The sequence below is a fragment of the Rhizobium sp. TH135 genome (assembly GCF_002855515.1).
GTDB lineage: Bacteria > Pseudomonadota > Alphaproteobacteria > Rhizobiales > Rhizobiaceae > Allorhizobium.
Map to the genome: position 1 here is coordinate 110400 of NZ_PKRP01000005.1, position 230686 is coordinate 341085.

The window sequence follows — 230686 nt, forward strand, 5'->3', positions numbered from 1 at the left end:
GGTGACGGAGGCATAGCGGAAGATCGTATCGATACGGACAGGCAACCCGGCTTCGCGATCGGCGAAACCCGCTGTCTTTTCGAGGATCGGTTCGCCATCCTGATACACCAGCACCACGGCGCCTGTGATGCGTTCTCCCTCGATCACCCTGTCGACCAGGGCATTCACGCGTGCGGCAATACTCACGTTCTCGAAACCTCCCAAAGAAAAACGCGGGCTCCGTTTCCGGAACCCGCATCTTTATGAAGGTCTGTTATGGCCCGATCAAGCCACCGCGCGGGCGAGCGCGCAGCGCGACCAGAGCTGGTGCAGCGAGCCGACCAGATGCTCAAGATCGGCATCGGAATGCAGCGGCGTGGGCGTGATGCGCAGCCGCTCGGTCTTTTTCGGGACCGTCGGATAGTTGATCGGCTGCACATAGATGGAACAGTTGTCGAGCAGCAGGTCGGAGATCCACTTGCACTTGGCAGCGTCGCCGACGAGCACCGGCACGATATGGCTCGGGTTCTGCACATGCGGAATGCCGGCCTTGTCGAGCATGAAGCGCAGACGGCGCACGCGCTCCTGATGGGCAAAGCGCTCGACTTGGCTGGTCTTGAGATGGCGGATCGAGGCGACGGCACCGGCGGCGAGCGCCGGCGGCAGCGCAGTCGTAAAGATAAAGCCCGAGGCAAACGAGCGGACGAAATCACACAGAGCGGTCGAGGCGGCGATATAGCCACCCATGACGCCGAAGGCCTTGCCCAGCGTGCCTTCGATGATCGTCAGGCGATCCATCAGGCCTTCCCGCTCGGCGATACCGCCACCATGGGCGCCGTACATGCCGACCGCATGGACTTCGTCCAGATAGGTCATCGCGCCATACTTGTCGGCGAGATCGCAGATTTCCTTGATCGGGGCGATGTCGCCATCCATCGAATAGACGGATTCGAACGCGATCATCTTCGGCGCACGCGGATCGGCAGCGGCAAGCTTGGCTTCCAGATCCTTGACGTCGTTGTGCTTCCAGATGACGCGCTCGGCCTTGGAGTGGCGGATGCCTTCGATCATGGAGGCGTGGTTGAGCGCATCCGAGAAGATGATCAGGCCCGGGATCTTGGCGCCGAGCGTGCCGAGCGCCGCCCAGTTCGAGACATAGCCAGAGGTGAAGATCAGCGCCGATTCCTTGCCGTGCAGATCGGCCAGTTCGCGCTCGAGAAGAACGTGGTAGTGATTGGTGCCAGAGATATTCCGGGTGCCTCCCGCACCCGCGCCACAGTCATCGATGGCCTGTTTCATGGCGTCGATGACGAGCGCGTTCTGGCCCATGCCGAGATAGTCGTTGGAGCACCAGACGGTCACCTCCTGGGTGCCGTTTTCGGTGTAGCGGGTCGCGCGCGGGAAATTGCCGCGCTGGCGTTCCAAATCAGCGAAGACGCGGTACCGGCCTTCCTCGTGAAGCCCCGCGAGCTGATCCTTGAAAAACGCCTCGAAATCCATGCCTAAACTCCAGTCTACGACACTCTTTTGTGTCTCTACGGCGTCGGGGTCAACCCCGGTTTTGTAAATTCATTCTAAACTGCGACAAATGGCGCGAACATTAGAACGCTTGCACATAAATACTAACGGATCGTGCCGAAGCAAACTTGATCTGCGTCAAACCTAGAGAAAAAGGACGGCCGGAGCCGCCCTTTTTCCGTTCTTGCAGGAAAAGCAGAGCGATCAGGAGGCCTGAACAGCTCGTTTCGCCATGACGCGGATGAGATTTGCGCGATATTCTGCAGTGCAATGTAGGTCCGACATCAGCTCCGACGAATCAATTTCGACACCTGCGACAGCTTGCGCTGACCAGTCGGCCGAAAGGGCCGCTTCAAGTCCGGCATGGCGGAAGACGCCCGACGATCCGGCACCGGTGACAGCAACACGAACGCCGCCTGAACCCTTCGAGACGAAGACACCGGTCATCGCATAACGCGAGGCCGGATTGGCGAACTTGGCATATCCCGCCTTTTCCGGAGCGTCGAAACGGATCGCCGTGATGATCTCGTCCTCCGAGAGCGCCGTCTCAAACAGTCCGACGAAGAAATCGTCAGCCGCAATCTCGCGGGAATTGGTGACGACTGTCGCCCCAAGGCCGAGCACGGCTGACGGGTAGTCGGCCGCCGGATCATCATTGGCGACGGAACCGCCGATTGTGCCCATGTGGCGCACATGCGGATCGCCGATCAACGAGGCGAGATGGCAGATCGCCGGGCAGACTGCACGGATGGCCGCCGAAGAGGCGACCTCCGCATGGGTGACCGCTGCACCGATGGTGACCTGACGGCCATTGACGGTGATGCCCTTCATCGATGCGATATGCCTGAGATCAACGAGGTCAGACGGCTGGGCGAGGCGCTGCTTGAGCGCCGCGATCAGGGTCTGGCCGCCGGCGATGAACTTGCCGTCTTCGGCGCCGGAGAGAAGTTTACCGGCATCCTCGATCGATGAGGCGCGATGATAGCTGGTGGAATAGAGCTGCATGGTTCTCTCCTTCCTTATTCGGCGGCCTGGCGGGTCGCATTGGCCTGGAGCGCGCTCCAGACGGCAAGCGGCGTCGCCGGCATGTTGAGGTCGTTGTTGCCGATCGCATCGGTGATCGCGTTCATCAGCGCCGGAGGCGATCCGATGGCTCCAGCCTCGCCACAGCCCTTGATGCCGAGCGGATTGCCCGGGCATGGCGTGTTCTGGTGCGAGACGTTGAACGACGGCAGGTCGTCGGCGCGCGGCATGGCGTAATCCATGTAGCTTGCCGTGAGCAGCTGGCCCGTCTGCGGATCGTAATGAACGGCTTCCAGCAGCGCCTGGCCGATCCCCTGCGCGATGCCGCCATGCACCTGGCCCTCAACGATCATCGGATTGATGATGTTGCCGAAGTCGTCCGCCGCAACGAACTGCACGATCTCGGTCTTGCCGGTTTCCGGATCGACCTCGACTTCCGCGATGTAGCAGCCAGCCGGGAAGGTGAAGTTCGAGGGATCGTAGAAGGCACCTTCCTTCAGACCCGGCTCCATGCCCGACGGCAGGTTGTGCGCGGTATAGGCAGCAAGGGCCACCTGGAACCAGGGCAGCGTCTTGTCGGTGCCTGCGACCTTCAACTCCCCATTCTCGATGACGATGTCGCTCTCGTCCGCTTCCAACAGATGCGCCGCGATCTTCTTGGCCTTTGCCTCGACCTTGTCGAGCGCCTTGACGATGGCCGACATGCCGACGGCACCGGAGCGCGAGCCATAGGTGCCCATGCCCATCTGCACCTTGTCGGTGTCGCCATGCACGATGGAGACATTGTCGATCGGCAGGCCGAAGCGCTCCGAGACGAGCTGGGCGAAGGTGGTTTCGTGACCCTGGCCATGGCTGTGCGAGCCGGTGAGCACTTCGACCGTGCCGACCGCATTGACGCGGACTTCAGCCGATTCCCACAGACCCACACCGGCACCGAGCGAGCCGACCGCAGCCGACGGTGCGATGCCGCAGGCCTCGATATAGCAGCTCATGCCGATGCCGCGCAGCTTGCCGCGCCGTGCCGCTTCCGCCTTGCGAGCCGGGAAACCGTTCCAGTCGGCAGCGCCCATGGCGGCTTCAAGCGAGGCGTCGTAGTCGCCCGCGTCGTAACACATGATCACAGGCGTCTGGTACGGGAAGGTGCGTACGAAGTTCTTGCGGCGCAGTTCCGCCGGCGAGATGCCGAGTTCACGAGCGGCGGTTTCGACGGTCCGTTCGAGGAGATACGTCGCCTCGGGACGACCGGCACCACGATAGGCATCGACCGGCACCGTATTGGTATAGACGGTCCTCACATTCGCGTGGATTGCCGGGATCGCATACTGGCCCGAGAGCAGCGTCGCATAGAGATAGGTCGGAACCGAAGACGAGAAGAGCGACATATAGGCGCCGAGATTGGCGATCGTATCGACCTTCAGACCGATGATCTTGTGGTCCTTGTCGAAGGCCATCTTCACCTTCGACACATGGTCGCGGCCATGCGCATCGGTGAGGAAGGCTTCAGTGCGGTCCGACGTCCACTTGACCGGCACGCCGGTCTTCTTGGAGGCCCAGAGACAGACCACCTCTTCCGGATAGATGTAGATTTTCGAGCCGAAGCCACCGCCCACATCGGGCGCGATGACGCGCAGCTTGTGCTCGGGCGCCACATTGTAGAAGGCGCTCATGACGAGACGCGCGACATGCGGATTCTGCGAGGTCGTGTAGCAGGTGAAGTGGTCTTCCGCCGTGTCGTAGATGCCGAGCGTCGCGCGCGGCTCCATCGGGTTCGGCGAGAGACGGTTGTTGAAGATGTCGATCTCGGTGACATGGGCGGCACTGGCGATCGCGGCATCGGCCGCGGCACTGTCACCGATCTCCCAGTCGAAGATCAGGTTCCCGGGGGCTTCCGGATGAAGCTGCGGCGCGCCTGATTTCAGAGCATCAACCGCGCCGGTGACGACCGGCAGTTCCTCATACTCGACCGAAACAACCTCCGAGGCATCACGTGCCTCGCCGATGCTGTCGGCCACGACGATGGCGACCGCGTCACCGACGTAGCGCACCGTTTCATGTGCCAGCGGACGCCAGGCGCCCATCTTCATCGGCGTGCCGTCCTTGGAATGGATCATCCAGCCGCAGATCAGGTTGCCGATGCCGTCGGCCAGAAGCTGCTTGCCGTCGAGCACATCGATCACGCCAGGCATGGCCTTGGCGGCAGCGACATCGATCGACTTGATCTTGGCATGTGCATAAGGCGACCGGACGAAATAGGCATATTTCATTCCCGGGACGACCATGTCGTCCGTATACCGGCCCTTGCCGGTCAGAAAACGCTTGTCTTCCTTGCGCGCCACACGCGCGCCGATTCCTTCAACACCCATTGTCTTCTCCTCCAGAGAAACAGGACTTCAGGCAGACGGACAGAGGCAATTGCAGTCGGCATCACAGAGGCCTTGGTCAGGTCTCGGTCGCGGCGACGAAAACTGCCGAAGTCCTTATTCGGCGGCCTGGCGGCCGGCGGTCATCGCTTCATTGGCCGAAAGCACGGCCTTGACGATGTTGTGGTAGCCCGTGCAGCGACAGATATTGCCTTCGAGCTCATGGCGGACGGTGGCTTCGTCGAGCGCACCGTTGTGACGACAGATCATATCGAGCGCCGTCATCACCATGCCGGGCGTACAGAAGCCGCATTGCAGGCCGTGATGTTCCTTGAAGGCCGCCTGCACCGGATGCAGCTCGCCGCCGGAAGACAGACCCTCGATCGTCGTGATCGACGATCCCGAAGCCTGGACGGCCAGGATCGAACAGCTCTTGATCGACTTGCCGTCCATATGCACGACGCAGGTTCCGCATTGCGTGGTATCGCAACCCACATGCGTTCCCGTCAGACCAAGTTTTTCGCGAATGAAATGCACGAGCAGGGTGCGATCCTCGCACTCTCCGCTCACTGTCCGGCCATTCACCGTCAGTGTCACTTTAGCCATGTTGTTCCTCCTCGTGTCTCTCCCGGACACGAGACGCATGGTGTGAGTTTTGTGTGACATGTGCAACTGTCCAGAAGGTCGCAAACGAAAAATTCTGTGCCGCATTGCAGCATCAAACCGCCTGTAAATCCTGGGTTCATCTTCGATGCCTCATGCAATGGAACCACCCGCGAGGGTGTGAGCCACGACCATGGACTTTCCCTTGGTCAAGGTTATGCTCAAGGAAGCCTGAAGCCGCCCGGGGGAGAGCTCGAGCGGCGGGGCATGCAGTCAAAAACAAGACCGGCTCGCCCGGACGCGTGGAACTTGGAGAGATGAAGATGAAGAAAGCTCTTGTGCTGATGCTGGTCGGCCTCACGGTCGCAGGCTGCACCCAGACCGAACGCGGCGCAGGTATCGGCGCTGCCTCCGGCGCGATCATCGGTGGCATTGCCACAGGCAACGTCCGGGGCGCTGCAGTCGGCGCAGCAATCGGTGGCGTTGCAGGCGCAGTCATCGGCAATGTTTCGGAGCAGCCCGGTCAGTGCTACTACCGCGACCGCTACGGCAACCGTTACATCGACGCCTGCCCGCGCGGCTACTAAGGCCGCCCGTCGCAATCGAAACAGGGCGGGGAGATCACACTCCCCGCCTTTTTTCGTAACTGCTCAAAAAGGGGGTATGCGTTAGGGCGCATTTACGCCTAAGTTGTCCGGTGGGTGGGGCACGCCTGACAGATCGCGATGAAAGCGACATGCGTAGACCGAGTGGATGGACATTGCCGAAGTATAGTCTTGCGTTACGGCTAGGGCTCGTATTGTCCGTCGCCAGTCCCCTTCTGCCAGCTGTGGCCACGGAAGCAGCCGCATTCGAGATCTTCGGGATTCGTCTTTTCGGCAGCGATGAGGCGGGGCGCGACGTGATCGACCCGCTGGATTACACAATCACACTCGACACCGGAGAGGCCGACCGTGCGCTCCGGAAATCGCTGGAGCGGACTTCGCTGCTGCTGGCGGAGGAAGACGATCCCGTATCGGGCGACCTCGGCCTCGTCATCAAGGCCCGCGACGACCGCGATCGCCTGATTGCGACACTCTATGAGAACGCCCTTTATGGCGGCGTGGTCTCGGTCACGATCGATGGCCAGGACATCGACAGCCTTCCCCCCAATCCAAGCTTCGACCGGTCACGGCCTGTGCCCGTATCGATCACGATCCAGCCCGGAGCGACATTCACCCTGGGCGAAGTCCGCCTAGAAGGAGATGCCGCACGCCTCGATCCTGCCGAGTTCGATCTGGTGCGCGGAGAGAAAGCAGGTTCTCTGACGATCTTGAAGGCTGCCGAGGCCATGGCCCTCAAGCTCAAGGAAGAAGGCCGCCCCCTGACCGAGGTGACGCGCCGCGACGTGGTGGCCGATCACGAGACGCAGACCATCGACCTGACGATCGCGGTCGAGGCCGGTCCGGTCGCTCCTCTCGGCGCCGTCACCGTAAAGGGTGCTCGATCCGTAAACTCCGACTTCATCGCCTATTACTCGCGCCTCCGTCCCGGCCAGACCTATTCACCCGAGCAATTGCGCAAAGCCGGAGAACGTCTGCGCACGCTCGGCGTCTTCTCGTCGGTCACGGTCAATGAGGCTGAGGGTCTGGAAGCGGACGGATCCTTGCCCATCGGCATCGTGGTGTCGGAAGGAAAGCATCGCTATTTCGGCGTGGGCGCCAGCTATTCATCCGTCGATGGTGGCGGCATCGAAGGCTATTGGGGTCATCGCAATCTCTTCGGCCAGGCGGAATCGCTGCGGATCGAAGGATCGGTGCGCGGGTTGGGCGAACTCGAGAATGTCAGCGACGTCTCGTCGCTCGACTACACGGCCGGCATCACCTTCATAAAGCCGGGCGCCTTCGTCCCCTCGGGAACGCTCGAGGCCAGCATCAAGGGCAGCACGCTCGAGACCGATTATTACGATGCCGCTACGGTGACGGGTAAGGTCTCCTACGCCTATGAACTGACCGATTTCGACACCGTCAACGCAGGCGTTTCGCTCGCCTATGACAGTATCGACGATGCCTTCGGCGACGACAATGAGTACCTGACCTTCGGCTTGCCGATGGGCTATGTTAGGGACACCCGCGACAACCGGCTGAACGCAACCGAAGGCCACTACGGCACCGTGACGCTGACGCCGAGCTACGACTTCTTCGGCCAGACCTTCTTCACATCGCTCGAAGGCTCGATCTCGGCCTATCTCGGGTTTGGCGAGGAGGATCGTTTCGTGCTCGCCGGTCGCCTAAGCGCCGGATCCCTGGTCGGCGGCGGCGATCTCTCGGCCATCCCCGCCACCCGGCGTTTCTTCTCCGGCGGCGGTGGATCGGTGCGCGGTTATGCCTTCCAGGAGATCACGCCGTACAACGCCGCAGATGAAGGCACCGGTGGCCGGTCCTATGTGACGGCCAATCTGGAAGCACGCATCAACGTGACGGAAACGATCGGCATCGTGCCCTTTCTCGATATCGGCACGGTCGCGGACAACACCGTGCCCGATTTCAATGACATCAAGATGGGGGCGGGTTTCGGGCTGCGTTACATGACCCCGTTCGGCCCCTTGAGGCTGGATGTGGCAGTTCCGCTGGATCCTTACGATGGCGGCAGCCGTTATGCCATCTATGCCGGCATTGGTCAGAGTTTCTGACCGAGCAAGACAGGACGACAGTAAGCATGATCTGGTTGAAGCGCATCCTGACCTGGACGATCCGGCTCATGGGCGGCCTCGTGGCCGCGATGATCGCGCTGTTCGTCGTCGTGATCCTGGTCGGCGGTTTATCCCGAACGGGGAGCCAGTTTCTGGCCGACCGGATCGCGGCCCTTGTCTCGACAGACAACAGACAGATCACCCTCTCCGGCACAGGCCCGCTCCTGAGCAGCCAGTTCTCCGTGGAGCGGATTACGGTCGCCGACAGCGAAGGTGTCTACGCCTCGATCGAAGACCTCGCACTCGACTGGACGCCGCGGGACCTGATCCGCAAGCGCTTCACGGCAGAACGCATCTCGGCCCGGCAAGTGACCGTCAGCCGCGCGCCCCTGCCCTCGGCGGAACCGCAACCGGAGACAGAAGAGCCGTTCTCGCTGCCGGTTGAAATCGACATCGCGACCATAGACCTACCCTCGATCGCCATTGGTGAAGCGCTCATCGAGCGCGAACTCCCATTGTCAGCTCAAGGGTCGCTGCAGATCGTCAGCGAAACCATTGCCAGCCGCCTGACCGCGACACGTCTGGACGAACCCGGCAACAATGCTGTTGTCGATCTCCTTTATGCGCCCAACGATAACCAGTTGCGCATCAATCTCGATTATCAGGAACCCGCAGCAGGCCTTCTTGGCGAGCAGCTGCAACTGCCGGGCCAGCCGGCACTGGCGATCGAGGTCGACGGTGATGGGCCGCTCGACGACTGGGCCGGCCAGATCATGGCCTCGCTGGATGGAGAGCGCACGATCACCGTCGATGCGACCCACAAGCTCGCTGCAGATGGTACGCGCGCCCTGACCGCAACAGGTGGCGGCCGCTTCTCGGGGCTCCTGCCGCCCGAGCTGCGTGACATCTTCGCGGGCGACACCGCAATCGACCTGGCGACGATACTCGGCACCGACGGATCGGTCGCGATCGAAAGGGGCCGCTTCACGACGGCCTCGGCGGAGGTCACGGCCGCCGGCCGCTACGATCCAAACGGCCAGAATGACCTGCGTCTCTCCGCTCGCGCGACCGGCGAGCCCGTCGGCATCACATCGCAATCGCCGGACTTCACGGGCGGCCTGAAGCTGCGGAGCCTGGATCTGACCCTCAACGGTCAGGCTCCGGCAGCAGCGCTCTCGCTGCGTGCCGACCTCGCAGAGCTCAGCCTTCCCCAGGGCACATTCTCGGACATCGCGCTGACCGCCGACAGTGACAGTTTCGACCTCGCCAACCGGCAGGGCCCGGTAAACCTCGGCGTCACCGTGCAGGGCACTGACATCCGCGATGCCGAAATCCGGCCTTATGTCCGCGGCCCGCTGACGCTTACGGCACCGCTCGTCGTCTCCAGCGACGCCATTTCCTTCGAGCAGCTCGTTTTTGACAGCAATGGCCTCGACCTGCAGGGATCCGGCACCTACACGCTGGCCAGCAACGGTTTTTCCGGCAGGCTCGCCGTTCAGGCGGTCCCCGACCTTTTGCCGCCAGCGCTGTCGAGCCGCCTGCAGGGGCCGGTAGATCTGTCTGCCCGTGTCGATTTCGTCGCGCCGCGCGCCATTGCGCTGCGCGAGATCGTGCTCGTGAGCGACATTGCCCAGGCGGAAGGTTCTCTCTCCCTGGATCAGGACGGCATTCTGGCCACCGATCTGACGGGCCAACTCCGCGATATCGGCCTCTTCGTCGAGCGTATCCAGGCGCCAGCCTCCTTCAATCTGTCGGCATCGGGTCCGCTCGACGCTTTGGAGGCGACGGTCAACCTCGCAGTCGATGAAGGGCAGGCAGCCGGTTATCGCATCGAGAATCTCACCGTTCTGGTCGACGGCGTCGCCAATCGACAGGCACCCAGCGGCAACCTGACAGTCAGCGGCCAGATTGACGGGAAACCGCTGGATGCCAAGGCCGAGGTGGTGAGCGCCGAGGGCAAAACGACCGTCGATGCCATCGATCTCGCGATCGGTCCGAACCGCCTGACCGGCGCGCTCAATCTGGGCCCGGACTTCCTGCCGGCCGGGGATGTGTCCTTCGATTTTCCTGATATCAGCCTGCTTGCCGCACTCGCTGGCCAGACGATCGGTGGCGACCTAAAGGGAAATGTCTCCCTCCAGTCGACGGAGGGGCGGCTGTCGGCTGACGTCGAAGCCTCCGGCTCTGCCACTACGCAGGGCAATCTCGCCATCAGCGAGCCGCGCGTCGACCTGAGAGTGACGGATGTGTCGGCTCTTGCCGCAGAGGGCACCATCCGCGCATCGAGCGTGGCCTCGGGCGCAAATCGGCTGGAAAGCGTGGCGCTCGATTTCACCCGGGCGGGCTCCGAGACAGAGTTTGACCTCTCGGGACAGTATGACAACGCGCCCGTCGTTCTCAGGGGAGCACTCAGCCAGAACCCGGAAGGTCTCTCCGTGGCCGTACAGGAGCTGCGTGCGGCACCGCGTAGCATTGCGCTTGCCCTCGCAAACCCGACTTCGGTTCGCATCGCCGACGGAGAAGTTTCCATCGCAGACACGGTGATCTCAGCAGGCTCCGGCCGAGTCGCCGTGTCCGGCACCGTCGGTGAGACACTCGATCTAACCGCAAATATCCAGGCTCTTCCAGCCTCCCTCGCGGCGACCCTTGCTCCGCAACTTTCCCCGGAAGGCAGCATCTCCGGCACCGTCACGGTCAGCGGCTCGCCGTCGGCGCCGGTGGCGGACTACCGGCTCGACTGGCAGGGCGCCGCAATCACGCAAACGCGGAGTGCCGGTCTCGCCCCATTCGGGATCACCGCCAATGGTCGTTTCGAAAACCAGACCCTCACCCTGGAAAGCGGCATCAACGGCGGTGGCATCGGCCTCACCGCAGGCGGCAATGTCTCGCTTCAGAGCGGCCCGGGCCTCGATATCCGCGTCCAGGGAGAGGTCCCCCTCTCTGCCGCCAATGGCCAACTCGCGGCCCAGGGCCTGGTTGCCGAAGGCAATGCTAGCGTCAACCTGACGATCGGCGGCACCGGCGCAGAGCCCCGGATCACCGGCACGGTGTCGACCAGCGGCGCCCGGATTGTCGACGTCAGGCGTAACCTTGCAATCGAGCAGATCGCGACGACGGTGAACCTCACCGGCACCCGGGCTGAGATTGGCAGCCTGACCGGGAACCTCGCGACCGGCGGTCGTGTCTCGGCAAGCGGCAGCATCGATATCGCAAGCCCCGGCCTGCCGGCCGACCTGACGATCAACCTTGACCAGGCCGTCTATGTCGACGGCAACACCGTGACCAGCACGGCGGATGGCAGGCTGACCCTTACGGGGCAGCTGTTGAACGGACCGACGCTTGCCGGCGCGATCAACCTGTCGCGCACCTCGATCACTCTGTCCGAGAGCCGCCCGGCAAGCCTGCAGGCGCTGGATATCGAGCATCGCAATGCACCGGCTGCGGTTCAGCGTCAGCAACGCGAGCAGCAACCGGCGGAAGGCCGCTCGTCCAGCGCGCCGATTGCCTTGGACCTCACCATTTCCTCCCCCACCCAGACCTTCGTGCGGGGACGCGGCATTGATGCCGAGCTTGGCGGGACGATCTCGTTGACCGGCTCGGCAGCAGCACCTGTGGTCTCCGGCGCCTTCGAACTGCGGCGCGGCCGCATGCAGATCCTGACGAAGCGCCTCGACATCACGCGTGCAACGATCACCTTCGGCGGCGACCTCGTGCCCCTTCTCGATCTCGAAGCGACAACGACCTCGGGTAATGCCACCATCGTCATTCTGCTCACCGGACTTGCCAGCAATCCCCAGGTGAGCTTCAGCTCGACACCGTCCCTGCCGCAGGACGAGATCCTGGCCCAGCTGATCTTTGGACAATCATTGTCGCGGCTCTCGCCCCTGCAGATCGCACAGCTTGCCGATGCTGCAGCCCAGCTCGCCGGTGGGCGCGGCACCTCACTTTTCCAGTCGCTGCGCAGCACGCTCGGCATTGACGATCTCGACATATCCACGGATGAGACCGGCGGCACGAGCATCAGCGCCGGCAAGTATCTGAACGACCGCACCTACATCGAACTGCAGCAGAGCGGCAGCGGCGGTGCCAAGGCGGTGATCAATCTCGACATCGGGCGAGGCTTGAAGCTGAAGGGTGAGGCCGGCGGATCCGGCGCCGGTGGCGGCATTTTCTACGAGAAGGAATACTGACCCGCGGGAAGAGGCTTACTGCCCGCGCGTCAGGCCACCTTGCTGGTTTTCAGAAGGATGTTGGATTCGGTGAAGTTGATCCCCTCGATCAACCGGATCCGTCTGAGCGTCTCGTCGAAACTGGCAAGATCCCGCTCTTCCAACTCGGCGATGAAATCCCATTTGCCATTGGTGCTGTGCAGCGAACGGACCTGTGGCATGCCGCGCAACTGATGGGCCACCCGATCGGCGAACTTGCCGACAACCTCGATCATGATGATGGCCCGTACACCCGTCGGCTGGATTTCGCTGCCGGTGAGGATCGTGAAAGCAGCAATCGTTCCGTTCGCCACGAGCCGGTCGATCCGCGCAGAAATCGTCGCGCGCGAGGCGCCGGTCATGGCCGCGAGAGACGCGACAGGCAGGCGGGCATTCTGGCGAAGCGCCCCGAGGATGCTGCGGTCGAGATCGTCCATCTTTACAAACTGTCACATACTGGTTGCGATATGCGCAAACTATAGCGCTTTGTGACGAAGTTCCACCTTTTTGACAACGGCACTTTGGCCGATCATGGCGCGACAGGACAGATAAGGACGAGACATGGACAAGCAGCAGAAAACCGTGGCGCTGATCGGGGTACCTCTCGAGGAAGGGTCCGGGCGTGGTGGTTGCGCCATGGGTCCGGCGGCATACCGCATTGCCGGCATTGCATCTGCCCTTGGTGATCTTGGGTTTCACGTCGAGGATCGTGGCGATCTTCGACCTGCACCGGCTTTGGACCTTCCCGAGATGGAGCGCGCCAAACATTTGCCGATCGTCGGCGCCTTCACCCGGGCGATCGAGGCAGAGACCTATGGGGCGGCGACAGGAGGTGCAGTTCCGATCCTGCTCGGCGGCGACCATAGCCTGTCAATGGGCAGCGTGTCGGGCATGGCCCGCTATGCTGCAGAGCTCGGGCGCCCGCTTTACGTCCTCTGGCTCGACGCCCATTCGGACTTCAACGCGCCGGAAACCTCGCCCTCGGGCAATATCCACGGCATGCCCGTGGCATTCTTCTGTGGCAAGGCGGAATTCGCGCCGATCCTGAGCCCCGATCGCCCCTTCGTCGATCCTAAGCGCGTCTACCAGATCGGCATCCGCTCGGTGGACGAGGAGGAGCGCCGTCTGATCCGGGAGAACGCGGTCAACGTCTTCGACATGCGCGCCGTCGACGAAGAAGGCATGGGCAGCATCGTCAAGCGCATCCTGGCGGATGTCCGCGCGGCAGGCGGCCTTTTGCATGTCAGCCTCGATGTTGATTTCCTCGATCCGGACGTGGCGCCGGGCGTCGGCACGACAGTTCCGGGTGGCGCAACCTTCCGCGAGGCGCATCTCATTATGGAGCTGCTGCATGACAGCGAGCTGGTCTCTTCACTCGATCTGGTGGAACTGAATCCCTTCCTGGACGATCGCGGCCGAAGCGCCCGGGTCATGGTGGAGCTGGCAGCCAGCCTGTTTGGCAGACGCATCCTCGATCGTCCGACAAGGGGCGGTTGACTGGAGCGTTGTGAACGTTGGCTGTAAACAAGATCGCTCCGGGCAAATGCTCGCCGCAGGTAACTTTGCTCTAAATTTTATGGAAGATGAACGATAATCGCTCACCAAATTGCTGGAGTATTGTTGAACATTGACGATCTCTTAAGCAGCGCAGGCTAAAACTAACCCATGGTTGCAGGAATAGTCGCTGCAGCGTTGATGGGAGTTCGTCATGACCTTGGTGGCTTTTCCGGGGCTTGAATCCAAAGCGGTGCTTGATGCACTGGGCAAATCACAGGCGATCATCGAGTTCAAACTCGACGGCACGATCATCACCGCGAATGAGAATTTCTGTCGCGTGCTGGGCTACAGGCTAGACGAGATCAAGGGGAAACATCACAGGATCTTCTGCGACCCGGCCTATACCGCGACGCCCGATTACCGGGAGTTCTGGGCGATGCTCAATCGCGGTCAATTCGAGAGCCGCGAATACAAGCGTATCCGCAAGGATGGCAGCGAGGTCTGGATCCAGGCATCCTACAACCCTGTCTACCGCGGAGGCAAACTTGCTAAGATCGTCAAGTTCGCGACGGACATAACCGCAGCCAAGCTGAAAGCGGCAGAAGACGCCGGCAAGCTCGATGCCATCTGCCGCGTCCAAGCCACGATCGAGTTTACGACAACAGGCGAAATCCTGACCGCCAACAAGAATTTCCTGTCGACGCTCGGATACACGCTGGGTGAAATCGCCGGCAAGCATCACTCCATGTTCTGCGAGCCGGAATACACCCGTTCCGAGGCCTATCGCGACTTCTGGAAGACGCTGGCCGCTGGCCAGTTCGTTTCGCAGGAATTCAAGCGCATCGGCAAGGGCGGCAAGGTGGTCTGGATACAGGCCTCCTACAACCCGATCTTCGACGCCAGCGGCCGTGTCTTCAAGGTGGTGAAATATGCAACCGACATTACGGGTCGGGTGAACGCCGTCGACGAAATCGCGAAGGGATTGACCGCACTCGCCCAGGGCGACCTGACCGCGACCATCGACAAGCCCTTTATCCCATCGCTCGAACAGATCCGCGTGGACTTCAACGCTGCCATGGCGCGCGTCGCAGCGGCCATGCAGAATGTGAGTCAAAATACAGTCGCTATTGCCTTAGGCTCGTCGCAGATCCGCGAAGCCTCCAGCAATCTGGCGAAACGCACAGAGCAGCAGGCAGCAGCCGTTGAAGAAACGGCCGCCGCGCTCGAACAGATTACCCAGACGGTCGCCGACAGCTCGAAGCGGGCCAACGAAGCTGGGCAACTTGTCGCCCGCACCAAGGAAGGAGCGGAAAAGTCCGGCTTCGTGGTGAAGAACGCGATCGAGGCTATGGGCAAGATCGAGAACTCCTCAAAGGAGATTTCGAACATCATCGGCGTGATCGACGACATCGCCTTCCAGACCAATCTTCTGGCCCTGAACGCTGGCGTCGAGGCAGCCCGTGCGGGTGAAGCCGGCAAGGGCTTCGCAGTGGTCGCCCAGGAAGTCCGCGAATTGGCTCAACGCTCGGCAACGGCTGCGAAAGAGATCAAGGCGCTGATCAACACCTCGTCCGATCAGGTGAAGACCGGCGTGCAGCTTGTCGGCGAAACCGGCAAGGCGCTCGAACAGATCGTCACGGAAGTCCAGGACATCAACCGCAACGTCATTGCAATTGTTGAGGCCTCGCGCGAGCAATCCACCGGTCTTTCGGAGATCAACAAGGCGGTCAACGCCATGGACCAGAACACCCAGCAGAACGCGGCGATGGTCGAAGAATCGACCGCTGCGAGCCACAGCCTCGCAAAACAGGCGGCTGCACTGCGCGAACTGGTGTCACAGTTTAGAATTGGGCAACACTCTTCGCATAAAGTCATGGAAGCGCGTCCCGATGCTTCACCTGTGGCATCACCGGCACGCAAACTCATGGCGAGTGTCGCTCGCGCCGCAGGTGGCGCCGCTGCCGCCAAGGTACAGGAAGGTTGGGAAGATTTCTAATGGCAACTATCAGCTCCACCAGTTTCGGCAGCGAGACCCTCGAGATCATCGCCTTCCGGCTTCATGATCAGGAGTTCTGCGTCAAGACCACGACCATCCGCGAAATTCGCGGCTGGGCACCGTCCACGCCGATCCCGCATGCACCGGCCGATGTTATCGGTGTCATGAACCTTCGTGGGTCGGTTATTCCGATCATCGACCTGGCTTATAAGCTCGGCATGAAGAGCACCGTCGCCAACGAGCGTTCGGCCATCGTCGTTGCCGAAGTCCACAACATGGTCATCGGCATGCTGGTCGACCGCGTTTCGGACATCCTGACCATCCCGTCGAGCCAGGTTCAGCCGGTTCCGGAAGTTTCGGCCTCCTTCGACAAAACCTTCTCGGAAGGCATCATTGCCAACGAGAACGGCATGATCTGCTTCCTGAACCTTGCCAAGATGTTCAAGGGCAGCGATCTGGAAGACCTGGCCGCCTGATCAGGCGACAGACATCCGTTTGGAAAGGGCAGCGCTTCACGGCGCTGCCCTTTCGCGTTCCAGCACCTGGTTGATCTCGGCGTCGCACTGCCCTACCAGACGGCAACAAATCCGGGAGGCGAGACGATGAAACTGCTGCTGATCCACACGGGTGGAACAATCGGGATGGCCGAGACGCCGGAAGGACTGGCACCCCTGAAGGGGCTCGTGGAAGAAGCGATCGCGGCACGCCTGCCCGCAGGCACCGTTTTGACAACGGCCGTCTTCGATCCCTTGCTCGATAGCGCCGATGTCGGCCCCCGTCACTGGAACCGCATGTTGGAGACCATCCGCAGCCATCCGGACGCAGCCGTGATCATCACCCACGGCACCGACACAATGGCCTTTTCCGGTGCTGCCCTGAGCCAGGCTCTCGCGGGGGAGAACAGGCGCGTGATCCTGTGCGGCTCGATGCTGCCGCTCGGACAGGAGGGTGATGCCGAAGGCAATCTCGAACTGGCGATCTCGGCCGCGACGGACAGCGAGCCCGGCGTCTTCCTCGCCTTCGCAAAAAGGCTTCTGGCGGCCGATGGGCTCGTCAAGCATGACAGCCACGCAGTGGATGCCTTTCGCTCCCAGCCGCAGGCAGCACAGGAGGCACCAAAGCAGCGGACGTTTGACGACCGCAAGCTCGCCATTCTGACGCTCTCCCCGGGGATCCCGGCAGATGCGCTGAAGGCCATGCTCAGAGCGCTTGATGGCGCAGTGCTTCGCATCTTTGGTGCCGGCACGGCGATGAATGATCCCGCGATCCTGGACGTGCTCTCCGAGGCGGTGGGAAGCGGCAAGCGTCTGCGCGCTGTCAGCCAATGCGAGGCCGGTGGCTTGTCACCGGGCGCCTATGCAGCCGGTGCTGGCCTCTGGGGGACAGGCATCGAGAATGGCGGCACCGAGACGCCGGAAGCCGCCCTCATCCATCTCTGGCTGAACTGACGAAAGCTCCTCGGTCATCCCGCTTGTTCAACGGACATCGCCCGCTTAGGACCAGCGCCTTGCTCAGGGCGTGGTTTCCGGGATGCTCAGCTCCGAAAGCGTCTCGCCTGCGACCACACCTTTGCCGCCGGGTGCCCCAGCTGCAGCCTCCTGACCGACGCCGACCGCGGTGGAATCGGGCTCACCCGGGCGCTTGATGCTGCTGGCGGCTTCGATCACCAGAGGCAGAAAACCGGCATCTGGGACCGCCACCAGTTCGAAGAAGCGCCGGCGCATGCGGACCTCCCAGAACTTGTTGATATGCGTCGCCACGCCCTCTACCCGCACGTCCTCCGGCTGCGACAGGAAGAAGGTGGCGATCTGATTGGCCATGCGGATCAGCTTGGCGTCGGTGCCGGTCTCAGACATGCATTGCTACTCCCTCGACCACGCGGTCCGGTCGGGTAAAAATTTCAAAATCTTCGTCACGGGCGATGCCGATCAGGGTAATCCCAGCCTGCGCTGCCGTGCGAATGGCGAGTGCCGTCGGCGCGGAGATGGCGATCAGGATCGGCGCACCAAGTGCTGCCGTCTTCTGCACCATCTCCACCGAGAGGCGGCTAGTCACGACGACCGCGCCCAGCGAAGCATCCCAGCCGCCCAGCAAGACGGCACCGACGAGCTTGTCGAGCGCATTGTGCCGACCGACATCTTCGCGAACGGCAACCAGCCCTTCGTGGGGGCTATAGAAACCAGCCGCATGCACGGCGCGGGTCTGGCGGTTGAGAGCCTGAGCGGCACCGAGTAACGTCATCGCATCCGCGATCTCACGGGCGGTCAGTCGCACGTCATCCGACCCCACAGGCCGCACCGCTCGGCTCGCCTGCTCGATCGATTCGATGCCACAGAGACCGCAGCCGACAGGCCCGGCCATGCGCCGACGTCGGGCAGTCAGCGCCTCCGCAGCCATGTCCTTCAGCGTCACCTGGACGTCGATCCCCTCGCCTGCTTCGATCGCTTCAACCGAAACGACATCGCCTGCGCGCTCGATGATGCCTTCGGCGAGCGAAAAGCCCACGGCAAAGTCCTCAAGATCATCGGGCGTCGCCATCATGACGGCATGCGTGGAGCCGCCATAGGAAAAGGCGATCGGCACCTCCTCCGGCACGAGCCGACTGCTGCTCGAAACGAGCCCGTGGCTCGCCTTGAGACCGCCGACGATCCGCGCCGTGGAGCCGATCACATCACTCATTCCGCCGCTTCCAGCTTACCGACGATCCGCCGCGACTGACGAGATAGCTCCTCATAATCTTCCTGCCACTCGGTGGGGCCATTCGATGGCGAGACCTGAACGGCGGTGACCTTGTATTCCGGGCAATTGGTTGCCCAGTCGGAATAGTCGGTGGTGATGACATTGGCCTGCGTATTCGGGTGATGGAAGGTGGTGTAGACCACGCCCGGGGCCACGCGATCGGTGATCAGCGCTCGAAGCGTCGTATCGCCCGCACGGCTGGCAAGCTTAATCCAGTCCCCATCCTTCACGCCGCGCTGTTCGGCATCATGCGGATGGATCTCCAGCCGGTCCTCCTCGTGCCAGACCACGTTTTCGGTACGCCGCGTCTGGGCGCCGACATTGTACTGGGAAAGGATGCGCCCGGTCGTCAGCAGCAGCGGGAAGCGCGGGCCGGTACGTTCGTCGGTGGCGACATATTCGGTGCGGATGAACTTGCCCTTGCCGCGCACGAAGCCGTCGACATGCATGATCGGCGATCCCACAGGGAACTTCTCGTTGCAGGGCCACTGCACCGAGCCCATCTTTTCGAGATAATCGTAGGAAACCCCGGCAAAGCTTGGCGTGGTCGCGGCGATCTCGTCCATGATTTGCGATGGATGCGTGTAGTTCCAGGTGAGTCCCATGGCCTGGGCGAGCTTCTGGGTGACTTCCCAGTCGGCATAGCCGTTCTTCGGGCTCATCACCTTGCGCACGCGGTTGATACGCCGCTCGGCATTGGTGAAGGTGCCATCCTTTTCCAGGAAGGTCGAGCCCGGCAGGAAGACATGCGCGTAGTTGGCGGTTTCGTTGAGGAAGAGGTCGTGCACGACGACGCATTCCATCGCAGCGAGTCCAGCCGAGACATGTTTCGTGTCCGGGTCGGACTGCAGGATGTCTTCGCCCTGGATGTAGATGCCCTTGAAGGAGCCATCGACGGCGGCATCCAGCATATTGGGGATGCGCAGGCCCGGCTCGTTGCTGAGTTCCACGCCCCAGAGCTTTTCAAAGGTCTCGCGGGTGGCGTCATCCGAGACGTGCCGATAGCCCGGCAGCTCATGCGGGAAGGAGCCCATGTCGCAGGAACCCTGGACATTGTTCTGACCACGCAGCGGGTTCACGCCCACACCGGGGCGACCGATATTGCCGGTCACCATTGCGAGGTTGGCAATCGCCATGACGGTGGTCGAGCCCTGGCTGTGTTCGGTGACGCCGAGGCCGTAATAGATCGCGCCATTGCCGCCGGTGGCGAAGAGCCGCGCGGCACCGCGCAGTTCGGCGGCGGGTACGCCGGTAAACTTCTCGGTCTCTTCCGGGGAGTGCTCCGATTCCGAGACGAAGGCGGCCCAGTCCTCGAATTCGGACCAGTCGCAGCGTTCGCGGATGAAGGCTTCAGCGAACAGGCCTTCAGTGACGATGACATGGGCGAGTGCGGTCAGCACAGCGACATTGGTGCCGGGCTTGAGTGGCAGATGGTAAGCCGCTTCCACATGCGGCGTGCGCACGAGATCGATGCGGCGCGGATCGATGACGATCAGCTTGGCACCCTGGCGGAGCCGCTTTTTCAGACGCGAGCCGAAGACCGGGTGGCCATCGGTCGGGTTGGCGCCGATGACCAGCACCACGTCGGAATGCTCGACCGAATCGAAGTTCTGCGTACCGGCTGAGGTGCCAAAGGCCTGGCCGAGACCATAACCGGTCGGCGAGTGGCAGACGCGGGCGCAGGTGTCGACATTGTTGTTGCCGAAGCCGGCGCGGATGAGTTTCTGGACGAGATAGGTTTCTTCGTTCGTGCAGCGCGACGAGGTGATGCCGCCGATGGCTTCGCGGCCATACTGGTACTGGATGCGCTTGAACTCGGATGCGACATGCGCATAGGCCTCTTCCCAGGTCACTTCACGCCAGGGATCTGTGATCTTCTCGCGGATCATCGGATTGAGGATGCGGTCCTTGTGGCTGGCATAGCCATAGGCGAAGCGACCCTTGACGCAGGAATGGCCGCGATTGGCCTGACCATCCTTCCACGGCACCATGCGCACCAGCTCTTCACCGCGCATCTCCGCCTTGAAGGAACAGCCGACGCCGCAATAGGCGCAGGTGGTGACGGCAGAATGCTCCGGCTGGCCGATAGCGATGACGGACTTTTCCGTCAGCGTCGCGGTCGGGCAAGCCTGCACGCAGGCGCCGCAGGAAACGCATTCCGACGATAGGAAGGCTTCATGCGCGCCCGGCGATACTCGGCTGTCGAAGCCACGGCCCTCGATGGTCAGCGCAAACGTACCCTGCACCTCTTCACAGGCGCGCACGCAGCGCGAACAGACGATGCATTTGGACGGGTCATAGGTGAAGTAAGGATTGCTCTCGTCCTTCGGCATCCACTGGGCGTTGATGGCACCCTCGGCAGACCGGGCCTTCACGTGGTTCTCCCCTTCATAGCCGTAGCGCACATCACGCAGGCCGACGGCACCGGCCATGTCCTGCAGCTCGCAGTCACCGTTGGCCGCACAGGTGAGACAGTCGAGCGGGTGGTCGGAGATATAGAGCTCCATCACGCCCTTGCGGATGGCCTTGAGCCGCTCCGTCTGGGTGTGAACGATGATGCCGGGTGCCACGGGCGTGGTGCAGGAGGCGGGAGTACCATTGCGGCCCTCCACCTCGATCAGACAGAGACGGCAGGAGCCGAAGGCATCGACCATGTCGGTGGCGCAGAGTTTCGGCACCTGGATGCCGGCCTCCATAGAGGCGCGCATGATCGACGTGCCCTCGGGAACCGTGATCGCTCGACCATCGATGGTGAGTGTCACCATCTTCTCCGAGCGCGAGGCGGGCGTGCCGTAGTCGATTTCATGGATCAGGGACATGCCGCTTACCTCTCCGCCGTCATCCTCGGGCTTGTCCCGAGGATCTGTTGCGTCTGAATTTCGGGTGTCGGTTCAGTTGTGCACGTCACCCCCATGGTTATCTCGGTAGATCCTCGGGACAAGCCCGAGGATGACGGCGAAGAAAACACACTCATTCCGCTGCCTCCCGAACCGGGGTGGGCGCAAAATCTTCCGGAAAATGCGTCATGGCACTCATGACCGGATAAGGCGTGAAACCACCCAGCGCACACAGCGAACCGAATTTCATGGTGTTGCAGAGATCCTCCAGCAGCACCTTGTTCTTCTCCGGCTCGATGCCGCGGGCGATCTTGTCGACCGTCTCTACGCCGCGTGTCGAACCGATACGACAGGGCGTGCACTTGCCGCAGCTTTCGACGGCGCAGAACTCCATGGCGAAACGCGCCTGCTTCAGCATGTCGGCGCTGTCGTCGAAAACCACCACGCCGGCATGGCCGATCAGGCCACCGGCCGCAGTAAACGCCTCGTAGTCGAAGATCGTGTCGAACAGCGAGGGCGGGAAATAGGCGCCGAGCGGCCCGCCGACCTGGACGGCCTTGACCGGGCGGCCGGAGATCGTGCCGCCGCCGATCTCATTGATCAGCTGGCCGAGCGGCAGGCCGAAGGCCGTCTCATAGAGGCCGCCATGCTTGAGATTGCCGGCGAGCTGGATCGGGATCGTGCCATGCGAGCGGCCGACGCCGAAGTCGCGGTAGAACGCAGCGCCGCGATCCATGATGACGGGGATCGAGGCGAGCGACATGACGTTGTTAACGACGGTCGGCTTGCCGAACAGGCCCTGGAGCGCCGGAAGCGGCGGCTTGGCCCGCACCACGCCGCGCTTACCCTCAAGACTGTTGAGCAGCGAGGTTTCCTCGCCGCAGACATAAGCCCCGGCCCCCATTCGCACTTCCATGTCGAAGGCATAGGCCGAACCCATCACCGATGGGCCAAGGATGCCCGCAGCCCTCGCAATCTCGATCGCCTCCTCCATGACGGCAATCGCATGCGGATATTCGGAGCGGGTGTAGACATAGCCCTTGGTGGCGCCGACTGCGATGCCCGCAATCGCCATGCCTTCGATTAACACAAAGGGATCACCCTCCATGATCATTCGGTCGGCGAAGGTGCCGCTGTCGCCCTCGTCAGCATTGCAGACGATGTATTTCTGGTCGGCCTTCGCGTCCGCGACCGTCTTCCACTTAATGCCGGTCGGGAAGCCGGCGCCGCCACGACCGCGCAAGCCACTGTCGGTGACCTGTTTGACGATCTCGACCGGTGTCATGGCGATGGCATTGGCGAGACCCTTGAGGCCCTGATAGTGGCGGTAGTCATCGAGCGAGAGCGGATCGGTGACGCCGCAGCGGGCGAAGGTCAGCCGCGTCTGGCCCTTGAGGAAGGGAATGTCCTGGGTGAGGCCATGGCCAAGCGGATGATCGCCGCCATCAAGGAAACCGGCATCGAAGAGCGAGGGCACCTCGGAGGCCTTGACGGGGCCATAGGCGACGCGGCCCTTCTCGGTGCGAACCTCGACCAGCACTTCCAGCCACAGCATGCCGCGTGAGCCATTGCGCACGATGGTGACATCCCTGCCGCGCGCCTTGGCTTCACGTTCGATGGCAGCCGCCACCTTGTCGGCACCAACGGCAAGCGCTGCCGCATCGCGGGGGACGAAGACGGTCACGCTCATGAGCGCACCTCCGCCAGAATGTCGCTAAGACAGTGTTCGTCGAGCCGGGCATGCAGCTCACCGTCAAGCATGGCAGCCGGCGCCTGGGCGCAGAGGCCAAGACAGAAGACGGGTTCGAGAGTGACGGCACCGTCAGCCGTCGTCTCGTGCCAGTCGATGCCGAGTTTGGCTTTGATCTTCTCCGCCAGAGGCTCGCAGCCCATCGACTGGCAAGCCTCGGCGCGACAGAGCTTTAGAACGTGTCGTCCGGCCGGTTGCGCGCGGAAATCGTGGTAGAAGGTGATGACGCCGTGGACCTCTGCGCGCGACAGGTTCAGCGCGCTGGCGATGATCTGCTTGGCGACTTCCGGAATGTAACCGAATTCCTCCTGCACACGGTGCAGGATCGGCAGCATCGACCCCTCCAGATGTTGCAACTCGGCGATCACAGCCGATATGCGGGCGGAAACATCGTCTGCAGCCACACGAATGTTCATCGAAATCCTCCTCACCTGCCGAGCTCTGGCAGGTTCGTTTATCGGAAGATGATGATGGGTCCGATGTCAGGAGGTCAATACGGCGCTTCCGTCGCTCGATAGAAGATTTCTATCAAAGGCATTCGAGGTTGCCAGAAGCCGTGCCTCATGCAGTAGCCCCGAGACCAGCGGAGTGAAGGGTTCGCGATGCGTGGCGACCAGCCCGACCAGATGTTCGGCCTCGGGCGCGGTGATCGGGATCATCCGGATCTCCTCGCCGAAGCCGAAGGATTCCGCGACGTTTCTCGGCATGATCGAGGCCCATTTGCCGGTCCGGATATGCGAGAAGAGCACGATCATCGAATTGGATTCGAGTGTCGGCTTGGGCGACACGCCCGCCTCAGTCATGTGCTGGTTGATGATCCGGCGGTTCTGCATATCGGCGGTCAAGAGACAGAGCCGGAGATCGGCGACCTCGCTCCAGGTGACGCTGTCACGATCGGCAAGCGGGGTGCCGACAGCCGTGATCAGGTGATAACGCTCCGAATAGAGCGGCACGCTGGTGACACGCCCGAGTGGCTCGTTGTCGAGATAAGTGATGCCGGCGTCGATCTCGAGGTTTTCCAAGAGGCTCAAGACCTGCAGCGAGGTGCGCGACAGGACGGAAAACGTGACGTCCGGATGGCGGGTCTGGAAGGGTTCGGTCAGCTTCTGCACCATGGCAAGTGCCGTGGGGATGACTGCCAAGCGTATATGGCCTGCAAGACCCCGGCGCGCGGCGCGCATCTCCTCGCGCATCGTGCGGGTATCGCCGACGATCCGCCTTGCCCATTCGAGCACCCGTTGACCTTCCGGCGTGAGACCGAGAAAGCGCGAGCCGCGCTGCACAAGCATCACGCCCAGCTGTTCTTCGAGTTGCCGGATGCCGGCAGACAGCGTCGGTTGCGTCACGCCGCATTCCTCCGCAGCGCGACCGAAATGCTGCTGGCGGGCGAGCGCGATGAAGAATTCCAGTTTGTCGATCATGTCCCCGCCCTACGATCGCGCCGAAGCTCTCAGGCCTCGGTGAGGGCTTCTGCTTCACCGTGCATGACGGGCGCCGGGCCGCAATACATCTTGTAGAGCACGGAGATCAGTTCGGCGAGTTGCGGATCGGCGATACGGTAGTAGATCTGCCGTCCCTCGCGGCGGGTCTGGACAACCTTGTCGCTTCTAAGCCGCGCGAGCTGCTGGGAAACCACAGCCTGCTGGATGCCCAGAAAGTGCTCGATCTCCGTGACGGTCTTCTCGCCCTGGCAGAGCATGCAAAGCATCAGCAGGCGCGTCTCGTGCGACAGCGCCTTCAGAAGACCACTGGCCGCACGCGCCTTCGAAAGAAAGTCGTCGAGAGCCTCAGGGGTGAGTGGCGGCGTTTCGGTCATGACGAGGTCCAGCAATCGAGATGCGCTTCTGAATAAGCGCGACGGCAGAATGGCTGCGCGAGCAGTCTAGCATATAGGCTGCCTTACCTACAAAGGAATGGCGTTGGCCCGTTCCTTCAAAAGCGACGCGCTGCGGTTCAAGGCCGCATATTCCGTCTCGTCCAGATCCGGGAACAGATCGGCCAGAACGCCCTCGGCACCGATCACACGTGGGATCGACAGCGCGACGTCACGAACACCGGCCACCTCTGCTGTCGTGATGGAGACGGAAAGAACGTCCCGCTGGTCGCGGGCGATCGCCTTGACGATGCGAGCGAGACCAGCACCAATGCCGTAATAGGTCGAGCCCTTGCCGTTGATAATCTTGTAGGCCGCGTTGCGCACGCCATCGTCGATCTGCGCGCGCACCTCTGCGGTGAGCGGAGACCCGACCTGGGCGGCGAAGGACGAGAGTGGGACGGAGCCGGCGCGCGCGCTCGTCCAGGCAAGCACCTCGCTATCTCCATGTTCGCCGAGCACATAGGCATGCACCGATTGGGGCGAAATCCCAAGATGCCGACCGACCAGGCTGCGGAAGCGGGCCGTGTCGAGGATGGTACCAGAGCCGATCACCCGTCGCGGATCGATGCCGGACAGGCGCGTGGTGATCTGGGTCATGATGTCGACAGGGTTGGAGGCAATCAGCAGGATCGCATCCGGCGCGACCGGCAGGACCTCGGCGAGAACAGCGCGGAAGACGGCGGCATTCCGTTCCAGGAGCTCAAGGCGCGTTTCACCAGGCTTCTGGCTCACACCAGCCGCGAGGATGACGACGCCGGCGCCTTCAAGATCCCGGTACTGCCCGGCATTCACCACGGTCGAGGACATGAAGGGAACCGCATGGGCAATATCCTCGGCCTGCGCGACCGCCAGCGCATCGTTGCGGTCGATCAGCACGATCTCGCTCGCAAGCCCCATCAGCGCCAGCGCATAACCCGCCGTGCTGCCGACCATACCCGCACCCACGATACCGACTTTCATGCCATTTCCCCCCGAAAGCACAAAATTCCCGAAACCCAGGTCATCGGTCACCCGACGCCATTACCCAGCTATAGCGCAAAGCATGACAAATTCGCGTCAGAACTGCATGGCGCCAGCCAATCGCCTCTGATTTAATGCCTCAGACACAAAACGAGATGGCACGAGAGATCATGAGAAGGCTGCCGGCCCTGTCCGCGATGAAGGTGTTCGAGGTGGTCGGCCAGACCCGCAGCTTCACGCGTGCCGCGGAATTGCTGAACCTGACCCAGAGTGCGGTCAGCCGTCAGGTGCGCAATCTCGAGGAACAGCTTGGCGAAACGCTCGTCATCCGCAGGCACCATCACCTCGAGCTAACCGCCTCGGGCGCCGAACTGCTCGGCTCCCTGCAGCACGCCCTCCACACCGTCGAGATGACCGTTCGCAACATCCGCGAGAAGAGCAATCTGCGCCGTCTCCGGATCAACGTGCCGCCCACCTTTGCCAAGCGCTGGCTGATGCCGCGCCTGATGAGCCTCAGGGCCTTCCTGCCCGATGTCGATCTGAGCATCACCACCGATCTCGAAGACAACCTCTCCGAACGCGGTATGCTCGATTGCGCCATCCGCTTCGGCGACGGGGAGTGGCCGAGCCTGCGCTCGGAACGACTGTTTACCGAACGCCATATCGCCGTCTGCGCTCCGCAACTCATGGAAAGCCTGCGGGACGGCGAGGCGATCGACCTCTCTCGCTTCACCTTCCTGCATGTGCTGGCTTCTGCCGACCAGCGGTATCTCACCTGGCAGCGCTGGCTGGATGCGGCTGGCCTCACCGAGACGGACACGCAAGGCGGACTGGAGTTCGACCTGCTCGATCTCGTCATCGAGGCTGCCTGCAACGGGCTGGGGGTCGCAGTGGCGGACAGGTCGATGGTCGCACCCCTGATGCAAACGGGCGCGCTCACCCAGGTATTGGATGTCGAAGTCGAGGGCCACGAATCCTACTGGCTCGTGACCCGCACCGACAGATCGCTATCACCGCATGTAGAGGCACTCCGACGCTGGCTGAGCCATGAAATCGGAACGGGCTCGAGGCCGGCACTCAGACAGGCGAACGCCTGAAACATTCCTTTTTGGAATGCTCACCCCGACAATAAGTCGCTTGCGAAGCAAGAAGGCCAGATCCCTACTTGGGCGCACTGTCCGTTGCCGGAGCGCCTGCCATGTCCACCTTCCAGAACTTCATTGCCGGATCATTTCGCGAGACGGGGCCACGCCAAACGATCGAGGTGAAAAACCCCGCCAACGGTCGGGTCTTTGCATCGGTCACCTCTGCGACGGAAGCCGATGTCATCGAGGCGGTGGACGCAGCCGCTGCTGCCCAGAAGCCTTGGGGTCGCCTGCCGGCCATCGAGCGGGGCAATGCACTGCGCAGGCTGGCCGACGCCGTCGAGCGCCACCAGCAGAAGATCGGCGAGGCCCTGGCACTGGAATCCGGCAAGAGCGTTGAGGACGCGGTCGCCGAGGCAGGTTATGGCGTCGAGCTGATGCGCTACCACTCCGAATGGGCGCGCCGCGTCGAGGGCGAAGTGATCGAGAGCGACACGCCGGATGAAACGCTGATGCTGAAGCGTGCCCCGATCGGCGTCGTCGCCTGCCTGATCCCCTTCAACTTCCCGATCTACACGCTGGTGCGCAAGATTGCCCCGGCCCTGATCACCGGCAATGCCGTGGTCGTGCGCCCGAGCAACAACACGCCGACCTCGGCCTTCGTCTTCGCCGAAGCAATCAAGGAAGCGGACCTCCCCGCAGGCCTCGTCAGCATCATGGCCATGAGCCACGAGGTGGCCCAGGTCATGTCCACTCGCCGTGAGGTCGGCATGATCACGCTGACCGGCAGCGTCGCCGCCGGCCAGACGGTTCTCGAATACTGCAAGGCCAATATCGCCAAACCCTCGCTAGAACTCGGTGGCAAGACGCCTGTGATCGTGGAACCGGATGCCGATCTCGATGTGGTGACGAAAAGCGTGCTTGCGGCCAAGACCGCCCATTGCGGCCAGGTCTGCACCTCCGTCGAGCGCCTCTACGTGCATGCCTCCGTGCATGGCACACTCCTCGCCAAGCTGAAGGACGCTTTCGAACGCCGCCACTATGGTGATCGCGCCGAGGATCCGACCCGCATGGGACCGCTCGCCAATGCCGCAGCGCGTCTGAGGGTTCATCACATGGTGGAACGGGCCAAGGCCGATGGCGCCGTCATCGAGACGGGTGGCTTCCTGCCCGCAGGCGACGGCTATTTCTATCCGCCAACACTGCTCTCCGACTGCCGCCAGGACATGGAGATCGTCCAGGAAGAAGTCTTTGGTCCGGTGCTCGCCGTCATCCCTTATACCGATTTCGACGACGCACTTGCGATGGCGAGCGACCACCAGTTCGGCCTCGCCTCCGTCGTCTTCACCGAGAACTACCGCAAGGTGATGAAGGCGGCGAACGAGATCGAGGCGGGGGAACTCTACATCAACCGCTTCCCGGCCGATCCCTATCAGGGCTACCACGCCGGCTGGAAGCGCTCCGGCCTCGGCGGCGATGACGGCAAGCATGGCATGCTGGAATTCACTCAGACCCGCCTCGTCATCCTCAAGCACTGATCGCCGATTAGCCGGCTCAAGAATTCTTCATCGGGGGCATCCATGAAAGTCGCTTCGCTCAAGACACACGTTGTCGCCACGCCCGCACCGCATATCGGCGGCATGTACTGGATCTTCGTCGAGCTGGAGACGGCCTGCGGCATCAAGGGCGTCGGCGAGATCTATTCGACCGCCTTCCACCCCTCGGGCATCGCCGTCCTGGTGGAAGACGTGTTTACCCGCTATCTGGAGGGTCACGACCCGCACCAGATCGAGCGCTTCTGGCGTGCGGCCTATTCGAGCGGCTTTACCCAGCGGCCGGATCCGACCATGGTCGGGATCATCTCGGGTCTCGAAATCGCCTGCTGGGACATCATCGGCAAGGCGGCGGGACGGCCGGTGGCCGATCTACTCGGCGGCCCGGTCAACGACAAGCTGCGCGCTTACACCTATCTCTATCCGAAGAATTCAGCCGGCGAATACGACTACAACGATCCGGATCTCGCCGCCGAAGAGGCGATCCGCATGGTCGAGGCGGGTTTCACCGGGCTGAAATTCGATCCCGCCGGGCCCTACACCAATTATTCCGGTCATCAGCTGTCGCTGCCGGTCATGGACCGCTGCGAGGAGTTTTGCCGCAAGATCCGTGATGCGATCGGCAACCGCGCCGACATCCTCTTCGGCACCCATGGCCAGATGGTGCCCTCCTCGGCCATCCGTCTTGCCAAGCGGCTGGAGAAGTACGATCCGCTCTGGTTCGAGGAACCCGTTCCGCCGGGCCAGGAAGCGGCAATGGCGGAAGTCGCTCGCGCCACTTCGATCCCCGTCTCGACAGGCGAGCGCCTGACCACGAAATACGAATTCCAGAGAGTATTGCAGCTTGGCTCTGCCTCCATCCTGCAGATGAATGTCGCTCGCGTCGGCGGCTTGCTGGAGGCGAAGAAGATCGCCGGGATGGCCGAGTCCTTTTATGCGCAGATCGCGCCGCATCTTTACAACGGCCCGGTCGGGGCAGCTGCTTCGATCCAGCTTGCGGCGACCTGCCCGAATTTCCTCATCCATGAGGCGATCATGGATTTCGGCGGCTTCCACGCCGAGGTGCTGAAGACAAAGCTCAGCTTCGACGACGGCTACCTCATCCCCTCGCGCGAACCTGGCCTCGGCATCGAACTGAACGACGAGGTCATCGCCAAGCACACGCCCTATATCGGCGAGCGACTGCATCTGCAGATGGCGCCGGACCATGCCGACGTGAAAGACTTCATGCCGGCCAAGGGCTAATACCAAGTGTCGATGATAGGAACCGATAGGATGGCTTCTTGCGGGTCTCTGGCTAGGCGCGGTGCGCCGGGCGATGCTCTCGCATCGGCCAAGCGGCGCAACAACGCCAGGGGCCTGCAAGAAGCCACCTTTGGTCGGCTTCCCGCCCGTTCTGGCGTCGTCGAGTTCCTTGACCGATGCGACAGCATCGCTCTTCGGACCTCTCCTAGCCAGAAAGGGCGGTCGAGCCGATCCTATGGGTTCCTATCATCGACACTTGGTATGAGGGACACCCCATGATTTTCGATTTCATCGTGGTCGGTGCAGGCTCCGCAGGCTGCATCGTGGCGAGCCGCCTGAGCGAAAGCGGGCGTCATTCCGTGCTGCTGATCGAGGCCGGCGGCGAGGATAAGTCCTTCTGGTTCAAGATCCCGGTCGGTTACGCCAAGAGCTACTACAATCCAAAGGTCAACTGGATGTACCGCACGGAGCCGGAGCCCAATCTCGGCGGCCGGCGCATTTATGCTCCGCGCGGGAAGGTGCAGGGTGGCTCTGGCTCGATCAACGCCATGGTTTTCGTGCGAGGTGCCGCAGAGGATTTCGACGACTGGCAGGCCGCCGGCAATCCCGGCTGGGGCTTTGACGACGTGCTGCCCTACTTCCGCAAGCTGGAAACCCATGCGCGGGGAGAGAGCCCCTGGCATGGTGGTAGCGGCCCGATCCACGTGACGCCCATGCGCGGATCTACACACCCTGTGAGTGACGCCTTTCTAGACGCCTGTGACGAACTGGGTGTACCGCTGAACGAGGATTTCAACGGGGCGGCGATCGAAGGCGCTGGCGTCTACGACGTCAACACGAGGCGCGGTCAACGCTCGCATTCAAGCGCCGAGTATCTGCGCTCCGCCCTGAAGCGAGCGAACCTCGCCATCGAGCGCCAGGCTCATGCGCGCCGCCTGCTGGTGGATGAGGATGGCAGGGTGTCCGGCGTTGAGGTCATGCAGCATGGCCGGTTGAAGAGCTTTACCGCGCGCTGCGAGGTGATCCTGACGGCCGGTGCGGTCGACACCCCGAAACTCATGCAGCTTTCCGGTTTCGGCGATGGGTCGACGCTGTTTGCCCGGGGTATCGAGACGCGCAAACACCTGCCGGCGGTCGGTCGGAACCTGCAGGACCATCTCTGCGCCAGCTTCTACTACCGTTCGAAACAACCGACTTTGAATGGCGAATTCGCGAGCCTCATCGGCCAGGCCCGGTTTGGCCTGATATGGATGTTGAAGCGCAGCGGGCCCTTCGCCATGAGCGTAAACCAGGCTGGGGGCTTCTTCCGCGGAGCGCCTGAGGAGACGCGGCCGAACATTCAGGTCTATTTCAACCCGCTCTCCTATCGGATCCCGGACAGTCCCAAGGCCAGCCTGACACCGGAGCCCTATCCCGGCTTTCTCATCGCCTTCAACGCCTGCCGCCCGACAAGCAAGGGCACGATCTCTATCGCCTCGCCCGACGCGTCGGACGCCCCGCTCATTCGCCCAAACTACCTGTCGACGGATCGCGATATCGAGGAAGTCTTGCAGGGAAGCCGTCTGATGCGCCGCATCGCGGACGCGCGGGCACTTGATGGTTGGGTGGAGGAGGAAGTGTCGCCCTCAAAGGCTGCCGATACAGATGAGAAACTGCTCGACTATTTCCGCCTCAACAGTGGCTCGATCTACCACCTCTGCGGAACCTGCGCGATGGGGACCGATCCCCGGGAAACCGTGGTGGATGCGCGGCTCCGGGTGCATGGCGTGCCCGGGCTACGGATCGTCGATGCATCGATCTTCCCGAATATCACGGCTGGCAACATCAATGCCCCGACGATGATGGTTGCGGAAAAGGGTGCGGCGATGATCCTCGAAGACGCCGTCTCCACCTGACATCCGGGCATGAAAAAAGCCGGACCCAAAGGCCCGGCTTCAATTCTTGTCCGTCGTGCGCAACCGATCAGGCAGCGACGAGAACGCCGTTCAGGTTGGTGAGCTCGGCGAGGTACTGCTCGAGCTTGGTGCGGTGTTCGTGATGCTCGACACCATCAAGTTCCTTGCGGGCTTCGTCGATACGCTTGGTCAGCGTGTCCGGCGAGATTTCCGAAAGCGGAACGGCGGATTCGGCAAGCAGCGTGCAGCCGGTCGGCAGGACGTCGGCAAAACCGCCGAAGACCACATACTTGGCCACCTGACCGGAAGCGAGCTTGACGCTCACCACGCCCGGCTTGATCGTCGTCATGGTCGGCGCATGATTGGCCATGACGGTCATTTCGCCTTCCGTTGCCGGAATGACGACTTCGATCACCTGTTCGGAGAGCAGAAGACGCTCGGGCGAAACGAGCTCAAAGTTGAAATTGTCGGCCATGGTCGTTCACTTCTCTGATGAAGGATTAAGCGACACGCGGGTGATCCCGCGTGCCGGCATTCCCTTGAGCCTTAAGCGGCTTCGGCAGCCAGGCGCTTGGCCTTCTCGATGGCTTCTTCGATCGAGCCAACCATGTAGAAGGCAGCTTCAGGCAGGTGGTCGTAGTCGCCGTTGACGAGGCCCTTGAAGCCCTTGATCGTGTCTTCGAGAGCAACCAGCTTGCCCGGCGAACCGGTGAAGACTTCGGCCACGAAGAACGGCTGCGACAGGAAGCGTTCGATCTTACGAGCGCGAGCAACCGTCATCTTGTCCTCTTCGGACAGTTCGTCCATGCCGAGGATGGCGATGATGTCCTGGAGCGACTTGTAGCGCTGCAGGGTCGTCTGAACCTTACGAGCGATCTCGTAGTGCTCTTCGCCGACAACCATCGGGTCAAGCATACGCGAGGTCGAGTCGAGCGGGTCAACGGCCGGGTAGATACCCTTTTCAGCGATCGAGCGCGACAGAACCGTCGTTGCGTCCAGGTGGGCGAACGAGGTAGCCGGAGCCGGGTCCGTCAAGTCGTCGGCGGGAACGTAGATGGCCTGAACCGAGGTGATCGAGCCCTTGGTCGTGGTGGTGATGCGTTCCTGCATCTGACCCATGTCGGTAGCAAGCGTCGGCTGATAACCAACGGCCGACGGGATACGGCCGAGCAGAGCGGACACTTCCGAACCTGCCTGGGTGAAGCGGAAGATGTTGTCGACGAAGAACAGAACGTCCTGGCCCTTGTCGCGGAAGTCTTCAGCGATCGTCAGACCGGTCAGAGCGACGCGAGCGCGGGCGCCCGGCGGTTCGTTCATCTGGCCGTATACAAGCGCAGCCTTGGAGCCTTCGCCACCGCCGTGCTTGTTAACGCCGGACTCGATCATTTCGTGGTAAAGGTCGTTGCCTTCGCGGGTACGTTCACCCACGCCAGCGAAGACCGAGTAACCACCGTGCGCCTTGGCGACGTTGTTGATCAGTTCCATGATGAGAACGGTCTTGCCAACGCCGGCGCCGCCGAACAGGCCGATCTTACCGCCCTTGGCGTAAGGAGCCAGAAGGTCGACGACCTTGATGCCGGTGACCAGGATCTGGGCTTCGGTCGACTGCTCGACGTAAGCCGGGGCGTCCTGGTGGATGGCGCGCTTCGATTCGGTAACCAGCGGACCAGCTTCGTCAACCGGCTCACCGATGACGTTCATGATGCGGCCGAGCGTTTCCGGACCGACCGGAACGGAGATCGGAGCGCCCGTGTCGGAGACCGGCTGGCCGCGGACGAGACCTTCGGTCGAGTCCATGGCGATCGTGCGGACCTGGTTTTCGCCGAGGTGCTGCGCGACTTCGAGAACGAGGCGGTTGCCGCCGTTGTCGGTTTCCAGCGCGTTCAGGATCGGGGGCAGTTCGCCTTCGAATGCGACGTCAACGACGGCGCCGATGACCTGCGTGACCTTGCCGAGAGCACCGGCTGCGGACTTCACCGCCTTAGACTTGGGGGTAGCTGCCTTAGCCATTTATCTTACCCTCTTTCCTTAACCTCAGAGCGCTTCCGCGCCCGAAATGATTTCAATGAGTTCCTTGGTGATCTGCGCCTGACGCTGGCGGTTGTACGAAAGCGTCAGCTTGTTGATCATCTCACCGGCATTGCGCGTCGCATTGTCCATGGCGCTCATCTTGGCGCCCATTTCACCAGCAACGTTTTCGAGCAGGGCCCGGAAAATCTGAACCGAGATGTTGCGCGGGATGAGATCCTCGAGGATCCCAGCCGCATCCGGCTCGTATTCGTAAAGCGCGGATGCACCACCCTGCGGAGCAGCTTCGGCCGGAGCGGCCGGGATGATCTGCTGGGCGGTCGGGATCTGGCTGATCACCGACTTGAACTCGGAATAGAACAGCGTGCAGACATCGAATTCGCCACGCTCGAACATGCCGATGACCTTGCGACCGATGGCATCTGCATTGGCGAAGCCGATACGCTTCACTTCGCGCAGATCCGCACGCTCGACGATCATGCCGGCAAATTCGCGGCGCAGGCTGTCGTAGCCCTTCTTTCCAACGCAGAAGATCTTGACCGTCTTGCCCTGGGCCAAAAGCTTGCGCGCATGGTCACGGGCGAAACGCGAGATCGACGAGTTGAAACCGCCACAAAGACCACGCTCGGCGGTGCAGACGACGAGCAGATGCACGTCGTCCTTGCCGGTGCCGGTCATCAGACGCGGTGCGCTGTCGTCCGAACCCACGGCTTGCGCGATGTTGGCCAGGACGACACCCATGCGCTGCGAGTACGGGCGGGCAGCCTCGGCCGCTTCCTGCGCACGACGCAGCTTCGCCGCGGCGACCATCTTCATCGCCTTGGTGATCTTCTGCGTCGCCTTGACGGAGGCGATCCGGTTTTTCAGATCCTTAAGTGAAGGCATCCGTTATCCGTCCTTGGCTTGAGCCTGAATTAGGCGAAGTTCTTCGCGAAAGTATCGAGAGCGGCCTTGAGCTTGCCCTTGGTATCGTCGCTGATCGCCTTTTCGGTGCGGATCGCATCGAGGATCGCCTTGCCTTCCGAACGGAGGTAGGAAAGGAAGCCCTGCTCGAACTTGCCGACCTGGTTGACCGGGACCTTGTCCAGGTAACCATTGACGCCAGCAAAGATCACCGCAACCTGCTCTTCCGTCTTCAGCGGCGAGAACTGCGGCTGCTTCAGGAGTTCCGTCAGACGGGCACCACGGTTCAGCAGGCGCTGGGTGGCGGCGTCAAGGTCGGAACCGAACTGGGCGAAGGCGGCCATTTCGCGATACTGGGCGAGTTCGCCCTTGATCGAGCCGGCAACCTGCTTCATCGCCTTGATCTGAGCGGCAGAACCAACGCGCGAAACCGAGAGACCGACGTTAACGGCCGGACGGATGCCCTGGTAGAACAGGTCGGTTTCAAGGAAGATCTGACCGTCGGTGATCGAGATGACGTTGGTCGGAATGAAGGCCGAAACGTCGTTGCCCTGGGTTTCGATAACCGGCAGAGCGGTCAGCGAGCCAGCACCGGCAGCGTCGCCCATCTTGGCGGCGCGCTCGAGAAGACGCGAATGCAAATAGAAGACGTCGCCCGGGTAAGCTTCGCGGCCCGGCGGACGGCGCAGAAGAAGCGACATCTGGCGGTAAGCGACAGCCTGCTTGGACAGGTCGTCATAAGCGATCAGGGCATGCATGCCGTTGTCGCGGAAGTATTCGCCCATCGCGCAACCGGCGAACGGTGCGAGATACTGCATCGGAGCCGGGTCCGAAGCGGTAGCAGCAATGATGATCGAGTACTGGAGAGCGCCACGCTCTTCAAGAACCTTCACGAACTGCGCAACCGTCGAACGCTTCTGGCCGATAGCAACGTAGACGCAGTACAGCTTTTCAGCGTCCGGACCGTTGTCGTGAATGGCCTTCTGGTTGAGGAAGGCGTCCAGGATGATCGCGGTCTTGCCGGTCTGACGGTCGCCGATGACGAGCTCGCGCTGGCCACGGCCAACCGGGATAAGGGCGTCGATAGCCTTGAGGCCGGTCGACATCGGCTCATGAACCGACTTGCGCGGGATGATGCCAGGAGCCTTTACGTCGACGCGCGAACGGCGGGTCGCGTTGATCGGGCCCTTGCCGTCGATCGGGTTGCCAAGCGCGTCAACGACGCGGCCGAGCAGTTCCGGACCAACCGGAACGTCAACGATGGCGCCGGTCCGCTTGACGATGTCGCCTTCCTTGATGCCACGGTCGGCACCGAAGATAACCACACCGACGTTGTCGGCTTCGAGGTTGAGCGCCATACCGCGGATGCCGCCCGGGAACTCGACCATTTCGCCGGCCTGAACATTGTCGAGGCCGTAGACGCGGGCGATACCGTCACCGACGGACAGAACCTGGCCAACTTCAGAGACTTCCGCCTCTTTGCCGAAGTTCTTGATTTGATCTTTCAGAATTGCGGAAATTTCCGCGGCGCGGATATCCATCAGCCAACCTCTTTCAGTGCAAGCTTAAGGGTGGAAAGTTTGGTGCGAAGGGACGTATCGATCTGGCGGGAGCCGACCTTCACGATCAGGCCGCCGAGCAGGGAGGGATCGACCGTGACGGAGATCGAGACTTCCTTGCCGGTAACGCCCTTCAGCGCCGCTTTCAGTTCGGTTTCCTGCTCAGCCGTAAGAGCATGAGCAGAGGTGACGTCAGCCGTGATCTCACCCTTGTGACGGGCAGCGATCTGGCGATAGGCAGCCACCATGCCGGGAACGGCAAACAGGCGGCGATTGCTTGCAACGACCTTCAGGAAGTTCAACACCAGCGCGTTGAAACCGGCCTTTTCGCCGATAGCGCTGATGGCCTTGACCTGATCTTCGGCCGTAAAGACGGGCGACAGGACCAGACGCTTCAGATCGCCGCTTTCGTCGATCATCGCCTGGAAACGGTTGAGATCGGCAGCAACGGCGTCAATTGCGCCGCCTTCGAGCGCGAGCTCGAAAAGCGACGAAGCGTAACGCTCCGCCACGCCTGAAATCACTTGGGATGCGTCTGCCACGGGCAAAAAATTCCCTGATCTTGATCCAGGATGCCGGACACCTCGATTGAGGCCTCTCAAACTCCTGATATCGTTTTGTTTTTCCCCAAAAACACAAGCATGTTGCACTTGCGTTTTCCGAATTTCGCGGTCCGTCTAGCATAGCAGGTCTAGACTCGCAACACGCGTATTAAAGGTTTGCTACTTCAGAGCAAGGCCTTGCGGCGTTTTTTGTCCAAATCTGCGTCAAATTGGCGGGATTGTTCGGAGATCCAATTCGTGACCGATCTTCATGTCAGACCAAAGACATAGGCAAGGGCGAGAGAAGCGATAACTGCCTGCACAACCAGAAGGAGAAGATTGCGCCAGGTGCCGCCATGGTCCGACATGATCGACAGGACACGGGCAAAGGCAGACAGACCGACTGCAGCACCAAAGGCTAGATAGACCGTCGGCTGGGCGAGCAGAAGTGCCGTTCCGGCGAAACCGACAATGAGCCCGCCGATCGAGCGCGCAGCACCCAGACCCTCCGGTCGCCCCTCGGCAGCGGTGAGGCCCAGCGCCTTGAGGGTCAGGCCTGGAGCAAAAAGGACGAAGCAGCCGATAAGCGCTGCTGCGGCAGCGGAGAGGAAGGCCAGTTGCTCGCCAAGTTCAGTGGGGAAGTAGAATTCCATGGATCGACCCGCGTGAAAGAAATCGCGGGGCTTATGGCACGAAAAGCGCGGTGGCGGTATGGGCTTTGCGGCTCATTCTGAAGGCGATGCGACCTCAATCGGCTGAAAACCGCTCACAGGAAGCTCTGCGGATCGACATCGACCTGCACCTGGATTGAGCGCCGCTCTTTCGGCCCCCGCTCCAACATGCTCTTCACGAAAGCCTGCATGTCGCTGTTGCGGCGCCCATGCACCAGCAAACGGAAGCGATGCCGTCCCCGGATCAGGGCAAGCGGCGCCTCTGCTGGCCCGAGGATCATGATCCCGCTTTCATGCGGCGCGGCCTGTCTGAGGCCACGGGCATGGCCTTCCGCTTCAGCGCGAGTATCGGCGGAGACGATGATCGAGACCAGTCGCCCGTAAGGTGGCAGCTGCGCCCGCTCGCGCTCGGTGATCTCGCGTTCATAAAAGGCGGCCGCATCACCCGATACGATCGCCTGCATGACAGGATGTTGCGGCTGGAAGGTCTGCAGGAGACCAAGGCTCTTGCGCCCCGTGCGACCCGCACGACCGGTAACCTGGGAAAGCAGCTGGAAGGTCCGCTCGGCCGCACGTGGATCGCCATTCGACAGGCCGATATCCGCATCGATGATGCCGACCAGCGTCATCAGCGGGAAGTTATGCCCCTTGGCGACGAGCTGGGTGCCGATGACGATATCGGCCTCACCATTGGCGATCGCCTCGAGCTCCAGTCTCAGACGCTTCACGCCACCGATATCTGAAGAGAGCACCAGCGTGCGCGCATCGGGAAAGTGCTTTTCCACTTCCTCGGCGATGCGCTCGACACCTGGGCCGCAGGCAACGAGGTGGTCCAACGTGCCGCATTCCGGGCAGGAATTCGGCGTCGGCTCGTGATAGCCGCATTGGTGGCACTGGATCTGACCGCGAAAACGATGCTCGACCAGCCAGCTCGAACATTGCGGGCACTGGAAGCGGTGACCACAGACGCGGCAGAGCGTCAGCGGCGCATAACCCCGTCGGTTGAGGAAGAGCAGCGCCTGTTCACCGCGCTCCACAGCCTTGCCGACGGAGCGCAGCAGGATCGGCGACAAAAAGCCGCCCCGCTCCGGTGGTGCCCGCCGCATATCGATGAGATGCAGGTCCGGCATGGCGGCATCGGCAAAGCGCGTCGGCAGATGGATACGCGTGTAGCGACCGGCGATGCAGTTGACCTGGCTCTCGACCGACGGTGTCGCCGAGACCAGCACGACCGGGAAGTTCGCAATCCGCGCCCGGACAACCGCCATGTCCCGCGCATTATAGAAGACGCGATCTTCCTGCTTGAAGGCGGGATCATGCTCTTCGTCGACGATGATCAAGCCCAGATTTTCGAAAGGCAGGAAGAGCGCCGAGCGTGCGCCGGCAACCACGCGGATCTCGCCGGTCGCCACCTGGCGCCAGACCTTTTCGCGGGTGCGCGTCGCAAGATCCGAATGCCATTCGCCGGGCTTGGAGCCGAAGCGATCCTGGAAGCGCTCGAGGAAGTTGGCGGTAAGCGCGATTTCCGGCAACAGGATCAGCACCTGCTTGCCCTGTTTCAGCGTCTCGGCAATCGCCTCGAAATAGACCTCCGTCTTGCCGGAGCCAGTCACGCCATCGATCAGGGAGACGGCAAAGCCGCCCTTGCGCAGGCTATCGAGGATCTCTTCGGCGGCGTCCTTCTGCGGGCCGGCGAGCCGGTTCTCCGCGTAATCAGGATCGGGAGCCGCAACCAGCGGCGGCGGCGGCAGGAAGACCTGTTCGAACACGCCCTGCTTCACGAGACCGTCGATGACGCTGGTCGAGACGCCGCTTGCATGAGCAAGCCCGCTCTTGGTCCAGGAGAGACCATCCGATGCCATCTCCAGCACCTTCTGCCGTGCAGGTGTCAGGCGCTCAGGCTCGTAGCCGGCATAGCGCAGCCCCTCGATCATCGGCTCCGGATCAAAGGCAGCGGGCGCACGAAGTGCCATGCGCGCCACATAACCGGGCGGAGAAAGCGTGTAGGCAGCCACCCAGTCGAGGAAGGTGCGCATGTCCTGGTCGAGCGGCGGGCAGTCGAAGACCTTGGTGATTTCCCGCAGCTTCTTCGGATCGACTGATGTGCCCTCGCCGCCATCCCAGACCACACCGATCACCTGACGCGGCCCGAGCGGCACCTGCACGATCGCACCCGCCTCCAACGTCATGCCATCCGGTACGGCGTAGCTGTAAGCGGTCGGCGCGGGCATAGGCACGAGCACCGGCACCACCTTGCGGCGCGGTGTCTCAAACAGTTCCCCGAACAGGCTTTTCGAATCGTCCTTCATCGGGCTGCAACTTGCCCCCGGAAGAACAGAAAGAAAACAGGCTTTATGTAAGGGAGAGATTAGCGGAAGCTGCGGTCGGGATCGGCAGGCAGCCCGTGGACGGTGAAGTCTTCCAGCGCCTTGGTCACCTCGGCGGGATCACCGTCGAGCGCCTCGACCGGAATCAGATTGCCAACGGTGAAATCGAAACGACCGCCGCGCTTGTTGAGAAGCTCATAAAAGACGGTCATGTCGCGCAGTTCTGTTGACCAGCGGGCAAACCAGTAGAACAGGCCGGAATTGCGGGCCTTCACGTTCACCGGTAGGATCGGCAGATTGTATTTGCGCGCAAGCGAGATGGCCGACGTCTTCCACGGCCGCTCGTTGAGCTTGCCCTCGTCCCAATAGGCGATGCGGCCGGACGGGAAGAGTACGGTTGCCCTGCCCTCTTCCACGGCCCGCGTGGTGAGTTTCAGCGTTTCGCGCGCCTTGAGCTTCGACTTGTGCTCTTCGCGCCATTCGACCGGGATGATGATTTCAGCAAGCCGCGGATTGACCCTCACGGCATCGCGATTGGCGAAGAAGGTCATGTCGGGACGGCGATCCTTCAGCAGGTCATACATCGCAACCCCGTCGGCAATGCCGGTCGGGTGATTGCTGACCAGGATGAACCCGCCGGATGACGGGATGCGATCAGCATGTCGGACCTGGATATCGAGGCCGAGAGCAGCGCTCAGATAGTCGAACACCTGCGGACCCGGCAGGTTGGCGACGTCATTGGCGAACTGGATCGCCTTGTCGTAGCGCAGAACGCTATAAAGGAAGGGCCGCATCGCAGGCCAGAGCGGATGCTCGACGAGCTTCTGCCCACGCTCGGCAATCAGCGTGTCGACGATATGCCCGGGGCGACCGTGGGAAAGAAGCGACAGGGTGTCGGTGACGCTTGCGAAGGTGGAGACGGGAGAGCGGCGCATCAGCAAATACCTCGCCAGAGTTCCAGAGGGGTTCTGGCAGCGATTTGTGATCCGATCATGACAGCCCCAATATTCGTCCTTCGTTAACCCTCCCGCGCCATCGTGCGAGGGCTGGCCGACACCCAACAACGCGGAAGGCGCAAAATTGATCCAGGCAGACGAAAAACTCCTCGGCGAACGCGCCGCCTGGCTGGAAAGCCTTGGCGCCGAGCGTCGGCTGTCGGGCAATACGCTGGAAGCCTATGAACGCGACACGCGGCAATTCCTTCAGTTCCTGTCCACCCATGTCGGGGGCATGGTGAAGATCCGCGATATCGAGGCGCTGCGCCCGGCGGATCTGCGCGGCTTCCTCGCCCATCGCCGCAAGGACGGGGCCGGTGCGCGAACGCTCGGTCGCCATCTTGCAGGCCTGCGCTCCTTCCTGCGCCACCTGGAACGCAAGGGTCTGGTCAATGCGGCGGGTGCGAGTGCGATCCGCTCACCGAAGCAGCCGAAATCCCTGCCCAAGCCACTCAGCGGCCGTCAGGCTCTGGCCGTCGTCGCGATCAACACACAGATGCACGAAGAGCCCTGGATCGCGGCCCGTGATGCAGCCGTGCTCTCGCTCCTGTATGGATGCGGCCTTCGTATCTCCGAGGCGCTCGGGCTGACACCCGAGGTTTTTGAGGGCAGACCGACCAGCCTGCGCATCACCGGCAAGGGCGGCAAAATGCGGCTCGTGCCGTTGCTGCCTGTCGTCATGGAGGCGGTCGAAACCTATTATGGCCTCTGCCCTTATCATCTCGAACCCGGCGCCCCGCTCTTTCGGGGTGCTCGCGGTGGACCGCTTCAGCCGGCGATCATCCAGCGCGAGATGCAGAAGCTGCGCTCGGCCCTCGGCCTGCCGGATTCGGCCACGCCCCATGCGCTCCGCCATTCCTTCGCGACACATCTTCTGGGCAGTGGCGGGGACTTGAGGACGATCCAGGAACTGCTCGGCCATGCGAGCCTCTCGACCACGCAGATCTATACCGGCGTCGACAGCGCACGGCTTCTGGACATCTACGACCGCGCCCATCCGCGCGCCTGACGCGTCCCGATCGCGCCTGCGTTAACCAAGATCCTTAATCGAACGTGAGGGCGATCGCTCCTATTCTCCCCACTTCTGACAGGAGACGACATGAACGCGCATCGCCTTTTCACGCTGCGGCCGACCTTGCCGCGCCTTTCGCCATCCGAGATCGGCCTCTGGATCGCTGGCGCGCTGCCGCTTGTGCTTGTCGCCCTGCTGCTGGCTACCCTGCTTGCAGTCAGCCCTGCCCGAGCCTCCGACACTGCCTGCCACGGCGAGAACCTGCTCGTGGCCATGGAAAAGGAAAAGCCGGAAGAGCTTGCGAAGATCCGCGCAGAAGCCGCCAAGGTGCCGAATGGCCAGGGCATTTTCTGGAAGGTCGAGAAGGAGGGCCTGAAGCCCTCTTATCTGCTCGGCACCATGCATGTCACCGACCCCCGCGTTCTCACCATGCCGAACGGCGCCCGCGAAGCGGCTGCAGCGGCAGATGTTGTCGTCATCGAATCAGACGAGATCCTCGACGAGCAGAAGGCCGCCGCTTCCCTGCTCATGCATCCCGAACTCACCATGTTTACGGACGGCAAGTCCGTGAAGGACCACCTCGACGCTGCGGAACTCGCTAAACTGGAATCCGGCCTGAAGGAGCGCGGTCTGGCACTTGGCGCCGTTGCCCGGATGAAGCCTTGGATCCTCGCGAGCTTCGTTGCGCTCCCCGCCTGCGAAATGTCGCGCAAGGCAGCCGGCGCCTCCTTCCTCGACAAGCAGATCGCGGAAGATGCGGTGAATGCCGGCAAGCCGATCGCCGGGCTCGAAACCCTCGTGGAACAGCTCGAAGCCATGGCCGACCTGCCAGTCGACTTTCATTTCAAAGCTCTGATCGAGACAATCGCGCTCGGCGACAAGATGGAAGACGTCATCGAGACGATGACCGAGCTTTATCTCGCCGGTGACATCGGCATGACCATGCCCATGCTGAAGGCCGTGGCCCCGACCGAGTCAGGCGAAGACGAAAGCGCCTATGCCGCCTTCGAGACGCGGATCGTCCGCGACCGCAATCTCGTGATGGCCGAAGGCAGCAAGCAGCATCTTGCAAAGGGCAATGCCTTCATCGCTGTCGGCGCGCTGCATCTGCCGGGCGAAGAAGGTCTGGTCGAGTTGCTGCGCGGCCAGGGCTACGCCGTTACGCGGATCGATGGCTGAGGCCTTTCGAAGCGGCAAAGCGCCTCAGGAAGGTCTTCACGATCAGCTTGTGGAACGGCGTGACGACGAGGATGTAGATCCGGCCAAACAGATTGTGCCGATTGACGAGCGTCGTTAGCGACACGTGTTGACGGGCAGCACCCTCCGGCTCGACCGTCACGATGATCCGAAAATCCAGATGCTTGTCGTCGAAGCCGAGCAGGACGCGCTCACCATCATGATCAATGACCGGAAAGCCGCCGATCTTATCCTGACCGGTCAGTTCAAGCTCAGCCGACTTCAATCCGAAGAGACCGACAATCCGATTGCGGATCTTGAGCAGAGCACCGACCCAGCGCGGCGCTCTCCCGATAAGCTCGCTCGCAACTTCCATCGGAACGAGATCGTTTCGATCGAGCCGGACACAGTAGCTGTCTGCCCAGTCGGCTGAGGGAAGGTCGGGATGCGGAAGCGTGATACGCTGCTCAACGACAACACCCATCCTGTCCCCCTTGGCGATCACCCGCGCGTCATGCGCTTGGCGACCGGCGTCTTCCAGTAGAACTGATGTACCAGAAGCGCCAGAATGTGCACTGCGATCAAAAGCCACATGAGGCTCTTCAACGGTCCGCCATGCAGGAAACCCGCCGTCTCGTTGCCGAAGTAGTAGGCGCCGATGCCACTCAGCGGGATCAGGAAGAAGAGCGCGTAGAAGGTGCCATGCGCCAGCTTGGCAGCGAGTGCCAGGAGCGGCGGTTCTTCGGCCGGCGCAGGTGGCGCACCGCGCGTCAGCCTAACCGCGAGCCGGACAAGCCCGAGACAGATCACGGCGATCCCGACATAGGCATGGATATTGGCGAAGGTCAGGTCCTCAGGGGAAGGGACCTCCCCACGCTCATAGGCTTCGGCCACCTCCTCCATCGCATCGGAGAAGATGAGATTGAACAGGATGAGCAAGGCCATCAACCAGTGAAGAGCCTTCTGCGGGATGGAATAGGAGGCGGGCGCAACATGGGCCATGGTCTTGCCTTTCGCGAGGAACAAAGGGAGGCACTGACCACGCATGATAAAGGCCGCCGCTTGAGGCACAAGCGACGGCCTTCAACCTTACCGAAATATAATAATTGACCCATGTCAGGTCAGCAGGCTCACATATGCAGCGGCTTGAAGAAAGTCGCGAGTGCGGCTTCCTTCACGGCTTCCGACATGGTCGGGTGGGCGTGGCAGGTGCGGCCGAGATCTTCCGACGAACCGCCGAACTCCATCAGGACAGCCGCTTCGTGGATCATCTCGCCGGCACCGAGACCGATGATGTGCACGCCGAGAACACGATCGGTGTCCTTGTCGGCGAGAACCTTGACGAAACCGTCCGAGGCGAGCATCGCGCGGGCACGACCATTGGCCGTGAACGGGAACTTGCCGACCTTATAGGATACGCCTGCGGCCTTCAGCTCTTCCTCGGTCTTGCCGACGGAGGCGACTTCCGGCTGGGTGTAGACGACGCCCGGGATGACTTCGTAGTTCACGTGGCCATGCTGGCCGGCGAGGATTTCGGCAAGCGCCACGCCTTCGTCTTCCGCCTTGTGGGCGAGCATCGGACCCTTGACCACGTCGCCGATGGCATAGATGCCGGCAACATTGGTGCGGTAGTGGCCGTCGATCTCGACGCGGCCACGATTGTCGAGGGCAACGCCGGATTCTTCGAGGCCGAGGCCAGCCGTGTAAGGCTTGCGGCCGGTCGCGACGAGCACGACGTCGGCGTCGAGCGTCTGGGCTTCGCCACCCTTGACCGGCTCGAACGTCACCTTGGCGCCATCACCCGACTTGACCACGCCGGTGACCTTGGCGCCGAGATTGAATTCCATGCCCTGCTTGGCAAGGATGCGCTGGAACTGCTTGGAGACTTCGCCGTCCATACCGCCGAGGATCGTGTCGAGATACTCGATCACGGTGACCTTTGCGCCGAGGCGCGACCAGACCGAGCCGAGCTCGAGGCCGATGACACCGCCGCCGACGACGATCATCTTGGCCGGAACCTTCTCCAGCGCGATACCGCCGGTCGAGGACACGATGATCTTTTCGTCGATCTCGACGGCAACGCCCGGAATGCCGGCGACGTCGGAGCCGGTGGCGATGACGATGTTCTTGGTTTCGAGAACCTGGACTTCACCGGCGTCGTTTGTGACTTCAACCTTGCCGGCGCCGAGGATCTTGCCCGTGCCCTGGATGCCGTCGATCTTGTTCTTCTTGAACAGGAAAGCGACGCCCTCGACGTTCGACTTCACGGTCGCTTCCTTGTGGGCCATCATCTTGCCGAGGTTCAGCGTCGGTGCGCCGACTTCGACGCCGAGGTCCGCCATGCCATGGGCAGCATGGTGGAAGACTTCCGACGCGTGCAGCAGGGCCTTGGACGGAATGCAGCCGATGTTGAGGCAAGTGCCGCCATAGGTGGCGCGCTTCTCGACGACGGCAACCTTCATGCCGAGCTGGGCCGCCTTGATGGCGCAGACATAGCCGCCGGGGCCGGAGCCGATAACGATGACATCATAAGACATGGGAAGCTTCCTTCGTTTTCGACGGTTACCGACCGCCGCTGACATTCAAGATGGCACCCGTCACATAGGATGCCTGAGGCGAGAGGAGATAAAGAACGCTGTCGGCCACTTCGTCCGCCGTTCCGGGCCTTTGCATCGGAACGATGGGAGCCAGATCGCGCGCCCTGTCCGGCAATCCACCGGATGCGTGGATTTCGGTATCGATGATCCCGGGCCGGATGGCATTGACCCGGATACCCTCGGTCGCGACTTCGCGGGACAAGCCGACAGTAAAGGTATCAACCGCAGCCTTGGCGGCGGCATAGTCGACATACTGGCCCGGACTGCCGATGACAGCGGCCATGGACGAGATGTTGACGATCACGCCACCCTGCCCGCCATGTTTCGTCGACATGCGCTTCACGGCTTCCGTGGCGCAACGGATCTTGCCGATCACGTTGACGGCAAACATGCGGTCGAGCCGCGCCCGGTCGAATTCCTCCACCCGCGCCGTGACGTCGACCACGCCGGCATTGTTGACGAGACCATGGAGCGGCCCGAGGCGATCGACGGCAGCGAAGATCGCAGTGATGCCTTCTTCGGTGGCTGTGTCGCCCTGGACGATCTCGGCCTCGGCGCCGAGCGTCCGGCAATCCGCAGCGACGGCCTCGGCAGCGGCCTTGTCCGAGCGATAATTGACGAGCAGGTCATAACCCTGCGCTGCAGCCTTGCGGCAGACGGCAGCGCCGATGCCGCGGCTGCCGCCTGTGACTAGAAGGAGAGGACGGCTGGTCATGAGGCGCATCCCTTGAATTCGAAGACATCCCACGGAGCGGCTTCCATGCCCTTCCCGACAGCAGACGACAGGATGGCCGGGCCAAAGCCGGGCAGGAGAAGTGCATCGGGCGCGTCGGCGCCTTCCGGCGGGAGCAGGTCGACATGGCCGGTCGTCTCGTCGATCCCGTAGACGATGCCCTTCCAGACGGTGCAGGCGGCAATGGTTGCGCCAGTCACGTCACCGTCCGGGCAATTGTTCATCAGCATGCCGACGGGCCGCTCGATCTCCGGATCGAACATCACATGACCATCAAGCTTGAATTTGCCGATTTCAGTCTTGAAACCATGGCTGACCGGCGTGTTCTCGCCGCTGGCCGCGGCAAAGACGAGCTCGACCCCGGTTTCGGCTTCGCGATAGGTGGCTTTCTCAATCCGGCAATCGGCGGCCGAAGCCGCGTGAGAGAACGCAAGCGCGGCAAGAAGAACGGCTGCTCCTGACGACGCGCCCATGCCTCACCTCAAAACGCCAGTGCGAGGAACATCAGGCCGAGGCCGGCCATGGCGCCAGTCCAGACGAGCGAGCGGATATAGGGAATGCCGGCCAGATAGAGCGGGTAATAGACGATGCGTCCAGCAAACCAGACGATGGCACCGGTCAGGCCGAGGCCCGATGTCTCACCGGTGAACAGCAACCCAGCCGCCAGTGCAATGAAGGCTGGATAGGTCTCGCGGAAATTCGATGACGCCCGCGCGGCGCGACCGGCGAGTTTGCTCGCCGGCTGCTTGTTGTCGTCACGCGGGCCGGCATTCCACTCCGTGCCCAGCTCCTTTGTGGCGAGCATGCCCTGCAGAAGGACATGCGCAACCAGCAGGACCACGCTCCAGGCAAGGAGCAGGACAAGCGGAGAGGCGGACGCGGATACCGGCTCCATCGTGAAATTTCCTTAGAGATCGAGAACCAGACGTTCCGGATCCTCAAGGCTTTCCTTGACGCGGACGAGGAAGGTGACTGCTTCCTTGCCGTCGACGATGCGGTGATCGTAGGAGAGTGCGAGATACATCATCGGACGGATGACGATCTGGCCGCCGACAACGACCGGACGCTCCTGGATCTTGTGCATGCCGAGGATACCCGACTGCGGAGCATTCAGGATCGGCGAAGACATCAGCGAACCGTAGACGCCACCGTTGGAGATGGTGAAGGTACCGCCCTGCATGTCGGCCATCGAGAGCTGACCGTCACGTGCAGCCTTGCCGAGACGACCGATGTCCTTCTCGATTTCGGCGATCGACATCTGATCGGCATCGCGCACGATCGGAACGACCAGGCCCTTGTCCGTGCCGACGGCAACGCCGATGTGGCAGTAGTTCTTGTAGATGATGTCGGTGCCGTCGATTTCGGCGTTGACGGCCGGCAGTTCCTTCAGGGCATGCGTGACGGCCTTGGTGAAGAAGCCCATGAAGCCGAGCTTCACGCCATGCTTCTTCTCGAAGATGTCCTTGTAGCGATTGCGCAGGTCCATGACCGCCTTCATGTCCACCTCGTTATAGGTGGTGAGCATGGCAGCCGTGTTCTGGGCGTCCTTGAGGCGCTTTGCGATCGTCTGGCGCAGACGGGTCATCTTCACGCGCTCTTCGCGCGATGCGTCATCGCCGGAAGAGGCCGGACGCGGAGCAGCCGGGGCGGCGGGAACAGCCGGAGCAGCCGTACCCTTGGCGATGGCGGCGAGCACGTCACCCTTCAGCACCTGGCCACGCTTGCCGGAGCCGTCGACGTCGGAGGTCGCGATGTTGTTATCGGCAGCAAGCTTGGCAGCAGCCGGAGCGGCCGGCATGGCCGAGGGGGCAGCCGGAGCAGCGGCGGCCGGAGCAGGCGCAGCAGCAGGAGCCGGTGCTGCGGCAGGAGCCGGAGCGGCTGCACCGGCGGAGCCTGCAGCACCTTCAGCGATCTGGCCGAGCAGCGCGCCGAGACCGACGGTCTCGCCGTTCTGTGCGACGATTTCAGTCAGAACGCCCGAGACCGGCGACGGGACTTCGACGGTCACCTTGTCGGTTTCCAGCTCGACGAGGGGCTCGTCGGCCTTGACGGTGTCACCGACCTTCTTGAACCAGGTGCCAATAGTGGCTTCGCTGACGGATTCGCCGAGGGTGGGTACGCGGATTTCAGTGGCCATGATCTCAATTCCGTTGGTCAGAGAACGTTTCGGTCTGCGAGGGAGTGACTGGGCGGATCAACCGCCCAGTGCGTCCTCGAGGAAGGCTTCGAGCTGGGCAAGATGCTTGGACATCAGGCCGGTTGCCGGCGAGGCTGCAGCCGGACGGCCTGTGTAGCGCACCCGCTGGTACTTGGCGTCGATATGAGCAAGCACCCATTCCAGATACGGATCGATGAACGACCAGGCGCCCATGTTCTTCGGCTCTTCCTGGCACCAGACCATCTCCGCATTGCGGAAGCGCGAGAGCTCGTTGATGAGCGCCTTGGCCGGGAATGGGTAGAGCTGTTCGATGCGCAGCAGGTAGACATCGTCGATGCCACGCTTCTCGCGCTCTTCCAGAAGGTCGTAATAGACCTTGCCCGAGCACATGACGACGCGACGGATCTTTGCATCCTTCTGCAGCTTGATCGGGCCGTCCTTGATGACTTCGGCATCGTCCCACAGAAGTCGGTGGAACGAGCTTTCGCCAGCCAGTTCGGCAAGGCTCGACGTTGCGCGCTTGTGGCGCAGCAGCGACTTGGGCGTCATGATGAGCAGCGGCTTGCGGAAGTCACGCTTCATCTGACGGCGCAGGATATGGAAGTAGTTCGACGGCGTCGTGACGTTTGCGACCTGCATGTTGTCTTCGGCGCACATCTGCAGCCAGCGCTCGAGGCGGGCGGAGGAGTGTTCCGGACCCTGACCTTCATAGCCATGCGGCAGAAGGCAGACCAGGCCCGACATGCGCAGCCACTTGCGTTCGCCCGACGAGATGAACTGGTCGAAGACGACCTGTGCACCGTTGGCGAAGTCACCGAACTGGGCTTCCCAGAGCGTCAGCGCATTGGGACGAGCCAGCGAATAGCCATATTCGAAGCCGAGCACTGCCTCTTCCGAAAGCATCGAGTTGATGACTTCGTAGCGGGCCTGGTTCGGCGCCAGATTGGCGAGCGGGATGTAGCGGTCTTCGGTTTCCTGATCGTAGAGCACCGAATGGCGCTGCGAGAAGGTGCCGCGTTCGCAATCCTGACCCGACAGACGGATCTTGTGGCCGTCGAGGCAGAGCGAACCGAAGGCGAGTGCTTCGCCCATGGCCCAGTCGATGCCTTCGCCGGTCTCGATCATCTGCGCGCGGTTTTCCATGAAGCGCTGGATCGTGCGGTGTGCCTTGAAGCCTTCCGGAATGGTCGACAGCTTGCGGCCGATTTCCTTGAGCTGCTTCATCGGCACGGCAGTCTTGCCGCGACGCTGCTCGTCGGCATTGTCGGCGGTCCTGAGACCCGACCATGCGCCGTCCAGCCAGTCGGCCTTGTTCGGCTTGTAGCTCTGGCCGGCCTCGAACTCCTGCTCGAGATGGGCGCGCCAGTCGGCCTTCATCTTCTCGAGTTCGCCCTCGGTGATCAGGCCTTCGGCGATCAGGCGCTCGCCATAGATGTTGACCACGGTCTTGTGGGCGCGGATTTCCTTGTACATCTTCGGCTGGGTGAAGCTCGGCTCGTCGCCTTCGTTGTGACCGAAGCGGCGGTAGCAGAACATGTCGACGACGACAGGCTTGTGGAACTTCATCCGGTATTCGGTCGCGACCTTGGCCGCATAGACGACGGCTTCTGGATCGTCACCATTGACGTGGAAGATCGGCGCTTCGATCATCTTCGCGACGTCGGACGGATACGGCGACGAACGCGAGAAGGCCGGATTGGTGGTGAAACCGATCTGGTTGTTGATGATCACGTGCAGCGTGCCGGCCACGCGGTGACCGCGCAGGCCCGACAGGCCGAGAATTTCTGCAGTCACACCCTGGCCCGCAAAGGCTGCATCACCATGCAGGAGAAGCGGCAGAACCTTTGCGCGCTCCTTGAGCGGGATGACATCGCCTTCCCAGACCTTGGCGAGCTGGTCCTGTTTGGCGCGGGCCTTGCCCATGACGACAGGGTTGACGATTTCCAGATGCGACGGGTTGGCCGTCAGCGACAGGTGAACCTTGTTGCCGTCGAACTCGCGGTCGGAGGAAGCGCCGAGGTGGTACTTCACGTCGCCGGAGCCTTCGACTTCATCGGGCTTGAAGGAACCGCCCTTGAATTCGTGGAAGACCGCGCGATGCGGCTTGTGCATGACGTTGGTCAGGACGTTCAGACGACCGCGATGGGCCATGCCGAGAACAACCTGCTCGAGACCTTCCTGGCCGCCGCGCTTGATGATCTGCTCGAGCGCCGGGATCAGCGATTCACCGCCGTCGAGGCCGAAGCGCTTGGTGCCCTTGTACTTGACGTCGATGAACTGCTCGAAGCCTTCGGCCTCGATCAGCTTCTGAAGGATGGCCTTCTTGCCGTTCGGCGTGAATTCGACGCCCTTGCCAGGGCCTTCGATGCGCTCCTGGATCCAGGCTTTTTCTTCCGGATTGGAGATGTGCATGAATTCGACGCCGAGCGTCGAGCAATAGGTGCGCTGCAGGATATCGAGCATCTGCGGGATCGTGGCGTATTCCAGACCCAGCACGTTATCGATGAAGATCTTGCGGCTGTAATCGGCCTCGGTGAAGCCGTAGGCCGTGGGAGAAAGTTCGTTGTAATCGTCAACCGGCGCTGCAAGACCGAGCGGGTCCAGCTTGGCATGCAGGTGACCACGCATGCGGTAGGCCCGGATCATCATGATGGCGCGAACCGAATCGCGCGTTGCCTGCAGGACTTCAGCTTCGGAAGGGGCCTTGCCTGTCGAAGCGGCGGTCGCTTCAACCTTGGCCTGGACCTTCTTTTCGATGGCCTTCTCGACAACGCCCCAGTTGCCGTCGAGCGCGTTGACGAGATCACCGCCCTCGGCGATCGGCCAGTTCTTGCGCTGCCAGGAAGCGCCCTTCGCGGCCTTCGTCACATCGGTCGGATTGTCGGCCAGCGCCTTGAAAAAGGCCTGCCACTCATCGGAGACCGAAGAGGGGTCTTCCTGATAGCGCGCGTAAAGCTGTTCGATATAGGCCGCATTCGATCCGTCGAGGAAGGACGTGATCAGAAACTGCTCGTTGGCTTCTTGCCTACCCATGGTGCTTCGCGAGCGTCTCGGCTCGCCTCCCGACTTGAATTGATGGCCGGATGCCCGGCCTGCCGCTCACGATCGCAAAAGCGAATCGTCTCAAATATGCGAAGTCCAGGCGAAGGATTGGGGGACCAACCCTTCGCCTGGCTTGATTTTCGTCAGGTCTCAGCCCTTGAGGACTTCGACCAGGGTCTTGCCGAGGCGTGCTGGCGAAGGCGAAACCTTGATGCCGGCAGCTTCCATGGCTTCGATCTTCGATTCTGCGTCGCCCTTGCCCCCGGATACGACAGCGCCGGCGTGACCCATGGTGCGACCCTTCGGAGCCGTACGGCCTGCGATGAAGCCGGCCATCGGCTTCTTGCGGCCCTTCTTGGCTTCGTCGATCAGGAACTGGGCTGCATCTTCTTCAGCCGAACCACCGATTTCGCCGATCATGATGATCGAGGTCGTGGCCGGATCGGCCAGGAACATCTCGAGCACGTCGATGAATTCGGTACCCTTGACCGGGTCGCCACCGATACCGACAGCCGTCGTCTGGCCGAGGCCTTCGTTCGAGGTCTGAAACACAGCTTCGTATGTAAGTGTTCCCGAGCGCGACACAATGCCGACCGAACCCTTGCGGAAGATCGAGCCCGGCATGATGCCGATCTTGCATTCTTCCGGCGTCAGGATGCCCGGGCAGTTCGGCCCGAGAAGGCGCGACTTCGACTTGTCGAGACGAGCCTTGACCCGCACCATGTCCATGACCGGGATACCCTCGGTGATGCAGGTGATGAACGGGATTTCGGCGTCGATCGCCTCGATGATGGCGTCGGCAGCCCCTGCCGGCGGAACGTAGATGACGGATGCGTCAGCGCCGGTCTTTTCCTTGGCTTCGGCGACGGTCGCGAAGATCGGCAGGGTTTCACCCTTGGAGCCGGTCCAGTTTTCGCCACCCTTCTTCGGATGGATACCGCCGACCATCTGCGTGCCGTAGTAGGCAAGCGCCTGTTCGGTGTGGAAGGTGCCGGTCTTGCCGGTCAGGCCCTGAACGAGGACCTTGGTGTTCTTGTTTACAAGAATTGACATCGAATAGGTTCCTCAGATTAGCCGTTGATCGCCGCGACGATCTTCTTGGCAGCGTCGTCCAGATCGTCGGCTGCGGTGATCGCGAGGCCGGATTCGTTCAGGAGCTTTTTGCCAAGTTCGACATTGGTGCCTTCGAGGCGAACAACGAGCGGAACCTTCAGGCCAACTTCCTTCACGGCGGCGATCACGCCTTCCGCGATGACGTCGCACTTCATGATGCCGCCGAAGATGTTGACGAGGATGCCCTCGACCTTCGGGTCAGCCGTGATGATCTTGAAGGCAGCTGCGACCTTCTCTTTGCCAGCGCCACCGCCGACGTCGCAGAAGTTTGCCGGCTCCTTGCCGTACAGCTTGATGATGTCCATCGTCGCCATGGCGAGACCGGCACCATTGACCATGCAGCCGATGTTGCCGTCGAGGGCCACGTAAGCGAGGTCCCACTTGGAGGCTTCGATTTCCTTGGCGTCTTCTTCGGTTTCGTCGCGCAGTGCACGAACGTCGTCATGGCGGAACAGCGCGTTGCCGTCGAAGGACATCTTGGCGTCGAGCACGCGCAGATGGTCATTCTTCATGACGATCAGCGGGTTCACTTCGAGCAGTGCCATGTCCTTCTCGACGAAGGCCTTGTAGAGGATCGGGAAGAGCGCCTTGGCGTCTTCGGCAGCAGCACCCGACAGTTCGAGAGCAGCCGAGATCTTGGCCACGTCAGCGGCAGTGACGCCAGCTTCCGGGTCGATCGCGATCGTGTGGATCTTTTCCGGTGTGTCATGGGCAACGGCTTCGATGTCCATGCCGCCTTCGGTCGATACGACGAAGGCAACCTGGCCGACCGAGCGGTCGACGAGCAGCGAGCAGTAGAGTTCGCGAGCGATGTCGGCGCCATCTTCGATGTAGAGGCGGTTGACCTGCTTGCCGGCGTCGCCGGTCTGGGCCGTCACCAGCGTGTTGCCGAACATTTCCTTGGCGTGTGCCTTGGCTTCGTCGATCGAGAAAGCGAGGCGTACGCCGCCCTTGGCTTCCGGCGACAGTTCCTTGAACTTGCCCTTGCCGCGGCCACCAGCATGGATCTGGCTCTTGACCACGTAGAGTGGGCCCGGCAGCTGCTTTGCGGCAGCTTCAGCTTCTTCTGCGGAGAAGATCGCCACACCTTCGGCGACCGGTGCACCAAAGCTCTTCAGAAGAGCCTTGGCCTGATATTCATGAATGTTCATTGTCGTGTCCCTGTTTTGGGCGAAATGGCAATTACTTGAGAGCCGGCGCGATGTTGATGCAGGCTTCGCAGAGGCCGGCAACGGCGCCGACAGACTTCTGGAAGGCCTCTTCCTCGGCCTTGTTCAGGTCGATTTCGATGACGCGCTCGACACCACCTTCGCCGATGACGACGGGAACGCCGACGTACATGTCCTTCACGCCGTACTGGCCGGTTAGGTAAGCGGCGCAGGGGAGAACGCGCTTCTTGTCCTTGAGGTAGGACTCGGCCATTTCGATGGCGGAAGCAGCAGGTGCGTAGTAGGCCGAACCGGTCTTCAGCAGGCCGACGATTTCGGCGCCGCCATCACGGGTGCGCTGGATGATTTCTTCCAGACGCTCCTTCGTGACCCAGCCCATCTTGACGAGGTCGGTCAGCGGGATGCCGCCAACGGTCGAGTAACGAGCGAGCGGCACCATGGTGTCGCCGTGACCGCCGAGAACGAAAGCGGTGACGTCCTGGACGGACACGTTGAATTCTTCAGACAGGAAGTGGCGGAAACGACCGGAGTCGAGAACGCCGGCCATGCCGACGACCTTGTTGGTCGGGAGGCCCGAGAACTTCTGCAGGGCCCAGACCATCGCGTCGAGCGGGTTGGTAATGCAGATGACGAAGGCGTTCGGGGCATACTTCTTGATGCCGGCACCGACCTGTTCCATGACCTTGAGGTTGATGCCGAGCAGATCGTCGCGGCTCATGCCAGGCTTACGGGCAACACCGGCAGTCACGATGCAGACATCAGCGCCTTCGATGGCGGCGTAATCGCTGGCACCAGACAGCTTGGCATTGAAGCCTTCGACCGGACCCGACTGCGCAATATCCAGACCCTTGCCCTGCGGGATACCGTCGGCAATGTCGAACAGGACGATGTCGCCCAGTTCCTTCAGACTGGCGAGATGCGCCAGCGTTCCACCAATCATTCCAGAACCGATAAGAGCGATCTTCTTGCGCGCCATTGTAGACTTCCTTTTGGATCCGCGACCAAGGCCGAGGGCGAGTGTTAGCCTGCCCTTGTGGACAAACCGCATAGCTCCAAAGGGTCTAAACCGCAAACGATAATTTTCGGTGTATCAATTTCAATCGGTTAGAAGATAAAATTCTTACGTAAACGTCAAAAATTACGTCACAGCTTCGTCATGTTTGTCACGCTTCGACTGGTGCAGTTCGAGATAATCGGCGCTCCGCATCTCGAAAAGGCGTGAAACTGTACGGTCGAATTCGAAGCCTTCGGTACCCTTCTTCTCGGTGAGGAGAGTCTCCGGCAGTGCGACTGCGGACGCAAAAAGCCGCACGCTGGCATCGTAGAGGGCATCGATCAGGATAATGAACCGCTTCGTCTCGTTGCGCTTCTCGGGGCCGAGATGCGGAATGTTCTCGACGAAGACAACATCGAAGCGCTTGGCAATGGCCAGATAGTCCGATGCCCCGAGCGGCTTCTCGCAGAGATCGCTGAAAGTGAACCGGGCGCATCGGCCAGCGGCGCGGGGGATCTCGATGGTCCGCCCGTTCATGGCGATCGAGACCGGCTGCTCGGGAGAGCCCTCTGTCACACGCTTCCAGGCAATGTCCATCATCTTGGGCGCATCATCGAGCGGCGAGACGTAGACGGGGAGGCTCTCCATCTTCTCCAGCCGGTAATCCGTCGGCGAGTCCAGCGTCGACACCTGCACATTCTTCTTGAGCAGGTCGACAAAGGGCAGAAACAGCCCGCGATTGAGCCCGTCCCGGTAGAGATTGTCCGGCTCGACATTCGAGGTCGCAACCAGCGTGCAGCCGCGCGCGAAAAGCTCGGTGAACAGCCGCGCAAGGAGCATCGCATCGGCGATGTCGGTCACCGTGAACTCGTCGAAGCACAAAAGCTGGGCTTCGTCGCGCAGGGCCGCTGCCACCGGAGGAACAGGATCCGCCTCCTTCGTTTCCCCGGCCTTCAGTTTCTGGCGATGGGCATGGATGCGTGAATGCACATCCGCCATGAATTCATGGAAATGGGCGCGGCGCTTCTTTTCGACAGGCGCGAGCTTGTAGAACAGATCCATCAGCATGGTCTTGCCGCGACCGACGCTGCCATGGATGTACAAACCCTGGATCGGGATTTGCGGCTTGCGCTTCTGGGCAAACATCCAGCCAAGCGCACTCTTTTTCGCTGCCGGCTTGCGCGCCTTGAATTCCGTGAGGATACGGTCGAGCTTTGCAGCGACGTCGAACTGGTAACGATCAGGCTGAAGGGTCCCCGCCTCCGTCATCGCGCGCAACTGCTCGGCGACGCTCAAGCCGTAGTCAGGAACTGGCTGCATGGAATGATGTCCCGCCGGGTGGGTGGCCCGTCAAGGGCCACCGCTGGGATGAGAGATGAATCAGCGGCTCAGGCTGACCGGCTGACCGGAAGCGGTGCTGCCGTCGAAACGGGCATCGGCGGTCTTGTAGAGGCTGCCGATGGTATTGCCGTTGCGGTCCTTGAGGACAACCGACTTGCCCGAGACTTCCCAGGATCCCATTGCCGTAAGTTCGCCGGCGCAACCGCGGGTGCCGCCACGCGAACCACTGCCGAGATTGGTGAGCGTCAGGAACATGTCGCAGCTCGATCCCGCACTCTGGACGCGCCAGTTGCCGACCATCGATTCCTTGGTGACATCGAGCGCCGTCGCAGGCGCACCGGCGGCCGGGTCAAGTGCTGCAGTCGTCGTGGTGGGCGCTGCCGGGAACTGGGCGGAACCTGCAGCACCAGGAGGCGGCAGCTGGCCGGACTGCACCGAAGGCACGGGCTGCGCCTGCAGCGGCGGAAGCGCGCTGTTGGCGGCATTCATGCTGCTATAGGATGTGCGCTGGCAACCTGCGAGCGCCAGAAGGATGGCTGCTCCGGTGACTGCATGGCTGAATTTCATCATTATACTCCCGCTCTCGCGACCTGCGCCGCAACCTGCCGTACAACTGGGTTAGAAATATGTTACGCGAAGATGGTTAATCAAGTTCCATATCGCGTCCGATCGATAGCCGGCACTATACGGATAAATTAAGGCCGCCCGAAACAGTTCCCGGACGGCCTCTCAATGTTTTGACGATGTGGCTTAAGCGCGACGCTCGACCATCATCTTCTTGATCTCGGCAATCGCCTTGGCCGGGTTCAGACCCTTCGGGCAGGCCTGGGCGCAGTTCATGATCGTGTGGCAACGATAGAGACGGAAGGGGTCCTCGAGGTTGTCGAGGCGCTCGCCGGTCGCTTCATCACGGCTGTCGATCAGCCAGCGGTAGGCCTGCAGCAGAACGGCCGGACCGAGATAACGGTCGCCGTTCCACCAGTAGCTCGGACAGGAGGTCGAGCAGCAGGCGCAGAGAATGCACTCGTAGAGACCGTCGAGCTTCTGGCGATCCTCGTGGCTCTGCTTCCATTCCTTGGCCGGCGCCGGAGACACCGTCTTCAGCCAGGGCTCGATCGAGCGGTGCTGCGCGTAGAAATTCGTCAGATCCGGCACGAGATCCTTGACGACAGGCAGATGCGGCAGCGGATAGACCTTCACAGTCCCGTTCACCTCATCCATGCCCTTGGTGCAGGCCAGCGTATTGGTGCCGTCGATGTTCATCGCGCAGGAACCGCAGATGCCTTCGCGGCAGGAACGGCGCAGCGTCAGCGTCGGGTCGATATTGTTCTTGATGTACAAAAGACCATCGAGAACCATCGGACCGCAATCGTCGACATCGATGTAATAGGTATCGATGCGCGGATTGGCGCCATCGTCAGGGCTCCAGCGATAGACCCGGTATTCCCGAACGTTCTTGGCACCGGCCGGCTTCGGCCAGACTTTGCCTTCGGTGACCTGAGAGTTTTTGGGAAGAGCAAGTTCAACCATGTCCAGTTCCTCTCAAATCAATAAACACGTGCCTTCGGCGCGATCTTGTAGGGATCGATGCCTTCGGCGATGAGTTCGGTGTGGACGGGACGGTAGTCGAGCTTCACATCGCCAGCCTCGTTGACCCAGGCAAGAGTGTGCTTGCGCCAGTTGACGTCGTCACGGCCGCCGAAGGGGCCGTCGACGTAATCCTCGCGTGCGTGGCTGCCGCGGCTTTCCTTGCGCGCTTCCGCGCCATAGACCGTGGTGATGGCGTTGGCCATCAGGTTGTGCAGTTCGAGCGTCTCGACCAGATCCGAATTCCAGATCATCGAGCGGTCCGTGACCTTGATATCCGGCAGTTCCTTCCAGATCGCCGACAGGCGCTTGCAACCGCTTTCCAGCGATTCCTGCGTGCGGAACACGGCCGCGTCGTCCTGCATGGCGCGCTGCATCTTGTCGCGCAGCACGGCGGTCGGCGTCTGGCCCGAGGCGTGGCGCGTATTGTCGAAGCGATCCATGATCTTGTCGCAAGCGGCAATATTGAGCGCCGGGATCGGCGACGTGCGGTCGATGACTTCCGCAGCGCGGATGGCAGCGGCACGGCCGAAGACCACGAGGTCGATCAGCGAGTTGGAGCCGAGGCGGTTTGCACCATGCACCGAGGCGCAACCGGCTTCACCCACGGCCATCAGGCCTGGGATGATGCGTTCCGGATTGCTGGAATCGGCGTTCAGCACTTCACCCCAATAGTTCGTGGGAATGCCGCCCATGTTGTAGTGAACGGTCGGCAGGACCGGGATCGGCTCGCGGGTCACATCGACGCCGGCGAAGATCTTCGCCGATTCCGAGATGCCCGGCAGGCGCTCGTGAAGAACAGCCGGATCGAGGTGGTCGAGATGCAGGAAGATATGGTCCTTGTTCTTGCCGACGCCGCGGCCTTCACGGATTTCCATCGTCATGCAGCGCGACACGACGTCACGCGAGGCAAGGTCCTTGGCCGACGGAGCATAGCGCTCCATGAAGCGCTCGCCTTCGGAGTTGACGAGATAACCGCCTTCGCCGCGTGCGCCTTCGGTGATCAGACAGCCCGCACCATAGATACCGGTCGGGTGGAACTGGACGAATTCCATATCCTGCAGCGGAAGACCCGCGCGGGCGATCATGCCGCCGCCGTCGCCGGTGCAGGTGTGAGCCGATGTCGCCGAGAAATAGGCGCGGCCATATCCACCCGTTGCCAGCACGACCATCTTGGCCGAGAAGCGATGGATCGTGCCGTCGTCGAGGTTCCAGGCAACGACGCCGGTGCAGCGGCTGCCATCGTCAGACATGATCAGGTCGAGCGCGAAATACTCGATGAAGAATTCCGCATTGTTGCGCAGCGACTGGCCGTAAAGCGTGTGCAGGATGGCGTGGCCGGTACGGTCGGCAGCAGCACAGGTGCGCTGGACCGGCGGGCCTTCGCCGTAGTTCTGCATGTGACCGCCGAACGGCCGCTGATAGATCTTGCCTTCCTCGTTACGCGAGAACGGCACGCCGTAATGCTCAAGCTCATAAACCGCCTTCGGCGCCTCCATGGCGAGATACTGCATGGCGTCGACATCGCCGAGCCAGTCGGAACCCTTGACGGTGTCGTAGAGGTGCCACTGCCAGCAGTCGGGCGTCATGTTGTTCAGCGAGGCGGCGATACCGCCCTGGGCTGCGACCGTGTGCGAGCGGGTCGGGAAAACCTTGGTGATGCAGGCCGTCTTGAAGCCCTGTTCGGCCATGCCGAGCGTCGCGCGCAGGCCGGCGCCACCGGCACCGACGACCACGACGTCGTAGGAATGGTCAACATAGGTGTAGGCCTTGCCGGTCTGGGCGAAGTTATGAATGGTTGCCATGTTGATTTACCCTACGAATGCGATCTTCAAGATGGCGAAAAGACAGAGGCCACCGATCAGGATTGCAAAGAACGTGTTCAGCATCAGAAGCAAAAGCTTGGCGATCTCCGTGTGGACATAGTCCTCGATGACCACCTGCATGCCGAGCTTCATATGGATCAGGGCCGACAGCACGACCAGAGCCATGACCACGGCAACGAGCGGGTGCGACAATGCGCCAACCACCTCGGCGTAAGGCGCGCCGTTGTACATGACGAGGAACCCGATGAAGAAGAGGATCAGCGGAATGTTGGCGACGGCCGTGACGCGCTGACGCCAGAAATGCTCAGTGCCTTCCTTGGCCGAGCCGAGACCGCGGACCTTGCCGAGCGGAGTGCGCATATCCATGGAATGGTGCCTCAGGTGCGAATGATATAGGCGACGATCCACACAAGGAGCGTCAGGACGACGGATGCGATGATGTTCGCCTTGGCGAGCTTCGTCGAGAAATGCTTGTCGAAACCATAGCCGACATCCCACATCAGATGGCGCAGACCGCCCAGCATGTGATGGATGAGCGCCCAGGTATAGCCGAGCAGGATCAGGCGACCGATGATGGTGCCCATGAACCAGTTGACCCATTCGAAGTATTCGGCACCCGTCGAAGCGGCCACCAGCCACCACGCAACCAGGATGGTGCCGAAATAGAGCGCGCCGCCGGTAATGCGGTGCACGATCGACATCAACATGGTGGGAATAAGCTTGTAAACTTGCAGATGCGGCGACATAGGCCGGTTTTTAGTCACATTCGCCATCTAAACCTCGCGGCGTCTCGATGCGGTCCGATCATACGGACATATTGTTTGCAATGCGCCATAACGATTGTTGTGCATCGCATCAGGGGGACGTTTAATCCTCGAACTCCCGGACGACAAGCACATTCGCTTGACGATTTCAATTTAATCGATTCGCGTGAATAGAACTTTAGCGTCCCTGCGAACCGCATCAGCCAATACGAAAAAAGCGTTGAGGTGGATGACTTTAGCAACCACTTGCGGCATGTTGCGTTAACGATTTGTTAACCGCGTTCCGGAGGTCGCCCCATGCTAAAGTATCGTCTCGTCATGACGGTTTTGACCGTCGCGCTCGGATCCGCAGGCGGCATCGCTGAAGCTGGCGACAGCTACGGCCATCATTACGGACGCAGCGAAGCGGTCGTCGGCAGCAATGGTCTGCCCTCCGTCATTCCCGGCATCGGCACCTTTGCCGGCAGCATTTCCGGTCTGCGCATCAAGGGCAACGGCGTCTTCTTCGCCATCGACCGGGCCACGGGACCGAAGGTGATTGCCTACCGCGCGCCGAAGGCGAAAATCATTGAAATTTCAGCGGAAAACCCTGAGGACGCATGCTCTTTCGAAGCCGGCGTCTGCGTCATCAGGCCGAAGAACTAAAGAAACTTCCAGACTGTCGTCTTCTTCACTTCGCTGTCTTCGAGGATCCGCGTCACCGGAACCTCGTAGGTCGCAAGCGGCTCAAGATGTTCGGTGGGGCGATAGCTGCGCCCGGGATCACCCACCAGAACGAGGCACCCACTCTTGGCCAGCGTGGCAAACCAGCTGACCAGCGCGCGCGCAAAGTCGCTCTCGTAAAACACGTCGCCCGCCAGGATCACGTCGAAATCGACCGACCGACCAATGAGGTCATCATCGGTGAAGGCCAGCGTCACACCGTTGAGAGCGGCATTCAGCCGCACCGCAGTTTTCGCCCAGGGATCGATATCGGCGGCCAGAACCTCGGCAGCACCCGCCATGGCCGCAGCGATTGCCACCAGACCGGATCCGCTGGCGAAATCCAGCACGCGCTTGCCCCGAACCGTCTCAGGATGATCGAGCACATAGCGCGCCAGCCCCTGGCCACCCGCCCAGGCAAACGCCCAGAACGGCGGCGGAAGTCCGATCGCCTCGAGATCCTCTTCCGTCTTCATCCAGAGGTCATGCACTTCGCTCGCCAGATGAAGCCGAATCTCCGGCACATGCGGCGGCGCAATCGCGCTGGTGTTGTCGAGGATGAAGCGATCGGGATCGGTCTTCACGGGCGGCTCAGACCGGCGGATTCTCGAGACCACCCATGCGGCAGACCTCGAAATATTCGTCGTCCGTCACCGGCTGGACCGAGAGCCGCATGGAGGTGACGAGCGCCATCTTCGACAGCTTCTCGTTCGCCTTGACATCTTTCAGGCTTACCGGTTTGGGCATGTCGCAGACGGCGCGAATATCGACGCAGTCCCAGCGGGCGTCCCCCTCGGCGGTCGAATCCGGATGGGAAAGGGCGCAGACTTCGACTATACCGACGACCTCCAGGCCCTCGTTGGAGTGGTAGAAAAAGCCCTTGTCGCCGATTTTCATCGCCCGCATGTTGTTGCGCGCGAGATAGTTGCGAACGCCGGTCCATTCTTCGCCGACGTCACCCTTGGCCTTCTGCATTTCCCAGGACCACTTGAAGGGTTCGGACTTGTAGAGCCAGAATGCCATGCAGTTCACGCCTCCGGATTGTTGAAGACCCAGTTATAGGGCTTGATCTCAACCGTCTCGAACAGGCCGGCCTTGGCATAGGGGTCCTGTGCTGCCAGCGCCTTTGCAGCCTCGATATCATCGGCGGCGATGATCAGCATCGAGCCGCAGGGCTTGCCGTCGGAATCGAGAAACGGGCCGGCGATCTTCAGCTGGCCGGCGGCATTGAGCCCATTCAGCCACTCGACATGCGGCGGACGCGTTTCCATCCGAAGGTTCAGGTGGCCTGGCTTGTCGGCGCAGATGACGGCAAACAGCATCTTGTCTCTCCTAAGGGATCTCTTATTCGGTGGTGATCGGTCGCGACATCAGTTGGGTGATCGCGGTCGGGATGTCCAGCCTGCCGTCGATGATCGCGGCAACGGCCTGGGTGATCGGCATCTCGATTGCGTGGCCTTCAGCCAGTCTTGCAGCAACGGCAGCCGCAAAGGCTCCCTCGACGAGCGATCCCTGCTGAGTGCCGATCGGCTCTCCCCGGCCGAGCGCAATGCCGAAGCGCAGATTGCGAGACTGGTGGCTGGTAGCGGTCAGCACGAGGTCACCGAGGCCCGACAAGCCGCGCACCGTATCCCCTCGCCCGCCCATGGCATCGACGAGTCTCGACATTTCCGCAAGGCCGCGCGCGATGAGCGCCGCCCGCGCCGAATCGCCAAGCCCCATACCTTCGACGATGCCGCAGGCTATCGCCAGCACGTTTTTCAACGCGCCGCCGAGCTGCACACCGATCCGATCGTCCGATGCGTAAAGACGGTAAGTCTGGCCGGAAATCGCCTTGGCCAGGTGTTCTGCGAGGGACAGATCTTCAGCCGCGATCGCCATCGCCGTCGGCAGGCCCTTCGCAATGTCAGCCGCGAAACCCGGACCAGAAAGCATGGCAATCGGATGGCCGGGAAGTGCCGTTTCCAGCACGTCGGTGAGCAGACGTGAGCTTTGCTTCTCGATCCCCTTGGCGCAGATCACGACAGGCACACCCGGCTTCAGATGCGGCCCGTAAGTTTCGGCCGCCGCGATCTGCGCCTGGGACGGCATGGCGAAGAGCACGATGTCAGGCTCGCCGAGATCCTCCGCCCGAGCGGAAAAGGACAGCGAGGCAGGCAATTGAATGCCCGGCAATGCATCCTCATGGATTCGGCTTGCAGCGAGATCAGCCATGACCGAGGCATCGCGACCGATCAGCAGAGCCTGCGCCCTGCCCGTCTGGGCGACCACAGCGGCAAGTGCGGTACCAAAAGCACCCGCGCCGATGACGGCAATACGCTGCATCCCGCTCATGCCTTGGCTCCCCGCTTGCCATAAGCGAGCAGGGCCTTGGCGTCCTGGTCCAACGGCCAGCGCGACCGGGGTGCGACGGCAAGATCATCCGAGGGCATGCCAAACGCCATGCGCTCAAGGCCAGCCCAGGCGATCATGACAGCATTGTCGGTGCACAGATGATGCGGCGGCGCGACGAAGCGGAAGCGATGCTCGGCGCAGAGTGTATCGAGGGTCTGGCGCACTTCCTTGTTGGCGGCGACACCGCCGGCGACGACCAGCGCAGGCTCGGCCACATCGGGGAATGTTTCCTTGAACCGCTGCAGGCCACGGCCGATGCGATCCTTCAACGTACGAGAGATGGCATGCTGGAACGAGGCGCAGATATCGGCAATGTCCTGGTCGGTGACAGGCGCTATGCCCTCTGCCGCCTGGCGCACGGCGGTCTTGAGCCCCGAGAAGGAGAAATCGAGGCGAGCCTCGCCGACCAAAGGCCGGGGAAAGGCAAATCGCTTGGGATTGCCCGTGGCCGCCGCCCGCTCGACGGCAGGCCCCCCGGGATAGGGAAGACCAAGCAGCTTCGCTGTCTTGTCGAAGGCCTCGCCAAGGGCGTCATCGATCGTCGTGCCCCAGCGCTCGTACTCGCCCACACCTTTGACCAGCACGAGCTGAGTATGACCGCCGGAAACAAGCAGCATCAGATAGGGAAACGGAACGCCATCGGTGAGCCGGGCCGTCAGCGCATGACCTTCGAGATGGTTGACGGCGTAAAGCGGCTTGCCTGTCGCTCTTGCGATCGCTTTGCCAGTCATCAGGCCAACCAGCAAACCACCGATCAGGCCGGGGCCGGACGTGGCGGCAATGGCATCGACCTCGGCCAGCGTGATGCCGGCCCGGGTCAGCGCCTCTTCGATCAGCGTGTCCAGCGCATCGACATGGGCGCGGGCGGCAATCTCCGGCACCACGCCGCCATAGGCGCTGTGTTCGTCGAGCTGGCTCAAGACGACATCAGCCTCGGTGATAGCAGAGCCGTCCGCAAGCCGCGTGACGACAGCCGCCGCCGTCTCGTCACAGCTGGTTTCGATGCCGAGGATGCGCAGTTTGGATGCCATGGAACCTGTTCATTGATTGCGGTCGCCGAGAAACCGGTCTACGAAATCTGTCGGTAACAACGGACAAGTTCGGATGCAAACAAAACCTTTCCGCATCGGCACGCGGGGCAGCCCGCTCGCTCTGGCCCAGGCGTCTGAGACACGGGCACGCCTCATGGTGGCGCATGACCTTCCCGAAGACATGTTCGAGATCGTCGTGCTCTCGACCAAGGGCGACCGCATCACCGATCGTGCGCTATCCGAAATCGGCGGCAAGGGGCTGTTCACCGAGGAGCTGGAGGATCAGCTCCTCTCGGGCGATCTCGACTTTGCGGTCCATTCCTCCAAGGACATGCCGACCAAATTGCCCGAAGGTCTGTTCCTGTCGGCCTTCCTGCCGCGGGAAGATGTTCGCGACGCCGTTGTCGGGCGCACGGCTCCAACGCTGAAGGAGCTTCCGCACGGCGCGACCGTCGGCTCGTCTTCACTGCGTCGCCAGGCCCTCATCCGCCGCATCCGCCCTGACATCAACGTCATCACCTTCCGTGGCCTTGTCGACACCCGCCTGCGCAAGCTCGCCGACGGCGAAGTGGATGCGACCCTGCTCGCCTTCGCCGGCCTGAAGCGCCTCGGCAAGCCGGACGTTCCGACCGAACTGCTCGACCCCAGCGATTTTCCTCCGGCCCCCGCCCAGGGCGCGATCTGCATCGAGAGCCGCATCGGCGATACCAGGGTGAGCGAATTGCTGGAGGCGATCAATCACCATGACACCTTCGATGCGGTCAGCTGCGAGCGAGCCTTCCTCGGCGCCCTCGACGGCTCCTGCCGTACGCCGATTGCGGGCCATGCGACGGTCGATGGGGACGCAATCCGCTTTGCCGGCATGATCCTCACGCCCGATGGCAGCCGCTGGCACGATGTGGAGATCGAAGGCAGCCGCACGGCGGCCGCAGTGCTGGGCGCCACGGCAGGTGGAACGGTGCGCAGCAAGGCTGGCAGCGACTTCTTCGATAGCTGGAACTGACAAATGCGCGTTCTGGTGACGCGCCCCGAACCGGCATCGGCCAGAACCGCCGCCGAGCTCGAGCGTCGTGGCCATGAGCCCGTCCTGCTGCCGCTGATGCAGGCAATCCATGAGCCGCATGCGCTGGTAACGCCTGCACTGCCCGATACGGCCGCCATAGCCGTCACCAGCGCCGAGGCGATCCGGGTTCTGGAGGCATTGCCACAAGAAAACAGGCAGGCTTTGCTCGCCCTGCCGCTCTTTGCGGTTGGCCGCGCGACCGCACGCGCGGCCAGCGATGCCGGATTTGCGGATGTCTCGATTGCCGATGGCGACGGGCGATCCCTGGCGAGCCTCTTGGTCGCGACGCACGATGCAACAACACCGATCCTCTACCTGACCGGTACGCCCCGCTCACCCGACTTCGAAACCGACCTGCAGCAAGCCGGTCGAGCGATCGATGTACGCGAATGTTACCGGATGGTGCCGGCCGCTCCCGACGATCTCGACGTCATCGAAACACTGACGCCGATGCCGGAGGCAATTCTCGTCTATTCCGCGGAAACGGCCCGCCGCATCGGCGAACTTCATCATGCCACGCGTGACCAGCTCGACTGGCAACAGGTGCGTTTCCTGTGTCTCAGCGAAAAAATCGCCAGGGCGCTCCCCGCAGAAATTCAGCCCAACAGCCAGTGGTCGATGGAACCTCGGGAGGATCAACTGCTTCTTCTGCTTTGATGCAGTGCCGCGTGAAATGGAACCTCAGGCCTTTCCTTCGCCATGAGGACTGACTAGGTTTAATCACACGCGCGAAATGAAGAGGTTGCCATGGTTTCCGGAAAGCCACCCCGTCGATCGAAAGCCACCGATGATCCGGTGACAATCGACCTGACCGCCGAGGAAACCGCGACGCCGAAGGAAGATGGCGCCTCGGATACGAAGTCCGATGCCACAACCTCGTCTTTCGTGACAGACGAAGCGGCAATGAACACCGCGGCAGCAAGCGACGCCCCAGCCGATACGCCTGCCGATCCCTGGACACCGACACCCGAGCCTTCGGAAGCAACCACGTCGGCCGCCGAGAGTGAAACGCCCGCCGACAGCACGGCGAACACCGAAGCCACCCCCGCCAAGGAGCCCGTCCGCCAGTCGCCCCCAACCTCGACGCTGGTCGCCTCCGGTATCTTCGGTGGCCTTGTGGCGCTCGCCCTTGCTGGCAGCATGCAATATGCCGGGATCGTCCCGGGCATCGGTCCGGAGCAGAGGACGGAGGCACCAGCCATCGACACAACAGAGTTGGATGCCCTCAAGGCGGACGTCGCCCGCTTGGCGGCGCAACCGGCAGCACCGTCGACCGACCCTGCCCTTGCCGAACGCATAGCGGCGCTGGAAACCAGCGTTGCAAATACAAACTCGGCTCCCGCAGTCGATGCGGCTGCGGTTGAAGCATTGAAGACCCAGCTGGTAGCCGCCGAACAGGCAATCGAATCCCTGCGTGCTGAAATCGCCAGCAACAAGCAGGCGCTGGACCAGAGCACGACCCGCCTGACGGAAGCTGAGCGCAAGCTCGAAGAGCCGCGCAGCGATGTGGAAATGGCGCGGGCAATTGCCTTGGCTGGCCTCAAGACCGCCATCGATCGCGGCGGCCCCTTCCTGTCGGAGCTCGACGCGCTGAAGAGCGTTTCGCCGGAAGACCCCGCCATTGCAGCACTTACCCCGCTTGCGAGCGCGGGTGTGCCGTCCCGCTCGGATCTTGCACGCGACTTCAATCAGGTCGCAGAAGACATCCTCGCCGCCATCAACCAGCCGGCAACCGGCGAAGGCTGGACGGACCGTCTGCTCGCAAGCGCCCGGTCTCTGGTCAAGGTTCGGCCCGTCGGCAATGTCGAAGGCGAGACGCCCGAGGCCATCGTTGCCCGCGTCGAAAACAAGCTGCAGAACGGCGACCTGAAGGGTGCTGCCCTTGAATGGGACACGCTGCCCGAGGCCGGCAAGCAGGCATCCACCGAATTTTCGACCAAGCTGAAAAACAGGATCGAGGCCGAGGAGCGCGTTGCCGCCGCCCTGTCCCAGACTGTGGCCGGGAACGGAGGCTGACGCATGACCACCATCCTCAAGATCCTCTTCTTCTTCGGTTTTATCCTGGCGCTAGGCTTCGGCTTTTCCTGGGTGGCCGATCGTCCCGGTGAAATCTCGCTGATCTGGGAAGGCCAACAATACAATACCGATCTCATCGTCGCGGTGACGGCGCTCGTCGCCCTCGTCGCCACCCTCATGCTCCTGTGGTGGCTGCTCCGCGCAGTCTGGACCTCGCCCCATTCGGTCCGCCGCTTTTTCCGCGCCCGCAAACGGGACCGCGGCTATCAGGCGATATCCACCGGGCTGATCGCAGCCGGCGCTGGCAATGCCATTCTCGCCCGCAAGATGAGCGCCCGCGCCCGTGGCCTGATCCGCGCCGACCAGGAGCCACTGATCCGCGTGCTCGACGCCCAGGCAGCCCTGATCGAGGGACGTCACGACGAGGCGCGTCGCCTGTTCCAGGAGATGTCCGAGGATCCGGAGACCCGGGAGCTTGGGCTTCGCGGTCTCTATGTGGAAGCGAATCGCCTCGGCGCGCATGAGGCTGCTCGACAATATGCCGAAACCGCAGCAGAGGCGGCGCCTTACCTGCCATGGGCAGCGAAGGCGACGCTGGAACATCGCTGCCGCGCCGGTCATTGGGACGATGCGATCCGCCTGCTCGATCAGCAGAAAATCGCCCACGTTCTTGAACGTCATGAAGCTGAACGCCTGAAGGCGGTGCTGCTCACCGCAAAAGCCGAAGACCAGCTGGAAGCCGATCCGGCCGGTGCGCGCGACAGTGCCTTGAAGGCGTTGAAACTCGCCAAGGATCTGGTGCCCGCGGCCATCGTCGCTGCCAAGGCCTACATGCGCGAAGACAATCTGCGCAAGGCGTCGAACACCCTGGAGCAGGTCTGGAAGATCGAGCCGCATCCGGAAATCGCCCGCGCTTATGTCCGTGCCCGCAGCGGTGACAGCGCCGTCGACCGGCTTAAGAAGGCGGAAAAGCTGGAAGCTCTGAAGCCGAACAACTACGAGTCCCTGCTGGCCGTTGCGGAAGCAGCGCTCGATACGCAGGACTTCAAGAAGGCCCGTGCCAAGGCCGAAGCGGCGGCCCGCATCGCCTCGCGCGAACGCGTCTATTTGCTGCTCGCCGATATCGAAGAAGCCGAGACCGGCGACCAGGGCCGTATCCGCCATTGGATGGGTCAGGCGCTCAAAGCACCGAGAGATCCGTCCTGGGTGGCCGACGGCCACGTGTCCGAGCGCTGGATGCCGATCTCGCCAGTTACCGGCCGCCTCGACGCCTTCGAATGGAAGACGCCCTTCGACCAGTTGGCCGGCCCGGTCGAGGAAGGCACAACATCCCAAGGCGAGAAAGCGCTCGCATCCCTTCCTCCTGTCGCGCGGACGGAAACTGCAGCCAAGCCCGAGCCTGTGGTCGAGCCGACACGCCCGAAGGTGGTGGAGACAAAAGGCCAGGTGATCGACGGTGAGGTTTCGGCGAAATCGGCAGAGCCAGAGGTGCCTTTGGCAAAGCCGACGAAGCAGGGGGCCCCAGTGGTCGATGCGTCAAAGGAAAGCATGCCCGTAAAGGAGCCAGCGGTCGTCGAACCCTTCTTCGGTCGCCCTCCCGATGATCCCGGCGTCAAGGATCCGGCGCTCGCGGCCCCAGAACCCAAGACCCGCCTGAAACTCTTCTGACAGGAACCGGTATGCTCGATCGCCTGCAATCCTTCTTCCAATCCGTAATGCAGGACCGCCCCAGGGCGGTCTTTGCACCTGACGATCCGCGGATCGCCGTTGCCGCCCTCTGTCTCCAGGTCATGGAAGCGGACGGCGTCGTCCGCGACGCCGAGAAGGCAAAACTGCGGGAAATTCTCAAGGAGGAATACGGGCTCGAAGAAAGCGACCTCGACGCCTTGATCGCAGCCGGTCAAGACGCCGAGAGCGAGGCGGTCGATTACTACCGCTTCACCACGGAACTGAAGCGACAGTTGAACGAGGACGAGCGCCAACATCTGGTCGGCATCCTCTGGGATATCGTCTATGCAGACGGAAGCCGCAGCGAGATGGAAGACCATGCCATCTGGCGGGTCGCCGACCTGCTCGGCGTATCCGGGCGTGAACGCATCGTCCAACGGCAGGAAGCGGCCGAACGGGCCGGCCTTGGAGCGATCGACGATGCCAAGTGACGAACGATCGCGCCCGCGCGATCGCAAGCAGCCTGTCCTGATCGTCCTGCACCAGGAGAGATCGAGCCCCGGCCGTGTCGGCCAGATGTTGGAGGAGAAAGGCTATCCCCTCGACATCCGCCGTCCGGTACTCGGGCAGGCTCTGCCAAAAACCTTGGCGGACCATGCGGGCGCTGTCGTCTTTGGCGGTCCGATGAGTGCGAACGATCCCGACGACTACATCAAGACCGAAATCAACTGGCTCGACGTGCCGCTCAAGGAAAACAAGCCCTTCCTCGGAATCTGCCTCGGCGCTCAAATGCTGGTTCGTCACCTCGGCGGCAAGGTGGAGGCCGACCGGGACGAGCGCACCGAAATCGGCTGGTATCCGATAAAGCCGACCGAACATGGCCGCCTGCTGATGCACTGGCCGAAGATGGTCTATCACTTCCACCGCGAGGGCTTCAGCCTACCACAGGGCGCCAAGCTGCTGGCGACGGGAGACATCTATCCGAACCAGGCATTCCGCTATGGTGAGAACGCCTGGGCCGTGCAGTTCCATGCAGAACTGACCCGCGCCATGATGCACCGCTGGGTGGTCCATGGTGCCCATCGTTTCGTGCTACCGAATGCTCAGCAGGGGCGCGAACATCTGGAAGGCCGGATGATCTTCGACGCGCCGCTGCGTGCCTGGCTCTCCGATTACCTAGACCTGATCTTCAATCGCGATCAGCGCGCTTCCTGACGCTCCGGCGCTTCGAGACTGTCGATCTTGCGCAATTGCGGGAAGCCCAGCGCCCAGACCACAGCAACGGCGAGCGTACCGAAGCCACCAAGCACGACGGCAGGCACCGGCCCGATGAAATGCGCCATGGTGCCGGCCCGGAACTCACCGAGTTCGTTCGAGGCGCCGACAAAGACCATGTTGACCGCGTTGACCCGGCCGCGGACCTCGTCCGGGGTCCAGAGCGCAATCAGCGTCTCGCGAACATAGACGGACGCCATGTCGGCGGCGCCCATCAGCATCAGCGCGAAGATCGACAGCCAGGCCGTCTCGGAGAAGCCGAACAGGATCGTCCCGACGCCGAAAAGGGCGACGCCGATGAACATGAAGGTCCCGGCATTGTGGCGGATGGGGAAGCTTGCAAGCGCGATCGCGACGATGATGGCGCCGATCCCCGGTGCAGCGCGCAAAAGGCCGAGGCCCCAGGGACCGAGATCGAGAATGTCACGTGCAAAGACCGGCATCAAGGCAACCGCACCACCGAGCAGCACCGCGAAAAGATCGAGCGAAATCGCACCCAGGACGACCTTTTCACCGAAGATGAAGCGGAAGCCGGCAAACAGCGTATCGAGCGTCACAGCCTTTTCGGACTTCCGCTGCGGCGGACGCTTGACCAGGAAGACGAGGATCGCAGCAGCCGCAAAGAAGCCGAAGGACACGGAATAGGCAACGACGGGACTTGCCCCATAGAGCAGGCCGCCGGCGACCGGACCGACAATCGAAGCCGTCTGCCAGGAAGATGAGTTCCAGGCAACTGCGTTCGACAGATCCTTCTGCGGCACCAGATTGGGCGCAAGCGACTGAACCGCAGGCGCTGCAAAGGCGCGCTCGATGCCGAAGACAACCAGAATGGCAAAGACGATGGTCGGCTCGAACGCGTCGGCAATCGTAAGCCCGAGCAACGCGCCGGCACAGATGGCGCTGACAATCATGCAGATGGAAACGATGGCACGACGATTATACCGGTCGGCCACGGAGCCGGTGACCAGGATCAGCAAGAGCGATGGCAGGAACTGCACGAGACCGATCAGGCCGAGATAGAAGACATTGCCCGTCATGTCGTACATCTGCCAACCGACCGACACGCTGAGGATCTGGGTGGCGAAAGCGCCGAGGAAGCGGGCAAAGAAGAAGCGCGTGTAGGAAGAATGCCGGAACGCAGCAAAACGGTCGTCGGCTGAGGAGGCGTGCATCGAACAATACCTTGGACTGCGGGGACGGGCCCGCCGTTAAACATGATTCGGATTGCGTGGGCCCCATCCACTTGTCCGTTAAGTCGCCAATGTCTACATCTCTGTCAACCGAGAAATGGAGACCTGAATGTACGCACTGTTTCAGACGATCGACCTTGCCTTGAGCATCTTCACCTGGATTCTGATCGGCAGTGCCATCTTCTCCTGGCTCTTTGCCTTCAACGTGATCAACTCCAGCAACCGCTTCGTGGCGACGCTCGGACAGTTCTTCTACAACGTCACCGAGCCAGTGCTGCGCCCGATCCGCCGCTTCATGCCGGATCTCGGCGGCATCGACATCTCGCCGATCGTCTTGCTGCTGATCATCTTCTTCCTGCGTTCCTTCCTCTGGAACAGCATCTACCCGCTAGTGGCGTGACAAGCCCCTGCCGTCTTGGCCATGACCATATCCTGCTCGCTGTCCGGCTGACACCGAACGGCGGGCGCGATGCGTTTGACGGAGTGGAGGTTGGCGCCGACGGTCTGGCGCATCTCAAGGCGCGCGTGACCGCCGTGCCGGAAAAGGGCAAGGCCAACAAGGCCCTCATCGCCGTGCTTTCGAAAGCCCTGAAGGTGCCGAAGTCCTCGATATCTGTTGTCTCGGGCGAAACCTCGAGACAAAAAATCCTCCGGATCGAGGGCGACCCGGAGGATTTGCAATCGCGGATAGGAGCGCTGGCTTCAGCCTGAGCTTACTTGCCTTCGTCCTTGGCGCGCTGGATCGAGTCCAGGATGATCTGCTTTGCAGCATCGACATCCATCCAGTCGCCGATCTTCACCCACTTGCCGGGCTCCAGATCCTTGTAGTGCTCGAAGAAGTGCTGGATCTGCTTCAGCGTGATTTCCGGAAGATCCGTGTAGTTGGCGATCTTGTCGTAGCGACGCGTCAGCTTCGGTACCGGAACGGCGAGAATCTTCTCGTCCATGCCGCCATCGTCTTCCATCATCATCACGCCGATCGGGCGAACATTGATGACGCAGCCCGGAACGAGCGGGCGCGTGTTGCAGATCAGAACGTCGAGCGGGTCGCCGTCCTTGCAGAGCGTGTGCGGCACGAAGCCGTAATTGCCCGGATAGGTCATCGGGGTGTAGAGGAAGCGGTCGACGACGAGCGTGCCGGCGTCCTTGTCCATCTCATACTTGATCGGCTGGCCGCCGACAGGAACTTCGACGATGACGTTGATGTCTTCCGGCGGGTTCTTGCCGATGGCAATTGCATCAATACGCATATTATTGGACCCCGTAGAGTGTTGAATTCCTGCGCTACCTAATGCGAAATATGGCGCAATGCAACACGGCTTTGGGAGAAGCCCCTCCGCCCCGCCGGTGGAATACGAGGATGCCAGACGATGCATGCCACCAGCCCTTTGCCGATCGCGGTGATGCTTGCCGCAAGCATGTTCGTCGCGGCAGCAGTCCACGCCAACGACAGCGCCTATACCGATCTCAACCTCGACAACTGCCAGACCATCGAAGCCGACGCGATGGGTGCCAGCTTGCTGTGCAAGGGCTTCAAGGGTCTGGAGGTGCATTTCAAGGAGGGCGACCTGCGCCAGAGCGTACTCTTTGGCCCCGTCGACCGCGAGCTGCAGCACGGCGCCTTCGAGAGTTTCAGCGCCTTCAACCGGGTGAATGACAAGATCGAGTGGCGGCGGGATGCGTCCGGCAAGCCTTTCGCGGCCATCCTGCGCTGGTTCATCGAAAACCCTGGTCCGGATGGCTCACCGAGCCCGGAAAGCACGGGCCAAGTTCTCGTCATCTCCCGCGTCGCCACACCGGACTATCAAGGCTCATGCTTTGTCGGGATGGTCGATGCGAAGGCCAACGCCAATGCGAACCTCTTGGCCCGTCAGGTGGCAGATCAGGTTGCGGCGGGGTTCGATTGCGGCATGCAGTCACCGCTCTGGTATGGCGAGCGTGGCCAACTCACCAGCGACAGGACGTTCAGCTGGCCCGAAGGATATGTGTTGGAATAGACCGACGCTTTCGGTCAGTTCCAGATGAAGCCGAGCTTCTTCAGATGCACATCGTCGAAGTCTTCCATGCCCTCGACGGCATCGACGCCGCCATTCGAGCGGAAGAAATTGGCGGCAATCTCGCTGTCCTCGAGGCACCAGACGACCATGCCGTTGCAGCCGAGCGATTTCAGCGTGCGCTTTGCCTCATGGAACAGCTGATAGCCGAGGCCGATTCCCTGATATTCGGGCCTGAGGTAAATCTCATAGATCTCGCCTTCATGCGGCAAGGCGCGGGCGCGGTTATAGCCAAGTGAGGCATAGCCGGCGACGGTGCCGGCCACCTCGGCAAGCAGGATGGTGGCGGGCCCACGCGTCGCCTTGCGCCACCAGCTTTCGCCGCGGCGCTCGATCATCCGGGTCAGGGCACGATAGGGGATGATGCCGGAATAGGCGTGTGTCCAGGCATTTCGGTGAGCGTCAGCGATCGCTGCGGCATCACCGGGACCTGCCAAGCGCATGTCGATCGACAACGTCTTCATAACGTAAACCCACCCTGGCGCGCTCGACTGAGGAGACGCGGAGCCTGGACCTGCATCGGTCCACGGGCAAAATTTAACGCTTTTTTAAGAATACTCGCAAGGCAGAAGGAGGTGGATGCACAAACAAAACCCCGGCCTGGAAGACCGGGGTTTCAAAACGAGACATATTTTCAGAGACTTGCGCCTCAGATAGCAGCCTTGGACTTTTCCATGCGCTTGCGGTCGTTCGCATCGAGGAACATCTTGCGCAGACGGATCGACTTCGGCGTGACTTCCATCAGCTCGTCGTCCTGGATCCAGGACAGCGCGCGGTCGAGCGTCATGCGGATCGGCGGGGTCAGCTTGACAGCTTCGTCCTTGCCGGCCGAACGGATGTTGGTCAGCTGCTTGCCCTTGAGGACGTTGACCTCGAGGTCGTTGTCACGGGTGTGAATGCCGATGATCATGCCGGCATAGACCTTCTCGCCTGGCTCGATGATCATCGGGCCGCGATCTTCCAGGTTGAACATCGCATAGGCGACGGCTTCACCGGACTGGTTGGAAAGAAGGACGCCGTTGACGCGACCGGTGATCGCACCCTTGAAGGGCTGATAATCGTGGAACAGGCGGTTCATGATCGCCGTGCCGCGCGTGTCGGTCAGCAGTTCCGACTGGTAGCCGATGAGGCCACGGGTCGGCGCGTAGAAGCGCAGACGAACGCGGCTGCCGCCCGAAGGACGCAGCTCGACCATCTCGCCCTTGCGCTCGGACATCTTCTGAACGACGACGCCGGAATGCTCTTCGTCGACGTCGATGACGACTTCTTCGATCGGCTCCATGGTGGTGCCGTTCTCGTCCTTGTGCATGACAACGCGCGGACGCGACACGGCAAGCTCGAAGCCTTCGCGGCGCATGGTCTCAATGAGAACGGCGAGCTGCAATTCGCCGCGACCGGAGACGAAGAACGAGTCTTTGCCGTCAGATTCTTCGATCTTCAGCGCGACATTGCCTTCGGCTTCCTTGAACAGGCGGTCGCGGATAACGCGCGAGGTAACCTTGTCGCCTTCGGTGCCGGCGAGCGGGCTGTCGTTGACGAGGAAGGACATGGTGACCGTCGGCGGGTCGATCGGCTGCGCGGTCATGGCTTCGGTGATCGACGGATCGCAGAAGGTGTCGGCAACGGTGCCCTTGGAGAGGCCGGCGATGGCGACGATATCGCCTGCATGGGCTTCTTCGATTGGCTGACGCTCGATGCCGCGGAACGCGAGGATCTTCGAGATACGGCCGGTTTCAACGGTCTTGCCATCCTGGGCGAGAACCTTGACGGCCTGGTTCGGCTTGATCGAGCCGGAAGCGATACGACCGGTGATGATACGGCCGAGGAAGGGGTTGGCTTCGAGAAGCGTGCCGATCATGCGGAACGGGCCTTCTTCAACCTTGGGCTCCGGAACGTGTTCCAGAACGAGGTCGAGAAGCGGGGCCAGGCCCTGATCCTTCGGGCCTTCCGGGTTGACGTTCATCCAGCCATCGCGACCAGAGCCGTAAAGGATCGGGAAGTCGAGCTGATCGTCGGTCGCGTCGAGATTGGCGAAAAGGTCGAAGACTTCGTTGATGACTTCTTCGTGGCGGCCATCCGGACGGTCGATCTTGTTGATCGCGACGATCGGGCGGAGGCCGACCTTCAGCGCCTTGCCGACAACGAACTTCGTCTGCGGCATCGGGCCTTCCGAGGAGTCGACCAGAACGATCGCGCCGTCCACCATCGAGAGAATACGCTCGACTTCGCCGCCGAAGTCGGCGTGGCCGGGTGTGTCGACGATGTTGATGCGGTGACCCTTCCACTCGATCGAGGTCGCCTTGGCCAGGATCGTGATGCCACGTTCCTTTTCGAGGTCGTTCGAGTCCATCATGCGCTCGGCGGTGCGCTGGTTCTCACGGAAAGAGCCGGACTGCTTCAGAAGCTCGTCCACAAGGGTCGTTTTTCCATGGTCCACGTGCGCGATAATCGCGATGTTGCGCATTTTCATGTTTGTGATCTCTGATAGCTGGGGCGCAATACGGGAGAGAGGCGCCGATTTACTTTGGCGCGCTCATACCTTGTTTTTTGCATTTGCGAAAGGGGGAAACGCCCGATGCGCCGGCGATGGTTACCGCCGGCGTCGGTTTTGCTCGGTCCTGCCTGCCTTAAGCCGCAAGCCCTTTCTTCTTCAGCATGGCCTCCGGGCTCGGCATCTTGCCACGAAAGGCCCTGTAGGCATCTTCCGGATCGACCGATCCTCCAGATGCATAGATATAGGTCTTGAGCTTCCGCGCCATCTCCGGATCGAAGGGATTGCCGGTTTCCTCGAAGGCGGCGAAGGCATCGGCATCGAGCACTTCGGACCACATGTAGGAATAGTAGCCGGCCGAATAACCATCGCCCGAGAACACGTGCTGGAAGTGCGGCGTGGCATGGCGCATGACGATCGAGGCCGGCATGCCGATCTTCGCCAGCACTTCGGCCTGCACGGCGATCGGGTCCTCGACAGGCCCTTGCGTATGGAAGGCCATATCGACCAGCGCCGACGAGGTGAACTCCACCGTGTTGAAGCCGGCATTGAAGGTGCGCGCTGCCAGCACCTTGTCGAGCAGGGCCTGCGGCATCGGCTCACCCGTCTGGTAGTGCACCGCATAGGTCTTCAGGATCTCGGGCACGGTCAGCCAGTGCTCATAAAGCTGAGAGGGCAGTTCGACGAAGTCGCGCGAGACGCCCGTGCCGGATACCGAGGGATAGGTGACGTCGGACAGCATGCCATGCGCGGCATGACCGAATTCATGGAAAAGCGTCCGTGCGTCGTCGAGCGACAGCAGCGCCGGCTTGCCCGGCTCCGGCTTTGCGAAATTGCAGACGTTGTAGATGATCGGCAACTCGCCCTTCCGACCGTTTTTCAAGGTGAGCTGGTGCTGCGCCTGGAAGCTGCTCATCCAAGCGCCCGAGCGCTTGGACGGCCTTGCGAAATAGTCGCCGAGGAAGAGAGCAACCAATGCATCGTTCCGGTCACGGATCTCGAAGACCCGGACGTCGGGGTGATAGCCGACGACGTTTACGAGCGGCACCGCACGGATTCCGAAGATGCGGCCGGCAACGTCGAAGCAGGCCTCAATGATCTTCTCAAGCTGCAGATAGGGTTTCAGCTCGGCTTCCGAGAAGTTGAACTTCTGCGCCCGCAGCTTCTCCGCATAGTGACGCCAGTCCCAGGGCGCGACTTCGTGGTTCTTGCCCTCGTCAGCGATCAAGACGGCGAGTTCGGCCTCTTCGGCTCGTGCCTGGGAAACGGCCTTTTCCCACACCTGCATCAGCAGACCATTCACGGCCTCGGGTGTCTTCGCCATCGTATTGTCGAGCTTGTAGGAGGCGAAGTCCTTGTAGCCGAGCAGCTTCGCCTTCTCCGCCCGAAGTGCGAGCGTCTCCTTGACGATCTCCCGATTGTCAGTCTCGCCACCATTGATGCCACGCGAGGTCCACGCCTTGAACGCGATCTCGCGCAGGTCACGGCGCTCAGAGAAGGTGAGGAATGGCTCGATGATCGATCGGGAGAGCGTGACCACGTGGGTATGGCCCTTGCCATTGGCGGCAGCGGCCGACGCCATCGCATCGCGCAGGAAAGCGGGGATCCCAGCGAGGTCGGCTTCACCAGACAGCGGCAGGATCCAGGACGATTCATCCGCCAAAACATTCTGGCCAAAGTTTGCGCCAAGGCTTGCCAGCCGCTCGTTGATCGCGGCGAGGCGCTCCTGCTCGGCCTTGGGCAGCTTGGCGCCCGACTTGACGAAGCCCTTCCAGTGACGCTCGAGAACACGCGTCTCCTCGAGCGTGAGCCCGAGCTCATCGCGTCGGGTCCAAAGGTCATCGATGCGGCGGAAGAGGGCTGCGTTCATGCCAATCTTGGAATAGTGGCGCGACATCTTCGGCGCGATCTCGCGTTCCAAAGCCTGGATGCCCGGATTGGTATGGGCACCAGCCCGGTTCCAGAAGAGGGCCGAGACGCGCGAGAGCGCATCTCCGGCAATCTCAAGCGCCACAATGGTGTTGGCGAAGGTGGCCGGCTCCGGATTATCCGCGATCGCATCGATCTCGGCGTCATGATCCTTGAGGGCAGCCTCGAAGGCCGGCGCATAGTCGTCGTCACCGACTTTCTCGAATTGCGGAAGGCCATGCAGGCCTTTCCAGTCGACGACAGCGGGATTGAACACGGACGACTCAGTCATTTCAGATACCTCCTTGGGCACCGCATGGCAGGGGCGGCGCACTGATTTGCCCCATGCTATCCCGGCCGAATAAAGACGCGCACGCAAAAATCAGTGAAAAAGAACAGAATTTTCCAACGCCGCTTTCTCGCAACATTGACGTACATTCGAATAGGCCCATAGATCGATGGATCCTATGAAAGGACGGTCCATGGCCATGGAAATCTTTCCAATCAAGCCGGTCGGCGCGTCGTCGTTCCGCGTCCAAGAGAGCAATACTCAGACAGACATCCGCCTCTCCGATCTCGAGCCGAAGAAGCTCGTTAGCCGTGAGACGGAAGTTTTCGAAGAGGCTCTGTCCGTCTTCGCCAGCATGACACCGCGGCGCATGCGTGAAATCGCAAGCGAGAGCTTCCAGCGCGACGAGATAGACGAGAATACCTATCGCGAGCTTTCGACCGAGCTGCCCCTGCAGATGGTCGATCGCAACGGAAACGTCACGGATCTCTCGACCCTCACAGACGATTCGCAGTTCGACTACGCAGAATATTACAGGACCCAGCAATCCCTCGCCGAAATGATCGGCGACATGGACGTGGCAGACTCCTATTCCAAGGTCCTCGACTTCTTCGCCCGCAACACCTGATCGTCCGATCGTCCCGACTTCTCGTGACGCGGGACTCGATCCCGACACGCATTCGCTCTAAGTGCACACAGGCGCTGGCAGAGGTGCTGCGCCAACCGTAGTACACTGAGCGAGTTTTCATGACCCAAATGCGCATGAGCGAGCGCCGCACCACGTTTCTCGGTGCCTTCCTGACCACGCTCGGCCCCATTTCCATGGCGATCTATACGCCGGCAATGCCCGAACTCGTACGCGCCTTCGGCACGACGGACGCAGCAATCAAGCTCAGTCTCTCGATGTTCTTCGCAGGCTTCGCTCTCGCACAGCTGGTCGCCGGGCCGCTTGCCGATGCGCTCGGACGGAAAAAGGCAACGCTGATCTTTCTGGCGATCTATCTGGCCGGCTCGCTTCTGGCCTTCGTGGCACCGAGCGTCGAGTTCATCCTGGCTGCACGCCTTGTGCAGGGCATCGGCGCATCCGTCGGCGTCGTCGTCGGACGCGCCATCGTTCGCGACCTTTACACAGGTGCCGATGCCTCCCGCATTCTCAATACGATCGGCATCTTCCTCGCGGTCGGTCCGGCCATGGGGCCAACCCTCGGCGGGCTAACGCTCGCCGCCTTTGGGTGGAATGCGGTTTTCCTGCTGATGGTTGCCTTCGGCCTGATGGCCATGGCCTTCACGTTGTTGCTGCTCCGGGAAACGATCATTCCGGACTTGAGGCGCCTGAGGCCCGGCCAGTTGTGGCGCAACTATATCGAAGTCGCCGGCAATGCCCGCTTCGTCGCCGCCTCCCTGGTGCTCAGTGGCACGATCGGCGCCCTCTATGCCCAGTCGACCATGCTCCCCTTCGTCCTGATCAACGAGGTCGGCCTGACACCCACCCAGTTTGGCTTGGGCATGTTGATGCAATCAGGCGCCTATCTGACGGGATCACTCACGCTGAAACTCGTCTCTCGCAGGATCTCAGGTCTCACTGCGTCGAGGATCGGCATCGCACTCTGCGGCACAGGCGCCATCGCGATGGCATTGTCGGTCGCGTTCGTGCCACCCTTCTTCCTGTCCGTTATGGGACCGGTGGCGGTCTGCACCTTTGGGCTCGCTTTCTTGAGCCCTCATGTCGTGACGATGAGCATGGCTCCCTTCCCGCATATTGCGGGGTCGGCCTCTGCCCTCACGGGCTTCCTGCAGATGAGTGCAGGTTTCGTGGGCGGGGTCGCAGCAGCCTCGATCGGCGATCCGCTCACCGCCTTCGGCATCATCATTCCCTTCATGGAACTGAGCGCCGTCGCCGGCTTCTTCTGGCTGCGCAACCTCGAACGTCGGGCATGAAAAAGCCCGCCTTCCAGGTGGAAGACGGGCAATCTTGAATGTCGATGCTGGATTACTTGCCGAGATTGCGCTTGGCGAGCGTGCGCAGGCGCAGCGCATTCAGCTTGATGAAGCCGGCTGCATCCTTCTGGTCGTAGGCGCCCTGGTCGTCTTCGAAGGTGACCAGCTGGTCGGAATAGAGCGACTTCGACGACTCGCGACCGATGACCATGACATTGCCCTTGTAGAGCTTAAGCGTCACTTCGCCTTCGACATGCTCCTGGCTCTTGTCGATCAGGGCCTGCAGCATCTCCCGCTCCGGCGAGAACCAGAAGCCGTAATAGATCAGCTCGGCGTAGCGCGGCATGATCTCGTCCTTGAGATGGGCTGCACCACGGTCGAGCGTAATGCTCTCGATGGCCCGGTGGGCAGACAGCAGGATCGTGCCGCCTGGGGTCTCGTAGACGCCGCGGGACTTCATGCCGACAAAGCGGTTCTCGACGAGATCGAGACGGCCAATTCCGTTGTCGCGTCCATAGGTGTTGAGTTCGGCGAGCAGGGTGGCCGGGCTCATGCGAACGCCGTTGATCGAGACGGCATCACCCTTTTCGAAGCCAACCTTGATGATGGTGGCCTTGTCCGGAGCGGCTTCCGGAGAAATCGTGCGCATGTGCACGTATTCCGGGGCCTCGACGGAAGGATCTTCGAGAACCTTGCCCTCGGACGAAGAGTGCAGGAGGTTGGCGTCCACGGAGAAAGGCGCTTCGCCCTTCTTGTCCTTGGCAACCGGGATCTGGTTCTGCTCGGCGAAGGCCAAGAGATCGGTGCGGCTCTTGAAAGCCCAGTCGCGCCACGGGGCGATGATCTTGATGTCGGGGTTGAGCGCGTAAGCCGAGAGTTCGAAGCGAACCTGGTCATTGCCCTTGCCGGTCGCGCCGTGCGCGATGGCGTCTGCGCCGGTCTTCTTGGCGATATCGATCAGGTGCTTGGAGATCAGCGGACGGGCGATCGAGGTGCCGAGCAGGTAGACGCCTTCGTAGACGGCATTGGCGCGGAACATCGGGAAGACGAAATCGCGGACGAACTCTTCGCGCACGTCCTCGATGAAGATCTCCTTGATGCCGAGCATCTCAGCCTTCTTACGGGCCGGCTCGAGTTCTTCACCCTGGCCGAGGTCGGCCGTGAAGGTGACGACTTCTGCACCGAGTTCGGTCTGAAGCCATTTCAGGATGATGGAGGTGTCGAGACCGCCGGAATAGGCGAGGACGACTTTCTTCACGTCTTTGGGGAGTGCCATGTCGATGTTCCGTCTGGAAGGAGCGAGGCTCAAACCCCGCCTGGATCAAGAATGGCGGCACTTTTAGCGAGATTCCGCCGGTACGCAAGGGCATCGACCGGCCGAGCTGGCGGCCAAGATCGGTTGGGTCCGATAGCCGGGCAAGCCGGGGACGGATTTGCCGTCATGTTGACGAAGCCGAACACGGGTACCATATCGCCATCACTGCCAAAGCCATTGACCTAGAAGGAATTTGCCCATGATGACCCAACATCCAGCACTCGTGAAAGGTCATGTCGCCGTCATCACCGGCGCCGCCTCTGGCATCGGCCTCGCAACCGCCAAGGCCTTTGCTGGCATGGGCCTCTGCGTCGTTCTGGTTGACCTCGAAGGCGATCAGTTGGCCGCCGCAGCCCTGGAGGTTGCAGCACTTTCCGCAAGTGGTGACACCGATGTGGTTGCGATCGGTACTGACGTCTCGAAGCTGGATGAATTGGAAGCGCTGGAGCGCGCCGTCATCCAGCGGTTCGGACGTGTGCATGTGCTGATGAACAATGCCGGCATCCAGCCGGGCAGCGCCCTCTTCGGGCCGCAGGCAAACTGGGAGAACGTGCTCGGCGTCAACCTGATGGCCGTCATCAATGGCACCCGCACCTTCGGCCCGGGCATGGTCGCCCACAAGGATGCAGCTCTCATCATCAACACGGGATCAAAGCAGGGCATTACGACGCCCCCGGGTGATCCGGCCTACAATGTCTCGAAGGCAGGGGTGAAGGCTTTCACCGAAGCGCTTCAGCACGACTTGCGCAACACGCCGGACTGCAATGTTACCGCCCACCTGCTGATCCCCGGCTTCGTCTTCACGGGCCTGACGGCGAATGGCCGTACCGAGAAACCGGCCAGCGCATGGACGCCAGAGGAAACGGTCGAGTTCATGCTGGAAAGCCTTGTCAGAGGTGACTTCTACATCCTCTGCCCGGACAATGATGTGCCCCGCGCCCTGGATGAAAAACGCATCGCCTGGGCCGCCGGCGACATCATCGAAAACCGCCCGCCGCTCTCGCGCTGGCATCCGGATTATGCCGACGCCTTCAAGACCTACTTGTCGATCCCCAGAGGCTGATTGGCAAGGCCGGTGAAGGCCGTTATGGATTGATCACCCGCAGGTCGCGGGTGCTTCATCATGCGGTGACATCAATGGATTATATCCCGAGCCTTCCCGTCTTTCTCGCCTTCAGCCTGGCGCTGCTCCTCCTTGCCATCACCCCCGGCCCGGACATGACGCTCTGGATCAGCCGCTCGCTCCGCGATGGTCGCGCGATCGGCCTGATGACGCTCGCCGGAACCAGCTTCGGCATCTCGATCCACACGCTGCTGGTCGCCTTCGGCATTTCGGCCCTCATCGTCGCCTCGCCGACGGCATTCATGCTCTTGAAGACCGGGGGAGCCGCCTATCTTCTGTGGCTGGCGTTGCAGGCGGTCCGCCACGGCTCGAACTTCGTCATCAAGGCGGATGGTGATGCGGTCGTCTCGAAGAAGGGCGCCTTCCTGAACGGGCTCTGGGTCAATCTCCTGAACCCCAAGGTTATCATCTTCTTCATGACCTTCCTGCCGCAATTTGTGACAGCCACCGACCCGAACGTCACCGGAAAGCTGATCTTTCTCGGCATATGGTCGATCATCCTGTCGCTGCCGATCGGCGTCGGCATCGTCTATGGCGCGGATTTCATGTCGAGCTGGCTGCAGGCGAACCGTAAGGTTCTGCGCGGCATCGATTACACCTTTGCCGGTGTCTTCTCGATCTTCGCGGTGAAGATCTTCATGACGCAGGCCAAGTAGGATCGAAGGCGGGACAACCGTCCCGCCGGAACATCAATCGTCGTCTTCGCCGTGATTGGCGATCATCATCGCTTCAAACGCCAGGCGCTCGGTCTTGCGCATGCGCTCCGATTCCGACTTCAGCTGACCGCAGGCGGCGAGAATATCGCGGCCGCGCGGTGTGCGGATCGGAGAGGCATAGCCGGCCTGGTTGATGAAGTCGGCGAACTTCTCGATCGTCGCCCAGTCGGAACACTGGTAATTGGTACCCGGCCATGGGTTGAACGGGATCAGATTGATCTTCGCCGGTACGCCCTTGAGCAACTGGATCAGCCCCTTGGCATCCTCGAGACTGTCGTTGACATCCTTCAGCATCACATATTCGAAGGTGATGCGCCGGGCATTCGACAGGCCCGGATAGTTACGACAGGCTTCGATCAGCTCCTTCAGCGGATACTTCTTGTTGATCGGCACCAGCATGTCGCGGAGTTCATCACGGACGGCATGCAGCGAGATCGCCAGCATGACGCCGATCTCTTCGCCGGTCCGGTAGATCTCAGGCACCACGCCCGAGGTCGACAGGGTGACGCGACGCTTGGACAGCGACAGGCCATCGCCATCGGTCGCGATCAGCAGCGCCTTCTTCACTTCCTCGAAATTGTAGAGCGGCTCACCCATGCCCATCATCACGATGTTCGTGATCTTGCGGTCGCTCGACGGCATCATGGTGCCGACAGGAATCTCGCGGTCCGGGAAATCACCCAGCCGGTCACGCGCCAAGAGCAGCTGCGAAAGGATTTCCTCGGCCGTCAGATTGCGCACCAGCTTCTGCGTGCCGGTATGGCAGAAGGAACAGGTGAGCGTGCAGCCGACCTGGCTCGAGATGCAGAGCGTGCCGCGACCCTCTTCCGGAATATAGACGCTTTCGACCTCGACCGGACGCCCGGCGCCGCGCGGCGGAAAGCGCAGCAGCCACTTGCGGGTGCCATCGTTCGACACCTGCTCTTCGACGATCTCGGGCCGCGCGATGGTGAAATGCGTCTTCAGCATTTCGCGCATGTCCTTGGAGACATTCGCCATATGGTCGAAGTCGGAGGTGCCGCGGACATAGAGCCAGTTCCAGATCTGCGCCACGCGCATCTTGATCTGCTTCTCCGGCACACCCTTGCCGCGCAGGGCCTCACCCAGCTCCTCGCGATCAAGGCCAAGCAGGCTCGGCTTCTCGGCGAAAGCGGTGGGGCGAACCGGCGCCGCAGTCTGGCTACGTTCAGGAAGCGTCACTGAAACTGTCATCGTCTGGACCTCTGGACCATATGGAGAAGCATGCTCGGATCGAGCGCGTCCCGGCTGGCAGGTATGAATTCATGGATCATGCGGACTGGGGATCGAGCCCATGCCCTAATTTGCACGGGCCAATAGCAGCTTTTTTGGCTTCCGTCACCCCAACCGCCTGCGGGTCGGCCATGCGCAAATGAAAGGGGCCGGCAGATGCTGCCGGCCCCTCGCGTAAAATTCAGGCGTTCGGCCCTTAGTTGCAGTTCTGGATCTTCTGCAGAGCCGCCGAGATGCCGGACAGCGAATAGGTGTAGTTGGTGGCCGTGCCACGAGCCGAAGTCGCGGTGACGGTCATCGACGAGCCACCCTTCATAGCAGCGACGAGTGCCGGCTCTTCAGCTGCGTTCTCGACCCAGGCGGAGGTATCCTTGACGAACAAGACGAAGTTCTTGTTGTCGATTTTCACATTGACCTTGGAGTCGCCCTTCATCGGGTAACCCATCATGGCCTGCGGCTCATACGAGATGTTCTGGCCGGGACGCTGCGACACGACAAAGAAGATGTCGCCGTGATTGACGCTGGCCGGTTCCTTGGTGGTCGGAACGGACAGCACGTAGCAAACAGTGCCGCCATTCGACTTGTAGGAATAGGCGCCCCAGGCCTTGAACTGCTCGATCCGCGTGGGCGATTGCGCGTTGGCGAGCCCGCTGCTCGCCAGGAGGATTGCCAGTGCGGTTACGCTACTTCTTACGAACATGTCTTCCTGCCGGTTGTTTCCATCCATCACCCGACCATGCGGCCGGGCGCTCATCGTCAAAACCTGTGTTCAGTTTGACTTAATTTACCTTACCAAACGATGAACGGCGCACGCCTTGTTGTCATATTTGGCGTCAACGTCCTGTCTGGCGCCCCGAAATCCGGCAAAAAACGGTTTTCGGACCTTGATCCTGCTGACGATGTAGAATGAAAGAAAAAGGCAAGAGTTGGGCTGCCTTGGACACCAAGGCTACCCTGTGACCATTCAGGTCGGCTGGAAGTCGTCCGCAAGGGCCTTATCGGCCTCGTCGTAGTGACGATCCTTGATATGCCTGTTTATCAAGGCGATCGCTGTGGTCAGCACCGCGATGTCGTCGGTGAAGCCAACCACCGCAAGAATGTCCGGAACGACATCGATAGGCAGGACGAAATAGCCCAGGGCCGCCAGCAGGATACCCCTGACGCGGAACGGGGTTTCGCGGTCCGTCGCGCAGTAATAGGCAGCCACCAGATCCCGTGAAAAAGGGATCTGCCGGGCAGCCTTCTTGAAGGTCGGCCAGAATCGGCTGCGTACCTTCGCTTCCTGCTTTTCCTGCGTCTTCTCGTCGCCCGGAAGCAGAATCTCACCGATCTTCACATCATCCATAGCACATCGATCCCTTCGTTCGGACCCGATCAATCATATGTGAAGCGAGGAAGCCGAATTCAATCGCCGCACACACTTATCCGTTTCGGGCCGCGGCCAGATCCATGAGAACGGCAAGCTTGAAGTCGAGTTCCGTCACGCCGCCGGCAGAATGGGTCGTCAGCGTCACATCGACCTTCTTGTAGACGTTGAACCATTCCGGGTGGTGGTCCAACTTCTCGGCGGCAAGCGCACATTCGGCCATGAAGCCGAAGGCCTGGCGGAAGTCGCGAAACACATAGTGCTTTTCGATGGCAGCACCGTCGCGCCCGACCGCCCAGCCATGCATCTCGCCAAGGCGCGCTGCGATGTACGCCGCCTCCAGTTTTTCGTATTTCATCTGCCGTCACTCCTCGTTTGCCTTGCAGGATCTACCAATGCCGGCACCATCAATTCTCTTCGTCTGCCTGGGCAATATCTGCCGCTCACCGCTGGCGGAAGGAATCTATCGCCACCTGACCGAGGCTGGAAGCGGAAAGCCTGTGATTGCCTCCGCTGGTATCGGTGGCTGGCATGTCGGCAACCCGCCCGACCGGCGATCGATCAAGGTGGCAGCCGCGAAGGGGATCGACATCTCTAGTCAGCGCGCGCGGCAGGTCAGCCCAGAGGATTTCCTCAAATTCGATCTTGTCGTAGCGATGGATAGCAGCAATCTGGCGAGACTGGAAAGCCTGATGCCATCGGAGGCAACGGCTCAGCTGCACCTTTTTTCAGAACTCGCCTTCGGCACGCGAGAGGACGTACCCGATCCCTATTACGGCGACCTGGAAGACTTCGAAGCCGTTTACAGCATGCTCTTTTCGGGCTGCAGCGCGGTCGTCGCAAAATTCGAGTAGCCGGCCGCCTCGCGAAGCGGGAAGATCTCTTCGGTCAGATAGGGCCCGCCACCAACCGATTCCCGGGAAGAGAGAAGCACGAAGCGTCCGATCCGGAACGGCATGGTGTGGAAATCGCCGCGACCGCCGAGGTAGTGCACGACATCCTCGACGCGCGACGCCTTGAGCCGAGCAAGGGTCACATGCGGCGTGAACTTGCGAGGATCCGGTGGCAGGCCGATCCTCTGGCAGATCCGTTCAATCTCGCCCTGCAGCGCATAGAGCTCCGGCGCGGCCGAAACACCGGCCCAAATGGAGTGCGGCTTCTTCGATCCGAAGGAGCCGATGCTGTTCAAGGTCAGGGAAAACTCGGGACGATCAATGCGATCAAGCCTGTCGACAATCTCGTCCGCTGTCCTGCCGTCTACGTCACCGATGAAGCGCAGTGTGATGTGGTAATTCTCCACATCGATCCAGCGCGCTCCGGGGAGGCCACCGCGCAACAATGAGAGGCTCATGGCAGCGCTGCGTGGAATTTCGAGGGCAGTGAACAATCTCGGCATGGAGCGCTCCCCGAATCTTTTGCAGGTGCTCACAGCGAATCATGCAACGGCATCAGGCGCAAGCGTTTAATTCGACTGACCCTTGATGCCCGCCACCCAAGATTCGGCGAGAGGCAGGATGCGTTCAGCCATCAGCTTCAGGCCTTGCGTGTTGGGGTGCATCCCGTCCTCGAGCAGCAGGCTGCGTTCGGTGATTACCCCGTCGAGCACGAAGGGGTAGAGCGGCAGATCGTACTTCTCGGCAAGGCGTGGATAGATCGCATTGAACCTCTTGCCATAGTCATCACCCATGTTCGGCGGCGCCAGCATGCCGACCAGCAGGATCGGAATGTTGCGCTCCTTCAGCCGAGTAATGATCTGTTCGAGGTTCTTCTCGGTCTGCTCTGGCGGAATGCCGCGCAGCGCGTCGTTGGCGCCCAATTCGAGAATGACCCCGTCTGTGCCCTCAGGCACCGACCAGTCGACACGGGAAAGACCACCAGAAGTCGTGTCTCCGGAAACGCCGGCATTGCTGATCACGACGTCATGGCCCTTGGCCACAAGCTCGCGCTGCAGCTGGGCAGGCAGGGCGTCTTCCTGAGGCAATTGATAGCCCGCCATCAGACTGTCGCCGAGGCCGACGAGCTGGAGCGGTTCAGCCGCAGCAATCCTGGGCCCGGCAAGGGTGGCGAGCAGTATCACGGCGAAATGAAGGAACGCTGCTTTAAATGTCATGGTGGCTTCCCTAGATTGGCAAGAATGCCGCAGTGCGGCGAAGCTTCAGTCCCCGCAGATATAGGATGGATGAGTGTGAGAAACAGCATCATCGAACTGAAAAGCGCCGATCTCACTCTGGGCAATGCCGCAGCCTCCGTTCACGTTCTGAAGAGCATTGACCTTTCCATCGCGGAAAGCGAGGCGGTGGGCATCGTCGGGCCGTCCGGGTCTGGCAAGTCGACGCTTCTGATGGTGCTGGCAGGTCTCGAACGCCTCGACAGCGGTGAAATCCATGTCCGCAACACGCCGCTGCACACGCTGAGTGAAGACCGTCTCGCCGACTTCCGGGGCAAGAACATCGGCATCGTCTTCCAGTCCTTCCATCTGATCGCCAACATGACGGCCCTCGAGAACGTCGCAGTTCCCTTGGAACTCGCCAATGTGAAGGGCGCCTTCGACATTGCCCGCAAGGAGCTGGAAGCTGTCGGCCTCGGCGAGCGCCTCAGCCATTACCCTGGCCAGTTGTCCGGCGGTGAGCAGCAGCGCGTTGCGATCGCCCGCGCGCTTGCACCGTCGCCGGCAGTGCTGATCGCCGATGAGCCGACCGGCAACCTGGATACCGAGACTGGCCGCCAGATTGCCGATCTTCTGTTTTCGAAGCAGAAGGAGCGCGGCATGACGCTGATCCTCGTCACCCATGATCCGTCACTCGCCGCACGCTGCACGCGCCAGATCCGGGTCGCCTCCGGCCAGATCGCAGGCGATAGCCGAACCGAGCAGGCCCGTCTCGCTTCGGTGTCCGCATGACGTCCTTCGGTGCACGCTTCTCCATCGCCTTCCGCATCGCGCTGCGTGAACTGCGTGGCGGCCTGAAGGGATTTTATATTTTCCTCGCCTGCATTGCGCTGGGGACTGGCGCCATCGCGGCCGTGAATTCCGTGTCGACGGCGATCACCGATGCCATATCCTCGGAGGGACGCACTCTGCTCGCCGGCGATGTGCGCTTCGAGCTCGACAACAGGGAGGCGACGCCGGAAGAACTCGCCTTCCTCGAGCGCTTCGGTGCGGTGTCCGTCACAACCAATCTGCGCTCGATGGCTCGCCTGGCCGATGGCTCCGACCAGTCTCTGGTCGAGCTAAAGGCAGTCGATGAAGCCTATCCGCTTTACGGCCGCCTCGTCGCCGAACCGGATCGCCCCCTCGGCGAACTTCTGGCGAGCGACAACGACACCTATGGCGCGGTCGTGGCGCCTCTTCTGCTCGAACGCATGAACATGAAGGTCGGCGACGAATTGCTCGTCGGCAATGCGCGGTTCCGCATCAATGGCACGATCATCACCGAGCCGGATTCCATCTCCGACGGTTTCGGCTTCGCCCCGCGCTTCCTCACCAGCCGCGAAGGGCTGTTTGCAAGCGGTCTCGTGGCGACCGGCAGCCTTGTCGAGCACGCCTACAAGATCCGCTACGCCGATCCTGCGCCCGCCACGGAGACGATCCGCCAACAGGCGCAGGCCGAATTCCCCACCGCCGGCTGGTCCATTCGCGGCAGCGACCGTGCAGCGCCCGCGCTCACCGAGAATATCGAACGCTTCTCCCAGTTCCTGACGCTCGTCGGTCTGACGGCCCTGGTGGTCGGCGGGGTTGGCGTCGCCAATGCCGTTCGCGCCTTCCTCGATTCCAAGCGCACCGTGATCGCGACCCTCAAATGCGTTGGCGCACCGGCCTCCGTGGTGGTCATGGTCTACCTGATCCAGATCACTTTGGTCGCTTCGATCGGCATAGTGGCCGGCCTCTTGCTTGGCATCATCGCGCCGCCAATCGTCGCAAACTACCTGTCTGGCCTCCTGCCGATCTCTGCCGAAGCGACGATATACCCTCGCGCGCTGTTGCTGGCAGCGGTGTTCGGCATGCTGGTGACATTTGCCTTCGCCATCCTGCCGCTCGGCCATGCCCGCAAGGTGCCGGCGACGGCCCTTTTCCGCGAACAGGGCTTTGAAGCTGCAGGGCTGCCGTCGTGGCCATACTTGCTCGCCATGGCACTGTCGCTTGGCGCACTCGCGGCGCTTGCCATCTTCACCTCGGAACAGCAGCGCATCGCGACGATCTTCCTGGCCGCCATGGCAGCCGGTTTCGTGCTGCTGCGGGTCGTGGCCATGGGCATCGCCTGGCTTGCCAAGCGCAGCCCGCCCATCCACTCGGCAGCCCTCAGACTGGCGGTCGGCAACATCCACCGTCCCGGTGCATTGACGCCCGCAGTCACGCTCTCGCTTGGCCTCGGCCTCAGCCTCCTCGTGGCCCTCGCCTTGATCGACGGCAACCTGCGACGTGAATTGACCGGCAACCTGCCGGAGCGCGCGCCCAATTTCTTCTTCGTCGACATCCAGAGCGGCGAAATCGATGGTTTCCGAACCCTGGTTGAAGGCATGGCGCCCGAAGGCAAGCTGATCGAAGTGCCGATGCTGCGCGGCCGTATCGTTGAGCTGAATGGCACCGATGTAGCCAAGGTCGAGGTTCCGCCGGAAGGACGCTGGGTGCTGCGTGGCGACCGAGGGCTGACCTACGCCCGCAACGTACCCGAAAACAGCACCGTCACCGAAGGCGAATGGTGGACCGACGACTACACAGGCGAACCGCTCGTATCCTTCGCAGAACAGGAAGGCCGCGAACTCGGCCTGAAGATCGGCGACACGATCACCATCAACGTGCTCGGCCGCAACATCACGGCAAAGATCGCCAACTTCCGCACAGTGGAGTGGGAGAGCCTGTCGATGAACTTCGTCATGGTTTTCTCGCCGAACACCTTCGCCGGCGCACCCCATGCCTGGCTGGCGACCTTGATCGACCAGGAGGCAACGGCAGCAGAGGAAGCTTCGATCCTCCGATCCGTCACCCAGCAATTCCCGACGATCACGACGGTGCGGGTCAAGGATGCACTGGATATTGTCGACCGCCTCGTGGGTCAGTTGGCGACAGCGATCCGGGCGGCGGCCGCAATTGCGCTCATCGCCTCGGTTCTCGTCCTCTCCGGCGCACTGGCAGCCGGCAACCGGGCTCGCACACACGACGCCGTCATCCTGAAAACGCTTGGTGCCACGCGCGCCATGCTGATCCGCGCCTTCACCTATGAGTACATGCTGCTTGGGGCGGCGACTGCGATCTTCGCATTGATCGCCGGCGGCGGCATTGCCTGGTTCGTGTTGAGCCAGATCATGAACCTGCCTTCCAACTTCCTGCCCGACGTCGCATTGATGACGCTTGCCATCGCACTCGTCGTCACGATCGGCATTGGCCTTGCTGGAACCTGGCGCATCCTCGGCCAGAAGGCAGCTCCCGTGCTTCGCGAGTTATGATGCCAAGGGCGGATGGATCAGCCATCCGCCCAGCATTACCGCGATTTAAGCTTGCGGCCCTTGTCGAGGACACGGGAACCCCTCATATTGAGATCACGCATGCTGGGCTTCGCAGCGGTGCGGGCGCCTTTTTTAAAGGCTCTGCCGTCCAACATCGAAGCTTTGAGAGAGGAAAACATGTCCGAACTTCGTAACTATCAGAGCCGCACGGGTCAGACCCAGTCGGCCACGATGATCGACGAAGGTCTGCGCGCCTATATGCTGAAGGTCTACAACCTGATGGCACTGGGCCTCGCCATCACCGGTATCGCAGCCTTCGCAACCTTCCAGATGGCCGTATCAAGCCCGGCCTTTGCGCAGGCAATCTATGGTTCGCCGCTCCGCTGGGTCGTGATCCTGGCGCCGGTCGCCATGGTGTTCTTCCTGAGCTTCCGCATTCACAAGATGAGCGTCGCCGCTGCCCAGACCACGTTCTGGATTTATGCCGCACTGATGGGCCTGTCGCTGTCGTCGATCTTCCTGATCTACACGGGCGCGAGCATCGTTCAGACCTTCTTCGTGACCGCAGCCTCCTTTGGTGCCCTGTCGCTCTACGGCTACACCACCAAGCGTGATCTGTCGGCCATGGGTTCATTCCTGATGATGGGTCTCTTCGGCCTGATCATCGCGTCGCTGGTTAACTTGTTCATGGCCTCCTCGGCCCTCGACTTCGCGATCTCGGTAATTGGCGTCCTGATCTTCGCAGGCCTGACCGCCTACGACACGCAGTCGATCAAGGAGTCCTACCACGAGAGCCACTCCAGCGAGATGGCTGGCCGCAACGCCATCATGGGCGCGCTGCGCCTCTATCTCGACTTCATCAACCTCTTCCTGTTCCTGCTGCGTTTCCTCGGAAACCGCGAGTAACAGCTAAGAGGCAAGTTCTGGGAAACCCCGCTCCGGCGGGGTTTTTCTTGGCCGCGATGTAGTCGGCGTGCGGGCGACAGATACAAAAAAACCTCCGGTTTTCACCGGAGGTTTTTTCATGACCATGCACTGAAGCTGCTTTTTACGCGGCTTCTTCTTCCTGGGTATCGTCTTCTTCGATCGTCTTGCCGCGCTTGGGACCCTTGGCGAGGTTGACCTCGACAAGGCGAACGGCTTCCGTCTCGGACATCTTGTTCACGGCAGCGATTTCGCGAGCCATGCGGTCGAGCGCAGCTTCATAAAGCTGACGCTCGGAATAAGACTGCTCCGGCTGGTTCTCGGCGCGATAGAGGTCGCGAACGACTTCTGCGATCGAGATCAGGTCACCGGAATTGATCTTGGCATCATATTCCTGGGCGCGACGCGACCACATGGTGCGCTTGACGCGGGCCTTGCCCTGCACGACCTTGAGAGCGCGATCGACGAAATCGGTCTCGGAGAGCTTGCGCATTCCGATGCTCACGGCCTTGGCGACCGGAACCTTCAGACGCATCTTGTCCTTCTCGAAATCGATCACAAAAAGCTCGAGCTTCATCCCGGCCACTTCTTGCTCTTCGATGGCGGTGATGGTACCCACGCCATGAGCGGGGTATACGATCGACTCGCCGGTCTTGAAGCCGTGGCGCGCCGAGGAATTCTTCTTCTGCTGGGTCGTCATTCTATTCAAAAACTCCCTGTTTTGCTCCCGGCGAGATGCCGGCGCCGGGTCGGTCAGGCCCGGATGAGACGACAAGACTGCGAAACTTGTCATCCTGATCCAGTCCGCCACACAGTCAAAGCCACCTCGTCGCGACGGAGACACGACACAAGCGGTGTCGCCGATGTCACGGAAATCGCGCGTTGGTGAAGTTGCTTTCGTGATGGTTCAGGGCATAGCTATGCCGCAAAGTGGAACAGTTCCAAGAGGCTATCACAAAAAGACGAGGAAATCAATATTTTAGTGCAGTGCGCCACAATCGTGACGCACACAAGGGCGAATCCGCCGTCAAGTGATGGAAATTTGGGCAGGATTCACTCACGCCCAACCTTAATTCTGGTATCAGTCGCCCGAACCAGGATTTTCCGAGAAGAACTGCTCGAACTTGCCGTCGACGCCGTCCATCTCCTTGGCTTCCGGCATCGGCTCTTTCTTGACAGTGATATTCGGCCAGATCTTCGCGTAATCAGCGTTAATCTTCAGCCACTTGTCGAGACCTGGCTCGGTGTCGGGCTTGATAGCCTCAGCAGGACATTCCGGCTCGCAGACACCACAATCGATGCATTCGTCCGGATGGATGACGAGGAAGTTTTCGCCCTCATAGAAGCAATCGACGGGGCAGACCTCGACACAATCGGTGTATTTGCAGCGAATGCAGTTGTCAGTGACGATATAGGTCATGCGGCACTCCAGGATGACGTTCTCGAACGGCAGGAGAGAGACGAATGCGGGTATTCCGATCGGGTGACACCCTGTTCGGAAGGCTCGCGCCCCACCGGGAATTAATGTCGGACGGCATGTGAGCTAAAGCGGAATCCCTGACAAGGCAAGGATAAACACCCTCAATTCTGGCGCCTTTGTAGAAATTTTCTAATCCGCCGACCAATCCGGCTCGCCACGCAGTTCATCAAGCGCGCGGCGCTCCTTCTTCGTGGGCCTTCCGGCTCCAGGCGCCCGAACACCAGGCTCGGATGGACTGAAGGGCTTCTTCTCGGCCGGAGGCGTGAGATCCTCGTAGAGGAGCTTTGCTTCCTCGTAAGGGCCGCGCCGCTCGCCGGGCAGTTTGACGACCAGCACCAGGTCCCGCTCCGGCATTGCGATCTCAAGCTTGTCGCCAGGCTTGACCTGATGGCTGACCTGGCGAATTTTCTGGCCATTGACGCTGACATGGCCAGAAGCCACGCGCTCTTGCGCGAGGCTGCGTGATTTTGCCACACGGGCGAAGAACAGCCACTTGTCGATGCGCTGGCGCGAACCGCTTTGTGACTGCTTGTCGTCCATTACTTCTTCAGCTGCTCCTTGAGAGCCGCGAGCTTGGCGAAAGGCGAATCCGGATCGATCGGCTTCTCCTTGCGCGGCGGCTTTGCCTCGAAGCGTGCGGGCTGCGACTTGTTGTTGTCGCGCTCCGGCCGCGGACCACGGTCCTTGCGGTCGCCACGATCCTGGCGGTCACCCTTGCCGGCAAACTTGCCACGATTGTCGTCTCGACGCTCACCGCGATTGTCGGAACGGCGATCGTCGCGACGGCCTTCGCCACGCTTCTCGCCAGCAGCCTCGCCGCCTTCGCGCGGAGCCGGGTTCCGCTGGCCCTGCGGACGGCGATCGCCAGCCGGACGGCCGGTGCCACGCTGATTGTCGTTACGACCACCCGGACGCCAGAGAAGAACCGGCTTCGGCTCGGCCGACTGCTCTTCGGCAGCGGCAGGCTCAACCGCTTCAGCGGCAACCGCTGCAGCAGGCTCTTCAGTCACAGCAGCCGATGCCTCGCCTTCGACAGATGCCTCGGCGGAATGATCGGCATCATCGACGGCGTCGTCGCTCTTTTCGGCAACCGCCGGAGCCTCAGCCGCTGCAGAGCCAGTCTGCGCAGCAAGGAAGGCGGCCGCCTCTTCGGCCGAAACGCTGTCGGCACGATAGCCGAGACCCTTCAGGATCTCTTCCATGTCGTCAGGCGTCGCACCCAGAATGGAAAGCATGGCCGTCGTCGTCGTGAAGCGGCGGCCGTCATAGGCGCCGTCAGGACGTGCCGGCGAACCCGGCTTCCACTGCAGGAGCGGACGAATGAGATCGGCGAGACGCTCGAGGATATCGATGCGAACTGCGCGCTTGCCCAGGAAGCGGAAGCCGGCAAGTTTGTAGAACATGCGCTCGAAGCTCGGATCCGTGACGACGGAGGTACGGCCGGCAGCCAGCACCGGGATCAGATCGCCATAACCCGGCTTATCGAGGCCGTCGTTCTTCAGCGCCCAGAGCAGCGTGATCAGTTCGGCCGGTGCCGGCTTCAGCAGAGCCGGCATGAAGATGTGGTAGGCGCCGAAGCGCACGCCGTAGCGGCGCATGGATGCACGACCATCCTGGTCGAGCGTCTTGACGTCGTCTGCCACGTCACGGCGGAAGAGCACGCCGAGATTCTCGACGAGCTGGAAGGCGAGCCCCTTGGCCAGGCCCTGCAGGTCTTCTGCGCGGGAGAGGTCATCGAGCGGCTTCAGCACGGTCGAGATGTGATGATTGACGTAGCGCTCGACGCGAGCAGCAACGTGATCACGGGCAATGCCGGTCAGCTGCTCGTCGGCAAGCAGAATGACACGCGGATGCAGGATGTGATCCGTACCGGTGAGACGGGCAACCGGGTCGCCGAGCCAGCGGACGAGACCATCCGAGCCGATGGCAAGGTCATTGTTGCCAGAAGCATGCAGGCGGGCAGCCCGCGCTTCGAACTCCAGCGCCAGAGCCTTGTATGCGGCGGCCTGAACTGCCTTGGCATCCGGACCTTCCATGCCGGAGATCGGCGTGAACCGGAAACCGGAGAGTTGTCCCATGGCATGGCCTTCCACGAAGACATCGCCGTTCACACTGATTTCAGCTTCCAACATTGCATTCTCTCTTAAGCGCTTCATGAGCACAGATGTCCTGCGATCAACAAAGCGTTTCGTCAACCGTTCATGTAACGCATCGGACAATCGGTCTTCGATTTCCCGCGTCTTTTCTTGCCAGTGTGTCGGATCGGCAAGCCAGCCGGGCCGGTTCGACACGTAAGTCCATGTTCTGATCTGGGCGATCCGCGCCGAAAGCGTGTCGATCTCGCCATCGGTCCGGTCTGCCCGGCGCACCTGTTCGCCGAGGAAATCCTCGTTCACGGTGCCCCGCCTGACCAAATCAAAATAGAGACTCTGAATCAGATCTGCATGCTGTGCAGGCGTAATGCGCCGATAGTCGGGCAGCGCACAGGCTTCCCAGAGTTTTTCCACCCGTTCGGGTCGGTCCGTGATGTCGGAAATCTCAGGATAGCGCGACAGATACTCAAGCGCCTGCTGATCGGTCGCCGGCAGGGCGCGCGTCAGTCCTTCGACGCGGGGTACCGCATCAAGGCTTCGCTGCAGGCCGGCAATCGACGAGAAGTCGAACTTCTCCGTCCGCCATTGCAGAACTTTGACAGGATCGAATTGATGGGTTTCAAGCCGCTCGACCAGTTCCTCATCGAAAGGATCGACGCGGCCCGTCACGCCGAACGTGCCATCCTTGATGTGTCTGCCGGCACGGCCGGCAATCTGGCCCAACTCGCCCGGATTGAGATTGCGGAACTGGTAGCCGTCGAACTTGCGGTCCTGGGCAAAGGCGACATGGTCGACATCGAGATTGAGCCCCATGCCGATGGCATCGGTGGCGACGAGATAATCGACATCGCCTTCCTGGTAGAGGCCAACCTGGGCGTTGCGCGTGCGCGGACTGAGCGCACCCAGCACCACGGCTGCTCCACCGCGCTGGCGGCGAATGAGCTCTGCGATCGCATAGACCTCGTCGGCTGAGAAAGCGACGATGGCGGTGCGCTGCGGCAGGCGGGTAATCTTTTTCTGTCCCGCATAGAAGATCTGCGAAAGCCGGGGGCGCTCAACGATGGTGATGCCGGGCAGGAGCTGGATGAGGATCGACTTCATCGTCGCCGAGCCGAGCAACAGCGTCTCTTCGCGCCCTCTCAGATGCAGCAGGCGATCCGTGAAGATGTGCCCTCGTTCAAGGTCGCCGGCGAGCTGGATCTCGTCGATCGCGACGAAGGCGACTTTCGTTTCCCGCGGCATAGCCTCGACGGTGCAGACGGAAAAACGGGCGTTCGGAGGGCTGATCTTCTCTTCACCGGTGACGAGAGCGACATTCTTCACGCCGACCCGCTCGACAACACGGGTATAGACCTCGCGGGCCAGAAGTCTGAGCGGCAACCCGATCATGCCCGACCCGTGCGCGACCATACGTTCGATGGCGAAATGGGTCTTGCCGGTATTCGTTGGCCCCAGCACAGCGTTGACGCCGCGGCCACTCAAGATCATGGGTTGCGTATTCAAGGACCGCTCCGCTTGCCGGGACCGCGCTTCTGCATTCCGGCACCCTTGGCCAACACATGGCGACGAACAGGGGCAAAGGCAAGGCGCTTGTGGCAAACACCCCAGAATTCCTCGCAAACCCTTGATCAGAATCAGCTTTCTGAATCAGGAACACTCTGCGAACGAATCAGCGACGAATCGGTGACTCCGGCTGATTCAGTGTTTGTTCACGGCTAGATCTGGAAGTCCCCTGGGCTCCGCCACACCAGATGCTGAATCACCCTCGGACCGCATCAGCCTTCCCAACGGCCAGTCGATGGAACAATCGGGAACATCTTCACGTTCCGCCGCCGAGGTGAAACTGATGACGCTATCCCCGCCGCCCCCAGAATGGATCGGAAACAACGAGTTGGCTCAGGATTACGCCCTGATCCACGGAATGGTCATGGCGCCGTCCTTTTGGCGAACCTATGCGCCGGACGTTGTGCGAAAGTCAAAGAGCGCGGCCTACGCCCTGCCCGGCCATCACCCCTGGAAGCTCTCAGCACCGGGTCAGTTGATCACCCCCGAGGCGGTAGCTGCAGCCTATGCTGAGGCACTTAGGCGCGATTTCGGCGGCAGACCCGTCACGCTGATCGGCCACTCCACGGGCGGCTTCGTCTCGCTGCTGATTGCACGGCATTACCCCGAACTGGTGAAGTCGATCGTCTTGATCGGCGCCTTCGCCTGCGGTCGCTTTGAGGGCCAGGAGCGCCTGCCGGCCAAGCTTTTGCGCGTCCCTCGCGTCGGATACTTCCTGTTCCGCCAGTTCTTCCAGCGCTGGATTTCGACCAGTGAGCAGTTTCGCTGGGGCTCCGTCGAATGCGTTTTTGACAAGGGATGCCCCTGGCAGAACGATCGCGCGGTCGAGGCCATGGAAGATGTGCGGCTGCAGTTGCAGCAGGCGAGACCCGAAGACATCGCGGCCTGCATACATTTCATGTCGGCCACGACCCTGGTCGCGGATCTCCCGTCAATCCGCGTACCGGTGCTGAACATTGTAGGCGCCGATGACGCCATCGTGCCGCCGGCACATCAGCTGCGGGTATCCAAGCTGCTTCCTCAAGTGCAGACGGTCCTGCTGCGCAATTGCGGGCATCTGCCGATGGTCGAGCATCAGACCCTGACCGCAAGCGCCATCAGCGCGTTCGTGGACGGCGTTGCCACGCTGCAGGCGAAAAACCGGCGCCCCATCGCAGGTAAGGCCGCAGCCCAAATGTTCCAGTTCATGCGCATGAGCCTGAACCGGACGGAACAAAGTCCGGCTGGTCGCGTTCAGACCGCACAAGACAGCATTCTGCACCAAGGCTTAGGAGAGGGCCCCCATGAGTACCATCCTCATCGTCATTCTTATTCTGTTGCTGATCGGCGCCCTGCCAAACTGGGGACATAGCCGCAGCTGGGGTTACGGCCCGTCGGGAGGCTTGGGCCTCGTACTGCTCATCCTCATCATCCTGATGTTGATGGGTCGAATTTGACCTGAAGTGAAAATCCAACTCGACATAAAAGGTATAGGACGATGAAAAAGACCCTTCTGGCACTCGCATTGATCGCCCCGCTCGCATCCTGCACGGCAACCGAACGTGGCGCCGGCATCGGCGCGGCTTCTGGCGCAGTCATCGGTGGCGTTGCTACCGGCAACGTCCGCGGCGCAGCCGTTGGCGCAGCAGTCGGCGGTGTGGCCGGCGCGCTGATCGGCAATTCCCAGGAACGTTCTGGCTATTGCGTCTACCGCGATCGCTACGGCCGCACTTACGAAGCACGTTGCCGCTAACAGGCATGCCTGCAAAAAAGCCGCCGGACCCCAGGTTCGGCGGCTTTTTCGTGTGCGGAATTAACTTCTCGATCAAATCCGGAACGAATCAACGACGAATCGCGGACTGAGCAGTCTTCCCGGTTTGTTCACCGCTGTATGTTGTGGAATAACAACTGGTTAACCATAGGGCGCGGTGGATATTAAGAATTTTCCCGGCAGAAAAAGACGGTAATTCTTAACGGCCTAGCCGATCTTGCATTAGAGATCCTAAACGCTACGCAGTCTCGAAATCCTTCCCGCGATAGAAACGCAAGAGGCCGGCACTAGGCCGGCCCCGAGGCGAAACGCTGACGGTTGCTCAGACGAAGAACTGGCCGCCATTCGCTGAAATCGTCGATCCCGTGATGAAACCGGCATCATCGGAAGCAAGGAAGACAACGCAGCGAGCGATCTCGTCCGGTTCGCCAAGCCTGCCGACAGGGATCTGCGGAATGATACGCTCGTTGAGCACCTTCTCAGGAATCGCGCGCACCATTTCCGTGCCGATATAACCGGGGCAAATGGCATTGACCGTGATGCCCTTGGCAGCACCTTCCTGCGCCAGCGCCTTGGTGAAACCGAGGTCACCCGCCTTGGCGGCAGAATAGTTGGCCTGGCCCATCTGGCCCTTCTGGCCATTGATCGACGAAATGTTGATCACGCGTCCGAAACTGCGGTCGCGCATGCCGGTCCAGACCGGATGGGTCATGTTGAAGAGGCCAGTAAGGTTGGTGTTGATGACCTCGTTCCACTGGTCCGGCGTCATCTTGTGGAACATGGCGTCCCGCGTGATGCCGGCATTGTTGACCAGCACTTCAACCGGGCCGAGCGCAGCCTCGACGGCGGCGATCCCGTCGACGCAAGCCTGGTAGTTGGAGACATCCCATTTGAAGACCGGAATGCCGGTCTCGGCTTCAAAGGCCTTCGCCTTTTCCTCGTTTCCGGCGAAGTTTGCGGCCACCGTGTAGCCGGCGTTCTTCAGAGCGATCGAAATCGCAGCACCAATGCCGCGCGTACCGCCGGTTACCAAAGCCACTCTGCTCATGCTGTCCTCCCCGTTTTTTCTGTATGGGTTCCCGTCTGGTTCCACCGCTGCGGTTCCCATCGCAACGGCATGACTTCGCCATCCCGGCTTCACGCCGGGACAGAGCTTTGTGATGTCAATGATGAGCCGGCGCCATCCTGGCTGCCCGGATCAGAAGGCCTCGAGGCACATGGCAACGCCCATGCCGCCGCCGATGCAGAGCGTGGCAAGCCCCTTCTTGGCGCCACGACGCTTCATCTCGAACAGAAGCGTGTTGAGGATGCGCGCACCCGATGCGCCGACCGGATGGCCGATCGCGATCGCGCCGCCATTGACGTTGACGATCGACGTATCCCAGCCGAGGTCCTTGTTGACGGCGCAGGCCTGCGCAGCGAAGGCCTCGTTGGCTTCGACGAGATCGAGATCGGAGATCTTCCAGCCGGCCTTTTCAAGTGCCTTGCGGGAGGCCGGGATCGGGCCGGTGCCCATGATCTTCGGGTCGACGCCGGCCGTTGCCCAGGAAACGATGCGGGCAAGCGGTGCGATACCACGACGCGAGGCTTCCGCTTCGGTCATCAGCAGTGCTGCAGCAGCGCCGTCGTTGATCCCGGATGCGTTGCCGGCGGTCACTGTGCCTTCCTTGTCGAAGGCCGGCTTCAGCTTCTGCATGCTTTCAAGCGTCGCACCGATACGGATGTATTCGTCCTGGTCGACGGTCACGTCACCCTTACGACCCGGCACGATGACCGGCACGATCTCGTCACGGAAGCGACCGGCGACCTGAGCGGCCTCTGCCTTGTTCTGGGAAGCGACGGCGAATGCATCCTGCTCGTCGCGTGTGAGCTGCCACTGGCGAGCGACATTCTCTGCCGTCGTGCCCATGTGATAGCCGTAGAAGGCGTCGGTCAGGCCGTCCTTGATCATGGTGTCGACCATCTTCAGGTCGCCCATCTTCGTGCCGTTGCGCAGATGCGCACAATGCGGCGCCATGGACATGGATTCCTGACCGCCGGCAATGATGATTTTTGCGTCCCCGGTTGCGATCTGCTGCATGCCGATGGCAACCGCGCGCAGGCCCGAACCGCAGAGCTGGTTGAGCCCCCATGCCGTGGCCTCCTGCGGAATGCCGGCCTTCATGGCGGCCTGACGCGCCGGGTTCTGGCCCTGACCGGCTGTCAGGATCTGGCCGAGGATGACTTCGTCGACTTCACCAGCCTCGACGCCGGCGCGCTCCAGCACGGCCTTGATGGCGATGGCACCGAGATCATGCGCCGCGACGGACGACAGGGCACCGTTGAAAGATCCGACCGGGGTTCGGGCAGCGCTCGCGATGACGATGGACGGGGTGCTCATGGACGTCTCCTCGGGTTTTGTGATTGAGGAGAAACTGACAAAGACTCCCGCCGGTGTCAAACAAGATAAACCCTCACTTCTCGTTCTTTGGTTGCGCTTCCCTGTCTTTCGTCAAATGCCGATCCTGCATCGCACAAAGAGATTGTCACCGGACTGAATTTGCGCTTACACTCCTGACCGGGAAGAGCAAAAACAATCGAAAAACGACGGGTTAGGAGACAGAAATGGCCAAAGCCGATGGCGAAATCGTTATCAAGAAATACGCCAATCGACGCCTCTACAACACCGGCACGAGCACCTACGTAACCCTCGAGGACTTGGCCAAGATGGTCAAGAAGGGAGAGGATTTCCTGGTGCAGGACGCCAAGTCCGGTGAAGACATCACGCATTCCGTCCTGACCCAGATCATCTTCGAGCAGGAATCCAAGACCGGCAACACGCTGCTGCCGATTTCCTTCCTGCGCCAGCTCATCAGCTATTACGGCGACCAGATGCAGATGGTCGTTCCGAGCTTTCTCGAACATTCGATGAAGGCCTTCACCGAGCAGCAGACCCAGATGCGCGAGCAGATGACCAAGGCCTTCGGCGACCATCCGCTGTCGAAGAACCTGCAGATGCCGATACAACTGATGGAAGAGCAGGTGAAGCGCAACACCGAGATGTTCCAGCAGGCCATGCAGATGTTCTCGCCCTTCCTCGGAGGCCAGCAGCCAGCCAAGGAAACGAAGAAAGCCGAGGCCAAGGATATCGACGAACTGAAGGAGCAGTTACGCTCCCTGCAGAACAAGCTCGACAATCTATAAAACGAGACGAGGCCCCGGAAGGGGCCTTTTTCACGACGGGATCAAAGTCCGATCGAAACGTCGCGACCCGCAGCCCGGTTGGAGATTGTGAAGCCAGCGACGACATCGATGAAGGCGATCACCATCAGGCTGAAAAAGAGCTGGGTGGCCGCGTCGCGCACGAGCAGGAATTCCACGAGAAATCCGACGAAGACCAGCATCGACAGCATATGGTTCATCAACGAACCACGATTGCTGAGCGTCGCCTTGAGCATCTCGAAAAACAGGCAGATGAGGGCGGACAGGATGACGAGGTCACCGAGCGTCATTGTCCAGACGGCCCCGGACAGCATCGGCACCGTCATGATCACGCCAGAGAATGCCGAAACCCCGCTTCCCAACATCACGGCATTATAAAAGATAAACGGCACGACCATGAGTGGAATGGCGACCAGCATGCAGAATCCTTCCTGACAATGCGATCGCACCGGCTCGGGGGCGATCAGCCGCGCGATTTAACTATGCCTAATGACAAATGAAAAGGCCGGCGCAAGCGCCGGCCTTTCAAAACAGTCAGTCGAGGCGCAGAAATTATGCGCTTTCCTTCGGCGTCAGAACCTGGCGGCCGCGATACATACCGGTCTTCAGATCGATATGGTGCGGACGGCGCAGTTCGCCGGAGTTCTTGTCTTCGACATAGGTCGATGCCTTCAGCGCGTCAGCAGAGCGGCGCATACCGCGCTTGGACGGGCTTGTTTTTCTTTTCGGTACAGCCATTTTCGTTACTCCACGTGACGGACAAGACGGGTTTATGCGGCCTCGATGAGGCCGGACAGAACCTGTCTCGATCTCGGAATTTGGCGGGCTTATACATGCCCGAAGTGGGTTTGACCAGTCCCCAGGTCACTTTTTTCGAATCCGTGACAAGGCCGATCAGGCCTCGTCCTCGGGCACGATCCAGGGTTCGGCCAGCGCCGCGTCTTCCCAGGCCCGCCAGGCCGGATGCGCACGCATCCGATCCATATAGGCGATCGTCTCGGCATTGCGAACCAGATCATACGCGCGGAAGCGATTGACGACCGGTGCGAACATGGCGTCGGCCGCGGAAAATGCGCCAAACAGGAAGGGACCGCCGGAGCGTTGCAGCATGTCGCGCCATATCGCTTCGATGCGAGCGACATCGGCGGTCACGCCGTCGGGCAGCGGGATCGCTTTCACCGGCCGACGCATGTTCATCGGGCAGGCACCGCGCAGAGCACGAAAGCCGGACAGCATTTCCATGGAGATGGAGCGCGCCATCGAGCGGCTCTCACGGTCGGCGGGCCAGAGCCCGGCATCCGGATAGAGCTCTGCAACATATTCGATGATGGCAAGCGATTCCCAGACCCGGACCGAGCCGTGGTGCAACACCGGTACCCGCCCGGTCGGCGACAGTTCCCGAAAGCGCGGATGGGTGGCACCTGGTCCGAACGGGATCAGGTCCTCGCGAAACGGAATGCCGGCTGCCGTCATTGCGATCCACGGTCGGAACGACCAGGAGGAATAGTTCTTGTTGGCGATGTAAAGGGTCAGTTCGTCCATCAGGCTCTCCGAACAGTTGAGCTCCAAACTAGACCCATAACCGGGTTGCGGACCAACGAAAGCTTCTGATCTCAATCATAAAGGCAGGTAATGTAATCACCTGAAGCACGGGCCCGCCGATCCACGACCCCTGCCAACCGCTTCAAGCCCGGACCAGGCTTGCTCGCCACGCGGTCGATCGGATTGGGCAAGGAGACGGCCAGCAGCGCCGCCTGCTGACGGCTGAGCTTCGCGGCAGATGTCTTGAAGTGATACCGCGCGGCAGCCTCGATCCCATAGATGCCAGGACCCCATTCCGCGACGTTGAGGTAGATCTCCATCATCCGCTGCTTGGGCCACACGGTGTCAGCGGCCATCGCAAGCGGCAGCTCCAGGCCCTTGCGGACAAAGGATCGCCCGTTCCAGAGGAAAAGGTTCTTCGCCGTCTGCATCGGGATGGTGCTCGCGCCCCGCGTCGCCTCTCCAGCCATGGCATCGTCGATGACCGACTGCAGCTGGTTCCAGTCGACGCCGCCGTGATTGCAGAACTGCCCGTCCTCCGACATCATCACCGCACGAACGACATTCGGGGAGATATCCTCGAAATCGACCCAGCGGCGATCATAGCCCTGAAAGGTAGCGAGATCCGCCAGCATCAGCGTGGACACCGGGCGGATAAAGTCGACGCGATAGACGAGGATCAGGAGATAAGGCCCGACGAGCAACAGAAGCAGAGCAATCAGCACGGCCCGGATGATCCGGGGCCGCCGCCTCCGCTCTTCCGCCGGCGCAATCTGCTCGTCTTGCTCCAATGCCTCGACTTCCAGTGTCAATGAGGTGGGTCCATGATCGATGATGCCCCCTCTTAGCGGCCCCGTGACGAAATGACCAGACGCGCCGCGGCCCGCAGGCCTTCTTCAGCGTCAATTTCCCGTTGCCTGACAGGGGGCCGCGTGCCAAATAGCCCGCATGACCAAGAGCGCCGATGCCTTTGAACAAAGCTTGTCCGCCTGTGCCGAGATCGTCGAGGCAAGGCTCGCAACCCTGTTGGACGGGACCCCGCGCCCAGCGGAGATCGCGCGTCCTGGCCAACTGATCGAGGCCATGCATTACGGAGCTCTGAATGGCGGAAAACGCCTGCGCCCCTATCTCGTGATGCAGGCGACGCGCCTCTTTGGCGGAAGCGACGAGGCGGCTCTTCAGGTCGGTTGCGCGCTTGAATGCCTGCACAGCTACTCGCTGGTCCATGACGACCTGCCGGCCATGGACGACGACGACCTGCGCCGTGGCAAGCCGACGGTCCACAAGCAGTACGACGAGGCGACCGCGATCCTGGCCGGTGATGGCCTGCTGACATATGCCTTCGACATTATCGCGTCGCCGGAAACGCCCCTGCCCGATGCCGCCAAGGTGGCGCTTGTGCTGGAGCTTTCACGCGCAGCCGGGATCGGCGGCATGGCCGGCGGCCAGATGCTCGATCTTGCTGCAGACAAAGACCAGCCAGATGAAGCAGGCATCGTCACGCTCCAGGCGATGAAGACCGGCGCACTCCTGCGCTTCGCCTGCGAGGCCGGGGCGATCATCGCCAGTCAACCGGCGGAAGACCGCGATCGCCTGCGCCGCTTCGGTGAAATCATCGGCCGCGCCTTCCAGGTGGCCGACGATCTCCTAGATATAACCTCGGACGCCGCGACCCTCGGCAAGGCGACCGGCAAGGACGCGGCTAAAGGCAAGGCGACCCTCGTTGGCCTCAAGGGCACCGACTGGGCCCGCGCCGAACTCGACCGACTGGTCACTGAAGCCAATGCGCTGCTCGATCCCTATGGCGCTAAGGCCGAGCCGCTGAAGGAAGCCGCCCACTTCATCGCCTACAGGAAGAAATAGTATGAGCCGTTTCTGGTCGTCTGCCGTCCACGCGCTGGAGCCCTATGTCGCGGGTGAACAGCCCAAAATTCCAGGCCTGGTGAAGCTCAACACCAATGAGAGCCCCTACGGCCCCTCGCAGCGCGTGCTGGACGCGATCGCAGCTGCCTCCGGTGAACGACTGCGCCTCTACCCCGACCCGGCCTCCACGGACCTGCGCAAGGCGATTGCGAAGCGCTACGGCCTGACGATGGACGAGGTTTTTGTCGGCAACGGCTCGGACGAAGTCCTGGCCTTCACCTTCGCTGCCTTGCTCAAGCACGACGCCCCTCTGCTCTACCCTGACATCACCTACAGCTTCTACAAGACCTATGCTCGGCTCTTCGAAGTTAAGGTCGAGGAGATTGCGCTGGATGACGGCCTGCAGGTCCGCATCGCCGATTACGACCGTCCTTGCGGCGCTATCATCCTGACCAATCCGAATGCGCCGACCGGCATCGCGCTGCCGCTCGCAGAGATCGAGAAGCTCGTCGCCTCCCACCCGGATCAGGTCGTGGTGATCGACGAGGCCTATGTGGATTTCGGCGCCGAGACTGCGGCATCGCTGATACCGCGCTACGAGAACTTGCTCGTCGTCCAGACCTTCTCGAAGTCGCGCTCGCTCGCCGGTCTGCGGGTCGGTTTTGCGCTTGGCCAGCGGCCGCTGATCGAGGCCCTGGAGCGGATGAAGGACAGCTTCAACTCCTATCCCGTCGACATGCTGGCCCAGGCAGCGGCAACCGCCGCGATCGAGGACGAGGCCTGGTTCGACGACGCCTGCGGCAAGATCATCGCCAACCGCGAGATGGTGAAGCATGCTCTCGAGGCCCGCGGCTTCGAGGTCCTTCCCTCATCGACCAACTTCGTCTTTGCACGTCATCCAGCGCATCAGGGTGCAGATCTTCAAAAGGGTCTGCGCGAGCGCGCTGTCCTCGTACGGCATTTCAACAAGCCACGGATTTCCGATTTCCTTCGCGTGACGATCGGCACGACAGAGGAATGCCATCAGTTTCTGAATGCGATCGATCAAATCATCTGACGTGTCGAATTGACCGATAGCGGCTAGTCTCCGGCTCCTGTTGCAAGCGCCGGAGCATGTCCTTGACTGAAATTCTTCAATATTGGCCGCAGGTCGCAGCGGCCTACCTCGTTTACCTGGTTGCGGTCTTGAGCCCGGGTCCGGCGACCATGGCGATTGCCTCCGCGTCTCTCGGCCAGGGGCGCCGGCATGGATTGACGATTGCAGCCGGCATCTTCTGCGGGTCGATGACCTGGGCGATTGCCGCCTCTCTCGGTCTTGCCGCCATCCTCTCCCAATATGCGCAGGCGCTGGTGCTGATGCGGATCCTGGGCGGTCTCTACTTGCTCTATCTCGCCTGGCGCGCCTTCCGCTCGGCGGCGAGCAAGATCGATACGCTTGGCGTCACCAAGGCGACAGCGAGCCTGAAGCGCACATTTCTGATGGGCTATGCGATCCACCTGACGAACCCCAAGGCGATCTTCGCCTGGCTGGCGATCATCTCGCTGGGGCTGCCCGCCGGTGCGACGCCGTCTGCGGTCGCCATCGTCGTCTGCGGTTGCCTGATGACCGGCTTCATCGTCTTCATGGGCTATGCGCTGCTCTTCTCGACCCCGGGCGCGCTCCGGATCTATCGCGCCGCACGCCGCTACATCGACGGGACGCTCGCCATTCTCTTCACCTTTGCCGGCGTGAAGCTCCTCACCTTCCGCTGAAACGAAAAAGGCGCCGCACGGATGCGGCGCCTCTGATCCTTGAAGTGGACAGACCTCAGCCCTGGGTGAGCGGCGAGATCTGGATTTCCACACGGCGGTTCTGCGCGCGGCCATCCGGCGTGGCGTTAGAAGCGATCGGCTGGTTCGGGCCAAAGCCGACGGCGGATACACGCCGCGGGTCGACGCCCTGGCTGTTGAGGTAACCCGCCACCGACATCGCACGGCGCTCGGACAGGCCCTGGTTGTAAGCCTGGCTGCCGGTCGAATCGGTGTGACCGTTGATGTCGATCAGCGTGCGGTCGAACTTGCGCAGCACGATCGCGACCGAGTTCAGCGTCGGATAGAACTGCGGCATGACCGCATCCTGATCCGTGTTGAAGGTGATGTTGGACGGCATGTTCAGGATGATACGGTCGCCGACGCGGGTGACCGAAATGCCGGTGCCCTGCAGCTGTGCGCGCAGTTCCGATTCCTGCTGATCCATGTAGTTGCCGATGGCGCCGCCGGCGAGTGCGCCGATACCGGCACCGATGAGCGCTGCATTGCGCCGGCCGACCGGCGAACCACCGACGGCGAGACCACCGAGCGCGCCCACGGCAGCACCGAGGGCAGCGCCGCCCGTCGTGTTCGACACCTTCTGCTGACCCGTATAGGGATCTGTCGTCGTGCAGGCACTCAGATAGGTCGCGCACAGCGCGAGAATGGCGATCTTCTTGATCATGCTCGGGGTCCCTCCAGGATTCGGCTGATCATCCGTCAACCGTGAAATTGCGGCAACAAAAAGTTGCCAGCAGGCTCACTCCGCCGCCGACTTTTGTCCATAGCGCTTCTGGATATAGTCCGCCACCAGCGCCTCGAAATCCGCAGCGATGTTCGGACCACGCAAGGTCATGGCTTTTTCGCCATCGATGAACACAGGCGCCGCTGGATTTTCACCGGTACCGGGAAGCGAAATGCCGATATCGGCGTGCTTGCTTTCGCCCGGACCATTGACGATGCAGCCCATGACCGCGACGTTCAGACCTTCGACGCCGGGATACTTTTCCCGCCAGACCGGCATGTTCTTGCGCAGATCGTCCTGGATCTTCTGGGCGAGCTCCTGGAAGACGGTCGATGTCGTACGACCACAGCCCGGACATGCAGCAACGACCGGCACGAACTGACGGAAGCCCATGACCTGCAACAGTTCCTGCGCCACCTGGACCTCGCGGGTGCGATCCCCATTTGGCTCGGGTGTCAGCGAGACGCGGACAGTATCGCCAATACCGTGCTGCAGCACATAGCCCATGGCAGCCGAAGAGGCGACGATGCCCTTCGAGCCCATGCCGGCCTCGGTAAGCCCCAGATGCAGCGCATGGTTGGAGCGCTCGGCAAGCATCGAATAGACAGCGATCAGATCCTGCACCTGGCTGACCTTGGCGGACAGGATGATGCGGTTGCGCGGCAGGCCGATCTCCTCAGCCAGTTCGGCCGAGAGCAGCGCCGATTGCACGATCGCCTCGCGCGTCACCTGACGCGCCGACAGCGGTGAACCCTGAGCAGCATTCTGATCCATCAAACGGGTCAGCAACTCCTGGTCCAGCGAACCCCAGTTGACGCCGATACGGACAGGCTTGTCGTAGCGGATCGCCATCTCGACGATCTCGGCGAACTGCTTGTCCTTCTTGTCCTTGAAGCCGACATTGCCCGGATTGATGCGATATTTCGCCAGCGCCTCGGCGCAACCAGGATGATCGGCGAGCAGCTTGTGGCCGATATAGTGGAAGTCGCCGATCAGCGGCACATCCATGCCGAGGCGCAACAGGCGCTCACGGATCTTCGGCACGGCGGCCGCACTCTCGTCGCGGTCAACGGTGATGCGCACCACCTCGGAACCCGCCTTGTAAAGGGCGGCCACCTGGGCGACCGTCGCATCGATATCGGCCGTATCGGTATTGGTCATCGACTGAACGACGACGGGCGCCCCGCCGCCGATGATCACGCCTCCGACTTCAACGGCGACCGATGAGCGGCGCGGCTTGGGATCAAAGGCGTCGGCGGGCTGGATGATGGGTGCGGTCATGGCTGTTTCTCTGCAAGCCTCAATCGCCATGGAGGTGGATCAAAGCAGATCGCTTGTCAACCGCAAGACATCGAACCGCAATCACATGCACGAGTGCGCAGGCATCACTCACGCGCGCTGCGCACTCATCTCAGTTCAGTTCAGTGACCCGTTGACCGGTCCGCATGCCGGGCAAGGCCGGACAGAGCCAGCACGACGATCAACAGGGAGGGGATCGCGGTGTAAACGGTCGACAGGGAGGTGTATTCGGCGATGAACCCGATAAGCGATGGCGCAAAGAGAATGCCGGAATAGCCCATGGTCGTGACGACGGAGAGACCGACGCCCGGAGCCAATCCCGGGATATTGCCACCGGCAGAAAAGGCGATCGGCACCATGTTGGAGATCCCGATCCCGGTGATCGCAAACCCGATCAGGGCAAGCGTCACATTGCTCGACTGCCCGGCGATAACAAGACCGATGATCGCAGCAACCCCGCAGAAGCGCAGCGTGTTGACGGCACCGAACCGGTCACGAACGAAGTCACCGGCAAAGCGGCAGACGGCCATGGTGAAGGAGAAGGCGGCGAAGGCAAAGCCCGACATTTCGGTCGAAGCATTCAGCTCATTGCGCAGATAGAGCGCGCTCCAGTCGAGCACGGTTCCCTCAGGGATCATGCAGAACAGCGCGATCGTGCCGATCAGCCAGGGCAGCGGCGTCATCGGCAGCTTGGCCTTGACCGGCTCGTCACTCGGATGCGGCGCATCGGCGAGGATCATCGGACGGGCAACCAGGAACAAGACGACGCAGACGGCAGCCAGCAGCAGCACGTGCCCGGTGACCCCGAGCGAGGCGATCAAGAAACCACCGGTCGCCGCACCGCACAGACCACCCAGGCTCCAGAAGGCATGGCAGGACGACATGATCGAGCGGCGCATGTTGCGCTCGACTTCGACGGCATTGGCATTCATCGCCACGTCCATGGCCCCGGTCAGGCCACCGAAGAGGAAGATCGCGACGGCACCCGTCCAGATATTGTCGACGAGCGTGACAAGCACGATCGTCGGGATGAACAGGAGCGTGGTGATCTCGACCACGCGACGCGAGCCGTAGCGGGCGATCTGCATGCCGGCGATCGGCATCAGAACCAACGAGCCTACGCCGAAGACGAAAATCATCACCCCCAGCATCAATTCCGAGAGCCCAAGCGCCTGCGAAAAGAACGGGATCTTCGGCGCCCAGGCGCCAATCACCAGACCGTTCAGAAAGAACAGCAATGCGACGGCGGCGCGCTCCCTCGTGACGATCGGCGCCGGTGCGGCTGGGGAAGTGATGGTCTGCGAAATATCGTTCATGTCCTGCTCCCGTGGTCGGGGCGCACTTTAATTAAATCGATTTAAACGACAACGCCCCATGCATCCCGCGGCTGTAAATTTTTGTTTCGCGCGACAACAATCTCGGCAACGCCAACCGGGGATTGACAGTCGTCTGTGGACACCCGAAACAGGAAATCCAATGCGACCGCATGCTGGGGCCGCCCTACCCGAAAGACACTTCCGTGAAAACCGCAGTCGGCGCTGGTATCCTGCTGTCCAGTCTCGCCTATCTCTTCTTCGCCATGCATGACGCCATGATCAAGCTGCTCGTGGAGTCCACCACGGTGTGGCAGATCCTGTTTTGCCGAAGCATTGCGATCCTGCTCGGATGCTACATCCTGGGTGGCCGGTCGCTTGCTCGCGAAACCGTCACATCGCCGGCCCTGCGCCCGATGATGCTGCGCAGCCTCTTCCTACTGGCGGCCTGGCTCTGCTACTTCAACGCAGCCAAGCACTTGCCGCTTGCGGATCTGACGACGCTCTATTTCGCAGCCCCGATTGCCGCGATATTGCTGGCGATCCCGATCCTCGGTGAAAAGGTCCCGCCAAGCAGCTGGATCGCTGTCATCACCGGCTTCGTCGGCGTCGTCATCGCCAGCAACCCGACAGGCCTCGCCACAGGCTGGCCGGTCTATCTCGCATTGATTGCCGCCGTCTGCTGGGCAATTGCAACGACCCTTCTGCGGACCACCAGCCAGAGCGCCAGCAGCATGGTTCAGATGGCCATGACCAATGTCTTCTTCCTGATGCTGACCACACCCATGGCCCTCATGACATGGACCATGCCGAGCGGGGCAACGCAGATCCTGCTGCTTGCGGTCGGCTTCATCGGCGGCCTCGGCCAGATGAGCTACTTCGAGGCGCTGCGCCGCGCACCGATCTCGGTGATCGCGCCGCTCGAATACACCGCGCTGATCTGGGCCTTCGCGCTCGGTTACGCGATCTGGCGCGACGTGCCCGGCCCGAACGTATGGGCAGGCGCCGTGCTCATCGCCGGCGCCGGCTTGATCATTCTCTTCGCCGCCCAGCGGGGCACGCCCTCTCAGGACCTCGAGAGATAACGCTCCGCGAGTTCCACCCACAGGGTGGTACCGACGGGGAGAATGTCGTCGTTGAAGTCGTAGCGTGGATGGTGCAGCGGCGGGTCATTGGGCGTGCGCTGCGTGCCGAGGAAGAAGTAGCTGCCCGGACGTTTCGCCAGCATATAGGCGAAGTCCTCGCTGCCCATCATCGGCCGCGGTAGGTCGTATACCTTGTCCTTGCCCGCAAAGCTGACAGCAAGATCTCGGACGAAGTCCGTCTCCACCTTGTGGTTGACGGTCGGGTCATAGCCACGCTCGTAGTCGATGGTGACACCCATCCCGTAACTCGCAGCCTGTCCCTCGGCCACGGCCCGGATCCGGCTTTCCAGCTGGTCGCGAACCTTGGGATCGAAGGAGCGGATCGACAGCACCATCTCGGCCCGTTCCGGAATGACATTGCTCGCGGCACCTGCATGGAAACCGCCAACCGTGATGACGGTCGGATCGAGCGGGTGGATGTTGCGCGACACGATCGTCTGCAGCGCCATCACGATCGACGCGCCGCACACGATCGGATCAGCTGTCGACTGCGGCTCCGCGCCATGACCGCCGCGGCCGTTGACCGTGATCTTACACTCGTCGACGGCAGCCATAATAGGGCCTTCGCGAAGGGCGATGTGGCCAAAAGGGATCTCCGGATCGTTGTGAAGCGCAAACACCGCGTCACAGGGGAAGCGATCAAACAATCCGTCTTCGATCATGATGCGGGCACCGCCGAAATTTTCCTCGGCAGGCTGGAAGATCAGATGGATCACACCGTCGAAATTCCGACGTTCGGCAAGGATCTTCGCCGCACCAAGCAGCATCGCCGTATGACCATCATGCCCGCAGGCATGCATGACGCCCGGGACTTCGCTGGCATAGGGCAGCCCCGTCTCTTCGAGGATCGGTAACGCGTCAAAATCGGCACGGATGCCGATGCTGCGATCGCTTGAACCGTTTCGAAGCGTCGCCACCACCCCTGTTTTGGCAAGGCCACGCGTGACGTCGTAGCCGAGAGCCGTCAGTTGCTCAGCCACATAGTCCGACGTCTTGAACTCAGACAGGCCGATCTCCGGAAACCGATGCAGATGATGGCGCGTCGCGAGCACTTCTGCCATCACATTGGGAGCGTGGATCGTCATGGAATTCACCTTTCGGGCGTCTAGGGCATTCGTTGAGGCGCGAACTGTGGCACTTGCCGGCTAGTTGTTCAACCGTATAAAAAGGGCGGGAGCGGTCGCCACCAGCCGCCCCCTTTATCCTCGCCGGAGAGACCTATGACACGACGCATGTTCCAACGTGCCGGTGAAGCCGAGCGCCGGAAGGATCTCATCGCGGCGACCCTGGACAGCATCTCCGAGCATGGCCTGGAAGGTGCCACCGTGCGCGACATCGCGGCCCGTGCAGGCGTGACCGGCGGCCTGATCCGCCATTATTTCTCCGGCAAGGACGAGATGGTCCAGGCCGCCTATCGCGAAATGCTGGCAGGGATGACCGGGACTGCGGTGGACGCCATGGCCGAGGCAGGCGACGACCCTCGCCGACGCCTCCATGATTTCATCGTTGCCAATGTCAGCCCACCGATTGCAGACCCGAAGGCCCTTTCCCTTTGGGCAGCTTTCATCGGCCGTGTCCGCTCGGATGACGAACTCGCCCGCATTCATCGGGAAAACTATCTCGTCTTTATCGGACTTCTCGAAGAGCTCGTCGGAGCGGTGCTGACGGCGCATCGGCATGAAGCGCCTTTCTCCGAAACGCGCCATCTCGCCGTCGCGATCAACGGCCTGATCGACGGTCTGTGGCTGGAAAACTCGCTCGCAAGCGACCTCTTCGACGAAGGCCGCCTCGCCCATATCGCGCTCGACGCGGTGGAGGCCATGCTCGGCGGCTTACCGCTCAGAAACAGGGCCTGAGTGACGCGAAATGACATGCGTAGGAAGGTTGCCATCGGCTGTCGGTTTGGCTTCTGGTAACCTAGCGATGACAACGAGGGATGCAGAAGGAACAAACGCCCTCCTACGGCGTAAGCACCTCCAGCAAGCCTCTTGGCCAGACGCTTGAAATACGGCATAAAAACGCCAATTCACCTGCCACGAAGCGAAAGTCGCCTACAGAGTCCCAAAGCAACTGGTCACACGTCGCATTACGGCCTTTTTCTGCCTCGATTGTTGGTCAACAGCCCGATTTTGTGCAATGAGGCGCCAAGGCGACGACCGGACGGTTCGAGCCCGACGGCCTTCAACTTAACCACCAAACTGAGAACTTATTTTTCATGACGCTGCATGTCCCATCGCGCGACCTCGAAACCAAGCAGATCGACCACAACGATTCCATTCGATCTGCCTATTTCACGATCGAGGAGTTGCGGGAGAGCGCGGCGTCGCTCGCGCTGAACGGTGCCACCGAACTGCCCGGCTTGATGGATTTCGACTTCTTCGCCCGGCACAAGGAAAACGAGCGTGAGATCCTGCGGGTCTACCGCGCGACGGCAGCAGACGTCGAAGCCGGCGCGACCATCACGCCGGCTGCCGAATGGCTGCTCGACAATCACTACATCATCGAAGAAGCGATCCAGGAAGTCCGCCGCGACTTCCCGAAGAAGTTCTATCGCCAGCTGCCGACCATGAAGATCGGCCACCGCGAGATCCCGCGGACCATGGCACTCGCCTGGCTCTATGTTGCCCATACACACTCGACCGTCAGCCAGGAAAGCATGACGGCCCTGGTCGAAGGCTACCAGCAGCATCAGACCCTGGAAATCGGTGAACTCTGGGCGCTGCCTTCGATCGTGCGTTTCGTGCTGGTGGAAAACCTCCGCCGCATTGCGACCCGTGTGGACCGCTCACGCCGGATGCGCCGCCGGGCAAACGAGGTGGCCGACGAGATCGTCCGGCTCAACGACCCAGTCGCGGCCGCGACCTATCTCAGCCAGATCGAGCAGCTTGCGGACGACAACACCTTCGCCACCCAGTTCCTCTATCGCCTGCGCAACGGCTCGCAGAACACGAGCTTCGCGGTCGAATGGCTGGAAAGCCGGCTTGAGGCCGCCGGACGCACGGCCGAAGAGGCGATGGACGCCGAACACAACAGGCTGTCCTCTGGCAACGTGACGATGGGCAACATCGTCCGCGGCCTCAGAGAGATCGACGACAAGGAATGGTCGGTCTGGGTCGAAGAGGTCAGCCATGTCGACCGGATCCTTGGCCAGCATACCGACTATCGCCAGCTCGATTTCGGCTCGCGCAACGCCTACCGCAACACCATCGAAAAGCTGGCGCGGCGCTGTGACCAGTCCGAGATTGAAATCGCCCAGACCGCGATCGACGTAGCAACCCGTGCAGCCGGTCCGGACGGCCAGCTCGACGTCGGAAGCTATCTCGTCGGCAGCCGGCGCATCGAGCTCGAAGATGCCATTGGCTACAGCCAGCCGCTCTCGCGCATCATCACCGATTTCATCAAGCGCCTGAACTGGCTCTCGATCGCCGTGCCCGTCGTCGCCTTGACGATTGCAGCACTCGCCGTCATCGGACACTTCCTCACACAGGCCGGCCTTCCGACCTCGCTGATCCTGATCCTGCTGATCCTGGTCTCTCTGCCGGTGTCCGAGGGTGCGACGGGCCTCTTCAACACGCTCGTCACCTTCTTCGTCAAACCATTCCGCCTGACCGGTTACGAGTTCAAGGACGGCATCCCCGAAGAGGCGCGCACGCTCGTCGTCGTGCCCTGCATGATCACCAAGCGCGACGATGTCGACGAACTCGTCCGCAACCTCGAAGTCCACTACCTGACCAACCCGCATGGCGAGATCTATTTCGCGCTGCTGAGCGACTGGAAGGATAGCCAGACGGAGGAATCCGCGGCGGATCTCGAGGTTCTCGATTACGCCAAACGCGAAGTAGCCCACCTCAATAGCCGCTACGATTTCGCCGGTAAGACCCGCTTCTATCTCATGCATCGCCGCCGTCTCTACAACGAGGCAGAAGGCTGCTGGATGGGCTGGGAGCGCAAGCGCGGCAAGCTGCACGAGCTGAACCTGCTCCTGCGCGGCGACCGCGACACGTCCTACCTCCCGGGCGCCAACATGGTGCCTGAAAACGTGCGTTACGTCATGACGCTCGACGCCGACACGCGCCTGATGCGCGATGCCGTGACCAAGCTCGTCGGCAAGATGCACCACCCGATCAACCGTCCGGTGCATGACGAAAAAACGGGTCGCGTGATGAGCGGCTACGGGGTTCTTCAGCCGCGCGTCACCCCCTCGTTGACCACGGGCAAGGACGCCTCGGTTTTCCAGCGCATCTTCTCGATGAACCGCGGTCTGGACCCGTACGTCTTCACAGTGTCCGACGTCTATCAGGACATTACCGGCGAAGGCACCTTCACCGGCAAGGGTCTCTATGATGTCGACGCTTTCGAGACGGCCATAAAGGGCCGGATCGACGAAAACAGCGTTCTCAGCCATGACCTGCTGGAAGGCTCGTTCGCCCGCTGTGCGCTCGTGACCGATGTCGAACTGGTCGAAGACTTCCCAACCCGCTACGAGGTCGAAATCTCCCGTCAGCATCGCTGGGCGCGTGGTGACTGGCAGCTCATTCCCTACATCGGCGACACCAGCCGCGGCATCACCAGCCTCGGTCGCTGGAAGATGGTCGACAATTTGCGTCGCTCGCTCACCCCGATCGCCTGGTACGCCGCTTCGGTCCTCGGCTGGGCGACCATGGAACCCGTGGGCGCCACCATCTGGCAGTTGGTCCTGATCTTCAGCCTGTTCGTCGCCCCGACCCTGTCACTTCTCTCCGGCATCGTGCCGCGTCAGACCGACATCGTCCCGGCCGCCCATTTCCAGACACTCTGGTCGGAAGTCCGGTCGATCAATGCCCAGGTCGCCCTGCGCATCGTCTTCATCGCCGACAATGCCTGCATGATGGCCGACGCCATCGTTCGCTCTCTCTACCGCATGCTGGTGAGCCGCAAGCTGCTCCTCGAATGGCGCACCGCCGCGAGCGTTCAGTCAGCCGCGCAGGGAACGATCAACTCCTACTACCGCAACATGCGCCACGCCCCGATCCTGGCAGTGCTGTCGGTCGGCGTTGCGGCCCTGCCGGGTGGCTATGGCTATCTGATCGGCCTTCCCTTTGCCTTCCTCTGGGTCCTGTCTCCGCTGCTCGCCTGGTATGTCAGCCAGTCGGCCGAGACCGAAGACAGCCTGGAAGTGCCAGAAAACGTCTCCTATGAGCTGCGCAAGATCGCGCGCCGTACCTGGCGTTACTACGAGACCTTCACCACGGCCGGCGACAACTACCTGCCCCCGGATAACTTCCAGGAAACGCCCGAACCGATCATCGCGCACCGCACCTCGCCGACCAACATCGGCGTTTATCTGCTCTCCGTCGTATCGGCCCGTCATTTCGGCTGGCTGAGCTTCGAGCAGACGATCGAGCGCATGGAGCAGACCATTGCGACCGTCGAGCGCATGGAGAAGTATCGCGGTCACCTGTACAACTGGTACTACACGGACACCCTCAAGACGCTCGGCCCGCGTTATGTTTCCGCCGTCGACAGCGGCAATCTCGCCGGCCATCTGATCGCGATTTCGTCTGCCTGCCGTGAATGGGCAGAAGCGCCTTCGGCCCATCTCCAGGGCAATCTCGACGGCATCGGCGATGTCGGCGGCATCCTGCTCGAAATCCTCGAACAGCTGCCCGACGACCGCAAGACGGTCCGCCCGCTGCGTCGCCGACTGGAAGAGCGCATCATCGGCTTCAACACCGCCCTTGCTGCGGTGAAGCGCGAACATGAATTCGCTTCGATCCGCATCATCAATCTGGCGGTTCTTGCCCGCGACGTTCAGAAGCTCGCAGCCAACCTGCACCACGAAGTCCGCTCCGAGCCGAGCGCCGAAGTCGTGCGCTGGACGGAATCGCTGGTCTCGGTCTGCGAAGCCCACATCTCCGACACAGCCTTCGACCTGTCGAACATCGATCCGCTGCGCCAGCGCTTGAGCCAGCTGTCCGAGCGCGCCCGCGACCTCGCCTTCTCGATGGACTTCACCTTCCTGTTCCGTCCAGAGCGCCGTCTGCTGTCGATCGGCTACCGGGTCGACGCCCGCGAACTGGACGAGGCCTGCTACGACCTTCTCGCTTCCGAATGCCGTCTGACCAGCCTGTTTGCCATCGCGAAGGGCGACCTGCCGACGGAACACTGGTACCGCCTCGGCCGTCAGGTCGTGCCGATCGGTGCGCGCGCCGCGCTGATTTCCTGGTCCGGCTCGATGTTCGAATATCTGATGCCGCCGCTCGTCATGCAGGAGCGTCAGGGCGGCATCCTCAACCAGACCAACAATCTGATCGTCATCGAGCAGATGAACCATGGTCGCCGCCTGAACATCCCCTGGGGCATCTCGGAAGCGGCCTTCAACGCCCGCGACCACGAGATGAACTACCAGTACACCAACTTCGGTGTGCCGACGCTCGGCCTGAAGCGCGGTCTCGGCCAGAACGCCGTTATTGCGCCCTATGCCTCGATCCTCGCCAGCCAGTATTATCCGGAAGCGGCTCTCGAGAACCTGAAGCGGCTGCGCAAGCTCGGCGCGCTCGGCGCCTATGGTTTCCACGATGCCGTAGACTTCACGCCGACCCGTCTGCCCGACGGCAAGAAGTGCGCTGTTGTCTACAACTACTATGCCCACCACCATGGCATGTCGATCGCGGCAATCGCCAACGTTGCCTTCAACGGCCGCCTGCGCGCGCTCTTCCACGCCGATCCGGTGATCGAAGCAGCTGAACTTCTCCTGCAGGAGAAGACCCCGCGCGAAATTCCGGTCATGAGCGCGAAATACGAGCCGCAGACGCCGGGCAAGGGTCAGGCTGACCTTCTGCGTGCCGAGATCCGTACGATCGAAGATCCGGCAACGAAGGACCGTGAGGTCAACTTCCTGTCGAACGGCCATTACTCGGTGATGCTCACCGCAACCGGCTCGGGCTTCTCGCGCTGGAACGGCCAGTCCGTCACCCGCTGGAAACCCGACACGACCGAAGATCGGTGGGGCACTTTCCTCTTCCTGCGCGACACGGCAACCAACGAATGGTGGTCGGCGACATCAGCGCCACGCCGTGCGGAAGACGAAAAGACCAAGGTCATCTTCGGCGACGACAAGGCCGAATTCTTCAAGACGGTGGGCGACATCTCGACCTCGGTCGAATGCATCGTCGGCACCGAGCATGATGCCGAAGGCCGCCGCCTGACGATCCTGAACACCGGCACCGAAGATCGCTATATCGAAGTCACCTCCTATACCGAGCCGGTGCTCGCGTTCGAGGACAGTGACAACGCCCATCCGCTCTTCTCGCGCATGTTCGTGAAGACCGAATTCGGCCGCCGCCGTGACGTCATTCGCGCCGAGCGCAACAAGCGCAGCCCGTCGGATCCCGATATCTGCGTCGCCCACCTTGTGGTCGACAGCGCAGGTCAGGGCCGCCCGACGGAATTCGAAACCGATCGCCGCAAGTTCCTCGGCCGTGGCCGCAGCCTCGGCGAAGCCGCAGCTTTCGATCCGGGTGCAAACCTGTCCGGCACCGAAGGCTTCACGCTCGACCCGATCCTCAGCCTGCGCCGCGTCGTTCGCGTACCGGCCGGCAAGAAGGTCCAGGTCATCTTCTGGACCATGGCAGCACCCAGCCGCGAGGAAATCGACCAGGCGATCGAACGCTACCGTCACCCGGACGCCTTCAGCCATGAACTGATCCATGCCTGGACCCGCGCCCAGGTCGAACTGCGCCATATCGGCATCACCTCGCAGCAGGCAGCGGCCTTCCAGCATCTTGGCCGTTATCTGGTCTACCCCGACAATCACCTGCGGGCAGACCCGGAAACGGTTCGCAAGGGCCTGCGCTCTCAGTCGGCTCTCTGGCCCATGGCGATCTCGGGCGACTTCCCGATCTTTGCGCTGCGCATCAACGACGACATGGACATGGACATCGCCCGCGAAGCGATGAGCGCGCTCGAATATCTGCGCCGCCGTGGCGTCGTAGCCGATCTCGCGATCATCAACGAACGCGCGACCTCCTATGCTCAGGACATGCAGCACGCGCTGGACCAGATGGCAGACAATCTGCGCCATCGCCTCCCTGGCGGTCGCCAGCATGTCTTCACCGTGCGTGACGACCTGCAGGACGAAGGCGCGACACTGGCCGTCCTTGCGGCAGCCCGTGTTGTCCTACACACCCGCAACGGCAAGATCGTCGACCAAGTGAACCGCGCGGTCTCCCTGTTCGCCACCCCACGCACCATCGACGGTGAGGTCGAATGGGCCGGCCTGCCGCCATCCCTGCCGGCCACCATCAAGACAAGCAGGGCGATCGACGGGTCCGACCTCGATTTTTGGAATGGCTTCGGCGGATTCTCGAAGGACGGCATGGAATATGTCGTGCGCCTCAACGGCACTGCCAACACGCCTCATCCGTGGATCAACGTCATCTCGAACGAGAGCTTCGGCTTCCATGTCTCCGCCGAAGGCGCAGGCTTCACTTGGAGCCAGAACTCGCGCGACTACCAGGTCACCCCCTGGAGCAATGATCCGGTCATCAACCGCCCGGGCGAGGCCTTCTACGTCACGGATATCGGAAGTGGTCGCGCCTATGCGACGGTCGCGGCACTCAACCTCGATCCGTCTGCCACCTTCGAAACCCGCCACGGCCTGGGCTACTCGACCTTTATCAGCCGCCACGGGGATCTGGAGATCGAACTTACACAGACGGTGGACCGGGTTCGTCCGGTCAAGCTCTCGAAAATCCGGCTGAAGAATTTCAGCGGCGGAGCCCGCAAGTTCCGCGTTTACGGTTATGCGGAATGGGTGCTGGGCAACAATCCGGCCCGCACCGCCCCCTTTGTGCTATCGGACTTTGACGAGGAAACCGGGGCGCTTCTGGCCTCCAATCCTTACGACATCAATTACTCCGGCCGCTTCGCCTTCCTGGCAGGTCCGGAGCAGCCGGAAGGCTACACCACAAGCCGCCGCGAATTCATCGGCCGCAACGGCACGATCAAGCTGCCCCAGGCGGTCGCTCGCGCCTCGACCTTGACCGGTTCGATCGAAAGCGAGAGCGATCCTTGTGCCGCGATCGCCTTCGATATCGAACTTGCCCCGGGTCAGTCGCGTGACATGACCTTCCTGCTCGGTGAAACCGATACTGCGGACGCGGCCGTCGATCTGGTCAAGTCGGTTCGTGCGGCGGGCTTCGAAACCGTTCTTAAGTCCAACCGTGACTTCTGGACCGGTTTCACCGGCAAGCTTTCGGTGGAGACCGGCGAAAAGGCCTTCGACAACCTCGTCAACCGCTGGCTGCCCTACCAGGCGCTCGCCTGCCGTCTCTTCGCTCGCGCCGGGTTTTACCAGGCGAGCGGAGCCTATGGATTCCGCGACCAGCTGCAGGACACTCTGGCCTTCCTGACGGTCGAGCCCAGCCTGGCCCGCAGTCAGATCCTAAAGGCAGCGGCACGGCAATTCGTCGAAGGTGATGTGCAGCATTGGTGGCTGGCGCAGACCGGCGCCGGTGTTCGCACGATGATATCGGACGACGTCGTCTGGTTGGCCTATGCGATCGACCAGTATGTAACGGCAACTGGTGACGAGACGATCCTTGCAGAGCAGATCCCGTTCCTCGACGGCCAGGAACTGAAGGAGGGGCAGCACGACAGCTTCTTCCTGCCTGGGGTCGCAGCAGAAACGGCTGATCTCTACGAACACGCCGCTCGTGCACTCGACCTCGCCATCGCCCGCACCGGCGAACACGGCCTGCCGCTGATCCTCGGTGGCGACTGGAACGACGGCATGAACCGTGTCGGCATTGAAGGTCGTGGCGAAAGCGTCTGGCTCGGCTGGCTGCTGGCCACCACGCTGGAGCGCTTCAAGCTTCAGGCCGACAAGCGCGGCGAGCGTGAACGCAGCACCCGCTGGAACGATCATGTCGTGAAACTCAAGGCCGCCCTGGAAACAGCGGGCTGGGACGGTGATCACTATCGTCGCGGCTATTTCGACGACGGGTCACCGCTCGGTTCGAACGAGGCCCTTCAGTGCCAGATCGACTCGATCGCCCAGTCCTGGAGTGTTCTCTCGGGCCTAGGGGATCCGGTGCACACCGCAAAAGCTCTTGATGCCGCGGTCTCCAAGCTTGTGGATACGGAAAACGGCATCGTCCGTCTCTTCACCCCGGCATTCGAGAAGCCGCAGGTCGATCCGGGTTATATAGGCGCCTATCCGCCCGGCGTGCGAGAGAACGGCGGGCAGTATACCCATGCTGCGATCTGGCTGGGGCTGTCGCTGGTCAAGACCGGTCGCCTGGCCGATGCCTGGCGTGTCTTTGAAATGCTGAACCCGATCAACCACGCGAGCACTCCCGAAGAAGCCGAGCGCTACCGCGTCGAACCCTATGTGGTCGCAGCCGACATCTACGGCGGCGACGGCTATGCCGGACGCGGCGGCTGGACCTGGTACACGGGCTCTGCCGGCTGGCTCTATCGCTTTGCGGTGGAGGGCTTCCTCGGCATCCGCCGCAAGGGCGGCGACATCGTCGTCAGCCCCGCTCTCCCGGAACACTGGGAAGGCTTCAAGGCCAAGGTCCACATCGACGGCCGCAAGGTTGAGATCGCGGTGACACGCAATGCTGCCGGCTACGATGTGACGCTGGATGGCGAGGCACAGGTGATCGGCCAGGATCTGCCAGAGCCCACCTCTCCGCCGCCAGCGAAAAAGCCGACACGAAAGCCAAAGGCCAAGGCTGCAGAATGATCGAAACGAAAGAGGCCCCGCCAGCGATGGAGGGGCCTCTTTTCTTTTGAGCAGTTTGGGAAAGGATCAGGCCGAATAGACGATCAGCAGATCCTTGGCATCGATCTGGTCACCGATCCGGACGAGCACTTCCGAAATCGTCCCGTCACGATCGGCATGCAGCGCCGTTTCCATCTTCATCGCCTCGATCGAGAGCAGCACATCGCCGGACTTGACGGTCTGGCCGGCAGAGACGGACACCTGCGAAATCACACCGGGCATCGGTGCACCGAGCTGCGCCGTATTGCCGGTTTCCGCCTTCCGGCGGACGGCGCTTCCGGAAGCACCATGGGCGCGATCCGGCACCTTGATGCGGCGCGGCTGGCCATTCAGTTCGAAGAACACGGTGACCATGCCCTTGTCGTCGGTATGGCCAAGCGCCTGATTGACGATGACGAGGGTCTTGCCTTTTTCCAGATCGAGGAACAGCTCCTCGCCAGCGGGCAGACCATAGAAATACTGCGGCGTCGGGATAACCGAGACCGGCCCGTAGGTATCGGCGGCCAGCGCATAGTCCGTGAAGACCTTCGGATACATCAGATATGAGGCGAACTCGAAATCCGTGACCTCACGACCGAGCTTCTCCTCGATCACCTTGCGTTCGGCATCGAGATCAGCCGGCGGCAACAGCGATCCGGGCACGGCCGTATAGGGCTGGTCGCCCTTCAGCACCTTCTTCTGCAGCGCTTCCGGCCAACCACCCGGAGGCTGACCGAGATCGCCTTTCAGCATGGAGACAACCGAATCCGGGAAAGCGATGTCCTTGGCCGGATTTTCGACGTCGGCCACGGAGAGATCCTGGCTCACCATCATCAGTGCCATATCGCCAACGACCTTGGAGGACGGGGTCACCTTGACGATGTCACCGAACATCTGGTTGGCATCGGCATAGGCCTGGGCCACTTCGTGCCAGCGGGTTTCGAGACCAAGCGAACGGGCCTGCTCCTTGAGGTTGGTGAACTGACCACCTGGCATTTCGTGAAGGTAGACTTCCGAAGCCGGACCCTTGAGATCGCTCTCGAAGGCCGCGTACTGCGTGCGGACAGCCTCCCAGTAGAAGGACAGGCGACGGATCCAGTGCGGGTCGAGACCCGGATCGCGTTCTGAGCCTCGCAGGGCCTCGACGATCGAGCCAAGGCAGGGCTGCGAAGTGTTGCCGGAGAAGGCATCCATGGCAGCGTCCACCGCATCGACACCGGCTTCGACAGCCGCAAGCACCGTCGCAGCAGCAATGCCGGAAGTATCATGCGTGTGGAAGTGGATCGGCAGGCTGGTGGCTTCACGCAGGGCCTTGAACAGCACCTTGGCGGCAGCCGGCTTCAGAAGGCCGGCCATGTCCTTCACGGCGATGATATGCGCGCCGGACTTTTCGAGCTCGGCGGCAAGTGCCGTGTAGTACTTCAGGTCATACTTCGGACGCGCCGAATTCAGAAGATCGCCCGTGTAGCAGATCACCGCCTCGCAGAGCTTGTTCTCCTCGATGACCGCATCCATCGACACGCGCATGTTGTCGACCCAGTTCAGGCAGTCGAAGACGCGGAAGAGATCGATCCCGCCCTTGGCCGCCTGACGAACGAAATACTTCACCACATTGTCGGGATAGTTCTTGTAGCCGACGCCGTTTGCGCCGCGCAGCAGCATCTGCAAGAGCAGGTTCGGCGCACCTTCGCGCACCAGCTGGAGACGCTCCCACGGATCTTCCGTCAGGAAGCGCATGGAAACATCGAAGGTCGCACCACCCCAGCACTCCAGCGAGAAGAGGTTCGGCAGAGCCCGCGCATAGGTGTCGGCGATCTTTGCGATATCGTGAGTGCGAACGCGTGTGGCCAGCAGCGACTGGTGACCATCGCGCATGGTCGTGTCGGTCATCAGGATACGCTTTTCATTGCGCATCCAGTCGCCGAACTTCTTCGGACCCAGCTCGTCGAGCAGCTGCTTCGTGCCAGGCTTGATCTCGGCATCGATATAGGGAACGACCGGCTCGGCGGCGTCGGCCGGCGGCTTCGGGCGCCCCTTCACTTCCGGGTGCCCGTTGACCGTCACGTCGGCCAGATAGGTCAAAAGCTTGGTCGCGCGGTCCTGGCGCTTCACCTGCTGGAACAGCTCCGGCGTCGTATCGATGAAGCGTGTCGTGTAGGAATTGTCGCGGAAGCTCGGATGGCCGATGATCGCTTCGAGGAAGGTCAGGTTGGTCGCCACGCCACGAATACGGAACTCGCGCAGCGCGCGGTCCATGCGGCTGATCGCTTCCTGCGGCGTGCTGCCCGACGCCGTCACCTTGACCAGCAGCGGGTCGTAATAACGAGTGATGATCGCGCCGGAATAGGCGGTACCGCCGTCGAGACGGATGCCGAAGCCGGCCGCCGAACGATAGGCGGTGATGCGGCCGTAGTCCGGGATGAAGTTCTGCTCCGGATCTTCCGTGGTGATGCGGCACTGCAGGGCATGACCGTTGAGGCGGATATCAGCCTGCTTCGGGACACCAGATTCGGGCGTGCCGATCGCGTGACCGTCGAGGATGTGGATCTGCGCCTTCACGATATCGATGCCAGTCACGACTTCCGTAACGGTGTGCTCGACCTGGATGCGCGGATTGACCTCGATGAAGTAGAATTTGCCGGTGTCGGCATCCATCAGATATTCGACGGTTCCGGCACCGATATAGTTGGTCGCCTTGGCGATCCGGAGTGAATAATCGGCCAGTTCCTGGCGCTGCGCTTCGTTCAGGTAAGGTGCCGGCGCACGCTCGACCACCTTCTGGTTACGGCGCTGGATCGAGCAGTCGCGCTCGAAGAGATGAACCACATTGCCATGCGTATCGCCGAGTACCTGGCTCTCGACGTGACGGGCGCGCTCGACGAGCTTCTCGAGGTAGACTTCGTCCTTGCCGAACGCGGCCATCGCCTCGCGCTTGCCTTCCGTGACCTCACGCAGCAGGTCCTTGGGATCGCGAATGGCGCGCATGCCGCGACCGCCACCGCCCCAGGAGGCCTTGAGCATGACCGGATAGCCGATCTCTGCCGCCAACCGATGGATCTCACCTTCGTCATCCGGCAGCGGATCGGTTGCCGGCACGACCGGAACGCCAACGCTGATCGCCAGATTGCGGGCGGCAACCTTGTTGCCAAGCTGCCGCATCGTATCGCTCTTCGGACCGATGAAGATCAGACCTGCATCGTTGCAGGCGTCCACGAATTCGGGACTTTCCGACAGAAGACCGTAGCCCGGATGAATGGCATCCGCGCCGGACAGTTTGGCGACGCGGATGATTTCCTCGATCGACAGATAGCTTTCGATCGGTCCGAGATCCCTCGACAAATGCGGGCCACGACCAACCTGATAACTTTCGTCCGCCTTGAAGCGGTGCAGCGCGAGTTTGTCTTCCTCGGCCCAGATGGCGACCGTTTTCAGACCGAGCTCGTTGGCGGCGCGAAAGACGCGGATCGCGATTTCCGAACGGTTGGCGACAAGGATCTTGGATATTGGCAATTCGATCTCCCCAAAACGATATGCCAGGGCATTGTGCACCTGCGAAGAAAAGTCATAGCGCGTTGTTTTAGGAAGTTCAATTTGCCTTGGACGGCCGGTGAAAGATTCAATCCTTGCTTATGTCACCAGACCGAGGCGAAACGACAGGGCAACCACATGCTGGCGATTTTTTGCATTTAGTTTGTCTTGAATACCATTCATGTACCAGTCGACGGTGTGATTGGATATCTTCAGGATCTTGCTGATCTCGTTGGAGGTCAGCCCATCCGCGAGATAGTTCAGAACTTCCATTTCACGCCGGGTCATGCGCGTATCGATCGGTTTCGCAGGCTCGATCTCACCAGCAAACTTGAATTCGAGCAGGCGCCAGTAAGCCTTCTTCGCGACTGCATCAAACAGCGTGACTTCGGTGGGAGACAGATCGATCGGGCGACCGCCAACAGTCATGTTGCCGAGAAGCCCGGTGCGTCCATGAACGGGGAAGATATATCCATCCACCAGTCCGAAACGCACGCTGTCTGCGAGCATCCGCTCCATACGCTTCCGGTGCGGATCGGCACGGAAGGCATGCAGCGCTTCCCGCCAGCGGAATCCGGCTTGGGCTTGGCCGAGATAGCGGATCGTCGGATCGATCAGCACATATTTCTTCGCGATGTAAAGCTGCGGCCACCCTTCCGGCCACACCCCGGTCAACACCAGTTCCATCGGATTCTCGTCCGGTTTTGGTTGCCGAACCACACCATAATAGTCGAACCCGTAGGACCGAACCAATTTCTCAAGCGCTGTAATGACTTCCGCCGCTGTCCGGCACTCATCAACGATGACCAAAAAATGCAGCAATTGATTGATGTTCACAAAGTCTCTCCAAAATGCGCAGCTAAAATACCATTAAAAAGCCACGAGCAGCGTTTTTTTCAACCACCCGGAGCAATATGAACATTTATCGTCAAATTGCGTTATGGGAAGCTTAAAGCCTGCTGCCGACTCTGACCTGCGATCGCTGTGGTCGACCCGCTCCGCACGCTCGGGATCTTGCAGAGGATCCGCTGTAGCATTAGGCATCCTCCACACCGGCGGAACAACCGGGCCAGACAGTGTCTTGGCGCATACCGAGAACGAACACGAAGGTAACACAGCTTGTCCCTGCTCCAGGTTTATTTCAAGGCTCTGAAATATCTTGCACGCTACAGATTGCGGGTATCGCTTGTGGTGGCCGCAAACGTCGTGCTCGCAGTCATTACGATTCTGGAGCCGATTCTTTTCGGACGCATCATCGATGCGATCTCCGAAAAGCGCGATGCATCGACCATCCTCATCGCATGGGGTTGCTTCGGCGTCTTCAACACGGTCGCCTATGTGCTCGTGGCGAGACAGGCGGACCGTCTGGCCCACGGTCGACGCGCGGACCTTCTGACGGACTCCTTCGAAAAGATCATTTCCATGCCGCTCAGCTGGCATCACCAGCGGGGCACCTCGAACGCCCTTCACACCTTGCTGCGTGCCGGCGAGACGCTCTTCGGCCTCTGGCTTGAATTCATGCGCACACATCTGGCGACCGCCGTGGCGCTGGCCTTGCTCATCCCCACGGCCTTCTCGATGGACGTGCGGCTGACATCGGTCCTGATCGTGCTGGCGGTCCTCTATGTCATCATCGGCAAGATGGTGATGAACCGGACGAAGGAAGGCCAGGCCTCCGTAGAGAGCCACTATCACACGGTCTTTTCCCATGTGAGTGATTCGATCAGCAACGTGTCCGTGCTGCACAGCTACAACAGGATCGAAGCGGAAACGCGCGCGCTCAAGCAGTATACGACGAGCCTGCTCTCGGCCCAGTATCCGGTCCTCGACTGGTGGGCGCTCGCTGGCGCGCTGAACCGCATCGCCTCCACCCTGTCCATGCTCGTCATCCTCGTCATCGGTACGCTGCTGGTTCAGCGAGGCGAGCTGAAGGTTGGCGACATCATCGCGTTTACGGGCTTTGCCGGTCTGCTGATCGCGCGTCTCGATCAGATGATCACGTTCATCAACCAGATCTTTGAAGCGCGCTCCAAGCTCGAGGACTTCTACAAGCTGGAAGACGCCGTGCAGGAGCGCGAAGAACGCGTCGGCGCCAGCGAACTCAAGCAGGTTCGCGGCGACGTCGAATTCCGCGATGTCTGCTTCGATTTCGCATCTACCACGCAGGGCGTACGCGACATTTCCTTCCATGTCGGTGCAGGCCAGACTGTCGCCATCGTCGGCCCGACCGGAGCCGGTAAAACGACGCTGATCAATCTCCTGCAGCGGGTCTATGATCCGCAAGCCGGCCAGATCCTGATCGACGGCCAGGACATCGCCAAGGTGACCCGCAAGTCACTGCGCCATGCGATCGCGACCGTCTTCCAGGATGCAGGCCTGCTGAACCGGTCGATCCGGGAAAACATCCGCCTGGGACGCGAGGACGCCACCGAGGAAGAAATCATCCAGGCGGCAGAGGCCGCCGCAGCGACCGACTTCATCGAAAGCCGCATGATCGGCTACGACACCCATGTCGGCGAGCGCGGCAACCGCCTGTCGGGCGGCGAGCGCCAGCGCATTGCGATCGCCCGCGCGATCCTGAAGAACGCCCCCATCCTCGTGCTCGATGAAGCAACCAGCGCACTCGACGTCGAAACCGAAGCCCGCGTCAAGCAGGCCATTGACCGGCTGCGCAAGAACCGCACGACCTTCATCATCGCCCACCGTTTGTCGACCATCCGCGAAGCCGACCTCGTCGTCTTCCTCGACCATGGCCGAGTTATCGAAATGGGCAATTACGAACAGCTGAGCGCGCTCGGTGGCCGCTTCACTTCACTTCTGAGGACCAGCGGCCTGCTCAAGGAGGAGCCGAGCCCCGCGATCTGAACGGCGCCACCGCTCAGAGCGTATCGAGGGTCTCCAGCACCTGAGCGGCGTGCTTGCGGATGGCGTCCTGCTTGAAAGGATCCATGCGCCGCCATGTCGCATACATGTTCGAGAGCCGCGGATTGCGCGCGAGCTTCTCTGTGTTGCGATCGAGGAAATCCCAGTAGAGCGCATTGAACGGACAGGCCTTCGGGCCTGTCGTCAGTTTCGGGTCGTAGCGACAGCCTCCGCAGAAATTGCTCATCCGGTCGATATATTTGCCGCTCGCCGCATAGGGCTTGCTCGCCATGATGCCGACATCGCCATAGAGCGCCATCCCGAGCGTGTTTGGCAGTTCGACCCACTCATAGGCATCGGAATAGACGGCAAGATACCATTCGCAGACTTGCACCGGATCGATCCCGGCTAGCATGGCAAAGTTGCCGGTCACCATCAGCCGCTGGATGTGATGCGAATAGGCGTGTTCGATCGTATCGCCGATGGCACCCGCCATACAGGCCATGTCGGTCTTTGCCGTCCAGTACATCTGCGGCAGCGGACGCGAAGCAGAGAGATGGTTGAGGCCGGCATAGTCGGGCATCTCGGTCCAATAGATGCCGCGCACATATTCACGCCAGCCGAGGATCTGCCGGATAAAACCCTCGACGGCATTCAGCGGCGCCCGTCCCTCGAACCACGCCGCCTCCGCGCGCCGTATGACGTCGATCGGAAGCAGCAGACCGGCATTGACGTAGGATGAGATCAGCGAGTGGTAGAGATAGGGCTCGCCCTTCACCATCGCGTCCTGATAGTCGCCGAAAGTCGGCAGGATCTCGTCGATGAACTGCTGGAGCTCTTTCTCGGCCTGGGCAGCAGTCACCGCAAAATGGAAGCTTTCGAGCGAGCCCATATGCGTGGCAAAGCGTTGTTCGACCATCGCCAGAACGGATGTCGTGGTCGCATCCTTGGCGTGGCTGATCCGCTTCGGCCCCTTCAGCCCCTCGGCAGGGGGCTTGCGGTTCTCGGCATCGTAGTTCCATTTGCCGCCGACAGGATCCTCGCCTTCCAGCAGCACCCGGTGACGCCTGCGCATGTCGCGATAGAAATACTCCATGCGCAGCTGCTTGCGGCCCTTGCGCCACTCCCGGAAGTCTTCGATCGAACAGAGAAAGCGGTCATCGTCCCGGATTTCGACCGGCACACCGAGGGAGGCCTCCCATCCGCGCATATCCTCCGCCAGACGCCACTCCCCACATTCCGTCGCAATGACGGACGCTGCCGCCGTGTCTGCGAGCGCGCGGACCAGCTCCCCTTTCAGGCTCTGCGTGTTCTTAGGATCGTCCAGAGCGACATAACGGACCTGAAGCCCCTTCTCTCTGAGCTCCTCCGCAAAATGGCGCATGGCGGAGAAGAGAAAGGCGATCTTCTTCTTGTGGTGCTTGACGTAGGTCGCCTCGCTCATGACTTCCGCCATGAGAACGAGCGAGGTCTCCGGATCGGCATCGGCAAGAGCAGACAGCGAGTGGCTGAGCTGATCGCCGAGGACGAGATGAATGCGGGAAGGCTTCACCATTCGATCGGCTGGCCGTCATAGGCAAAAAAGCCACCCGTCTGAGCCGGCTCAAGCTGATCCAGAACGGAGAGCATCATGGCCACGCTCTCGGACGGCTGGATCCGGTCATGCCCCTTGGAAAAGCCCCCCGAAAAGCCGGTATCCACAGAACCAGGATGCAGGGTGACGACAACGCCCTTCGGCCGCAACCGAGCGATTTCGATGGCCGACGTGCGGGTGATCTGGTTGAGCGCCGCCTTGGCCGAGCGATAGGAAATCCAACCGCCGAGCTTGTTGTCACCGATTGAGCCGACCCGCGCCGAAAGCGTCGCGAATACGCTCTTGCCTTCATTCGAAAGCAGAGGTCCGAAATACTTCAGTGCCAGCGCCGGTCCGATTGCGTTCAGCGAAAACTGCGCCGCCATCACATCCGCCTGGATCGCCTTGATCGTCTTTTCCGGACCGTTCCCGTCGATCACGAGCGCACCCGTGGCGCAGATGACGAGATCGAACTTCAACTCCGCCTCGGAAAGTCGAGCCGCGGCAGCGCTGACACTGGCTTCATCGGTAATGTCAAAGCCATCGCGGCTTCGCGACAGTTCAACGACGGAGCCACAGGCGGGGTCAGCCTTGATCGCCGCGACGAAAGCGCCACCGATCCCTCCACTCGCCCCGAGCACAAGTGCACGGTAGCCGGGGTTGAGGGAGGTCATTCCAGAAAAGTCGGACATCGCAAACTCCTGCAGGTCATTGCTACCCATTACGGCAGGCAGCCCGACCGGATCAGGAACAGATTGTCTCAGATGGGATCAACGGCACCCGGGAAGGCCGGCATCTGACCGGGATCGATCTCCATCAGCCGGCAGACGAGTCCCGCAATCTCGGTTTGCTTGAGCGCAACATCGGGACCAAGCCGGAAACCGACCGTATAAAACGGCACTTCGGTCTCCTGAGGCGTCGGCCCTGCATGATTGCCGTCGTCACCCATGCCGTGATCGGCGGTGACGATCACCGTGTAGCCGGCCTCAAGCCAGCCCGGCAGATGTCGCGCAAGAAGGTCGCCCTGCAGGCGCGCTGCATTTCGGTACCCGACGCTGGCGCCGCCATACTTGTGGCCGGCATCATCGACGTTCATCGGATGGAGCAATAGAAAATTCGGCGCCTTGGCATGGATCAGCCATTCGGCATCGGCGAAGAGATGGCTGTCCGGATAGGCGTCATCCCAGTAGAACAGGCCATGGGTTATGTCGCCGGCACCGTCGATCAGGATCCGGTCGCGATGGCGGTCGAACGGGCAGGAGACATAGAGTTCCGAGACCCAATGATAGGCCGCCGCAGCGGTGATCTTACCCAGTGCCCGGACCCGGCCGAAGAGATTGTCACCGCTCGACCGGCGCACCACCCCATTGCTGACCACGCCGTGATCGACGGGCCGACGTCCCGTCAGCAAGGTTTCGTAAAGTGGCCTGGACATGGCAGGCAGTTCGCAAGTCAGCTTGCGGACATCAGCCCGACCGGCCGCAACGAGGCCTTCCATATAGCCGAGACAGGTACGAGCCACGTCGTAACGCAGCCCGTCGAGAACGATGAGGATCACTTTGCGCATGGCCGGAACCATGCCACGCCTTCTGTGAAAGGCAAGCGACAGTCGTTTGGGTCAACAACCCTCAGAGGATCGGCTTGCCACCAGTGACGGCGATCGTCGCACCGGAGACGTAACTCGAAAGCGGGTCTGCCAGCATCACATAGGCTGTCTGCAATTCCGCGGGCTGTCCAGGGCGTCCCATCGGTACCTGCTTGCCGAAGTTCTTCACCGACTCCTCCGGCATGGTTGATGGGATCAATGGTGTCCAGATTGGCCCAGGTGCCACCGTGTTGGCACGGATCTTCTTCTCCGCCAGCATCTGCGCCAGACCGGCCGTGAAATTCTGGATCGCGCCCTTGGTCGTGGCATAGGCGAGCAATGATGGATTGGGGCTGTCGGAATTGATCGAAGCGGTGTTGATGATCGATCCGCCATTCGTCATGTGTGGCACGGCGGCCTTGGTGAGATAGAACATCGCGTGGATATTGACCCGAAAGGTCAGTTCCCACTCTTCGTCGGGGATCTCGGTGATTTCGTCGAACGTGGCCTGATGCGCAGCATTGTTGACCAGAATGTCGATGCCGCCCAGTTCACGAGCCGCCGTATCGACCATATTCCTGCAATGCGCGGCACTCTGGATATCCCCTCGGACCAGCACCGCCTTGCGCCCCGCCTTCTCGATCCAGCGAGCCGTTTCCTTCGCGTCCTCGTCTTCATCGAGATAGGAAATCAGAACATCGGCGCCTTCACGGGCATAGGCGATGGCCACGGCGCGACCGATCCCGCTGTCTCCACCGGTGATGATCGCCTTCAGCCCTTCGAGCTTGCCCGACCCCTTGTAACTTTCCTCGCCATGGTCAGGCCTCGGCGTCATATCCGAGGTGCGCCCCGGCATCGGGACTTTTTTCTGCGAAAATGGGGGTGTCGGATAGTCGGCCATGGGCTTGCTCCTTCTGGCGATGTCCAAGGGCAAACCGGTGAGCGATGAATGAGTTCCGTGCGAGCCGCACAACAAACGGAAAGGGCCGGCATGACGCCGGCCCTTTCAAACATTCGGAATTACCCGCGCCAGGCGGCGACGGCCTGCGGTTTCAGCACGCTCTCGCCAAGCACCGGAACTGCCCCCTCGGGGAGCGTCCAGTCTTCCGTGCCGTAGTTGAAGGCGAAGACGAGATCGCCGCGGCGACGGATGCGGATCGTATCTGGGACCCGCAGCGTCGGAACATCTGCCTTCTTTGCTGCAAGCTCGAGCACGTCAGCCAGGAGAGCGGCATCCGCCCAGCAGGCGAGATAGAGAACATTGCCGTTCTCGGTGAGCGCCGGATCGCCATTCTCGAAGGTGGCGAGAACCGAAGCCGATGTCTCGACATATTCCCGCCAACGGATGGCAGAACCCGAAACCGCACCGGAAACGCCATCCAAAAGCCCCGGCCGCATGGAGGACACCTGGATCACGCGATTGCCCGTCAGGCTGCCGAGCGGACCCGGCGGCAGGTTTTCCGGGATGCGGAAATTGCGGTCGCGCGAACCAGTGCGCGCACCGATCACGACGACACCCCGAGCTTTTTCAAGCTCGACCAGCGCTGCTTCGGTTACTTCCGTCATGCAGGGCACGACAACAAGCGGATAACCCTCGAGCGACGCGCCCGGACGGACGAAATCGACGTTCAGGCCAAGATGGCGAAGGGCCTCATACCAGCGGAAGCAGAGTTCCTCGTAGCGGAAGTCCTTGCCCTGCGGCTGGATCATCGTCGACCAGTAGCTCTGATAATCGAAGACCAGCGCGACAGGTGCCTGGCTCGTCTCGGGTAGCGCGCCGAGGGCGGCCAGCTCGTCCGAGACCTGCATGGCCTCGCGACCGCCCGGCGACCACTCGTCGAGGCCGGGCAGGTTCAGGCCCGCATGCATCTGTTCCTGCGCGAAGGGTGCCTGACGCCAGCGGAAATAGCTGACGACATCAGCCCCATGCGCCAGCGCTTCCCAGGTCCACAGACGCACCATGCCCGGCTTCGGCACGGGGTTCCACGGTGCCCAGTTCACCGGACCCGGCTGCTGCTCCATCACCCAGAAACGACCCTTGCCGACGGCGCGGTAGAGATCGTGATGATAGGGCGCGATATCGGGATGCGAGGTTTCGGCCCAGCGATTGCGCTCTTCTTCCGTGAACGGAAACTTCTCGACGAAACCAATCGGATAACTGTCCCACGAGGCGAGATCGAGATTGTCGCCGACCTTGAAGTGGTCGAAATCGGAGACGAAGCCCATGAAGTTGTGGGTGACCCAACGCCCCGGCGAATGCTTGCGGATGATCTCGCACTGCATCTTGTCGTAAGCCGCGACCTGATCCGAATGGAAGCGCCAGAAGTCCAGACGCGTCGCCGGGTTCGGCTCCGTTACAGTCAGGTTCGGCAGGGCCACGTCATCGAAGCTGTTCATCTCCATCGACCAGAAGACCGAACCCCAGGCTTCATTCAGCTGGTCGGTCGACTGATAGCGCAGGCGCAGCCAGCGCTTGAAGCTCTTCAGATCTTCAGGGCCCCAGGAGAGGGTCGTGTCGTGGCAGCCGTATTCATTGTCCGTCTGCCAGCCGACGATGCCCGGATGGGTCCCGTAGCGCTTGGCGACAATCTCGACGATCCGGGAGCTTTCCTTCCACCAGGTCTCCGACGAGAAGGTGTAGTGACGGCGCGACCCGAAACCGCGCGGGCGGCCCTGCTCGTCATAAGGAATGATATCAGGGCATTCGTCCACCAGCCACTTGGGCGGGGTCGCGGTCGGCGTCCCCAACACGACCTTCAGGCCCGCTTCGTGCAGAACATCGATCGCCCGGTCGAGCCATTCGAAGGTGAACGTGCCGCGCGAAGGCTCCAGACGAGACCAGGCGAATTCACCGATGCGCACGAAGGAAATGCCGAGGTCGCGCATCCGGCGCGCGTCGGTTCGCCACCGGCTTTCGTCCCAGTGTTCCGGATAGTAGCAGACGCCCAGCATTATCGTGTCAGATCCCCATTGATGACGGCCTTGCCGTCCTTGTCGAACAGATGGCAGGCCTTGCCATTGATGCCGAGGCGTAGCGTCTGGCCAGGCTTTTCGCTGGCGAGGCCGTCGGCCTTCACCGAAAGTTCCGAACCATCGGCGAGCGTGACGAAGAACAGCGTCTCTGAGCCCAGATACTCGGCGAGCTTGACGGTCGCTTCGATCACGACATCGCCCTTGCCGGTCGCATCGATGTGCTCGGGACGCAGACCGAAGGTCATCTCACCCGCTGGAACGCTCGCCCCATGCGTCGGGATAGAGATATCGGCGCCCGGCAGGCGGACCACGGCAGCACCCTCGGCAGAAGACACCTGCACCTTCAGGAAGTTCATCTTCGGCGAGCCGATGAAGCCGGCAACGAAGAGATTGTTGGGGCGATGATAGAGTTCGAGCGGCGAACCGACTTGCTCGATCTTGCCGGCCGAGAGCACGACGATCTTGTCGGCCATGGTCATGGCTTCGACCTGGTCATGCGTGACGTAGATCATCGTTGCCTTGAGGTCCTGATGCAGCTTGGAAAGCTCCGTGCGCATCTGGACGCGAAGTGCCGCATCAAGGTTGGAGAGCGGCTCGTCGAACAGGAAGACCTCAGGATTGCGCACGATGGCACGACCGATGGCCACGCGCTGGCGCTGACCGCCCGAGAGCTGGCCGGGCTTCCGATCGAGAAGCGGCTCCAGTTGTAAGAGCTTGGCTGCAACAGCCGTGCGCTCCGCAATCATGGCCTTCGAATGACCGGTCATCTTCAGGCCAAAGCCGATGTTTTCCGAGACTGTCATATGCGGGTAGAGGGCGTAGGACTGGAAAACCATGGCCACACCCCGTTCGGATGGGCCGATGCTGGTCATGTCCTTACCGCCGATCGCAAGCGAACCCTCGGTGATGTCCTCGAGGCCGGCGATCATCCGCAGAAGCGTGGACTTGCCACAGCCGGACGGACCGACGAACACGCAGAACTCGCCGTCCTTCACGTCGAGATTGACGCCCTTGATGACGCTCAAGGCGCCGAATTGTTTCTTGACGCCGCGCAGGCTCACGTCAGCCATGGGTATTGCCTCCCTTTGAAGGAATGAGTTCGAGGAGCAAAGCGCTTTCGGGCCGCAGCATCGGCAGCGGCAGGCCGGACAGGCCGGCATTGGCGAGATCGAAACTGATCGCGCCTGACAGAAGCCTCTTCTGCCCCTCGGAAATGCGGATGAATTCCGGTTCGACCGGGAGGATCTTGGAGATGCTCCACCGCCCACCGATCTGCGTCACGCTCTCGGGCAGCTTCAGCGGTGCAGGCTGTTCGCTCACCATCTGCGGCCCCTGCGCCACGATCACGACGATACGCTCGTCGCCTGCCGCACCCCAGACATACCGTCCGTCGAGCGGCTCCAGCCGGAAGGAAGCGCCCGGCGCATGGAAGAGACCGCGAAGACGCTTGTAGGCCTCGATATAGACCTTCAGTTCATCGCGTTCTTCGTCCGAAAGCTCCAGCGGATTGAGCTCGACACCGAGATGATAGGCAAGCGCGACCAGCGCCCGGAAGGACAGGCTGTGACGCCGGCCCGTCTGATGGTTCGGCGATGCGGAGATATGGGATCCCAGGATCTCCGGCGGCACGAAGACGGTTGCGCCGCGCTGAATTTCGAGCCGCTCCAGAGCGTCGGTGCAATCCGAGGTCCACACACGATGCGTGCGGGCGAGCGCGCCGTAATCGATACGACCGCCGCCGGATGCGCAGCTTTCGATCTCGACATTGGGATGCGCGGCGCGAACGCGGTCCATCAGCGCATAGACGGCACGCGTCTGCGCCGCGATCTTCGCCTTGCCATCGCGGCCGGCCGCATGCGTCAGATCGCGGTTCATGTCCCACTTGATGTAGGAAACGGCATGGTTGGACAGCACCGCATCGATCTTGCCGAAGAGATAGTCGGAGACCTCGGGACGCGTCAGGTCCAGAACCAGCTGGGTACGCGATTCCAGGATCGGACGTCCCTCGATCGTCAGCGCCCAATCCGGATGCGCCTTGTAGAGTTCGGAAACGGGGTTCACCATCTCAGGCTCGAACCAGATGCCGAACTGCATGCCGAGCCCGGTCACGTGATCGACCAGCGGCTTCAGACCGTCAGGATATTTCCGCGGATCGATATCCCAGTCGCCAAGGCTCGTCGTGTCGTCGTCACGCTTGCCGAACCAGCCATCATCCAAGACGAATCGCTCGATGCCGAGTTCGGCAGCAGCCGTCGCCTGGGCTTTGAGCGAATCCATCTGGTGGTCGAAGTAATTGCCTTCCCAGGTATTGAGCGTCACCGGACGGGGGCTCATGCGGCCGCCCGGCCAAGTGGTCAGCTCTTCGCGCACGAAGGCGTGGAAGTCTTCCGTATCGGCACCGGCATAGGCAACAGGGCTTTCATAGCTTTCGCCCGGTCCAAGCAAGATCTCGCCCGGCTCGAACAGCTCACCGAGATGCACGAGGCGCCGTCCGTCATCGGTCCGGTCGATCACCATCTGGTGGTTGCCGCTGAAGCCGAGCGTCACGCCGAAGATCTGGGTCTCGCTTTCGAGGAACAGCATCGGGAAGCGATCATGCGAGGTGCGGCCACGACGATTTTCCTGGATCCAGGTACCATTGCCGAGAAGCTCGCGCCGCGTCTGGAATTCGCGACCCCAGATGCCGGTGAAGCTCATCACCTGCAGATCGCCGGCAGGCGCGAGGAACGTGCCGGCCATGCAGCGGTCGAGCTGGTACTCCGTTTCGCCCCGGTTCGTGAGCTTCGTCGCCATGGAAATGGGACCAGACGGATGGGCGGTAAGCGTGATCGAAATGGCCAGCTTGGCCACCGGATCGAGACCGGCAAGCACGGTGCGATGCCCGTCGCGGAAAAACTCCCACTTGCCGAACTGAGCGACAAAATCACGCCCGCCACGATGCCCTGCAATCGCCGGCCAGCCGAAGAAGCCCATGCCGCCTGTCGGCAGGAGAACGGACGAGGGCACGGCCACATCCATGCCGTTGACGCGGCTTGAACGTTCGATTTCGAACAAAGGATCGGCGTCTGCCGGCTCCGCCCCGAAGGACAGGATTTCCGGCATGCCGAGCTCCGGCAGACGAAGGCTCAGCGCCAGCTGGCCGGAATCGATGGTGACAATCTTGCTCATCCCTTGGTCGCTCCAAGCGTCAGGCCGGCAATGAAATGCCGTTGCATCAGGAAAAACATGGCGACCGGCGGCAGGGCCGCAACGATCGATCCGGCCGAGACGAGATGCCAGGCGGCGACCCACTGGCCGTTCAGCGAATAGAGACCCGCAGTCACAGGCATGGCATGCTGACCCTGCACGAGAACCGTCGCCCAGAAGTAGTCGTTCCAGACAAAGGTGAAGACGAGCACAGAGAGGGCTGCAATTGCGGGACGCATCAGCGGCAGCACGATGTAGCGGAAGATCCGCCATTCCGAGACGCCCTCGACGCGAGCAGACTCGATCAGCGCAAATGGTAGGCCCTTGATGAAATTGCGCATGAAGAGCGTGCAGAAACCGGTCTGGAAGGCGACATGGAAGAGCACGAGGCCCATCGTCGTGTCGTAGAGACCGGCCCTCAGCGTCATGTCACGCACCGGCACCATCAGGATCTGGAACGGGATGAAGTTGCCGGCCACGAAGAAGAAGAAGAGGACCAGATTGCCCTTGAACTTGTAAACGGCAAGGGCAAAGCCCGTGAGGCAGGAGAGCGCGACCGCACCAATGACCGTCGGGATCGTCACCTTGAACGAGTTCAGGATGTAATAGCCGATCGGCGAGTTGTTGAAGACTGCCGAATAGTTCTCGAAACCGGCAAAGCCGGAAGGGATGCCGAAATAATTGCCGGCCGCGAGGTCACCCGCCGGGCGTACCGACGTGATAGCGACGCCGATCAGCGGCAGGAGCCAGAGGAAGAGGGCAACCGGCAGCAGGATCTTGTAGGCCGTCTGCGCAAAGGGCGAGGCCTTCTGGATCGGAGTGGGGAACATCAGGCGTTCCTTTCCTGGGCGAGCATGCGGACGATGAAGAGCGAGATGAAGACCATCATGATCAGGAACAGCACGACCGCGATCGATGCGCCGTAGCCCATGCGGAAGCCGTATTCGGAGAGCGCCTGCTCATACATGAAGTAGGAGAGCACCGAGCTCGAACCGTAGGGGCCGCCGGCGGTCATGATGGAGACGAGGTCGAAGGAACGCAGCGAACCGATGACCGTCACGACCATGGCAATGAAGGTTGCCGGTGCCAGCTGCGGCAGGATCACGTACCAGAGCAGCTTCAGCCCCTTGGCACCGTCCATGCGGGCGGCTTCCACCTGCTCCGGATTGATGTTGTTGAGACCCGTCAGGTAGAGGATCATGCAATAGGCCGTCTGCGGCCACAGCCCGGCAATGATGATGCCGTAGGTCACATAGCGCTCGTCGGCGAGAACGGCGATCTGTTCGCCGAACAGCATTTCCGTCAGCTTCGAAAACAGGCCGAAATCCGGAGCGTAGAACCAGGTGAACATCAAGCCGACGACAACCTGGCTGATCACGAAGGGAAAGAAGAACAGCGACTTGTAGAGCCGGATGCCCGTGACGGTCTGGTTAAGGAAGAGTGCGACTGCAAGCCCCGCCGGGATCGACAGCAGGTAGAGCACCAGCCAGATCAGGTTGTTGTAGAGCGAGGTGTAGAAGGTGTCGTCATCGGCGAGTTCGACATAATTGTCGAAGCCGATCCAGGTCATCGCACCGAGACCATCCCAGTCATGGAAACTGATCCAGATCGATTCGAAGATCGGAACCAGCACGTAGATCAGGAACATCAGCATGCCGGGCGCCAGGAAGAGGAAGGGCGCAAGCGTCTGCTGATTGCGCTTCCAGAAGCCGGACGACAAAGGAACGGTGTTGCTCATGGCGGCACCTCTGAGGGAAAGGAAAACGGCAACCGGATGCCATGGGCCCAGGGAGACCCATAGCACCCGGCGCAGGGAGCCCTAAGGCTTACTTGTGGACGCGGGCGCGGACCTTTTCGAGCCGCTCCAGGATCCGGTCCATATCGTCGGGCTTCACCATGAATTCCTGGAAGCCTTCCATGCCGGCCTTTGCCATTTCGGCATTGGCGTCGCGGTCATAGAACTGGGCGAGCGCATAGGCGTTCGACAGCATCTCGAAACCGGCATTGAGGAACGGATCCGCCGGCTTTTCGGCCTTGTTGTTGACCGGCAGCTGGCCGAGCGTCGCGTTCATCTTCGTCTGGGCTTCCGGCGAAGCGAGGTAGGCGAGGAACTTCTTCGCATCTTCCTTGTTCTTCGCGCCCGACGGGATGTGGAACGTATCCGTCGGAGCCTCTTCCGACATCGGAATGCCGGCGGTAATTTCCGGGAACTGCATGAAGCCGATCTGCTCTTCCTTCAGGCCGCCGTCCTTCATGGTGGCGACAGCGAAGTTGCCCATCAGATACATGGCAGCCTTGCCCTGGACCATCTGCGGGATAGCATCCTGCCAGTCGATCGCGGCATGGTTCTCGTTGAAGTAACCGGCCTTGACCAACTCGCCCCACTTTTCGAACACGGCCTTCACGCGCGGATCCGTGTAGGGAACCTTGCCGGAGGTCAACTCCATGTGGAACTCGTAGCCGTTGACGCGCAGGTTCAGGTAGTCGAACCAGCCGCCCGTCGGCCACAGGGCCTTGGTGCCGATGGTGATCGGCGTGATACCGGCCGTCTTCAGCTTTTCGCAGGCGGCCAGGAATTCGGCCCAGTTCTTCGGCGGCTCGATGCCCTGTTCGGCGAAGATGTCCTTACGGTAGTAGATACCCCACTGGTAATAGGTGTAGGGCACGCCCCACTTCTTGCCGTCGATGGTCATCGAGGCGGAAGCGGACTTCAGCTGGTCGTTCAGACCATTGGCTTCCCAGACATCCGAGACGTCTTCGAACAAACCGGCCTTGACGAAGGGCTCCATGCGGTTGCCGGCATACCATGCGGCAACATCGGGAGCGTCAGCGGTCAGGAAGTTACGGATGGCGGACTTGTAGCCTTCGTGGTCGAAGTTGTTCCACTTGACCGTGATGTCGGGGTTGGCCTTCTGGAAATCAGCGATCAATTCTTCCATCGCCTTCTTCGGCGCCGGATCGGAATGGTCGGAATTGAGAACGATTTCACCGGCGAATGCGGTGGACGACAGAAGGGCAGCACCCAGAGCAAGGCTGCTCAGGCTTTTGAAAAAGGTCATGTTTTCCTCCCTATGACCGTTATGCATTGCATATGCCGAGCTTGAAGCCCCGGATCCCACCGGAGCGGAATTCTCAGCTCATCTTGATCATCCGATTCAAACCCGTAATAATCTACCGAGTTTTTGCCGATCTTTTCCGGGATCCTAAGATTTGGAACATGTGAAGCCCCTGTTGGTGGACGAATCGGTCCCCGTGCATCCCGACCATGACCCGCGACACCCGCTGGTCATCTTCGGCGACCACCGCTTTTGTGCGGGGGAGAGCCTGACGGTCCATCGCATGGCCGGGCCGCACATGCACAGCCAGATCGAGCTTAACTTCGTACTGACGGGCCAGATGACCTACTGGTTCGACGGACGCGAGCTGACGGTCGACGAGGGGCGCCTCTGCCTCTTCTGGGGCATGATCCCGCACCAGGTGACCGACCGCAGGGAAGGCACTCGTTTCGTCTGCCTCTACGTGCCGATGTCCGTTTTCCTTGGACTGGCCAATCTCAGCCGCTTCCGCGATGCCGTATTCCGGGGCGCCATGATCGAGGCCTTGGAAATCCGCTCCTGGGATCGGGACATTTTCCAGCGCTGGCGCGAGGAACTCCTGGCAGGCGACGAGAACCTGACCGAAATCGTGCGCAACGAACTGACAGCCCGTGTTCTCCGGATCGAGCGCGATGGGTGGCGGGATCTCCGTGAGGAAGGCTCGGCGATCGCCAGTTTCAGCGCCAATGACAGCGAGCGCGTCGAGCACATCGAGCGCATGCTGCGCTTCATCGCCGAACACGCATTGGAAAACATTTCGGCCGATGATGTCGGAAATGCCGTCGGTCTGCATCCAAACTATGCCATGTCGATCTTCAAGCGGGCCGTCGGCCACACGATCAACCAGGCGATTGTCCGCCACCGCCTGGACACCGCGCAGTCCCTGCTGATTTCAACCGACCTGTCGATCACCGACGTCGCCTTCGAAAGCGGATTTGGGTCGGTCTCCCGCTTCTACGAGGCCTTCAGCCAGCGTTTTGTCGAAAAGCCGACGGCTTTCCGTCGCCGCATGCGCTCGAAGGGCATGCCACAGGCCTGAGCGCCCCGGATCAACGTCGCGCGATCGCTGACAGTCGGGGCATCGCCATATCCGGGCACCATTCCTGGAAACCGATGATGCGGCGGACGACCTTTTCGGCATGATTGCCGGCGATATCAGCCAGGCGGTGCTCCAGATAGGGATTGAGAAAGCGCTCCATCGTGGTCGCCACATAGACCTCGGCCTCGTCACCGAGACCATGCACCCGAAAGCCGGGCACGACTTCCTCGTGGTAAATCTCCTCCAGTTCAGCACGGATCGCCGGATCGGCCAGAATGTCCTTGACGCATTCTGACTCCGGCCGGCCTTGACTCTGCCAGCGATCGGCAAGAACCGTATGGCCGAGATTGAGAATATGCAGCTTCAGCCTCTCATACGGTGTCAGGTCGTCGACGAGCCTGATGCAAGGATACTCGCAGGGAAGGGTCAGTCCCGGCTGCCGCTCGATCGCCCAGATCGCATAGGGTTCCGCGATCGCCCCCGCAGGCTCGATCGGCTCGGAGACGATACGGTCGACGAGGGTGGTCCCCCAGATGACACGCTCCGCCAGCCAGGAAACGAACATCGCGTCGGGAATATGCCTGCTTGCGAGATCAACGATCAGTCGCTGAAGCACCTCGCCGTTTCGCGAAATCAGCTCACAGGGCAAGATGGTCAGGGGCATGCCGCCGCTGCGGAAACGCGCATGCAGCAATGCCAGAAGCTTCATCGGAAAAGATCGCGGAACGCCATCGACCGTGTCGCCGTCCACCAGGGCATAACCCTTGTCTCCGGTATTGCTGAGAACCACGCGCGCTTCTTCGACGAAGATCCGCGTCACCTCGTCCCAATTGGTTGCCGTGGACAGCGACCGACTGACCGACCGCACACGCAACTCCCGCTCCACAGGCTTTCCGTCTTCCAGACCCCTGATGATGACCGGAAACCCCTCGGGCGCCGACAAGGCGCCAATCCGCCCGGCCCGGGAGGGATCACCGCTCGTCTGCACCACAGTAATCGGCCCCAATGCCTTGCCTGCCTCCATGGCCTCGCTGACGAAAAGATCGGCATGCGCCTGGAGAAATCGGCTCGTGCCGAATTGCAGGATGGGCGTGGTCATGGCTCAGGCAGGCTCCTGGATGGATTGCAGCAGCGTTTCGCGTGCCGATTTCAGATGCTGGCGGCAGGCCTTTTCGATCTTTCCGGCATCGCGCGAAAACAGCGCGCCGATGTAGTCGAGATGCTCTTCCAGCGCCCGCTGGTTTCGGGCCCGCGCATTCGTCTTGTTCCACTGGTAGTGGTAGTGAAAGACGATCGTGATGATGTCGTAGAAATCGATGATGAAGCGATTGCTCGAGGCCTTCTGGACGAGCAGGTGAAAGCGTTCATCGAGCTCTGAGAAGTCCATGTAGCGATTGTCGATATCGGCCAGCAGCGCATGGTGCTGCGCCTCAACCAGCCGGAGCTCTTCCCAGGCCGGATGGTCCTCGGCCAGATGGACAAAGCTTGCCGCCGAGCGCAGCTCGAACATTTCGCGCACCTCTGTCAGCTCCAGCGCGAATTCGCGGGTAAAACCCTTGAGCACCCAATGGCTGTTTGGTCGCTTCTCGATCAGCCCGAAACGGCTGAAACGGATGAGGAATTCGCGCACGCTCGTGGTGCCGATACCAATCTCGCGGGCAAGCTCCAGCTCGTTGATCTGCATGCCCGGCTGCGCGCCACCAGCGAGAATGCGCCGCATGAAGCTGCGCTCGATGATGTCAGAAAGAGAGTTGGTCTCCTCGTCGGGGAAATAGTCGTTTTGAACCGGCCGCCGCAACACCGTCTTCGACCGCTTGTCCCAGGCAACCAGCCCTGCCTCGCCGAGGCGCGTCAGGACGGCCCTGACAGTCGTGCGGCTCACACTGAGCAACCCGCCGAGCTCCGGCTCCGAGGGAAGCGTGTCCGTTTCCTCGATCAGCTTCAGCGTGCGGTTGTAAGCATCCTTGAAGACGGTGTTCTGCTTGGCCATGGATCTGCCTGGTTGATGTTGTCTGGCGCTTCGGTCTTTTGCCTCTTGGCGCAAGATGCGGACCCGCGCAATGGAAACCACCGATTGCGGCGGCCTTCCTGTCCTTCGACAAGGGTTTGTGTTCCTCCCGCTCCGAGCTGGAGCAAATTGTTCTTTATCGATATCATACCTATTGACGAGCAACTGTCTATTGCCGATAAAAGACAAAACACAGGATCCGGTACCGCCGGACGCATGGGAGAACATCGGGTGTCGAAACCAGCCTGCATCCTGCTGTCGCAGGACGACAATGTTGCCGTGACCACTGTTGCGATCGAAGCCGGGCATGTCCTGCCGGGCGGCGCGCCGGCAGCGGCGAAGATTGATCCCGGCCACAAGGTGGCGGTTCGAGCCATTCGCCAAGGTGAGCCTGTCGTCAAATATGCCCAGGCGATCGGCCGGGCCACCACGGACATTGCAGCCGGCGACCACGTCCATTCCCACAATCTCGCCTTCGACGAAGATCGCCTCTCGGTCAGCGGCCTCGCCCAGCCCGAAACGGCGACGGCTGCCGACAAGGGCCGCACCTTCATGGGCTATCGCCGCGCCGACGGACGCGCTGCGACCCGCAACTACATCGGCATCATCGCCAGCGTGAACTGTTCCACCACCGTCTGTCGGGCGATCGCGGATGCCGCGAACCGCACCATCCTGCCGTATTACGAGGGCATCGACGGCTTTGTCCCGATCGTGCACGACCAGGGCTGCGGCATGAGCTCGACCGGCGACGGCATGCGTACGTTGCACAGAACGATAGCCGGCTACACGAGGCACGTGAATTTCGGCGGCGTGCTGATGGTCGGCCTCGGCTGCGAAGTGAACCAGCTGACGCTTTACGGCCAGAGCGGCGCCGGTGCTTCGAAACGTCACTTCAATATCCAGGACGCCGGCGGATCCCGCCGCGCCGTCGAGAACGCGCTTTCGATCCTGAAAGAGATTGCAGCCGAAGTCGGCACGATGCGCCGCGAACCGATCTCCGTCAGCGAGATCATTGTCGGCCTGCAATGCGGTGGCTCCGATGGCCTGTCCGGCATCACAGCAAATCCGGCCCTCGGTGTCGCTGTCGATATTCTGGCCGGCGCCGGCGGTACGGCGATCCTCTCCGAGACCTCGGAAATCTACGGCGCCGAACACCTCCTGCGCAGCCGCGCCGTCAACGAAGAAGTCGCCGTCAAGCTCGATGGGCTGATCTCCTGGTGGGAGGCCTATGTCGCCCAGCATGGCGCATCCCTCGACAACAATCCCTCGCCGGGCAACAAGAAGGGTGGCCTCACCACCATTCTCGAGAAGTCGCTTGGCGCCGTCGCCAAAGGCGGACGCTCACCGCTGACGGCCGTCTACAACTACGCGGAACGCGTCACCGAACACGGCCTCGTCTTCATGGACACGCCTGGCTACGACCCGGTTTCGGCCACCGGCCAGGTGGCAGGCGGCGCAAACGTCATTGCCTTCACCACCGGTCGCGGCTCCTGCTTCGGCTCTCGGCCTGTGCCCTCCATCAAGCTGACGAGCAACACCGCGCTCTACAAGTCGATGGAAGAGGACATGGACATCGACTGCGGCGTGATTGCCACGGGAGACGCCAGCGTCTCGGGTCTCGGTCGCGACATCTTCGACCTGATCATCGAGACCGCCTCGGGCCAAAAGACGAAGAGCGAACTCTTCGGCTACGGCGATAACGAATTCGTGCCGTGGCACCTCGGTGCCACGCTCTGACCTCGACAACTGGGATCCGGATATGAGCATGAAGACGAGACGCATCGGCAAGACCGCCCTCGAAGTGACCGAATACTCCTTCGGCACCGCACCGCTTGGTGGCCTCTATCGCCCCTGCCCCCGCGATGTCGGCATCGCCACGCTGCAGGCGGCCTGGGATCACGGCATCCGCTATTTCGATACGGCCCCGCATTACGGCTTTGGGCAGGCCGAGCGTTACGTCGGCGACTTCCTGCGCGACAAGCCGGAAGACAGCTATGTGCTCTCCACCAAGGTTGGCCGTCTGCTGGCACCGGTGCCGAAGGACCAGATTCCAAATGTCGGCTTCGTCGATCCTCTGCCCTTCAAGCTGGTCTACGACTACAGCTATGACGGCATCATGCGCTCGGTCGATTTCAGCTACGCCCGCCTCGGCCTGAACCGCATCGACATCCTCTATGTCCACGATATCGGCGTCTACACCCATGGCCGCGAAGTCAACGATCGCTATGTGAAGCAACTGCGCGACGGCGGCTACAAGGCCCTCGACCAGCTGAAATCCTCTGGCGCGATCAAGGCCTTTGGCCTCGGTGTCAACGAGGTCCCCGCCTGCCTGGAGATGATGGCTGACATCGATATCGACGTCATCCTGATGGCCGGCCGCTATTCACTGCTCGATCGCTCTGCCGTCGAGGAACTGCTGCCGCTCTGCGAGAAGCGCGGCACATCGATCACCGCCGGCGGCGTCTTCAACTCCGGCATCCTGGCGACGGGCGCCGTTCCGGGCGCGCATTTCGACTATACCCCCGCAACCGACGATGTGCTCGACAAGGTGCGCGCGATGGAAGACGTGGCGAAGCAGGCCGGCAAGCCGCTCGCCCAGTTCGCAATGCAGTTCCCGTTGCACCATCCGGCGGTCGCCTCCGTCATCATCGGTACGGCAAAGCCGGAAAGCCTCCATCGCAACATGGCGCTGACGTCAGAGGAACTGCCGGCCTCCGCCTTCGCACCCTTCGAGGCACACACACTCGTTGCACCGCCTCTCGGCGATGCGGCTGTCCGGGAATAGGAGTACGTCATGCTGAAAGGCATCCATCCCCTGCTCGGACCTGGCCTGCTGCATGCTATTGCCACGATGGGACACGGCGACGAGATCGTCATTGCCGACGGCAATTTCCCGGCAAGCACCATGGGTCCGCCGGTCATCCGGGCGGACGGCGTCGGCGCCGTCGAGATCCTGGAGGCGATCCTCGCCCACATGCCGCTCGACCAGTTCGTCGAGGATGCGGCCTGGCGCATGCAGGTCGTCGGTGACCCCCATGCGGTCCCCGAGATCTGCGCCGAGTTCCAGTCGATGATCACGAAACTCGCCGGCGACTTCCAGCTCGAAAGCCTTGAGCGCTTCGCCTTTTACGAGCGCGCCCAAACGGCGGCCTACATCGTCGCGACCACCGAATTGCGGATTTACGGCAACGTCATCCTGAAGAAGGGCGTCGTCTATCCGGAAGATGTTCACCGGGTCTGAGGAGGCCCGGGAGGCCCTGGATTTCAAGGCAAAAGTGAGTTCGGAGGAGCCCATTTTGCCTGCTTGCATTCTCCAGAATGCTGGAGTAGCGTGCCTCGATAAAATGTTTTTTATCGATAAAGATCGACCCGGTTGCGTTCTGCAGGTCGATCTCACCGGAGGAACAGGACGCGTTGAGAGGAGAACCACAATGACCATTCTGAAGAGCATGACTCGCCGCGCCCTGATGGGGATCGCCGGCGCTGCAATGATGACGTCGATGATGCCGGCCGCGTCCTTCGCACAGGACGTGACCATTCCGATCATCGTCAAGGACACCACGTCCTTCTACTGGCAGATCGTGCTCGCCGGCGCCCGCCAGGCCGGCAAGGACCTCGGCGTGAACGTGCCGGAACTCGGTGCTCAGTCCGAGTCTGACATCAATGGCCAGATCAGCATTCTCGAGAACGCAGTTGCCGGCGCACCTGCCGCCGTCGTGATCTCGCCGACCGAGTTCAAGGCGCTCGGCAAGCCAATCGACGAAGCAGCCAAGGCGGTTCCGATCATCGGCATCGACTCCGGCGCCGACTCCAAGGCCTTCACCTCGTTCCTCACCACAGACAACGTCCAGGGTGGCCGTATCGCAGCTGATGGCCTTGCAGCCGCCATCAAGGCAGCGACCGGCAAGGAAGAAGGCGAAGTCGCCATCATCACCAGCCTGCCGGGCGTCGGTTCGCTCGACCAGCGCCGCGAAGGCTTCCTCGACCAGATGAAGACCAAGTATCCGGGCATCAAGGTGACCGTCGACCGCTTTGCCGATGGCCAGGCCACGACCGGCCTCAACATGATGACCGACCTGATCACCGCCAACCCGAACATTGTTGGCGTCTTCGCCTCGAACCTGATCATGGCGCAGGGCGTCGGCCAGGCGATCGCTGAAAATAAGCTCGGCGACAAGATCAAGGTCATCGGCTTCGACTCGGATGAAAAGACCGTCGGCTTCCTCAAGGAAGGCGTACTTGCCGGTCTCGTCGTCCAGGATCCGTACCGCATGGGCTACGACGGCGTGAAGACAGCACTCGCCGTATCCAAGGGCGAGAAGGTCGAGACCTTCGTGGACACCGGTGCAAACCTCGTGACCCAGGCCAACATGGCCGACCCCAAGATCGATGCCCTTCTGAACCCGAAGGTCAACTGATCGAGACTTCGGCACGCGCGGCACAGGTCGCGCGTGCCGAACCGGAAACGGCGGACGCGGGAGGCGTCGGCCGGTTTCGCTGCTTTACGGGAGGAATGACATGACTTCGCTGCACGATGTGAGCCACCGGCACGACGACGCGCCGGAACTGCTAGAGACCGATCGCATCCCGCCGGGAACGCCGATCCTCGAGCTCATCGGCCTGCAGAAGAAGTATGGTGCCGTCGAGGCTTTGAAGCCCGCGACCGTGACATTCCTCGCCGGTGAAATCCACGCCATCGTCGGCGAAAACGGTGCCGGAAAATCCACACTCATCAAGCTTCTGACCGGCGTCATTCCGCGCACATCGGGCGAGATCCGCTGGTGCGGCAAGCCGGTCGCGCTCGCCACGCCGAACGAAGCGATCCAGCGCGGCATCAATGCCGTGCACCAGGAAGTCGTTCTCTGCCCGCATCTCTCGGTCGCCGCCAACATGTTCCTCGGCGACGAGATGTCATCGGGCGGCATCATGCGCCAGCGCGCCATGACGCAGGCTGCGCAAAACGTCCTCGACGACCTCGGCTTCAATTTGCCGGCCGGCGAAATCCTCGCCAATCTTACGATCGGCCAGCAGCAGCTGATCGCCACCGCCAAAGCCGCGATGCGCGGTATCCGTTTTATAATCTTCGACGAACCGACGGCCTATCTGACGCGCCAGGAATCCGCCCAACTCTTCCGCCTCATCCGCCGCCTGCAGTCCGAAGGCGTAACCATCGTCTATATCAGCCACCGCATGGAAGAGGTCTTCGAACTCGCGGACCGCGTCTCGGTTCTGCGCGACGGCACCCATGTCGGCACCCGCCTGATCGGCGAGACCAACGACGCCGAACTCATCTCGCTGATGATCAACCGCTCGATCGAGCAGATCTACCACAAGGAAAAGCTGCCGATCGGTGCCACCATCCTTGAGGCGAAGGGCCTTTCCGGCCCAGGTTTCTCGGATGTCTCGCTTTCGGTCCGCTCGGGCGAAATCGTAGGCCTCTACGGCCTGATCGGTGCTGGCCGCAGCGAATTTGCGCTCGGCCTCTATGGCCGTCACAAACTGACGGCAGGCGAAGTCTTCTGGGACGACAAGAAGGTCGTCATCGATACTGAACGCAAGGCCATGGACCTCGGTATCGCGCTCGCCCCTGAAAGCCGGCGCGACCAGGGCCTCTGCCTCAACCTGCCGATCGGCCTCAACATCAACCTGCCGGTCTTCGGACGCCTGAGCCGGGGCCTCACCATCAGCCCAAAACTGGAAGCTGGCAACGCCGACAAGCAGATCAACGATCTGAAGATCAAGACGCCGACTCGTGCCGTGCTGGCCTCCGCCATGTCCGGCGGGAACCAGCAGAAGATCGTCATCGGCAAGTGGCTGAGCCACGGCGCGCGCCTCTTCATCTTCGACGAACCGACCGTCGGCGTCGACGTCGGAACGAAGGCCGAGATCTACAGGCTCTTCGCGGAACTCCTGAAGCAGGGTGCCGGCATCATCCTGATCTCGTCCTACCTGCCGGAGGTCTATGAGCTGTCGGACCGCCTGCATGTCTTCCGTCAGGGAAAACTGGTGGCGAGCCATGACTATCGAACCGCATCGCATGAAGACGTGCTGACCGAGGCGATCGGCGTCTGAGACGAGATCCCCGCAAACAACGACATGAAAAGACGACTGGGAGGACAAAGATGAGCACCGACACCACCGAGACCAAGGTCGCACCGAAGAGGGGCATGAGCATCCTCTTCAGCCTCACGCTGCTCGGCCTCTTGCTCTTCCTCTGGCTGCTCCTTGGCTTTGCCACCAACAGCTTCTGGACACCCAACAACATCAGCAACCTGCTGCGTCAGGGTGCGATGACGGCGATCCTCGCCGTCGGCCAGACCTTCGTCATCATTACCGCCGGCATCGATCTGTCGGTCGGCGCTGTGGTCGGGTTTGCCAGCGTCATTCTGGCATGGCTCCTGGCGGCGGGCCTGCCTGTCTGGCTTGCGATCATCCTCACGCTGCTGATGGGTGTTGCCATCGGCATGTTCCACGCTTTCGGCATCGTGCGCATGGGGCTTCCGGCCTTTATCATCACGCTCGCAACGCTGACTTCGCTCCGCGGCATCGGCCTCTTGATCACCAATGGTTCGACCATCTCGATCTCCAACGAGGCCTTCACCAACTTCGCCCGTGCAGACTTCCTCGGTGTGCCCAGTCTCTTCTGGATGGTCATCGTCGTCGCCGTGCCGGCCTATATCTTCCTGCACTTGAGCCGCTGGGGTCGCTATCTCTTCGCGGTCGGCTCCAACAGTGAGGCGGCGCGTCTCTCCGGCGTTAACGTCAACCGCACGATCTACATGGCCTATATCCTGTCCTCGACCTGTGCTGCCTTCGTCGGCATCCTGCTTGCGTCGCGCATCGGGATCGGCAACGCCACCCAGGCAGAAGGCTGGGAACTGCAGGCAATCGCCTCCTCGGTCATCGGCGGCACAAGCCTGTTCGGCGCCGTTGGTTCCGTCCAGGGCCCGCTGCTCGGCGCCTTCATTCTGGCGACGATCAACAACGGTGCCAACCTGATGAACGTCAACTCCTTCTGGCAGCGCATCATCACCGGTGCCCTGATCATCCTGATCGTCTATTTCGACCAGCTTCGCCGCCGCGGCAGCCGCTGAGAATTTCCCAAGGTGGGGGTGCCGCGAATGGCATCCCCTTTTTTTTCGTCAAACCTTGCCGGGCAGCCGAAAGGAATAAGCATGAAGGCCGCATTGTGTGTCGAACCGGGCCGTCTCGAGATCGTCGATCGCGATCCGGCACCGCGTCCAGAAAAGGGCGAAGCCCGCATCGCGATCAGCCATGTCGGCATCTGCGGGACGGATTATCATATCTTCGAAGGCAAGCACCCCTTCCTCGAATATCCGCGCGTCATGGGCCACGAGATCTCGGCAACCATCGTCGAGGCGGGTGACGGCGTCGACTTGGGTGCCGGCACGAAGGTGATCGTCAATCCCTATATCGCCTGCGGCACATGCATCGCCTGCCGCAAGGACAAGCCAAACTGCTGCACGAATATTCGCGTGCTCGGTGTCCATACGGATGGGGCAATGTGCGAGGAGATCACGGTCCCTGCCATCAACCTTTATCCCGCTAACGACCTATCCCCGGAAGCCGCGGCCACCGTCGAATTTCTGGCCATCGGCGCCCATGCCGTCCGTCGCTCCATGGCGCCCGCGGGATCCAGAGCACTGGTCATCGGGGCAGGCCCGATCGGGCTTGGCACAGCGATCTTTGCGCGCATTGCCGGACATGACGTGACCCTGCTCGACACCAGCAGCGAGCGCCTGTCCATGGCTGCGGATCGCCTCGGCTTCACATCAGGTCTTCTGGCCGACGACACCCTAGAGTCTGCGGTCGGGGAATTGACCGGAGGAGACGGCTTCGACGTGGTCTTCGACGCCACCGGCTATCGCCCCTCGATGGAGCGCGCCTTCCGCTTCGTTGCCCATGGTGGAAGCCTGGTGCTGGTCAGCGTGGTCAAGGAGGACATCACCTTCTCCGACCCCGAATTCCACAAGCGCGAGATGATGCTGATCGGCAGCCGCAACGCGACCCGCGTCGATTTCGATCATGTCCGCAAATCGATCGCCGATGGCCTCGTCCCGATCGACCAGCTGATCACGCATCGGACGACCCTGGCAGATCTCGCGACGGATCTACCGCGCTGGGCACGCGAAAAATCCGGCCTGATCAAGGCCCTTATCCAGATCGGCTGATAGCCGAGACGAAAACAGGCCCGCAGCTTATCTGCGGGCCATTTGCGTTTCGTGTGCGTGATGTCAGGGCTTCTGCAGGAAGGCGGCGATCGCGTCGACTTCGCCTTGCGAAACCTCGTGCCCCCCCTGATGCAGGAAGGTCTCGACCTGGGCGCCTTGCGCCTCGAAATAGGCCGTCAGCCGTTCGGTAAGCGGTAGCGGGCAGATCGGATCCCGCTGGCCGGCAGTCACGAGCACCGCAACATCCGAAAGCCCCGGCTGTGCCGGCGGATCGAACGGGATCAGCGGATGCATCAGGATCACGCGGTCGAAGAGGTCGGGGGCTTCGAACAGAACGGAAGCAAGGATATTCGCACCATTCGAGTAACCGAGCCCGTAGATCGGGCGATCCGGGTTCTTCTCCTTGTGCGCGCGGATGAAACCCGCCATCTTCCCCGTTCTCTCTGCGAGATCGGCCATGTCATAGACACCTTCGCCTGTGCGCTTGAAGAAGCGCGCAGCGCCGTATTCCGAGACGTCACCGCGTGGCGAGACGATCCCGGCCTCGGGCAGGATCCGGTTCACGAGCCCCGGAAACTGATGTTCGTCGCCGCCGGTGCCGTGGAATGTGAAGACTAGCGGTGCGCCACCCTGCGGTGCCTGGTAGAGGTGGATGTAGCTATCGATTGCCATATTGGTTCCTCCGCAACAGGGACGACGCCGTCAGGCATCGCCCCCTCTCTGCGATTAGTCCTTGATCGGGGTCAGATGGGCTTCGATCTGCGAGCGATACTGCTGGTAGCGGGTCGGCAGCTTCAGCGCCTCGCCGAGATGAGCCGTATCTTCGTCACGGTTGAAGCCTGGCTCGTTCGTGGCGATTTCGAACAGCACACCACCCGGCGTGCGGAAATAGATCGCCCAGAAGTAGTCACGGTCGATGACCGGCGTCACCTGGTAACCCGTGTCGAGCAGCGCCTTGCGAACTTCGAGCTGGGCCGCACGGTCTTCCACGGCAAAGGCGACGTGGTGGACCGAACCTGCACCCTGCTGGGCATGCGATGCACCCGGCAGAACTTCGAGATCGATATAGTCGGCACCATTGCCGCCGGTGACCGCGTAGCGAACGAAGTCACCCTGTTTGTCGACGGGCTGGTAGCCCATGAACTTCAGGAGTTCGCCGGTCGCACCTTCGTCGCGCAGCCGCATGGTCACACCGCGGAAACCGTGAACCCCTTCCGAAAGCCCAACCGGACCACCGGCGAAGGGCACGCGGCTGTCGCCATCGACTTCGGCCAGCGCAAAGCCGTCACCATCAGGGCCAGCAAAACGCAGACGGTCTTCACCGAAGAGCGAATAGGAGCCGAGTTCCTTTACGCCTTGTTTCGACAGGCGTTCCTGCCAGAAACCGAGTGCACCCTTCGGCACAGAGAAGACGGTCTCGGAGACTTCACCGGCACCACGACCACCCTTGCCCATATTGGCAAACGGGAAATAGGTCATGACCGATCCGGCATTGCCGACTTCGTCCCCGTAATAGAGGTGGTAGACGTCGGGCGCGTCGAAGTTGACGGTCTTCTTGACCCGGCGAAGGCCGAGGGTCTTCGTGAAGAAATCGTTGTTTTCCTGGGCATCCGCTGCCATCGAGGTAACGTGATGCAGGCCTTTGATCTGGGTAAGCATGGCTCTGATCCTTTCCCGGCAATCGCGCCGGCTTTGTTCTGTTGAACGGAATATGGGCCATCGCTTTTCGATTGAGAATAGCTGTAATATTGCGGATATTATTTCACTTGGAGCAACAATCCGATGGGCGAACTCGAAGCCATCAGGACCTTTCTGACGGTCGCTGACCAAAGCAGCTTCAGCGCAGCGGCGCGCCTGCTCGCCATGACGCCGGCTTCGGTCACGCGTACGGTCTCAGCCCTCGAAGAACAGCTTGGTGTGCAGCTCCTGTTGCGCACAACGCGGAAAGTCTCATTGACTTCGGCCGGTGCCGCATATGCGGCCCGCGTCGCGCCGCTGGTCGAAGGTCTTGCTCGGGCGACGGAGGAAACCCGGGACCTGCAGAAGGTGACGGCAGGGTCGCTCCGGGTTTCGGCACCCATGTCGCTCGGAATGAAAGTACTGCCCACGGTGCTGTCGCAGTTTTCGATCATGCACCCACGCACCAGCGTCGCGATCGAACTGTCCGACCGCTTCGTCGACATCCTCCAGGAGAATTACGACCTCGCGATCCGCATCTCGGGTCCACCGACAGACAAGTCGACGATCTGGCGCAAGATCCGTCCGGTGTCGCGCCTGCTGGTCGCCTCGCCATCCTTCCTGGCCCGCCATGGCACACCCAAGGTGCCCGAGGATCTTACGACACTCGAATGCCTCAGCTATCACGATCAGTCGAAGACCGAGACCTGGGAGCTGAGCCGACCGGGACAAGTCAGGACCGTCGAAGCGCGTGGCCGGTTCTCGATCAACAACGGTGATTTTCTCTGCAAGCTTGCGATCGCAGGAGAAGGCATCGCCCTCCTCCCCCGCTTCATCGTTGACGAGGAATTGCGCGCGGGCAAGCTCGTCGAAGTGCTGCCGGGCTGGAACACGCCCGAGATCTGGCTGACGCTCTACTACCCGCCCTATGAGCAGCTACCGCTTCGAGTGGCAACCTTCTCGGATTTCTTCGAGGCCTTCATCAAGGAAAGCTGGGACGCTTAGACGCGTCCTGCCCCGCTTCAGCGGTCGCGCCCGAGAAACTCGCCGATCTCTTGGGCGATCTTGTCGGTTGCGATCGGCACATCGACCTTCTTCACCCGTTCGAACAGGGGCTCGGGAATGGCGGCCTTGCGCGCCTCTGCCAGTCCCTCGAAGAAGCGCGGCGAAAACTCCGGATGCGGCTGGTAGGAAAGCCCCCAGTCGCCGTAGCGAATGACGGCGTTCTCGCAAGCATCCGTCTTGCCGACGACCTCAGCCCCCTCAGGCACGCGGATCACCTGGTCCTGATGCCAGGCAAGCAGGACCTGCTCCTCACCCGTATCGGAACGCTTGTAGGTCACGGGGCCTGCAGACCAGCCACCCTTGAACTTCTCGACCTCGCCACCGAGCGCTTTCGCCATCACCTGATGGCCGAAGCAGATGCCGACCATCGGAACCTTGGCCGCATGCACCTGTCGGATGAAATCTTCGAGCTGGCGGATCCACGGGTGATCCTCGTAGACGCCGAACTTGGAACCCGTGAGCAGCCAGCCATCGACGTCTGTCGGGCTGTCCGGAAACTCGCCGTCCACAACGAAATAGCGTTTGAAGGTGAAATCGAATTTGCCGAGCAGAGCGGCAAACATGTCGGCGTAGTTGCCATACTGGTTCGCGAGTTCGGCAGGCGAATGGCCGGTGACGAGGATGCCGATTGTCTTTGCGGTCATGTGAGTTTCCTGGAACGTCGCGAATGAAGGCCTTCAGGCCTTGCACTCCGTCTGACTATACCAAATGTTAGTTTGATCAAATTTCAAGAGGGTAAATGTCCGAACCCCGAATGTCAGGCAACGGACATCGATAACAAACAGGGAGAACGCGGTCGAACCATGGCGATCGAGGAACGCAAGGCGGAGGAATCACGCAAGCAGCGCGTCTACCGGACGCTGCGTGCCCGTATCATGTCGGGCGCAGTCGCCCCTGGTCTGGCGATCACTATCAATGGCGTCGCCGATGACCTCGGGGTAAGCGCCATGCCCGTGCGCGAGGCTCTGCATCGCCTGGTCGCGGATGGTGCGCTCGAATATCTCGACAATCGCCGCGTCCGCGTGCCGGAAATGACCCTCTTAAAATTCGAGGAGATCATCGCCGCCCGCACCGCCCTCGAAACGCTCGCGGCCATGCGGGCGCTGCCCCATATCGACATGGCAAGGCTGAAGCGGCTGCAGGTGATCGATGCGGAGATTGACCAGGCCTATGGCACCGATGATCTGCTCCGCTCGACGGAGCTCAACTTCCTGTTCCACCGCACCTTGTATGAGCCGGGGGCGAGCGGCGTTCTGCTCGAACTGATCGAGTCCGTCTGGCTGCGCCTCGGTCCCTTCATGCGTCTGGCGACTGCAAAGCTCGAAGAAAGTTATCGCATCGACCGCCACGCCGAAGCGATGGACGCGATCCGGGCCAATGACATGCAAGCCCTCGCAAAGGCGATCGAAGCAGATATCCAGGACGGTGTCGGTCATCTCGGCCGGCATTTCCTGCGTGAGGAAGCATCATCTGTACCGAGAGCGACCAGCTAAGCAGCAGAAACTGATGCTAAGGCCCGCTTTCACAGCGCATGCCGCAACGGGAGGGAGCCAAATCGCGCGCGCCGCTGCATCCCAAGGCTGCAATTTGACTGCAGAATGTCGACCCGATCGGCGCCATACCGGCCGCGGCGCCATTCGCCGCCTCCACCACCCGACACCTTTGACCAACCGGGAGATGTGACAGCACAGGCTCAGGCAAGCCTTGGCGAATAAAACGGCATCATGCTGGGTGGTCTAACGAACTGCCGGGCGAGACCTTGTGCCGGAACGCGCTGAAAATGTTGAGACGCATAGCCTCGATCAGATGGATGCAAGCCGGTGAAACACTTTTGAGCGCATTCGTTTGAAAACAAGAGGCCGATAGACATGACGTCGCCCATTTCCCTGCTCAGCCCCGCCCAGATCCGGGCACTGCCCAATTCGACCGTGAGCTCCTGGTCCGACGAGGAGGTGAGCCAGCTTTCGAGCACGCAGGTCAACGCGCTGACGTCGTCGCAGATTTCCGCCCTCCAGACTGAGGCTGTAGCAGGGCTGTCGACCGCGCAGTTGAAGGCCATTGCCCCGCGCTCGATCACCGGTCTTACCCTTGACCAGATCACCGCCCTCTCGACGGAAGATGTTTCAAGCCTGGCGGTGGCGCAGGTTGCGGCACTCTCGGCAAGCCAGCTAGGCGGACTGAGCACCGAACAGTCCGAGGCCCTGACGCCTGCGCAAGTGGCAAAACTGACCGCGACCCAGCTCAGCGCCTTCAGCGCCGAGGATCTGGCGACCTTCTCGGCCGAAGACATGGCCGCCATCAACACGGCCGCCCTGAGGGGACAATCGCCGGAAAGACTGGCGGGTCTCACCACCACCCAGATTGCGGCACTCAAGACGACACAGATCTCGGCTCTGACGCCGGCGCAGATCGCGGCACTGACACCTGAGCAGGTTGCAGCTTTCTCCAACAGCCAGATTACAGCGCTCAGCCCCACGCAGGTCGGGGCAATGACGACGGAACAGCTCGGCGCCCTCTCGACGACACAGTTTTCCGCTATCAGCGCCCGTGGCGTGACGGGGCTGACAACGACCCAGATCGCAGCGCTCGGCAACGAAAAGATCGGAGCCCTCACCAATGCGCAAATGACGGCTCTGACCTCGAAGCAACTAGGCGCGCTCTCTGTCGAGCAAGTTGCCGGCCTTTCGAACGGCCAGATTGCGGCCATCAATCCCCGCGCCATTTCCGGCCTGACCGCGGATCATATCGCCGGCATGTCTCCGTCCCAGACATCGGCGATGACGGGGGCCCAGATTGCGGCGCTCACCCGCACACAGATGTCGGCCTTCACTGAAGACCAGCTGGCCGCCCTCACCACCACACAGATCAGAGCGCTGGGCCCAACCCAGATTGCCGCCCTGCCGACATCCGCGATTGAGGGCTTCACCACCACGCAGATTGCAGCACTGCCGTCGAAGGCCGTGGCCGGCTTGAGTGCCGGCCAACTCGCGGCGATGAGCACCGATCAGCTGAAGAGCCTCACCACGGCACAGATCGCCGCGATGAATGCCAGCCAGATCGGCAGCCTGTCGACGGCCCAGATCGGAGCCCTGTCTCCAACCCAGCTTGGCGCGATCAGCGTGTCAGCCGTGACGGGGCTGACAACGGATCAGATCTCCTCTCTGAGCGTCACCCAGGTCGCATCCATGACGACCTCGCAGATTTCGGCGCTGAAGGCGACCCAGGCGGCTGCGTTCACACCGGACCAGATCGCAGGCTTCACACCGACACAGGTGCGCGGGCTGACCGGTGTGCAGATCGCAGCCATGCCGGAAGATGCGATTGCCAGCTTCTCTGAGGAACAGATCGCAGCGCTCAGCGCACGCGCCATCACCGGCCTGACTGTCGACCAGATCGGGTCGCTCACTGCAGATCAGCTCGACGCCCTCTCCACCACCCAGATTGGTGCGCTCTCAGCAGCCCAGGTAGCAGCCTTGCCGGCTGAATCCGTCGCGGCAATGAGCCCAGTGAAAATCGCCGCCATCAGTGCCAAGGCGATCACCGGCCTGACGCCGGAACGCATCGCAACCCTGGCGCCCGATCAGGTAGCAGCGCTGACGGCGACCCAGATCCGGGCTCTGAAGGCCGAGCAGGTCGCGGGCCTCACCGCATTCCAGACCGAAGCGATGAGCAACGGCCAGATTGCAGCTTTGAGTGCCGCTCAGCTGTCCGCCCTATCGGTGCCGGCGGTAAAGGCATGGTCGCCCTCGCAGGTCGGCGCCATCGCGGCCGCCTCGATCACGGGGCTGACCACGGATCAGATTGCCGCCCTCGAGGACAACCAGATCGATGGACTGAACTCTGCACAGATCTCGAAGATGAGCGGCGCCCAGATCGGATCCTTGTCCGAAGTGCAGCTGTCAGCCCTCACACCAGCCGAGATTGCCGCGATTTCAACAAGCGCCATCTCCTCGATCTCAGCCGACAAGATCGACAGCCTGAGCCTCGAACAGATTGCGAAGCTGACCTCCGCGCAGATCGCGGCGATGAAAAACGAGCAGGTCGTTGCCTTCACGCCGACCCAACTTGCATCGCTGAGCGCCAGCCAGTTGCAGGCCGTGACCGCAGCCCAGATCGCGTCCCTGTCGCCGAGCAACATCGCATCGCTGTCGCGTGAACAGATCGCCGGCCTGTCCGCTCGGACGATTGCAGCCTTGAGCACCGATCAGATCGCGGCAATGTCGTCCGATCAGGTCGAGGCGATGACGGCAACCCAGGTTGCGGGCCTGACCGCAGCGCAGCTCGGCGCCATGCGCGCGGCAGATATCCTGGCGTTCCAGCCGGCAGAGATGGCAGCCATCACGACGAGCGCCTTGAGCGGGATCGATGCTGAAACCATCGCTGCCATGAACCTCGATCAGATTGCAGCCCTCACGCCGGCCCAGCTCGGTGCATTGAGTGCTGACCAGACGGCAGCCTTGACCCCGACCCAGGTCGATGCGCTGAGCGCAAAGCAGGTTGCCGGCTTTGGTGCGACCCAGGCTGCAGCCCTGACGACGGCATCGCTCGGCGTGATGTCTCAGGAGCAGATCGCGGCCTTGAGCACGACGGCCATCGCCGCACTGTCCACGACACAGATCACGGCTCTGTCGTCCAATCAGATCGAATCCCTGACCACCGCGCAGATGGGTGCCCTGACGGCAACGCAGGTCGCGGCGCTGACGCCGACCCAGCTTTCCAACCTCCCGGCGACGAAGCTTGCCGCGATCAGCGCTGCCGGGATCGCCGGCATGACGACACAGCAGATCGCGGTGCTGGGCGCCGACCAGATCACCGCACTGACTGCCGCCCAGATCACGGCCTTGACGCCAAGCCAGGTCGGTGCGCTCACGCCCCAGCAGGTAACCCTTCTCTCGACCACACAGATCGGCGCACTCAGCGCAAGCCAGATGGCCCTGCTCAGCAATGACAGCCTCGCCACGCTGACCAGCGATAAGATCGCAGCGCTGAACGTCAAGACGATCCCGGGCCTGACGGCGACCCAGATCGCCTCCATGTCGACGACGCAGATCGACAGCCTGAGCCAGACCCAGATCGCAGCTTTGACCTCGACACAGATCGGCGCACTCTCCTCGGCGCAGCTTGCAACGCTGTCGAACACCGAGCTGGCATCCATCTCGCCGGCAGCGATCACGGGCCTGTCGGCCGCCAACATCGCGGGCCTCAGCCAGGAACAGATCGGCGTTCTGACAGCAGCCCAGGTCGGTGCTTTGACCTTCGACCAGTTGAACGCGCTGAAACCTGATCAGCTCGGCGTCATGACGGCAACCCAGATCGGCGCGCTAACCGCGACCCAGATCGCCTCGCTCTCGGCCGGGACCATTTCCGCCCTGTCGACAACGCAGATTGCAGCCATCGCCCCCAAAGCCATTCCGGGCCTGAGCACTGCGCAGATAGCGACCCTGACGTCCAGCCAGGTCGATGCGATGACATCGGCGCAGTTTGGCGCCCTGAGCGGAACACAGTTGGCAGCCTTCAGTTCGACGGCTCTAGAAACGCTGACGGCGACGGACATCGCAGCACTGTCCCCGACGGCAGTGAGCGGCTTGTCGCCCGCGATCTTCGCCACATTGCAGCCCGAACAGATCTCCGCCCTGACGACGGGCCAGGTCGCCGGCCTGACCTATCACCAACTGAGGGCGATGACCCAGGATCAGGTCGGTGCGCTGACATCCGCGCAGATCGGTTCGATGAACGCCATCCAGCTCGCAACACTCGGGACCGATAGGGTCGCCTGGTTGTCGACATCGCAGGTTGCCGCCATGGACGCCAAGGCGATCAGCGGCCTGACGGTCGCACAGGTGAGCGCGCTGACGGCCGGACAAGCCGAGGCACTGACACCGACACAGGTCGCAGGGCTGAATTCCGCGCAGTTGTCGGCCCTTGGCGCCAACAACTTCCGGACCTTCTCCGCCGATGACATTGCTGCAATCAGCGAGCAGGCCCTGCCAGGGCTGACAGTGGGTCAGATCTCCAACATGACCACCGCACAGCTCCAGGCGATCAGCGCGACCCAGTCGAACAATCTGAGCCCTGAACAGATTGCCGCGGTTCTCGCCGCCTATGCGGCGACCTGAACCTTAACGCCGAAAATCGGGCGTCCGGCTTCCTGAGTAGTCAGGCACCGGACGTCGTACCGGCCTCAATTGCGGATCGTGAACTGCACCCGGTCGGCGGCGAAACGCGTAATCGCATATTGAATTGGCCGCCCCTCGGGATCGGTATTGACGGCCCGGGTGACAAGCACGATCGCGCCGGGCGTCAGTTCGAGATGCGCGACGTCGTCCGGCTCCGCATGAACTGCCGAGATCTCCGTGACCTCCCGCAGGTAGTCATCCACGCCGCACATCGAGAGAGCCCGGGTTATGGAACCCGTCTCCGAGAAAGCCTTGTCGATCCCTGCAAAACGCTCGGCAGGAAACCACATCGTCGATCGAGAGACCGCACGTCCATCTGCCTTCCTGATCCCATCCAGCCTCAAGACATGCGCGCCCTGCGCCAATCGCAGCCGCTCGACCAATTCCGGCGTCGCAACCTCTTGCGCTGACGATAGCAGGATGCCCTTCAGATCGCGCGCCTGTTCGCCGATTCCTTCCGTAAAGCGTGTACGCCGGCCAATCGGAAAATCGAATTTGTCGCGCCGGGTAATCACGGTGCCGCGACCCTGCGCTGCCCGGACGATCCCCTCTTGCTGAAGGGCCGCGAGGGCTGCACGCACCGTGTGGCGATTGACCCCGAACTCCTCGGCAAGCGCAGTTTCCGCCGGGACCATGCCCGTCCTGTCATAGAGACCTGAGAGGATATTGGCGCGGATCCGATCCGAAATCTGGCGCCACAGGGCTACACCCTTCTGTCTCTGTATCACCGGAAACGGTCCTCCTGTCACAAGCTTGTCACGACCTCGGGTTACTCATAAAGTAACTTGTATGGTTGTCTATATTACTAGACATTTCGAGGACTGACAATGGACAGAGCCAACGAAATTGAAACCGGCGCGCAGAGCGATCGAAAGCGGATCGTCGATCTGCTGGCCAGAGCAACGCTGACCGAGCTGGAAACAGCCCTTTCATCACTCGACCCCGCGCCCGTCTTTAACCCACTGCGCGGTCCGGAAACGGGCCTCGTGATGGTCAAGGGTCGCATCGGCGGCGGTGGCGCACCCTTCAATCTCGGCGAAGCGACGGTGAGCCGCGCAAGCGTCAGGCTCTCTGACGGACGGATCGGCCATGGCTATCGCCTCGGCACGGACCGGAGGGCGGCAAGTCTCTCGGCCGTGCTCGACGCTGTAGCGCAGGACGAAGCGGTACGGGCAGCGCTCGAAACACGGCTCTTCGCACCCATCGAAGCACGCCTTCTGGCGGATGCGGAAAAGCTGGAAGCCGAAACGGCGGCCACGAAGGTCGACTTTTTCACCATGGTCCGCGGAGAAGACTGATGATTGGACACACCGAAAGTCTGGACGGCGGCTTCCCGGATGCCGTGACACATGCACAGACGGTTTTCCGGGCAGTCATGGATGCCATGGCGCAGCCAGGCACCCTAGGTGTCGTGGAGGTACCAGTAGCTCCGCCCGCGCCGCTCGGCATTGCAGCCGGCGCGCTCCTGCTGACGCTCTGCGATCACGATACACCGGTCTGGATGACGACTGCCCTGTCGAAATCCGCCCTGCCCGGCTGGATCGGCTTCCATACAGGCGCCGCTCTGACGAACACCAAGGCCGATGCCAAATTCGCCTTCGTCGAGGCCGACGCACCGTTCCCGTCGCTGGCACAATTTGCGCTGGGAACCCAGGAATACCCTGATCGTTCGACGACGCTGGTCATCGAGGTCGCGTCGCTCGAGGGCGGCAAGCCACTGCAACTGACAGGTCCCGGTATCCGCGACACCGCAACGATCGCCCCGAGGCGCTTGCCTGAGACCTTCTTGCGCCAATGGGCCGACAATCGCGCCCTCTTCCCGCGCGGTGTCGACGTGGTCCTCACCGCAGGTCGCCGCTTCATCGCGCTGCCGCGCACGACCATGATCCGCGAGATGGAGGTCTGAGCCATGTATGTTGCCGTCAAGGGTGGCGAGAAAGCCATCGCCAACGCCCACAAGCTGCTTGCCGACCGCCGCCGTGGTGACAGGTGGCTGCCGTCGGTGACGATCGACCAGATCGTCGCCCAACTCGGTCTCGCCGTCGACCGCGTCATGGCAGAAGCCTCGCTCTACGACTGTGCGCTGGCAGCACTTGCTCTCAAGCAGTCGCGCGGCGACATGATCGAGGCGATCTTCCTGCTCCGCGCCTACCGCACGACGCTTCCGCGCTTCGGCACGTCTCGACCAATCGAAACAGGCAAGATGCGCGTCGAGCGCCGCGTCTCGGCCACCTACAAGGATCTGCCGGGCGGGCAGCTGCTCGGGCCGACCTTCGACTACACCCACCGCCTTCTCGACCCCTCGCTTCTCGAAGAAAACATGGTGGAGACAGGCGACCAGCGCGAAGAAGGTCTGGAGCATGTCATGCGGGTCTCCGACATTCTCGATGGCGAAGGCCTGATCGAGCCGGATGGCGAGATGCCCGAGGATCACATCGCCGGCGACATCACCCGCGAGCCGATGGAATTTCCGATGCCCCGCGACCTGCGTCTCCAGGCGCTCGCCCGCGGCGACGAAGGTTTCCTGCTCGCGCTCGGCTATTCGACCCAGCGCGGCTATGGCCGCACCCACCCCTTTGTCGGCGAAATCCGCATGGGTCTGGTCGAGGTGGAATTCGACGTACCGGAACTCGGCTTTGCGGCTTCACTCGGCGAGATCCGCGTCACCGAATGCCAAATGGTCAATCAGTTCAAGGGCTCGGCCAAGGCACCGCCGCAGTTCACTCGCGGCTACGGCCTTGTCTTTGGCCAGGGCGAACGCAAGGCCATGTCCATGTCGCTGGTCGACCGGGCGCTGCGCACGGAGGAATTCGGCGAGGATGTCGTCGCCCCCGCCCAGGACGAGGAATTCGTCATTTCCCATTGCGACAACGTCCAGGCGACCGGCTTCGTCGAGCACCTGAAGCTGCCGCATTACGTCGACTTCCAGGCCGAACTCGACCTCGTCCGCCGTATGCGGGTCAAGCACGAGGCCACCCGAACCGAACAGACTGACCTGAAGGAGGCCGCAGAATGACCGCGCCGGCAACCGAACTCGCCACATACAATTTCGCCTATCTGGACGAACAGACCAAGCGGATGATCCGCCGCGCGATCCTGAAGGCGATCGCCATTCCCGGCTATCAGGTGCCCTTCGCTTCGCGCGAGATGCCGATGCCCTATGGCTGGGGCACCGGCGGCGTCCAGGTGACGGCCTCGATCATCGGCCGCGACGACACGCTGAAGGTCATCGACCAGGGCGCCGACGACACGACCAATGCCGTCTCCATCCGCGCCTTCTTCCAGAAGGTCGCCGAGGTCGCGGTCACCACGAAGACGAGCGAAGCAACGATCATCCAGACGCGCCACCGCATCCCGGAGGAGAAGCTCAGGGAAGGTCAGGTGCTGGTCTACCAGGTGCCGATCCCCGAACCCTTGCGCTTTCTGGAGCCACGCGAGACCGAGACCCGGAAGATGCATGCGCTGGAAGAATACGGCCTCATGCATGTGAAGCTATACGAGGACATCGCCAAGCACGGCCGCATTGCCACCACCTATGCCTATCCGGTGAAGGTCGAAGGCCGCTACGTGATGGACCCCTCGCCGACGCCGAAATTCGACAATCCGAAGATGCACATGTCGGAAGCCCTGCAGCTTTTCGGCGCCGGTCGCGAGAAGCGCATCTATGCGGTCCCGCCCTATACCGACGTCGTCAGTCTCGACTTCGAGGATCACCCCTTCGAGATCCAGACCTTCGACAAGCCCTGTGCGCTCTGCGGCGCCCACAATGTCTATCTCGACGAGGTCGTGCTCGACGACAAGGGTGGTCGGATGTTCGTTTGCTCGGATACCGACCACTGCGAGACACGCCAGGCCGAAGGCCATGTCGGCGAGATGCTCTTCCAGAAAAAGGAGGCCGCAGAATGAGCGACCAGCCACTTCTCAAGGTCCGCAATCTCTCGAAGTTTTACGGCAAGCGCATCGGCTGCAAGGAGGTCTCCTTCGACCTCTGGCCCGGCGAAGTGCTCGCCATCGTCGGCGAAAGCGGCTCGGGCAAGACGACGCTTCTGAACTGCCTCTCGACCCGGCTGATGCCGACGACCGGCAGCGTCGACTACCACATGCGCGATGGCCAGTACCGCGAGCTCTACCACATGGGAGAGGCCGAGCGTCGCTTCCTGATGCGAACCGACTGGGGCTTCGTACACCAGAATCCGGCTGATGGCCTGCGCATGACGGTCTCTGCCGGCGCCAATGTCGGCGAACGCCTCATGGCCGTCGGCGATCGCCACTATGGCCGTATACGCCAGACGGCCAGCGAATGGCTGGAGCGCGTCGAAATATCGACCGATCGTATCGACGACCAGCCGCGCGCCTTCTCCGGCGGCATGCGCCAGCGCCTGCAGATCGCCCGCAATCTCGTCACCGGCCCCCGCCTGGTCTTCATGGACGAGCCGACCGGCGGCCTTGATGTCTCTGTCCAGGCACGCCTGCTCGATCTCGTCCGCGGCCTCGTCAACGACCTCGGCCTGTCCGCCATTGTCGTCACCCACGATCTGGCGGTGGCCCGCCTCCTCTCGCATCGCATGATGGTGATGAAGGACGGCCACGTGATCGAGCAAGGCTTGACCGACCGCGTGCTCGACGACCCGCGCGAACCCTACACCCAGCTGCTCGTATCCTCGATCCTGCAGGTCTGACGGAGAAACCTATGGCCACGCCCCTCATCGTCTCCGAAGTCTCGAAGAGCTTCACCATGCATCTGCGCGGCGGGCTCGTTCTGCCGGTCGTTTCCAACGTCTCCTTCTCTATCGCGTCAGGGGAATGCGTTGTGCTCGGCGGCCCTTCCGGCATCGGCAAGAGCTCGGTGCTGAAGATGCTCTACGGCAACTATGCCGTCGACCACGGCCAGATCCTCGTCAATCACGCCGGCCGGATCGTCGATATCGCCAGCGCCGACCCGCGCACCGTGCTTGAGGTCCGGCGCGGTACGCTGGGCTATGTCAGCCAGTTCCTGCGCACCGTGCCGCGCGTGTCGACGCTCGACGTCGTGGCCGAACCGCTGGTCGCACGCGGGGTCGCCTCGGACCAGGCACGTGAACGCGCGAGCGAACTATTGAGCCGGCTAAACTTGCCGCGTGATCTCTGGCAGTTGCCGCCGTCCACTTTCTCCGGCGGCGAGCAGCAGCGCGTGAACATCGCCCGCGGCTTCATCACCGATCATGCCGTCCTGCTTCTCGATGAACCCACGGCCTCGCTCGATGCGGCCAACCGCGCCGTGGTCGTCTCGATGATTCGCGCTAAGAAGGAAGCCGGCGTCGCCCTGCTCGGCATCTTCCACGACGAGGAAGTGCGCGAAGCCGTCGCCGACCGCATCCTCGACGTCATGCAGTTTTCGCCGCGAAAGACCGCAGCATGACCAAGAAGCTCGGGATCGCCCCCCTTGTCCACGAGACCGCCCGGGTCGTGAATTCGACGCTCGGTCGCTACACGGAAGTCGCTGATCGTTGCCGTCTGGAAGAGGTGGAGATGGGCGACTATTCCTACATTATGCAGGACGGCTCGATCTGGTGCGCGACGGTCGGCAAATTTGCCAACATCGCAGCAAGCGTGCGGATCAACGCCACCAACCATCCGACCTGGCGCCCGACGCTGCATCACTTCACCTATCGTGCGGCGGACTATTTCGATGGCGCCGAGAACGACCACGACTTCTTTGCCTGGCGTCGGGAAAACCGGGTCGTGATTGGCCATGACGTCTGGATCGGCCATGGCGCAACCGTACTGCCGGGAGTGACCGTTGGCGACGGTGCGGTGATCGGCGCAGGGGCCGTCGTCTCCCGCGATGTGGCTCCGTACACCATCGTCGGCGGCGTTCCGGCAAAGCTGATCCGTGAGCGATTTCCCGGATCAGTTGCCGAGCGCATGCAGGCGCTCGCCTGGTGGGACTGGGACCACGATCGCCTGTTCGCAGCACTGGATGATTTCCGTCACATGGACGCCCCAGAATTCATCGCAAAACACGCCTAAATCCAGCCTTTTCAGACGCTTGCGAAGTTTAACAAATCCGACATAAAACTGACATTAGCGTTTCACGGGCCCACGCTAATGCATCTCCAGCACCGCAATTAATGACGGCGAAGGAACGACGATGCGCTTCAGGCTGGACAACCTCACCCGCCAGTTCGGAACCAACAAGGCCGTTGATTCCGTGACCCTCGAGATCCCCGCCGGCCAGATGGTTGGTGTGATCGGCCGTTCGGGCGCCGGCAAGTCAACACTGCTGCGCATGATCAACCGCCTGGTCGACCCCACATCCGGCAGCATCCGCTTCGGCGATCTCGAGATCTCCGGCCTGCATGGCGCAGCACTCCGCAACTGGCAGCGCGACTGCGCGATGATTTTCCAGCAGTTCAACCTCGTGCCGCGCCTGGATGTCCTGACAAACGTGATGCTTGGCCGTCTGAACCATCGTTCCACGGCGCTTTCCGTGTTGAACATCTTCTCCCGCGAAGAGCGCCTGATGGCGATCGCAGCTCTGGAGCGTCTGGGGATCGAGCAGACGGCACTGCAGGCAGCCGGCACGCTTTCGGGGGGCCAGCAGCAGCGCGTGGCAATCGCCCGCGCCCTCATGCAATCGCCGAAGATGATCCTGGCCGACGAACCGATCGCCTCGCTCGACCCGCTCAACGCCAAGATCGTGATGGACGCCCTGCGCGACATCAACGAGCGCGAAGGCATCACCGTCATCACCAATCTGCACACGCTGGATACGGCCCGCAATTACTGCGAGCGCATCATCGGCATGGCGCGTGGCCGCGTCGTCTTCGACGGAACCCCGTCTGACCTTACGGCCGAGGCTGTCCACGAAATCTACGGTGCCGACCAGCATGGCGCCGGCATCGACGAGACCATGACCTCGACGAGCATCACCTTTGCGCACCAGGACAACGAGCAGCGCAAGACCTCATCCGCCGGCCTCCGCCCCCTCGCAGTTGCCGAGGCCTGAGCCACGACGATCGCAGGCCCTGCGACAAGGGCAAGAAGTCAAGACACACCCTCATCCTACCAAACAGGAGATGAACTCATGTTGAAGAAGACCCTGCTCGCTACGGCAGCACTCGTCGCTCTGGCTTCCGGCGTCCACGCCGAAGACCTCAAGGAATTCCGCATCGGCATCCTCGGCGGCGAAAACGAAGCCGACCGCCTGCGCAACTTCCAGTGCATGACCGAAAAGCTTCCGTCGGTTCTCGGCGTTGAAAAGGTCTCGCTCTTCCCGGCCGCCGACTATGACGGCGTTGTCCAGGGCCTGCTCGGCGGCACGCTCGATTACGCCGAACTCGGCGCATCCGCTTTCGCCAAGGTCTACCTCGCCAAGGCTGACGCCGTTGAGCCGATCCTGACCACGGTCCAGACCGATGGTTCCAGCGGCTATTACTCGATCATGGTTGCCCGCAAGGACTCGGGCATCGCCAAGATCGAAGACATCAAGGGCAAGAAGCTCGGTTATGCCGATCCGGACTCCACCTCCGGCTACCTCGTGCCCCTCGTCACCCTGCCGGAAGCTCTCGGCGCCCCGGTTGACCAGGTTGTCGCCTCCACCGGCTTCGGCGGCGGTCACGAGAACCTCGTTCTCGAAGTCGTCAAGGGCACCTTCGACGTCGGCACCACCTGGGGTTCTGGCGTCGGCGAGTTCAAGGACGGCTACACCTCCGGCAACCTGCGCAAGATGGTCGACAAGGGCATCTTGAACATGGATGACCTCGTCGAAGTCTGGAAGTCCCCGCTGATCCCGAACGGTCCGGTCGTCGTCCGCACCTCGATGGCCGAGGACATGAAGATGAAGTTCAAGCAGTTCATGATGGACCTGCCGAAGTCCGACCCGGCCTGCTTCTCCGCTGTTCAGGGCGGCGACTTCGCTGGCTTCACCGAAGTCAACGTCGACTTCTACAAGCCGATCATCGACGCCCGCAAGGCAACCATCGGCGGCTGATTGCCAACGAGTTAAAGAGACCGCCGGTCGGGAAACCGCCGGCGGTCTTTCCTTGAAGTCTTTTCCAGAGGAATTGCGGTGATGGCCATGACGGCGACACAGCCCATCTTGAGCGAACGCGGCGCAGCCGTCGAGCGCCACTGGCAGGAACTCGCGGCCAAGCGGCGCATGTATACGGGCCTTGGCGCGGTCATCCTGATCATGGCGGTGACCGGTTCGCTCTGGTTCGCCAACGAAACCAATTCCGGCAAGTTCTTCGACCGTCTTCCGTACCTCTTCGATTTTATCGGCGATCTGGCGCCCCGCGACGGTTGGGAGATCTGGCGTGCCATGTTCGACCTGCCCTCGCCCTATGACGACGGCAGCCTCAAATACAATTATCCCGAGGGACGGCTCTACATCACCGAGAGCCTCTACATCCCCGAATATTTTCACAAGATGCTTGAGACGGTGAACATCGCTTTGCTGTCCACAGTGATTGCCATGATCTTCGGCTATGGCCTCGCCTTTCTCGCCGCAAAGAACACCATGGCGAGCAACTGGGTCCGCTGGCCGGTGCGCCGTTTTATGGAAATCCTGCGTGCCTTTCCCGAAGTCGTCATCGCCGGCTTTTTCCTGGCCATCCTGTCGCTCGGCCCCATCCCCGCGATCATTGCGGTCACGGTCCACACCATCGGCGCACTCGGCAAGATGTTCTTCGAAGTCATCGAGAACGCCGACATGCGACCGGATGAGGGCCTGCGAGCCGTCGGCGCCAACTGGTTCGAGCGCGTCTGGTTTGCCATCACGCCCCAGGTCATGCCGAACTTCATGAGCTATTTCCTGCTGCGTCTCGAAATCAACGTGCGCGCCTCGACCATCATCGGTGCCGTCGGCGGCGGCGGGATCGGCGAAGCGCTCCGTCTTTCGATCGGCCAGGGCCACGAAGCCAAGACGCTTGCCATCGTGCTTCTCCTTCTGTCGACCGTCATTGCCGTCGACCAGTTCTCAGCCTGGCTGCGCCAAAAGCTCGTCGGCGATCAGGCCTTCCAGTCGGTCACGTGAGGTTCCCATGTCGATGATCAACACAGCCGAATTGAACCGTCTGGCCGAGCGCTATCCGCAGGTGCTGGAGCGTAGTCTCTGGCAACGCTACCGGATCCCTTTCTCGATTGGCATCCTGGCCTTCTACCTCCTGTTCTGCTGGTGGTTTTTCGCCATCGGCAAAACCATCTCCCAGGCCAATTGGGGTATCGCCGGCAACTATCTGGCCGACTGGGTATCCTACGAAATCAGACCGGAATTCGACATCGATCGGGATGGTGCCATCACCGTCACCTATCCCCGTTTCGACCCGATCGGCCCCAACCCAAATCCCGACTGGATCGAGACGACGCGCGAAACGATCACCCGCACAGAGCCGGCGCCCTCTGCGGCAGCGGCTCCGGCGCCGAGCGTTGTGAAACCGAGCTCCACGTTCAGCTTCATGACGTCGCCGACGCCCCAGGCACAATCCGGGACAGCTCCCACCGAAAACGCGGTTACCGCGCCAAACGTGGCGACTGAAGAGGTCATCACGGAAGCCCGGATTGCACTGTCTGGCAGCGCCCGGATCGAGCTTGCCGGCGAGCGCGTGATGCTGGTGCGCGGCGACGAAACCGTGACACTGCTGCTCGACCAGCAGCGGGACACTGTCACCATTGAGGGCAGCAGCGCTGACTGGGTGGAGCAGCGCCTCGAAGGCGGCCGTGTCATTGCTTACTTCGGCTCGGCCGGCTGGATCGACGTGTCGTCCGATCGCGTCCGGGTGCGCAAACGCTTCTTCGGTTGGGAAAACTTTGTCTTCGACACCAACTCGCCCTTCTTCGGCCTGTCCGCCGGGCAAGTGTTCGACAAGGTGACCTCCGGTGACCGCATCGATCCGAAGATGAGCAACCTGGCGCTCGCCTGGAACAACATCCTCTACAATGCCTCCTGGCAACATCTGGACGTCTGGACCAAGCTTCTTCAGACCATCGTCATGGCCTTCATGGGCACTCTGCTCGCCATGCTGATCGCCTTTCCGCTCTCCTTCGTCGCTGCCCGCAACATCACCCGCAACCGGCCGATCAACCAGATCACCAAGCGCTTCTTCGACTTTGTACGATCCGTCGACATGCTGATCTGGGCCCTGTTCTTCACCCGTGCCTTTGGCCCCGGGCCGCTTGCCGGCATTTCCGCGATCTTCGTCACCGACACGGGCACGCTCGGAAAACTCTACGCCGAGGCATTGGAAAACATCGACGACAAGCAGCGTGAAGGCGTCAAATCGGTCGGCGCCCCGACAGCAGCCGTGCAACGCTTTGGCGTGCTGCCCCAGGTCATGCCGGTCTTTGCCTCCCAGGCCCTCTATTTCTGGGAATCCAACACCCGGTCGGCAACGATCATCGGCGCGGTCGGTGCTGGCGGCATCGGTCTCAAGCTCTGGGAAGCCATGCGCACAAATTCCGACTGGGAAAATGTCGCCTATATGGTTCTTCTAATTCTGGTCGTGGTGTTCATTTTCGATGCCATCTCCAATAGCCTGCGCTCGCGCCTGATCGGCAAGAGTCGCCACTGACTGCGCGGTGCGGGAACACCAACCCGCACCGCCCGATACGAAAGACATACCCTTGCGTTATGCCATCTACTTTTCACCGACCGCAGATGATCCGCTGACCCGTGCAGCGGCGACTTGGCTGGGTCGCGACGCCTTCACCGGGGAACTCAATCACCGGACGGCAGAGCACGACCTCACGGTGGAAGAACTGGACGAACTCACGGCCGATCCGCGGCGCTACGGCTTTCATGCGACGCTGAAGGCACCCTTTCATCTGGCGGATGGTGAAAGCGAGGCAGATCTGCTGGCCGCCCTTGCCGCATTCGCGGAGGAAACTGCACCTTTCGACATTCCATCGGTCGTCGTCGAGCAGATCGGACCATTCTTTGCTCTGGTTCCGCAGACGCCGCATCAACCGCTGCAGCAATTCGCAGCCAGCGTCGTCGATAGTTTCGAGCCGTTTCGTGCGCCACTCTCCGAGACCGACATTCGGAGGCGAAAGCCGGACAGTCTGCCCCCGCAACAGCGCGAAAACCTGATGCGCTGGGGCTATCCTTACGTCTTCGATGAGTTCCGTTTTCACATGACCTTGACCGGCCCTGTCCCGGAAGCCCAAGCACCTGGTATGGCGAGGCTTCTGGGCGACCGTTTTGCCGATTTCGTCGGGCGTCCCCTCCGGATCGACGGGCTTGCGCTCTTCGTCGAGCCCGAACGCGGCGCCCCTTTCCTCGTCCATTCACGGCTGCCATTGAGGGCCGCACAACCGAACGGCTGATCCCATGTCCGAACAGATCTTCTCAAATGCCCGCATCGTCCTCGAAGACCGGATCGTCGAGGGCAGCGTCGTCATCCGCGACGGCAAGATTGCAGCGATCGACGAGGGTTCGAGCCGCACCGGCGAGGACTTCGGCGGCGACTACCTGATCCCCGGCCTCGTCGAACTGCACACCGATCACCTGGAATCGCATTATTCGCCCCGCCCCGGCGTGCGCTGGCACATGACCTCCGCCATCCAGGCGCACGACGCCCAGATCGTCACCTCTGGTATCACCACCGTATTCGATTGCCTGCGCATGGGCTCGGACGAGGACGGCGGCTTCGACAAGGGCGAGATGCGCGACATGGCGGACGCTATTCAGGCCGCCGAACGCGACGACCGCCTGCGGGCCGAACACCTGATCCACCTGCGCTGCGAAGTCGCCTCCGACAATGTGCTCGATCATTTCGCCGATTTCGAAAACGATCCGCATGTGCGTCTGGTCTCCTTGATGGATCACTCCCCGGGCCAGCGCCAGTTCCAGACGATGGAACAGTACACGCTCTACTACAAGACCAAGCGCGGCCTGACTGACGAGCAGTTCGCCCGCTTTGTCGAAAGCCGCCTTTCGCTGTCGGAGCGCTTTTCGACGGTGCATCGCGATGCGCTCGCCAAGGCCTGCGCCGAGCGCGGCATCACGGTCGCCAGCCATGACGACGCGACGCTTGCCCATGTCGAGGAAGCAAAGGGCCATGGCGTGAAGCTCGCGGAATTCCCGACCAGCTTCGAGGCGGCTGAGGCCTCGCACAAGTCGGGCATGAGCGTGCTGATGGGGGCGCCGAACGTCGTGCGCGGCAAGTCCCATTCCGGCAACATCGCCGCCCGCGATCTCGCAAAGCGTGGCGTCCTCGACGTCCTGTCCTCAGACTACGTGCCGCTGAGCCTCCTGCATGCAAGCTTCGTTCTCGCAGACGAGATCGACGGCATTTCCCTGCCCCAGGCCGTTGCCATGGTCACTGCAACGCCGGCCCGCACGGTCAGCCTGTCAGATCGGGGCCGGATCGAAACCGGCCTGCGCGCAGACCTCGTCCGTGTCCGCCGCGATGAGGGCGTCCCGGTCATCCGCGCCGTCTGGCGGGAAGGACGCCGGGTCGCCTGATGACGCAAGCCGCAAAAGACAAGGTAGCGCAGAACGAACCGGCGAGCGGCATCTTGATTGCCGTGGTTGGCCCGAGCGGTGTCGGCAAGGACAGCCTGATGGACATCGCACGGCACCACTTTGCCGACAGGCGCGATATCCGCTTCGTGCGCCGCATGATCACGCGCCCGGAAGGATCCACCGGCGAGAACCATAATGCTGTGACACCAGAAGCCTTCGACGAGCTCGCCCGCTCCGGCGCATTCGCGGTGCACTGGCAGGCTCACGGTTTAGGCTACGGCATCCCCGCAGATGTCCACCTTGACCTCGCCGCTGGCCATATTGTCATCGCCAACGGCTCCCGCTCCGCCCTCGACGCTTTCCGCAATGCCTTTCCGCATCTCCTGGTGGTCAATGTCACCGCCCGCCCGGACGTGCTGGCCAAACGCCTTGCCGCCCGCGGCCGCGAGACAGCGGCCGACATCGAGGCACGCCTCGCTCGCTCGACAACCGCTTTGCCAGCGAATCTGAGCGTCGCAAACATCGACAACAGCGGCGAGCTTGAGGCTGCCGGGCAGGAGCTGATCGAGTTGATCGAGGGACTGTTGCGCGAGGCATAAGCTTCGATTCGGCTATCGACGCAAAATAATGCTCGGTCCCTTCGGCCCACATTGATCGACACTGGATGGTGCATGGTTGTATCATTGCGGCAACTCGACCTCCGCGGCGCGATCAATACGACAGTTTTCCCCGCTTTCGTCTTGACTCCATAGGGGACGTCACGTATGCGACGCTCGACTAAAAGCGTAGGCGAACTGCGCCTTGTGTTCTTCGCGCGAGCGAAGTTGAACCGGCGGAACGAAGGTTCCGCTCCTCCGACTGGCAAAAAGACGGCCCCTTGCAAGAGGAGAGCCGGAACGAACATGAAAGGATAAACAATGTTCGCAGTCATCAAAACTGGCGGTAAGCAGTACCGCGTCAACGCCAACGACGTGCTGACCATCGAAAAGCTGGAAGCCGAAGCTGGTGCAACCATCGAATTCACCGAGATCCTGATCGTCGGCGAAGGCGAAACAGCGACCATCGGCGCGCCCTTCGTGGCCGGCGCCAAGGTCACGGCCGAAGTTGTCGAGCAGATGCGCGGCAAGAAGGTCATCGCCTTCAAGAAGCGTCGTCGTCAGAACTCCAAGCGTTCGCGCGGCCATCGTCAGCACCACACCGTGGTGCGTATCACCGACATCGTCGCAGCCTGAAACGCTGATAACTAGGTTTAAAGGAGCAATCCAATGGCACACAAAAAAGCTGGCGGTTCCTCGCGCAACGGTCGCGATTCCAATTCCAAGCGCCTCGGCGTGAAGAAGTTCGGTGGCGAAGTCGTCATTCCGGGCAACATCATCGTGCGTCAGCGCGGCACCCAGTGGCATCCGGGCGCAAACGTCGGCATGGGCAAGGACCATACCCTCTTTGCACTCACGGCGGGCAATGTGGACTACCGTACGAAGGCCAATGGCCGCGTATACGTGTCGATCATGCCGAAAGCCGAAGCAGCGGAATAAGCCGGTAGCGCTCTAAAACAGCCGGCGTCTCATCGACCCGGCTGGCCGCATCAGGTTCAGTTTAGAAAAAAGGGGAGATGGGGCGCCATCTCCCCTTTTTTCTTGTCCAACGAAGGAGACTGAACCATGCAAAGTCTGATGTTGAGGGATGACCAATCACGGTCACCCGAAGAACAACCAAGGCCTGATCGGCCGAGGAGTGATTGCCCTGTCTTGTTGTCGCAACGGCTCGTCCTGCGCGCACCCCACATCGAAGACATCGACGCCCTTGCCCATCTCGCCAACAACGCCGCAATCGCCACCATGGTGGCCCGCATGCCGCATCCTTACACGGCGAAAGACGCGGCCGACTTCGTGCGACGCACGAATATCGGCGAGATTGGCAAGTGCGTCTATGCCATCACAAAAGCGGATAACGGCGAGTTTCTCGGTTGCTGCGCGCTGGAGCCCAACCCGGCCGACGATACCATTCTGGAAATGGGTTACTGGCTGGGCGAACCCTACTGGAACAGGGGTTATGCCACTGAAGCAGCCCATGCGTTGATCGACATGGCCTTCCGCACCCGCGAATGGGTGAGCCGCATCGATGCGCGTTGCCGGGTGACCAACATCGCCTCCCGTCGCGTCATCCAGAAGTCCGGATTCCAGTTCCAGGGCACCGGCATGGTCGGCAACCTTGCCATGGGCGGCCCGGTCCCCGTCGAATGGTACAGGCTCGATCGAAAGACCTGGCTGTCCCTGAAGAGCTGGGGGGAAATGCGATGAGCGCGATGCTGGCAGAAAGACCAACCGTTGCGCCATCCGTGCCCGGCCCCTGCCCGGTCATCCAAACGGCACGCCTCGTCCTGCGTCCGCACCGGATGCAGGACGCCGATGCGATCGTCACATCGCTCAGCGACTTCGCCGTAGCCCGGATGTTGACGCGCGTACCCGTTCCCTACGACCAGGAGGACGGCCGTGACTGGCTGAACATGGTGACTTCGGGGATGAAGCCCGACTGGCATTTCGCCATCACGCTCGATGGTGTCCATGTCGGCGTGGCATCCCTGGAGGTCCGCCATGGCCTCTGGCACATCGGCTACTGGCTGAACCGCTTCTATTGGGGCAAGGGCCTGATGTCGGAGGCGGTTGATGCCGCCGTCGACCGCTTCTTGATGCGCATGCCACAAGCCGAAATCCTGGGTGGCGCTTTCGCCGACAACCCGGCCTCGCTGCGACTGCTGGAGGCAAGAGGCTTCCAGATCACGGGCGTCCGGGATGTCTTCTCCAAGGCGCGCAACACCATGGTGCCGCTCGTCGAATCAAGGCTATCGCAGGCGGACTTCGCCAACCGCCACCGCAAATCATAGCCGACGATACTCCGGGCGCCCGCCGCCCGGAGTTCATGCCTCCGCGAGTTCTACCCAGACCGGAAAATGGTCTGATCCGCGGGCGGAATTATCCACCTGACAGGCCTTGAGACGCCCGGTGAGGCCACCACTGATGAAGCAATAATCGAGATGCATACGCCGCGATCCATCGTCGCTGATCCAGCTATAGCCGTCCGTCGGGCGAGACTTCAGATGCGCCTCGGCATCGGTGGGGTAGCCCGCGCGGGGCGTGCGCCCGTAATAGGCGTCGTTCCGACCGACCATGGAGATGTATTCCGCACCTTCCGGTTCCATGTTGAAGTCCCCCATGATCAGGAACTCCGCCGGCAGCGGCGGATCCGGCAGGCCGAATTCGTTGACGCCCGTCAAGGCTCCACCTTCCTCGGCATAGAGTTGAACGCGATCCTTGAGGAAGACGATTTGTGCAAGCCGCTCGTCCGGCGAGATGTGATCGAGATGAACCGAATAGACCCGCAGCGCGCCGCCCGGAGCCTCGATGACCGTTTCCAGCGCGCCGCGCTGCAGGTTGAGCTTGTCGAATGTCCGGTTGCGCGGCAAAAGCAGGTTGCGGCTGGCGCGGATCGGATAGCGCGACAGCACCATGTTGCCGAACTGGAAACGCCGCTCGCGCAGCCGGCCATCGACCATCGCATGATCGACCAGCACGTCACAGGCCGGACCGAAAGCGGCAAAATAGGTGGGAAAGAGCGCCGAAAAGGTCTCGACCAGATCGGCGTAGTCGTTCCGGCTATAACCGCGCGTGACTTCCTGCAACGCGATGACGTCCGCCTCACGGATGCTGTCGGCGATCCGGCCCGGGTCGAAACGCCCGTCCTGGCCGAAACCATACTGGATGTTGTAGCTTACGAACTTCACGATACTCTTTGACCTCCGCGCCAAGCGGCTATATCGATGGCCGCAACTCTCCGCGCAGAACCTGACAGAAGAATTGACGGCAGCAAGATGAAATTTCTCGACGAAGCTAAGGTATATATTCGCTCGGGCGACGGCGGCGCCGGTGCTGTCTCGTTTCGGCGTGAAAAATTCATCGAGTTCGGCGGTCCTGACGGCGGCGACGGCGGTCGCGGCGGCGATGTCTGGGTGGAGGCCGTCAACGGCCTCAACACGCTCATCGACTTCCGTTTCCAGCAGCATTTCAAGGCCAAGACCGGCACCCACGGCATGGGCCGCAACCGCACCGGCGCCAATGGCGAAGATGTGACGCTGAAGGTTCCCGTCGGCACACAGATCTTCGAGGAAGACAACGAAACCCTGATCGTCGACATGACGGTCGAGGGCCAGCGTTTCCGCATCGCCAAGGGCGGCAATGGCGGCTTCGGCAATGCCCATTTCAAGACCGCGACCAACCAGGCGCCCGACTGGGCCAATCCCGGCCTAGAAGGCGAGGACATGACCGTCTGGCTGCGGCTGAAGCTGATCGCCGATGCCGGCCTCGTCGGCCTTCCCAATGCCGGCAAGTCGACCTTCCTGGCTTCGGTTACCCGCGCCCGGCCGAAGATTGCCAACTATCCCTTCACCACGCTGCATCCGAACCTCGGCGTCGCGACCATCGACGAGCGCGAATTCATCCTGGCCGACATTCCTGGTCTGATCGAAGGCGCGCATGAAGGCGTGGGCATCGGCGACCGCTTCCTCGGCCATGTCGAGCGCACACGCGTCCTGCTGCACCTTGTCTCCGCCCAGGAAGAAGAAGTCGGCAAGGCCTACAAGACCGTGCGCCACGAACTCGACGCCTATGGCGGCGGCCTGGACGACAAGCCGGAAATCGTCGCTTTGTCGCAGATCGACGTGCTCGACGAGGCGGAACTGAAGAAGAAGGCGGCCGAGCTGAAAAAGGCCTGTGGTCAGACCCCTCTCCTGCTCTCGGCCATCACCAACAAGGGCATGACGGATGCCTTGCGCGCGCTGCGTGACGTGATCGTTGCGGCACAGGGCAACCGGCCGCTTCCCGAGAAACGCGAAAAGAACCGCCGCAATCGTGATGACGACGGCAATCTTGAAGCCGGCCTGGACGAAGAAGGCGACGACTGATGTCCACCCGGCTCCGCTCGCTCTCCCGCGTCAAGCGGGTCGTCATCAAGATCGGCTCTGCCCTTCTGGTCGATCGCGGTTCCGGCATCAGGAAAGCCTGGCTCGATGCCATCTCGGATGACATCGCAGCTCTGAAGGCCCGTGGGACCGACGTGCTCGTCGTCTCCTCGGGCGCCATCGCGCTCGGCCGCACCGTGCTCGACATGCCCTCCGGCGCCCTGAAGCTCGAAGAGAGCCAGGCCTGTGCAGCCGTCGGCCAGATTGCGCTCGCACGTCACTGGTCGGAAAGCCTCTCGCGCCATCAGATGGTCGCCGGCCAGGTTCTGCTGACGCTCGGCGATACCGAAGAGCGCCGCCGCTATCTCAACGCGCGCGCCACTCTGAACCAGCTTTTGAAGATCGGCGCCGTACCGATCATCAACGAGAACGATACGGTCGCAACGACTGAAATCCGCTACGGCGACAACGATCGCCTGGCCGCCCGCGTCGCCACGATGGCGGGTGCCGACCTTCTCGTCCTGCTCTCCGATATCGACGGTCTCTACACGGCGCCCCCGCATCTTGATCCAGAAGCGAAATTCCTCGACACGATTGAGGAAATCACGCCCGCGATCGAAGCCATGGCCGGCGGCGCGGCCTCCGAACTGTCGCGCGGCGGCATGCGCACCAAGATCGATGCCGGCAAGATCGCAACCAGCGCCGGCTGCGCCATGATCATCGCGTCCGGCAAGACCATGAACCCGCTCGCAGCCATCGAGAACGGCGCTCGCCATTCCTGGTTCGCCGCGTCCCAATCTCCGGTCACGGCACGCAAGACCTGGATCGCCGGTCAATTACAGCCGGCGGGCACTCTTCAGGTCGACAATGGCGCCGAAGGCGCACTCCGCTCCGGCAAAAGCCTGTTGCCGGCCGGTGTCCGTTCGGTTTCCGGTGCCTTCCATCGCGGCGATACCGTTTCCATCGTCACGACCGAGGGGCGCGAGATTGCCCGTGGCCTGGCGGGTTACGACGCAGACGAAGCGCGCCGGATCTGCGGTCGCAAATCCAACGAAATCGAGAAGATCCTCGGTTATCCCGGACGCGCCGCCATGATCCATCGAGACGACCTCGTGATGACCGAACTCGGACAGCGGGATGCCGCAGCCGCAGACCGGAAGGATGCAGCCCATGCTTGATACCGTGTCGAACCAAAATTCCGTCGAAGGCCTGATGCTGGATATCGGTCGACGCGCCCGCGCGGCTGCACGCCCGCTGGCGATCGCCTCGACCGAAGCCAAGAACAAGGCGCTCTTGGCCATGGCCGATGCGCTTGTATCCGCCGAAGCGGACATCCTTGCCGCCAATGCGATCGACCTCAAGAATGCTGCAGAGGCAGGCGTCGCCGCCTCCTTTATCGACCGCCTGACCCTGAATTCCGACCGCGTCGCAGCCATCGCACAGTCGATGCGCGAGATTGCTGAATTGCCGGATCCCGTCGGCTCCATCATCGCCGAATGGGATCGCCCCAACGGCCTGCATATCGAGCGCGTCCGCACGCCGCTTGGTGTTATCGGCGTCATCTATGAGAGCCGACCGAACGTGACGGCCGATGCCGGCGCGCTGTGCCTCAAGGCCGGCAATGCCGTCATCCTGCGCGGCGGCTCCGATTCCGCCAATTCTTCGCGTCTTATTCATGCCTGCCTGGTCAAGGGCCTCGTTGCGGCCGGCCTGCCCGCCGATGCGATCCAGCTCGTGCCGACCACCGATCGCGCCGCCGTGGGTGCGCTTCTTTCCGGGCTCGACGGATCGGTCGACGTGATTGTTCCGCGTGGCGGCAAGAGCCTCGTTGCGCGTGTCCAGCAGGAAGCCCGCGTACCAGTCTTCGCCCATCTCGAGGGTCTCTGCCATGTCTATGTCGACGGCTCTGCCGATCTCGACATGGCGAACAAGATTGTCGTCAACGCCAAGATGCGGCGGACCGGCATCTGCGGATCTGCCGAAACCCTGCTGATCGACAGCGCGGCAATCGCCACCCATCTGCAGCCGCTGATCGAGGCGCTGACGGAAGCCGGTTGCGAAGTCCGCGCCTCGGCCACAGTGCTGCGCATCATTCCAGGCCTCAAGGCCGCGACCGATGAGGACTGGCGTACCGAATATCTCGACGCGATCATCTCCGTTGCTGTTGTCGATGGCATCGGTGGCGCCATTGATCACATAGCCCGCTATTCGTCGAACCACACGGAAGCGGTGATCGCCGAAGACCCTGCAGTGGTCGAACGCTTCTTCAATGAGATTGATTCAGCCATCCTGCTGCACAATGCCTCGACGCAATTTGCAGACGGTGGCGAGTTCGGCATGGGCGGCGAGATCGGCATTGCGACCGGCAAGATGCATGCTCGCGGCCCGGTCGGCGTCGAACAGCTCACGTCGTTCAAGTACCGCGTTCGCGGCAACGGCCAGGTCCGTCCCTGACGTGGCGGAAACGGCACTCGCCCATCGCCATACGGTCATGCCGCATGCCGAACGCGGCATGGTGATCGGCCTCTTCGGAGGCTCCTTCAATCCACCACACCAGGGGCACCTGCTCGTGGCCGAAATCGCCTTGCGGCGTCTCAGTCTTGACCAGCTCTGGTGGTTGGTAACACCGGGCAACCCGCTGAAGAGCCAGAAGGAATTGGCACCGCTCGCTGAGCGCCTGGCCGCCTGCGAGACGCTTGCCGTAGACCCACGGATCAAGGTCACCGCCTTCGAGAAAACGCTCGGAACGAGTTACACCGCAAAGACGCTGGAATTCATCCGCGCCCGCAATCCGCATGTGCATTTCATCTGGATTATGGGGGCCGACAACCTCGCCGGTTTCCACCGCTGGCAACGCTGGCAGAAGATCGCGAGCACCTTCCCAGTTGCCGTCATCGACCGGCCAGGATCGACCCTCGCCTATCTCTCGTCGAAGATGGCGCGGACGTTCGATTATGCTCGGATCGACGAGGAAGATGCGGGGGTGCTGTGGCAGAAGCGGGCGCCGGCATGGACCTTCATTCACGGGCCGCGCTCGACGCTGAGTTCCTCTGCGATCAGGGCGGCTGCGCACAAACCATGAGACAGACGATCAAGGCTGACATTTTCCACCATGCCTTGAAAGATTAACAGATCAGTGCCACCTTTTATCTGCGATCCCAGTTAGGAGAATCGCAGACGTGCTGTTCTGTTTTGCCAAGGAAAGGACGAACTCTGACAACAGTACACACCAAGGGACGCGCTTCCCGCGCTATCCCGAAGAGCATGGAACGTGGCGCCGATGCTGCAGCCCGTGCGCTTGAGCTGGTCCTCGCAAGCCTCGAGGACTCAAAGGCAGAAGACATCGTCTCCATCGACATTGCCGGAAAATCGGCGCTGGGCGACTACATGGTGGTCGTATCCGGACGCTCGAACAGGCATGTTTCGGCGATCAGCGAACATCTCATTTCCGACCTCAAGGACGAAGGCATGGGCTCTGCCCGCGTCGAAGGCCTGGAGACCGGCGATTGGGTCCTGATCGACACCGGGGACATCATCGTGCATGTGTTTCGACCTGAAATCCGCGAATTCTACAACCTGGAAAGGATGTGGGCAGCGCCGGAGATCGAGGATCGCCTGCACTGAAAACGGCCGGCCGTCCGTCGGACGGTCCCGAAGCCGGATTGACACGGCGGGGCTCTTCCTGCCGATAGAGATGGTTTTGTGACCTGAAACTGGAACTGCCCGCATGAAAATTGGCATCTATGCCGTTGGCCGGCTGAAAACCGGACCAGAGAAGGAACTCGCGTCCCGCTATCTGGACCGCTTCGCCAAGGCCGGACCGCAATGCGGCCTCGAATTCACACGCTCCGTGGAGCTGAACGAAAGCCGCGCCGGCAATGCCGACACCAGAAAGCGCGAGGAAGCCCAAGAGCTTTCCCGCCAGATCCCCGACGGCGCGCTCATCGTGGTCCTCGACGAGCGCGGCAAGGCCTTCGACAGTGCCGAATTCGCCAAATTCGTCGGTGACGCAGCCGATAACGGCCAGCGCGATATGGCCTTCGTCATCGGCGGTGCCGATGGTATCGATCCCGACCTTAGAGATCGCGCCCGCCTCGTCCTCAATCTCGGCAAGCTCACCTGGCCGCACCAACTCGTGCGCATCCTGATCGCCGAGCAACTCTATCGGGCCGTGACCATCCTGACGGGACACCCCTATCACCGCGTTTGATTCACCGAGACCGATCGGCGAGGCAATGCTTTGCCTTGGCCGCAAATCAGCGTATTTTCGCGGCCGAACCGGATAGAGCCCTTGCCCATTGTCGCCAGAGATACAGCAGCCGTCATTGAAGGCCGCCGCCACAAGGCCGGTCTGGCGGTGGCTTGCCTTCTCGGAGGCCTCCTGGCTTCGGCTTCGCCGATTTCAACCCGAGCCCAGCAGACCCCGGCACCGGCCTCTGGCACGACAACCGGATCGCTGCCGACAACCCTGACTCAGACGGGCGACCGTGTCGTCGCGGAGCCAGCACCGGACCCGGCGCTGGAACTGCGCTCAAAACGCGATCAGGTGAGCGCCGAGCTGCAGGCCATCGCGTCCAGCATGAAGCTGTCGGAAGAAAAGACGACAGAACTGCAGAAAAGCATCGACGATCTCGAGAAGACCTCGGAGAGCCTGAAGACGGCGCTGATCGAGTCCGCCCAGCGTCGCAAGGATATCGAGAAGCAGATCAGCGAAGGCGAGAAGCGCCTGGCTGACATCGGCCTGCGTGAGGACAATATCCGTGCCTCGTTCCGCGAACGTCGGTCGATGCTGGCTGAGGTTCTGGCAGCCCTTCAGCGCATGGGACGGAACCCGCCGCCCGCTCTTCTCGTCAGCCCCGAGGATGCCTTGGGCTCGGTGCGCACCGCGATCCTGCTCGGCGCCGTCGTACCCGGGATCCGCCACGAGACGGACAAGCTGGCCGCTGATCTCGAAGAGTTGATCGCGCTCCGCGACGCCGGGAAAAAGGAAATGGATGGCATGGTAGCCGCCATTGCCAACCGCCAGGAAGAAGAGCGGCGGATGGACTTGCTAGTGGCGGAAAATGAGAGGCTCGCCCGCACCAACTCCCTCCAGCTTCAGGCCGAACGCAAGCAATCAGAGGCACTTGCCGAGCGAGCGTCGACGATGGAAGCGCTGATCCGTTCGCTGGAAAACGAGATCACCTCGGTCCGGCAGGCGGCCGAGTTAGCGAGGGCAGAAGAGCTGAAAAGAAGCCAGATGAGCGAGGAGCAGCGGGCCCGCGCCCTGGAGCTCGCCCAGTCTGGACTGCCCGATAAAAACCGCATTGCGCCAGCATATCCTTTCTCTGATCTGAAGCAGAAACTGGAATTGCCGGTTGCCGGCGAAACCCTGCGGCAGTTCGGTGATCCGGACGGAACAGGCCACCAGGCTCAGGGCGTCGTTATTGCCTCACAGCCCGGCGCGCTCGTGACCGCACCGGCGGATGCATGGGTAGTGTTTGCTGGAAATTTCCGAAGCTACGGCCAGATGATCATTCTGAACACGGGCGACGGCTATCACATGGTGCTATCGGGCATGGACCGGATCAGCACCAGTCAAGGCAAGTTCGTGCTCTCCGGGGAGCCTCTGGCGACCATGGGTGAGAAAAGAGTGGCAAGCGCCACCGCTTTGGCGCTGGAAACCGATCGGCCGACGCTTTACATTGAACTTCGGAAAGACGGTAAACCGGTTGATTCCCGTCCCTGGTGGGCCGGAGGCGATTCTGGAAAGGCACAGAATGATACGTAGGGTCTCTCTTCTTCTCGTCGGCGCACTGATGGGCGCAACTGCGATGAGCGTCATCTATTCGGCAGGTGTTCCGGCGCAAGCGGCGGGCAATTCTACCTATAAAGAACTCTCCATCTTCGGCGACGTCTTCGAGCGCATCCGCGCCCAATACGTCACGCCGCCAGACGAGAACAAGCTGGTCGAAAGTGCCATCAATGGCATGTTGACCTCGCTCGACCCGCATTCTGTCTACATGAACGCCAAGGATGCGGCCGACATGCAGACCCAGACCCGCGGTGAATTCGGCGGCATCGGCATCGAAGTCACGATGGAAGAAGAGCTGGTCAAGGTCATCACCCCGATCGATGACACGCCCGGCGCCAAGGCTGGCATCCTCGCTGGCGACTTCATCTCCGAGATCAACGGCGAAAGTGTTCGCGGTCTGAAGCTCGAGGAAGCCGTCGAGAAGATGCGCGGCGCGGTCAACACGCCGATTAAGCTGACCATCCTGCGCGAAGGCGCCGACAAGCCGATCGAGCTCAGCGTCACGCGCGAAATCATCCCGATCCGGGCTGTGAAGTCCCGCGTTGAAGGCGATGTCGGCTATCTCCGCGTCATCTCTTTCACCGAGAAGACCTATGACGACCTGGAAGCCGCGATTGAGAAGATCAAGAAGGAATTGCCGGGCGACAAGCTGAAGGGCTATGTCCTCGACCTGCGCCTCAATCCGGGCGGTCTTCTCGATCAGGCGATCTACGTCTCTGACGCCTTCCTGGAGCGTGGCGAAGTGGTTTCCACCCGTTCGCGCGATCCGCAGGACACCCGTCGCTTCAACGCGACGGCGGGCGATCTGACCGACGGCAAGCCAGTCATCGTGCTGGTCAACGGCGGCTCCGCCTCGGCATCCGAGATCGTGGCCGGCGCTCTGCAGGACCTGAAGCGTGCGACGGTGCTTGGCACCCGCTCCTTCGGCAAGGGATCGGTTCAGACGATCATCCCGATGGGCGAAAAGGGTGCGTTGCGCCTGACGACGGCGCTCTATTACACGCCGTCGGGCAAGTCGATCCAGGGCACCGGCATCGAGCCGGACATCAAGGTCGACCAGCCGCTGCCGGAAGAGCTCCAGGGCAAGGTTCGCACCGAAGGCGAATCCTCGTTGCCTGGCCATATCAAGGGCCAGAACGAGAGCGAGGAAGGCTCCGGCTCCGTCGCTTACGTTCCGCCGGAAGCTAAGGACGACGTCCAGCTCAACTATGCGCTCGATCTGCTGCGCGGCGTAAAGAACGACCCGGCCTTCCCGGCCGATCCTCAGAAGGCGTCGCTTCAGTAAAGCACTTGAATTGGCCGCCCGCGTATCGATGATGCGCGGGCGGCCTTTTCGTATCTGGGCCTTCGGCATCACTGGAAGTTTCGCATGGACCTTCATGCACCGCTCGGTCAGGAGCGAAAGGACAAGAACCGGAGAGGCGGGCGCCTCCGCCTGTCCACCGTATCATCGGTGATTGCTGTTCTGGCGCTGACAGGCCTGTCTGCCTGGACGGCACTCTCGCCAGTGGCCCTGCGCACCGAACCACCGATCGGTCTGACACCCACACCACCTGACGCAAAGAACGTTGCCGAAGCCGAGACGGCTGTCGACCCGACGGAACGCCCCACGGGCTTGGCAACGAGCGGCCCGAACGACGGCGCCGTGATCCGTCGCACCACGACGGCGGACGGCAATACCGTCACCACCTTCAGTCCGAATGCCAGGCAGGGTCCCGTCGTCATCGGCGCCAGCTCGACCCAGGATCCCCGTCTTGCGGGACAGCCCAATGAAGATCTGATCGAATTGACGGACGCCGGAGAGCTTCCGACCGTCTCCGCCTCCGGTCTTCGCCCCGTCGATTTCTACGCCCGGCGATGGTCCGGTGCGCGGGGTACCCGGATCGCGATCGTCATCGGCGGCATCGGCCTCAGCCAGACCGGCAGCCAGAAGGCCGTCACCGACCTCCCCGAAGACATCACGCTCGCCTTTGCCGCAACCGGCAACAGCTTGCAGCGCTGGATGCAGGAGGCACGGCGCAAGGGACACGAGATCGTCCTGCAGGTGCCGATGGAGCCTTTCGACTATCCGGCCATGGATCCGGGACGCGGCACCCTGCTGACCGAAAAGGCGGCAGCCAGCAATCTTGCCAACCTCCACCAGGCCATGGCGCAGATCACCAATTACACCGGGATCATGAACTACATGGGCGCCCGCTTCATGGCCGACGACAAGGCCATGGATCCTGTGATGCGCGACATCGGTAAACGCGGTCTGATGTTCCTCGATGACGGCTCGACCGCACGATCGCTCTCAGGCGATTTCGCCAAGGCGATCGGCATCCCGCACGCCTATGCGGACGTCATGATCGACGCCCAGGTTGATCGTCAGGCGATCCTTGCCAAGCTCGACGAGCTGGAGCGCATCGCACGGCGCAACGGCCAGGCGATCGGCGTTGGTGCGGCCTTCGACGAAACGATTGCAGCCGTCGCCGAGTGGCGCAACGAGGCTGTCGCCCGCGGCATCGAATTTGTCGGCGTCTCTGCGCTGGCCAACGAAAACAGACCCTGAGGATACCATGACCGAGCACCTGTCGAACAAGCCCAAGGTAAAGGCCGAGGATCTTCCCTATCGTCCCTGCGTCGGGATCATGGTGCTCAACCGGGAAGGTCTGGTCTGGTCTGGCCGGCGTATTGCAGAAGGCAATTCCGAATATGACGGCTCGCCACAGCTTTGGCAGATGCCGCAAGGCGGCATCGACCCGGGTGAAGATGCGCTGCCGGCCGCCATGCGCGAGCTCTACGAGGAAACCGGCATGAAGACCGTGTCGCTACTCGCCGAGGCAAGCCGCTGGATCAATTACGACCTCCCTGCAGAACTGATCGGCATCGGCTTGAAGGGCAAGTTCCGCGGCCAGACCCAGCGCTGGTTTGCCTTCCGCTTCGAAGGCGACGAAAGCGAGATCGCCATCAACCCGCCGCCTGGTGGTCACGAGGCGGAGTTCGATGCCTGGGCCTGGAAGCCTATGCAGGAGTTGCCGGATTTGATCGTGCCCTTCAAGCGCCGCGTCTACGAAGAAGTAGTCGCAGAGTTCGCCCATCTGGCAAAGTAAGGTTAGCCCTCAGCCTTTGCACTGGTCCCGCCGATAGCGCTGCACGTGATCGACGAGAGCACGCAGTTTCGGCGCCATGTTGCGGCGATTGGGAAAGTAGAGATAGAAGCCCGGATAGGGCTTCAGATAGCCATCGAGAACCGAGACGAGTTCGCCGCTTTCGAGATATGGCTCGAAGGTCTCGCGCACCGCATAGGTGAGCCCCGCACCCGCCAGCGCCATGCGAAGCATCAACCGCAAATCGTTGGTGGTGATCTGCGGCGTAATCGCCACGTCGAAGCTGCGCCCGTCCTCCTCGAACTCCCAGGGTGCCGGAACCTCGTCCGGCGCCGGTCGCCAGCCGATGCAGCGATGCTGAGCAAGCTCCTTCGGATGCTGAGGCACACCGTGACGGGCAAGATAGGCGGGTGAGGCGACCACTGCCTCGCATTGCGCACCCGTCAGCGGGATCGCCACCATATCTTTTTCGATCACCTCGCCCAGCCGCACGCCCGCATCGAAGCCGCGGGAAACGATGTCCCAGGTCTCGTCGGTCACCGTCACATCGATGGTAATATCAGGATGCGCCTCGGCAAAGCTGCCCAGCAACGGCCCGGACAGAAAGGCGTCGGCAATCGAGGTGACGGCAATCTTCAAGTGCCCCGCCGGCCTAATATCTCCGCCGAGATCCTCAAGCGCGGCCCCGATATCCGCCATCGGACGGCCAAGCATCGCCAACAGTCTCGTCCCGGATTCGGTTAGCCGAACACTGCGCGTCGTGCGCACCACAAGCGCGATGCCACAGGCGTTTTCAAGCCGCTGAACGCCCTGGCTGACAGCAGAGCGGGTTACACCGAGGCGCCGGGCGGCGGCGGCAAAACTCTGCTCCTCGGCAACCGCGAGAAACAGCGGCAACAGGTTCAAATCCAGCATCATTGTAAAGCACAACTCACCAATGTGGTCATCATCAGATGGATACCGACGACAACGCCACCCGTCTAGGGTCCCTTGCATCGGCAAAGCAATCCGCGCCGACCCACAAGACGAGAGGATTTCTCAATGACCATTACCATCAGATCGATCCTAACCGGCGCGCTTGTCCTCGCCACCCTCCCCATGGCCCTGACCCAGGCAGCAGCAGCCGATACAGCTTGCGTCACATCAGGCGCAGAAAGCCCGCTGGAACTGCATCGCGACTGGATCATGGAAGGCTGGGAACGGCGCGAAGGCGACCCCGCCTTCGTCTTCGCCACGAAGATGCAGCGCTATTACGATCTCGAGCAGACAGAAGGCGTGTTCTACGACAATTTCGCCCCCGGCAAGACGCAACTCTTCAGCGATTCCAGCCGCTACGGCGCCAACTGGGAAGATCTGCAAAATGCCGCACGCTCCGTTCTCCACGGTCTGACCTCAGGCCATGACCAGCTGGTCGACGGCAAGGTTGCCTCCACCACGCTCGGCTTCGTCGGCCGTCTCGAACGGCTGAATGGGGAGGTTCTGGCCTTTGACGGCCGTTCTCAGCTTGGCTGGACCTGCACGGATGGCGCCTGGAAGATCCACCAGGAGCTGAACTATGCCTGGGTCGTCGAACCCGAAACCATTGTCGATGTGCTGGGAAAGGGAGAACTCACTCCGTGAGCGATGACGCCCAGGCAAGCCATCCCTATGTCGGTCTATGGGTGACGGAGGACGGGCATATCCGCCACGAACTTCTGCCCAACAACCGCTATGTCGAAGCACGCGGCAATCGCGAGCGGGCCTATCTCGGCCGCTACAAGGTAACCGGAACCCATATCGACTATTGGGACGACACGGGCTTTACCGCTGACGGCGATTTTCGCGATGGTGTCCTCTACCATGCCGGCATGGTCTTGCGCCGGGAACGCTGATCCCGATCCTTTGAAGGGCGGCTCCTCGGAGCCGCCCTATTGCTTGACACGCCATCATGCAGCAGCACTAGCACCGGTCCCCACGGCAAAATCTTCATCCGCCCAGCCGGTCATGCCGCCGATCATCACCTTGACCCTGCGCCCCAACCGCGCAAGCCGAAGCGCCGCCCGATCGGTGCCGTTGCAATGCGGTCCGGCGCAATAGACGACGAACAGCGTATCCTCGGGCCATTCCGCCATCTTCCGCTCGGTCATCTTGCCATGCGGCAGATTGATCGCACCGGGCACATGCCCCCGTTCGAACAGCTTTGGCCCTCGAACGTCGAGCAACACGAAGTCGGGATCACCTCGGCTAAGGGATTCGTGTACGTCCCAGCAATCTGTCTCGAAGGAAAGTCTTGCCGCATAATGTACAGCAACCAAGGCAGGTTCGGCGGCGGGGATTTCACTGACGAGGCTCGGCATGACGGGTTCCTTTCATTCGAACGATGAGAGGACCTTGCATTCGGGCAAGCTTCGATGAAACTGGCGTGAATGACAACATGCGTAAAGATCACGCCAATGATACGCCATCATCGCAGGGATGCCGCGGACCGTTACGGGACTGACGTCTCGAGCAATGCGCCGGGATGGGAAGCCCAGCCGCAAACGGCGTCTTTCGCCAGTTCGCCACTGACCGGTCCACGTGTCGTCACATTGGCCTATGACGGCCTCTGTACCTTCGAGTTCGGCGTTGCGGTGGAAGTGTTCGGCCTTGCCCGGCCGGAAATGGGAAAGAACTGGTATCGCCACGCCACAGCCGCCATTGAACCCGGCCTTTTGCGCGCAGCCGGCGGACTGACTGTGACGGCGACAGGAGGGCTGACACTCCTCGAAGAGGCCGATCTCATCGTCGTCCCCGGCTGGCGCGGGATCGCAGAGCCCGTCCCTGCCTCGCTGCTTCAGGCCTTGCGCGCCGCCCACAGCCGAGGTGCGCGACTGATGTCGCTCTGCTCCGGTGTAGCAGTGCTCGCCGCCACGGGTCTGCTCGATGGTCGCCGTGCCACCACCCATTGGCGCTATGCCGATGCGATTGCGGCTCGCCATCCCGAAATCCGCCTCGACCCGGATGTGCTCTATGTCGACGAGGGCGAAATCCTGAGCGCCGCCGGAAGTGCGGCCGGCATTGATCTCTGTCTGCATGTGGTGCGCCGCGATTTCGGCGCAGAGGCCGCCAACAGCGTCGCCCGGCGCCTCGTCGTGCCACCCCATCGGGAGGGCGGCCAGGCGCAATTTATCGTCAAGCCCGTGCCGCAGGAGCGAGAGGGCCAGCGACTTGGTCCACTGCTGGATTGGATCGACACCAATCTGCAGCGCGACGTGACACTCGCCGAGATGGCTGCCCGCGCCGGCATGAGCACACGGACCTTCCAGCGAAGGTTTCGCGACCTGACCGGCACAAGCCCCGGCGAGTTTCTGCTCACCCGCAGGCTGCGCCACGCATGCGATCTGCTGGAACGGCAGGCAAGACTGTCGCTTGATGACGTCGCGCTGGCCTCGGGCTTCGGCACGCCGGCAACGCTGCGTCACCATTTTCGCGCGCGCCTCTCCACCAGTCCCGCGGCCTATCGAGCCCGTTTCGCACAGGCATCTTGAGATAGATTTGGGTTTTATCGAAGGTTCGGTGGCGCACAGGGCGCAGGAAGATTAGCGCTCAGCCGATGCGGCGTCTTCCGCGCTTTCCTCGATCCGCTCCATATCGTCGTCGGACAGGCCGAAATGATGGCCGATTTCATGGATCAACACATGGGTGATGATGTCACCCAGCGTCTCCTCGTTCTCGGCCCAATAATCGAGGATCGGACGGCGGTAAAGGATGATGCGGTTCGGCACCATGCCCGTTTCCATGGAAAATCGCTCGGACAGACCCTGGCCCTCGAACAGGCCCAGAAGATCAAAAGGCGTTTCGAGCGCCATGTCTTCGAACACTTCGTCGGTCGGGAAGTCAGTGATCTCGATGATGAGATCCTTGCTGAGGTCGCGGAATTCTTGCGGCAGGTGGCCATAGGCCTCGATCGCCAGCGACTCGAATGTGCTGATCGTCGGGGCGTGCCGTTCGTGCCAATCCTCGCTCTGGTCTATGCGGGCCATGAATACTCCTTACTGCCCCGAGATATAGGATGTTTGCAGCGCCATTTCGAGAGTGAATTCAATAGAGGAATAAATTCTCATTTGAATCCGGTTGACTCTCGCGCGAAGCTCTGGAATCCATAGGAACAAATAGAGAACAATTCACCAGGAGAGATCGTCATGGGCGAGAGCCCTCAGGCGCGCGAGACCCTTTTTGCCTTGCGAGAGGCGATTGCCCGGATCGAGGGAAAGCCGGACCATGCCGCGCGCCTGACGGCGGGCATGAGCCCGCAGGCAGCACAAGCAGCGCCTGAGGAAAAGCGGGAGAGGCAAGGGCTTTTCGATGCCATGATGGGTGAGATCCTTGCCCGGGGAACGCTGGTTGAACTGAGAGGTCTGCGGTTGCAGCAGGCAGGCTCTGTGACCGGCTTCGGTTTGGCCCTTGCCCTCATGGCTGCGGGACAGACTGAAAAGGTGAGGCAGCGCCTGCTATTTGTCGCCGATCCCCATGTCGTGCGCGAAGCCGGCCTTGCCTATGCACCGGGCCTCCTCGACTTCGGCCTGTCCACTGCCGGGCTGGTCCATGCCCTGCCACGCCGCATCGAGGATGCGCTGTGGCTCACAGAGGCAGCACTCGCCTCGCGCGCCTTTTCCACCGTGCTTTTCGAAGTGCACGGCAATCCAAAGAAATTCGGCCTCACCGAGAGCCGGCGCCTGAGCCTGAAAGCTCGCGCCACCGGTGGCAGGCTGTTGATCCTCCGCCAGGCGGGCGAGGAGGAGGCTTCCAGCGCTCTTCTTCGCCTGTCTGTCGAACCCGCGCCGGCGGCGGCGCGCCATCTCGCCGACGGGTCCCTGCTGGGCGGCAGCATCGGGTCACCCGTCTTTCACATCACACTTGAGAAATCCCGCATCCCGGGCTCACCCGAACTCATTCTGGAGTGGAATTCCGATGAACGCCGCCTTCACCTCTACGACCATTTCAAATCATCTGGTCTCGGATCGCCGCATCCTCTCGCTCTTTTTCCCCAAACTGCCGACAGACCGCATCGCCCGGCGCCGATGGGGTCTCTCCTGGCGTTTACCCCCCGCCTCGACCGCGCATCCTGAATATCCGCCGCTGGCCTGTGCCGGCCGGGTGGCGAATGCCATGCGCATCACGGCACTGGACGAGACATCGGAAACCTTTGGTCTCCGGATCGGACAAGGTCTGGCCGAAGCGCGTGCCATCTGTGCGAACCTCGACGTGATCGAGGCCGATCCCGCAGCAGACCGCACGCTGCTCAACGCCATCGCGGACTGGTGCGACCGCTACACCCCCTTGGTGGCCCTGGACGGTGACGACGGCCTGATGCTGGATATCACTGGCTGCGCCCATCTCTTCGGTGGCGAAGAAAAACTGCTCGAGGATGCCGAGCGCCGCCTGACAGCTTTCGGCCTCGCCGTCCGCATTGCGGTCGGCCCGACACCGGGCCTCGCACGCGCCTGTAGCCGCTTTGGCGGTCCGCAGCGTGTCACACCGTCCGAGGCAGCCGCAGCACTCGCCCCCCTGCCACTCGCATCGCTGCGCCTTGAGCCCCAGACGGTCATCGATCTCGCCCGGGTTGGCCTGAAGACGGTTGCCGACCTGCTCGCAGCCTCCAGACCACCCATCACGCGCCGCTTCGGCGCGGGTCCGATGCTGCGTCTTGATCAGGCCCTCGGCCGGGAAGGCGAACCGATCTCGCCACGCCGCCATCTGCCACTCCTGTCCGCTGAACGCCGCCTCGCCGAACCGATCATGACCGAGGATCAGGTCCTTGATCTCGCCGGCCGTCTGGCAGCAGGCCTGAAGACATCGCTTGAGGCACGCGGCGAAGGCGGTCGCCTCTTCGAACTTCTGGTATTCCGCGTTGACGGCCGTGTCTTCCGCATCGAGGTCAGCGCCTCCGCCCCTTTGCGTGATGCAACCCGCATCCGGTCGCTGTTCGAGGAGCGGCTCGCCGTGCTGCGGGATGATCTCGACGCCGGCTTCGGCTTCGAACTCGTCCGCCTCAACGTGCTCTTGAGCGAGACCTTCGATGCCCGCCAACCGGCCCTCGCCGGAGAGGAGGGCAACTCCGAAGGCCTAACCCGTTTTCTGGATCAGGTTTCAGCCCGTTTGGGCGAGCGCGCCTTGCGACTGCCCGTGCCGCTTGCCAGCCATTGGCCGGAGAGAGCGACAATGCATGCGACGGCAAGTGATGCGCTGAAGGGGCTCGATATCCCGGGGGCCCGGATGGATATGGCCGCAAGGCCGGTTCGCGGCCTGCGTCCCTTGCGGCTGCTCGATCGTCCTGAAGAGGTCGAGGTCATGTCCGCCGTGCCCGACGGCCCGCCGGCAAGCTTCCGCTGGCGTCGTGTCCAGCGGCGCATCCTGCGGGCAGAAGGACCGGAACGGCTTGCCCCGGAATGGTGGGTCGATGGCGAGGATGCCCCGCCGCGGGATTATTTCCGCATCGAGGACACCGAAGGCCAACGCTTCTGGCTTTATCGCCAGGGCCTCTATGAGCGGCGAACCGTCCACCCGACCTGGTTCCTCCAGGGCTTCTTTGCGTGAGGCAAACGCGATGACCATGAGGCCCTTTTACGAGATCGGACTGCGCAGCAATTTCTCCTTTCTGGATGGCGCCTCCCATCCCGAGGAACTGGTGGAACAGGCACTTTCCCTTGGCCTTTCCGGCCTCGGTCTTGCCGATCGAAATACGGTTGCGGGTGTCGTGCGCCTGCATGCTTCGGCCAAGCTGAACGGTCTCGAATTTCGCCCTGGTGCCCGTCTCCTCTTTGATGACGGCACGCCGGAGCTTCTCGCCTATCCGATGAACCGCAAGGGGTGGGGCCATCTCTGTCGAATGCTGAGCGCCGGCAATCTGCGTTCGAAAAAGGGCATCTGCACGCTTTGGGAGACCGATCTCCGCGACTGGGCGGAACATCTTCTTTTTATTGCCATACCGCCTTCACTGCCCAAAGTGGCCGATGTCGAGAGGTTCGAGACGGCGCTTGCCCGTATCAGGCCCTGGCTTGGGGATCGCCTGCATCTGGCTCTCGTTCCTCGCTATGACGGCCTCGACAACAAGACCTTCAGCGAGCTCGACGGGATAGCGAGAAGGCTCGGCCTTCCGCTCATCGCGACAAACGATGCATTCTACCATGCTCCGGAACGCAAACCCGTGGCCGACGTGGTCGTGGCAATCCGAGAGCATGTGCCGATTGCCGAAGCCGGCTTGCGCCTGCATGCCCATGCCGAACGGCACCTGAAAAGCCCGACCGAAATGGCGCGCCTGTTCCGTGCCTGGCCGGAAGCCATCGACAACAATGTCCACTTCTTTAGCCGGCTTCAATTTTCTCTCGATGAACTGTCCCACCAGTATCCCGACGAGATCTTCGACGGCGAATCTCCGGCTTTGGCGCTGCGCCGGCTGACCTATGAAGGTGCACGAAAGCGCTACCCGGATGAAATTCCCCGCAAGGTCCTCGGCCTTCTCGACTATGAGCTGAAACTGATCGCCGAGAAGCGTTACGAGCCCTATTTTCTGACGGTCTACCGCATCGTCTGTCATGCGCGCGACGTGGGCATCCTCTGCCAAGGCCGCGGGTCTGCCGCCAATTCCGCTGTCTGCTTCTGCCTCGGCATCACCGAAGTGGACCCACAGAAGACGACCCTGCTCTTTGATCGCTTCCTGTCCACCGAACGCGATGAACCGCCTGACATCGATGTCGACTTCGAGCACGAGAAGCGCGAGGAGGTGATCCGGTTCATCTACGAGACCTATGGCCGGGAACATGCGGCGCTGACGGCCGCCGTCATCAGCTACCGCGCCCGCTCGGCCGGCCGCGAGGTCGCCAAGGCATTCGGCATGTCGGATGATGTTCAATCGGCGCTTGCAGGCTCGATCTGGGGCTGGTGGACCAGCGATTTCACCGAGGATCAGGCAAAGGCCGCCGGGCTCGACCTCAAGGATCCGACCACCCGCCACGTCCTCGCCTATGCCCAGGCCTTGCAGAATTTTCCGAGACATCTCTCCCAGCATGTCGGCGGCTTTGTCATCACCCGGGACCGCCTCGACGAAGTCGTCCCGATCATGAACACGGCGGACGGCCGCTACATGGTCGAATGGGACAAGGACGATCTCGATACGCTGAAGATCCTCAAGATCGACGTGCTGGCGCTCGGCATGCTCACCTGCCTGGCCAAGGCCTTCAAGCTGCTTTCCAGCCATTATGAGCGCCACGAGACCCTCGCCTCGGTCAACGAAGACCAGCGCGGCGAAGTCTACGACATGATCTGCCGTGCCGATACGCTCGGCGTCTTCCAGATCGAAAGCCGGGCCCAGATGAGCATGCTGCCCCGGCTGAAACCGCGCGAGTTCTACGATCTGGTCATCGAGGTCGCCATCGTCCGCCCCGGCCCGATCCAGGGCAACATGGTCCATCCCTATCTCAAGCGACGTGCGGACAAACTCGCGGGCCGGCCGATCGACTATCCCAGTCCCGAACTCCGCCAGGTGCTGGAGCGTACGCTGGGCGTGCCGCTCTTCCAGGAACAGGCCATGCAGATCGCCATCACTGCTGCCGGTTTCACCCCCGCCGAAGCCGACAAGCTGCGCCGCGCCATGGCAACCTTCCGCCGCACCGGTCAGGTTTCCAGCTTCCAGAAACGCATGGTCGAAGGCATGGTCGAACGCGGTTACGACCCGGACTTCGCCGCCCGCTGCTTCAGCCAGATCGAGGGTTTCGGCGAATATGGTTTCCCGGAAAGCCATGCGGCCTCCTTCGCCCTGCTCGTCTACGTCTCCTGCTGGTTCAAGGCCTTCTATCCGGACATCTTCTGTGCCGCGATCCTGAATTCCCAGCCGATGGGCTTCTATGCGCCGGGCCAGCTGGTGCGCGATGCCCGCGAGCACGGCGTCGAGATCAGGCCCGTCGACGTCAATCATTCCGTCTGGGATTGCACGCTGGAAGGAGATGAACAGGAGAAGCCCGCCTTCGATCCCGCCCGCATTGCATCTCGCCACCGCTCCATGGCCCGTGTGATCAAGAGCAGCCATGCCGTGCGTCTTGGTTTTCGCCAGATCAAGGGTATCTCGGAGAGCGAAATGGCGCTTCTCGTCGAGAGGCGTGGGCAAGGTTATGATTCCGTCCGGGACCTCTGGCTGCGCACGCGCCTGCCCCGCGCAGCGATCGAGAAACTCGCCGATGCTGATTGCTTTTCCTCTCTCGGTCTTAACCGACGCGATGCGCTTTGGGCCGCCCAGGCGCTCGATGCGGGAGCGGCCGTCGAAGACCTGCCGCTCTTCCTGACACTTCCGGGCGCCGATCTGCAGCAGGAGGCAGAGGTGATCCTACCTCGCATGCTGCCGGGCGAAGAAGTCCTCAGCGATTATCGGACCCTGTCCTTTTCGCTCAAGGCCCACCCCTTGTCCTTCCTGCGCGAGGCCATGCAGCGGGCAGGCCTCAAATCGGCGGCCGACCTTGAAAACATGGCCCATGGGGCGAAGGTGGAGATCGCCGGCCTGGTTCTGGTGCGCCAGCGCCCGGGTTCGGCCAAGGGCGTGATCTTCATGACGCTGGAGGACGAGACAGGCACGACGAACGCCATTGTTTGGCCGAAAGTCTTCGAGCGCTATCGGCCGGTCGTCATGGGCGCAAGACTGGTTGCCATACGTGGACGCCTGCAAAAGGCGCATGGGGTCATCCATGTCGTGGCCGACCATCTGGTCGATGCCAGCGCCCGGCTCGGCCTGTTGCTCGAAGACTTGAAGACCTTCGATACGCTTGCCCATGCAGACGAAGTCCGCCGACCGGCAATCGACCCGCGTCAGGCAAAGCGCGAGAAACAGGCGCGCGCCATGCCGACAAAGCCGGCGCCCGTGCTGCCGGTTGCCGCACCGCCGCCGGGCCATCCCCGCCGCAGTGCCATGGCCGATCTCATGCCGAAGGGCCGCAACTTTCACTGACGGATCTGGTGCAGGGTCGGATCACATCTATCCGCTTGCCTGCGATTTTTCTTGACAAAGCGCATCGTGTTTACGAGAAAGACGACAGTGAATGTCATGTTTGTCGAGTGCCCCGACCATGCTGGTCTGCAGCTGCAATTACATCACCGATAAGGAGATCAAGGCGGTCATCACCGAGATGCTCGATGAAGACTGTTGGCAGCTGATCGTTCCTGGCAAAGTGTATCACGCCATGGGCAAGCGCGGCCGCTGCTGCGGATGCTTCCCCAATGTGGTAGACCTCATCATTCGCACCACCGAAGAATATCATGCCGTGCGCAAGACCGAGGAAACCAAGGTCATCAACTTCATGGAGCGCCTGAAGCAGTTCCATGAAGAGCAGAAGGCAGCGCTTGCCGAGCGCCGTCAGGCCTTGACCGCCGCGCGCCGCGCTGCAGGCTGAACCTCCTCAACCAGATCCTCTCGAGATCCTATCTTAATTGGCTTCCGTCCTGCGAAGCCGGTAGCCGTGACCACTGTGCATAAGGCACCCCTCGGCCACATGCGCCTGCACGGTCATAGCTGTCTTGCGCGACCCCTCCGAATTAGAACCCTTCTAAAAAATACTCGACAGCTTCGGATGCTGACGCTAGAGTTCCATCATTGATTTCATACGAAGGAAGAAATTCATGAAGGGTGATCAGAAGGTCATTGAACGGCTCAACGAGGCGCTGTTTCTCGAACTTGGCGCAGTGAACCAGTACTGGCTGCATTACCGCCTGCTGAACGACTGGGGCTACACGAAGCTCGCCAAGAAGGAGCGCGCCGAGTCGATCGAGGAAATGCAGCACGCAGACAAGATCATCGACCGGATCATCTTCCTCGAAGGCCACCCGAACCTGCAGCAGGTCGCCCCGCTGCGCATCGGCCAGAACGTCAAGGAAGTGCTTGAGGCAGATCTCGCCGGCGAATACGACGCCCGCACCTCCTACAAGGCCTCGCGCGATATCTGTTACCAGGCTGGCGACTATGTCTCGATGAAGATCTTCGAACAACTCCTGATCGACGAGGAAGGCCACATCGACTTCCTCGAAACGCAGCTCGAGCTTCTCTCCAAGATCGGCGAAGAGAAATACGGCCAGCTGAACGCAGATTCGGCCGACTCGGCCGAATAATCGGCTGCAGCTTCTGTCATGAAGGCCCCGTTCGCGGGGCCTTTTTCGTTTTCGGCTTTGCTAGCCGCCCGGGCAGCTCCGATACCAGCCGGGATCAGCGTTCCCGTCGCGCCATGAATGCCAGCCGCTCGAACAGATGCACGTCTTGCTCGTTCTTCAACAGTGCACCGTGCAGCTTCGGCAGCGCATTCTTCGCCTCGCCGCGCAGGTCCGCCGGATCGACATCCTCGGCGACCAGAAGCCGGATCCAATCCAGCGCTTCCGATGTCGAAGGCTTCTTCTTCAGCCCCGGCGTTTCTCGGATCTCGTAGAATTGGGTAAGTGCATTGCGCAGCAACGTCTTCTTGATGCCCGGATAGTGGACCTCGACGATCTTCTCGAGGATCTCGGCATCGGGAAAGCGGATGTAGTGGAAGAAGCAGCGCCGCAGGAAAGCGTCGGGAAGCTCCTTCTCGTTGTTTGAGGTGATAATGACGATCGGCCTGACCCGGGCCTTCACCGTCTCGCCCGTCTCGTAGACATGGAACTCCATGCGGTCGAGTTCCTGCAGCAGATCGTTTGGAAACTCGATATCCGCCTTGTCGATCTCGTCGATCAGCAGAACGGACTTCTTGTCGGCGGCAAAGGCTTGCCAGAGCTTGCCCTGGCGAATGTAATTCTTGACGTCGTTGACACGACCGTCGCCCAGCTGGCTGTCGCGCAGGCGCGAGACGGCATCATATTCGTAGAGCCCCTGCTGCGCCTTGGTCGTCGATTTGACGTTCCATTCCAGCATCTCGAGCCCAAGGGCCGCAGCCACCTGACGGGCAAGCTCGGTCTTGCCGGTACCGGGCTCACCTTTGACCAGCAGCGGTCGCTCCAACCGGATGGCAGCATTCACCGCGATCATCAGATCCTTGTCGGCAACGTAGTCGGCGGTCCCCTGGAACTGCATTGTGTCTCAGCCTCGTTCATCCTTGGCCGCAACCTAGTCACGCGCGTCACGGGGCGCAAGCGCGGCCCCGCTTTCGCCCTTACACCAGATAAAGCTTGTATTTTGGCGCCAATCTGACAGGCTGTTTTCCACGAACGCTGATGCGTGTCCGTCTGCACGTGCCCCATCCGCAAGGACGGACTTTCCGGCACCGGACATCACCGACCTTCTCCACGACCCGACTATAGCCGTCCGGACAGCACTGTCCGACAGCCAAGATCCGCACAACGGCAGGCTCCCGAAGACCGGCAGGACGTTTCGTCTGATCCGCAGGTCATCGGACGCCTGCCACGACCGCAGCTTCTCAGCTGCAGGAGACCCCATGACCAGACACGTCTATTCCATTGGCGACACAGTGGTTCTGAAGGACGGCCCCGTCCGTCTCGCTCGCAGCAACGGTGCCTGCAAGGTGCTGGCAACCCTGCCCGAGACGGGTGGAAGCCGCCAGTACCGCGTTCGGTTCGAAAGCGAGAGCTTCGACCGTTGCATCGCCGAAGCCGACATCGATCCCAGCCGCAGCAAAGCATCTGCCCGGGTACCGGCGCCTGCCAACACCCCGAAGAAGGAAAGCACATCATGGCTAAAGGCCAACAGCGTTCGAACCGCGAAGTAAGAAAGCCGAAGCAGGACAAGCCGAAGGCCTCCGCTGCCCCGGTATCGACCTTTGCCACGCAGATCAAAAGCGCCGAAGCGTCTTCCACCAAGAAGCGCTGAGACCCAAGGGCCCGGATCGCCTCTCAAAGGCCTCGTCCGGGCCTTTCATTTGCCGGCACCCAAGCACTCCACTGTCGCATTGACCTTTCCCTTTTCCGTGAAGATGCGCTAAGGGCTGGCGCATGACTTCGACCTCATTCACCCTCCTGCTCGGCGGCAGCCTGACCGTCACCGATCGCCTGCGGGCATTGACGCATGGTAGCCGCGTCATTGCGGCCGACAGCGGCATGCGCCATGCGGCAGACTTGGGTGTGACACCGGAGCTTTGGGTCGGTGATTTCGACAGCAGCGACGCGGACCTGATTGCACGTTTCCCGACCGTCGAACGACGAACCTATCCTGCCGCCAAGGCCGTGACCGACGGAGAGATCGCGGTGGCCGAGGCAATCGCCCGCGGCGCCACCCGCCTGATTTTCGCAGGCGCCCTGGGTGGCGAACGATCCGACCATGCCCTGCAGCACTATCTGAACGCCCTCGGCCTGGTCGAAGACGGCTACGAAGTCGTGCTGACCTCCGGCGAGGAAGAGGCCTATCCGTTTGTCGAGCAGAGCGAGCTTGCGCTCGAGCTGCCTAAGGGCGCACTTTTCTCCGTGCTGGGCTTCACCACGCTTGAAGGTCTGACAATCCGCAATGCCCGCTATCCTCTTCAGGATTTCCGGTTGCCCTTCGGCTCGTCACGCACGATATCCAACATCGCAGAGGGGCCGATCTCGGTCTCGCTTTCCCGTGGCCGGGCTATGTTGCTCGCCCGTCCCAATGATTTTTCCGGAGCCTGAAGCCTTGGCGCCTCCCATTCTGAAACTCGATGACATCCAGCTTTCCTTCGGCGGCACGCCCTTGCTCGCAGGCGCCGGCCTGCAGGTTGAACCCGGCGACCGGATATGCCTCGTCGGCCGCAACGGTTCGGGCAAATCGACCCTGATGAAGATTGCCGCCGGGATTGTCGAAGCACAGTCCGGCGAGGTGTTCCGCCATCCGTCCTCGACGATCCGCTATCTGGAGCAGGCACCGGATTTCGATGGCTATTCCACCGTTCAAGCCTATGCAGAAGCGGGACTCGGGCCGGGCGACGATCCCTATCGCGTGACTTATCTGCTGGAGCATCTCGGTCTGACAGGCCAGGAAGATCCGACGCGACTGTCGGGCGGCGAAGCCCGTCGTGCAGCACTCGCCCGGGTCCTGGCGCCCGAGCCCGACATCCTGATGCTGGACGAGCCGACCAACCATCTTGATCTGCCAACGATCGAATGGCTCGAAGGCGAGCTGTCGAAGAGCCGCAGCGCGCTCGTTCTCATCTCCCACGACCGGCGCTTCCTAGAGAAGATTTCCACGGCCACCGTCTGGCTCGATCGCGGCCAGTCGCGCCGGCTGAACCGGGGCTTCGCACATTTCGAGGAATGGCGTGACCAGGTGCTCGAGGAAGAGGAGATCGAGCAGCACAAGCTCGGCCGCCAGATCGAGCGCGAGGAACACTGGCTGCGCTATGGCGTCACCGCCCGCCGCAAGCGCAACATGCGCCGCCTCGGCAATCTCCAGGCACTGCGCGCCAATTACCGCGGGCATAAGGGGCCGCAAGGCACGATCCAGGCATCGGCCACCGAAGGCAAGGAAAGCGGCAAGCTCGTCATCGAGGCCGACAAGATCATCAAGACCTACGGCGATCGCTCGATCGTCGCCCCCTTCTCGATCCGCGTGCATCGCGGCGACTGCATCGGTCTGATCGGCCCGAACGGCGCTGGCAAGACGACGCTGCTCAAGATGCTGACGGGCCAGCTCGCACCGGACGAGGGTGTGGTAAAACTCGGCACCAATCTTGAGATTGCTGTGCTGGACCAGAAGCGCGAGGATCTGAACCCGGAAGATACGCTTGCCCATTACCTGACCGACGGACGCGGCGAGAACCTGCTGGTCAACGGCGAGCAGAAGCATGTGACCGGCTATATGAAGGACTTCCTCTTCCAGCCGGAACAGGCCCGCACCCCGATACGCAATCTCTCGGGCGGCGAGCGCGCGCGCCTGATGCTGGCGCGGATCATGGCCAAGCCCTCGAACCTCCTGATCCTCGACGAACCGACCAACGACCTCGATATCGAGACGCTCGACCTGCTGCAGGAAATCGTCGCCGGCTATACCGGCACCGTGATCCTCGTCAGCCACGACCGTGACTTCCTCGACCGCACCGTCACCTCGACGATCGCGCCTGCCAATCCCGACGCACCGGACGGTCGCTGGATCGAATATGCCGGTGGCTATTCGGACATGCTCGCCCAGCGCAAGGGTGTCGAAGACGAGCGCAAGCGGGTTGAAAAGGCCGAGAAGGCAAAGGCGCAGGAAGCGTCGGGCGGCAAGCCGGCCGGCAGCGCAAACAGCAAGGGCAAGCTCTCCTTCAAGCAAAAATTCGCGCTCGAAAACCTGCCGAAGGAAATGGAAAAGGCCGAGAAGGAAATCGCTGCGCGCGAAGCCAAAATGGCCGATCCCAAACTCTTCACCAAGGATCCCGCAACCTTCAACAAGCTCGCTGCCGAGATGGAGAAGCTGCGCGCCGATGTCACACGCATGGAAGAGGAATGGCTGGAGCTTGAAATGCTGCGCGAGGAGCTGGAAGGCTGAGCTCTTCCAAGCTTCCGCCTCAGACGGAAGCCACTCCCGTCTTCTCGAGATGCACGACCCTCGCGCCCGTCGCATCGGCAAAGGCCGTCGAGCGACCGAGATAGACCAGCGTCGTCTCGCTCATCCCGGCCAGCAGGGGCGTCAGCCGACCCACGGTCTCCGGCTCAAGTCCCTCCAGCACATCCTGCAAAATCAGGCAGCGCGGCTTACGCACGAGAATGTTGGCGAATGCCAGCGACACCTGCTGGTCCTTGTCGAGCACCCGCTCCCAACGCGCCTGCTCATCGAGACGATCCGCAAACTCGGCAAGCCCGACAGCCCTCAGCGCCTCGGTCATTTCGGCGTCGGTAAACTGCGCAGAGGCTAAGGGGTAGGCGAGCAGGCTGCGCAAGCGGCCTTCTGGCAGGTAGCCCGATTGCGGAACAAAGACGATCTCCGTCTCCCCCGGCAAGACAATCCGGCCTTCACCATATGGCCAGAGGCCGGCCATGGCGTGGAACAACAGCTTGCGGCTGACACCCTGATCGCCATTAATCATCACGCGGTCACCCGGCGCGATGACCACATTGCGCTCCTGAAACCGGAAGGCACTCTCGCAGGTGTCGCCATGGACACGCACGCAGATTTCCAGGTTCTCCAGCCGGAGCATGCCATCCTCGCTGCGCGCCAGCTCCAGCCGGCCGGGCCCAGGCGTTATCGCACTCATGCTGGTGAGAGCCGCCCGAAAGACGGTGACGCGCATCAGTGCTGCACGCCAGTCGGCAATGGCGCCGAAATTGTCGACATACCAACGCAGAGCAGAATAGACCTGAGTGAAGGCGGCAGCGGCCATCATCAAGCCACCGAATGAGATGGTCCCGGCGAAATAAGCGGGTGAGGCAATCAGGATCGGCACGATGATCGCAAGCCAGCCGAAGCCGGCGGTCACCCAGGTCAGATTGGTCAACGCCAAGGCCAGATGCCGGATCGAGGCCAGCACCCCGTCGAGTGACTGGTGGATATGGCGCCGCTCGGTCTCTTCGCCATGCGTGAGCGCGATGGCTTCCAGATTTTCGTTGGCGCGCATCAGGGAGAAGCGCAGATTCGCCTCACGGGCATAGCGCTCCGCATTGAGCTTCGACAGGCTGCGGCCGACCAGTTGACTGAGCAGCGAGGCGAGAAGCGCGTAGACGAGAGCACCCCAGACCATGTAGCCCGGGATCTGGAAGCTGGTCTCCCCGATGCGAAACGTGAAGTCACTCGACAGGCTCCAGAGAACGCCGATGAAGCTGACCAGGAGGATCGTGGCGTTGAACAGGCCAATCGAGAGCGACGTGGTCATCTCCGCAAGCTTGCGGGCATCTTCATGCAGGCGCTGGTCGGGATTGATCCCGAGCGGGCTCGAGATCGACAGCCGGTAGGCCCTTGCCCCATTCAGCCACTGGTCCACGACATCGCGTGACAGGCCTTCGCGCATGTAGAGCGCCGTCATCTGGTTGAGCCAGGCCTGGATGACGTTGAGCACGAGAAGGACGCCCGCGATCATCGCGAAATTGCGCAGTTCAAGCAGGAAGGCGGTGAGGTCTCGTCTCTCCAGCGCATTGTAGAACGGGGCATTCCACTGGTTCAGCGCCACCGTTCCATAGGCGGTCGCGAGGATGACCATGACGAGGGCGGACGTGAAGGCGAGGATCCGGTTGCGGACTGAAGACTTCCAGAAACTGTCAGAAGCCATCCTGAGCTGGCGCCACAGACTGCCTTCGACCTCGGCAACAAAACTCTCCAACGCCATTCCACCGCTCGATTTCGAATTCACCATCAGCACCAGGCCATTTGACTGTGTCAGCCCTCCTAGCATGGCTGACTTGACGATTTCCTGACAGCAACCGCGCCGCGGCCGATTGTCTGCACCTTGCGCAAGAGCAGCCGGCGCGCTATCTCAAACGTGCTCTAACGGGGTGCCTTCCGATCCTTCGGGACCGGAATGCTGAGAGGCAGTGATGCCAACCCGCGGAACCTGATCCGGTTAAGACCGGCGGAGGGATTAGACGCGTCGTTCGCAAAGCGCCCTATCCCGACATCAATTGTTTTTTGGAGGAGGGCGTCATGCCGTCAAATCTAGCCGTATTCCTGCGCTCCGGCTTTGCCGCAGCCATCCTGTCCACCGGGCTTGCCCTGCCGGCAGCCGCTGCCGACAAGACACTCACCATCTACACCTATGAGAGCTTTATTTCCGAATGGGGCCCAGGCCCCAAGGTCAAGGAAGCCTTCGAGAAGACCTGCGCCTGCACGGTCGAATTCGTCGGTGTCGCCGATGGCGTCGCCCTCCTCACCCGCCTCAAGCTCGAAGGCGAAACGTCGAAGGCCGATGTCGTGCTCGGGCTCGACACCAATCTCGTTGAAGAAGCCAAGCAGACCGGCCTATTCGAAGCAAACGGCGTCGTTGCGTCCGCCGTGAAAGTGCCCGGCGGCTTCAGCGACGATGTCTTCCTGCCCTATGACTACGGCCACTTCGCCGTGATCTACGACACCGAAACGATCAAGACACCGCCGACGAGCCTGAAAGACCTGGTCGAAGGCGACCCGTCCCAGAAGATCGTCATCCAGGATCCGCGCACCTCGACGCCGGGCCTTGGCCTCCTGCTCTGGGTGAAGTCGGTCTATGGCGACAAGGCGCCGGAAGCCTGGGCCAAGCTCAAGGACCGCGTCCTGACCGTGACGCCGGGCTGGTCGGAAGCCTATGGCCTGTTTACCAAGGGTGAGGCGCCGATGGTGCTCTCCTACACGACCTCGCCGGCCTATCACATGGTCGCCGAAGAGACCGACCGCTATCAGGCGGCGGAATTCTCCGAAGGCCATTACATCCAGATCGAGGTCGCAGGCCTCCTGAAGAACGCTCCGGAAAAGGAGCTCGCCCGCGAGTTCCTCGCCTTCATGCTTCAGCCCGGCTTCCAGGACACTATCCCGACCAACAACTGGATGATGCCGGTCGCGGCGACCACCGAGCCCCTGCCGGAGGCTTTCGGCAAGCTCGTTCAGCCCAAGACCACCTTCCTGATGAGCCCGGCCGAAGTCGCCACCAACCGTCAGGCGTGGATCGACGAGTGGCTCAAGGCCATGACGTTGAAATAGCACCGGATGTTGCGCCCGCTTCACCAGTCGAAACGACGGAGGCTGCCCGCGCTCGCGGGCGGCCTTTTCGTTCTGACGGTCGTCCTGGGCTTCATCGGTATCGCCCTCGCAGCCCTGCTCGCAGGACGGCTGTCCGGCGGCCTGCTCCAGGCCTTCGCCGACCCCGTCGTCCGCTCGGTGCTGTCTTTCACCCTCTGGCAGGCCTTCCTGTCGACGCTTATCTCCGTCGGCCTCGCCCTGCCCGTCGCCAGCGCCCTCGCCCGGCAGCCCGATTTTCCCGGCCGTGTCTGGCTGATCCGTCTGATGGCAGTCCCAATGGGCCTCCCCGTTCTCATCGGCGCCCTCGGGTTGATCGGCATCTTTGGCCGGAGCGGCATCATCAACGATGTCCTGACCAGCCTCGGCCTCTCCCAGCCGATCTCGATCTACGGGCTGACCGGCATTATCGTTGCTCATGTCTTTTTCAACCTGCCGCTTGCCACGCGCCTGATGCTGTCGGCTCTGGAACGCGTGCCGGCGGAATACTGGCTCATGTCGGCGAGCCTCGGCTTCTCGCCGCTGTCCACCTTCCGCTTTATCGAATGGCCGGTGCTGGCGCGGGTCATCCCAGGAGCGGCAGGCCTGATCTTCATGCTCTGCGTCACGAGTTTCACCCTCGTCCTGATCTTCGGCGGCGGCCCGGCCGCGACAACGATCGAGGTCGCCATCTACCAGGCGCTGCGTTTCGACTTCGATCCGGAGCGCGCCGTGTCTCTGGCACTGCTTCAGATCACGGTTACGGGTGCAATCCTCGTCGGACTGAGCCTTCTGCCCTCGGCCTCCGACACCGGCGTCACGACCGGCCGCGCGTTTACGCGCTTCGACGGGCGACGTCCGTTGATCCGAGCTGCCGATGGCATCCTGCTCCTGCTGGTCACCATGTTTCTGATCCTGCCGCTCGGCCAGGTGATCGTCTCAGGCCTCCAGGCCGACCTCCTTCGGCTCCTCTCCCAGGACGCGTTCCAGCAAGCAGCACGCACCAGCCTCGGCGTGGCTCTGGCGGCCGGGTTGATCGCCACCCTGCTTGCCTATGGCACAGTCGCCGCGCGTGCCGAGATCGCGGGTGCACGGAATGCCCATGCCGGCAACCGTCTCCTGTCCCTCGCCCTTGCCTCGGTCTCCTCACTGGTATTGCTCGTTCCAACCAGCGTGCTGGCCACCGGATGGTTCCTGGCCTTGAGGCCAAGAGGTGATATCGCGAGCTTTGCACCCTTCGTCGTGACCGGGATCAACGCGCTGATGGCACTTCCCTTTGCGGTGCGGGTGCTGGAACCCGCCTACAGGGAACACAGGGACCGCACGGGACGACTAGCCGAAAGCCTTGGGCTCAATGTTGCCCAACGCCTGCGCCGCGTCGATTGGCCGGTGCTGAAGCGTCCGCTCATGACAGCACTCGCCTTTGCGATGGCCCTGTCCCTCGGTGACCTGGGTGCAGTGGCCCTGTTCGGTTCGGAAAACATCACCACGCTGCCCGCCCTCATCTATTCCAGGATGGGCAGCTATCGCAGCACCGATGCCGATGGGCTGGCCCTTCTGCTCGGCGCCATTTGCCTGGTGCTGGCCATGATCGGGGCACCCGGCAGAGGAAATAATGCAAACGAGCGGGAGACACCCGATGCGCGATGACCCCTCGACCAACATCCGTCTCGCCGATGTCCACCACACGCTCGGCAGCCGCAGGTTCCATTTCGACTGCGGTATCAACGAGGAGCAGGTCACGGCCGTCGTTGGCCCTTCCGGATCGGGGAAGTCGACCTTACTCAATCTGATCTCGGGCTTCGAGAGACCGGACAGCGGACGAATTCTGATCGACGGGCGCGATGTCACCGAACTCGCCCCTGCAGAGCGCCCCATCTCGCTGGTCTTCCAGGACAACAACCTATTCTCCCATCTGGACCTTTTCACCAATATTGGCCTCGGCATCCATCCCGCTCTGCGGCTCACGCCAGCTGACCGGAACGCAATTTCTGACGCCCTCGTGCGGGTCGGGCTCGAAGGTTATGAGCGTCGGCTGCCAGGCTCCCTTTCCGGCGGCGAGCGGCAAAGGGCTGCCTTTGCCCGGGCACTGGTGCGGCATCGGCCGGTGCTTTTGCTCGACGAGCCGTTTGCGGCTCTCGACCCCGGTCTGCGCGCCGCCATGGTCGAACTGCTCGTTGACCTCCACGCCGAAACACGAGCCACCATTCTTCTCGTCACCCATGATCCGCGCGATGTCCATCGCCTCGCCGGTCATGTGCTTTTCATCGAAGATGGCCATGTCCTCATCGATGCTCAGAAGGACGTTTTCCTGACGCGGGGGGACCTGCCAGCGGTCGGGAACTTCCTCGGCACGCCACCGTTTGCACCTCAATCGCCTTAATTTGGTCGCCCAGGCCTGCCATGCGCGTGGGGAATGGTAGTTCCTACGGTCAGACCATTGGTCATTTCAAATGGCGCGACTATCTTCTGGAGCATGCGGCGTTTTCGCATTATGTGAAGGACTGCCGGATCGGCGCTACGCGATGCCGGCAGAAGGCAATTGGATGCTGCACCCGGCGGTCTGCCTATCGGCGATCGTTTGGGCACAGGGTGAAGGGGCAGGATGCAGTTTTTGAGCCGGAACAGCGCGATGGCTGCCGAAACGTATCGGCGGCGCCGGCCCTTCAGGCTCGCGTCGAGCGTTGCCGCGCTCGTCTCAGCGGGCTTGGTGCTCTCCTCCTGCCAGTCTCTCTTCGAACAGGCCTATGAGCCGTCCGTCGCGCCTTCGCGCAATCCGCAAATCGTCGATGAAGTCCAGAAGGGTGATCCGCGCGCTCAGATGGGTGCCCGCGAGCATCCGCGCATCGTCGCCTCCTATGGCGGGGAATATTCCGACGCCAAGACCGAGCGTCTCGTCGCCCGCATTGCCGGCGCTCTGACGGCGGTTTCGGAAAACCCGAACCAGTCCTACCGCATCACCATCCTCAATTCTCCGGCAATCAACGCCTTCGCCTTGCCGGGCGGTTATCTCTATGTGACGCGCGGTCTCCTCGCTCTGGCGAATGACGCCTCGGAAGTGGCAGCCGTTCTCAGCCATGAAATGGCCCACGTCACCGCAAATCACGGCATTGAGCGTCAGCGCCGCGAAGAAGCAGAAGTGATAGCCAGCCGCGTGGTGGCCGAAGTGCTGTCCAGCGATCTTGCCGGCAAGCAGGCACTCGCCCGTGGCAAGCTGCGCCTTGCCGCCTTCTCGCGCCAGCAGGAGCTGCAGGCTGACGTTATCGGGGTGCGCACGCTCGGCGAAGCCGGCTACGATCCCTATGCCGCCGCCCGTTTCCTCGATTCCATGGCGCGCTACAGCCAGTTCACCTCCGTCGACCCCGATGCCGACCAGAGCCTCGACTTCCTGTCGAGCCACCCCAACGCTCCCCAGCGCGTCGAGCTGGCCAAACGCCACGCCCGCGCCTTCGGTCCGGAAGGCACCCATGGCGAAACCGGGCGCGACTATTACCTGAACGGCATCGACGGCCTTCTCTATGGCGACAGTCCTCAGGAAGGTTTCGTGCGGGGCCAGACCTTCCTGCACGGGCAGCTCGGCATCCGTTTTGATGTGCCGGTCGGGTTCCAGATCGACAACAAGGTCGAAGCGGTCCTGGCCACAGGCCCGGGTGATGTCGCGATCCGCTTTGACGGCGTGGCGGACAGCCAGAAGATCAGCCTGCCGAACTATATCTCGAGCGGGTGGGTAACCGGCCTGCTGCCCGACACGATCCGCACGATCACCGTTAACGGTCTCGAAGCAGCCACGGCCCGCGCGTCTGCTGACCGCTGGGACTTCGACATCACCGTCATCCGCATCGGTCCGCAGATCTTCCGCTTCCTGACGGCCGTGCCCAAAGGCAGCCCGGCTCTGGAGACGACGGCCGCCCAGCTGCGCGCATCCTTCCGCCGCATCACCTCGCAGGAAGCCGCATCCCTGAAGCCACTGCGCGTTCGCGTCGTAACTGTCGGGGCGAATGACAGCATCGGCACCTTGTCCGCGCGGATGATGGGCACTGACCGGAAGCTCGAACTCTTCCGCCTGATCAATGCGCTCGGCCCGACCTCGACGGTCAGCCAGGGCATGCGGGTGAAGATCATCTCCGAGTGATTGGCTTAGCACCGGCCAACAAAAAAGCCGGCACGAAGGCCGGCTTTTTTGTCTGCTCATCTGGGTCTCAATAGGCCATTTCCAACCGTGCTGAAGTCGGCGCCTTGTCGGTCAGGGCGACCTTCAGCTTTTCCAGAGCCCGCGTCTCGATCTGGCGAACGCGTTCCTTGGAAATTCCGAGCTCGGCCCCCAGTTCTTCCAGAGTAGCACCGTCTTCGGTCAGGCGCCGGGCCTTGATGATCCGGCTTTCGCGTTCGTTGAGGCGGTTCATCGCATCCCTTAACCAGCCGTTCCAGCGTTCGCCGTCGATGATCGATGTGACCTGCTCATCGGGGAGAGCTTCCTTGCTTTCCAGCATTTCCAGCTGCTCAGTGCCTTCACCATTGCGGCCGGCGACAGGCGTCTGCAGAGACGCGTCATTGCCGGAAAGACGGGCATCCATTGACTGCACGTCCGAAAGGCTTACACCCAGGGCCGTGGCAATCTCCTGATGGATCGCCTGATCCGACAGGCGGTTGTCACCCTGTGCGAGCTTGGCACGCAGGCGTCGCAGGTTGAAGAACAGCGCCTTCTGGCTGGAGCTCGTACCGCCGCGGACGATCGACCAGTTGCGCAGGATGTAATCCTGCATGGAAGCGCGGATCCACCAGCCGGCATAGGTCGAGAAGCGGACTTCCCGGCCGGGGTCAAAACGAGCGGCCGCTTCAAGAAGGCCGATATAACCTTCCTGGATCAGATCGTTGAGCGGCAGACCGAAGCCGCGGAACTTCGACGCCATGGCGATGACCAGGCGCATATGGGCCTGGGCAATGCGATTGCGGGCACCCTGATCGTCGTGCTCCTTCCAGCGGATCGCGAGATCGAGTTCTTCCTCACGCTCCAGGTAGGGCTGCGACATGGCATACTTGATGATGTGTCTGTCAGCGGATGTGGCTTTCATCGGACATCTCCATGGTCTCTTGGACCGCAGGCCTCTTGCAGGCCATCTTGCCGGCATTGTCTCCTGAACGAGTGAACGTCGGTCAGGTTCCAACGAATGCCGGACGCGGTGGTAGTTGCGTCGCTCTCATCTGCTTGTCTGACCAGTATTACGCGCCCCATGCGACATCGGATTGCCGGTGGGGGTGCGACCTTCTGTCGAGAAGGGGTGATCACGCGGAATTGAGAATTGGGGCCGATTGAGCGCTGCAAAGACCTGGAAACGCAAAACGGCGCGGGTTGCCCCGCGCCGTCTGATTGAAGCTGGAAGACCTGGCTTAGGCGGAAAGCGCCTTGAACTCGGCAAGGATGGCATCTCCCATCTCGACGGTGCCGACCTGGCGGCAACCGTCTGCCATGATGTCGCCGGTGCGCACGCCCTGATCAAGCACGTTGGCGATCGCCTTCTCCAGACGGTCGGCTTCAGCCACCATGTTGAAGGAGTAGCGCAGGCACATGGCGAAGGAGGCAATCATGGCGATCGGGTTCGCAATACCCTGGCCCGCGATGTCAGGCGCCGAACCGTGTACCGGCTCGTAGAGTGCCTTGCGCTTGCCCGTCTTGCCGTCGGGCGCACCGAGCGAGGCGGAGGGCAGCATGCCGAGCGAACCGGTGAGCATGGCGGCCACGTCGGAAAGCATGTCGCCGAACAGGTTGTCGGTCACGATGACGTCGAACTGCTTCGGCGCACGGACGAGCTGCATGCCACCGGCATCGGCCAGCATATGGTCGAGCTTGACGTCGGAGAACTTCTCCTTGTGCGTCGCCGTCACGACCTGGTTCCACAACACGCCCGACTTCATGACGTTGCGCTTTTCCATCGAGCAGACGCGGTTGTTACGGGTGCGGGCCAGTTCGAAGGCAACGGCGGAGATACGCTCGATTTCGTAGGTATCGTAGACCTGCGTATCGACGGCGCGCTTCTGGCCGTTGCCGAGATCGGTGATCGTCTTCGGCTCGCCGAAATAGACGCCGCCGGTCAGTTCGCGAACGATAAGGATGTCGAGACCCTCGACAAGCTCAGGCTTCAGCGACGACGCATTGGCGAGCGCCGGGTAGCAGATCGCCGGACGCAGGTTGGCGAAAAGTTCGAGATCCTTGCGCAGGCGCAGGAGACCGGCTTCCGGGCGCACGTCATAGGGCACGTCGTCCCACTTTGGGCCGCCGACCGCACCGAAGAGCACGGCGTCCGCGGCCAGCGCCTTCGCCATGTCTTCTTCCGAAATCGCCGCACCATGCGCGTCATAGGCGGAACCACCAACAAGACCTTCGTCGGTCACGAAGCCGGCGCCCTGCGCCTCGTTCATGTAGGCGATGATCTTGCGGACCTCAGCCATGGCCTCGGGGCCAATGCCGTCACCGGGCAGCAGGAGAAGATTGCGAGCCGTCATGGAAACCCTCCACTCGAAAAAGAAGTCGCGGTTTCTTACGCGCGGGGCTAGGCCTTTTCAAGCGAGATAGGCCGGAAACGGTACGGTTCGCGGCACCGTCGCAGAGGCTTTTGTCGGTTGACCCGTCGGGTGGCGAGGTCCAAAAGACAGCATCCCTCCAGCATGTTCGAGTTCACCATGCCTCTTTCTCCCTTGCACATTGAAACCCCGCTTCTGCGCACCGCGGCCGACTATAGCGAGAGCGGTCTGTCGCTCTGGCTGAAGCTCGATGCCTTGCAGCCCTCCGGCAGCTTCAAGCTGCGCGGCGTGGGCCTGCTCTGCCAGCATGAAGTCGCCAAGGGCGCGAAGGAAATCTTCTGCGCGTCCGGCGGCAACGCAGGCATCGCGGCAGCGGTCGCCGGCAAGGCCCTGGGAGTACCGGTGACCATCGTCGTGCCGGAAACGACGTCGCCCGAGGTTCGCACCCGGATCGCCGCAACCGGCGCCAAGGTCCTGGTGCATGGTTCGGTCTTCGATGAAGCCAACGCCCATGCCGTAGCCCTCGCGACCGAACGCAAGGCGGCCTATGTGCACCCCTATGACCATCCGCTGCTTTGGGAAGGTCATGCGACGCTTATCGACGAGGTGGTCAAATCAGGCGCCGAATTCGACTGCGTGGTCACCAGTGTCGGCGGCGGCGGACTGCTGGCCGGCATCGTGGAAGGCCTGAAGCGCAATGGCCTGGGCGACGTGCCAGTGATTGCCGTCGAGACGGAAGGGGCTGCCTCGCTGAACGCAGCAGTGGCCGCCAAGGCGCGTGTGACGCTTCCGGCGATCACCTCGATCGCCAATTCACTGGGTGCGCGCCAGATCGCACAACACGTCTTCGACCTTCTTGAAACGCATCCGATCGAAAGCGTCACGGTGACGGATGCGCAGGCCGTTGCCGCTTGCCTGAAGTTTGCAGATGCGCAGCGGATCCTGGTCGAACCAGCCTGCGGCGCAGCACTGGCCGTGGCGGACGTGCATGCGGATAGGCTGTCGCGCTTCAAGGCACCGCTGATCGAGGTCTGTGGCGGGATCGGCGTGTCGCTTGCCGCCCTTGAAGCTTGGCGCACGCGCTTCCTTTGAAGCCAAAGAAAAAGCCGGGCGTGAGCCCGGCTTCATCATTTCATCTTGTTAGATGATCTCAGGCCCAAGGGCGCTGGGCGGCATTGGACTGCTCGAAGGTCGAGATGCTCGAGGCCTTTTCAAGCGTCAGGCCGATATCGTCGAGACCGTTCAGCAGGCAGTGACGCTTGAAGGCGTCGATCTCGAAGGAGATCTTGCCGCCGTCGGGACCGGTGATTTCCAGGGATTCCAGGTCGACCGTCAGCACGGCATTCGAACCGCGGCTGGCATCGTCCATCAGCTTGTCCAGGTTCTCCTGGCTGACGACGATCGGCAGAATGCCGTTCTTGAAACAGTTGTTGTAGAAGATGTCGGCGAACGACGTGGAGATCACGCAGCGGATGCCGAAGTCGAGCAGCGCCCACGGGGCATGCTCGCGCGAGGAACCGCAACCGAAGTTATCGCCGGCAACGAGGATCTGAGCGTTGCGATAAGCGGGCTTGTTGAGGACGAAATCCGGATTTTCCGAGCCGTCTTCCTTGAAGCGTGCCTCAGCGAAGAGGCCAGCACCGAGACCGGTGCGCTTGATGGTCTTCAGGTAATCCTTCGGAATGATCATGTCCGTGTCGATATTGACGACCGGAAGCGGTGCCGCGACACCGGTAAGCTTTACGAACTTGTCCATCAGTCTGCCTTCGATCTAGCTAATGCGCGTGTAATGCCCCGCCCTTAGAGCAAAATTGGACGAAATTGAAGGAGAATCTTGTAGCGGCGGCCGGTTGCGTCGGTGCGCACCCACGCTAGCCGAGGCTCACCCGCGACACGGGTGAGCGGACCGATCAAGCTGGAGCTCGATCAAAGATCGATGATCGTGCCCTTGCCATCGTTCCAGACGCGCACGTCGTCGCGACGCTTCGCCTTGACGTAAACAGGTGCGCGCTTCGTCTTGCCCATAAGCATACGGGCGCCGAGCGTCACGGTCAGCAGTGCACCAATCAGGAGCGTCAGCGAAACCGCGAAAGCGGCTGCGAGGCCGACAAAAGCGAGGCCAGCAATGGCATAGGCGGCGGAGCGGAAATTCTGCATGATCGTGTCCTTTCTCGAAGAGCAAGGTGGTCCTTATTCTCCCGCATTGCAAGGGCCTTTCACCCAATTGTCATCTTGCGCGGCCGCCCAAAGCTTGCCAGAACTCGGCCATGACATCTGAAGTCTCCTCCTTCCGCTTTCATCATCCGTCCCGGCTCCGCCGTTCCGTCTTGACTGTGCCCGCAATCAACGACCGGGCCATGGAAAAGGTGGCGAGCCTCGATTGCGATGCCGTCATCTTCGATCTGGAAGATGCCGTGGCTGAAGATCGCAAGGCAGATGCCCGCAGCAAGCTTCTGAATTTTCTGCAGAAAAGTGATCTCGGGCATCGCGAGTGCATCATTCGCATCAACGCAGCCGACACGCCTTATTTTCGGGAGGACATGGCGCTCGTTCTGGAGGCGCTGCCCAACGCAGTCCTCCTTCCCAAGGTCGAGGAACCAGTCACGATCCAGGACGTCGCGGATATGCTGGGCGAGCATGATGCGGCGGAAGGTCTCAGGATCTGGGCCATGATCGAAACGCCGCGCGGCGTCTTGAACGCGGCAGCCATCGCCTCCTCGGGCCGGACAAGCGACAGTCGCCTCGACGCCTTCGTTGTCGGGCTGAACGACCTGCGCAAGGCGACCGTCATCCCGGCCGAACCCGGCCGCACCTATCTCGTATCCTATCTGATGCAGATCGTGCTCGCCGCCCGAGCCTATGGCCTCGACGTCATCGACAGCGTATCGAACGATTTTCGCGACATGGAAGCCCTTGCAGCCGAATGCGCTCAAGGTCGCGCCATGGGCTTCGATGGAAAGATGCTGATCCATCCAGCCCAGATCGAACCGTCAAACCACCATTTCGGCCCCTCGGCGGCAGCCATCGCGGAGGCCCGCCTCGTGGCCGACGCCTTTGCCAACCCGGCCCATGCGGGCCTCAACGTCATCAACATCGATGGGCGCATGATCGAGCGGCTGCATGCCGAGGAGGCAACACGTCTTCTCGCCAAGGTCGCGCTGATTACCGCCAGAAAGGACAAGCCATGAAAGTCTATCGTTTTCTTACCGGACCGGATGATTCCAGCTTCTGCCACCGCGTCACCGACGCGCTGAACAAGGGCTGGGAGCTGCACGGATCGCCGAGCCACACATTCAATGCTGCCGAAAACAAGCTGTATTGCGGCCAGGCCGTGGTGAAGACAGTGCATGGCAAGGACTACGATCCGTCGATGAAGCTCGGCGAGCAGTGATTTGCTCGTGAGGCACATCTCGCCCTTGGTGCGGGAGAACGGACCCAGCGCATTCCGCTAGGCCCTCATGCTGAGGTGCCCGCGTGAAGCGCGGGCCTCGAAGCATCCCGCTCTGGTGGCCTCGTGCTTCTGACGTCGCTTCGCTCCCACCTCAGCATGAGGGGTGGCGGGGTAGCCTCGTCCTTCGAGGCCCGACTGTGTCGGGCACCTCAGGATGAGGGGTGATCTATCGATGTCAAAAACCCCAAGCTTCGCCGCCGGTCGGGATTGCTCCCTCCGGGGGTGGTCATGCTTGTCTCGGACGAGGCGCCAGAAGCAACCTGTCTAAGTAATTTATGTGGCTCCTTCCGGCGCCCCGTTCGGCGTCTATTCCCGCTGCATGCGTCTCTCTGGCAAGGCGGCGACGGTCCTTGGTCCTCGGGTCAGGCCCGAGGATGACCAAGGGATGACCGGGCGTAGGGTCCGGCTGCGGCGTCACCACGAAAGTGACGCTTCAGCCTGGCCGGTGGCCCGGGAGGTTCCCGCCGGATGGTGCACCAATCCGACCGGGACCCTCGCCCGGGGGATGATGCCATGGCCATTTGCGGCCCGGCTCTCATCCCCGCCGTTTTCTCCGCCCCGCTGTCTGGGTGTTCGCGACAGCGCTGGCGCCTTGTCTGTGTGCCTCTGAGGCACGTCCTTCCGATCAGGGGTTTCAGGCGTCAGGCATCCGACCGTCCGCCATCACTTCCACCCCTTCGTCCGGAGGGAGACCGTTGCAGCGGGCCGGGGGTCTATACCTGCGAGAGTACGCGCCCCCGGCGCCGGCCCCGCCTCGCCTGACATCGCATCGTCAGGTGTATCCGAGGGCGGGACGGGGATAAGTCTAAGAGGGTGGAATTGGTGGGGATGAAAAAACATGTCGGGGTTTGATTTTGCTGCGAATTTTCTCAAACTCATCCCCCTTTTTTCGGAAGACGGAGTGGTTTGAGGTGACTGTCTGGCTTCGGAAGGCTTGTGTCTGGATCCTCGGGTCAAGCCCGAGGATGACGACCTTCTTGGAGTGGAAGAGGGTATTCTCCTCATGCGCTGTGCGATGGAAGAGGTAGAGGAGGATACCAGTCGCTCCCCCACACTCCGTCATCCTCGGGCTTGACCCGAGGATCCAAACACAAGTGGGGCGGGGGCCCTATCTCCCCCATTGCGGGGGAGAAAGCGAAATCGAGGAATTGGCCCGATGAGGGCCAAACCTCAGATTTCGCAAGAGGGGGGCTAGGTGAGGTTGTCGCCTACGGAACTGCGCCCCTCACCTGGAAAATCTGATGTTTAGGCGGCTTGCGCTCGCCTAAGCCTTCGATTTTCCGTCCTCCCCCGCATGGGGGGAGGCACCAACGCCTCCGATCGCCTTGCCCATTGATTCGCGCCCCTGACAGGCGTAAAAGGCCTCGTGTTCCGTGGTGATTTGGCCGGCCGGCTTGCAGCCACGTAAAATAAGTCGCTAAAGGGCCGAGGCGAGTTCGAAGACTTTCCGAGGACCGGTAGCGATATAAAAGCTGCCGGTGTTTTTGTTTCCGCGGTCCTCGAACCGCCGTGACAAGGAAAGTCGAGAGTAAGATGCCGATCAGGATCCCCGATACGCTGCCCGCCTTTGAAACCCTCGTGCATGAGGGCGTGCGGGTGATGACCGAAACCATGGCTATCCGCCAGGACATTCGCCCGCTGCAGATCGGCCTGCTCAACCTCATGCCGAACAAGATCAAGACAGAGGTCCAGTTCGCCCGCCTGATCGGCGCTTCGCCGCTGCAGGTCGAGCTGACGCTGGTCCGCGTCGGCGGCCACAAGGCGAAAAACACCCCCGAAGAGCATCTCCTCTCCTTCTACCAGACCTGGGACGAGGTGAAGGACCGCAAGTTTGACGGCTTCATCATCACCGGCGCGCCTGTCGAGACGCTGCCCTTCGAGGAAGTCACCTACTGGCCGGAGCTGAAAGAGATCCTTGATTGGACCGAGACCAACGTGCATTCGACCATGAATGTCTGCTGGGGCGGCATGGCTGCGATCTACCACTTCCACAAGGTGCCGAAGCATCCGCTGAAGGAAAAGGCCTTTGGCGTTTATCGCCACCGCAACCTCGCGCCATCCTCGGTCTATCTCAATGGTTTCTCCGACGACTTCCAGGTGCCCGTCTCACGCTGGACGGAAGTCCGCCGCGACGACATCGAGAAGGTTCCGAACCTGCAGATCCTGCTCGAATCCGACGAGATGGGTGTCTGCCTGGTGCAGGAGAAGCAGGCCAATCGCCTCTACATGTTCAATCACGTGGAGTATGATTCGACCTCGCTGGGCGACGAGTATTTCCGCGACAAGTCATCCGGCATCCCGATCAAGCTGCCGCACAACTACTTCCCGCACAACGACGATACGCTCGCTCCGCTGAACCGGTGGCGCGGTCACGCGCATCTCCTGTTCGGCAACTGGATCAACGAGATTTATCAGATGACGCCTTACGACCTGAACGAGATCGGCAAGGCCCCGCGCTGACGGCTCGGAGACAGGAGCGGATTTTGTCGGGACAGTCTGCGTGCTGTGTGACAGGATGCGCGCGCCTGTAAACCGAGCTTTTCCAGATCGATGTTCCTGCCGTTTTTCCTGCGTCTGAAACAAGAGAAGGTTCCCGTCACGCTGCGGGAATATCTCGCCTTGCTGGAAGGCCTGCAGGCAGGTCTGGTCGACTTCGACCCGGAGGGCTTCTACTACCTCGCCCGCACCACACTGGTGAAGGACGAGCGCTTCATCGACCGCTTCGACCGGGTCTTTTCGGAGACCTTCGGCGGTATCCTGAGCGAGGGCGCGCCGGACGGCGTCGATGCGCGTGCCATTCCCGATGACTGGCTGCACAAGCTCGCGCAAAAGCATCTCTCGGATGAAGACAAGGCGCTGATCGAAGCGCTCGGCGGTTTCGACAAATTGATGGACACGCTGAGGGAGCGCCTCGCTGAGCAGAAGGAACGCCACCAGGGCGGCAACAAGTGGATCGGCACGGCCGGCACCTCGCCCTTCGGCGCCTATGGCTACAATCCGGAAGGCGTGCGCATCGGCCAGGACGAAAGCCGGCACCGGCGCGCGGTAAAAGTCTGGGACCAGCGCGAATTCCGCAATCTCGACGATCGCGTCGAACTCGGCACCCGCAACATCAAGGTGGCCCTGCGCAGGCTGCGCCGCTTTGTACGCGAAGGGGCGACCGAAGAGCTCGATCTCTCCGGCACGATCCGGTCGACGGCCGAACATGGCTATCTCGACGTGAAGACCCAACCCGAGCGACGCAATGCCGTGAAGCTCCTGATGTTCTTCGATATCGGCGGCTCGATGGACGATCACGTGCGCGAGGTCGAGGAGCTGTTCTCGGCGGCACGGTCCGAATTCCGGCACATGGAATATTTCTACTTCCACAATTGCCCCTATGAGCGGGTCTGGAAGGACAACCAGCGCCGCCACGCCGACACCATTCCGACATCAGACGTCATCAGGACATTCGGCTCGGACTACCGCCTGATCTTCGTCGGCGACGCGGCGATGAGCCCCTACGAGATCACGCATCCCGGCGGTTCGGTGGAGCACTGGAACACCGAGAGCGGTGCGGCCTGGCTCACGCGACTGACCGACCATTTCCGGCGCCACCTCTGGATCAATCCCCTTTCGGAGGCGAACTGGGACTATACGATGTCCGTCGGCCTGATTCGCCGGTTGATCGGCGACCGCATGTATCCGCTGACGCTCGGTGGCCTTGAGGCCGCCGCACGTGAACTGGCGCGGTGACGGACAGAAAAAAGACTTTGATGAGAATAGGCGAGGAAGCGACAAGATGACGAAGACAGTGTTTGGCGTGATGCCCACGGGAGAAGCGGTCGAGAAGGTCAGCCTGAAGGGAGGCGGCCTTGAAGCCTCGATCATCACTTTCGGTGCGGTCTTGCAGGACCTGCGCCTCGACGGCCACGATGCACCGCTGGTGCTCGGTTTCGAGGATCTCGCCGGCTATCTCGATCATTCGCCCTATTTCGGCGCGACACCCGGCCGCTGCGCCAACCGCATCGGTGGCGGCCGCTTTACGCTGGATGGCACCGACTACCAGCTGGAGCTCAACGAAAAAGGCGTCAGCCATCTGCATGGCGGTTCTGATGGCATGGGGCGCCAGAACTGGACGATCCTGGAACACGGGTCCGATTTCGTCGTGATGGAGGTGACCGATCCGGACGGCCGCGCCGGTTATCCCGGCACGGCGCGGACACGCGCGACCTTTACGCTGAAAGCCGGCGGCACTTTCTCTGCCCTTTACGAAACCGTGACCGACAAGCCGACGATCGCCAATGTCTGCCACCACGCCTATTTCAATCTCGATGGCCGGCCCGACATTCTCGGCCATGACCTGATGATCGCGGCTGACCACTATACCCCTGTCGATGAGCGGCTGATTCCGACCGGCGAAATCCGCCCTGTCGAGAACACGGCCTTCGATTTCCGCGAAATGCGACCGATTCGCCTGGAGGTGGATGGGGAGCAACTGGGTTACGACCACAATTTCTGCTTCTCCAGCAGCCGGGTTGCCAAACGCAGCGTGGCGCTGGCCCGCAGCGTCAATTCCGGCGTGACCATGGAGATCCTGACCACGGAGCCGGGCGTGCAGTTCTACGCCGGCGGAAAGGTGTCACCGGCCGTCCCAGGCCTCGAAGGCCGCCGCTATGGCGCCTTTGCCGGATTCTGCATGGAAACACAGGTCTGGCCGGATGCGATCAATCATCCGAACTTCCCGAACGCGGTGTTGCGCCCCGGCGAGGTGCTGCGTCAGGAAACGGACTACGTATTCTCACGGGCATGATGTAAAAAAGCGCTCGGCTGCAGGATATCCTGCAGTCGGTCGCATGCTGGAAACGATCAGGCCGCATTGGCGTGTATCGTGTCAAAGTTACCATTCTCGGAGGAGAAAATGGAGCGGGTGAAGCGATTCGAACGCTCGACCCCAACCTTGGCAAGGTTGTGCTCTACCCCTGAGCTACACCCGCTCATAACCTCGATCCTGGGGTAGTGTCTGGATCGTGGGCCGTCCGTCTTGCGGCGACGGGCGCTATATGGCCCAACCGATTTTTAAATGCAACAGGGAAATGACGGATCAGGGCCAAAAAAATTCGAAATCTTCACAACAGGCTGACAAAGCTCAGCTTTTGCGGGGTTTTTGGCGCCAAGAAAGATTGCAGTATGTCGGTCTTGAGCCTATGGCTCGAACAGAAATCGAGTAGATGGCACGGGCAAAACCCTGACATTTGAAGCGAGGCACCATGACGACGCCGAAAACAGCAGACGATCTCTTCCGTTTCCTCGATGAACTGGGAGCAGCCCACAAGACGAAGACCCATCCGCCTGTCTTCACCGTGGCGGAATCGGTATCGTTGCGCGACGAGATCCCCGGCGGCCACACCAAAAACCTCTTCGTGAAGGACAAGAAGGACAACTTCTTCCTCCTGACGGTCGAGGAAAATGCCTCCGTCGATCTGAAAACCGTGCACACGATCATTGGCGCTGCCAGCAAGGTTTCCTTCGGAAAGCCGGAAAAGCTGATGGAATATCTCGGCGTCGTGCCAGGAGCCGTGACCGCCTTCGGGGCAATCAACGATACAGGCAAGAACGTGACCTTCGTGCTCGACAAGGATCTGATGGAGCATGACACCATCAACTGCCATCCGCTTTCCAACGATGCCACGACCTCGATCGGCCGCGATGATCTGGTCCGCTTCATGGAAGCGACCGGCCACACGCCGCTTGTCTTGAAAGTCACGGCCTGACATACGATCTTAACGGCAATGACGGCGGCCACCTTTAGGTCGCGAAACAGGCGGGAGATGCATGATGAGCGACTACGGCAACCCTTACGGCGGCTATGGCAACCAGACCATGACGGCCCAGTTCGGTGGCCCCGCTGCAGCGGCTCCGCCGGCCGGTGAACTCATCAAGGACACCACCACGGCCAATTTTGCCCGCGACGTCATGGACGAGTCGCGCAACCAGCCTGTTCTGGTCGATTTCTGGGCCCCCTGGTGCGGTCCGTGCAAGCAGTTGACACCGATCATCGAAAAAGCGGTCTCCGAAGCCAGCGGCCGCGTGAAGCTGGTCAAGATGAACATCGACGACCATCCATCGGTCGCAGGTCAGCTCGGCATCCAGTCGATCCCCGCTGTGGTCGCCTTCGTCAACGGCCGCCCCGCGGACGGCTTCATGGGTGCGCTGCCCGAAAGCCAGGTCAAGGCCTTCATCGACAAGGTGGCAGGGCCTGCTGGCGCCGATCAGGCGGCAGAGATCGCGGCTGTGCTTGAAGAAGCCTCCGGCCTGCTGGCTGGCGGCGACATCGACGGCGCGGCCCAGCTTTTCGCCGCAATCCTGCAGGCGGACCCGGACAATACGCAGGCGATCGCAGGTCTGGCGGAGTGCATGATCGGCGCCAATCAGCATCAGAGGGCGCGCGAGCTTGTGACGCAACTGCCGGAGGAGCTGGCCAAGGCGCCGGAGGTGCAGGCGCTTCTCAAGCGGCTCGACCAGATCGACGAGGCCCGCAAGCTTGGTGACCCTGTGGCACTTGAGCACACGCTGTCGCTCAATCCCGACGATCACGAAGCACGCATGAAGCTTGCCAAGATCCGCAATGTTGAGGGTCGTCGCGAGGAAGCGGCAGAACATCTGCTGCTGATCATGAAGCGTGACCGCACTTTCGATGACGACGGCGCGCGCAAGCAGCTGCTGCAATTCTTCGAGGTCTGGGGGCCGAAGGAGCCGGCAACAGTCATGGCGCGTCGCAAGCTCTCGTCGATCCTCTTTTCGTGAGCCGCCGCGGGCCTTGAGTTTTGGGTTCGGCGACCCAGATAGAAGCAAGAATGAACACCGGCATAAGTCCGGACAGGATGTGCTTCAATGCAAGTGGGAAATGCCCGATATCTGACGGCTGCGGACCTTCCAGAGACGGTCCCGGTCTTCCCCATCTCCGGCGTGCTGCTGCTGCCCGGCGGCCAGCTCCCCCTCAACATCTTCGAGCCGCGTTACCTCGCCATGCTCGACGCGGCGATCTCGGGTAACCGGCTCATCGGGATGATCCAGCCCGCCATGTCCGAGGTTCAGGCCAACATCCTGCCCGAGCGCCCGCAACTGGCCCAGGTCGGCTGCATCGGACGTATCACCTCGTTTACCGAGACCGGTGACGGCCGCTACATCGTGTCTTTGGCGGGCGTGTGCCGTTTTCGCCTGATGGACGAGGTCCAGAATTCAAAGCCCTTCCGTACCTTCCATATTGCCCCCTTCGTCGCCGATCTGACAAGCGCGGAAGATGAGGGACAGGTGGATCGCGCGGGCCTGCTCGGCGCCTTCAAGGCTTACCTTGAGGCGAACAAGCTGGAAGCGGATTGGGAGAGCGTCGAACGCGCCTCAAACCTCACTCTGGTCAATTCCCTGTCGATGATGTCGCCATTCGGTCCGCCGGAAAAGCAGGCCCTGCTCGAGGCACCGGATTTGAAGACCCGCGCCGAGACCCTGATTGCGATCACCGAGATACTGCTGGCGCGTACCTTCGGCGAAGCCGACACCATGTTGCAGTAAGTCGATGGCAGACAATCCGACTAGCCTTGTCGATCCCAAGATGCTTGAGCTTCTGGTGTGCCCGCTGACGCAGGGCACGCTGAAATGGGACCGTGAGAAGAACGAACTCGTCTCGGAGAAGGGCAGGCTCGCCTATCCGATCCGCGATGGCATACCGATCATGCTGGTATCGGAAGCCCGCAAGCTCGAAATGCCGGCCTGAGCGGCCGCCTCGGCTCCCCCATCAGGATTTCGTTCAGATGCTCTGTCCGCCCAGCAGGCGCGGCCGATCGCGGCCAGAAGAACCTGCGGCCTCACGAATGAAGTAGCTCTTCAGACCTGGAATGCGATCGACCATGCCGAGGCCGAAATCGCGCATCACCCGGATCGGCGTGATATCGTTGGAGAAGAGCCGGTTGAGCACATCGGTCGTTACCCCCATCCGGAAGGTATCGAACCGGCGCCAGATCTGATAGCGCTCAAGCACATTCACCGAGCCAATATCGAGCCCCAAGCGATCCGCCTCGACCACCGTTTCGGCGAGTGCTGCGACATCCTTGAAGCCGAGATTGAGCCCCTGGCCCGAAATCGGGTGAATGCCATGAGCGGCATCGCCGGCCAGAGCCAGCCGCGGTGCGATGAATGCGCGGGCCAATGTGAGGCCAAGCGGAAATGCGCGACGGTCCGGCGTCGCCCGGATTGTGCCCAGCTTGTGACCGAAGCGCCGTTCCAGCTCAGCCTCGAAAACCAGATCGTCCGAAGCAACCAGCCTGTCGGCATCCTCTGTCCGCTCGGTCCAGACGAGCGACGAGCGATTGCCCTTGAGTGGCAGGATCGCAAACGGACCGGCAGGCAGAAAATGCTCTTCGGCAACGCCGTCATGCGGGCGCTCATGTTCGACGGTGGTCACAATGCCGGACTGGCCATATTGCCAGGTGACCGTCTTGATCCCGGCAAGATCCCTGAGCTTCGAGCGTACGCCATCGCAGGCAACGACAAGCCGTGATGAAACCACGCTGCCGTCAGACAGCGTCAGCTCGGCACTCGGCCCCGTGTCACGAAATCCGGTCGCGCGCAGGCCGTGACGGATGGCGATCCCGCGTTCCTCGCAAGCCTCGCGAAGCGCTGCGACCATGCTGACATTCGGGATCATATGCGCAAAGGGTCGACCGTCCTCGACGGCACCGTCAAAAGTGAGGAAGACGGGACGCACAGGGTCAGACGTTTTCGAATCGGTGACGATCATCCGGGTGATGGGCTGCGCGTCGGGCTCGATCCGGTCCCAGAGACCGAAGACGTCGAGCATCTTGGTGGCAGCCGCGATGATGGCGGAGGCGCGCAGATCCTTTTTCCAGGCTTCCTCGGGCGCCGCCTCGACCACTTCGACCGCGAGGTGGGGAGCAGCCTGCTTGATGGCAACGGCTGCGGACAGACCGACATAGCCTCCGCCGACGACGAGCACATCCAGCATGGCAAATTCCTTTGTTCTTGTAGACCTGACGACACCTATATAGATCAGCCTTGAACGGGTGCCTATAAGCGGAGCAATGCATTATGTCGCAGCCAGCTGGACAGACCAAACCGATGCAGGAGCTGATCGAGCGTCTCGATCTGGAAAAGCTTGAGGAAAACCTGTTTCGCGGCAGCAGCCCACAAAATGGCTGGCAGCGGGTCTTTGGCGGCCTCGTCATCGCACAAGCCCTGATGGCGGCACAGCGTTGCGTCGATCCGGATCGCATCGTTCATTCGCTGCATGCCTATTTCATGCGCCCGGGCGACCCGTCCATTCCGATCGTCTACCAGGTCGAGCGCATCAGGGATGGCTCATCCTTCACCACGCGCCGCGTAGTCGCGATCCAGCACGGCAAGGCCATCTTCTCGATGTCGGCGTCCTTCCAGGTGGAGGAGCTGGGGTTCGACCACCAGGTCTCGATCCCGAACGTACCCGCCCCCGAAACCCTGATGGGCGAAGCCGAGTTCCGCGCCGCCTTCCTCGCGCAGGCGCCGGATACGGTGAAGAAATACTGGGGGCGCGAACGCCCGATCGAAATCCGCCCGACGTCGCTGACCCATTACCTCTCACGCGAGAAACTCGAGCCCGAGGCACATATCTGGGTACGTGCGTCGGGACTCGTTCCCGATGACAGGCACTACCAGGCGGCAATCCTTGCCTATCTCTCGGACATGACCCTGCTCGACACCTCGCTCTATGCCCATGGCACCTCGATCTTCGATCCGGAGCTGCAGGTGGCGAGTCTTGACCACGCGATGTGGTTCCACAGACCGTGCCGGCTGGACGACTGGCTGCTCTACACACAGGACAGCCCCAGCGCCGCCGGAGCCCGCGGCATGACCCGCGGCAGCATATTTACGCGGGATGGACGGCTTGTCGCGTCGGTGGCGCAGGAAGGCCTGATCCGCAAACGAGCAAATGACTAAAACAGCATCAAACATTCTTTTATGCACAATTTTTGTGCGCACATTGCGCATTCAACTGCCTGTTTATTAGCTCAATTTCACAGAAGCTTTACATTTCAATAACTTATAGAAAATTCTGAATCTGGCACGCCTTTTGAATGTCACTTGTCAGTCGCTGCGCGAAAGTTCCTGCCGGCGGCAAGGAGAGTCGGCTCCGAGCCGAGGACAAGCAAAGGATGGGAAACCAGATGAAGATTGTGATGGCTATCATCAAGCCGTTCAAGCTGGACGAGGTACGCGAGGCCTTGACGGCTGTGGGGATCCAGGGCCTGACCGTGACCGAGGTCAAGGGCTATGGGCGCCAGAAGGGGCACACCGAAATCTACCGCGGCACCGAATACGCCGTCAGCTTTCTGCCGAAACTGAAGATCGAAATCGCCGTCTCGTCCGAACTTGCCGACAAGGCCGTTGAAGCGATCGCTTCTGCCGCCAAGACCGGCCAGATCGGCGACGGGAAGATCTTCGTCTACGCGATCGATCAGGCCGTGCGCATCCGCACCGGCGAAACCAATACCGAAGCGCTGTAAGAACGGCTGTAAGGGGAGTTGTTACTGATGTCATTTGCCAAGTTGAATTCCAACCTCGTGCGCATTGGCGCCGCGTCCGCAGCCCTGCTGGCGCCGGTTGTCGCCTTCGCGCAGGAAGCAGCCCCGGCTGCCGCCGAAGCGGTCGCCGCAGCGGCACCCGCCATGACCGTCGATAAGGGCGACACCACCTGGATGCTGGTTTCGGCCCTGCTGGTTCTTCTCATGACGATCCCGGGCCTCGGCCTGTTCTATGGTGGCCTTGTCCGCGCCAAGAACATGCTGTCAGTCCTGATGCAGGTCACCACGATCGCCGCCATGGCGATGATCCTCTGGGTCATCTACGGCTACTCGCTCGCCTTCACCAATGGTGGCAGCCTCAACTCCTTCGTTGGCGGCTTCTCCAAGATGTTCCTCGCCGGCGTCGATGTGTCGACCATGGCGGAAAGCTTCTCCAAGGGCGTCGCCATTCCGGAGCTGGCGTTCGTCTGCTTCCAGATGACCTTCGCAGCCATCACCCCTGGCCTCATCGTCGGCGCCTTCGCCGAGCGCGTGAAGTTCTCGGCCGTGATCCTGTTCTCGGCCCTGTGGCTCACCTTCGTCTACTTCCCGATCGCGCACATGGTCTGGTTCTGGGGCGGCCCGAGCGCCTATGCTGATCCGACGGGCATGATCTTCGGCTTCGGCGCGATCGACTTTGCCGGCGGCACCGTCGTTCACATCAACGCTGGTGTCGCAGGCCTTATCGGCGCGATCATGGTCGGCAAGCGTACCGGCTACGGCAAGGACATGATGGCTCCGCACTCCATGACCATGACCCTGATCGGCGCAGGCCTTCTCTGGGTTGGCTGGTTCGGCTTCAACGCCGGTTCCAACCTCGAAGCCAACGGTTATGCCGCACTCGCCATGATCAACACCTTCCTGGCAACTGCTGCTGCAATCCTGTCCTGGGCACTTGTCGAAACCTTCTCGCGTGGCAAGGCTTCGATGCTCGGCGCCGTCTCCGGTGCAATCGCCGGTCTCGTCGTCATCACCCCGGCCGCCGGTTTCGCCGGCCCGATGGGCGCGATTGTCATGGGCCTTGTGGTCTCTCCGGTCTGCTACTTCTTCTGCTCGACCGTGAAGAACAAGTTCGGCTACGACGACACTGCTGACGTCTTCGGCATCCACGGCGTTGGCGGCATCATGGGCGCGATTTTGGTCGGCGTCTTCGTCAACCCGGCCCTCGGCGGCGCTGGTATCGTCGACTACTCGACGGCCGACTTCGCAGCTGGCTATGCCGGCACGGCGACCCAGGTCTTCGCTCAGCTCAAGGGCGTTGTCGTCACCGTCCTGTGGTGCGGTATCGTGTCGATCATCCTCTTCAAGATCGTCGACATGATCGTTGGCCTGCGCGTGCCGGTCGAAGCCGAGCGCGAAGGTCTCGACCTCGCCTCGCACGGCGAAGCCGCCTACCACAACTAAGATCCCTGGCGGATCTTCACCTCCTAAAATGCGGCAGCGCCCGGGTCTCATCGCCCGGGCGTTTTTTTGCGAAGCGCCCGCCATGGGACGAGAACGCATGGTTAATGCACCATTAACCCTCCATCCTGTAGGGTCCCAGATGGCGATCCCGGTTCACGCCGGGCGTCCGAAGGCATCACCGGCAACAGGACGGACAGAGACCCCATGAGCAGAAGCAATTCCGCAGCGCTTCCGGAGCATTCCACCCGCTCCGCGTTGTCCGCGTTCCTGTTTCGGCAGATTTTCGCGCTGACCGGTTTTGCACTCTTCCTGCTTCTGGTGCTCGCAGTGGCGGCACTCGCCACCTGGAACGTGTCCGATCCAAGCCTCTCCTATGCAACGGACAATCCACCCACCAATATCCTTGGCCTGCCGGGCGCAGTGTTTGCAGACCTGATGATGCAATTCTTCGGCCTTGGCAGCCTGCTGGCCTTGCTGCCGGTTCTCGCATGGTCCTTCGCGCTCATCGGTGGACGCAAGCTCAACCGCATTCCGGCCCGGATTGGCGCCTGGTTCGCGGGCGCATTGATTGCAGCCGCCGCCGTGGGCTGCTTTCCGCCGCCCAACACATGGCCACTTCCGAGCGGCACCGGCGGCGTTCTGGGCGATCTCATTCTGCGCTTTCCGGCACTGTTTATCGGCGCCTATCCGACCTCGACATTCGCAATGGTGCTTGGCGGCATTCTGGCGCTGCCCGCCACATGGTTGATGCTGTTTGCTGCGGGCATTCTCGGCAAGGCGTCCGAGCAGGTTGAGGATGACGAGCCCGTCGCCCCGATCGTGCGCCGCCAGCCGAAGGAACCTGTTTTCGACGACGGTGAAGACGACGAGGACAGCGAGGGTCCGATCGCGCTGATGATGGGTGCGGTGACGCACAACTGGTATACAGCGCGCGCCCGGGTCCGCCGTCTTTTCGGCCTGAAGGCAAGCGAGCGTCGCGACCGCGACTTCGACCAGCCCTATGATTTCAATGATGACGAGTTCGGCACCCTGAACGAACCCGTGAGGGCAAAGGCTCTGCCACTCAACGCGCGTGTCGAGCCGTCGCTGGAAGGCGCTCCTGCGCGTCCTGTTGGCCGCTCCATTGTCTCGCCCCCACCAATGTCCACCGGCAGCTTCGACGACGAGGACGATGATTTCGATCTCGACGACATGCCACGTCCGGCCGGGATCCTTCCCGACAACGGTGCGCGGGCAGCAAGCGCACGCGCGAGCGGCGCATCTGCCAGGGTCGTTGCCCCCGCCGCCCGGCCTAAACCTGGTGCACGCGTTGATCGCGATGCGCAAGGATCGCTGTTGCGCCCGGAAGGCTTCCAGCTGCCGTCGGTGCATCTTCTCGCGGAACCCCGCGCCGTCGCGCGAGATGCCACCTTGTCGGCGGAAGCACTGGAGCACAATGCGCGTCTGCTCGAAGGCGTGTTGGACGACTTCGGCGTCAAGGGTGAGATCATCCATGTCCGCCCCGGCCCTGTCGTCACACTTTACGAGCTAGAGCCGGCGCCGGGCATCAAGTCGTCCCGCGTCATCGGTCTCGCCGACGACATCGCCCGTTCGATGAGTGCGATCGCCGCCCGTGTCGCAGTCGTCCCCGGCCGCAACGCGATCGGTATCGAACTGCCGAACCAGACCCGCGAGACCGTTTATCTGCGCGAACTCATCGGCAGCCGTGACTTCGACGGCAACAAGGCGAAGCTCGCCATGGCACTCGGCAAGACGATCGGCGGCGAACCTGTCATCGCCGATCTCGCCAAGATGCCCCATTTGCTCGTTGCGGGTACCACCGGCTCGGGTAAGTCGGTCGCGATCAACACCATGATCCTGTCGCTCCTTTACAAGATGACGCCGGAGCAGTGCCGCCTGATCATGATCGACCCGAAGATGCTGGAACTCTCCG

At 61.7% G+C, this 230686-nt stretch carries 209 protein-coding genes, 1 tRNA gene and 2 riboswitches (2 of these 212 only partly in view); of the genes, 110 read left to right on the forward strand and 100 right to left on the reverse strand.

The genetic code is table 11. From position 1 onward, the window contains the following. From C0V73_RS15760 to C0V73_RS15780, 5 genes are all read right to left on the reverse strand, one after another. A protein-coding gene (locus tag C0V73_RS15760; RefSeq protein WP_102021252.1) for a serine hydrolase domain-containing protein crosses the window boundary here: on the reverse strand, window positions 1-186 show its start. 933 nt of this gene lie to the left of the window's left edge; only the first 186 of its 1119 coding nucleotides appear in the window; the start codon lies at window positions 184-186; its stop codon lies beyond the left edge, outside the window. 78 nt (window positions 187-264) lie between these two features. Then, window positions 265-1479 (reverse strand): 5-aminolevulinate synthase, encoded by a 1215-nt coding sequence (gene hemA, locus C0V73_RS15765; RefSeq protein WP_102020958.1) that lies wholly within the window; start codon window positions 1477-1479, stop codon window positions 265-267. A gap of 222 nt (window positions 1480-1701) precedes the next feature. Next, window positions 1702-2502 carry a xanthine dehydrogenase family protein subunit M gene (locus C0V73_RS15770; RefSeq protein WP_102020959.1) on the reverse strand — a complete coding sequence of 267 codons (801 nt, stop codon included), beginning with the start codon at window positions 2500-2502 and terminating at the stop codon, window positions 1702-1704. Window positions 2503-2516: 14 nt separating this feature from the next. Then, a complete protein-coding gene (locus C0V73_RS15775) occupies window positions 2517-4883 on the reverse strand; it encodes a xanthine dehydrogenase family protein molybdopterin-binding subunit (protein WP_102020960.1) in 2367 nt (788 codons plus the stop codon). A 114-nt stretch (window positions 4884-4997) separates the two neighbouring features. Continuing rightward, window positions 4998-5486, reverse strand: coding sequence for a (2Fe-2S)-binding protein (locus C0V73_RS15780; protein ID WP_054149870.1), 489 nt, complete (start codon window positions 5484-5486; stop codon window positions 4998-5000). Window positions 5487-5806: 320 nt separating this feature from the next. Here C0V73_RS15780 and C0V73_RS15785 point away from each other — a divergent pair, with 320 nt between their 5' ends. The 3 genes from C0V73_RS15785 (at window position 5807) to C0V73_RS15795 (ending at window position 12344) form a co-directional block, all read left to right on the forward strand. After that, a complete protein-coding gene (locus C0V73_RS15785; protein WP_102021253.1) occupies window positions 5807-6070 on the forward strand; it encodes a glycine zipper domain-containing protein in 264 nt (87 codons plus the stop codon). Window positions 6071-6219: 149 nt separating this feature from the next. After that, a complete protein-coding gene (locus C0V73_RS15790; RefSeq protein WP_102020961.1) occupies window positions 6220-8154 on the forward strand; it encodes an autotransporter assembly complex family protein in 1935 nt (644 codons plus the stop codon). Window positions 8155-8180: 26 nt separating this feature from the next. Continuing rightward, window positions 8181-12344, forward strand: a complete 4164-nt coding sequence (locus C0V73_RS15795) for a translocation/assembly module TamB domain-containing protein (protein WP_102020962.1) — start codon at window positions 8181-8183, stop codon at window positions 12342-12344. 29 nt (window positions 12345-12373) lie between these two features. On the opposite strand, the gene C0V73_RS15800 is transcribed toward C0V73_RS15795, so the two are convergent. After that, window positions 12374-12799, reverse strand: coding sequence for an Lrp/AsnC family transcriptional regulator (locus C0V73_RS15800; RefSeq protein WP_102020963.1), 426 nt, complete (start codon window positions 12797-12799; stop codon window positions 12374-12376). A gap of 124 nt (window positions 12800-12923) precedes the next feature. Between C0V73_RS15800 and rocF the strand changes: the two genes are divergently transcribed. From rocF to C0V73_RS15820, 4 genes are all read left to right on the forward strand, one after another. After that, a complete protein-coding gene (rocF, locus tag C0V73_RS15805; RefSeq protein WP_102020964.1) occupies window positions 12924-13859 on the forward strand; it encodes an arginase in 936 nt (311 codons plus the stop codon). Window positions 13860-14070: 211 nt separating this feature from the next. Next, the gene (locus tag C0V73_RS15810; protein ID WP_172450200.1) at window positions 14071-15855 is read left to right on the forward strand and encodes a PAS domain-containing methyl-accepting chemotaxis protein; all 1785 of its coding nucleotides are present in this window, start codon (window positions 14071-14073) and stop codon (window positions 15853-15855) included. After that, on the forward strand, window positions 15855-16331 hold the full coding sequence (locus tag C0V73_RS15815) for a chemotaxis protein CheW (protein ID WP_006724495.1): 477 nt from the start codon (window positions 15855-15857) through the stop codon (window positions 16329-16331). The genes C0V73_RS15810 and C0V73_RS15815 overlap by 1 nt, the downstream gene beginning before the upstream one ends. A gap of 126 nt (window positions 16332-16457) precedes the next feature. After that, a complete protein-coding gene (locus C0V73_RS15820; protein WP_102020965.1) occupies window positions 16458-17303 on the forward strand; it encodes an asparaginase domain-containing protein in 846 nt (281 codons plus the stop codon). Between the two features lie 63 nt (window positions 17304-17366). On the opposite strand, the gene C0V73_RS15825 is transcribed toward C0V73_RS15820, so the two are convergent. The 8 genes from C0V73_RS15825 to C0V73_RS15860 form a co-directional block, all read right to left on the reverse strand. Beyond that, the gene (locus tag C0V73_RS15825) at window positions 17367-17711 is read right to left on the reverse strand and encodes a formate dehydrogenase subunit delta (RefSeq protein ID WP_102020966.1); all 345 of its coding nucleotides are present in this window, start codon (window positions 17709-17711) and stop codon (window positions 17367-17369) included. After that, entirely contained in the window at window positions 17704-18534 is an 831-nt protein-coding gene (gene fdhD / locus C0V73_RS15830; RefSeq protein WP_102020967.1) for a formate dehydrogenase accessory sulfurtransferase FdhD, read from the reverse strand. The genes C0V73_RS15825 and fdhD overlap by 8 nt, the downstream gene beginning before the upstream one ends. Next, a complete protein-coding gene (fdhF, locus tag C0V73_RS15835; RefSeq protein ID WP_102020968.1) occupies window positions 18531-21413 on the reverse strand; it encodes a formate dehydrogenase subunit alpha in 2883 nt (960 codons plus the stop codon). Before fdhF ends, fdhD begins: the two co-directional genes overlap by 4 nt. Before the next feature lie 151 nt (window positions 21414-21564). Further along, window positions 21565-23121 (reverse strand): NADH-quinone oxidoreductase subunit NuoF, encoded by a 1557-nt coding sequence (locus C0V73_RS15840; protein ID WP_102020969.1) that lies wholly within the window; start codon window positions 23119-23121, stop codon window positions 21565-21567. Further along, window positions 23118-23597 (reverse strand): formate dehydrogenase subunit gamma, encoded by a 480-nt coding sequence (locus C0V73_RS15845; RefSeq protein ID WP_102020970.1) that lies wholly within the window; start codon window positions 23595-23597, stop codon window positions 23118-23120. Before C0V73_RS15845 ends, C0V73_RS15840 begins: the two co-directional genes overlap by 4 nt. Before the next feature lie 66 nt (window positions 23598-23663). Then, window positions 23664-24602, reverse strand: a complete 939-nt coding sequence (locus C0V73_RS15850; RefSeq protein ID WP_102020971.1) for a LysR family transcriptional regulator — start codon at window positions 24600-24602, stop codon at window positions 23664-23666. A gap of 29 nt (window positions 24603-24631) precedes the next feature. Further along, a complete protein-coding gene (locus tag C0V73_RS15855; RefSeq protein ID WP_102021255.1) occupies window positions 24632-24997 on the reverse strand; it encodes a metalloregulator ArsR/SmtB family transcription factor in 366 nt (121 codons plus the stop codon). A gap of 87 nt (window positions 24998-25084) precedes the next feature. Next, the gene (locus C0V73_RS15860; protein ID WP_102020972.1) at window positions 25085-26017 is read right to left on the reverse strand and encodes an L-lactate dehydrogenase; all 933 of its coding nucleotides are present in this window, start codon (window positions 26015-26017) and stop codon (window positions 25085-25087) included. 170 nt (window positions 26018-26187) lie between these two features. Between C0V73_RS15860 and C0V73_RS15865 the strand changes: the two genes are divergently transcribed. The 4 genes from C0V73_RS15865 to C0V73_RS15880 all read left to right on the forward strand — a co-directional run bounded on the left by C0V73_RS15865 (window position 26188) and on the right by C0V73_RS15880 (window position 31795). Then, window positions 26188-27114: a LysR substrate-binding domain-containing protein gene (locus C0V73_RS15865; protein WP_245408000.1), complete on the forward strand. Its 927-nt coding sequence runs from the start codon at window positions 26188-26190 to the stop codon at window positions 27112-27114. Window positions 27115-27215: 101 nt separating this feature from the next. Beyond that, entirely contained in the window at window positions 27216-28640 is a 1425-nt protein-coding gene (aldA, locus tag C0V73_RS15870; RefSeq protein ID WP_102020974.1) for an aldehyde dehydrogenase, read from the forward strand. Between the two features lie 42 nt (window positions 28641-28682). Further along, entirely contained in the window at window positions 28683-29900 is a 1218-nt protein-coding gene (locus C0V73_RS15875) for a mandelate racemase/muconate lactonizing enzyme family protein (RefSeq protein ID WP_102020975.1), read from the forward strand. Between the two features lie 275 nt (window positions 29901-30175). Further along, window positions 30176-31795 (forward strand): GMC family oxidoreductase N-terminal domain-containing protein, encoded by a 1620-nt coding sequence (locus tag C0V73_RS15880; RefSeq protein WP_102020976.1) that lies wholly within the window; start codon window positions 30176-30178, stop codon window positions 31793-31795. A 67-nt stretch (window positions 31796-31862) separates the two neighbouring features. Here the strand turns inward: C0V73_RS15880 and C0V73_RS15885 are convergent, their stop codons facing one another. The 8 genes from C0V73_RS15885 to C0V73_RS15920 all read right to left on the reverse strand — a co-directional run bounded on the left by C0V73_RS15885 (window position 31863) and on the right by C0V73_RS15920 (window position 40760). Beyond that, window positions 31863-32270 (reverse strand): F0F1 ATP synthase subunit epsilon, encoded by a 408-nt coding sequence (locus C0V73_RS15885; RefSeq protein ID WP_102020977.1) that lies wholly within the window; start codon window positions 32268-32270, stop codon window positions 31863-31865. A 71-nt stretch (window positions 32271-32341) separates the two neighbouring features. Beyond that, window positions 32342-33805 carry a F0F1 ATP synthase subunit beta gene (gene atpD, locus C0V73_RS15890; protein ID WP_102020978.1) on the reverse strand — a complete coding sequence of 488 codons (1464 nt, stop codon included), beginning with the start codon at window positions 33803-33805 and terminating at the stop codon, window positions 32342-32344. A gap of 24 nt (window positions 33806-33829) precedes the next feature. Then, a complete protein-coding gene (locus C0V73_RS15895) occupies window positions 33830-34708 on the reverse strand; it encodes a F0F1 ATP synthase subunit gamma (RefSeq protein ID WP_102020979.1) in 879 nt (292 codons plus the stop codon). A gap of 29 nt (window positions 34709-34737) precedes the next feature. Continuing rightward, window positions 34738-36267, reverse strand: a complete 1530-nt coding sequence (gene atpA, locus C0V73_RS15900; protein ID WP_102020980.1) for a F0F1 ATP synthase subunit alpha — start codon at window positions 36265-36267, stop codon at window positions 34738-34740. Next, on the reverse strand, window positions 36267-36833 hold the full coding sequence (locus C0V73_RS15905; protein WP_102020981.1) for a F0F1 ATP synthase subunit delta: 567 nt from the start codon (window positions 36831-36833) through the stop codon (window positions 36267-36269). Before C0V73_RS15905 ends, atpA begins: the two co-directional genes overlap by 1 nt. Window positions 36834-37096: 263 nt before the next feature. Continuing rightward, window positions 37097-37480 (reverse strand): DUF4345 domain-containing protein, encoded by a 384-nt coding sequence (locus tag C0V73_RS15910; protein ID WP_102020982.1) that lies wholly within the window; start codon window positions 37478-37480, stop codon window positions 37097-37099. A gap of 113 nt (window positions 37481-37593) precedes the next feature. Continuing rightward, the gene (locus C0V73_RS15915; protein WP_102020983.1) at window positions 37594-39807 is read right to left on the reverse strand and encodes a primosomal protein N'; all 2214 of its coding nucleotides are present in this window, start codon (window positions 39805-39807) and stop codon (window positions 37594-37596) included. 59 nt (window positions 39808-39866) lie between these two features. Continuing rightward, the gene (locus C0V73_RS15920) at window positions 39867-40760 is read right to left on the reverse strand and encodes a 1-acyl-sn-glycerol-3-phosphate acyltransferase (RefSeq protein WP_102020984.1); all 894 of its coding nucleotides are present in this window, start codon (window positions 40758-40760) and stop codon (window positions 39867-39869) included. 145 nt (window positions 40761-40905) lie between these two features. Between C0V73_RS15920 and C0V73_RS15925 the strand changes: the two genes are divergently transcribed. Both C0V73_RS15925 and C0V73_RS15930 read left to right on the forward strand, forming a co-directional pair. Next, window positions 40906-41829 carry a tyrosine recombinase XerC gene (locus C0V73_RS15925; protein ID WP_102020985.1) on the forward strand — a complete coding sequence of 308 codons (924 nt, stop codon included), beginning with the start codon at window positions 40906-40908 and terminating at the stop codon, window positions 41827-41829. 90 nt (window positions 41830-41919) lie between these two features. Beyond that, window positions 41920-43011 carry a TraB/GumN family protein gene (locus C0V73_RS15930; RefSeq protein WP_102020986.1) on the forward strand — a complete coding sequence of 364 codons (1092 nt, stop codon included), beginning with the start codon at window positions 41920-41922 and terminating at the stop codon, window positions 43009-43011. Here C0V73_RS15930 and C0V73_RS15935 read toward each other — a convergent pair. The 17 genes from C0V73_RS15935 to sdhC all read right to left on the reverse strand — a co-directional run bounded on the left by C0V73_RS15935 (window position 42992) and on the right by sdhC (window position 60341). After that, the gene (locus C0V73_RS15935; RefSeq protein WP_102021256.1) at window positions 42992-43492 is read right to left on the reverse strand and encodes a DUF2867 domain-containing protein; all 501 of its coding nucleotides are present in this window, start codon (window positions 43490-43492) and stop codon (window positions 42992-42994) included. The genes C0V73_RS15930 and C0V73_RS15935 overlap by 20 nt on opposite strands. A gap of 17 nt (window positions 43493-43509) precedes the next feature. Continuing rightward, the gene (locus C0V73_RS15940; protein WP_102020987.1) at window positions 43510-44010 is read right to left on the reverse strand and encodes a cytochrome b/b6 domain-containing protein; all 501 of its coding nucleotides are present in this window, start codon (window positions 44008-44010) and stop codon (window positions 43510-43512) included. Window positions 44011-44138: 128 nt separating this feature from the next. Then, on the reverse strand, window positions 44139-45545 hold the full coding sequence (gene lpdA / locus C0V73_RS15945) for a dihydrolipoyl dehydrogenase (RefSeq protein WP_102020988.1): 1407 nt from the start codon (window positions 45543-45545) through the stop codon (window positions 44139-44141). 25 nt (window positions 45546-45570) lie between these two features. After that, window positions 45571-46320 carry an SDR family oxidoreductase gene (locus C0V73_RS15950; protein ID WP_102021257.1) on the reverse strand — a complete coding sequence of 250 codons (750 nt, stop codon included), beginning with the start codon at window positions 46318-46320 and terminating at the stop codon, window positions 45571-45573. Continuing rightward, a complete protein-coding gene (locus tag C0V73_RS15955) occupies window positions 46317-46811 on the reverse strand; it encodes a hypothetical protein (RefSeq protein WP_102020989.1) in 495 nt (164 codons plus the stop codon). Before C0V73_RS15955 ends, C0V73_RS15950 begins: the two co-directional genes overlap by 4 nt. Window positions 46812-46819: 8 nt before the next feature. Then, on the reverse strand, window positions 46820-47233 hold the full coding sequence (locus tag C0V73_RS15960; RefSeq protein WP_102020990.1) for an MAPEG family protein: 414 nt from the start codon (window positions 47231-47233) through the stop codon (window positions 46820-46822). A gap of 12 nt (window positions 47234-47245) precedes the next feature. After that, window positions 47246-48475, reverse strand: coding sequence for a 2-oxoglutarate dehydrogenase complex dihydrolipoyllysine-residue succinyltransferase (gene odhB, locus C0V73_RS15965; protein WP_102020991.1), 1230 nt, complete (start codon window positions 48473-48475; stop codon window positions 47246-47248). 57 nt (window positions 48476-48532) lie between these two features. Continuing rightward, window positions 48533-51529, reverse strand: coding sequence for a 2-oxoglutarate dehydrogenase E1 component (locus C0V73_RS15970; RefSeq protein ID WP_102020992.1), 2997 nt, complete (start codon window positions 51527-51529; stop codon window positions 48533-48535). A gap of 159 nt (window positions 51530-51688) precedes the next feature. Then, window positions 51689-52591 carry a succinate--CoA ligase subunit alpha gene (gene sucD, locus C0V73_RS15975; protein WP_102020993.1) on the reverse strand — a complete coding sequence of 301 codons (903 nt, stop codon included), beginning with the start codon at window positions 52589-52591 and terminating at the stop codon, window positions 51689-51691. Between the two features lie 17 nt (window positions 52592-52608). Continuing rightward, a complete protein-coding gene (sucC, locus tag C0V73_RS15980; protein ID WP_102020994.1) occupies window positions 52609-53802 on the reverse strand; it encodes an ADP-forming succinate--CoA ligase subunit beta in 1194 nt (397 codons plus the stop codon). Window positions 53803-53833: 31 nt separating this feature from the next. Further along, on the reverse strand, window positions 53834-54796 hold the full coding sequence (gene mdh / locus C0V73_RS15985; RefSeq protein WP_102020995.1) for a malate dehydrogenase: 963 nt from the start codon (window positions 54794-54796) through the stop codon (window positions 53834-53836). Between the two features lie 162 nt (window positions 54797-54958). Then, window positions 54959-56134: a cell division protein ZapE gene (gene zapE, locus C0V73_RS15990; protein WP_102020996.1), complete on the reverse strand. Its 1176-nt coding sequence runs from the start codon at window positions 56132-56134 to the stop codon at window positions 54959-54961. A 60-nt stretch (window positions 56135-56194) separates the two neighbouring features. Beyond that, on the reverse strand, window positions 56195-56722 hold the full coding sequence (locus C0V73_RS15995; protein WP_102021258.1) for a protease inhibitor Inh/omp19 family protein: 528 nt from the start codon (window positions 56720-56722) through the stop codon (window positions 56195-56197). Window positions 56723-56905: 183 nt separating this feature from the next. Beyond that, on the reverse strand, window positions 56906-57685 hold the full coding sequence (locus C0V73_RS16000; protein WP_102020997.1) for a succinate dehydrogenase iron-sulfur subunit: 780 nt from the start codon (window positions 57683-57685) through the stop codon (window positions 56906-56908). Between the two features lie 17 nt (window positions 57686-57702). Continuing rightward, entirely contained in the window at window positions 57703-59547 is a 1845-nt protein-coding gene (gene sdhA / locus C0V73_RS16005) for a succinate dehydrogenase flavoprotein subunit (protein ID WP_102020998.1), read from the reverse strand. A gap of 6 nt (window positions 59548-59553) precedes the next feature. Further along, entirely contained in the window at window positions 59554-59934 is a 381-nt protein-coding gene (gene sdhD, locus C0V73_RS16010) for a succinate dehydrogenase, hydrophobic membrane anchor protein (RefSeq protein WP_102020999.1), read from the reverse strand. Between the two features lie 11 nt (window positions 59935-59945). Further along, window positions 59946-60341, reverse strand: a complete 396-nt coding sequence (gene sdhC, locus C0V73_RS16015) for a succinate dehydrogenase, cytochrome b556 subunit (protein ID WP_102021000.1) — start codon at window positions 60339-60341, stop codon at window positions 59946-59948. Window positions 60342-60629: 288 nt separating this feature from the next. On the opposite strand from sdhC, the gene C0V73_RS16020 reads away from it, so the two are divergent. Further along, on the forward strand, window positions 60630-60977 hold the full coding sequence (locus tag C0V73_RS16020; protein WP_102021001.1) for a hypothetical protein: 348 nt from the start codon (window positions 60630-60632) through the stop codon (window positions 60975-60977). Here the strand turns inward: C0V73_RS16020 and C0V73_RS16025 are convergent. From C0V73_RS16025 to tsaD, 5 genes are read right to left on the reverse strand one after another with little or no spacing between them, the layout of a single operon-like run. Then, a complete protein-coding gene (locus C0V73_RS16025) occupies window positions 60974-61618 on the reverse strand; it encodes a methyltransferase (RefSeq protein WP_102021002.1) in 645 nt (214 codons plus the stop codon). The two genes, C0V73_RS16020 and C0V73_RS16025, sit on opposite strands and share 4 nt — an antisense overlap. A 7-nt stretch (window positions 61619-61625) precedes the next feature. After that, window positions 61626-62057, reverse strand: a complete 432-nt coding sequence (locus C0V73_RS16030) for an EVE domain-containing protein (protein ID WP_102021003.1) — start codon at window positions 62055-62057, stop codon at window positions 61626-61628. 5 nt (window positions 62058-62062) lie between these two features. Then, complete coding sequence (locus C0V73_RS16035; protein ID WP_102021004.1) at window positions 62063-62356, reverse strand: YciI-like protein; 294 nt, start codon at window positions 62354-62356, stop codon at window positions 62063-62065. A gap of 22 nt (window positions 62357-62378) precedes the next feature. After that, window positions 62379-63368, reverse strand: coding sequence for an NAD(P)H-dependent glycerol-3-phosphate dehydrogenase (locus tag C0V73_RS16040; protein ID WP_102021005.1), 990 nt, complete (start codon window positions 63366-63368; stop codon window positions 62379-62381). Next, window positions 63365-64459, reverse strand: coding sequence for a tRNA (adenosine(37)-N6)-threonylcarbamoyltransferase complex transferase subunit TsaD (gene tsaD, locus C0V73_RS16045; protein ID WP_102021006.1), 1095 nt, complete (start codon window positions 64457-64459; stop codon window positions 63365-63367). Before tsaD ends, C0V73_RS16040 begins: the two co-directional genes overlap by 4 nt. A 73-nt stretch (window positions 64460-64532) precedes the next feature. Here tsaD and hemC point away from each other — a divergent pair, with 73 nt between their 5' ends. The 6 genes from hemC to C0V73_RS16075 all read left to right on the forward strand — a co-directional run bounded on the left by hemC (window position 64533) and on the right by C0V73_RS16075 (window position 70421). Beyond that, complete coding sequence (hemC, locus tag C0V73_RS16050; protein ID WP_102021007.1) at window positions 64533-65462, forward strand: hydroxymethylbilane synthase; 930 nt, start codon at window positions 64533-64535, stop codon at window positions 65460-65462. Window positions 65463-65465: 3 nt separating this feature from the next. Then, a complete protein-coding gene (locus tag C0V73_RS16055; protein WP_102021008.1) occupies window positions 65466-66179 on the forward strand; it encodes a uroporphyrinogen-III synthase in 714 nt (237 codons plus the stop codon). Between the two features lie 90 nt (window positions 66180-66269). Then, window positions 66270-67538 (forward strand): mitofilin family membrane protein, encoded by a 1269-nt coding sequence (locus C0V73_RS16060; RefSeq protein ID WP_102021009.1) that lies wholly within the window; start codon window positions 66270-66272, stop codon window positions 67536-67538. A gap of 3 nt (window positions 67539-67541) precedes the next feature. Continuing rightward, entirely contained in the window at window positions 67542-69206 is a 1665-nt protein-coding gene (locus C0V73_RS16065) for a heme biosynthesis protein HemY (RefSeq protein WP_245408001.1), read from the forward strand. A gap of 11 nt (window positions 69207-69217) precedes the next feature. Then, entirely contained in the window at window positions 69218-69697 is a 480-nt protein-coding gene (locus C0V73_RS16070; protein ID WP_102021010.1) for a TerB family tellurite resistance protein, read from the forward strand. After that, window positions 69687-70421 (forward strand): glutamine amidotransferase, encoded by a 735-nt coding sequence (locus C0V73_RS16075; RefSeq protein ID WP_102021011.1) that lies wholly within the window; start codon window positions 69687-69689, stop codon window positions 70419-70421. Before C0V73_RS16070 ends, C0V73_RS16075 begins: the two co-directional genes overlap by 11 nt. Here C0V73_RS16075 and C0V73_RS16080 read toward each other — a convergent pair. Further along, window positions 70406-71653, reverse strand: a complete 1248-nt coding sequence (locus C0V73_RS16080) for an MFS transporter (protein WP_102021012.1) — start codon at window positions 71651-71653, stop codon at window positions 70406-70408. The two genes, C0V73_RS16075 and C0V73_RS16080, sit on opposite strands and share 16 nt — an antisense overlap. A gap of 127 nt (window positions 71654-71780) precedes the next feature. Here C0V73_RS16080 and C0V73_RS16085 point away from each other — a divergent pair, with 127 nt between their 5' ends. Both C0V73_RS16085 and C0V73_RS16090 read left to right on the forward strand, forming a co-directional pair. Continuing rightward, a complete protein-coding gene (locus C0V73_RS16085) occupies window positions 71781-72071 on the forward strand; it encodes a YggT family protein (RefSeq protein ID WP_102021013.1) in 291 nt (96 codons plus the stop codon). Next, the gene (locus tag C0V73_RS16090; protein ID WP_102021014.1) at window positions 72068-72382 is read left to right on the forward strand and encodes a DUF167 domain-containing protein; all 315 of its coding nucleotides are present in this window, start codon (window positions 72068-72070) and stop codon (window positions 72380-72382) included. Before C0V73_RS16085 ends, C0V73_RS16090 begins: the two co-directional genes overlap by 4 nt. A 2-nt stretch (window positions 72383-72384) precedes the next feature. On the opposite strand, the gene ppa is transcribed toward C0V73_RS16090, so the two are convergent. Then, on the reverse strand, window positions 72385-72921 hold the full coding sequence (ppa, locus tag C0V73_RS16095; protein ID WP_102021015.1) for an inorganic diphosphatase: 537 nt from the start codon (window positions 72919-72921) through the stop codon (window positions 72385-72387). 120 nt (window positions 72922-73041) lie between these two features. Here ppa and C0V73_RS16100 point away from each other — a divergent pair, with 120 nt between their 5' ends. Continuing rightward, on the forward strand, window positions 73042-73668 hold the full coding sequence (locus tag C0V73_RS16100) for a hypothetical protein (protein ID WP_102021016.1): 627 nt from the start codon (window positions 73042-73044) through the stop codon (window positions 73666-73668). A gap of 14 nt (window positions 73669-73682) precedes the next feature. On the opposite strand, the gene C0V73_RS16105 is transcribed toward C0V73_RS16100, so the two are convergent. The 3 genes from C0V73_RS16105 to C0V73_RS16115 all read right to left on the reverse strand — a co-directional run bounded on the left by C0V73_RS16105 (window position 73683) and on the right by C0V73_RS16115 (window position 78416). Continuing rightward, window positions 73683-74189 carry a GNAT family N-acetyltransferase gene (locus C0V73_RS16105; protein ID WP_102021017.1) on the reverse strand — a complete coding sequence of 169 codons (507 nt, stop codon included), beginning with the start codon at window positions 74187-74189 and terminating at the stop codon, window positions 73683-73685. A gap of 185 nt (window positions 74190-74374) precedes the next feature. Then, the gene (typA, locus tag C0V73_RS16110) at window positions 74375-76195 is read right to left on the reverse strand and encodes a translational GTPase TypA (RefSeq protein WP_102021018.1); all 1821 of its coding nucleotides are present in this window, start codon (window positions 76193-76195) and stop codon (window positions 74375-74377) included. A gap of 157 nt (window positions 76196-76352) precedes the next feature. After that, window positions 76353-78416, reverse strand: a complete 2064-nt coding sequence (locus C0V73_RS16115) for a M3 family metallopeptidase (RefSeq protein ID WP_102021019.1) — start codon at window positions 78414-78416, stop codon at window positions 76353-76355. A gap of 190 nt (window positions 78417-78606) precedes the next feature. Here C0V73_RS16115 and C0V73_RS16120 point away from each other — a divergent pair, with 190 nt between their 5' ends. Together C0V73_RS16120 and C0V73_RS16125 are read left to right on the forward strand one after the other, a co-directional pair. After that, window positions 78607-79041: a hypothetical protein gene (locus C0V73_RS16120; protein WP_245408002.1), complete on the forward strand. Its 435-nt coding sequence runs from the start codon at window positions 78607-78609 to the stop codon at window positions 79039-79041. 119 nt (window positions 79042-79160) lie between these two features. Then, on the forward strand, window positions 79161-80351 hold the full coding sequence (locus tag C0V73_RS16125) for a multidrug effflux MFS transporter (RefSeq protein ID WP_172450202.1): 1191 nt from the start codon (window positions 79161-79163) through the stop codon (window positions 80349-80351). 52 nt (window positions 80352-80403) lie between these two features. Here the strand turns inward: C0V73_RS16125 and C0V73_RS16130 are convergent, their stop codons facing one another. Further along, the gene (locus tag C0V73_RS16130; RefSeq protein ID WP_102021020.1) at window positions 80404-81627 is read right to left on the reverse strand and encodes an argininosuccinate synthase; all 1224 of its coding nucleotides are present in this window, start codon (window positions 81625-81627) and stop codon (window positions 80404-80406) included. 241 nt (window positions 81628-81868) lie between these two features. Between C0V73_RS16130 and C0V73_RS16135 the strand changes: the two genes are divergently transcribed. Beyond that, complete coding sequence (locus C0V73_RS16135; protein ID WP_172450215.1) at window positions 81869-82729, forward strand: SDR family NAD(P)-dependent oxidoreductase; 861 nt, start codon at window positions 81869-81871, stop codon at window positions 82727-82729. A gap of 74 nt (window positions 82730-82803) precedes the next feature. Continuing rightward, window positions 82804-83445, forward strand: coding sequence for a LysE family translocator (locus C0V73_RS16140; protein WP_102021022.1), 642 nt, complete (start codon window positions 82804-82806; stop codon window positions 83443-83445). A gap of 33 nt (window positions 83446-83478) precedes the next feature. Here the strand turns inward: C0V73_RS16140 and rlmN are convergent, their stop codons facing one another. The 4 genes from rlmN to C0V73_RS16160 all read right to left on the reverse strand — a co-directional run bounded on the left by rlmN (window position 83479) and on the right by C0V73_RS16160 (window position 86480). Beyond that, window positions 83479-84717, reverse strand: a complete 1239-nt coding sequence (gene rlmN / locus C0V73_RS16145; RefSeq protein WP_102021023.1) for a 23S rRNA (adenine(2503)-C(2))-methyltransferase RlmN — start codon at window positions 84715-84717, stop codon at window positions 83479-83481. Window positions 84718-84952: 235 nt separating this feature from the next. After that, window positions 84953-85456 carry an invasion associated locus B family protein gene (locus C0V73_RS16150; RefSeq protein WP_102021262.1) on the reverse strand — a complete coding sequence of 168 codons (504 nt, stop codon included), beginning with the start codon at window positions 85454-85456 and terminating at the stop codon, window positions 84953-84955. Between the two features lie 264 nt (window positions 85457-85720). After that, window positions 85721-86101 carry a YkvA family protein gene (locus tag C0V73_RS16155; RefSeq protein WP_102021024.1) on the reverse strand — a complete coding sequence of 127 codons (381 nt, stop codon included), beginning with the start codon at window positions 86099-86101 and terminating at the stop codon, window positions 85721-85723. A gap of 76 nt (window positions 86102-86177) precedes the next feature. After that, the gene (locus C0V73_RS16160; RefSeq protein ID WP_102021025.1) at window positions 86178-86480 is read right to left on the reverse strand and encodes a 4a-hydroxytetrahydrobiopterin dehydratase; all 303 of its coding nucleotides are present in this window, start codon (window positions 86478-86480) and stop codon (window positions 86178-86180) included. A gap of 37 nt (window positions 86481-86517) precedes the next feature. Here C0V73_RS16160 and C0V73_RS16165 point away from each other — a divergent pair, with 37 nt between their 5' ends. Beyond that, the gene (locus C0V73_RS16165) at window positions 86518-86976 is read left to right on the forward strand and encodes a low molecular weight protein-tyrosine-phosphatase (RefSeq protein ID WP_102021026.1); all 459 of its coding nucleotides are present in this window, start codon (window positions 86518-86520) and stop codon (window positions 86974-86976) included. Here C0V73_RS16165 and thpR read toward each other — a convergent pair. Both thpR and C0V73_RS16175 read right to left on the reverse strand, forming a co-directional pair. After that, on the reverse strand, window positions 86925-87518 hold the full coding sequence (thpR, locus tag C0V73_RS16170; RefSeq protein ID WP_102021027.1) for an RNA 2',3'-cyclic phosphodiesterase: 594 nt from the start codon (window positions 87516-87518) through the stop codon (window positions 86925-86927). The two genes, C0V73_RS16165 and thpR, sit on opposite strands and share 52 nt — an antisense overlap. A 66-nt stretch (window positions 87519-87584) precedes the next feature. Then, window positions 87585-88232, reverse strand: a complete 648-nt coding sequence (locus tag C0V73_RS16175; protein ID WP_102021028.1) for an arylesterase — start codon at window positions 88230-88232, stop codon at window positions 87585-87587. Window positions 88233-88307: 75 nt separating this feature from the next. On the opposite strand from C0V73_RS16175, the gene C0V73_RS16180 reads away from it, so the two are divergent. The 3 genes from C0V73_RS16180 to C0V73_RS16190 all read left to right on the forward strand — a co-directional run bounded on the left by C0V73_RS16180 (window position 88308) and on the right by C0V73_RS16190 (window position 92470). Continuing rightward, window positions 88308-89021, forward strand: a complete 714-nt coding sequence (locus tag C0V73_RS16180; protein WP_102021263.1) for an ABC transporter ATP-binding protein — start codon at window positions 88308-88310, stop codon at window positions 89019-89021. Continuing rightward, on the forward strand, window positions 89018-91564 hold the full coding sequence (locus C0V73_RS16185) for an ABC transporter permease (RefSeq protein WP_102021029.1): 2547 nt from the start codon (window positions 89018-89020) through the stop codon (window positions 91562-91564). The genes C0V73_RS16180 and C0V73_RS16185 overlap by 4 nt, the downstream gene beginning before the upstream one ends. A 177-nt stretch (window positions 91565-91741) precedes the next feature. Then, on the forward strand, window positions 91742-92470 hold the full coding sequence (locus C0V73_RS16190) for a Bax inhibitor-1/YccA family protein (protein WP_102021264.1): 729 nt from the start codon (window positions 91742-91744) through the stop codon (window positions 92468-92470). A 142-nt stretch (window positions 92471-92612) separates the two neighbouring features. On the opposite strand, the gene C0V73_RS16195 is transcribed toward C0V73_RS16190, so the two are convergent. From C0V73_RS16195 to C0V73_RS16210, 4 genes are all read right to left on the reverse strand, one after another. Continuing rightward, entirely contained in the window at window positions 92613-93188 is a 576-nt protein-coding gene (locus C0V73_RS16195) for a CarD family transcriptional regulator (RefSeq protein WP_102021030.1), read from the reverse strand. Window positions 93189-93569: 381 nt separating this feature from the next. Next, a complete protein-coding gene (gene fdxA, locus C0V73_RS16200; RefSeq protein ID WP_102021031.1) occupies window positions 93570-93908 on the reverse strand; it encodes a ferredoxin FdxA in 339 nt (112 codons plus the stop codon). 189 nt (window positions 93909-94097) lie between these two features. After that, window positions 94098-94508 carry an RNA-binding S4 domain-containing protein gene (locus tag C0V73_RS16205; protein ID WP_102021032.1) on the reverse strand — a complete coding sequence of 137 codons (411 nt, stop codon included), beginning with the start codon at window positions 94506-94508 and terminating at the stop codon, window positions 94098-94100. Further along, window positions 94508-97549 (reverse strand): helicase-related protein, encoded by a 3042-nt coding sequence (locus C0V73_RS16210; RefSeq protein WP_102021033.1) that lies wholly within the window; start codon window positions 97547-97549, stop codon window positions 94508-94510. The genes C0V73_RS16205 and C0V73_RS16210 overlap by 1 nt, the downstream gene beginning before the upstream one ends. Window positions 97550-97859: 310 nt before the next feature. Here C0V73_RS16210 and C0V73_RS16215 point away from each other — a divergent pair, with 310 nt between their 5' ends. From C0V73_RS16215 to C0V73_RS16225, 3 genes are read left to right on the forward strand one after another with little or no spacing between them, the layout of a single operon-like run. Continuing rightward, window positions 97860-98975: an alpha/beta hydrolase gene (locus C0V73_RS16215; RefSeq protein ID WP_245408003.1), complete on the forward strand. Its 1116-nt coding sequence runs from the start codon at window positions 97860-97862 to the stop codon at window positions 98973-98975. Beyond that, on the forward strand, window positions 98908-99060 hold the full coding sequence (locus tag C0V73_RS16220; protein ID WP_102021035.1) for a DUF3309 family protein: 153 nt from the start codon (window positions 98908-98910) through the stop codon (window positions 99058-99060). Before C0V73_RS16215 ends, C0V73_RS16220 begins: the two co-directional genes overlap by 68 nt. 41 nt (window positions 99061-99101) lie before the next feature. Continuing rightward, window positions 99102-99356, forward strand: coding sequence for a glycine zipper domain-containing protein (locus C0V73_RS16225; protein WP_102021036.1), 255 nt, complete (start codon window positions 99102-99104; stop codon window positions 99354-99356). Between the two features lie 340 nt (window positions 99357-99696). Here C0V73_RS16225 and C0V73_RS16230 read toward each other — a convergent pair whose 3' ends face one another. After that, window positions 99697-100422: a beta-ketoacyl-ACP reductase gene (locus C0V73_RS16230; protein ID WP_102021037.1), complete on the reverse strand. Its 726-nt coding sequence runs from the start codon at window positions 100420-100422 to the stop codon at window positions 99697-99699. Between the two features lie 150 nt (window positions 100423-100572). Then, entirely contained in the window at window positions 100573-101754 is a 1182-nt protein-coding gene (locus C0V73_RS16235; RefSeq protein ID WP_102021038.1) for an acetyl-CoA C-acetyltransferase, read from the reverse strand. 224 nt (window positions 101755-101978) lie between these two features. On the opposite strand from C0V73_RS16235, the gene phaR reads away from it, so the two are divergent. Further along, window positions 101979-102557, forward strand: coding sequence for a polyhydroxyalkanoate synthesis repressor PhaR (gene phaR / locus C0V73_RS16240; RefSeq protein ID WP_102021039.1), 579 nt, complete (start codon window positions 101979-101981; stop codon window positions 102555-102557). A gap of 41 nt (window positions 102558-102598) precedes the next feature. On the opposite strand, the gene C0V73_RS16245 is transcribed toward phaR, so the two are convergent. From C0V73_RS16245 to mtgA, 4 genes are all read right to left on the reverse strand, one after another. Beyond that, entirely contained in the window at window positions 102599-102994 is a 396-nt protein-coding gene (locus tag C0V73_RS16245) for a hypothetical protein (protein WP_102021040.1), read from the reverse strand. Between the two features lie 133 nt (window positions 102995-103127). Then, on the reverse strand, window positions 103128-103313 hold the full coding sequence (gene rpmF / locus C0V73_RS16250; RefSeq protein ID WP_006724402.1) for a 50S ribosomal protein L32: 186 nt from the start codon (window positions 103311-103313) through the stop codon (window positions 103128-103130). Window positions 103314-103469: 156 nt separating this feature from the next. After that, entirely contained in the window at window positions 103470-104117 is a 648-nt protein-coding gene (locus C0V73_RS16255; protein ID WP_102021041.1) for a glutathione S-transferase family protein, read from the reverse strand. A gap of 71 nt (window positions 104118-104188) precedes the next feature. Then, window positions 104189-104890, reverse strand: coding sequence for a monofunctional biosynthetic peptidoglycan transglycosylase (mtgA, locus tag C0V73_RS16260; RefSeq protein WP_245408012.1), 702 nt, complete (start codon window positions 104888-104890; stop codon window positions 104189-104191). Between the two features lie 175 nt (window positions 104891-105065). On the opposite strand from mtgA, the gene C0V73_RS16265 reads away from it, so the two are divergent. The 3 genes from C0V73_RS16265 to C0V73_RS16275 all read left to right on the forward strand — a co-directional run bounded on the left by C0V73_RS16265 (window position 105066) and on the right by C0V73_RS16275 (window position 107732). After that, complete coding sequence (locus C0V73_RS16265) at window positions 105066-105980, forward strand: polyprenyl synthetase family protein (protein WP_102021043.1); 915 nt, start codon at window positions 105066-105068, stop codon at window positions 105978-105980. 1 nt (window position 105981) lies between these two features. Continuing rightward, window positions 105982-107037, forward strand: a complete 1056-nt coding sequence (gene hisC, locus C0V73_RS16270) for a histidinol-phosphate transaminase (protein WP_102021044.1) — start codon at window positions 105982-105984, stop codon at window positions 107035-107037. Window positions 107038-107099: 62 nt separating this feature from the next. Further along, window positions 107100-107732, forward strand: coding sequence for a LysE family translocator (locus tag C0V73_RS16275; RefSeq protein WP_102021265.1), 633 nt, complete (start codon window positions 107100-107102; stop codon window positions 107730-107732). 55 nt (window positions 107733-107787) lie between these two features. On the opposite strand, the gene C0V73_RS16280 is transcribed toward C0V73_RS16275, so the two are convergent. The 3 genes from C0V73_RS16280 to C0V73_RS16290 form a co-directional block, all read right to left on the reverse strand. Beyond that, the gene (locus C0V73_RS16280; protein ID WP_102021045.1) at window positions 107788-108453 is read right to left on the reverse strand and encodes an OmpA family protein; all 666 of its coding nucleotides are present in this window, start codon (window positions 108451-108453) and stop codon (window positions 107788-107790) included. Between the two features lie 75 nt (window positions 108454-108528). Further along, on the reverse strand, window positions 108529-109794 hold the full coding sequence (gene ispG / locus C0V73_RS16285; RefSeq protein WP_172450204.1) for a flavodoxin-dependent (E)-4-hydroxy-3-methylbut-2-enyl-diphosphate synthase: 1266 nt from the start codon (window positions 109792-109794) through the stop codon (window positions 108529-108531). A gap of 140 nt (window positions 109795-109934) precedes the next feature. Continuing rightward, window positions 109935-111128 carry an MFS transporter gene (locus C0V73_RS16290; RefSeq protein ID WP_102021046.1) on the reverse strand — a complete coding sequence of 398 codons (1194 nt, stop codon included), beginning with the start codon at window positions 111126-111128 and terminating at the stop codon, window positions 109935-109937. Window positions 111129-111331: 203 nt separating this feature from the next. Here C0V73_RS16290 and C0V73_RS16295 point away from each other — a divergent pair, with 203 nt between their 5' ends. Beyond that, the gene (locus C0V73_RS16295; protein ID WP_102021268.1) at window positions 111332-112210 is read left to right on the forward strand and encodes a DMT family transporter; all 879 of its coding nucleotides are present in this window, start codon (window positions 111332-111334) and stop codon (window positions 112208-112210) included. Here C0V73_RS16295 and C0V73_RS16300 read toward each other — a convergent pair. After that, the gene (locus C0V73_RS16300) at window positions 112192-113355 is read right to left on the reverse strand and encodes a M20 aminoacylase family protein (protein WP_172450206.1); all 1164 of its coding nucleotides are present in this window, start codon (window positions 113353-113355) and stop codon (window positions 112192-112194) included. The two genes, C0V73_RS16295 and C0V73_RS16300, sit on opposite strands and share 19 nt — an antisense overlap. Window positions 113356-113490: 135 nt before the next feature. On the opposite strand from C0V73_RS16300, the gene C0V73_RS16305 reads away from it, so the two are divergent. After that, window positions 113491-114126, forward strand: coding sequence for a TetR family transcriptional regulator C-terminal domain-containing protein (locus C0V73_RS16305; RefSeq protein WP_102021047.1), 636 nt, complete (start codon window positions 113491-113493; stop codon window positions 114124-114126). A 359-nt stretch (window positions 114127-114485) separates the two neighbouring features. Beyond that, window positions 114486-122999 carry a glucoamylase family protein gene (locus C0V73_RS16310; protein ID WP_102021048.1) on the forward strand — a complete coding sequence of 2838 codons (8514 nt, stop codon included), beginning with the start codon at window positions 114486-114488 and terminating at the stop codon, window positions 122997-122999. A gap of 66 nt (window positions 123000-123065) precedes the next feature. On the opposite strand, the gene pyc is transcribed toward C0V73_RS16310, so the two are convergent. Together pyc and C0V73_RS16320 are read right to left on the reverse strand one after the other, a co-directional pair. Then, a complete protein-coding gene (gene pyc, locus C0V73_RS16315; protein WP_102021049.1) occupies window positions 123066-126527 on the reverse strand; it encodes a pyruvate carboxylase in 3462 nt (1153 codons plus the stop codon). Window positions 126528-126644: 117 nt separating this feature from the next. Then, a complete protein-coding gene (locus C0V73_RS16320; protein ID WP_102021050.1) occupies window positions 126645-127382 on the reverse strand; it encodes a LuxR family transcriptional regulator in 738 nt (245 codons plus the stop codon). Window positions 127383-127664: 282 nt separating this feature from the next. On the opposite strand from C0V73_RS16320, the gene C0V73_RS16325 reads away from it, so the two are divergent. After that, on the forward strand, window positions 127665-129410 hold the full coding sequence (locus C0V73_RS16325) for a glucan ABC transporter ATP-binding protein/ permease (protein ID WP_102021051.1): 1746 nt from the start codon (window positions 127665-127667) through the stop codon (window positions 129408-129410). A 13-nt stretch (window positions 129411-129423) separates the two neighbouring features. Here C0V73_RS16325 and C0V73_RS16330 read toward each other — a convergent pair whose 3' ends face one another. The 10 genes from C0V73_RS16330 to C0V73_RS16375 form a co-directional block, all read right to left on the reverse strand. Next, complete coding sequence (locus tag C0V73_RS16330) at window positions 129424-130962, reverse strand: cryptochrome/photolyase family protein (RefSeq protein ID WP_102021052.1); 1539 nt, start codon at window positions 130960-130962, stop codon at window positions 129424-129426. Then, window positions 130956-131672 carry an SDR family oxidoreductase gene (locus C0V73_RS16335; protein WP_102021053.1) on the reverse strand — a complete coding sequence of 239 codons (717 nt, stop codon included), beginning with the start codon at window positions 131670-131672 and terminating at the stop codon, window positions 130956-130958. Before C0V73_RS16335 ends, C0V73_RS16330 begins: the two co-directional genes overlap by 7 nt. A 68-nt stretch (window positions 131673-131740) precedes the next feature. Further along, window positions 131741-132547 (reverse strand): alkaline phosphatase family protein, encoded by an 807-nt coding sequence (locus C0V73_RS16340; RefSeq protein WP_102021269.1) that lies wholly within the window; start codon window positions 132545-132547, stop codon window positions 131741-131743. A gap of 61 nt (window positions 132548-132608) precedes the next feature. Then, window positions 132609-133466, reverse strand: coding sequence for an SDR family oxidoreductase (locus tag C0V73_RS16345; protein ID WP_102021054.1), 858 nt, complete (start codon window positions 133464-133466; stop codon window positions 132609-132611). Between the two features lie 119 nt (window positions 133467-133585). Then, window positions 133586-135517: a beta-galactosidase gene (locus C0V73_RS16350; RefSeq protein WP_102021055.1), complete on the reverse strand. Its 1932-nt coding sequence runs from the start codon at window positions 135515-135517 to the stop codon at window positions 133586-133588. Next, window positions 135517-136608: a sn-glycerol-3-phosphate ABC transporter ATP-binding protein UgpC gene (gene ugpC, locus C0V73_RS16355; protein WP_102021056.1), complete on the reverse strand. Its 1092-nt coding sequence runs from the start codon at window positions 136606-136608 to the stop codon at window positions 135517-135519. Before ugpC ends, C0V73_RS16350 begins: the two co-directional genes overlap by 1 nt. Next, window positions 136601-138706: an alpha-galactosidase gene (locus C0V73_RS16360; protein ID WP_102021057.1), complete on the reverse strand. Its 2106-nt coding sequence runs from the start codon at window positions 138704-138706 to the stop codon at window positions 136601-136603. The genes ugpC and C0V73_RS16360 overlap by 8 nt, the downstream gene beginning before the upstream one ends. Continuing rightward, a complete protein-coding gene (locus C0V73_RS16365; protein ID WP_102021058.1) occupies window positions 138703-139554 on the reverse strand; it encodes a carbohydrate ABC transporter permease in 852 nt (283 codons plus the stop codon). The genes C0V73_RS16360 and C0V73_RS16365 overlap by 4 nt, the downstream gene beginning before the upstream one ends. Next, the gene (locus tag C0V73_RS16370) at window positions 139554-140462 is read right to left on the reverse strand and encodes a sugar ABC transporter permease (RefSeq protein WP_172450208.1); all 909 of its coding nucleotides are present in this window, start codon (window positions 140460-140462) and stop codon (window positions 139554-139556) included. The genes C0V73_RS16365 and C0V73_RS16370 overlap by 1 nt, the downstream gene beginning before the upstream one ends. Before the next feature lie 88 nt (window positions 140463-140550). Beyond that, window positions 140551-141783, reverse strand: coding sequence for an extracellular solute-binding protein (locus C0V73_RS16375; protein WP_102021059.1), 1233 nt, complete (start codon window positions 141781-141783; stop codon window positions 140551-140553). Between the two features lie 151 nt (window positions 141784-141934). Here C0V73_RS16375 and C0V73_RS16380 point away from each other — a divergent pair, with 151 nt between their 5' ends. Continuing rightward, the gene (locus C0V73_RS16380; protein WP_102021060.1) at window positions 141935-142858 is read left to right on the forward strand and encodes a helix-turn-helix domain-containing protein; all 924 of its coding nucleotides are present in this window, start codon (window positions 141935-141937) and stop codon (window positions 142856-142858) included. A 10-nt stretch (window positions 142859-142868) separates the two neighbouring features. Here the strand turns inward: C0V73_RS16380 and C0V73_RS16385 are convergent, their stop codons facing one another. Continuing rightward, window positions 142869-143957 carry a D-mannonate oxidoreductase gene (locus tag C0V73_RS16385; protein WP_102021061.1) on the reverse strand — a complete coding sequence of 363 codons (1089 nt, stop codon included), beginning with the start codon at window positions 143955-143957 and terminating at the stop codon, window positions 142869-142871. Window positions 143958-143960: 3 nt separating this feature from the next. Beyond that, window positions 143961-144848, reverse strand: coding sequence for a GntR family transcriptional regulator (locus C0V73_RS16390; RefSeq protein WP_102021062.1), 888 nt, complete (start codon window positions 144846-144848; stop codon window positions 143961-143963). A 234-nt stretch (window positions 144849-145082) separates the two neighbouring features. Here C0V73_RS16390 and C0V73_RS16395 point away from each other — a divergent pair, with 234 nt between their 5' ends. From C0V73_RS16395 to C0V73_RS16425, 7 genes are all read left to right on the forward strand, one after another. Next, window positions 145083-146603 carry an altronate dehydratase family protein gene (locus C0V73_RS16395; protein ID WP_172450209.1) on the forward strand — a complete coding sequence of 507 codons (1521 nt, stop codon included), beginning with the start codon at window positions 145083-145085 and terminating at the stop codon, window positions 146601-146603. 28 nt (window positions 146604-146631) lie between these two features. Next, entirely contained in the window at window positions 146632-147651 is a 1020-nt protein-coding gene (locus C0V73_RS16400; protein ID WP_102021064.1) for an aldo/keto reductase, read from the forward strand. Between the two features lie 9 nt (window positions 147652-147660). After that, entirely contained in the window at window positions 147661-148107 is a 447-nt protein-coding gene (locus C0V73_RS16405; RefSeq protein WP_102021065.1) for an RbsD/FucU domain-containing protein, read from the forward strand. A gap of 190 nt (window positions 148108-148297) precedes the next feature. After that, window positions 148298-149284, forward strand: a complete 987-nt coding sequence (locus tag C0V73_RS16410; RefSeq protein WP_102021066.1) for an ABC transporter substrate-binding protein — start codon at window positions 148298-148300, stop codon at window positions 149282-149284. Window positions 149285-149384: 100 nt separating this feature from the next. After that, entirely contained in the window at window positions 149385-150938 is a 1554-nt protein-coding gene (locus C0V73_RS16415; RefSeq protein WP_102021067.1) for a sugar ABC transporter ATP-binding protein, read from the forward strand. 50 nt (window positions 150939-150988) lie between these two features. After that, window positions 150989-151960, forward strand: a complete 972-nt coding sequence (locus C0V73_RS16420) for an ABC transporter permease (RefSeq protein WP_102021068.1) — start codon at window positions 150989-150991, stop codon at window positions 151958-151960. Between the two features lie 81 nt (window positions 151961-152041). Then, a complete protein-coding gene (locus C0V73_RS16425; RefSeq protein WP_102021069.1) occupies window positions 152042-153058 on the forward strand; it encodes a zinc-binding alcohol dehydrogenase family protein in 1017 nt (338 codons plus the stop codon). A gap of 63 nt (window positions 153059-153121) precedes the next feature. Here C0V73_RS16425 and C0V73_RS16430 read toward each other — a convergent pair whose 3' ends face one another. Continuing rightward, window positions 153122-153730: an alpha/beta hydrolase gene (locus C0V73_RS16430; protein ID WP_102021070.1), complete on the reverse strand. Its 609-nt coding sequence runs from the start codon at window positions 153728-153730 to the stop codon at window positions 153122-153124. A gap of 54 nt (window positions 153731-153784) precedes the next feature. Next, window positions 153785-154717 (reverse strand): ring-cleaving dioxygenase, encoded by a 933-nt coding sequence (locus C0V73_RS16435; RefSeq protein WP_102021071.1) that lies wholly within the window; start codon window positions 154715-154717, stop codon window positions 153785-153787. A 123-nt stretch (window positions 154718-154840) separates the two neighbouring features. On the opposite strand from C0V73_RS16435, the gene C0V73_RS16440 reads away from it, so the two are divergent. Further along, complete coding sequence (locus C0V73_RS16440) at window positions 154841-155740, forward strand: LysR family transcriptional regulator (protein WP_102021072.1); 900 nt, start codon at window positions 154841-154843, stop codon at window positions 155738-155740. A 17-nt stretch (window positions 155741-155757) separates the two neighbouring features. Here the strand turns inward: C0V73_RS16440 and C0V73_RS16445 are convergent, their stop codons facing one another. Further along, entirely contained in the window at window positions 155758-156444 is a 687-nt protein-coding gene (locus C0V73_RS16445; RefSeq protein ID WP_102021073.1) for a type 1 glutamine amidotransferase, read from the reverse strand. A gap of 159 nt (window positions 156445-156603) precedes the next feature. Between C0V73_RS16445 and C0V73_RS16450 the strand changes: the two genes are divergently transcribed. Together C0V73_RS16450 and C0V73_RS16455 are read left to right on the forward strand one after the other, a co-directional pair. After that, window positions 156604-157293 carry a GntR family transcriptional regulator gene (locus C0V73_RS16450; RefSeq protein WP_102021074.1) on the forward strand — a complete coding sequence of 230 codons (690 nt, stop codon included), beginning with the start codon at window positions 156604-156606 and terminating at the stop codon, window positions 157291-157293. Window positions 157294-157668: 375 nt separating this feature from the next. Next, entirely contained in the window at window positions 157669-161916 is a 4248-nt protein-coding gene (locus C0V73_RS16455) for a hypothetical protein (RefSeq protein ID WP_102021075.1), read from the forward strand. Between the two features lie 65 nt (window positions 161917-161981). On the opposite strand, the gene phnF is transcribed toward C0V73_RS16455, so the two are convergent. Beyond that, window positions 161982-162701, reverse strand: a complete 720-nt coding sequence (phnF, locus tag C0V73_RS16460; RefSeq protein ID WP_102021271.1) for a phosphonate metabolism transcriptional regulator PhnF — start codon at window positions 162699-162701, stop codon at window positions 161982-161984. A 102-nt stretch (window positions 162702-162803) separates the two neighbouring features. Here phnF and phnG point away from each other — a divergent pair, with 102 nt between their 5' ends. The 18 genes from phnG (at window position 162804) to C0V73_RS16550 (ending at window position 177305) form a co-directional block, all read left to right on the forward strand. Next, window positions 162804-163274, forward strand: a complete 471-nt coding sequence (gene phnG / locus C0V73_RS16465) for a phosphonate C-P lyase system protein PhnG (protein WP_102021076.1) — start codon at window positions 162804-162806, stop codon at window positions 163272-163274. After that, a complete protein-coding gene (phnH, locus tag C0V73_RS16470) occupies window positions 163274-163882 on the forward strand; it encodes a phosphonate C-P lyase system protein PhnH (RefSeq protein WP_102021077.1) in 609 nt (202 codons plus the stop codon). The genes phnG and phnH overlap by 1 nt, the downstream gene beginning before the upstream one ends. 3 nt (window positions 163883-163885) lie before the next feature. After that, the gene (locus C0V73_RS16475; RefSeq protein ID WP_102021078.1) at window positions 163886-164992 is read left to right on the forward strand and encodes a carbon-phosphorus lyase complex subunit PhnI; all 1107 of its coding nucleotides are present in this window, start codon (window positions 163886-163888) and stop codon (window positions 164990-164992) included. Beyond that, window positions 164989-165882, forward strand: coding sequence for an alpha-D-ribose 1-methylphosphonate 5-phosphate C-P-lyase PhnJ (locus C0V73_RS16480; protein WP_102021079.1), 894 nt, complete (start codon window positions 164989-164991; stop codon window positions 165880-165882). Before C0V73_RS16475 ends, C0V73_RS16480 begins: the two co-directional genes overlap by 4 nt. Beyond that, complete coding sequence (phnK, locus tag C0V73_RS16485) at window positions 165879-166655, forward strand: phosphonate C-P lyase system protein PhnK (protein WP_102021080.1); 777 nt, start codon at window positions 165879-165881, stop codon at window positions 166653-166655. The genes C0V73_RS16480 and phnK overlap by 4 nt, the downstream gene beginning before the upstream one ends. An 11-nt stretch (window positions 166656-166666) precedes the next feature. After that, the gene (phnL, locus tag C0V73_RS16490; RefSeq protein ID WP_102021081.1) at window positions 166667-167374 is read left to right on the forward strand and encodes a phosphonate C-P lyase system protein PhnL; all 708 of its coding nucleotides are present in this window, start codon (window positions 166667-166669) and stop codon (window positions 167372-167374) included. Further along, window positions 167371-167985, forward strand: a complete 615-nt coding sequence (locus tag C0V73_RS16495; protein WP_102021082.1) for a DapH/DapD/GlmU-related protein — start codon at window positions 167371-167373, stop codon at window positions 167983-167985. The genes phnL and C0V73_RS16495 overlap by 4 nt, the downstream gene beginning before the upstream one ends. A 121-nt stretch (window positions 167986-168106) precedes the next feature. Next, window positions 168107-168964 carry a phosphonate ABC transporter ATP-binding protein gene (gene phnC, locus C0V73_RS16500; protein WP_102021083.1) on the forward strand — a complete coding sequence of 286 codons (858 nt, stop codon included), beginning with the start codon at window positions 168107-168109 and terminating at the stop codon, window positions 168962-168964. A gap of 78 nt (window positions 168965-169042) precedes the next feature. Then, window positions 169043-169948, forward strand: coding sequence for a phosphonate ABC transporter substrate-binding protein (gene phnD, locus C0V73_RS16505; RefSeq protein WP_102021084.1), 906 nt, complete (start codon window positions 169043-169045; stop codon window positions 169946-169948). Between the two features lie 81 nt (window positions 169949-170029). Next, on the forward strand, window positions 170030-170992 hold the full coding sequence (gene phnE, locus C0V73_RS16510) for a phosphonate ABC transporter, permease protein PhnE (protein ID WP_102021085.1): 963 nt from the start codon (window positions 170030-170032) through the stop codon (window positions 170990-170992). Window positions 170993-170999: 7 nt separating this feature from the next. After that, window positions 171000-172526 (forward strand): phosphonate ABC transporter, permease protein PhnE, encoded by a 1527-nt coding sequence (gene phnE, locus C0V73_RS16515; protein WP_102021086.1) that lies wholly within the window; start codon window positions 171000-171002, stop codon window positions 172524-172526. Window positions 172527-172578: 52 nt separating this feature from the next. Continuing rightward, window positions 172579-173280 carry a DUF1045 domain-containing protein gene (locus C0V73_RS16520; protein WP_102021087.1) on the forward strand — a complete coding sequence of 234 codons (702 nt, stop codon included), beginning with the start codon at window positions 172579-172581 and terminating at the stop codon, window positions 173278-173280. A gap of 4 nt (window positions 173281-173284) precedes the next feature. Then, entirely contained in the window at window positions 173285-174421 is a 1137-nt protein-coding gene (locus tag C0V73_RS16525) for an alpha-D-ribose 1-methylphosphonate 5-triphosphate diphosphatase (protein ID WP_102021088.1), read from the forward strand. Continuing rightward, window positions 174421-175020 (forward strand): phosphonate metabolism protein/1,5-bisphosphokinase (PRPP-forming) PhnN, encoded by a 600-nt coding sequence (phnN, locus tag C0V73_RS16530; protein WP_102021089.1) that lies wholly within the window; start codon window positions 174421-174423, stop codon window positions 175018-175020. Before C0V73_RS16525 ends, phnN begins: the two co-directional genes overlap by 1 nt. A gap of 318 nt (window positions 175021-175338) precedes the next feature. Further along, window positions 175339-175653 carry a 50S ribosomal protein L21 gene (rplU, locus tag C0V73_RS16535; RefSeq protein ID WP_076396955.1) on the forward strand — a complete coding sequence of 105 codons (315 nt, stop codon included), beginning with the start codon at window positions 175339-175341 and terminating at the stop codon, window positions 175651-175653. 33 nt (window positions 175654-175686) lie between these two features. After that, window positions 175687-175956 carry a 50S ribosomal protein L27 gene (gene rpmA / locus C0V73_RS16540; RefSeq protein WP_102021090.1) on the forward strand — a complete coding sequence of 90 codons (270 nt, stop codon included), beginning with the start codon at window positions 175687-175689 and terminating at the stop codon, window positions 175954-175956. A 126-nt stretch (window positions 175957-176082) separates the two neighbouring features. Then, window positions 176083-176721, forward strand: coding sequence for a GNAT family protein (locus tag C0V73_RS16545; RefSeq protein WP_102021091.1), 639 nt, complete (start codon window positions 176083-176085; stop codon window positions 176719-176721). Further along, entirely contained in the window at window positions 176718-177305 is a 588-nt protein-coding gene (locus C0V73_RS16550) for a GNAT family N-acetyltransferase (protein ID WP_102021092.1), read from the forward strand. Before C0V73_RS16545 ends, C0V73_RS16550 begins: the two co-directional genes overlap by 4 nt. 33 nt (window positions 177306-177338) lie before the next feature. Here C0V73_RS16550 and C0V73_RS16555 read toward each other — a convergent pair whose 3' ends face one another. Further along, on the reverse strand, window positions 177339-178202 hold the full coding sequence (locus tag C0V73_RS16555) for an endonuclease/exonuclease/phosphatase family protein (protein ID WP_102021093.1): 864 nt from the start codon (window positions 178200-178202) through the stop codon (window positions 177339-177341). Window positions 178203-178289: 87 nt separating this feature from the next. Between C0V73_RS16555 and obgE the strand changes: the two genes are divergently transcribed. From obgE to C0V73_RS16605, 10 genes are all read left to right on the forward strand, one after another. After that, on the forward strand, window positions 178290-179378 hold the full coding sequence (gene obgE / locus C0V73_RS16560) for a GTPase ObgE (protein ID WP_102021094.1): 1089 nt from the start codon (window positions 178290-178292) through the stop codon (window positions 179376-179378). Beyond that, a complete protein-coding gene (proB, locus tag C0V73_RS16565; RefSeq protein ID WP_102021095.1) occupies window positions 179378-180553 on the forward strand; it encodes a glutamate 5-kinase in 1176 nt (391 codons plus the stop codon). Before obgE ends, proB begins: the two co-directional genes overlap by 1 nt. Further along, window positions 180546-181829, forward strand: a complete 1284-nt coding sequence (locus C0V73_RS16570; RefSeq protein ID WP_102021096.1) for a glutamate-5-semialdehyde dehydrogenase — start codon at window positions 180546-180548, stop codon at window positions 181827-181829. The genes proB and C0V73_RS16570 overlap by 8 nt, the downstream gene beginning before the upstream one ends. 37 nt (window positions 181830-181866) lie before the next feature. Next, entirely contained in the window at window positions 181867-182457 is a 591-nt protein-coding gene (locus C0V73_RS16575; RefSeq protein ID WP_102021097.1) for a nicotinate-nucleotide adenylyltransferase, read from the forward strand. Window positions 182458-182588: 131 nt separating this feature from the next. Next, window positions 182589-182999, forward strand: a complete 411-nt coding sequence (rsfS, locus tag C0V73_RS16580; RefSeq protein ID WP_245408013.1) for a ribosome silencing factor — start codon at window positions 182589-182591, stop codon at window positions 182997-182999. Window positions 183000-183102: 103 nt separating this feature from the next. Then, on the forward strand, window positions 183103-183585 hold the full coding sequence (gene rlmH, locus C0V73_RS16585; protein ID WP_102021099.1) for a 23S rRNA (pseudouridine(1915)-N(3))-methyltransferase RlmH: 483 nt from the start codon (window positions 183103-183105) through the stop codon (window positions 183583-183585). An 81-nt stretch (window positions 183586-183666) separates the two neighbouring features. Next, complete coding sequence (locus C0V73_RS16590; protein WP_245408004.1) at window positions 183667-185145, forward strand: murein hydrolase activator EnvC; 1479 nt, start codon at window positions 183667-183669, stop codon at window positions 185143-185145. Continuing rightward, window positions 185135-186454 carry a S41 family peptidase gene (locus C0V73_RS16595; protein WP_102021100.1) on the forward strand — a complete coding sequence of 440 codons (1320 nt, stop codon included), beginning with the start codon at window positions 185135-185137 and terminating at the stop codon, window positions 186452-186454. Before C0V73_RS16590 ends, C0V73_RS16595 begins: the two co-directional genes overlap by 11 nt. A gap of 84 nt (window positions 186455-186538) precedes the next feature. Next, entirely contained in the window at window positions 186539-187720 is a 1182-nt protein-coding gene (locus C0V73_RS16600) for a divergent polysaccharide deacetylase family protein (protein ID WP_102021101.1), read from the forward strand. Between the two features lie 7 nt (window positions 187721-187727). Then, a complete protein-coding gene (locus C0V73_RS16605; protein ID WP_102021102.1) occupies window positions 187728-188261 on the forward strand; it encodes an RNA pyrophosphohydrolase in 534 nt (177 codons plus the stop codon). A gap of 9 nt (window positions 188262-188270) precedes the next feature. Here the strand turns inward: C0V73_RS16605 and C0V73_RS16610 are convergent, their stop codons facing one another. Next, window positions 188271-189176, reverse strand: a complete 906-nt coding sequence (locus C0V73_RS16610) for a LysR family transcriptional regulator (RefSeq protein WP_102021103.1) — start codon at window positions 189174-189176, stop codon at window positions 188271-188273. A 180-nt stretch (window positions 189177-189356) separates the two neighbouring features. On the opposite strand from C0V73_RS16610, the gene C0V73_RS16615 reads away from it, so the two are divergent. Together C0V73_RS16615 and C0V73_RS16620 are read left to right on the forward strand one after the other, a co-directional pair. Beyond that, the gene (locus C0V73_RS16615) at window positions 189357-189878 is read left to right on the forward strand and encodes a hypothetical protein (protein WP_102021273.1); all 522 of its coding nucleotides are present in this window, start codon (window positions 189357-189359) and stop codon (window positions 189876-189878) included. Next, on the forward strand, window positions 189875-190129 hold the full coding sequence (locus tag C0V73_RS16620; RefSeq protein WP_245408006.1) for an Atu4866 domain-containing protein: 255 nt from the start codon (window positions 189875-189877) through the stop codon (window positions 190127-190129). The genes C0V73_RS16615 and C0V73_RS16620 overlap by 4 nt, the downstream gene beginning before the upstream one ends. A gap of 54 nt (window positions 190130-190183) precedes the next feature. Here the strand turns inward: C0V73_RS16620 and C0V73_RS16625 are convergent, their stop codons facing one another. Beyond that, window positions 190184-190594 (reverse strand): rhodanese-like domain-containing protein, encoded by a 411-nt coding sequence (locus tag C0V73_RS16625; RefSeq protein WP_102021105.1) that lies wholly within the window; start codon window positions 190592-190594, stop codon window positions 190184-190186. A gap of 96 nt (window positions 190595-190690) precedes the next feature. On the opposite strand from C0V73_RS16625, the gene ftrA reads away from it, so the two are divergent. After that, window positions 190691-191764 carry a transcriptional regulator FtrA gene (gene ftrA / locus C0V73_RS16630; RefSeq protein WP_102021274.1) on the forward strand — a complete coding sequence of 358 codons (1074 nt, stop codon included), beginning with the start codon at window positions 190691-190693 and terminating at the stop codon, window positions 191762-191764. Between the two features lie 51 nt (window positions 191765-191815). Here ftrA and C0V73_RS16635 read toward each other — a convergent pair whose 3' ends face one another. After that, the gene (locus tag C0V73_RS16635) at window positions 191816-192259 is read right to left on the reverse strand and encodes a metallopeptidase family protein (RefSeq protein WP_102021106.1); all 444 of its coding nucleotides are present in this window, start codon (window positions 192257-192259) and stop codon (window positions 191816-191818) included. Between the two features lie 159 nt (window positions 192260-192418). Between C0V73_RS16635 and C0V73_RS23330 the strand changes: the two genes are divergently transcribed. From C0V73_RS23330 to bfr, 5 genes are all read left to right on the forward strand, one after another. Continuing rightward, complete coding sequence (locus tag C0V73_RS23330) at window positions 192419-193345, forward strand: hypothetical protein (protein ID WP_245408007.1); 927 nt, start codon at window positions 192419-192421, stop codon at window positions 193343-193345. After that, window positions 193284-194813, forward strand: a complete 1530-nt coding sequence (locus C0V73_RS16640; RefSeq protein ID WP_280951013.1) for a DNA polymerase Y family protein — start codon at window positions 193284-193286, stop codon at window positions 194811-194813. The genes C0V73_RS23330 and C0V73_RS16640 overlap by 62 nt, the downstream gene beginning before the upstream one ends. Window positions 194814-194823: 10 nt before the next feature. Then, on the forward strand, window positions 194824-198210 hold the full coding sequence (locus C0V73_RS16645) for an error-prone DNA polymerase (RefSeq protein ID WP_172450210.1): 3387 nt from the start codon (window positions 194824-194826) through the stop codon (window positions 198208-198210). Window positions 198211-198328: 118 nt separating this feature from the next. Next, window positions 198329-198652, forward strand: coding sequence for a (2Fe-2S)-binding protein (locus C0V73_RS16650; RefSeq protein ID WP_102021108.1), 324 nt, complete (start codon window positions 198329-198331; stop codon window positions 198650-198652). Between the two features lie 226 nt (window positions 198653-198878). Next, complete coding sequence (gene bfr, locus C0V73_RS16655; protein WP_143708350.1) at window positions 198879-199364, forward strand: bacterioferritin; 486 nt, start codon at window positions 198879-198881, stop codon at window positions 199362-199364. 94 nt (window positions 199365-199458) lie between these two features. Here the strand turns inward: bfr and C0V73_RS16660 are convergent, their stop codons facing one another. Beyond that, on the reverse strand, window positions 199459-200298 hold the full coding sequence (locus C0V73_RS16660) for a MoxR family ATPase (RefSeq protein WP_102021110.1): 840 nt from the start codon (window positions 200296-200298) through the stop codon (window positions 199459-199461). A 361-nt stretch (window positions 200299-200659) separates the two neighbouring features. Here C0V73_RS16660 and C0V73_RS16665 point away from each other — a divergent pair, with 361 nt between their 5' ends. The 3 genes from C0V73_RS16665 to C0V73_RS16675 all read left to right on the forward strand — a co-directional run bounded on the left by C0V73_RS16665 (window position 200660) and on the right by C0V73_RS16675 (window position 203661). Continuing rightward, window positions 200660-200950: a cold-shock protein gene (locus tag C0V73_RS16665; RefSeq protein ID WP_102021111.1), complete on the forward strand. Its 291-nt coding sequence runs from the start codon at window positions 200660-200662 to the stop codon at window positions 200948-200950. 223 nt (window positions 200951-201173) lie between these two features. Continuing rightward, on the forward strand, window positions 201174-201827 hold the full coding sequence (locus tag C0V73_RS16670; RefSeq protein WP_102021112.1) for a thiamine diphosphokinase: 654 nt from the start codon (window positions 201174-201176) through the stop codon (window positions 201825-201827). A gap of 4 nt (window positions 201828-201831) precedes the next feature. Beyond that, a complete protein-coding gene (locus tag C0V73_RS16675; RefSeq protein WP_102021113.1) occupies window positions 201832-203661 on the forward strand; it encodes an ABC-F family ATP-binding cassette domain-containing protein in 1830 nt (609 codons plus the stop codon). Between the two features lie 19 nt (window positions 203662-203680). Here C0V73_RS16675 and C0V73_RS16680 read toward each other — a convergent pair whose 3' ends face one another. Continuing rightward, entirely contained in the window at window positions 203681-205432 is a 1752-nt protein-coding gene (locus tag C0V73_RS16680) for an ABC transporter ATP-binding protein/permease (protein WP_245408010.1), read from the reverse strand. Window positions 205433-205584: 152 nt separating this feature from the next. Next, window positions 205585-205701: riboswitch (TPP riboswitch) on the forward strand. Between the two features lie 45 nt (window positions 205702-205746). Between C0V73_RS16680 and thiB the strand changes: the two genes are divergently transcribed. The 4 genes from thiB (at window position 205747) to C0V73_RS16700 (ending at window position 210919) form a co-directional block, all read left to right on the forward strand. Beyond that, a complete protein-coding gene (gene thiB / locus C0V73_RS16685; RefSeq protein ID WP_102021276.1) occupies window positions 205747-206772 on the forward strand; it encodes a thiamine ABC transporter substrate binding subunit in 1026 nt (341 codons plus the stop codon). A 6-nt stretch (window positions 206773-206778) separates the two neighbouring features. Beyond that, on the forward strand, window positions 206779-208437 hold the full coding sequence (gene thiP, locus C0V73_RS16690; RefSeq protein WP_102021115.1) for a thiamine/thiamine pyrophosphate ABC transporter permease: 1659 nt from the start codon (window positions 206779-206781) through the stop codon (window positions 208435-208437). Further along, window positions 208427-209170 (forward strand): ATP-binding cassette domain-containing protein, encoded by a 744-nt coding sequence (locus C0V73_RS16695; RefSeq protein WP_102021116.1) that lies wholly within the window; start codon window positions 208427-208429, stop codon window positions 209168-209170. The genes thiP and C0V73_RS16695 overlap by 11 nt, the downstream gene beginning before the upstream one ends. A gap of 249 nt (window positions 209171-209419) precedes the next feature. Further along, the gene (locus C0V73_RS16700) at window positions 209420-210919 is read left to right on the forward strand and encodes a M48 family metalloprotease (protein ID WP_102021117.1); all 1500 of its coding nucleotides are present in this window, start codon (window positions 209420-209422) and stop codon (window positions 210917-210919) included. A gap of 67 nt (window positions 210920-210986) precedes the next feature. On the opposite strand, the gene C0V73_RS16705 is transcribed toward C0V73_RS16700, so the two are convergent. Both C0V73_RS16705 and leuB read right to left on the reverse strand, forming a co-directional pair. Further along, entirely contained in the window at window positions 210987-211859 is an 873-nt protein-coding gene (locus C0V73_RS16705) for an RNA polymerase factor sigma-32 (RefSeq protein ID WP_102021118.1), read from the reverse strand. Window positions 211860-212175: 316 nt separating this feature from the next. Then, the gene (leuB, locus tag C0V73_RS16710; protein ID WP_102021119.1) at window positions 212176-213288 is read right to left on the reverse strand and encodes a 3-isopropylmalate dehydrogenase; all 1113 of its coding nucleotides are present in this window, start codon (window positions 213286-213288) and stop codon (window positions 212176-212178) included. A gap of 177 nt (window positions 213289-213465) precedes the next feature. On the opposite strand from leuB, the gene C0V73_RS16715 reads away from it, so the two are divergent. Then, on the forward strand, window positions 213466-214398 hold the full coding sequence (locus C0V73_RS16715; protein WP_102021277.1) for a pyridoxal-phosphate dependent enzyme: 933 nt from the start codon (window positions 213466-213468) through the stop codon (window positions 214396-214398). Window positions 214399-214456: 58 nt separating this feature from the next. On the opposite strand, the gene leuD is transcribed toward C0V73_RS16715, so the two are convergent. Together leuD and C0V73_RS16725 are read right to left on the reverse strand one after the other, a co-directional pair. Further along, on the reverse strand, window positions 214457-215062 hold the full coding sequence (gene leuD, locus C0V73_RS16720) for a 3-isopropylmalate dehydratase small subunit (protein ID WP_102021120.1): 606 nt from the start codon (window positions 215060-215062) through the stop codon (window positions 214457-214459). A gap of 170 nt (window positions 215063-215232) precedes the next feature. Then, a complete protein-coding gene (locus C0V73_RS16725) occupies window positions 215233-215463 on the reverse strand; it encodes a hypothetical protein (RefSeq protein ID WP_102021121.1) in 231 nt (76 codons plus the stop codon). A gap of 110 nt (window positions 215464-215573) precedes the next feature. On the opposite strand from C0V73_RS16725, the gene C0V73_RS16730 reads away from it, so the two are divergent. The 5 genes from C0V73_RS16730 to C0V73_RS16755 all read left to right on the forward strand — a co-directional run bounded on the left by C0V73_RS16730 (window position 215574) and on the right by C0V73_RS16755 (window position 221549). Then, entirely contained in the window at window positions 215574-216494 is a 921-nt protein-coding gene (locus tag C0V73_RS16730; protein ID WP_102021122.1) for a CoA ester lyase, read from the forward strand. Then, window positions 216491-216697 (forward strand): DUF1737 domain-containing protein, encoded by a 207-nt coding sequence (locus tag C0V73_RS16735; protein WP_054151358.1) that lies wholly within the window; start codon window positions 216491-216493, stop codon window positions 216695-216697. The genes C0V73_RS16730 and C0V73_RS16735 overlap by 4 nt, the downstream gene beginning before the upstream one ends. Before the next feature lie 1423 nt (window positions 216698-218120). Beyond that, window positions 218121-218198, forward strand: a riboswitch (SAM riboswitch). Between the two features lie 92 nt (window positions 218199-218290). Next, a complete protein-coding gene (gene metA / locus C0V73_RS16745; RefSeq protein ID WP_102021124.1) occupies window positions 218291-219217 on the forward strand; it encodes a homoserine O-succinyltransferase in 927 nt (308 codons plus the stop codon). 90 nt (window positions 219218-219307) lie between these two features. After that, window positions 219308-220492, forward strand: a complete 1185-nt coding sequence (locus C0V73_RS16750; RefSeq protein ID WP_102021125.1) for a VWA domain-containing protein — start codon at window positions 219308-219310, stop codon at window positions 220490-220492. A gap of 46 nt (window positions 220493-220538) precedes the next feature. Beyond that, window positions 220539-221549 (forward strand): aldose epimerase family protein, encoded by a 1011-nt coding sequence (locus C0V73_RS16755; RefSeq protein WP_102021126.1) that lies wholly within the window; start codon window positions 220539-220541, stop codon window positions 221547-221549. A 109-nt stretch (window positions 221550-221658) separates the two neighbouring features. Here C0V73_RS16755 and C0V73_RS16760 read toward each other — a convergent pair. Then, window positions 221659-221733: transfer RNA gene (locus tag C0V73_RS16760), tRNA-Gly, on the reverse strand. A gap of 273 nt (window positions 221734-222006) precedes the next feature. On the opposite strand from C0V73_RS16760, the gene C0V73_RS16765 reads away from it, so the two are divergent. From C0V73_RS16765 to C0V73_RS16780, 4 genes are all read left to right on the forward strand, one after another. Then, on the forward strand, window positions 222007-222510 hold the full coding sequence (locus C0V73_RS16765; RefSeq protein ID WP_102021127.1) for a prolyl-tRNA synthetase associated domain-containing protein: 504 nt from the start codon (window positions 222007-222009) through the stop codon (window positions 222508-222510). A gap of 64 nt (window positions 222511-222574) precedes the next feature. Continuing rightward, a complete protein-coding gene (gene trxA / locus C0V73_RS16770; RefSeq protein ID WP_102021128.1) occupies window positions 222575-223543 on the forward strand; it encodes a thioredoxin in 969 nt (322 codons plus the stop codon). Between the two features lie 87 nt (window positions 223544-223630). After that, window positions 223631-224308 (forward strand): LON peptidase substrate-binding domain-containing protein, encoded by a 678-nt coding sequence (locus tag C0V73_RS16775; RefSeq protein WP_102021129.1) that lies wholly within the window; start codon window positions 223631-223633, stop codon window positions 224306-224308. Window positions 224309-224312: 4 nt separating this feature from the next. Then, the gene (locus C0V73_RS16780) at window positions 224313-224510 is read left to right on the forward strand and encodes a Trm112 family protein (protein ID WP_102021130.1); all 198 of its coding nucleotides are present in this window, start codon (window positions 224313-224315) and stop codon (window positions 224508-224510) included. Between the two features lie 33 nt (window positions 224511-224543). Here C0V73_RS16780 and C0V73_RS16785 read toward each other — a convergent pair whose 3' ends face one another. Then, on the reverse strand, window positions 224544-225797 hold the full coding sequence (locus C0V73_RS16785; protein WP_280951014.1) for a ubiquinone biosynthesis hydroxylase: 1254 nt from the start codon (window positions 225795-225797) through the stop codon (window positions 224544-224546). 44 nt (window positions 225798-225841) lie between these two features. On the opposite strand from C0V73_RS16785, the gene tesB reads away from it, so the two are divergent. From tesB to C0V73_RS16805, 4 genes are all read left to right on the forward strand, one after another. After that, complete coding sequence (tesB, locus tag C0V73_RS16790) at window positions 225842-226726, forward strand: acyl-CoA thioesterase II (protein WP_102021132.1); 885 nt, start codon at window positions 225842-225844, stop codon at window positions 226724-226726. Between the two features lie 215 nt (window positions 226727-226941). After that, a complete protein-coding gene (locus C0V73_RS16795; RefSeq protein ID WP_076396987.1) occupies window positions 226942-227292 on the forward strand; it encodes a P-II family nitrogen regulator in 351 nt (116 codons plus the stop codon). Window positions 227293-227319: 27 nt separating this feature from the next. Next, window positions 227320-228753: an ammonium transporter gene (locus C0V73_RS16800; protein WP_102021133.1), complete on the forward strand. Its 1434-nt coding sequence runs from the start codon at window positions 227320-227322 to the stop codon at window positions 228751-228753. A gap of 204 nt (window positions 228754-228957) precedes the next feature. Continuing rightward, window positions 228958-230686 carry the 5' portion of a DNA translocase FtsK gene (locus C0V73_RS16805; RefSeq protein ID WP_102021134.1) on the forward strand. It continues 923 nt past the right edge of the window, so the window shows 1729 of its 2652 coding nt (coding positions 1-1729); it begins with the start codon at window positions 228958-228960; its stop codon lies beyond the right edge, outside the window.

Bases quoted from the DNA above. Each gene is read 5' to 3' on its own strand.
- C0V73_RS16140 (WP_102021022.1), top strand. From the start codon at position 82,804: ATGGATTATATCCCGAGCCTTCCCGTCTTTCTCGCCTTCAGCCTGGCG.
- C0V73_RS16610 (WP_102021103.1), bottom strand. From the start codon at position 189,176: ATGATGCTGGATTTGAACCTGTTGCCGCTGTTTCTCGCGGTTGCCGAG.
- phnL (WP_102021081.1), top strand. From the start codon at position 166,667: ATGGCCACGCCCCTCATCGTCTCCGAAGTCTCGAAGAGCTTCACCATG.
- C0V73_RS16165 (WP_102021026.1), top strand. From the start codon at position 86,518: ATGCCGGCACCATCAATTCTCTTCGTCTGCCTGGGCAATATCTGCCGC.
- thiP (WP_102021115.1), top strand. From the start codon at position 206,779: ATGTTGCGCCCGCTTCACCAGTCGAAACGACGGAGGCTGCCCGCGCTC.
- C0V73_RS16235 (WP_102021038.1), bottom strand. From the start codon at position 101,754: ATGAGCACCCCGTCCATCGTCATCGCGAGCGCTGCCCGAACCCCGGTC.
- fdxA (WP_102021031.1), bottom strand. From the start codon at position 93,908: ATGACCTATATCGTCACTGACAACTGCATTCGCTGCAAATACACCGAT.
- C0V73_RS15785 (WP_102021253.1), top strand. From the start codon at position 5,807: ATGAAGAAAGCTCTTGTGCTGATGCTGGTCGGCCTCACGGTCGCAGGC.
- C0V73_RS16420 (WP_102021068.1), top strand. From the start codon at position 150,989: ATGAGCACCGACACCACCGAGACCAAGGTCGCACCGAAGAGGGGCATG.
- C0V73_RS16350 (WP_102021055.1), bottom strand. From the start codon at position 135,517: ATGCTGGGCGTCTGCTACTATCCGGAACACTGGGACGAAAGCCGGTGG.
- C0V73_RS16280 (WP_102021045.1), bottom strand. From the start codon at position 108,453: ATGATCAAGAAGATCGCCATTCTCGCGCTGTGCGCGACCTATCTGAGT.
- C0V73_RS15915 (WP_102020983.1), bottom strand. From the start codon at position 39,807: ATGAAGGACGATTCGAAAAGCCTGTTCGGGGAACTGTTTGAGACACCG.
- C0V73_RS15795 (WP_102020962.1), top strand. From the start codon at position 8,181: ATGATCTGGTTGAAGCGCATCCTGACCTGGACGATCCGGCTCATGGGC.
- C0V73_RS16230 (WP_102021037.1), bottom strand. From the start codon at position 100,422: ATGAGCAGAGTGGCTTTGGTAACCGGCGGTACGCGCGGCATTGGTGCT.
- C0V73_RS16600 (WP_102021101.1), top strand. From the start codon at position 186,539: ATGGACCTTCATGCACCGCTCGGTCAGGAGCGAAAGGACAAGAACCGG.
- C0V73_RS15920 (WP_102020984.1), bottom strand. From the start codon at position 40,760: ATGCGCCGCTCTCCCGTCTCCACCTTCGCAAGCGTCACCGACACCCTG.
- thpR (WP_102021027.1), bottom strand. From the start codon at position 87,518: ATGCCGAGATTGTTCACTGCCCTCGAAATTCCACGCAGCGCTGCCATG.
- C0V73_RS16480 (WP_102021079.1), top strand. From the start codon at position 164,989: ATGACCGCGCCGGCAACCGAACTCGCCACATACAATTTCGCCTATCTG.
- hemC (WP_102021007.1), top strand. From the start codon at position 64,533: ATGCAAACAAAACCTTTCCGCATCGGCACGCGGGGCAGCCCGCTCGCT.
- typA (WP_102021018.1), bottom strand. From the start codon at position 76,195: ATGAAAATGCGCAACATCGCGATTATCGCGCACGTGGACCATGGAAAA.
- phnD (WP_102021084.1), top strand. From the start codon at position 169,043: ATGTTGAAGAAGACCCTGCTCGCTACGGCAGCACTCGTCGCTCTGGCT.
- C0V73_RS16425 (WP_102021069.1), top strand. From the start codon at position 152,042: ATGAAGGCCGCATTGTGTGTCGAACCGGGCCGTCTCGAGATCGTCGAT.
- C0V73_RS15845 (WP_102020970.1), bottom strand. From the start codon at position 23,597: ATGAACATTCGTGTGGCTGCAGACGATGTTTCCGCCCGCATATCGGCT.
- C0V73_RS16245 (WP_102021040.1), bottom strand. From the start codon at position 102,994: ATGCTGGTCGCCATTCCACTCATGGTCGTGCCGTTTATCTTTTATAAT.
- C0V73_RS15960 (WP_102020990.1), bottom strand. From the start codon at position 47,233: ATGGAGCCGGTATCCGCGTCCGCCTCTCCGCTTGTCCTGCTCCTTGCC.
- C0V73_RS16625 (WP_102021105.1), bottom strand. From the start codon at position 190,594: ATGCCGAGCCTCGTCAGTGAAATCCCCGCCGCCGAACCTGCCTTGGTT.
- hemA (WP_102020958.1), bottom strand. From the start codon at position 1,479: ATGGATTTCGAGGCGTTTTTCAAGGATCAGCTCGCGGGGCTTCACGAG.
- C0V73_RS15770 (WP_102020959.1), bottom strand. From the start codon at position 2,502: ATGCAGCTCTATTCCACCAGCTATCATCGCGCCTCATCGATCGAGGAT.
- C0V73_RS16765 (WP_102021127.1), top strand. From the start codon at position 222,007: ATGACGACGCCGAAAACAGCAGACGATCTCTTCCGTTTCCTCGATGAA.
- C0V73_RS16055 (WP_102021008.1), top strand. From the start codon at position 65,466: ATGCGCGTTCTGGTGACGCGCCCCGAACCGGCATCGGCCAGAACCGCC.
- C0V73_RS16205 (WP_102021032.1), bottom strand. From the start codon at position 94,508: ATGGACGACAAGCAGTCACAAAGCGGTTCGCGCCAGCGCATCGACAAG.
- C0V73_RS16475 (WP_102021078.1), top strand. From the start codon at position 163,886: ATGTATGTTGCCGTCAAGGGTGGCGAGAAAGCCATCGCCAACGCCCAC.
- rpmA (WP_102021090.1), top strand. From the start codon at position 175,687: ATGGCACACAAAAAAGCTGGCGGTTCCTCGCGCAACGGTCGCGATTCC.
- sucC (WP_102020994.1), bottom strand. From the start codon at position 53,802: ATGAACATTCATGAATATCAGGCCAAGGCTCTTCTGAAGAGCTTTGGT.
- C0V73_RS15895 (WP_102020979.1), bottom strand. From the start codon at position 34,708: ATGCCTTCACTTAAGGATCTGAAAAACCGGATCGCCTCCGTCAAGGCG.
- lpdA (WP_102020988.1), bottom strand. From the start codon at position 45,545: ATGTCTTATGATGTCATCGTTATCGGCTCCGGCCCCGGCGGCTATGTC.
- C0V73_RS15775 (WP_102020960.1), bottom strand. From the start codon at position 4,883: ATGGGTGTTGAAGGAATCGGCGCGCGTGTGGCGCGCAAGGAAGACAAG.
- C0V73_RS16305 (WP_102021047.1), top strand. From the start codon at position 113,491: ATGACACGACGCATGTTCCAACGTGCCGGTGAAGCCGAGCGCCGGAAG.
- C0V73_RS23330 (WP_245408007.1), top strand. From the start codon at position 192,419: ATGGGCGAGAGCCCTCAGGCGCGCGAGACCCTTTTTGCCTTGCGAGAG.
- C0V73_RS16730 (WP_102021122.1), top strand. From the start codon at position 215,574: ATGACATCTGAAGTCTCCTCCTTCCGCTTTCATCATCCGTCCCGGCTC.
- C0V73_RS15970 (WP_102020992.1), bottom strand. From the start codon at position 51,529: ATGGGTAGGCAAGAAGCCAACGAGCAGTTTCTGATCACGTCCTTCCTC.
- sucD (WP_102020993.1), bottom strand. From the start codon at position 52,591: ATGTCAATTCTTGTAAACAAGAACACCAAGGTCCTCGTTCAGGGCCTG.
- C0V73_RS16400 (WP_102021064.1), top strand. From the start codon at position 146,632: ATGAAGACGAGACGCATCGGCAAGACCGCCCTCGAAGTGACCGAATAC.
- C0V73_RS15950 (WP_102021257.1), bottom strand. From the start codon at position 46,320: ATGACCAGCCGTCCTCTCCTTCTAGTCACAGGCGGCAGCCGCGGCATC.
- rpmF (WP_006724402.1), bottom strand. From the start codon at position 103,313: ATGGCTGTACCGAAAAGAAAAACAAGCCCGTCCAAGCGCGGTATGCGC.
- C0V73_RS16080 (WP_102021012.1), bottom strand. From the start codon at position 71,653: ATGCACGCCTCCTCAGCCGACGACCGTTTTGCTGCGTTCCGGCATTCT.
- C0V73_RS16455 (WP_102021075.1), top strand. From the start codon at position 157,669: ATGACGTCGCCCATTTCCCTGCTCAGCCCCGCCCAGATCCGGGCACTG.
- C0V73_RS16330 (WP_102021052.1), bottom strand. From the start codon at position 130,962: ATGGTGAAGCCTTCCCGCATTCATCTCGTCCTCGGCGATCAGCTCAGC.
- C0V73_RS16385 (WP_102021061.1), bottom strand. From the start codon at position 143,957: ATGACCACGCCCATCCTGCAATTCGGCACGAGCCGATTTCTCCAGGCG.
- phnE (WP_102021085.1), top strand. From the start codon at position 170,030: ATGGCCATGACGGCGACACAGCCCATCTTGAGCGAACGCGGCGCAGCC.
- C0V73_RS16125 (WP_172450202.1), top strand. From the start codon at position 79,161: ATGACCCAAATGCGCATGAGCGAGCGCCGCACCACGTTTCTCGGTGCC.
- phnE (WP_102021086.1), top strand. From the start codon at position 171,000: ATGTCGATGATCAACACAGCCGAATTGAACCGTCTGGCCGAGCGCTAT.
- C0V73_RS16750 (WP_102021125.1), top strand. From the start codon at position 219,308: ATGTTCCTGCCGTTTTTCCTGCGTCTGAAACAAGAGAAGGTTCCCGTC.
- C0V73_RS16085 (WP_102021013.1), top strand. From the start codon at position 71,781: ATGTACGCACTGTTTCAGACGATCGACCTTGCCTTGAGCATCTTCACC.
- C0V73_RS16680 (WP_245408010.1), bottom strand. From the start codon at position 205,432: ATGGCGTTGGAGAGTTTTGTTGCCGAGGTCGAAGGCAGTCTGTGGCGC.
- C0V73_RS16000 (WP_102020997.1), bottom strand. From the start codon at position 57,685: ATGGTTGAACTTGCTCTTCCCAAAAACTCTCAGGTCACCGAAGGCAAA.
- leuD (WP_102021120.1), bottom strand. From the start codon at position 215,062: ATGGACAAGTTCGTAAAGCTTACCGGTGTCGCGGCACCGCTTCCGGTC.
- C0V73_RS16265 (WP_102021043.1), top strand. From the start codon at position 105,066: ATGACCAAGAGCGCCGATGCCTTTGAACAAAGCTTGTCCGCCTGTGCC.
- C0V73_RS16340 (WP_102021269.1), bottom strand. From the start codon at position 132,547: ATGCGCAAAGTGATCCTCATCGTTCTCGACGGGCTGCGTTACGACGTG.
- C0V73_RS16370 (WP_172450208.1), bottom strand. From the start codon at position 140,462: ATGAGCAACACCGTTCCTTTGTCGTCCGGCTTCTGGAAGCGCAATCAG.
- C0V73_RS16495 (WP_102021082.1), top strand. From the start codon at position 167,371: ATGACCAAGAAGCTCGGGATCGCCCCCCTTGTCCACGAGACCGCCCGG.
- C0V73_RS16650 (WP_102021108.1), top strand. From the start codon at position 198,329: ATGCTGGTCTGCAGCTGCAATTACATCACCGATAAGGAGATCAAGGCG.
- C0V73_RS16155 (WP_102021024.1), bottom strand. From the start codon at position 86,101: ATGGATGATGTGAAGATCGGTGAGATTCTGCTTCCGGGCGACGAGAAG.
- C0V73_RS16390 (WP_102021062.1), bottom strand. From the start codon at position 144,848: ATGGCCAAGCAGAACACCGTCTTCAAGGATGCTTACAACCGCACGCTG.
- C0V73_RS16195 (WP_102021030.1), bottom strand. From the start codon at position 93,188: ATGACGACCCAGCAGAAGAAGAATTCCTCGGCGCGCCACGGCTTCAAG.
- C0V73_RS16065 (WP_245408001.1), top strand. From the start codon at position 67,542: ATGACCACCATCCTCAAGATCCTCTTCTTCTTCGGTTTTATCCTGGCG.
- ugpC (WP_102021056.1), bottom strand. From the start codon at position 136,608: ATGGCTGACGTGAGCCTGCGCGGCGTCAAGAAACAATTCGGCGCCTTG.
- C0V73_RS16715 (WP_102021277.1), top strand. From the start codon at position 213,466: ATGCCTCTTTCTCCCTTGCACATTGAAACCCCGCTTCTGCGCACCGCG.
- C0V73_RS16310 (WP_102021048.1), top strand. From the start codon at position 114,486: ATGACGCTGCATGTCCCATCGCGCGACCTCGAAACCAAGCAGATCGAC.
- tesB (WP_102021132.1), top strand. From the start codon at position 225,842: ATGTCGCAGCCAGCTGGACAGACCAAACCGATGCAGGAGCTGATCGAG.
- C0V73_RS16415 (WP_102021067.1), top strand. From the start codon at position 149,385: ATGACTTCGCTGCACGATGTGAGCCACCGGCACGACGACGCGCCGGAA.
- C0V73_RS16430 (WP_102021070.1), bottom strand. From the start codon at position 153,730: ATGGCAATCGATAGCTACATCCACCTCTACCAGGCACCGCAGGGTGGC.
- rocF (WP_102020964.1), top strand. From the start codon at position 12,924: ATGGACAAGCAGCAGAAAACCGTGGCGCTGATCGGGGTACCTCTCGAG.
- C0V73_RS16105 (WP_102021017.1), bottom strand. From the start codon at position 74,189: ATGAAGACGTTGTCGATCGACATGCGCTTGGCAGGTCCCGGTGATGCC.
- C0V73_RS16035 (WP_102021004.1), bottom strand. From the start codon at position 62,356: ATGCTGTTTGCCGTCATCTGCGCCGACAAGCCAGGCCACCTGAACCTT.
- sdhD (WP_102020999.1), bottom strand. From the start codon at position 59,934: ATGGATATGCGCACTCCGCTCGGCAAGGTCCGCGGTCTCGGCTCGGCC.
- fdhF (WP_102020968.1), bottom strand. From the start codon at position 21,413: ATGTCCCTGATCCATGAAATCGACTACGGCACGCCCGCCTCGCGCTCG.
- C0V73_RS16030 (WP_102021003.1), bottom strand. From the start codon at position 62,057: ATGGCATTCTGGCTCTACAAGTCCGAACCCTTCAAGTGGTCCTGGGAA.
- rplU (WP_076396955.1), top strand. From the start codon at position 175,339: ATGTTCGCAGTCATCAAAACTGGCGGTAAGCAGTACCGCGTCAACGCC.
- C0V73_RS16615 (WP_102021273.1), top strand. From the start codon at position 189,357: ATGGCCCTGACCCAGGCAGCAGCAGCCGATACAGCTTGCGTCACATCA.
- C0V73_RS15800 (WP_102020963.1), bottom strand. From the start codon at position 12,799: ATGGACGATCTCGACCGCAGCATCCTCGGGGCGCTTCGCCAGAATGCC.
- rlmN (WP_102021023.1), bottom strand. From the start codon at position 84,717: ATGACAGTTTCAGTGACGCTTCCTGAACGTAGCCAGACTGCGGCGCCG.
- ftrA (WP_102021274.1), top strand. From the start codon at position 190,691: ATGATACGCCATCATCGCAGGGATGCCGCGGACCGTTACGGGACTGAC.
- C0V73_RS16365 (WP_102021058.1), bottom strand. From the start codon at position 139,554: ATGTTCCCCACTCCGATCCAGAAGGCCTCGCCCTTTGCGCAGACGGCC.
- C0V73_RS16130 (WP_102021020.1), bottom strand. From the start codon at position 81,627: ATGGCACTCCCCAAAGACGTGAAGAAAGTCGTCCTCGCCTATTCCGGC.
- C0V73_RS16185 (WP_102021029.1), top strand. From the start codon at position 89,018: ATGACGTCCTTCGGTGCACGCTTCTCCATCGCCTTCCGCATCGCGCTG.
- C0V73_RS16375 (WP_102021059.1), bottom strand. From the start codon at position 141,783: ATGACCTTTTTCAAAAGCCTGAGCAGCCTTGCTCTGGGTGCTGCCCTT.
- C0V73_RS16450 (WP_102021074.1), top strand. From the start codon at position 156,604: ATGGCGATCGAGGAACGCAAGGCGGAGGAATCACGCAAGCAGCGCGTC.
- C0V73_RS16070 (WP_102021010.1), top strand. From the start codon at position 69,218: ATGCTCGATCGCCTGCAATCCTTCTTCCAATCCGTAATGCAGGACCGC.
- C0V73_RS15930 (WP_102020986.1), top strand. From the start codon at position 41,920: ATGAACGCGCATCGCCTTTTCACGCTGCGGCCGACCTTGCCGCGCCTT.
- C0V73_RS16225 (WP_102021036.1), top strand. From the start codon at position 99,102: ATGAAAAAGACCCTTCTGGCACTCGCATTGATCGCCCCGCTCGCATCC.
- C0V73_RS16440 (WP_102021072.1), top strand. From the start codon at position 154,841: ATGGGCGAACTCGAAGCCATCAGGACCTTTCTGACGGTCGCTGACCAA.
- rlmH (WP_102021099.1), top strand. From the start codon at position 183,103: ATGAAAATTGGCATCTATGCCGTTGGCCGGCTGAAAACCGGACCAGAG.
- C0V73_RS16395 (WP_172450209.1), top strand. From the start codon at position 145,083: ATGGGAGAACATCGGGTGTCGAAACCAGCCTGCATCCTGCTGTCGCAG.
- C0V73_RS15860 (WP_102020972.1), bottom strand. From the start codon at position 26,017: ATGAAAGTCGGTATCGTGGGTGCGGGTATGGTCGGCAGCACGGCGGGT.
- ppa (WP_102021015.1), bottom strand. From the start codon at position 72,921: ATGCGTATTGATGCAATTGCCATCGGCAAGAACCCGCCGGAAGACATC.
- sdhC (WP_102021000.1), bottom strand. From the start codon at position 60,341: ATGGCGAATGTGACTAAAAACCGGCCTATGTCGCCGCATCTGCAAGTT.
- C0V73_RS15815 (WP_006724495.1), top strand. From the start codon at position 15,855: ATGGCAACTATCAGCTCCACCAGTTTCGGCAGCGAGACCCTCGAGATC.
- C0V73_RS15855 (WP_102021255.1), bottom strand. From the start codon at position 24,997: ATGACCGAAACGCCGCCACTCACCCCTGAGGCTCTCGACGACTTTCTT.
- phnH (WP_102021077.1), top strand. From the start codon at position 163,274: ATGATTGGACACACCGAAAGTCTGGACGGCGGCTTCCCGGATGCCGTG.
- zapE (WP_102020996.1), bottom strand. From the start codon at position 56,134: ATGCAGCCAGTTCCTGACTACGGCTTGAGCGTCGCCGAGCAGTTGCGC.
- C0V73_RS16220 (WP_102021035.1), top strand. From the start codon at position 98,908: ATGAGTACCATCCTCATCGTCATTCTTATTCTGTTGCTGATCGGCGCC.
- C0V73_RS16570 (WP_102021096.1), top strand. From the start codon at position 180,546: ATGCTTGATACCGTGTCGAACCAAAATTCCGTCGAAGGCCTGATGCTG.
- C0V73_RS16075 (WP_102021011.1), top strand. From the start codon at position 69,687: ATGCCAAGTGACGAACGATCGCGCCCGCGCGATCGCAAGCAGCCTGTC.
- aldA (WP_102020974.1), top strand. From the start codon at position 27,216: ATGTCCACCTTCCAGAACTTCATTGCCGGATCATTTCGCGAGACGGGG.
- trxA (WP_102021128.1), top strand. From the start codon at position 222,575: ATGAGCGACTACGGCAACCCTTACGGCGGCTATGGCAACCAGACCATG.
- C0V73_RS16300 (WP_172450206.1), bottom strand. From the start codon at position 113,355: ATGACGATCCACGCTCCCAATGTGATGGCAGAAGTGCTCGCGACGCGC.
- C0V73_RS16410 (WP_102021066.1), top strand. From the start codon at position 148,298: ATGACCATTCTGAAGAGCATGACTCGCCGCGCCCTGATGGGGATCGCC.
- C0V73_RS16575 (WP_102021097.1), top strand. From the start codon at position 181,867: ATGCCGCATGCCGAACGCGGCATGGTGATCGGCCTCTTCGGAGGCTCC.
- leuB (WP_102021119.1), bottom strand. From the start codon at position 213,288: ATGACGGCTCGCAATCTTCTCCTGCTGCCCGGTGACGGCATTGGCCCC.
- C0V73_RS16705 (WP_102021118.1), bottom strand. From the start codon at position 211,859: ATGAAAGCCACATCCGCTGACAGACACATCATCAAGTATGCCATGTCG.
- C0V73_RS16190 (WP_102021264.1), top strand. From the start codon at position 91,742: ATGTCCGAACTTCGTAACTATCAGAGCCGCACGGGTCAGACCCAGTCG.
- mdh (WP_102020995.1), bottom strand. From the start codon at position 54,796: ATGGCGCGCAAGAAGATCGCTCTTATCGGTTCTGGAATGATTGGTGGA.
- C0V73_RS16115 (WP_102021019.1), bottom strand. From the start codon at position 78,416: ATGACTGAGTCGTCCGTGTTCAATCCCGCTGTCGTCGACTGGAAAGGC.
- atpA (WP_102020980.1), bottom strand. From the start codon at position 36,267: ATGGATATCCGCGCCGCGGAAATTTCCGCAATTCTGAAAGATCAAATC.
- C0V73_RS16525 (WP_102021088.1), top strand. From the start codon at position 173,285: ATGTCCGAACAGATCTTCTCAAATGCCCGCATCGTCCTCGAAGACCGG.
- C0V73_RS16605 (WP_102021102.1), top strand. From the start codon at position 187,728: ATGACCGAGCACCTGTCGAACAAGCCCAAGGTAAAGGCCGAGGATCTT.
- metA (WP_102021124.1), top strand. From the start codon at position 218,291: ATGCCGATCAGGATCCCCGATACGCTGCCCGCCTTTGAAACCCTCGTG.
- C0V73_RS15780 (WP_054149870.1), bottom strand. From the start codon at position 5,486: ATGGCTAAAGTGACACTGACGGTGAATGGCCGGACAGTGAGCGGAGAG.
- C0V73_RS16210 (WP_102021033.1), bottom strand. From the start codon at position 97,549: ATGATCTTGAGTGGCCGCGGCGTCAACGCTGTGCTGGGGCCAACGAAT.
- C0V73_RS16255 (WP_102021041.1), bottom strand. From the start codon at position 104,117: ATGGACGAACTGACCCTTTACATCGCCAACAAGAACTATTCCTCCTGG.
- C0V73_RS15825 (WP_102020966.1), bottom strand. From the start codon at position 17,711: ATGTCTGAGACCGGCACCGACGCCAAGCTGATCCGCATGGCCAATCAG.
- C0V73_RS16755 (WP_102021126.1), top strand. From the start codon at position 220,539: ATGACGAAGACAGTGTTTGGCGTGATGCCCACGGGAGAAGCGGTCGAG.
- C0V73_RS16725 (WP_102021121.1), bottom strand. From the start codon at position 215,463: ATGCAGAATTTCCGCTCCGCCGCCTATGCCATTGCTGGCCTCGCTTTT.
- phnC (WP_102021083.1), top strand. From the start codon at position 168,107: ATGCGCTTCAGGCTGGACAACCTCACCCGCCAGTTCGGAACCAACAAG.
- C0V73_RS15820 (WP_102020965.1), top strand. From the start codon at position 16,458: ATGAAACTGCTGCTGATCCACACGGGTGGAACAATCGGGATGGCCGAG.
- C0V73_RS16550 (WP_102021092.1), top strand. From the start codon at position 176,718: ATGAGCGCGATGCTGGCAGAAAGACCAACCGTTGCGCCATCCGTGCCC.
- C0V73_RS15880 (WP_102020976.1), top strand. From the start codon at position 30,176: ATGATTTTCGATTTCATCGTGGTCGGTGCAGGCTCCGCAGGCTGCATC.
- C0V73_RS16545 (WP_102021091.1), top strand. From the start codon at position 176,083: ATGCAAAGTCTGATGTTGAGGGATGACCAATCACGGTCACCCGAAGAA.
- ispG (WP_172450204.1), bottom strand. From the start codon at position 109,794: ATGACCGCACCCATCATCCAGCCCGCCGACGCCTTTGATCCCAAGCCG.
- C0V73_RS16645 (WP_172450210.1), top strand. From the start codon at position 194,824: ATGACCATGAGGCCCTTTTACGAGATCGGACTGCGCAGCAATTTCTCC.
- obgE (WP_102021094.1), top strand. From the start codon at position 178,290: ATGAAATTTCTCGACGAAGCTAAGGTATATATTCGCTCGGGCGACGGC.
- C0V73_RS16595 (WP_102021100.1), top strand. From the start codon at position 185,135: ATGATACGTAGGGTCTCTCTTCTTCTCGTCGGCGCACTGATGGGCGCA.
- C0V73_RS16405 (WP_102021065.1), top strand. From the start codon at position 147,661: ATGCTGAAAGGCATCCATCCCCTGCTCGGACCTGGCCTGCTGCATGCT.
- phnK (WP_102021080.1), top strand. From the start codon at position 165,879: ATGAGCGACCAGCCACTTCTCAAGGTCCGCAATCTCTCGAAGTTTTAC.
- C0V73_RS16660 (WP_102021110.1), bottom strand. From the start codon at position 200,298: ATGCAGTTCCAGGGGACCGCCGACTACGTTGCCGACAAGGATCTGATG.
- C0V73_RS16665 (WP_102021111.1), top strand. From the start codon at position 200,660: ATGACCAGACACGTCTATTCCATTGGCGACACAGTGGTTCTGAAGGAC.
- C0V73_RS16060 (WP_102021009.1), top strand. From the start codon at position 66,270: ATGGTTTCCGGAAAGCCACCCCGTCGATCGAAAGCCACCGATGATCCG.
- fdhD (WP_102020967.1), bottom strand. From the start codon at position 18,534: ATGAGTGATGTGATCGGCTCCACGGCGCGGATCGTCGGCGGTCTCAAG.
- C0V73_RS15910 (WP_102020982.1), bottom strand. From the start codon at position 37,480: ATGGAATTCTACTTCCCCACTGAACTTGGCGAGCAACTGGCCTTCCTC.
- phaR (WP_102021039.1), top strand. From the start codon at position 101,979: ATGGCCAAAGCCGATGGCGAAATCGTTATCAAGAAATACGCCAATCGA.
- C0V73_RS16775 (WP_102021129.1), top strand. From the start codon at position 223,631: ATGCAAGTGGGAAATGCCCGATATCTGACGGCTGCGGACCTTCCAGAG.
- C0V73_RS16435 (WP_102021071.1), bottom strand. From the start codon at position 154,717: ATGCTTACCCAGATCAAAGGCCTGCATCACGTTACCTCGATGGCAGCG.
- hisC (WP_102021044.1), top strand. From the start codon at position 105,982: ATGAGCCGTTTCTGGTCGTCTGCCGTCCACGCGCTGGAGCCCTATGTC.
- C0V73_RS16795 (WP_076396987.1), top strand. From the start codon at position 226,942: ATGGGAAACCAGATGAAGATTGTGATGGCTATCATCAAGCCGTTCAAG.
- C0V73_RS16160 (WP_102021025.1), bottom strand. From the start codon at position 86,480: ATGAAATACGAAAAACTGGAGGCGGCGTACATCGCAGCGCGCCTTGGC.
- C0V73_RS16020 (WP_102021001.1), top strand. From the start codon at position 60,630: ATGCTAAAGTATCGTCTCGTCATGACGGTTTTGACCGTCGCGCTCGGA.
- C0V73_RS16800 (WP_102021133.1), top strand. From the start codon at position 227,320: ATGTCATTTGCCAAGTTGAATTCCAACCTCGTGCGCATTGGCGCCGCG.
- C0V73_RS16290 (WP_102021046.1), bottom strand. From the start codon at position 111,128: ATGAACGATATTTCGCAGACCATCACTTCCCCAGCCGCACCGGCGCCG.
- C0V73_RS16670 (WP_102021112.1), top strand. From the start codon at position 201,174: ATGACTTCGACCTCATTCACCCTCCTGCTCGGCGGCAGCCTGACCGTC.
- proB (WP_102021095.1), top strand. From the start codon at position 179,378: ATGTCCACCCGGCTCCGCTCGCTCTCCCGCGTCAAGCGGGTCGTCATC.
- C0V73_RS16345 (WP_102021054.1), bottom strand. From the start codon at position 133,466: ATGGCCGACTATCCGACACCCCCATTTTCGCAGAAAAAAGTCCCGATG.
- C0V73_RS16700 (WP_102021117.1), top strand. From the start codon at position 209,420: ATGGCTGCCGAAACGTATCGGCGGCGCCGGCCCTTCAGGCTCGCGTCG.
- C0V73_RS16100 (WP_102021016.1), top strand. From the start codon at position 73,042: ATGCATGCCACCAGCCCTTTGCCGATCGCGGTGATGCTTGCCGCAAGC.
- C0V73_RS16735 (WP_054151358.1), top strand. From the start codon at position 216,491: ATGAAAGTCTATCGTTTTCTTACCGGACCGGATGATTCCAGCTTCTGC.
- C0V73_RS16135 (WP_172450215.1), top strand. From the start codon at position 81,869: ATGACCCAACATCCAGCACTCGTGAAAGGTCATGTCGCCGTCATCACC.
- C0V73_RS16150 (WP_102021262.1), bottom strand. From the start codon at position 85,456: ATGTTCGTAAGAAGTAGCGTAACCGCACTGGCAATCCTCCTGGCGAGC.
- bfr (WP_143708350.1), top strand. From the start codon at position 198,879: ATGAAGGGTGATCAGAAGGTCATTGAACGGCTCAACGAGGCGCTGTTT.
- sdhA (WP_102020998.1), bottom strand. From the start codon at position 59,547: ATGGCAACCATTCATAACTTCGCCCAGACCGGCAAGGCCTACACCTAT.
- C0V73_RS15865 (WP_245408000.1), top strand. From the start codon at position 26,188: ATGAGAAGGCTGCCGGCCCTGTCCGCGATGAAGGTGTTCGAGGTGGTC.
- C0V73_RS15790 (WP_102020961.1), top strand. From the start codon at position 6,220: ATGCGTAGACCGAGTGGATGGACATTGCCGAAGTATAGTCTTGCGTTA.
- C0V73_RS15940 (WP_102020987.1), bottom strand. From the start codon at position 44,010: ATGGCCCATGTTGCGCCCGCCTCCTATTCCATCCCGCAGAAGGCTCTT.
- C0V73_RS16215 (WP_245408003.1), top strand. From the start codon at position 97,860: ATGGAACAATCGGGAACATCTTCACGTTCCGCCGCCGAGGTGAAACTG.
- C0V73_RS15935 (WP_102021256.1), bottom strand. From the start codon at position 43,492: ATGGGTGTTGTCGTTGAGCAGCGTATCACGCTTCCGCATCCCGACCTT.
- phnN (WP_102021089.1), top strand. From the start codon at position 174,421: ATGACGCAAGCCGCAAAAGACAAGGTAGCGCAGAACGAACCGGCGAGC.
- thiB (WP_102021276.1), top strand. From the start codon at position 205,747: ATGCCGTCAAATCTAGCCGTATTCCTGCGCTCCGGCTTTGCCGCAGCC.
- C0V73_RS15850 (WP_102020971.1), bottom strand. From the start codon at position 24,602: ATGATCGACAAACTGGAATTCTTCATCGCGCTCGCCCGCCAGCAGCAT.
- C0V73_RS16120 (WP_245408002.1), top strand. From the start codon at position 78,607: ATGGCCATGGAAATCTTTCCAATCAAGCCGGTCGGCGCGTCGTCGTTC.
- C0V73_RS15840 (WP_102020969.1), bottom strand. From the start codon at position 23,121: ATGAGCGTGACCGTCTTCGTCCCCCGCGATGCGGCAGCGCTTGCCGTT.
- C0V73_RS15885 (WP_102020977.1), bottom strand. From the start codon at position 32,270: ATGGCCGACAATTTCAACTTTGAGCTCGTTTCGCCCGAGCGTCTTCTG.
- C0V73_RS16695 (WP_102021116.1), top strand. From the start codon at position 208,427: ATGCGCGATGACCCCTCGACCAACATCCGTCTCGCCGATGTCCACCAC.
- C0V73_RS16780 (WP_102021130.1), top strand. From the start codon at position 224,313: ATGGCAGACAATCCGACTAGCCTTGTCGATCCCAAGATGCTTGAGCTT.
- C0V73_RS16445 (WP_102021073.1), bottom strand. From the start codon at position 156,444: ATGACCGCAAAGACAATCGGCATCCTCGTCACCGGCCATTCGCCTGCC.
- C0V73_RS15810 (WP_172450200.1), top strand. From the start codon at position 14,071: ATGACCTTGGTGGCTTTTCCGGGGCTTGAATCCAAAGCGGTGCTTGAT.
- phnG (WP_102021076.1), top strand. From the start codon at position 162,804: ATGGACAGAGCCAACGAAATTGAAACCGGCGCGCAGAGCGATCGAAAG.
- C0V73_RS16040 (WP_102021005.1), bottom strand. From the start codon at position 63,368: ATGAGCGGGATGCAGCGTATTGCCGTCATCGGCGCGGGTGCTTTTGGT.
- C0V73_RS16635 (WP_102021106.1), bottom strand. From the start codon at position 192,259: ATGGCCCGCATAGACCAGAGCGAGGATTGGCACGAACGGCACGCCCCG.
- C0V73_RS15955 (WP_102020989.1), bottom strand. From the start codon at position 46,811: ATGGGCGCGTCGTCAGGAGCAGCCGTTCTTCTTGCCGCGCTTGCGTTC.
- C0V73_RS15995 (WP_102021258.1), bottom strand. From the start codon at position 56,722: ATGAAATTCAGCCATGCAGTCACCGGAGCAGCCATCCTTCTGGCGCTC.
- atpD (WP_102020978.1), bottom strand. From the start codon at position 33,805: ATGGCTAAGGCAGCTACCCCCAAGTCTAAGGCGGTGAAGTCCGCAGCC.
- C0V73_RS15875 (WP_102020975.1), top strand. From the start codon at position 28,683: ATGAAAGTCGCTTCGCTCAAGACACACGTTGTCGCCACGCCCGCACCG.
- tsaD (WP_102021006.1), bottom strand. From the start codon at position 64,459: ATGGCATCCAAACTGCGCATCCTCGGCATCGAAACCAGCTGTGACGAG.
- C0V73_RS16360 (WP_102021057.1), bottom strand. From the start codon at position 138,706: ATGAGCAAGATTGTCACCATCGATTCCGGCCAGCTGGCGCTGAGCCTT.
- odhB (WP_102020991.1), bottom strand. From the start codon at position 48,475: ATGGCCACTGAAATCCGCGTACCCACCCTCGGCGAATCCGTCAGCGAA.
- C0V73_RS16335 (WP_102021053.1), bottom strand. From the start codon at position 131,672: ATGTCCGACTTTTCTGGAATGACCTCCCTCAACCCCGGCTACCGTGCA.
- C0V73_RS16175 (WP_102021028.1), bottom strand. From the start codon at position 88,232: ATGACATTTAAAGCAGCGTTCCTTCATTTCGCCGTGATACTGCTCGCC.